This is a genomic window from Rhodococcoides kyotonense, assembly GCF_001645385.1.
Classification (GTDB): domain Bacteria; phylum Actinomycetota; class Actinomycetes; order Mycobacteriales; family Mycobacteriaceae; genus Rhodococcoides; species Rhodococcoides kyotonensis_B.
Map to the genome: position 1 here is coordinate 57,672 of NZ_LVHI01000001.1, position 230,686 is coordinate 288,357.

General features: G+C 66.0%; 215 protein-coding genes, 2 tRNA genes, 1 other RNA gene, 1 pseudogene and 1 riboswitch (2 of these 220 only partly in view). Of the genes and pseudogenes, 126 read left to right on the forward strand and 93 right to left on the reverse strand.

What is annotated here, in order from left to right:
* Positions 1-156, forward strand: a pseudogene (locus A3K89_RS25255) (SulP family inorganic anion transporter) (its annotated part extends 105 nt beyond the left edge of the window); the annotation flags it as partial.
* A gap of 250 nt (positions 157-406) precedes the next feature.
* Here the strand turns inward: A3K89_RS25255 and A3K89_RS00295 are convergent.
* From A3K89_RS00295 to A3K89_RS00310, 4 genes are all read right to left on the reverse strand, one after another.
* The gene (locus tag A3K89_RS00295; protein ID WP_068420471.1) at positions 407-2,203 is read right to left on the reverse strand and encodes an alkyl/aryl-sulfatase; all 1,797 of its coding nucleotides are present in this window, start codon (positions 2,201-2,203) and stop codon (positions 407-409) included.
* A gap of 259 nt (positions 2,204-2,462) precedes the next feature.
* The gene (locus tag A3K89_RS00300) at positions 2,463-3,734 is read right to left on the reverse strand and encodes a GGDEF domain-containing protein (RefSeq protein WP_068420472.1); all 1,272 of its coding nucleotides are present in this window, start codon (positions 3,732-3,734) and stop codon (positions 2,463-2,465) included.
* Positions 3,735-3,886: 152 nt separating this feature from the next.
* Entirely contained in the window at positions 3,887-4,261 is a 375-nt protein-coding gene (locus tag A3K89_RS00305) for a hypothetical protein (protein WP_068420473.1), read from the reverse strand.
* Positions 4,262-4,412: 151 nt separating this feature from the next.
* Positions 4,413-4,808: an ASCH domain-containing protein gene (locus tag A3K89_RS00310; protein WP_068420910.1), complete on the reverse strand. Its 396-nt coding sequence runs from the start codon at positions 4,806-4,808 to the stop codon at positions 4,413-4,415.
* A gap of 87 nt (positions 4,809-4,895) precedes the next feature.
* On the opposite strand from A3K89_RS00310, the gene A3K89_RS00315 reads away from it, so the two are divergent.
* Positions 4,896-5,450 carry a CbrC family protein gene (locus A3K89_RS00315; RefSeq protein ID WP_068420475.1) on the forward strand — a complete coding sequence of 185 codons (555 nt, stop codon included), beginning with the start codon at positions 4,896-4,898 and terminating at the stop codon, positions 5,448-5,450.
* Positions 5,451-5,490: 40 nt separating this feature from the next.
* Positions 5,491-6,951 (forward strand): aldehyde dehydrogenase family protein, encoded by a 1,461-nt coding sequence (locus A3K89_RS00320; protein ID WP_068420477.1) that lies wholly within the window; start codon positions 5,491-5,493, stop codon positions 6,949-6,951.
* 7 nt (positions 6,952-6,958) lie between these two features.
* Here the strand turns inward: A3K89_RS00320 and A3K89_RS00325 are convergent, their stop codons facing one another.
* From A3K89_RS00325 to A3K89_RS00340, 4 genes are all read right to left on the reverse strand, one after another.
* The gene (locus A3K89_RS00325; protein WP_068420479.1) at positions 6,959-7,351 is read right to left on the reverse strand and encodes a VOC family protein; all 393 of its coding nucleotides are present in this window, start codon (positions 7,349-7,351) and stop codon (positions 6,959-6,961) included.
* Between the two features lie 19 nt (positions 7,352-7,370).
* Entirely contained in the window at positions 7,371-7,652 is a 282-nt protein-coding gene (locus A3K89_RS00330; RefSeq protein WP_068420483.1) for a hypothetical protein, read from the reverse strand.
* Positions 7,653-7,694: 42 nt separating this feature from the next.
* Positions 7,695-8,606: a TIGR03619 family F420-dependent LLM class oxidoreductase gene (locus tag A3K89_RS00335; RefSeq protein WP_068420484.1), complete on the reverse strand. Its 912-nt coding sequence runs from the start codon at positions 8,604-8,606 to the stop codon at positions 7,695-7,697.
* Between the two features lie 149 nt (positions 8,607-8,755).
* Positions 8,756-12,934 (reverse strand): bifunctional nitrate reductase/sulfite reductase flavoprotein subunit alpha, encoded by a 4,179-nt coding sequence (locus tag A3K89_RS00340; protein ID WP_068420911.1) that lies wholly within the window; start codon positions 12,932-12,934, stop codon positions 8,756-8,758.
* A 248-nt stretch (positions 12,935-13,182) separates the two neighbouring features.
* Between A3K89_RS00340 and A3K89_RS00345 the strand changes: the two genes are divergently transcribed.
* Both A3K89_RS00345 and A3K89_RS00350 read left to right on the forward strand, forming a co-directional pair.
* Positions 13,183-13,779 (forward strand): PadR family transcriptional regulator, encoded by a 597-nt coding sequence (locus A3K89_RS00345; RefSeq protein WP_068420485.1) that lies wholly within the window; start codon positions 13,183-13,185, stop codon positions 13,777-13,779.
* A complete protein-coding gene (locus tag A3K89_RS00350) occupies positions 13,776-15,257 on the forward strand; it encodes an MFS transporter (protein WP_068420486.1) in 1,482 nt (493 codons plus the stop codon). The genes A3K89_RS00345 and A3K89_RS00350 overlap by 4 nt, the downstream gene beginning before the upstream one ends.
* A gap of 6 nt (positions 15,258-15,263) precedes the next feature.
* On the opposite strand, the gene A3K89_RS00355 is transcribed toward A3K89_RS00350, so the two are convergent.
* The gene (locus A3K89_RS00355; protein ID WP_068420912.1) at positions 15,264-15,974 is read right to left on the reverse strand and encodes a GAF and ANTAR domain-containing protein; all 711 of its coding nucleotides are present in this window, start codon (positions 15,972-15,974) and stop codon (positions 15,264-15,266) included.
* A gap of 102 nt (positions 15,975-16,076) precedes the next feature.
* The gene (locus tag A3K89_RS00360) at positions 16,077-16,526 is read right to left on the reverse strand and encodes a cupin domain-containing protein (protein ID WP_068420487.1); all 450 of its coding nucleotides are present in this window, start codon (positions 16,524-16,526) and stop codon (positions 16,077-16,079) included.
* Between the two features lie 104 nt (positions 16,527-16,630).
* Here A3K89_RS00360 and A3K89_RS00365 point away from each other — a divergent pair, with 104 nt between their 5' ends.
* Positions 16,631-17,119 (forward strand): universal stress protein, encoded by a 489-nt coding sequence (locus A3K89_RS00365; RefSeq protein ID WP_068420488.1) that lies wholly within the window; start codon positions 16,631-16,633, stop codon positions 17,117-17,119.
* Between the two features lie 22 nt (positions 17,120-17,141).
* Here the strand turns inward: A3K89_RS00365 and A3K89_RS00370 are convergent.
* Positions 17,142-17,215 (reverse strand) — tRNA-Ile (locus A3K89_RS00370).
* A 34-nt stretch (positions 17,216-17,249) separates the two neighbouring features.
* On the reverse strand, positions 17,250-19,385 hold the full coding sequence (locus A3K89_RS00375) for a molybdopterin-dependent oxidoreductase (protein ID WP_068420490.1): 2,136 nt from the start codon (positions 19,383-19,385) through the stop codon (positions 17,250-17,252).
* A 159-nt stretch (positions 19,386-19,544) separates the two neighbouring features.
* Between A3K89_RS00375 and A3K89_RS00380 the strand changes: the two genes are divergently transcribed.
* The 4 genes from A3K89_RS00380 to A3K89_RS00395 all read left to right on the forward strand — a co-directional run bounded on the left by A3K89_RS00380 (position 19,545) and on the right by A3K89_RS00395 (position 22,776).
* On the forward strand, positions 19,545-20,672 hold the full coding sequence (locus A3K89_RS00380) for an NDMA-dependent alcohol dehydrogenase (RefSeq protein ID WP_068420491.1): 1,128 nt from the start codon (positions 19,545-19,547) through the stop codon (positions 20,670-20,672).
* A 138-nt stretch (positions 20,673-20,810) separates the two neighbouring features.
* Positions 20,811-21,623 (forward strand): serine hydrolase domain-containing protein, encoded by an 813-nt coding sequence (locus tag A3K89_RS00385; protein ID WP_068420913.1) that lies wholly within the window; start codon positions 20,811-20,813, stop codon positions 21,621-21,623.
* Positions 21,624-21,766: 143 nt separating this feature from the next.
* Positions 21,767-22,279, forward strand: coding sequence for a DUF3145 domain-containing protein (locus A3K89_RS00390; RefSeq protein ID WP_068420492.1), 513 nt, complete (start codon positions 21,767-21,769; stop codon positions 22,277-22,279).
* A 71-nt stretch (positions 22,280-22,350) separates the two neighbouring features.
* On the forward strand, positions 22,351-22,776 hold the full coding sequence (locus A3K89_RS00395) for a cold-shock protein (protein ID WP_068420915.1): 426 nt from the start codon (positions 22,351-22,353) through the stop codon (positions 22,774-22,776).
* Positions 22,777-22,852: 76 nt separating this feature from the next.
* Here A3K89_RS00395 and A3K89_RS00400 read toward each other — a convergent pair whose 3' ends face one another.
* The 6 genes from A3K89_RS00400 to aceE form a co-directional block, all read right to left on the reverse strand.
* Positions 22,853-24,286, reverse strand: a complete 1,434-nt coding sequence (locus A3K89_RS00400; protein WP_068420917.1) for an acyl-CoA carboxylase subunit beta — start codon at positions 24,284-24,286, stop codon at positions 22,853-22,855.
* A gap of 121 nt (positions 24,287-24,407) precedes the next feature.
* Entirely contained in the window at positions 24,408-25,658 is a 1,251-nt protein-coding gene (locus tag A3K89_RS00405) for a KasA/KasB family beta-ketoacyl-ACP synthase (RefSeq protein ID WP_068420921.1), read from the reverse strand.
* Positions 25,659-25,666: 8 nt separating this feature from the next.
* Entirely contained in the window at positions 25,667-25,966 is a 300-nt protein-coding gene (acpM, locus tag A3K89_RS00410) for a meromycolate extension acyl carrier protein AcpM (RefSeq protein WP_068420919.1), read from the reverse strand.
* Positions 25,967-26,119: 153 nt separating this feature from the next.
* A complete protein-coding gene (locus A3K89_RS00415) occupies positions 26,120-27,028 on the reverse strand; it encodes an ACP S-malonyltransferase (protein ID WP_068420493.1) in 909 nt (302 codons plus the stop codon).
* A 128-nt stretch (positions 27,029-27,156) separates the two neighbouring features.
* Positions 27,157-28,521 carry a PucR family transcriptional regulator gene (locus tag A3K89_RS00420; RefSeq protein ID WP_068420496.1) on the reverse strand — a complete coding sequence of 455 codons (1,365 nt, stop codon included), beginning with the start codon at positions 28,519-28,521 and terminating at the stop codon, positions 27,157-27,159.
* A 75-nt stretch (positions 28,522-28,596) separates the two neighbouring features.
* Positions 28,597-31,428, reverse strand: a complete 2,832-nt coding sequence (gene aceE / locus A3K89_RS00425) for a pyruvate dehydrogenase (acetyl-transferring), homodimeric type (protein WP_068420497.1) — start codon at positions 31,426-31,428, stop codon at positions 28,597-28,599.
* A 258-nt stretch (positions 31,429-31,686) separates the two neighbouring features.
* On the opposite strand from aceE, the gene A3K89_RS00430 reads away from it, so the two are divergent.
* The 3 genes from A3K89_RS00430 (at position 31,687) to A3K89_RS00440 (ending at position 32,741) form a co-directional block, all read left to right on the forward strand.
* Positions 31,687-32,109, forward strand: coding sequence for a DUF3052 domain-containing protein (locus tag A3K89_RS00430; RefSeq protein ID WP_068420499.1), 423 nt, complete (start codon positions 31,687-31,689; stop codon positions 32,107-32,109).
* Between the two features lie 26 nt (positions 32,110-32,135).
* Entirely contained in the window at positions 32,136-32,594 is a 459-nt protein-coding gene (locus A3K89_RS00435; protein WP_068420500.1) for a peroxiredoxin, read from the forward strand.
* A gap of 75 nt (positions 32,595-32,669) precedes the next feature.
* Positions 32,670-32,741, forward strand: a tRNA-Val gene (locus tag A3K89_RS00440).
* Between the two features lie 93 nt (positions 32,742-32,834).
* On the opposite strand, the gene A3K89_RS00445 is transcribed toward A3K89_RS00440, so the two are convergent.
* Positions 32,835-34,145, reverse strand: coding sequence for an MFS transporter (locus A3K89_RS00445; RefSeq protein WP_068420501.1), 1,311 nt, complete (start codon positions 34,143-34,145; stop codon positions 32,835-32,837).
* Positions 34,146-34,337: 192 nt separating this feature from the next.
* Positions 34,338-35,084, reverse strand: coding sequence for a FadR/GntR family transcriptional regulator (locus tag A3K89_RS00450; RefSeq protein WP_068420922.1), 747 nt, complete (start codon positions 35,082-35,084; stop codon positions 34,338-34,340).
* Between the two features lie 142 nt (positions 35,085-35,226).
* On the opposite strand from A3K89_RS00450, the gene A3K89_RS00455 reads away from it, so the two are divergent.
* The 4 genes from A3K89_RS00455 to A3K89_RS00470 are packed head-to-tail and all read left to right on the forward strand — an operon-like array spanning position 35,227 to position 39,899.
* A complete protein-coding gene (locus A3K89_RS00455) occupies positions 35,227-36,864 on the forward strand; it encodes an AMP-binding protein (RefSeq protein ID WP_068420503.1) in 1,638 nt (545 codons plus the stop codon).
* A 10-nt stretch (positions 36,865-36,874) separates the two neighbouring features.
* Positions 36,875-37,639 (forward strand): enoyl-CoA hydratase-related protein, encoded by a 765-nt coding sequence (locus A3K89_RS00460; RefSeq protein WP_068420505.1) that lies wholly within the window; start codon positions 36,875-36,877, stop codon positions 37,637-37,639.
* Positions 37,636-38,847 carry an acyl-CoA dehydrogenase family protein gene (locus A3K89_RS00465; protein WP_068420507.1) on the forward strand — a complete coding sequence of 404 codons (1,212 nt, stop codon included), beginning with the start codon at positions 37,636-37,638 and terminating at the stop codon, positions 38,845-38,847. The genes A3K89_RS00460 and A3K89_RS00465 overlap by 4 nt, the downstream gene beginning before the upstream one ends.
* A gap of 11 nt (positions 38,848-38,858) precedes the next feature.
* The gene (locus A3K89_RS00470; protein WP_068420508.1) at positions 38,859-39,899 is read left to right on the forward strand and encodes an acyl-CoA dehydrogenase family protein; all 1,041 of its coding nucleotides are present in this window, start codon (positions 38,859-38,861) and stop codon (positions 39,897-39,899) included.
* A gap of 4 nt (positions 39,900-39,903) precedes the next feature.
* On the opposite strand, the gene A3K89_RS00475 is transcribed toward A3K89_RS00470, so the two are convergent.
* Positions 39,904-40,515, reverse strand: a complete 612-nt coding sequence (locus tag A3K89_RS00475) for a TetR/AcrR family transcriptional regulator (protein ID WP_068420509.1) — start codon at positions 40,513-40,515, stop codon at positions 39,904-39,906.
* A 64-nt stretch (positions 40,516-40,579) separates the two neighbouring features.
* Between A3K89_RS00475 and A3K89_RS00480 the strand changes: the two genes are divergently transcribed.
* Positions 40,580-41,284, forward strand: a complete 705-nt coding sequence (locus A3K89_RS00480) for a TetR/AcrR family transcriptional regulator (protein WP_254303356.1) — start codon at positions 40,580-40,582, stop codon at positions 41,282-41,284.
* A 10-nt stretch (positions 41,285-41,294) separates the two neighbouring features.
* Here A3K89_RS00480 and A3K89_RS00485 read toward each other — a convergent pair whose 3' ends face one another.
* Positions 41,295-41,918 carry a LysE/ArgO family amino acid transporter gene (locus A3K89_RS00485; RefSeq protein ID WP_068420510.1) on the reverse strand — a complete coding sequence of 208 codons (624 nt, stop codon included), beginning with the start codon at positions 41,916-41,918 and terminating at the stop codon, positions 41,295-41,297.
* A 68-nt stretch (positions 41,919-41,986) separates the two neighbouring features.
* Here A3K89_RS00485 and A3K89_RS00490 point away from each other — a divergent pair, with 68 nt between their 5' ends.
* From A3K89_RS00490 to A3K89_RS00515, 6 genes are all read left to right on the forward strand, one after another.
* Complete coding sequence (locus A3K89_RS00490; RefSeq protein WP_068420512.1) at positions 41,987-42,859, forward strand: LysR family transcriptional regulator ArgP; 873 nt, start codon at positions 41,987-41,989, stop codon at positions 42,857-42,859.
* Between the two features lie 241 nt (positions 42,860-43,100).
* Complete coding sequence (locus A3K89_RS00495; protein ID WP_254303358.1) at positions 43,101-45,668, forward strand: ATP-binding protein; 2,568 nt, start codon at positions 43,101-43,103, stop codon at positions 45,666-45,668.
* Complete coding sequence (locus tag A3K89_RS00500) at positions 45,665-46,078, forward strand: roadblock/LC7 domain-containing protein (protein WP_068420515.1); 414 nt, start codon at positions 45,665-45,667, stop codon at positions 46,076-46,078. The genes A3K89_RS00495 and A3K89_RS00500 overlap by 4 nt, the downstream gene beginning before the upstream one ends.
* A 114-nt stretch (positions 46,079-46,192) precedes the next feature.
* Positions 46,193-46,510, forward strand: a complete 318-nt coding sequence (locus A3K89_RS00505) for a DUF742 domain-containing protein (protein WP_068420924.1) — start codon at positions 46,193-46,195, stop codon at positions 46,508-46,510.
* A complete protein-coding gene (locus A3K89_RS00510) occupies positions 46,491-47,072 on the forward strand; it encodes a GTP-binding protein (RefSeq protein ID WP_068420516.1) in 582 nt (193 codons plus the stop codon). Before A3K89_RS00505 ends, A3K89_RS00510 begins: the two co-directional genes overlap by 20 nt.
* A gap of 12 nt (positions 47,073-47,084) precedes the next feature.
* Positions 47,085-47,861: an MHYT domain-containing protein gene (locus A3K89_RS00515; RefSeq protein WP_068420519.1), complete on the forward strand. Its 777-nt coding sequence runs from the start codon at positions 47,085-47,087 to the stop codon at positions 47,859-47,861.
* On the opposite strand, the gene A3K89_RS00520 is transcribed toward A3K89_RS00515, so the two are convergent.
* The 6 genes from A3K89_RS00520 to A3K89_RS00545 form a co-directional block, all read right to left on the reverse strand.
* Positions 47,862-48,773, reverse strand: a complete 912-nt coding sequence (locus A3K89_RS00520) for an NAD(P)/FAD-dependent oxidoreductase (protein WP_068420925.1) — start codon at positions 48,771-48,773, stop codon at positions 47,862-47,864.
* Positions 48,770-49,483 (reverse strand): aspartate/glutamate racemase family protein, encoded by a 714-nt coding sequence (locus A3K89_RS00525; RefSeq protein WP_068420521.1) that lies wholly within the window; start codon positions 49,481-49,483, stop codon positions 48,770-48,772. The genes A3K89_RS00520 and A3K89_RS00525 overlap by 4 nt, the downstream gene beginning before the upstream one ends.
* A gap of 70 nt (positions 49,484-49,553) precedes the next feature.
* The gene (locus A3K89_RS00530) at positions 49,554-51,296 is read right to left on the reverse strand and encodes a nitrilase-related carbon-nitrogen hydrolase (RefSeq protein ID WP_068420524.1); all 1,743 of its coding nucleotides are present in this window, start codon (positions 51,294-51,296) and stop codon (positions 49,554-49,556) included.
* A 10-nt stretch (positions 51,297-51,306) separates the two neighbouring features.
* Positions 51,307-52,761, reverse strand: a complete 1,455-nt coding sequence (locus A3K89_RS00535) for a purine-cytosine permease family protein (RefSeq protein WP_068420525.1) — start codon at positions 52,759-52,761, stop codon at positions 51,307-51,309.
* A gap of 259 nt (positions 52,762-53,020) precedes the next feature.
* Positions 53,021-54,178, reverse strand: coding sequence for an iron-containing alcohol dehydrogenase (locus A3K89_RS00540; RefSeq protein WP_068420527.1), 1,158 nt, complete (start codon positions 54,176-54,178; stop codon positions 53,021-53,023).
* 96 nt (positions 54,179-54,274) lie between these two features.
* Positions 54,275-55,765 carry a CoA-acylating methylmalonate-semialdehyde dehydrogenase gene (locus A3K89_RS00545; RefSeq protein ID WP_157105188.1) on the reverse strand — a complete coding sequence of 497 codons (1,491 nt, stop codon included), beginning with the start codon at positions 55,763-55,765 and terminating at the stop codon, positions 54,275-54,277.
* A gap of 112 nt (positions 55,766-55,877) precedes the next feature.
* Here A3K89_RS00545 and A3K89_RS00550 point away from each other — a divergent pair, with 112 nt between their 5' ends.
* Entirely contained in the window at positions 55,878-56,771 is an 894-nt protein-coding gene (locus tag A3K89_RS00550) for a LysR family transcriptional regulator (RefSeq protein ID WP_068420530.1), read from the forward strand.
* Here the strand turns inward: A3K89_RS00550 and A3K89_RS00555 are convergent.
* Entirely contained in the window at positions 56,765-57,220 is a 456-nt protein-coding gene (locus A3K89_RS00555) for a MarR family winged helix-turn-helix transcriptional regulator (RefSeq protein ID WP_068420531.1), read from the reverse strand. The genes A3K89_RS00550 and A3K89_RS00555 overlap by 7 nt on opposite strands.
* Positions 57,221-57,288: 68 nt before the next feature.
* On the opposite strand from A3K89_RS00555, the gene A3K89_RS00560 reads away from it, so the two are divergent.
* From A3K89_RS00560 to A3K89_RS00570, 3 genes are all read left to right on the forward strand, one after another.
* On the forward strand, positions 57,289-58,377 hold the full coding sequence (locus tag A3K89_RS00560) for a substrate-binding domain-containing protein (RefSeq protein ID WP_068420534.1): 1,089 nt from the start codon (positions 57,289-57,291) through the stop codon (positions 58,375-58,377).
* Between the two features lie 33 nt (positions 58,378-58,410).
* Entirely contained in the window at positions 58,411-58,659 is a 249-nt protein-coding gene (locus A3K89_RS00565) for a hypothetical protein (RefSeq protein WP_068420536.1), read from the forward strand.
* Positions 58,660-58,803: 144 nt separating this feature from the next.
* A complete protein-coding gene (locus A3K89_RS00570; RefSeq protein WP_157105189.1) occupies positions 58,804-59,733 on the forward strand; it encodes a YdcF family protein in 930 nt (309 codons plus the stop codon).
* 1 nt (position 59,734) lies between these two features.
* Here the strand turns inward: A3K89_RS00570 and A3K89_RS00575 are convergent, their stop codons facing one another.
* Positions 59,735-60,283, reverse strand: coding sequence for a permease (locus A3K89_RS00575; RefSeq protein WP_068420538.1), 549 nt, complete (start codon positions 60,281-60,283; stop codon positions 59,735-59,737).
* Between the two features lie 147 nt (positions 60,284-60,430).
* Between A3K89_RS00575 and A3K89_RS26560 the strand changes: the two genes are divergently transcribed.
* Together A3K89_RS26560 and A3K89_RS00580 are read left to right on the forward strand one after the other, a co-directional pair.
* On the forward strand, positions 60,431-60,556 hold the full coding sequence (locus tag A3K89_RS26560) for a hypothetical protein (RefSeq protein WP_261768632.1): 126 nt from the start codon (positions 60,431-60,433) through the stop codon (positions 60,554-60,556).
* Positions 60,557-60,637: 81 nt separating this feature from the next.
* Complete coding sequence (locus tag A3K89_RS00580; RefSeq protein WP_068420931.1) at positions 60,638-61,615, forward strand: cobalamin biosynthesis protein; 978 nt, start codon at positions 60,638-60,640, stop codon at positions 61,613-61,615.
* Here the strand turns inward: A3K89_RS00580 and A3K89_RS00585 are convergent.
* Genes A3K89_RS00585 through A3K89_RS00595 form a run of 3 tightly spaced genes read right to left on the reverse strand, consistent with a single transcriptional unit; the run spans position 61,556 to position 63,717 of the window.
* Positions 61,556-62,506, reverse strand: coding sequence for an SURF1 family cytochrome oxidase biogenesis protein (locus tag A3K89_RS00585; RefSeq protein ID WP_068420540.1), 951 nt, complete (start codon positions 62,504-62,506; stop codon positions 61,556-61,558). The genes A3K89_RS00580 and A3K89_RS00585 overlap by 60 nt on opposite strands.
* A 31-nt stretch (positions 62,507-62,537) precedes the next feature.
* A complete protein-coding gene (locus A3K89_RS00590) occupies positions 62,538-63,035 on the reverse strand; it encodes a low molecular weight protein-tyrosine-phosphatase (protein WP_302050723.1) in 498 nt (165 codons plus the stop codon).
* Positions 63,016-63,717 carry an HAD-IA family hydrolase gene (locus tag A3K89_RS00595; RefSeq protein ID WP_068420542.1) on the reverse strand — a complete coding sequence of 234 codons (702 nt, stop codon included), beginning with the start codon at positions 63,715-63,717 and terminating at the stop codon, positions 63,016-63,018. The genes A3K89_RS00590 and A3K89_RS00595 overlap by 20 nt, the downstream gene beginning before the upstream one ends.
* 61 nt (positions 63,718-63,778) lie before the next feature.
* On the opposite strand from A3K89_RS00595, the gene cobC reads away from it, so the two are divergent.
* From cobC to A3K89_RS00615, 4 genes are read left to right on the forward strand one after another with little or no spacing between them, the layout of a single operon-like run.
* Complete coding sequence (cobC, locus tag A3K89_RS00600; RefSeq protein ID WP_068420543.1) at positions 63,779-64,801, forward strand: Rv2231c family pyridoxal phosphate-dependent protein CobC; 1,023 nt, start codon at positions 63,779-63,781, stop codon at positions 64,799-64,801.
* Positions 64,802-64,815: 14 nt separating this feature from the next.
* A complete protein-coding gene (locus tag A3K89_RS00605) occupies positions 64,816-65,961 on the forward strand; it encodes a Nif3-like dinuclear metal center hexameric protein (protein ID WP_068420545.1) in 1,146 nt (381 codons plus the stop codon).
* 57 nt (positions 65,962-66,018) lie between these two features.
* The gene (locus A3K89_RS00610) at positions 66,019-66,756 is read left to right on the forward strand and encodes a zinc ribbon domain-containing protein (RefSeq protein WP_068420546.1); all 738 of its coding nucleotides are present in this window, start codon (positions 66,019-66,021) and stop codon (positions 66,754-66,756) included.
* Positions 66,753-67,856, forward strand: a complete 1,104-nt coding sequence (locus A3K89_RS00615; protein ID WP_254303361.1) for a bifunctional RNase H/acid phosphatase — start codon at positions 66,753-66,755, stop codon at positions 67,854-67,856. Before A3K89_RS00610 ends, A3K89_RS00615 begins: the two co-directional genes overlap by 4 nt.
* Here A3K89_RS00615 and A3K89_RS00620 read toward each other — a convergent pair.
* Together A3K89_RS00620 and A3K89_RS00625 are read right to left on the reverse strand one after the other, a co-directional pair.
* Positions 67,839-69,077, reverse strand: coding sequence for an SLC13 family permease (locus tag A3K89_RS00620; RefSeq protein ID WP_068420550.1), 1,239 nt, complete (start codon positions 69,075-69,077; stop codon positions 67,839-67,841). The two genes, A3K89_RS00615 and A3K89_RS00620, sit on opposite strands and share 18 nt — an antisense overlap.
* Positions 69,074-69,595 carry a DUF1697 domain-containing protein gene (locus A3K89_RS00625; protein ID WP_068420553.1) on the reverse strand — a complete coding sequence of 174 codons (522 nt, stop codon included), beginning with the start codon at positions 69,593-69,595 and terminating at the stop codon, positions 69,074-69,076. The genes A3K89_RS00620 and A3K89_RS00625 overlap by 4 nt, the downstream gene beginning before the upstream one ends.
* Positions 69,596-69,671: 76 nt before the next feature.
* Here A3K89_RS00625 and rnpB point away from each other — a divergent pair.
* The 3 genes from rnpB (at position 69,672) to A3K89_RS00640 (ending at position 71,734) form a co-directional block, all read left to right on the forward strand.
* Positions 69,672-70,109, forward strand: an RNA gene (gene rnpB, locus A3K89_RS00630) — RNase P RNA component class A.
* Between the two features lie 24 nt (positions 70,110-70,133).
* The gene (locus tag A3K89_RS00635) at positions 70,134-70,319 is read left to right on the forward strand and encodes a hypothetical protein (RefSeq protein WP_068420555.1); all 186 of its coding nucleotides are present in this window, start codon (positions 70,134-70,136) and stop codon (positions 70,317-70,319) included.
* Positions 70,316-71,734 (forward strand): RNB domain-containing ribonuclease, encoded by a 1,419-nt coding sequence (locus A3K89_RS00640; RefSeq protein ID WP_371828777.1) that lies wholly within the window; start codon positions 70,316-70,318, stop codon positions 71,732-71,734. Before A3K89_RS00635 ends, A3K89_RS00640 begins: the two co-directional genes overlap by 4 nt.
* On the opposite strand, the gene pip is transcribed toward A3K89_RS00640, so the two are convergent.
* The 4 genes from pip to A3K89_RS00660 all read right to left on the reverse strand — a co-directional run bounded on the left by pip (position 71,726) and on the right by A3K89_RS00660 (position 75,888).
* Positions 71,726-72,703 (reverse strand): prolyl aminopeptidase, encoded by a 978-nt coding sequence (gene pip / locus A3K89_RS00645; RefSeq protein ID WP_068420559.1) that lies wholly within the window; start codon positions 72,701-72,703, stop codon positions 71,726-71,728. The genes A3K89_RS00640 and pip overlap by 9 nt on opposite strands.
* A gap of 3 nt (positions 72,704-72,706) precedes the next feature.
* Entirely contained in the window at positions 72,707-73,159 is a 453-nt protein-coding gene (locus A3K89_RS00650; RefSeq protein ID WP_068420561.1) for a hypothetical protein, read from the reverse strand.
* Between the two features lie 41 nt (positions 73,160-73,200).
* Entirely contained in the window at positions 73,201-74,046 is an 846-nt protein-coding gene (gene panB / locus A3K89_RS00655; RefSeq protein ID WP_068420563.1) for a 3-methyl-2-oxobutanoate hydroxymethyltransferase, read from the reverse strand.
* 117 nt (positions 74,047-74,163) lie between these two features.
* Positions 74,164-75,888, reverse strand: a complete 1,725-nt coding sequence (locus tag A3K89_RS00660; protein ID WP_068420935.1) for an NAD+ synthase — start codon at positions 75,886-75,888, stop codon at positions 74,164-74,166.
* Between the two features lie 55 nt (positions 75,889-75,943).
* On the opposite strand from A3K89_RS00660, the gene A3K89_RS00665 reads away from it, so the two are divergent.
* The 3 genes from A3K89_RS00665 to A3K89_RS00675 all read left to right on the forward strand — a co-directional run bounded on the left by A3K89_RS00665 (position 75,944) and on the right by A3K89_RS00675 (position 82,099).
* Complete coding sequence (locus A3K89_RS00665; RefSeq protein ID WP_068420564.1) at positions 75,944-77,512, forward strand: alpha/beta hydrolase; 1,569 nt, start codon at positions 75,944-75,946, stop codon at positions 77,510-77,512.
* Between the two features lie 100 nt (positions 77,513-77,612).
* Entirely contained in the window at positions 77,613-78,953 is a 1,341-nt protein-coding gene (gene glnA / locus A3K89_RS00670) for a type I glutamate--ammonia ligase (RefSeq protein WP_068420566.1), read from the forward strand.
* A 101-nt stretch (positions 78,954-79,054) separates the two neighbouring features.
* Complete coding sequence (locus A3K89_RS00675) at positions 79,055-82,099, forward strand: bifunctional [glutamine synthetase] adenylyltransferase/[glutamine synthetase]-adenylyl-L-tyrosine phosphorylase (RefSeq protein WP_068420568.1); 3,045 nt, start codon at positions 79,055-79,057, stop codon at positions 82,097-82,099.
* Positions 82,100-82,115: 16 nt separating this feature from the next.
* Here A3K89_RS00675 and A3K89_RS00680 read toward each other — a convergent pair whose 3' ends face one another.
* The 5 genes from A3K89_RS00680 to glnA (A3K89_RS00700) form a co-directional block, all read right to left on the reverse strand.
* Entirely contained in the window at positions 82,116-83,093 is a 978-nt protein-coding gene (locus A3K89_RS00680; protein ID WP_068420570.1) for a glycine betaine ABC transporter substrate-binding protein, read from the reverse strand.
* Positions 83,090-83,866, reverse strand: a complete 777-nt coding sequence (locus tag A3K89_RS00685) for an ABC transporter permease (RefSeq protein WP_174551334.1) — start codon at positions 83,864-83,866, stop codon at positions 83,090-83,092. The genes A3K89_RS00680 and A3K89_RS00685 overlap by 4 nt, the downstream gene beginning before the upstream one ends.
* Before the next feature lie 38 nt (positions 83,867-83,904).
* Positions 83,905-85,104 carry an ABC transporter ATP-binding protein gene (locus tag A3K89_RS00690; RefSeq protein ID WP_068420574.1) on the reverse strand — a complete coding sequence of 400 codons (1,200 nt, stop codon included), beginning with the start codon at positions 85,102-85,104 and terminating at the stop codon, positions 83,905-83,907.
* Positions 85,097-85,747, reverse strand: coding sequence for an ABC transporter permease (locus A3K89_RS00695; RefSeq protein WP_068420576.1), 651 nt, complete (start codon positions 85,745-85,747; stop codon positions 85,097-85,099). Before A3K89_RS00695 ends, A3K89_RS00690 begins: the two co-directional genes overlap by 8 nt.
* Positions 85,748-85,944: 197 nt before the next feature.
* Entirely contained in the window at positions 85,945-87,381 is a 1,437-nt protein-coding gene (gene glnA / locus A3K89_RS00700; protein ID WP_068420578.1) for a type I glutamate--ammonia ligase, read from the reverse strand.
* Between the two features lie 222 nt (positions 87,382-87,603).
* Between glnA (A3K89_RS00700) and A3K89_RS00705 the strand changes: the two genes are divergently transcribed.
* On the forward strand, positions 87,604-88,074 hold the full coding sequence (locus A3K89_RS00705; RefSeq protein ID WP_068420580.1) for an RDD family protein: 471 nt from the start codon (positions 87,604-87,606) through the stop codon (positions 88,072-88,074).
* 27 nt (positions 88,075-88,101) lie between these two features.
* Here the strand turns inward: A3K89_RS00705 and A3K89_RS00710 are convergent, their stop codons facing one another.
* From A3K89_RS00710 to sucB, 5 genes are all read right to left on the reverse strand, one after another.
* Positions 88,102-88,857, reverse strand: a complete 756-nt coding sequence (locus A3K89_RS00710) for a DUF4191 domain-containing protein (RefSeq protein WP_068420582.1) — start codon at positions 88,855-88,857, stop codon at positions 88,102-88,104.
* A 55-nt stretch (positions 88,858-88,912) separates the two neighbouring features.
* Positions 88,913-89,926, reverse strand: a complete 1,014-nt coding sequence (gene lipA / locus A3K89_RS00715) for a lipoyl synthase (protein ID WP_174551329.1) — start codon at positions 89,924-89,926, stop codon at positions 88,913-88,915.
* Positions 89,927-89,936: 10 nt separating this feature from the next.
* The gene (gene lipB, locus A3K89_RS00720; RefSeq protein WP_068420587.1) at positions 89,937-90,695 is read right to left on the reverse strand and encodes a lipoyl(octanoyl) transferase LipB; all 759 of its coding nucleotides are present in this window, start codon (positions 90,693-90,695) and stop codon (positions 89,937-89,939) included.
* 21 nt (positions 90,696-90,716) lie between these two features.
* A complete protein-coding gene (locus A3K89_RS00725; RefSeq protein WP_068420588.1) occupies positions 90,717-91,607 on the reverse strand; it encodes a TIGR01777 family oxidoreductase in 891 nt (296 codons plus the stop codon).
* Between the two features lie 143 nt (positions 91,608-91,750).
* Positions 91,751-93,526, reverse strand: a complete 1,776-nt coding sequence (gene sucB, locus A3K89_RS00730; RefSeq protein ID WP_068420590.1) for a 2-oxoglutarate dehydrogenase, E2 component, dihydrolipoamide succinyltransferase — start codon at positions 93,524-93,526, stop codon at positions 91,751-91,753.
* Between the two features lie 247 nt (positions 93,527-93,773).
* On the opposite strand from sucB, the gene A3K89_RS00735 reads away from it, so the two are divergent.
* Positions 93,774-94,106 (forward strand): oxidoreductase, encoded by a 333-nt coding sequence (locus A3K89_RS00735; protein ID WP_068420592.1) that lies wholly within the window; start codon positions 93,774-93,776, stop codon positions 94,104-94,106.
* Between the two features lie 43 nt (positions 94,107-94,149).
* Here the strand turns inward: A3K89_RS00735 and A3K89_RS00740 are convergent, their stop codons facing one another.
* A complete protein-coding gene (locus tag A3K89_RS00740) occupies positions 94,150-95,667 on the reverse strand; it encodes a leucyl aminopeptidase (protein ID WP_068420594.1) in 1,518 nt (505 codons plus the stop codon).
* A gap of 83 nt (positions 95,668-95,750) precedes the next feature.
* Between A3K89_RS00740 and gcvT the strand changes: the two genes are divergently transcribed.
* Together gcvT and A3K89_RS00750 are read left to right on the forward strand one after the other, a co-directional pair.
* Complete coding sequence (gene gcvT, locus A3K89_RS00745) at positions 95,751-96,851, forward strand: glycine cleavage system aminomethyltransferase GcvT (RefSeq protein WP_068420596.1); 1,101 nt, start codon at positions 95,751-95,753, stop codon at positions 96,849-96,851.
* A gap of 34 nt (positions 96,852-96,885) precedes the next feature.
* Complete coding sequence (locus tag A3K89_RS00750) at positions 96,886-97,989, forward strand: branched-chain amino acid aminotransferase (protein ID WP_068420598.1); 1,104 nt, start codon at positions 96,886-96,888, stop codon at positions 97,987-97,989.
* A 1-nt stretch (position 97,990) separates the two neighbouring features.
* Here A3K89_RS00750 and A3K89_RS00755 read toward each other — a convergent pair whose 3' ends face one another.
* From A3K89_RS00755 to A3K89_RS00770, 4 genes are read right to left on the reverse strand one after another with little or no spacing between them, the layout of a single operon-like run.
* Entirely contained in the window at positions 97,991-98,752 is a 762-nt protein-coding gene (locus A3K89_RS00755) for an adenosylcobinamide-GDP ribazoletransferase (RefSeq protein WP_068420600.1), read from the reverse strand.
* Positions 98,753-98,754: 2 nt separating this feature from the next.
* On the reverse strand, positions 98,755-99,810 hold the full coding sequence (gene cobT, locus A3K89_RS00760) for a nicotinate-nucleotide--dimethylbenzimidazole phosphoribosyltransferase (protein WP_157105197.1): 1,056 nt from the start codon (positions 99,808-99,810) through the stop codon (positions 98,755-98,757).
* Between the two features lie 37 nt (positions 99,811-99,847).
* Positions 99,848-100,402 carry a bifunctional adenosylcobinamide kinase/adenosylcobinamide-phosphate guanylyltransferase gene (gene cobU / locus A3K89_RS00765; protein WP_068420604.1) on the reverse strand — a complete coding sequence of 185 codons (555 nt, stop codon included), beginning with the start codon at positions 100,400-100,402 and terminating at the stop codon, positions 99,848-99,850.
* 3 nt (positions 100,403-100,405) lie between these two features.
* Positions 100,406-101,065: a DUF3043 domain-containing protein gene (locus A3K89_RS00770; protein ID WP_068420607.1), complete on the reverse strand. Its 660-nt coding sequence runs from the start codon at positions 101,063-101,065 to the stop codon at positions 100,406-100,408.
* A 159-nt stretch (positions 101,066-101,224) separates the two neighbouring features.
* On the opposite strand from A3K89_RS00770, the gene A3K89_RS00780 reads away from it, so the two are divergent.
* Together A3K89_RS00780 and A3K89_RS00785 are read left to right on the forward strand one after the other, a co-directional pair.
* Positions 101,225-101,575, forward strand: coding sequence for a HesB/IscA family protein (locus A3K89_RS00780; protein ID WP_068420611.1), 351 nt, complete (start codon positions 101,225-101,227; stop codon positions 101,573-101,575).
* 147 nt (positions 101,576-101,722) lie between these two features.
* Positions 101,723-102,697 carry a carbohydrate kinase family protein gene (locus A3K89_RS00785; RefSeq protein ID WP_068420613.1) on the forward strand — a complete coding sequence of 325 codons (975 nt, stop codon included), beginning with the start codon at positions 101,723-101,725 and terminating at the stop codon, positions 102,695-102,697.
* Between the two features lie 89 nt (positions 102,698-102,786).
* On the opposite strand, the gene asnB is transcribed toward A3K89_RS00785, so the two are convergent.
* Positions 102,787-104,712, reverse strand: a complete 1,926-nt coding sequence (gene asnB, locus A3K89_RS00790) for an asparagine synthase (glutamine-hydrolyzing) (RefSeq protein ID WP_068420615.1) — start codon at positions 104,710-104,712, stop codon at positions 102,787-102,789.
* A 220-nt stretch (positions 104,713-104,932) separates the two neighbouring features.
* On the opposite strand from asnB, the gene ctaC reads away from it, so the two are divergent.
* Together ctaC and A3K89_RS00800 are read left to right on the forward strand one after the other, a co-directional pair.
* Positions 104,933-106,009, forward strand: a complete 1,077-nt coding sequence (gene ctaC / locus A3K89_RS00795; RefSeq protein WP_068420617.1) for an aa3-type cytochrome oxidase subunit II — start codon at positions 104,933-104,935, stop codon at positions 106,007-106,009.
* A gap of 18 nt (positions 106,010-106,027) precedes the next feature.
* A complete protein-coding gene (locus A3K89_RS00800) occupies positions 106,028-106,444 on the forward strand; it encodes a cytochrome c oxidase subunit 4 (protein ID WP_068420619.1) in 417 nt (138 codons plus the stop codon).
* A 66-nt stretch (positions 106,445-106,510) separates the two neighbouring features.
* Here the strand turns inward: A3K89_RS00800 and A3K89_RS00805 are convergent, their stop codons facing one another.
* From A3K89_RS00805 to ctaE, 5 genes are all read right to left on the reverse strand, one after another.
* Positions 106,511-108,187, reverse strand: a complete 1,677-nt coding sequence (locus A3K89_RS00805; protein ID WP_254303362.1) for a RecQ family ATP-dependent DNA helicase — start codon at positions 108,185-108,187, stop codon at positions 106,511-106,513.
* A gap of 119 nt (positions 108,188-108,306) precedes the next feature.
* Positions 108,307-110,067 (reverse strand): cytochrome bc1 complex cytochrome b subunit, encoded by a 1,761-nt coding sequence (qcrB, locus tag A3K89_RS00810; protein WP_068420621.1) that lies wholly within the window; start codon positions 110,065-110,067, stop codon positions 108,307-108,309.
* A complete protein-coding gene (qcrA, locus tag A3K89_RS00815) occupies positions 110,064-111,266 on the reverse strand; it encodes a cytochrome bc1 complex Rieske iron-sulfur subunit (RefSeq protein WP_261768631.1) in 1,203 nt (400 codons plus the stop codon). The genes qcrB and qcrA overlap by 4 nt, the downstream gene beginning before the upstream one ends.
* Complete coding sequence (gene qcrC / locus A3K89_RS00820; RefSeq protein ID WP_084423497.1) at positions 111,263-112,141, reverse strand: cytochrome bc1 complex diheme cytochrome c subunit; 879 nt, start codon at positions 112,139-112,141, stop codon at positions 111,263-111,265. The genes qcrA and qcrC overlap by 4 nt, the downstream gene beginning before the upstream one ends.
* Before the next feature lie 95 nt (positions 112,142-112,236).
* On the reverse strand, positions 112,237-112,848 hold the full coding sequence (ctaE, locus tag A3K89_RS00825) for an aa3-type cytochrome oxidase subunit III (RefSeq protein ID WP_068420627.1): 612 nt from the start codon (positions 112,846-112,848) through the stop codon (positions 112,237-112,239).
* A gap of 151 nt (positions 112,849-112,999) precedes the next feature.
* Between ctaE and A3K89_RS00830 the strand changes: the two genes are divergently transcribed.
* Complete coding sequence (locus tag A3K89_RS00830; protein WP_174551330.1) at positions 113,000-113,479, forward strand: hypothetical protein; 480 nt, start codon at positions 113,000-113,002, stop codon at positions 113,477-113,479.
* Between the two features lie 77 nt (positions 113,480-113,556).
* A complete protein-coding gene (gene trpD, locus A3K89_RS00835; protein ID WP_068420630.1) occupies positions 113,557-114,630 on the forward strand; it encodes an anthranilate phosphoribosyltransferase in 1,074 nt (357 codons plus the stop codon).
* A 12-nt stretch (positions 114,631-114,642) separates the two neighbouring features.
* Here trpD and A3K89_RS00840 read toward each other — a convergent pair whose 3' ends face one another.
* Positions 114,643-114,918 carry an Lrp/AsnC family transcriptional regulator gene (locus A3K89_RS00840; protein ID WP_068420632.1) on the reverse strand — a complete coding sequence of 92 codons (276 nt, stop codon included), beginning with the start codon at positions 114,916-114,918 and terminating at the stop codon, positions 114,643-114,645.
* Positions 114,919-114,988: 70 nt separating this feature from the next.
* A complete protein-coding gene (locus A3K89_RS00845) occupies positions 114,989-116,713 on the reverse strand; it encodes a DEDD exonuclease domain-containing protein (RefSeq protein ID WP_068420633.1) in 1,725 nt (574 codons plus the stop codon).
* A 257-nt stretch (positions 116,714-116,970) separates the two neighbouring features.
* Between A3K89_RS00845 and A3K89_RS26765 the strand changes: the two genes are divergently transcribed.
* The 5 genes from A3K89_RS26765 (at position 116,971) to A3K89_RS00870 (ending at position 121,913) form a co-directional block, all read left to right on the forward strand.
* Positions 116,971-117,144: a hypothetical protein gene (locus tag A3K89_RS26765; RefSeq protein ID WP_371828772.1), complete on the forward strand. Its 174-nt coding sequence runs from the start codon at positions 116,971-116,973 to the stop codon at positions 117,142-117,144.
* Between the two features lie 115 nt (positions 117,145-117,259).
* Positions 117,260-117,421: riboswitch (cyclic di-AMP (ydaO/yuaA leader) on the forward strand.
* A 17-nt stretch (positions 117,422-117,438) separates the two neighbouring features.
* Positions 117,439-118,014 (forward strand): C40 family peptidase, encoded by a 576-nt coding sequence (locus A3K89_RS00855; protein WP_068420937.1) that lies wholly within the window; start codon positions 117,439-117,441, stop codon positions 118,012-118,014.
* Between the two features lie 377 nt (positions 118,015-118,391).
* Positions 118,392-119,450, forward strand: a complete 1,059-nt coding sequence (locus A3K89_RS00860; protein ID WP_068420938.1) for a C40 family peptidase — start codon at positions 118,392-118,394, stop codon at positions 119,448-119,450.
* A 19-nt stretch (positions 119,451-119,469) separates the two neighbouring features.
* On the forward strand, positions 119,470-120,771 hold the full coding sequence (locus A3K89_RS00865; RefSeq protein ID WP_254303363.1) for a basic secretory family protein: 1,302 nt from the start codon (positions 119,470-119,472) through the stop codon (positions 120,769-120,771).
* A gap of 14 nt (positions 120,772-120,785) precedes the next feature.
* Entirely contained in the window at positions 120,786-121,913 is a 1,128-nt protein-coding gene (locus A3K89_RS00870; RefSeq protein ID WP_068420939.1) for a glycosyltransferase family 4 protein, read from the forward strand.
* 63 nt (positions 121,914-121,976) lie between these two features.
* Here the strand turns inward: A3K89_RS00870 and A3K89_RS00875 are convergent, their stop codons facing one another.
* Positions 121,977-123,803, reverse strand: coding sequence for an AMP-dependent synthetase/ligase (locus tag A3K89_RS00875; protein WP_084423499.1), 1,827 nt, complete (start codon positions 123,801-123,803; stop codon positions 121,977-121,979).
* Positions 123,804-123,913: 110 nt separating this feature from the next.
* Here A3K89_RS00875 and A3K89_RS00880 point away from each other — a divergent pair, with 110 nt between their 5' ends.
* The 6 genes from A3K89_RS00880 (at position 123,914) to A3K89_RS00905 (ending at position 128,503) form a co-directional block, all read left to right on the forward strand.
* Positions 123,914-124,306: a polyketide cyclase / dehydrase and lipid transport gene (locus A3K89_RS00880; protein ID WP_174551332.1), complete on the forward strand. Its 393-nt coding sequence runs from the start codon at positions 123,914-123,916 to the stop codon at positions 124,304-124,306.
* A gap of 144 nt (positions 124,307-124,450) precedes the next feature.
* Complete coding sequence (locus tag A3K89_RS00885; protein ID WP_068420639.1) at positions 124,451-124,888, forward strand: SRPBCC family protein; 438 nt, start codon at positions 124,451-124,453, stop codon at positions 124,886-124,888.
* A gap of 11 nt (positions 124,889-124,899) precedes the next feature.
* Positions 124,900-126,114, forward strand: coding sequence for an ArsA-related P-loop ATPase (locus A3K89_RS00890; RefSeq protein ID WP_084423515.1), 1,215 nt, complete (start codon positions 124,900-124,902; stop codon positions 126,112-126,114).
* Between the two features lie 13 nt (positions 126,115-126,127).
* Entirely contained in the window at positions 126,128-126,592 is a 465-nt protein-coding gene (locus A3K89_RS00895) for a hypothetical protein (RefSeq protein WP_068420643.1), read from the forward strand.
* Between the two features lie 65 nt (positions 126,593-126,657).
* Positions 126,658-127,635 (forward strand): ROK family protein, encoded by a 978-nt coding sequence (locus A3K89_RS00900; RefSeq protein ID WP_068420645.1) that lies wholly within the window; start codon positions 126,658-126,660, stop codon positions 127,633-127,635.
* Positions 127,636-127,780: 145 nt separating this feature from the next.
* Positions 127,781-128,503, forward strand: a complete 723-nt coding sequence (locus A3K89_RS00905) for a lysophospholipid acyltransferase family protein (protein WP_068420647.1) — start codon at positions 127,781-127,783, stop codon at positions 128,501-128,503.
* On the opposite strand, the gene A3K89_RS00910 is transcribed toward A3K89_RS00905, so the two are convergent.
* Positions 128,500-129,783 (reverse strand): glycosyltransferase 87 family protein, encoded by a 1,284-nt coding sequence (locus tag A3K89_RS00910; RefSeq protein ID WP_371828773.1) that lies wholly within the window; start codon positions 129,781-129,783, stop codon positions 128,500-128,502. The two genes, A3K89_RS00905 and A3K89_RS00910, sit on opposite strands and share 4 nt — an antisense overlap.
* Positions 129,784-129,848: 65 nt before the next feature.
* Between A3K89_RS00910 and A3K89_RS00915 the strand changes: the two genes are divergently transcribed.
* Positions 129,849-130,334: a polyadenylate-specific 3'-exoribonuclease AS gene (locus A3K89_RS00915; RefSeq protein WP_068420649.1), complete on the forward strand. Its 486-nt coding sequence runs from the start codon at positions 129,849-129,851 to the stop codon at positions 130,332-130,334.
* A gap of 132 nt (positions 130,335-130,466) precedes the next feature.
* Positions 130,467-131,855 carry a class II 3-deoxy-7-phosphoheptulonate synthase gene (locus A3K89_RS00920; protein WP_068420651.1) on the forward strand — a complete coding sequence of 463 codons (1,389 nt, stop codon included), beginning with the start codon at positions 130,467-130,469 and terminating at the stop codon, positions 131,853-131,855.
* Between the two features lie 19 nt (positions 131,856-131,874).
* Here A3K89_RS00920 and pknB read toward each other — a convergent pair whose 3' ends face one another.
* Positions 131,875-133,893, reverse strand: coding sequence for a Stk1 family PASTA domain-containing Ser/Thr kinase (pknB, locus tag A3K89_RS00925; RefSeq protein ID WP_068420653.1), 2,019 nt, complete (start codon positions 133,891-133,893; stop codon positions 131,875-131,877).
* A 134-nt stretch (positions 133,894-134,027) separates the two neighbouring features.
* On the opposite strand from pknB, the gene A3K89_RS00930 reads away from it, so the two are divergent.
* Positions 134,028-134,399, forward strand: coding sequence for an Rv2175c family DNA-binding protein (locus tag A3K89_RS00930; protein ID WP_068420655.1), 372 nt, complete (start codon positions 134,028-134,030; stop codon positions 134,397-134,399).
* Here the strand turns inward: A3K89_RS00930 and A3K89_RS00935 are convergent.
* From A3K89_RS00935 to A3K89_RS00950, 4 genes are all read right to left on the reverse strand, one after another.
* Positions 134,371-135,408, reverse strand: a complete 1,038-nt coding sequence (locus tag A3K89_RS00935; RefSeq protein ID WP_068420657.1) for a phytoene/squalene synthase family protein — start codon at positions 135,406-135,408, stop codon at positions 134,371-134,373. The two genes, A3K89_RS00930 and A3K89_RS00935, sit on opposite strands and share 29 nt — an antisense overlap.
* Entirely contained in the window at positions 135,401-137,011 is a 1,611-nt protein-coding gene (locus A3K89_RS00940) for an alpha-(1->6)-mannopyranosyltransferase A (protein ID WP_068420659.1), read from the reverse strand. The genes A3K89_RS00935 and A3K89_RS00940 overlap by 8 nt, the downstream gene beginning before the upstream one ends.
* A gap of 71 nt (positions 137,012-137,082) precedes the next feature.
* A complete protein-coding gene (gene crtI, locus A3K89_RS00945) occupies positions 137,083-138,729 on the reverse strand; it encodes a phytoene desaturase family protein (protein ID WP_068420660.1) in 1,647 nt (548 codons plus the stop codon).
* 17 nt (positions 138,730-138,746) lie between these two features.
* Positions 138,747-139,886: a polyprenyl synthetase family protein gene (locus A3K89_RS00950; RefSeq protein WP_371828778.1), complete on the reverse strand. Its 1,140-nt coding sequence runs from the start codon at positions 139,884-139,886 to the stop codon at positions 138,747-138,749.
* A gap of 155 nt (positions 139,887-140,041) precedes the next feature.
* On the opposite strand from A3K89_RS00950, the gene A3K89_RS00955 reads away from it, so the two are divergent.
* A complete protein-coding gene (locus A3K89_RS00955) occupies positions 140,042-140,968 on the forward strand; it encodes a methylenetetrahydrofolate reductase (RefSeq protein WP_068420662.1) in 927 nt (308 codons plus the stop codon).
* Here A3K89_RS00955 and A3K89_RS00960 read toward each other — a convergent pair.
* From A3K89_RS00960 to A3K89_RS00980, 5 genes are read right to left on the reverse strand one after another with little or no spacing between them, the layout of a single operon-like run.
* Positions 140,951-142,126: a glycosyltransferase gene (locus tag A3K89_RS00960; RefSeq protein ID WP_254303365.1), complete on the reverse strand. Its 1,176-nt coding sequence runs from the start codon at positions 142,124-142,126 to the stop codon at positions 140,951-140,953. The two genes, A3K89_RS00955 and A3K89_RS00960, sit on opposite strands and share 18 nt — an antisense overlap.
* Complete coding sequence (locus tag A3K89_RS00965; protein WP_068420664.1) at positions 142,123-142,857, reverse strand: LppM family (lipo)protein; 735 nt, start codon at positions 142,855-142,857, stop codon at positions 142,123-142,125. Before A3K89_RS00965 ends, A3K89_RS00960 begins: the two co-directional genes overlap by 4 nt.
* Before the next feature lie 35 nt (positions 142,858-142,892).
* On the reverse strand, positions 142,893-143,714 hold the full coding sequence (locus A3K89_RS00970) for a carotenoid biosynthesis protein (protein ID WP_068420665.1): 822 nt from the start codon (positions 143,712-143,714) through the stop codon (positions 142,893-142,895).
* Entirely contained in the window at positions 143,711-145,324 is a 1,614-nt protein-coding gene (locus tag A3K89_RS00975; protein WP_084423502.1) for a phytoene desaturase family protein, read from the reverse strand. The genes A3K89_RS00970 and A3K89_RS00975 overlap by 4 nt, the downstream gene beginning before the upstream one ends.
* 10 nt (positions 145,325-145,334) lie before the next feature.
* Positions 145,335-145,943, reverse strand: a complete 609-nt coding sequence (locus A3K89_RS00980; protein ID WP_068420667.1) for a GNAT family N-acetyltransferase — start codon at positions 145,941-145,943, stop codon at positions 145,335-145,337.
* A 187-nt stretch (positions 145,944-146,130) separates the two neighbouring features.
* Here A3K89_RS00980 and A3K89_RS00985 point away from each other — a divergent pair, with 187 nt between their 5' ends.
* The 25 genes from A3K89_RS00985 to A3K89_RS01100 all read left to right on the forward strand — a co-directional run bounded on the left by A3K89_RS00985 (position 146,131) and on the right by A3K89_RS01100 (position 174,798).
* Positions 146,131-146,580, forward strand: a complete 450-nt coding sequence (locus A3K89_RS00985) for an SAV_6107 family HEPN domain-containing protein (RefSeq protein ID WP_068420669.1) — start codon at positions 146,131-146,133, stop codon at positions 146,578-146,580.
* Positions 146,581-146,811: 231 nt separating this feature from the next.
* Complete coding sequence (locus tag A3K89_RS00990) at positions 146,812-147,252, forward strand: DUF3040 domain-containing protein (RefSeq protein ID WP_068420670.1); 441 nt, start codon at positions 146,812-146,814, stop codon at positions 147,250-147,252.
* Between the two features lie 512 nt (positions 147,253-147,764).
* Positions 147,765-148,196 (forward strand): division/cell wall cluster transcriptional repressor MraZ, encoded by a 432-nt coding sequence (gene mraZ, locus A3K89_RS00995; RefSeq protein WP_068420672.1) that lies wholly within the window; start codon positions 147,765-147,767, stop codon positions 148,194-148,196.
* Positions 148,197-148,423: 227 nt separating this feature from the next.
* Positions 148,424-149,431, forward strand: a complete 1,008-nt coding sequence (rsmH, locus tag A3K89_RS01000; RefSeq protein WP_174551338.1) for a 16S rRNA (cytosine(1402)-N(4))-methyltransferase RsmH — start codon at positions 148,424-148,426, stop codon at positions 149,429-149,431.
* Positions 149,428-150,159 (forward strand): hypothetical protein, encoded by a 732-nt coding sequence (locus A3K89_RS01005; RefSeq protein WP_240930840.1) that lies wholly within the window; start codon positions 149,428-149,430, stop codon positions 150,157-150,159. The genes rsmH and A3K89_RS01005 overlap by 4 nt, the downstream gene beginning before the upstream one ends.
* 106 nt (positions 150,160-150,265) lie before the next feature.
* Positions 150,266-152,221, forward strand: a complete 1,956-nt coding sequence (locus A3K89_RS01010; protein ID WP_167674213.1) for a peptidoglycan D,D-transpeptidase FtsI family protein — start codon at positions 150,266-150,268, stop codon at positions 152,219-152,221.
* 195 nt (positions 152,222-152,416) lie between these two features.
* Positions 152,417-154,015 (forward strand): UDP-N-acetylmuramoyl-L-alanyl-D-glutamate--2,6-diaminopimelate ligase, encoded by a 1,599-nt coding sequence (locus A3K89_RS01015; RefSeq protein ID WP_068420678.1) that lies wholly within the window; start codon positions 152,417-152,419, stop codon positions 154,013-154,015.
* Positions 154,012-155,502 carry a UDP-N-acetylmuramoyl-tripeptide--D-alanyl-D-alanine ligase gene (locus A3K89_RS01020; protein WP_068420679.1) on the forward strand — a complete coding sequence of 497 codons (1,491 nt, stop codon included), beginning with the start codon at positions 154,012-154,014 and terminating at the stop codon, positions 155,500-155,502. The genes A3K89_RS01015 and A3K89_RS01020 overlap by 4 nt, the downstream gene beginning before the upstream one ends.
* Before the next feature lie 72 nt (positions 155,503-155,574).
* Positions 155,575-156,654 (forward strand): phospho-N-acetylmuramoyl-pentapeptide-transferase, encoded by a 1,080-nt coding sequence (gene mraY / locus A3K89_RS01025; protein WP_068420681.1) that lies wholly within the window; start codon positions 155,575-155,577, stop codon positions 156,652-156,654.
* An 87-nt stretch (positions 156,655-156,741) separates the two neighbouring features.
* A complete protein-coding gene (murD, locus tag A3K89_RS01030) occupies positions 156,742-158,178 on the forward strand; it encodes a UDP-N-acetylmuramoyl-L-alanine--D-glutamate ligase (RefSeq protein ID WP_084423516.1) in 1,437 nt (478 codons plus the stop codon).
* Entirely contained in the window at positions 158,175-159,644 is a 1,470-nt protein-coding gene (ftsW, locus tag A3K89_RS01035) for a putative lipid II flippase FtsW (RefSeq protein ID WP_240930841.1), read from the forward strand. Before murD ends, ftsW begins: the two co-directional genes overlap by 4 nt.
* Entirely contained in the window at positions 159,641-160,795 is a 1,155-nt protein-coding gene (gene murG / locus A3K89_RS01040; RefSeq protein WP_068420683.1) for an undecaprenyldiphospho-muramoylpentapeptide beta-N-acetylglucosaminyltransferase, read from the forward strand. Before ftsW ends, murG begins: the two co-directional genes overlap by 4 nt.
* Before the next feature lie 35 nt (positions 160,796-160,830).
* Positions 160,831-162,318, forward strand: coding sequence for a UDP-N-acetylmuramate--L-alanine ligase (gene murC / locus A3K89_RS01045; RefSeq protein ID WP_068420952.1), 1,488 nt, complete (start codon positions 160,831-160,833; stop codon positions 162,316-162,318).
* Positions 162,315-163,151, forward strand: coding sequence for a cell division protein FtsQ/DivIB (locus tag A3K89_RS01050; protein ID WP_254303366.1), 837 nt, complete (start codon positions 162,315-162,317; stop codon positions 163,149-163,151). Before murC ends, A3K89_RS01050 begins: the two co-directional genes overlap by 4 nt.
* 238 nt (positions 163,152-163,389) lie before the next feature.
* The gene (gene ftsZ, locus A3K89_RS01055; RefSeq protein WP_068420685.1) at positions 163,390-164,616 is read left to right on the forward strand and encodes a cell division protein FtsZ; all 1,227 of its coding nucleotides are present in this window, start codon (positions 163,390-163,392) and stop codon (positions 164,614-164,616) included.
* A 35-nt stretch (positions 164,617-164,651) separates the two neighbouring features.
* On the forward strand, positions 164,652-165,383 hold the full coding sequence (pgeF, locus tag A3K89_RS01060) for a peptidoglycan editing factor PgeF (RefSeq protein ID WP_068420687.1): 732 nt from the start codon (positions 164,652-164,654) through the stop codon (positions 165,381-165,383).
* The gene (locus tag A3K89_RS01065; protein WP_068420689.1) at positions 165,380-166,144 is read left to right on the forward strand and encodes a YggS family pyridoxal phosphate-dependent enzyme; all 765 of its coding nucleotides are present in this window, start codon (positions 165,380-165,382) and stop codon (positions 166,142-166,144) included. The genes pgeF and A3K89_RS01065 overlap by 4 nt, the downstream gene beginning before the upstream one ends.
* Before the next feature lie 135 nt (positions 166,145-166,279).
* Entirely contained in the window at positions 166,280-166,945 is a 666-nt protein-coding gene (locus tag A3K89_RS01070; protein ID WP_068420690.1) for a cell division protein SepF, read from the forward strand.
* 101 nt (positions 166,946-167,046) lie between these two features.
* Positions 167,047-167,334 (forward strand): YggT family protein, encoded by a 288-nt coding sequence (locus tag A3K89_RS01075; RefSeq protein WP_068420693.1) that lies wholly within the window; start codon positions 167,047-167,049, stop codon positions 167,332-167,334.
* A 160-nt stretch (positions 167,335-167,494) separates the two neighbouring features.
* Positions 167,495-168,352: a DivIVA-like cell division protein Wag31 gene (gene wag31, locus A3K89_RS01080; protein WP_068420695.1), complete on the forward strand. Its 858-nt coding sequence runs from the start codon at positions 167,495-167,497 to the stop codon at positions 168,350-168,352.
* Positions 168,353-168,436: 84 nt separating this feature from the next.
* On the forward strand, positions 168,437-168,607 hold the full coding sequence (locus tag A3K89_RS25920; protein WP_165839562.1) for a hypothetical protein: 171 nt from the start codon (positions 168,437-168,439) through the stop codon (positions 168,605-168,607).
* Between the two features lie 291 nt (positions 168,608-168,898).
* Positions 168,899-172,033: an isoleucine--tRNA ligase gene (ileS, locus tag A3K89_RS01085; protein ID WP_068420956.1), complete on the forward strand. Its 3,135-nt coding sequence runs from the start codon at positions 168,899-168,901 to the stop codon at positions 172,031-172,033.
* Complete coding sequence (locus A3K89_RS01090) at positions 172,030-172,674, forward strand: peptide deformylase (RefSeq protein WP_068420697.1); 645 nt, start codon at positions 172,030-172,032, stop codon at positions 172,672-172,674. Before ileS ends, A3K89_RS01090 begins: the two co-directional genes overlap by 4 nt.
* Before the next feature lie 34 nt (positions 172,675-172,708).
* On the forward strand, positions 172,709-174,046 hold the full coding sequence (locus A3K89_RS01095; protein WP_068420699.1) for a DNA polymerase IV: 1,338 nt from the start codon (positions 172,709-172,711) through the stop codon (positions 174,044-174,046).
* Positions 174,047-174,285: 239 nt separating this feature from the next.
* Positions 174,286-174,798, forward strand: a complete 513-nt coding sequence (locus A3K89_RS01100; protein ID WP_068420701.1) for a hypothetical protein — start codon at positions 174,286-174,288, stop codon at positions 174,796-174,798.
* A 72-nt stretch (positions 174,799-174,870) separates the two neighbouring features.
* Here the strand turns inward: A3K89_RS01100 and A3K89_RS01105 are convergent, their stop codons facing one another.
* Together A3K89_RS01105 and A3K89_RS01110 are read right to left on the reverse strand one after the other, a co-directional pair.
* On the reverse strand, positions 174,871-175,620 hold the full coding sequence (locus A3K89_RS01105; protein WP_254303367.1) for a hypothetical protein: 750 nt from the start codon (positions 175,618-175,620) through the stop codon (positions 174,871-174,873).
* A complete protein-coding gene (locus tag A3K89_RS01110; protein WP_068420705.1) occupies positions 175,617-176,516 on the reverse strand; it encodes a hypothetical protein in 900 nt (299 codons plus the stop codon). The genes A3K89_RS01105 and A3K89_RS01110 overlap by 4 nt, the downstream gene beginning before the upstream one ends.
* 236 nt (positions 176,517-176,752) lie before the next feature.
* Between A3K89_RS01110 and lspA the strand changes: the two genes are divergently transcribed.
* The 4 genes from lspA to dnaE all read left to right on the forward strand — a co-directional run bounded on the left by lspA (position 176,753) and on the right by dnaE (position 182,512).
* Entirely contained in the window at positions 176,753-177,259 is a 507-nt protein-coding gene (gene lspA / locus A3K89_RS01115) for a signal peptidase II (protein ID WP_240930854.1), read from the forward strand.
* Positions 177,256-178,182, forward strand: a complete 927-nt coding sequence (locus A3K89_RS01120; protein WP_068420709.1) for an RluA family pseudouridine synthase — start codon at positions 177,256-177,258, stop codon at positions 178,180-178,182. Before lspA ends, A3K89_RS01120 begins: the two co-directional genes overlap by 4 nt.
* Positions 178,179-178,841, forward strand: a complete 663-nt coding sequence (locus tag A3K89_RS01125; protein ID WP_084423505.1) for a hypothetical protein — start codon at positions 178,179-178,181, stop codon at positions 178,839-178,841. The genes A3K89_RS01120 and A3K89_RS01125 overlap by 4 nt, the downstream gene beginning before the upstream one ends.
* A 134-nt stretch (positions 178,842-178,975) precedes the next feature.
* Positions 178,976-182,512, forward strand: coding sequence for a DNA polymerase III subunit alpha (gene dnaE, locus A3K89_RS01130; protein WP_068420963.1), 3,537 nt, complete (start codon positions 178,976-178,978; stop codon positions 182,510-182,512).
* A gap of 90 nt (positions 182,513-182,602) precedes the next feature.
* Here the strand turns inward: dnaE and A3K89_RS01135 are convergent, their stop codons facing one another.
* Positions 182,603-182,836: a hypothetical protein gene (locus A3K89_RS01135; RefSeq protein WP_068420711.1), complete on the reverse strand. Its 234-nt coding sequence runs from the start codon at positions 182,834-182,836 to the stop codon at positions 182,603-182,605.
* Positions 182,837-182,998: 162 nt separating this feature from the next.
* Between A3K89_RS01135 and A3K89_RS01140 the strand changes: the two genes are divergently transcribed.
* Genes A3K89_RS01140 through ilvA form a run of 3 tightly spaced genes read left to right on the forward strand, consistent with a single transcriptional unit; the run spans position 182,999 to position 186,628 of the window.
* Entirely contained in the window at positions 182,999-183,436 is a 438-nt protein-coding gene (locus A3K89_RS01140) for a nitroreductase family deazaflavin-dependent oxidoreductase (protein ID WP_068420713.1), read from the forward strand.
* Positions 183,436-185,223, forward strand: a complete 1,788-nt coding sequence (locus A3K89_RS01145) for a pyruvate dehydrogenase (protein ID WP_068420715.1) — start codon at positions 183,436-183,438, stop codon at positions 185,221-185,223. The genes A3K89_RS01140 and A3K89_RS01145 overlap by 1 nt, the downstream gene beginning before the upstream one ends.
* A 43-nt stretch (positions 185,224-185,266) precedes the next feature.
* Positions 185,267-186,628 carry a threonine ammonia-lyase IlvA gene (gene ilvA / locus A3K89_RS01150; RefSeq protein WP_068420717.1) on the forward strand — a complete coding sequence of 454 codons (1,362 nt, stop codon included), beginning with the start codon at positions 185,267-185,269 and terminating at the stop codon, positions 186,626-186,628.
* On the opposite strand, the gene A3K89_RS01155 is transcribed toward ilvA, so the two are convergent.
* On the reverse strand, positions 186,616-187,152 hold the full coding sequence (locus A3K89_RS01155; protein WP_068420719.1) for a TetR/AcrR family transcriptional regulator: 537 nt from the start codon (positions 187,150-187,152) through the stop codon (positions 186,616-186,618). The two genes, ilvA and A3K89_RS01155, sit on opposite strands and share 13 nt — an antisense overlap.
* 147 nt (positions 187,153-187,299) lie before the next feature.
* Between A3K89_RS01155 and A3K89_RS01160 the strand changes: the two genes are divergently transcribed.
* The gene (locus A3K89_RS01160) at positions 187,300-188,805 is read left to right on the forward strand and encodes an MFS transporter (RefSeq protein ID WP_068420964.1); all 1,506 of its coding nucleotides are present in this window, start codon (positions 187,300-187,302) and stop codon (positions 188,803-188,805) included.
* Here the strand turns inward: A3K89_RS01160 and treZ are convergent.
* The 5 genes from treZ to A3K89_RS01185 all read right to left on the reverse strand — a co-directional run bounded on the left by treZ (position 188,802) and on the right by A3K89_RS01185 (position 197,887).
* Positions 188,802-190,550: a malto-oligosyltrehalose trehalohydrolase gene (treZ, locus tag A3K89_RS01165; RefSeq protein WP_068420721.1), complete on the reverse strand. Its 1,749-nt coding sequence runs from the start codon at positions 190,548-190,550 to the stop codon at positions 188,802-188,804. The two genes, A3K89_RS01160 and treZ, sit on opposite strands and share 4 nt — an antisense overlap.
* Entirely contained in the window at positions 190,547-192,922 is a 2,376-nt protein-coding gene (gene treY, locus A3K89_RS01170) for a malto-oligosyltrehalose synthase (protein ID WP_068420723.1), read from the reverse strand. Before treY ends, treZ begins: the two co-directional genes overlap by 4 nt.
* Positions 192,923-192,926: 4 nt before the next feature.
* On the reverse strand, positions 192,927-195,191 hold the full coding sequence (gene glgX, locus A3K89_RS01175; RefSeq protein ID WP_068420726.1) for a glycogen debranching protein GlgX: 2,265 nt from the start codon (positions 195,189-195,191) through the stop codon (positions 192,927-192,929).
* A 33-nt stretch (positions 195,192-195,224) separates the two neighbouring features.
* The gene (locus tag A3K89_RS01180) at positions 195,225-197,330 is read right to left on the reverse strand and encodes an acyltransferase family protein (protein ID WP_068420728.1); all 2,106 of its coding nucleotides are present in this window, start codon (positions 197,328-197,330) and stop codon (positions 195,225-195,227) included.
* Between the two features lie 92 nt (positions 197,331-197,422).
* Complete coding sequence (locus A3K89_RS01185) at positions 197,423-197,887, reverse strand: MarR family winged helix-turn-helix transcriptional regulator (RefSeq protein ID WP_068420730.1); 465 nt, start codon at positions 197,885-197,887, stop codon at positions 197,423-197,425.
* Between the two features lie 138 nt (positions 197,888-198,025).
* On the opposite strand from A3K89_RS01185, the gene A3K89_RS01190 reads away from it, so the two are divergent.
* Positions 198,026-199,189, forward strand: coding sequence for an MFS transporter (locus A3K89_RS01190; RefSeq protein WP_068420732.1), 1,164 nt, complete (start codon positions 198,026-198,028; stop codon positions 199,187-199,189).
* Positions 199,190-199,395: 206 nt separating this feature from the next.
* The gene (locus tag A3K89_RS01195) at positions 199,396-200,169 is read left to right on the forward strand and encodes a 2-phosphosulfolactate phosphatase (RefSeq protein WP_068420734.1); all 774 of its coding nucleotides are present in this window, start codon (positions 199,396-199,398) and stop codon (positions 200,167-200,169) included.
* A 32-nt stretch (positions 200,170-200,201) separates the two neighbouring features.
* Here the strand turns inward: A3K89_RS01195 and A3K89_RS01200 are convergent, their stop codons facing one another.
* The 3 genes from A3K89_RS01200 to msrB form a co-directional block, all read right to left on the reverse strand.
* Positions 200,202-201,797 (reverse strand): cation:proton antiporter, encoded by a 1,596-nt coding sequence (locus tag A3K89_RS01200; protein ID WP_084423506.1) that lies wholly within the window; start codon positions 201,795-201,797, stop codon positions 200,202-200,204.
* Positions 201,798-201,877: 80 nt separating this feature from the next.
* Entirely contained in the window at positions 201,878-202,396 is a 519-nt protein-coding gene (gene msrA, locus A3K89_RS01205; protein ID WP_068420736.1) for a peptide-methionine (S)-S-oxide reductase MsrA, read from the reverse strand.
* Positions 202,393-202,875, reverse strand: coding sequence for a peptide-methionine (R)-S-oxide reductase MsrB (gene msrB / locus A3K89_RS01210; RefSeq protein WP_068420738.1), 483 nt, complete (start codon positions 202,873-202,875; stop codon positions 202,393-202,395). Before msrB ends, msrA begins: the two co-directional genes overlap by 4 nt.
* Before the next feature lie 126 nt (positions 202,876-203,001).
* On the opposite strand from msrB, the gene secA2 reads away from it, so the two are divergent.
* Positions 203,002-205,314, forward strand: coding sequence for an accessory Sec system translocase SecA2 (secA2, locus tag A3K89_RS01215; RefSeq protein ID WP_068420740.1), 2,313 nt, complete (start codon positions 203,002-203,004; stop codon positions 205,312-205,314).
* Positions 205,315-205,398: 84 nt separating this feature from the next.
* Here the strand turns inward: secA2 and A3K89_RS01220 are convergent, their stop codons facing one another.
* Positions 205,399-205,986: a TetR/AcrR family transcriptional regulator C-terminal domain-containing protein gene (locus tag A3K89_RS01220; protein WP_068420742.1), complete on the reverse strand. Its 588-nt coding sequence runs from the start codon at positions 205,984-205,986 to the stop codon at positions 205,399-205,401.
* Positions 205,987-206,096: 110 nt separating this feature from the next.
* Between A3K89_RS01220 and bioB the strand changes: the two genes are divergently transcribed.
* From bioB to A3K89_RS01235, 3 genes are read left to right on the forward strand one after another with little or no spacing between them, the layout of a single operon-like run.
* Entirely contained in the window at positions 206,097-207,104 is a 1,008-nt protein-coding gene (gene bioB / locus A3K89_RS01225; protein ID WP_068420744.1) for a biotin synthase BioB, read from the forward strand.
* A 10-nt stretch (positions 207,105-207,114) separates the two neighbouring features.
* Positions 207,115-207,330: a biotin synthase auxiliary protein BsaP gene (bsaP, locus tag A3K89_RS01230; RefSeq protein ID WP_243636768.1), complete on the forward strand. Its 216-nt coding sequence runs from the start codon at positions 207,115-207,117 to the stop codon at positions 207,328-207,330.
* Between the two features lie 4 nt (positions 207,331-207,334).
* Positions 207,335-207,901 carry a DUF2567 domain-containing protein gene (locus A3K89_RS01235; RefSeq protein WP_084423508.1) on the forward strand — a complete coding sequence of 189 codons (567 nt, stop codon included), beginning with the start codon at positions 207,335-207,337 and terminating at the stop codon, positions 207,899-207,901.
* Here the strand turns inward: A3K89_RS01235 and A3K89_RS01240 are convergent.
* Complete coding sequence (locus tag A3K89_RS01240; RefSeq protein WP_068420748.1) at positions 207,892-208,593, reverse strand: NUDIX domain-containing protein; 702 nt, start codon at positions 208,591-208,593, stop codon at positions 207,892-207,894. The genes A3K89_RS01235 and A3K89_RS01240 overlap by 10 nt on opposite strands.
* A 103-nt stretch (positions 208,594-208,696) precedes the next feature.
* Here A3K89_RS01240 and nadA point away from each other — a divergent pair, with 103 nt between their 5' ends.
* The 4 genes from nadA to A3K89_RS01260 all read left to right on the forward strand — a co-directional run bounded on the left by nadA (position 208,697) and on the right by A3K89_RS01260 (position 212,666).
* Positions 208,697-209,743 (forward strand): quinolinate synthase NadA, encoded by a 1,047-nt coding sequence (gene nadA / locus A3K89_RS01245; RefSeq protein WP_068420750.1) that lies wholly within the window; start codon positions 208,697-208,699, stop codon positions 209,741-209,743.
* Positions 209,740-211,326 (forward strand): L-aspartate oxidase, encoded by a 1,587-nt coding sequence (locus A3K89_RS01250; RefSeq protein WP_068420752.1) that lies wholly within the window; start codon positions 209,740-209,742, stop codon positions 211,324-211,326. The genes nadA and A3K89_RS01250 overlap by 4 nt, the downstream gene beginning before the upstream one ends.
* 11 nt (positions 211,327-211,337) lie before the next feature.
* Positions 211,338-212,198 (forward strand): carboxylating nicotinate-nucleotide diphosphorylase, encoded by an 861-nt coding sequence (gene nadC / locus A3K89_RS01255; protein ID WP_068420970.1) that lies wholly within the window; start codon positions 211,338-211,340, stop codon positions 212,196-212,198.
* A 93-nt stretch (positions 212,199-212,291) separates the two neighbouring features.
* On the forward strand, positions 212,292-212,666 hold the full coding sequence (locus A3K89_RS01260) for an RNA-binding S4 domain-containing protein (protein ID WP_068420754.1): 375 nt from the start codon (positions 212,292-212,294) through the stop codon (positions 212,664-212,666).
* On the opposite strand, the gene A3K89_RS01265 is transcribed toward A3K89_RS01260, so the two are convergent.
* A complete protein-coding gene (locus tag A3K89_RS01265) occupies positions 212,663-213,652 on the reverse strand; it encodes a LysR family transcriptional regulator (RefSeq protein WP_068420971.1) in 990 nt (329 codons plus the stop codon). The two genes, A3K89_RS01260 and A3K89_RS01265, sit on opposite strands and share 4 nt — an antisense overlap.
* A gap of 81 nt (positions 213,653-213,733) precedes the next feature.
* Here A3K89_RS01265 and A3K89_RS01270 point away from each other — a divergent pair, with 81 nt between their 5' ends.
* Positions 213,734-214,144 carry a DUF5997 family protein gene (locus A3K89_RS01270; protein WP_068420756.1) on the forward strand — a complete coding sequence of 137 codons (411 nt, stop codon included), beginning with the start codon at positions 213,734-213,736 and terminating at the stop codon, positions 214,142-214,144.
* Here A3K89_RS01270 and A3K89_RS01275 read toward each other — a convergent pair whose 3' ends face one another.
* Both A3K89_RS01275 and rhtB read right to left on the reverse strand, forming a co-directional pair.
* Positions 214,145-214,531, reverse strand: a complete 387-nt coding sequence (locus A3K89_RS01275) for a YchJ family protein (RefSeq protein WP_068420758.1) — start codon at positions 214,529-214,531, stop codon at positions 214,145-214,147. It lies immediately after the preceding gene.
* 13 nt (positions 214,532-214,544) lie between these two features.
* The gene (rhtB, locus tag A3K89_RS01280; protein WP_068420760.1) at positions 214,545-215,177 is read right to left on the reverse strand and encodes a homoserine/homoserine lactone efflux protein; all 633 of its coding nucleotides are present in this window, start codon (positions 215,175-215,177) and stop codon (positions 214,545-214,547) included.
* An 81-nt stretch (positions 215,178-215,258) separates the two neighbouring features.
* Between rhtB and A3K89_RS01285 the strand changes: the two genes are divergently transcribed.
* The 13 genes from A3K89_RS01285 to hisI all read left to right on the forward strand — a co-directional run bounded on the left by A3K89_RS01285 (position 215,259) and on the right by hisI (position 225,396).
* Positions 215,259-215,726, forward strand: coding sequence for an SRPBCC family protein (locus A3K89_RS01285; protein ID WP_068420761.1), 468 nt, complete (start codon positions 215,259-215,261; stop codon positions 215,724-215,726).
* 133 nt (positions 215,727-215,859) lie between these two features.
* Complete coding sequence (locus A3K89_RS01290; RefSeq protein WP_371828774.1) at positions 215,860-216,897, forward strand: alpha/beta hydrolase; 1,038 nt, start codon at positions 215,860-215,862, stop codon at positions 216,895-216,897.
* A gap of 28 nt (positions 216,898-216,925) precedes the next feature.
* Complete coding sequence (locus tag A3K89_RS01295; RefSeq protein WP_068420764.1) at positions 216,926-217,444, forward strand: DinB family protein; 519 nt, start codon at positions 216,926-216,928, stop codon at positions 217,442-217,444.
* A gap of 58 nt (positions 217,445-217,502) precedes the next feature.
* Positions 217,503-218,843: a histidinol dehydrogenase gene (hisD, locus tag A3K89_RS01300; RefSeq protein ID WP_068420766.1), complete on the forward strand. Its 1,341-nt coding sequence runs from the start codon at positions 217,503-217,505 to the stop codon at positions 218,841-218,843.
* Positions 218,840-219,988, forward strand: a complete 1,149-nt coding sequence (locus tag A3K89_RS01305) for a histidinol-phosphate transaminase (RefSeq protein WP_068420768.1) — start codon at positions 218,840-218,842, stop codon at positions 219,986-219,988. The genes hisD and A3K89_RS01305 overlap by 4 nt, the downstream gene beginning before the upstream one ends.
* Complete coding sequence (gene hisB, locus A3K89_RS01310) at positions 219,985-220,611, forward strand: imidazoleglycerol-phosphate dehydratase HisB (protein ID WP_068420769.1); 627 nt, start codon at positions 219,985-219,987, stop codon at positions 220,609-220,611. Before A3K89_RS01305 ends, hisB begins: the two co-directional genes overlap by 4 nt.
* A gap of 46 nt (positions 220,612-220,657) precedes the next feature.
* On the forward strand, positions 220,658-221,782 hold the full coding sequence (locus tag A3K89_RS01315; protein WP_068420974.1) for an MFS transporter: 1,125 nt from the start codon (positions 220,658-220,660) through the stop codon (positions 221,780-221,782).
* Complete coding sequence (gene hisH, locus A3K89_RS01320) at positions 221,779-222,408, forward strand: imidazole glycerol phosphate synthase subunit HisH (protein ID WP_068420771.1); 630 nt, start codon at positions 221,779-221,781, stop codon at positions 222,406-222,408. The genes A3K89_RS01315 and hisH overlap by 4 nt, the downstream gene beginning before the upstream one ends.
* 13 nt (positions 222,409-222,421) lie before the next feature.
* Positions 222,422-222,637, forward strand: coding sequence for a hypothetical protein (locus tag A3K89_RS01325; RefSeq protein WP_068420773.1), 216 nt, complete (start codon positions 222,422-222,424; stop codon positions 222,635-222,637).
* Between the two features lie 44 nt (positions 222,638-222,681).
* Positions 222,682-223,416 (forward strand): bifunctional 1-(5-phosphoribosyl)-5-((5-phosphoribosylamino)methylideneamino)imidazole-4-carboxamide isomerase/phosphoribosylanthranilate isomerase PriA, encoded by a 735-nt coding sequence (gene priA / locus A3K89_RS01330; RefSeq protein WP_068420775.1) that lies wholly within the window; start codon positions 222,682-222,684, stop codon positions 223,414-223,416.
* Between the two features lie 6 nt (positions 223,417-223,422).
* Entirely contained in the window at positions 223,423-224,253 is an 831-nt protein-coding gene (locus A3K89_RS01335) for an inositol monophosphatase family protein (protein ID WP_068420777.1), read from the forward strand.
* Positions 224,250-225,023 carry an imidazole glycerol phosphate synthase subunit HisF gene (gene hisF / locus A3K89_RS01340; protein ID WP_068420779.1) on the forward strand — a complete coding sequence of 258 codons (774 nt, stop codon included), beginning with the start codon at positions 224,250-224,252 and terminating at the stop codon, positions 225,021-225,023. Before A3K89_RS01335 ends, hisF begins: the two co-directional genes overlap by 4 nt.
* Before the next feature lie 34 nt (positions 225,024-225,057).
* On the forward strand, positions 225,058-225,396 hold the full coding sequence (hisI, locus tag A3K89_RS01345) for a phosphoribosyl-AMP cyclohydrolase (RefSeq protein WP_068420782.1): 339 nt from the start codon (positions 225,058-225,060) through the stop codon (positions 225,394-225,396).
* Positions 225,397-225,565: 169 nt separating this feature from the next.
* Here hisI and A3K89_RS01350 read toward each other — a convergent pair whose 3' ends face one another.
* Together A3K89_RS01350 and A3K89_RS01355 are read right to left on the reverse strand one after the other, a co-directional pair.
* Positions 225,566-226,063, reverse strand: a complete 498-nt coding sequence (locus A3K89_RS01350) for a MarR family winged helix-turn-helix transcriptional regulator (RefSeq protein ID WP_068420784.1) — start codon at positions 226,061-226,063, stop codon at positions 225,566-225,568.
* A 93-nt stretch (positions 226,064-226,156) separates the two neighbouring features.
* Positions 226,157-226,621 carry a peroxiredoxin gene (locus A3K89_RS01355; RefSeq protein ID WP_068420785.1) on the reverse strand — a complete coding sequence of 155 codons (465 nt, stop codon included), beginning with the start codon at positions 226,619-226,621 and terminating at the stop codon, positions 226,157-226,159.
* A gap of 56 nt (positions 226,622-226,677) precedes the next feature.
* Between A3K89_RS01355 and A3K89_RS01360 the strand changes: the two genes are divergently transcribed.
* The 4 genes from A3K89_RS01360 to trpB form a co-directional block, all read left to right on the forward strand.
* Positions 226,678-228,249: an anthranilate synthase component I gene (locus A3K89_RS01360; RefSeq protein WP_068420786.1), complete on the forward strand. Its 1,572-nt coding sequence runs from the start codon at positions 226,678-226,680 to the stop codon at positions 228,247-228,249.
* Positions 228,246-228,917 carry a TIGR02234 family membrane protein gene (locus A3K89_RS01365; protein WP_068420789.1) on the forward strand — a complete coding sequence of 224 codons (672 nt, stop codon included), beginning with the start codon at positions 228,246-228,248 and terminating at the stop codon, positions 228,915-228,917. The genes A3K89_RS01360 and A3K89_RS01365 overlap by 4 nt, the downstream gene beginning before the upstream one ends.
* 77 nt (positions 228,918-228,994) lie before the next feature.
* On the forward strand, positions 228,995-229,804 hold the full coding sequence (gene trpC, locus A3K89_RS01370; RefSeq protein ID WP_068420791.1) for an indole-3-glycerol phosphate synthase TrpC: 810 nt from the start codon (positions 228,995-228,997) through the stop codon (positions 229,802-229,804).
* 51 nt (positions 229,805-229,855) lie between these two features.
* A protein-coding gene (gene trpB / locus A3K89_RS01375) for a tryptophan synthase subunit beta (protein WP_068420792.1) crosses the window boundary here: on the forward strand, positions 229,856-230,686 show its 5' portion. Its footprint extends 483 nt past the window's final position; 831 of the gene's 1,314 nt are visible here — the first part of the coding sequence; it begins with the start codon at positions 229,856-229,858; the stop codon falls past the right edge of the window.

The window sequence follows — 230,686 nt, forward strand, 5'->3', positions numbered from 1 at the left end:
CTGGTCCCAGAAGCATTGGCCTACGCAACCATCGCGGGCGTTCCGCCTGTCGTCGGACTGTATGCGGCGGTCCCCGCCCTCATTCTCTATGCGGCAGCGGGTAGTTCGCGACACCTGATCGTGGGGCCGATGTCCGCGACCGCCGCGCTGTCGGCGTTACGAAACGAACTGGAGCGCAGGGGCCTTGCGTTCCGCATCGCCCGTGACACCGGACAATTTCGCGACGTTCTCGTAACCACCGGAGAAGGAGATCCACTACCGGTGTTCGTGTCGATCGCCGACGCCTTGTCGGCGGAGGACCCCCCGTGCACTCAGTGACGGCCGCATCGAACGGCGTCGACGTTCCAAGACTCGACGGCTCGGGCGTCCTGCATCAGGGATCCGCACCAGCGATGCATGCTCGTGCTCATGGTGTGACGATCGAGAAAGAGGTGTCGGGTCGGGTGGTCAGGTCGGTAATTCGTTTGATGGTCGAAGTGTCGCCGTCCATGGTGGCCTCGGTGTCGTGGCCTGCGAGTAGGCCGAGTAGTTGCGGCTTCGTCAGCGTGACCGTGAGGTCGGCTGGGTCCGTTCGACGTGTCGGGTAGTGGATGAGGGCGCCGTTGTGCAGTTCCATTCGATAGATTTCATCGACGTCCGTGAAATGCCAACGGATCGAAATCGTTGTGTCCCAAGCTTTCGGGCCATCGATGCGGATGGCGATACTGTCGAACACCTGCGTGATGGTGAGAGCTGCCGCCATTCCAGCTGCGCTGACTTCCGCTGGGTGGTTCGATCCGTTCACCTCGTCCGCGCCGACGAGAAAGTTATTGCGCCAGGTTGCGCATTCGGAGCCGTATCCCAGGCGTGTCAGCACGCTCTCGAGTACCCCCTTGGCCTCAGCGTGGTCTGGCTCGGCGAACACCGCGTGGGCGGCAAGTTCGGCCGCGAAGCGAAGGTCGCCTTCGTCGGCGAACTCCTTCGCTCGCGCCACCGCTACATCGATGCCTCCGAGCGCACGGACGTAGCGTGCGCCCGCCGCCTGCGGTGGGTGTTGCCATAGGTGCGCGGGGTTGCCGTCGTACCAGCCGATATAGCGCTGATAGATCGCTTTGACGTTGTGGCTGACCGATCCGTAGTACCCGTGGGTGTGCCATGCGGCGTCGAGTGCGGGCGGCATCGAGAAGTCTTCGGCTATCTCGGTTCCGACCAAACCATCGTTGAGTAGCCGCAATGTCTGATCGTGCAGGTAGGCGTACAGGTCTCGCTGCTCGGTGAGGAATGTGACGAGCTCGGTGGTGCCCCAGGTCGGCCAGTGGTGCGAGGCGAACGCGACGTCGCAGTCGTAGGCGAATAGTTCTATTGCTTCGGCGAGGTATCTCGACCAGTTGCGTGCGTCGCGAACTTCCGCGCCTCGCAGTGTCAGCAGATTGTGCAGGTTGTGCGTGGCGTTCTCTGCAAGACACAGAGCTCGGTGGTCGGGGAAGCAGAAGTTCATCTCCGACGGCGCTTCGGTGCCGGGCGTGACCTGGAAGGTGATACGAACGCCATCGAGGGTTTCGGTTTGCCCGGTGTGCGTGATGTCCAGCGTAGGGGCGAGGAGGCCGACAGTTCCAGTCGATGTGCTGGGCCCGAGCCCAGCGCCCAGTGTTCCGGTTGCGCCCACCGGAAGTACGACTCCGGTGTGATACATCCCCCGGCGCAGCATGGCGTTCCCGGCATATACGTTTTCCGAGACTGCGTGCTCGAGAAAATGCTCGGGCGCCACGATCGGCACCGTGGTGTCGGCGTCGACGACGCCGAGCACACCACCGAAATGATCGATGTGCGAATGGGTGTAGATGACGGCGGTCACCGGGCGGTCTCCACGATGTCGGCGGTAGAGCGCGAGGCCTGCGGATGCACATTCGGCCGACACCAAGGGGTCGATGACGATGACACCGGTGTCACCTTCGACGAGGGTCATGTTGGACAGGTCGTAACCACGAATTTGGTAGATCCCGTTCGTGACCTCGAACAGTCCGTGGATGGCGGTGAGCTGCGCTTGCCGCCACAAGCTCGGATTGACGGTGTCGGGGCATTCTCCCGCCGTCGCGGCCTCGAAATTCGCAGCGTCGTAGACCATCCGGCCGTCTGGAGTGCGAACTCGAGCGGGGTCCAGAACGTCGATCAGACCACGGTTGGCGTTGGCGAAATCGGTGCGGTCGGCGAAATCGGCGGACATCGATCCTCCTCGGTGGACACAGGATTGCAAAGGTGTCGACCAACGGGCATCGATAACCCAATCCGGGTTGGCGGACGAGATGCTGCATGCCGTCGCGAATCGGTGACCGCGATCTGTTCCGATTGACAGCATGCACCCACAGAGAGATGACGACCTCGCCCGTTACGGGTGAGTGTTGCGTGCTCGAGGTCTGCGAGCGGATAGGCGGCCACGTCGCGAATCAAGTGAAGACGGTCCCCAGTGGATTTCGATTTGCGGGCTACCGCGGCCGGCGTCGAACAGGCCGGATCGGTGTCACCGGATCGGATGGGTGGTGGTCTTTCTTGGCCCGGTAGAGCGCGTCGTCCGCGCTCGACAGCAATTCCTCGACTGCGCATCCGGCGTGGTTCTGTGCGATACCGATGGAGATGGAGACGCCGATCTCGCCGCTGGCGGTGAAAATCGGCGCCGCTGAGGACCGGTGCATCCGGTCGGCCACATCGGTTGCAGCAGTGGGACTTCCGAGTTCGGTGCGCGGGAACAGGGCGACGACGAATTCGTCGCCACCGATCCGGCCGATCACCATCGAAGAATCGCATTCCGCGGACAGACGTTGCGCGGTCGTACGGAGCACGAGATCGCCGGTGATGTGCCCGTACGTGTCGTTGATGGTTTTGAAGTCGTCGACGTCGATGAACAACAACGCATCCGGGACCGATAGCTCGTCGGAGATTCGGGCGATCCGCTCGAACAGGGCGGCCCTATTCAGGACACCGGTGAGGTCGTCGAGCCGGGATCGGATGAGTAGTTCTCGATATGCCTCGATCGTGCTCGAATGCGCCCGCGTTTCCTCGGTGACATCGCGATAGCTGATGGCAACGACGTCGTCGACGCAGGTGGCGGTCACTTCCATCGTGGTGCCGGGAAGGTAGATCGACTCGGTGCGCAGTGTCACCTCCCCTTCGGTGCGGAGGACTTCTCGGTGCAGGTAATCGAGATAGGTGTCCTTCAACGCCGGAAGTACGTGGTGAATGTGGTGGCCGAGGACGTGGCTTCGGCGAACGCCCAGATGCTTCTCGCTCTGCGCGTTGATGTAGCGGACGGTCATGTCACGGCCCAGGATGACGAACCCGAGCGTGACGTTGTCGAGAACGTGGGTGAGCAACGCTTCGCGACCCAATTCCGGGTCCAATTCCAGAACGACTCCGGTGAGCACGTCCGGGCCGCCCCAGGAGCCGGGTTCGATGGCGACGCTACGAGTGAGGATGTAGCGAATCTCGCCGTTGGGGCGGCGGATGCGGTAGACGCATTCGGCGCCGATGGAGGCCAACGCGTCCCGGTACAGGTCGGCGACGACGTCGTGATCGTCCGGGTGGACGCGCTCGGCCCAGATCTCGAACGGTGGCCGGTCCCCGGTGTCGTCGAACAGCGCGGCGGCCCGGGCGTCCCAGGTCATTGTCCGGGTACCGACATGGAACCGGGTGATGCCGATCGTCGCACCGTCGGGGTCGATCTGCGACACACCCGGGGCGGCCGGTGTGGTCTCGTCCATCGCTGTACCTCGTACCCATCACCCCGACCGGTAAGAATCCTCAGTGTGCACGTCGACACCGGTTCCGGGGTCGTTACAAGCCCCCTGACCGAAAAATATCCGGCTTGCCCGACATTCTGACCGGATCGGACGTCGTGTGTGGGATCGGCACGTCACATCCACGGCATGTCCGGGTCGAGCGGGTGGGAGATCGCGCCGTCGTCGGGCTCGAGGAAATAGGCCGCGGCGTGGACGGGAGTGCTGGCGGGTCCCATGAGGTCGACGCCGCCGGGCTGGGTGAGTGACGTGCCCGGCTCGTACAGTTCGATCTGTTCGGGTACGTCCTCGTCCGGGGCGTCGCATGCCACCATGGGCCAGGCATTCGCGCAACCGATGCGGTCGCGGACGTGCACTGTCTCCGGGGTCTGCGGCGCGCCGGCATGCGCAGGTGTTGCTGCGGCAGTAGAATTTTGCGCGAATGCGACACCGAACCCGAGGGCGACGGCGATAGCAGTTGCGGCTGCGGTGCGGGTGGTGATCGTGGACATTGCGGGACTCCTGTATTCGGGGTGTGTTTCGGACGAGCTCTACTTTTGCCGGAAAGTCGGTGCCCGATAACACCCCCAAGGTGGACGTTCGTCGACCCGTGTGGGGGCGTCGAAGTAACCCTGGGTGCGGTTCCATGCCGCACACGTGCGTTCAGGGGCTGTACTCGAACGACACGCAGACGACAGGTGTCGAATCGGCCACGTCGAATCCGTGTGCGCGCGCGAAGTATCGACGGTGACTCTCTCGCCACTGCTCGATGTCCGCGTCGCCTTCGCCCTCGGATTGTGCGAACTCCCACGTGACTGCACCGAAGGTGGTCACCACGACTGCAGTGATCGTCAAGTAACCGATACCGCGACCACTGCTGTCGACGAGGACCATGCGTTCGCCGACATGTTCCAGTTCTTCGCCCTCGGCGTCGTACTCGGACCGCAGCCCCGCCGTGCCGCGTTTGAGTCCATGCCGGATCAGCGACGTGAGCCCGTCGCGACTCGCACCCGGTGTTCCGATCTCCATGACGCGGAGACCGTCGATCCTCGGAAACATCTTGCTCCTTGCTCTGCGCGACAGTCGGGCTCGACCGACTGGACCATCGTGCAACAGTAGACGGACGTACGCAGTCATAATCGATGTGTGACTGCCGACCTTCCGAACTTCCGATTCAACCCTCGCGCATACGAACTCGGTTACTTCGTGAACGAATCGGGGAAGTGCGATGCGTGCGGCCGGGAACGCGAACTGAAGTACCGTGGCTCGTTCTACTGCGTCGACGAGGTCGACTACCTGTGCCCGTGGTGCGTCGCCGACGGAACCGCCGCGCGCACGTTCGGAGGTGAGTTCAACGACTGGCTCGGGATCGAGGGGGTTCCGTCGTCGCCCGACGAACCGATCACCATCGACGTCGACGAATCGCGTGAAGTCTCCGAGCGGACACCGTCGTACCCGACGTGGCAGCAGGAGCAATGGAAGTCCCATTGTGGGCGTCCATGCGCGTTCGTGGGCGATGTCGGCGCTGACGACCTTCAGAACTACCTGCACGAACACGATTTCGCCGCTGATGTGAACGGCGGCACCGGCTACGACACGACGGTCGTGCGCTCCTTCCTCGAACGAGAGGGCGACCTGGCGGGGTACCTGTTCCGGTGCCTGTCTTGCGGTGCGCACCGCCTGCACGTCGACGCGAGCTGACCCGCGGTTTGCCTGTCGACCGATCGGGCACCCGAACAACATGACTGCATACACCGGATTCGACACCATGCCCATCGCCGGGACGTGGCGGGCGGGCAGCTACGGCGAGGTCGCCGACGACGTGAACCCCTATTCCGACGAGACCCTGACTTCCCTCCCGCTCGCGAACGCGGACGACGTCGACGACGCGTTTCGCGCTGCTGCGAGCGCCCAACGTGACTGGGCTGCCACGCTGCCGACCGAGCGGGCCGAGGTCTTCTTCCGTGCCGCTCAGGTGATGGACGCGCGCAAGGACGAGATCGTCGACTGGCTGGTCCGTGAAGCAGGAGGCATCAGGCCGCGGGCGGAGTGGGAATGGCTCGCCGTCCGCGCGGTGATGCTCGAAGCCGTGAGCTATCCGACGCGTTCCGCCGGACGCATTCTCCCCGCCGCGTTGATCGACGGAAAGGAAAACCGGGTCTACCGACAGCCGTTGGGCGTGGTCACCGTCATCAGCCCGTGGAACTTCCCGATGCAGCTGTCGAACCGTTCGGTCGCGCCTGCGCTCGCGCTCGGAAGTGCCGTCGTCCTCAAACCCGCCAGCGATACCCCGGTGACCGGTGGGCTTCTCCTGGCCAAGATCCTGGAGGAGGCAGGACTTCCGAGCGGCGTACTGTCGGTCGTCGTCGGAAAAAGCAGCGAGATCGGCGACGCCGTAGCGCAACATCCGACCACTCGACTCGTGTCGTTCACCGGGTCGACGCCGGTGGGCAAGGGGATTGCCGAGTCTGCCCCGCTGACGAAGATGTCTCTCGAACTCGGTGGCAACGGGCCGCTTCTCGTCCTGGGCGACGCGGACCTCGAGGCGGCGGTGGACGCGGCGATCTTCGGTTCCTTCTTTCATCAGGGCCAGGTGTGTATGGCGACGAACCGCATCATCGCGGTCGACAGCGTGCACGACGAGGTCGTGGACCGTCTGACCGATCGAGTGCGCGCGCTGACCGTCGGCGATCCGTCCGACCCGTCGACGCAGATCGGGCCGATCATCAACGATTCGCAGGTCGACTCGATACTGGACAAGATCTCGCGCGCCGAAGCCGATGGTGCGGAAGTGCGCGTGCGCGGCGCACGATCCGGACCGGCCCAGCGGGTACTCGGGCCCCACCTCGTGCTCGGCACGAACGAGGTGGCGACCGCTGCGGAAGAGGTCTTCGGTCCGGTCGCGACCGTCATCCGCGCCCGAGACGAGGAGGACGCCGTCGCACTCGCCAACGACACCGAGTACGGACTGTCCAGCGCGGTCTTCACCCGCGACGTGGACCGAGGGGTGCGCGTCGCGGCCCGGATCGACGCCGGAATGACACACGTCAACGACACCACGATCAATGACGAACCCAACACGGCCTTCGGCGGTGAAAAGAACTCAGGCATAGGCCGATTCGGTGGCGATTGGGCGATCGACGAATTCACCACCGACCACTGGATCGGGGTACAACACTCCCGACGGCAGTACGCGATCTGACGCGGGGTCAGAACTTTTTGCCGGTACGCCAGGCCATCTCCTGCAATGTCCAGGTGTTGTCGTCCGGGTCGGCGAATGCCGCATACTTCACTCCGCCACCGACGTCCTGGATCTCCTCGACGTGGACACCCCGCTCGATCAACTCCGCACGCGTCGACTCGATGTTCTCGACGACGAGGTGCAACCCCTTCGTCGACCCGGGCGGCATGTCGTACGCAGGCAGCCCGGTACCGATGCCGATGGAGCAGGCCGAACCGGGCGGCGTCAGCTGTACGACGCGTATGCCCGGGGCGGGCTGTACATCGACGTCGGCGACGAAGCCCATCTGTTCGGTGTAGAACTCCTTCGCCAGGTCGACGTCTTTCACGGCGATCGGAACCAGTTCGAGCTTCATGTCCATCGTGTCTCCTTCGGAGTCTTCAGGGCCGTGGCACATCAGCTTCCCATCGTCGTCGGCGCTCGTCGTCGGATTGTTCCCACCACGGCGTGCCACGTTCTCCGAGCGCCACTTTCGTGGCCTGCACACCAGCTCTGGATTCGGGTGCGCCGCCAGTACGCTTCACTTCCCGTCGCCACGCCATCAGGATCGATCTGAGTTCAGCGCCTCGGTCTTCGGGAATCGCGGGATCGGTTGCACGCCAACGTCGGCCCTTGACGATGATGTACCGCCCGTCCTCGGTGTGTTCGATCTCCTGGGACATGAGAAGAAGTCAACCATGTGTTGCCCTCGGGCCGGTGCAGCGTCACGCAGGTACGGCCGCACTCGCGAGTCCGAGACGCTCCGCGATACGCGCCGCGACGTCGGTTGCTTCGTCGACGGAGCGGGTCGAATAGTGCAGGTCGACGAACGCGCCGTCGACGCCGTCCGCTGCCAACGACTCGACGACCGCGACGAGGCTGTCGATGCTTCGACCTTCAGCGATGTTGACTCGGGTCTCGCGACGCAGCGCATCGGGGTCACGTCCTGCGTCGACGGCAGCCGAACGCGCGATCGACCACAGATAGGCGGCGTATTCCGCGGGCATGTCCGACGAATTCACCCATCCCTGCGCGCGCCGACCGATCCGTCGCATCGACGCCTCCGAGAATCCAGCCAGCAGAACCGGTGGGCCACCCGCCTGTGCGGGCCGAAGATCGACGGCGGACGTCGGAATGTCGAACAACGGACCGTGATGTTCGACGGGATTCTCGGTCCACAACGTATGCAGCACGTCGAGTGTCTCGTCGAACCGCTCGGACTTGCCGGTCCACGGAACACCGACGGCGTGGTACTCGTCGCGCATCCACCCCAGGCCGAGTCCGAGGACCAGGCGACCGTTCGAGATCAGATCCAGGCTCGTCACCGCACGTGCCAGCAGGAGAGGGTTGTGCCACGTCGCGTTCACGGTGCTGGTACCCAGTCGGACGGCGCTCGTCGCAACCGCGGCGGCCGTCAACGTGAGCAACGGATCGAGCGCCGCAGTGAACTCCGGCGGATACGGATGTTCCGGGGTGCCGCCGAGCGGATAGAGGTCCGTCGGTTGCAACGGCGTCAGGACGCGGTCGCCGACCCACAGCGATCGGTAGCCGAGTTTCTCTGCGGTGTAGGCGAACTCGGCGACGCGGGTACCGCCGCTCTGCGATCCGAGCTGGGGTAGGCAGATTCCGATGTCCATCGTGGACCTCTCTCTCGTGTACGAGGTGTCACGAGAAAGAGTGCTCGCCGATGCTTGCCGTCCGGTTGGAGTCGGCTTAATTGCCGGGTGGCTCACACCTCGCGTGGATCCTACGACCCCAGCGCCCGTCGACAGGTTTCGTACCCGACTCAGTAGACGTCGCGCACGTATCGTTTCTCCGCCGCCAGGGCCTTCACGTAGGCATCCGCACTGGCCGGGGCCAATTTCCCGTGCTGCGCGACGATGCCTTTCAACGCGCCGTCGACGTCCTTGGCCATTCTCGACGCGTCGCCGCACACGTAGAAGTTCGCGCCCTGCTGCATCCAGCGCCACAACTCGGCGCCGTGCTCGGCCATGCGGTCCTGCACGTAGATCTTGGAGCTCTGATCGCGGGAGAACGCCAGATCGAGGCGGGTGAGAAAGCCGTCGTCGACCATGGCCGTCAGTTCGTCGCGGTAGTAGAAATCGGTCGCGGCGTGCTGCTCACCGAAGAACAACCAGTTCGGGCCGGTGTGTCCGAGAGCGCGACGCTCGTGGAGAAAAGCACGGAACGGCGCGACGCCCGTGCCGGGGCCGATCATGATCATCGGTGCCGTCGGGTCCTCCGGTGGTTTGAAGTGTGTCGACTTCTGTACAAAGATGCCCACGTCCTCGTCCTCGGCGTGGTCGGCGAGGTACGTCGAGCAGACTCCGCGCCGCGGCACGCCATGCACGTTGTAGCGGACCGTCGACACCGTCAGCTGCACCTCGTCGGGATCGACCTTCGGGCTCGACGAGATCGAATACAGCCGCGGCTGAAGCGGACTCAGCACCTCCAACCACTCGTCGATACCTGCTCGGACGGGCAGGTGGGTGAGTACATCCACCGACTGGCGACCCCAGGTCCAATCGGACAGCGCACTCTTGTTCTCGGGCAACAACAACCGTTCCAGGTCGGCGTCTCTGGTTCGAGAATGCACGAACTTCAGCAGGGCGGGAGTAGCTTTCGCGATTTCGAGGCGGTGACGCAGCGCGGTCCGCAGCGGCATCGAGTCGTGTCCGGCCAGGTCGACGACGGTCTCACCGTCCAATTTCGTCAGATCCAGCCACTCGTCCACCAGGGCGTCGCTGTTGCGGGGCCACACTCCGAGCGCATCACCTGCCTCGTAGCTCACCGTGCCCTCGGGAAGGTGAAATCCGAACTGGCGCACATCTTTCGCGGATCCGGGGGCGCTGATCCGTGTGTTGCGGACCAGTGCGGTCGGCAGTGGTGACTTCTTTCCATAGGTCGCAACGAGTTTCGGTGCGTTGGGCGCGACGGGCACGGCAGAATCGGCGACGGCCCGACTGTCGGACGAGCCCAGCTTCGCCAGGACGCGGTCGAGCCAGACCGAGGCCGCCTCGTCGTAGTCCGGCTCGCAATCGACCCGGCCGACCAGGCGCTCCGCTCCGAGGTCGACGAACCGGCTTTCGAGTCGCCGGGCGTTGCCGCAGAAGTCGTCGTAGTTCGAGTCGCCGAACCCGAGGACGGCGAACCGAATTCCCGACAGGTCGGGCGCGTCGTCGCCGGTCAGCCCGTCCAGGAACGCAGCGCCGTTGTCCGGTGCGTCGCCGTCGCCGGTGGTGCTGCTGACGAGCAGAACGTCACGGTATCGTGTCAGGTCGGACGCCGAAAAATCGTCCATGACATGGCTTTTGACGATGAATCCGGCGGATTCGAGCGCGGATGCGCAGGACGACGCGAACTCTTCGGCATTCCCGGTCTGTGACGCCCACAGCACCAAAACTGGAACGGTCTCGGTGATTTCGCCGGTCTCGGCGGTCTCGGCTACAGCCGAGCCGGGGGAGGAGGCGTCGGCCCGAGAGTAGACGCCGGCCAGCAGCCCGCTCAACCACGCGTGCGTCTCCGGCGACAGGGGAGAGGCCGTCGGCAACGTCGGGACTCCGGCCGCCGACCCGTCGGAGCGTAAGCCCGCCAACAACCCTGCGACATACCGTTGTTCGATCAGGGGCAAGGGCAGGTCCGGCCCCGAATGGTCGCCGACAAGCTGTGCGAGGGCATCGATCGGAGACATCGTTCCCCCTGTGTTCTCGGCGGACACTGTGTTCTCGGTGGACACTGCATTCTGGGTGGATGCTGCGTCGTGTGCCTGGTGCCCAGCTACTTTCGTCAGTGTCACCGCGCACACCTTGAACTCCGGCTGCTGCGAGTACGGGTCGACGGCGTCGTTGGTGACGGCGTTGATCGCCAGGTACTCGCCGAACGAGTCGTTCCAATGGAACGGTGCGAAACAGTCGCCCGGGCGGACCCGGTCACTGACGCGCGCAGGCAACACGGCCCGGCCACGACGCGACGCGACCTCGATCCGGTCGCCCGTCACGCATCCGATCCTTTCCGCGTCGAGTGGATGAATCTCGACGAACGGTTCGGGATTCAGCTTGGTGAGCTTCGCGACCTTGCCCGTCTTCGTCATCGTGTGCCACTGATGTTGCAGCCGACCGGTGTTCAGCAGGAACGGGTAGTCGTCGTCGGGCATCTCGGCGGGTGTCATCGACGGACGCGCGAAGAACTGCGCGCGCCCGGTCGGCGTCGGGAAGGACAAGCGGGGCACGCTGCCGTCGTCGAGGGTCCGCAGCGTCTGGCTGACGCCATCGTTCAGATAGCGGATGGGGTGGCGGTCGCGGTCGTCGTCGGGCGGGCACGGCCACTGCAGCGGCGTCCGCGCGAGACGTTCGTAGGTTACGCCCCGAAGGTCGTACCCGGTCTTGGGATTCGAGAAGCGTTTGATTTCTTCGAAGACGTCCTCGGCGCTCGCGTAGTCGAACGCGTCGGCGTATCCGAGTTCCGACGCCATCATCGCGATGATCTTCCAGTCGGGCATCGCCTGTCCCGGCGCATCCGTTGCCGTGCGGAAGAGCGTCATGTTCCGTTCGGAGTTGATCATCACGCCGTCGGACTCGGTCCACAACGCTGCAGGCAGAACCACGTCGGCGTATCCGCCGGTTTCGGTGTCGTCGAATGCATCCTGCGTCACGACGAGTTCCGCACGTTCGAGGCCCGCGATGACGGTTTTGCGATTCGCCACGGACGCAACGGGATTGGTGCAGATGATCCAGCATGCCTTGATGTCGCCGTCGGCCATCTTGGCGAACATGTCGACGGTGCCGCCACCGACGTCGGTGCGCAGCGTGCCCGGCGGGAGGTTCCACTGTTCCTCGGTGAAGGCGCGGTCGTCGTCGACGAGGACGCTGCGCTGGCCCGGAAGTCCGGGGCCCATGTAGCCCATCTCGCGGCCACCCATGGCGTTCGGCTGGCCGGTGAGCGAGAACGGTCCGCTGCCCGTCCGGCAGATCGCGCCGGTCGCAAGATGCAGGTTGATCAGTGCGTTCGTGTTCCACGTGCCGTGGGTGGACTGGTTCAGGCCCATCGTCCAGCAGCTCATCCAGTTGCCGGCCTCGCCGATCCATCGTGCGGCGGTCCGCAGATCGTCTTCGGCGATTCCTGTCCTGGCACTGACCGCAGCCGGCGTGTAGTCGGCGAGAAAATCCTCCATGCCGTCCCAGCCGTCGGTGAACTCCGCGATGAATTCCGGATCGGTGTGTCCTCCGGCGACGAGGAGATGCAGCAGACCGTTGAGCAGGTCGAGATCGGTGCCAGGCGCGATCGGCAGATGCAGGTGAGCTTTGTCGGCGGTCGCGTTACGACGCGGGTCGACGACGATCAGTTTGGCGCCCTGCTTGACGCGATCCATCATGCGGAGGAACAGGATGGGATGGCAGTCGGCCATGTTCGCACCGGAGACGAAGAAGACGTCCGCGTGGTCGAAATCCTCGTACGATCCGGGCGGCCCGTCGGACCCCAGCGACTGCTTGTAGCCGGTGCCTGCACTGGCCATGCAGAGCCGCGAATTGGACTCGATCTGGTTGGTGCCGATGTAGCCCTTGGTCAGCTTGTTCGTCAGATACTGAGCCTCGAAGGACATCTGTCCGGACACGTACATCGCGAACGAGTCGGGTCCGTGCTCGTCGATCAGCGCACGCAGCTTCTGTGCCGTTTTCTTGATGGTGTCGACGACGTCGGCGTCGACGGGGTCGTCGCCGCGGTCGAGTCGCACGCGCGCTGTGGTCAGGCGTCCCGGGGCTGCCAGCATGTCCGCGGTGGTCGAGCCCTTGGTGCACAAGCGTCCGAAGTTCGCGGGATGTGCCGTATCGCCGACCGACTTATGAATCACGCGGAGCTCGGAATCGGAGGGTCGACCGATCTGCAGGGTGATTCCGCATCCCACGCCGCAATACGCGCACACTGTCTTCACCGTGTCCACGCCGGGCTCGACCACTCCGGTTGCCACGCCTGTCTCCGTCACGCCCTCCACGATGCAAATCCGACGATTCGCATCCATGACACGACCGTTAGCCGCGCGTGACGTTGTCCTCACCGTCGGGGGCCGGTGCCGGTGATATTCGCGCTTCCGGACGACTCGTCGTCTTGGATGCGCGGCAAGAGCCACCCCGCAGGATGGGACTAATCGGACAAAATTGCTGGTCAGGGGCGTGTAGTGGTTTGACGTGGTGAAACTACTCGTGCGAGAGTAGTCGCGTGTCTTCCATCCGCCTGTTCATACTCGGCTCGCTCGCGCAGCGTGGCGAGATGCATGGGCACCAGCTGAGGTTGCTCGCCGAGGAAGAGCACGTACACCTCTGGACCGACATTTCCGTGGGTGGCCTCTACGGCGCGCTCAAGCGACTGCACGCCGAAGGGCTCATCGCGGATATCCGAACCGAGCAGGCGGGAAACTTCCCGGCCCGAGTCGTCTACGGAATCACCGGCACCGGGCGCTCCGCACTCGAGCAGCTGCGCAGCGATGCCCTGAGTCACTTCGCGCTTCGTCCCGATCCATTCGATCTGGGGCTGACCAGGCTGGATCCCGCTCGTCTCGACGTTCTACCCGACGTGATCGCCGCGCGGGTGGCGCTGCTGAAGCAACATCTGGTCGACGCCGAAACCGCGAACGCAGGAGCGCAGCCGTATCTGTCCGTCGCGGAGAAATTCGCCCTCGCCCACCGCGAGGCACGCTTACGTGCCGAGATCGACTGGCACGAGAACCTCGTCGCGGCGCTTCCCGACATCGTCGCCGACGAACGAACCCGAGAAATTCCACCCCTACCGAACACCAAGGACGGCTGTACGACATGACCGAAACCAACTCTCGCGCTTCGGCGCCTTCGGTGGAAGTCCCACGCCGGGCATGGCAGGCGCTCATAGTCCTGCTGCTCGGAATGTTCATGGCGCTGCTCGACACGACGATCGTCAACGTTGCCCTGCCGACGATCGAAACCAGCCTCGACGCGTCGGAAGCGACGTTGTCGTGGATCATCTCCGGCTACGCGCTCGCGTTCGGATTGGCGCTGATTCCGGCGGGCAAGGTCGGTGACCGAATCGGCCACAAGTGGGTGTTCTTCACCGGGCTCGCACTGTTCACCCTTGCAAGCCTCGCGTGCGGTCTCGCGCAGAACGACATCCAGTTGGTGCTCGCTCGCGTCGTCCAGGGACTCGCAGGCGGCATCTTCGTGCCCGCGGTCACGGCGTTCATCCAGCTCCTGTTCCCGGGGCCGGTGCGCGGCAAGGCGTTTGCGATCATGGGCGCGGTCATCGGTGTATCCACCGCACTCGGCCCCATCGTGGGTGGTCTCATCATCGAGGCGTTCGGCGAGGCCGACGGCTGGCGCGGCGTGTTCTTCGTCAACCTTCCGATCGGAGTCGTCGCGCTGATCGCTGCGGCCCTTCTGCTTCCGCAGCGTGTGGACTCGGGTCAGCCGCGGCAGTCGGGCATCGACTGGGTCGGTCTGGCGCTCATCACCGCAGGTCTCGTCGCACTGCTCGTCCCGCTGATCGAGGGACAGGATCAGGGGTGGCCGACCTGGACGTACGTCTCGCTCGTCGGTGGCGTAGTGCTCATCGCGGTGTTCGGCGCGTGGGAAGTGTCCTACACCAAGCGTGGTCTGAACCCGCTGGTTCCGCCGAAGCTGTTCACGCACCCCGCCTTCACCGGTGGCACGATCCTGGCACTCGTCTACTTCGCCGCATTCACCAGTATCTTCTTCACGCTGTCGCTGCTGTGGCAGACCGGACTCGGCAACTCCGCCCTGGCATCGGGCATCGTGACGGTCCCGTTCGCGATCGGCAGCATCATCGCGTCGTCGCAGAGCAACAAGCTCACGCAGCGTCTCGGGCGCGGGGTGCTGCTGCTCGGTACGTCGTTCGTCGCGGTCGCCTTGATCTGGCTGTGGATCCTGCTCGCCACCGTGGACGCCGCGGATCTGAGCGGGTGGATGCTGTTGCCGCCGTTGCTGATCGGTGGACTGGGCAACGGAGCCTTCATCGCGCCCAACGCGCAGTTCATCGTCGCGACGGTCGATCCGCAGGATGCGGGCGCGGGAAGCGGCGTCATCCAGACGATGCAGCGTGTCGGCAGTGCCGCGGGTATCGCGGTGATCGGCAGCGTTCTGTTCGGGTCGTTGCACATCACCGGACCCGACACCGTCGCCAGCGGCTTCATGCACGCCGCGGCGGTGGCGATGGGCGTCAGCGCGGCGTTCGGAGTGCTGGCACTGCTCCTGGTCTTCGCGCTGCCCAAGCGTGTCGATTCGCGACGGGCTCCTGCAGGCGGATAGAAGCTGTCAGGCGTCGAGATCGCGCGTGTGAGCCGCCACCACGGATTGGGCGAGCGCCGCGATCTTGACGTTCATGTCCTGCGACGTCTTACGTAGCATCTCGAACGCCTGGTCGTCGGTCACGTTGTGCGACGCCATCAGCAGACCGATCGCTTTGCCGATCTCGCGGTTGCTCTCGAGACCCACACGTAGGGTGTCCGCTTCTTCGCCGTTCATGATGGCGGAGACGGTGACGGCCGCGAACGCCGTCAGGACGATGGCGTCGTCGGCCACGGCGCTGTCGAACCGATTCGGTGTGTCGGAGAACAGGTTCAGCGCACCGACCTTCTTGTTGTCCAGCATCAACCGGAAGCCCATCGCGCCGCGAACCGGTGTGCGAGTGACGACGCCACGGCCCAGCGCGGGCCAGGCAGACGGCGTCAGGAAGTCCGGTTCGATCTGAGCGGTTTCGGAGGAGAGCGCGTCGAGGCACGGGCCTTCGCCGGTCGCCCGCTCGATGTCGTCGACGGTGCGTGCAACCTGGTCGGACGCGGCGACGGTCACCGGCGTACCGCGACGAACGAGCATCAGACTCGCGTGGTCGCAGCCGGGAACGAGGAGCGTGGCAGCGACGCAGATAGCCGTGTAGATCTCGTCGGCGTTCGTCCCGCGGTAGACGATGTCGGCCAAAGCGCTGAACACCGTGCGTGGATCCGCAGGGGACTCATCGTTCGACATCGTGTCCTCCCTGAACACTCCAGGTCAACCGCGCGCGCCGCGAGGTCATACCTCGCGGCAACGATACCCACAGGTAGTCGAACCGCTGAAATCCTGATCGGGTCACGCACACTCCGGCGCGGGAGCGTCCTCCGCGAACGGCTTATCCGGCGGTTCGATATACGCGGCGTAGAGCACGACCGGCACGTCGCCCAGATTGATGCCCTCGTGCACGTGATCGCCGCCCACCTCCTCGGCGATGGTCTGTCCGGCTGGTGTGGTCACGCGCGAACAGTCGTGCAGGGTGCGCGTCAGGACCCCGGTGTCGACGTATGCGTAGACCGGGCCGTCGTGGAAATGCCACCCGGTGGTGCCGCCGGGAGCGATGGTGATCTTCCTGACCGTGACGTCGGTGCCTGCGATCTCTGCGCTGCCGGGCAGGAGCGGGAACGAGACGTGGGCGAGAGTGTCGGCGGTGACGCCCGACGGCGGCGTGGCGCCCGCGACGGCGGGGGAGAAAGCTGCCACTGCCAGGCAGGAGACGACGACGACCGGGCGGAAGTACTTCGGCATGGGTCCCACTCTCATCCGGGGTTCAGCCCATTCAGAGTAGGGCCGTGTCCACTCGTCCGGGTGGGTAACGGCGATCACCGGTCCTCGATCAGTACCCTGCAGTCGTGGGAGAGACTCCGGAAGCACAGGGCTTCGATGCACAGGGTTTCGACAAGCACGTGTTCGAGTACGGCGTCGACGGGCCGAAGGTCATTCTCGCCGGCATCGACGGCTCCGACTCGGCCTGGCGGGCTGCTGCCTACGCGGCCGGGCTCGCCAGACGCCAGGGTTCGCTGCTCGTGCTCGTCTACGTGCAACCGATCGCGACCGCGGCGTGGGGTCAGGCTGGGATCTCGCTCGTCGAGACCGGAGAGCAGATCGCAGCCGAGCTGCTGGCCTACATCGAGAAGGAAGCCAAGCACGTCGACTCGATCCGTTGGGAATTCCGTACGGCACAGGGAGATCCGTTCAACGGGCTCGTCGCCGTCGCGGACGAACTGCGCGCCGACGCCATCGTCGTCGGCGCATCCGAGCGAGCGGGGCACAGAATGTTCGGGTCCGTCGCGGTGCGCCTGGTCAAAGCCGGACGCTGGCCGGTGACGGTGGTTCCCTGACCGACGTCGGGCGAGGAAAATGTGGGGCGGGCGGGGCTCGAACCCGCGACCAATGGATTATGAGTCCACGGCTCTAACCGACTGAGCTACCGCCCCATCTCGCACAGCGAGCGGTCAGAATGCTACTGGATCACGTCCGCGAGATCGTCACTGGGACGCCGTTGAGGATCGCGTTCGCGGACACCGCGTCGACCTGCTGGGAGTCGGTGACGTCGTTGGCGCTCGCGCCGACCACGGTCGTCGCCACGGACAACGCGACGCCGTCGCGCTGGTGGCCGAAACCGTGCGGCATGCTGACCACGCCCGGCATCATCCGGTCGCTGGCGTGCACTTCGATGCGAACCGTCCCGGCTGCCGAAGTCACCGACACGACGGAACCGTCGTCGATTCCGCGAGCGGCGAGATCGTCGGGATGTGCCCACAGGTGGTGTCTCGGCCGACCCTTCGTCAAGCGGGGTGCGTTGTGCATCCACGAGTTGTTGCTGCGCAGATGTCGTCGACCGATCATCAGCAGTTCCTCACCCGTGGTGACGGGTGCGTGGTGCAGGACGTCGTGCAGTGCCGGGAGCTCGGCGACGACGACGTCGTGTATCAAGTGAATCCGTCTGTTCCGGGTGTGCAGTTTCGCGGGCAGGCCAGGTTCGAGCGGTCCGAGATCGATCCCGTGGGGCGACGCCGTCAGTGTGGACACCGACAAGCCTCTGCGTGCCGTTCGCAGCAGCAGGTCGACGGTACGGCGCGGTGAAAGTCGCAAGCGTGCTTCGGTTTTCAGTGACTTCGGGGTCAGGCGTCGGCGCACGCGGTCCGTACGAGAGCGCGACAGCGCGGACTGATACCGCACTGCGAGGTCACGGTAGATTTCCCACTCGGCCTTCGCGCCGGGCTTCTTCGTCACGACGGCAGGGGAGAATTTGGCGGTGTTGCGCACGCCGAACGCCTGGAATATCAGGTCGTAATGATCTCGTTCGAGCGACATCGTCGGCGGCAGGATGACATTCGCGTGTCGTGAGGTCTCGTTGATGTAGAAGTCGAACGAGACCATGAAATCGAGATGGGCGAACGCGTCGTCGAGCTTACGGCCGCCGGGCACCGACAGCACCGGGTTGCCCGACAGGACGGCCATGGCACGAATCTGCCCGCCGCCGGGGGTCGTCATTTCGTCGACCAACGTCGAGGCGGGGAATTCGCCCGCGAATTCGGGGAGATCGCGAACTCGACTGCGCCACTTGTCGAAATGGCCTCGGCCGACGATCGATCTGCCGACCAGGTCGATCGCAGGGTCGGTCATCAATGCGCCGCCGATCCGATCCAGATTTCCGGTCAGGATGTTGAGCACCTGGATGGCCCACTGGCAGACGGTGCCGAAGCGTTGTGTCGAGACGCCCATTCTTCCGTACGCGACGGCGGCTTCCGCGGATGCGAAACGTGTTGCGAGCGAGACGATGTCCTCCGGTGACATCCCGACGGCGGGAGCAACCGCTTCCGGTGTGAAGTCGGCGGCGATCCGAGCGACCTGGTCGACGCCGTCGACGTACTCGGCGACGCGCGTCCTGCCGGACTCGACGACGACATGGATCAACGCCATCAGCAGCAGGGCGTCGGTTCCAGGGCGGACGAAGTGGTGTTCGTCGGCGACGTCGGCGGTTTCGGTCCGGCGCGGATCGACGACGACGAGCGTTCCGCCCCGTGCCTTCAATGCTCGGACGCGATTGGCGAAGTCCGGCACGGTCATCATTGAGCCGTTCGACGCCATCGGATTGCCGCCGAGGACGAGGAAGAAGTCGGTGCGGTCGATGTCGGGGATCGGCAGGGCAAGTTGGTGGCCGTAGAGCAGGTGGTTCACCAGCTGGTGTGGCAGCTGATCGAGAGACGTCGCCGAGTACCGGTTCCTGGTGCGCAGCATCGACGTGAACGGAATGCCGTGCGTCATCGATCCCAGACTGTGCACGCTCGGATTTCCCTGGTAGATGCCGACGGCGCTCGGCCCGTACCGCTCACGCGTCGACACGAGGCCGTCGACGACGAGGTCGTAAGCGACGTCCCAGTCGATTTCCTCCCAGCCGTCGCCGACGCGTCGCACCGGTTTGATCAACCGATCGGGGTCCTCGTGCAGGTCGATCAGCGACAGGGCCTTCGGGCATATGTGTCCGCGCGACAGTGGATCGTCCTTGTCGCCGCGAATCGACGTGACGGTGTTGTCCTCGACCGTGAACTCGAGTCCGCAGACGGCTTCGCACAGGTTGCAGGATCCGTACTTCTTAGTCATCGACCACCCCTTCGTCTGCCGAGAGCCTAGCGCTGCCGCGTTCGGGCGAACGAGAACGAACCTAGAACGTGTTCCAATTCTGGCGGTGTCTGCGTTATCGTCGGACGTGAAACCGGCCCGGCGGGCGGGTCGATTCGGCGGGCGAAAGGCGAGTGGGTCATGAAAACCAAGGGCGCTGTGCTGTGGGGTTTGAACGAGCCGTGGTCCGTCGAGGAGATCGAGATCGGTGACCCGGTGGCGGGCGAGGTCCAGATCCGGATGGAAGCGGCCGGTATGTGTCATTCGGACCACCACATCGTCACCGGTGCGACGCCGATGCCGTCGTTCCCTGTCATGGGTGGGCACGAGGGGGCGGGCGTCGTGACCAAGGTGGGGCCGGAGGTGAAGACTCTGCAGGAGGGCGATCACGTCGTCCTGTCGTTCATTCCGTCGTGCGGTCACTGTCCGGCGTGCGCGAACGGGCATCAGAATCTGTGCGACCTCGGCATGGGCTTGCTCGGCGGAATGGCCATCAGCGACGGCACATTTCGCATCCAGGCGCGGGGCCGGAACGTCATCGCGATGTGTCTGCTCGGAACGTTCTCTCCGTACATGACGGTGCACGAGACGTCGGCGATCAAGATCGACGACGACATACCGTTCGACGTCGCCTCACTCGTCGGTTGTGGCGTGCCGACGGGGTGGGGCTCGGCCGTCAACGTCGCGAAGGTCGCACCGGGTGACACCGTCGTCGTCATCGGCGTCGGGGGAGTGGGCATCAGTGCGTTGCAGGGTGCCGTGCGATCGGGTGCGTCGAAGGTCGTTGCCGTGGATCCTGTTCCGTTCAAACGGGATCAAGCCCTCAAGTTCGGTGCCACCCACGTATTCCCCAGCGCCGCAGAGGCATTGATGCCGCTGATGGAACTGACAGAGGGTCGGATGGCGGAGAAGACGATAATCACCGTCGGCGAGATCAAGGGTGAGGACATCGAAGCCGCGCTGCTTCTCACGGCCAAGGCGGGCCGGTGCGTCGTCACCGGAATGGGTCGGATGGAGGACATGGACGTCAAGCTGAACTTGTTCCTGTTCACGATGCTGCAGAAGGACCTTCAGGGCGCCATTTTCGGCGGCGGAAATCCGCGACACGACATTCCGCGGCTGCTGTCGATGTACAAGAGCGGACAACTCGACCTCGACGGGATGATCACCAACACATACACCCTCGACACCATCAACACTGGCTACCAGGACATGCTCGACGGCAAGAACATCCGCGGGGTCATCGAATACACCGACGCGGATCGGTAGGCGGGCCCTCTGGGCCGCATCGATGGCCCGTGGCATCCGATAGAAGGCTTTCGTGTGACATCGATGCCGTGACAGGGAACGACCCCCCTCAAGGCCGGAGTGGAGCCTGCAGGAACGACCCCCATTAAGGTTGTCGCCGTGCACAGTCTGGATTTGATTGCCGGTTGGCCCGTCGACAATGCTGCAGCGCGGGTGGTCTCGGTTGCGGGTGTCACCGACGAGTACGGCGACGTCGAGCGCGTCTTCGAACTCGCGTCGGTGACGAAGCTTCTGGTCGCGTACGCGGCGCTCGTCGCGATCGAGGAAGAGGCCGTCGACCTCGATCAGCCAGCAGGACCGGAAGGTTCGACGGTTCGGCATCTGCTGGCACACACGTCGGGTCTCGCGTTCGCCGAGCAGAAGGTGCAGGCCGCACCGGGGGCCAAGCGCATCTATTCGAGTGCAGGCTTCGAGGTGCTCGCCGACAAGATCGCGTCGGAGTCCGGTATCCCGTTCGAGACCTATCTCGACGAGGCGGTGTTCCAACCGCTCGGGATGACGAATTCGACGCTGACAGGCTCGGCTGGGCACGGCGCGCAGTCGACGGTCCGTGACCTGTCGGCGTTCGCGGCCGAACTTCTCGCTCCGCAGCTTGTCTCTCCCGACATGCTCGGGCGAGCGCGCACGGTGCAGTTCGACGGGCTGTCCGGCATTCTGCCGGGCTACGGGATGCAGAAGCCCAACGACTGGGGTCTCGGCTTCGAGTTGCGCGACTCCAAGAGCCCCCATTGGACCGGTGCGAACAATTCCCCGCGGACCTTCGGCCACTTCGGCCAGTCGGGGACATTCCTGTGGGTGGACCCCGACGCGAATCTTGCCGCCGTGGTGCTCACCGATCTGGCGTTCGGAGAGTGGGCGAAGCCGCTGTGGCCCGAGCTGTCGGACGAAATTCTGCACAACAACCGCAGGTGACACGCATGAATTCACGAATGCACTAGCGCAACAGGGGTAACTCCGGGCACACTAGTGCACGCACGTGTTCTCACCGAGCATCTGCAGCCCGTGTCGAGGTCGTTGGGGAAGACGTCCCTCGTCGAAGCTGGAGGTGTTGTGGAATGCGCGCGTTGAATCAATTCGCGGACGCGACGTCGGGTGTGGTCTACATCCACTCGTCGCCTGCCGCGCTGTGCCCGCACGTGGAATGGGCGCTGTCCGATGCACTGAACTCCCGCGCGAACCTCGGTTGGTCGGCTCAGCCTGCGTCGGACGGTCAGCTGCGCGCCACCACCAACTGGGTCGGTCCGGTCGGCACTGGCGCCGCGCTCGCCGGCGTGCTCAGGGCGTGGCAGATGCTGCGGTTCGAGGTGACCGAGGACGCGAGCGAAGGCGTCGACGGAGAACGCTTCGCGCACGTGCCGGGACTGGGGCTCTGGCGCGGTTCGACCAGCGCCAACGGCGATGTCATCCTGGGGGAGATGCGCCTGAAGTCGATGATCGAGGGCAACTCCGGCAATCTCGCCGCCGAGATCGAGCACGCCCTGGGGAGTGCGTGGGACGACGCGCTCGAGCCCTACCGCACCGGCGGTGGCGGTTCCGAGGTCACGTGGTTGAGCCGCACCGCGGGGTGACCTCGCCCCGGTAGTATCCGCACCGCGGCACGAGAAGTGGTGCACAACAGCCGGCGATGTGGGTGGTGTCGATGTTCTCGACGGGCAAGATCATTCGTTTCGACGAACACAAGGGGTACGGCTTCGTCGCGCCCGACGCCGGAGGTGAGGACGTCTTCATTCACGTCAACGATCTGACGTTCGACAAACGACTGCTGGCACCCGGTGTGCGCGTCGAATATGTCGCCGAGGACGGCGACCGTGGGCCCAAGGCAGGTCAGGTCCGCGTCATCGAATCACCGAAACCGGTTACCCGCGCGGCCGTTCCCGCGGTGGTTCCGCCGGCCGAGACCAGCTACGACGACGTCGTATGCGACGTCCTGTCGCTCCCTGCCTTCACCGCCGAATTGACCGAGGCTCTGCTGCACTCGCACCCCGGGCTCACTGCCGAACAGGTTCTCGATGTCCGCGAGGTCGTCACCCGCATTGCACGGTCTCACAACTGGGTCGAGGGCTGACGCAGCCGGTGCTCGACCGCCACAGAAGACTGTGCCCCGGTGTGTTCACCGGGGCACAGTCCTGACTCGAACGTCCTTACAGCGGGATGTTCTTGTGGTCGCCGCGCAGAGCGGGAGCGGCCGCGAGCGCTTTCGCGATGATCGAACGGGTGCGTGCCGGATCGATGACCTCGTCGACGACTCCGATGGAGACGGCACGGTCGACGCCTCCCGCGATGGTCTCGTGCTCGACGGTCAAGCGGTCGTGCAGGGCTTCGCGCTCGGACTCGGGCGCGGCGGCCAGCGCCTTCTTGTGCAGGATGCCGACTGCGGCCTTGGCGCCCATGACGGCGACCTCGGAACCGGGCCACGCGTAGACCGCGGTCGCGCCGAGTGCGCGCGCGTTCATCGCGATGTAGGCGCCGCCGTAGATCTTGCGGGTCACCAGCGTCACACGCGGAACCTTCGCTTCGGCGAACGCGTGCAGAAGCTTGGCTCCGCGTCGCACGACGCCTTCCCACTCCATGCTGACACCGGGTAGGTAGCCGGGAACGTCGACGACGACCACGAGCGGAATGCCGAACGCGTCGCACAGCCGGACGAAACGTGCCGACTTCTCGGCACTTTCGGAGTTGAGGCAGCCGCCGAGACGAATCGGGTTGTTCGCGATGACGCCGACGGTGCGGCCGGACAGTCGACCCAGACCGGTGACGATGCTGCGGGCCCAGCCGCCCTGGAATTCTTCGAACGTCGATTCGCCTTCGACGTTGTCGAGCAGCTCGTCGATGATCGGGTGGACGTCGTAGGCGCGTCGGTTCGACTCCGGCAGCAGAGCGCGCAGGTCGGTGTCCCCGTGCTCGGCGGCGGCGATGTCGAACGTGCCCTGCTCACTGAACATCGAGACGAGACGCCGAGCGCGGGTGAGCGCGTCGAGCTCGTCGTCGGCGACGATGTGGCAGACGCCTGACTTCTTGTAGTGGGTCTCCGGTCCGCCGAGCGACGCCATGTCGACCTGCTCGCCGGTGACGCTGCGGACGACGTCGGGACCGGTGACGAACACGCGTCCCTCGGGAGCCATGATGACGACGTCGGTCAGCGCGGGACCGTACGCGGCGCCACCGGCTGCGAAACCGAGGACGACGGAAATCTGGGGGACGAGGCCGGATGCGCGGACCATGGCCTCGAACACGAGTCCGACGGCGTGGAGCGCTTCGACGCCCTCGGCGAGGCGGGCACCACCGGAATGCCAGATTCCGACGATCGGTGCACCGCGGTCGATCGCGGTGTCGATGGCGTCGACGATGTGGGCACACCCGTCGACACCCATTGCGCCACCCATGACGGTGGCGTCGGAGCAGTAGGCGACGGTGTGCACACCGTCGATGTCGCCGGAAGCGGCGAGAAGACCGGACTTGTCACGGTCGTGGAGAGGGACCATCGTCCCGGCGTCGAAGAGCTTCTCGAGGCGAGCGACGGGATCACGGGGATCGGTGGAACTGCCGGACCTGGTGACGGGGGACAGAATGGTCATCACGTTCTCCTTCTGCATGCCCCGAGGGGGGCGGTGCCCGGGTGGGACCTTCGAACGAAGGTCCCACCCGGGTTCGAGTACCTGCTGAGCAAGCTCGGTCGAGCAGTGAAGCCCTACCGAATCAAGCTCGACCGAAGGCGAGCGCGACGTTGTGCCCACCGAATCCGAACGAGTTGTTGATCGCGTAGTCGATCTGCGTCCTGCGGGCTTCGCCCTTGACGACGTCGAGATCGATTTCGGGATCCTGATTCTCCAAATTCAGTGTGGGAGGGATGATTCCCTCGCGCACTGCCATCACCGTCAGCACCGATTCGAGGGCGCCGACGGCACCGATCGAGTGTCCGAGTGCGGACTTCGGTGCGTACACCGCTGCGTGATTTCCGACGGCCTTGTTGATCGCGAGCGCCTCGGCCGTGTCACCGATCGGTGTGGCCGTGGCGTGCGCGTTCACGTGCTTGATGTCGGACTTCTGCAGGCCTGCGTTCTCGATGGCCTTCGTCATCGCACGAGCAGCGCCCGTGCCTTCCGGATCGGGAGCCACGAGATGGAACCCGTCGGAGGTGATTCCGGCACCGAGCAGGCGAGCGTGAATCGTCGCTCCGCGCGCCTTGGCGTGCTCCTCGGTCTCGATGACCATGAGCGCACCTGCCTCGCCGAACACGAATCCGTCACGGTCCTTGTCGAACGGCCGCGACGCGCCCTTGGGGTCGTCGTTCCTGGTGCTCATCGCGCGCATCATCGAGAAGCTCGCGATCGGCACGGCGTCGATGTATCCCTCGACGCCACCGGTGACGACCATGTCGGCGTCACCCATGACGATCATTCGCCATGCGTGAGCGATGCCCTCGGAGCCCGAGGAGCACGCCGACACCGGCGTGATGACGCCGGCTTGTGCTTTCAGTTCCAGTCCCACGACCGCTGCCGGTCCGTTGGGCATGACCATCTGAACTGCGAGAGGCGACACCTTGCGGTAGCCACCGGCCTTCATCTTGTCGTTGGCGTCGATGAGCGAGTCACCGCCGCCGAGGCCGGTTCCGATCGACACTCCGAGACGAAGTGGATCGACCTCGGGGCTGCCCGCGTTCTTCCACACCTCACGACCGAGCACCGTGGACAGCTGCTCCACGTAGCTCAGTCGCCGAGCCTCGACCCGGCTGAGGAGGGTCGACGGGTTCACCGCGAGGTGGCCGCCGATGCGAACGGGAAGGTCGAACTCCTTCACGAAGTCGTCCTCGAGCGCAGTGATTCCGCTCTCGCCGTTCAGCAGACCCTTCCACGTGGCATCGACATCGCCCGCGATGGACGTGGTCGCAGCGAGGCTGGTGACGACGACATTCGGGAAGCGCCCGTTGTTGGTGGATGGGTTGGTCACGGTTCGACTCACTCGCCCGAGTCGTCGAGCTTGGCCTTGATCGCCTCAGCGGCTTCCGGGTTCTCCGCCTCGAGCTTCTGGATGTACGCAACGGCGTCGCCGACGGTACGCAGGCTCGCGAGATCCTCGTCGGGGATCTTGACGCCGTACTTGTCCTCGGTCTGGACTGCGATCTCGACCATGGACAGCGAGTCGATGTCGAGGTCGTCGACGAACGACTTCTCGATGGTCACCTCGGAGGGCTCGATACCCGTGACCTCCTCGATGATCTCTGCAAGTCCGGCGATGAGGTCTTCCTGGCTGGCCACTGTTGTGGCTCCCTTCTTGTCGGTATCGATCTTTTCGATGTCGGTGCGACGGGAATCGCCGCACCGAAGTTCTCGTTGACGGGCGCACATCTCTCGCGAGATGACGCCCTCTTCCGTACCCGCGGCGTTCGCGCCGCGGGAGGTCTGTGTCGATCAGGCCAGTTCGGCCAGAGCGGCGATGTCCTCGGGGGTCTTCAGACCGAGGTTCGGCGTTCCGCGCATCTCGCGCTTCGCGATGCCGACGAGCGTGCCTGCGGGGGGAAGCTCGGCGACCGCGGAGACTGTGTTCTCCTTCAGCGTCGCCGTGCAGAGATCCCACCTGACCGGCTTGGTGACCTGGGCGGCCAGTTTGGCGAGCGCGTCGGCGCCGGACGTCACGGGCTTGCCGTCGGAGTTCGACAGCAGCGTCCGTGTGGGCTCGGACGGAGTGATCGCCGACGCGGCAGCAGCGACGGCGTCCTGCGCCGGCGCCATGAAACGAGTGTGGAATGCGCCTGCAACCGGGAGGGAACGCACGCGAGCCTTCTCCGGCGGGTTCGCAGCGAGTTCTTCGAGGGCGGTGTGCAACCCTGCTGCAACGATTTGACCTGCAGCATTGATGTTGGCGGGTTCGAGGCCGAGCTCGCCCAGTCGAGCGAGCACGGCTGCTTCGTCACCACCAAGGACCGCCGACATTCCGGTCGGCTCGAGGGCGCATGCCTTCGCCATCTCCGCGCCGCGGACGGCAGCGAGAGCGACGGCTTCGTCGGAGGTGATGACGCCTGCCACCGCGGCGGCAGCGAGCTCGCCGACCGAGTGACCTGCAACGATGGCGTCGGCGGGAACGATTCCGCGGCCGTCGGCTTCTTCGAACGCGAGGAGCGCAGCAGCGACGACGAGCGGCTGGGTGACCGAGGTGTCGGTGATCTCCTCGGCGGTTGCCGTCGTCCCGAGCCGAGCCAGATCGAGTCCCGACGCTTTGGACCAGAGAGCAATCCGGTCCGCAGCTCCGGGGAGTTCGAGCCATGGCAGGAGCATGCCGGGTGTCTGAGAGCCCTGACCGGGCGCAAGCAACGCAATCACATCGTCTAGAGAACACTGTGGCGGCCCCGTTGGCCGATGTCGCCCTCGTCAAACCTTCGGCATCCAATTTGTAGGGACCCAACAAATCGGCACGTGGTCCGGCGACATCGCCACACCCTGCCTCGGCGTTACGTCACCACTTCGCCGAATGTTACGTGTGTGATCTGTGGGGCGGGATACTGCGGTTCGTGATGCATTTGGGCTAGACGACCGACCGTTGCGGCGACACGTAATACATACGCGTCACGTGATTGTGTGGGATCTCGGCCTGTGACTTCCGCTATACGTTTCAGGCGATACCGGACAGTATTTGGATGAACAAACAGCTGCCGTGCACAAGTCTCGACTGCACCTCCACAGTCGAGGTAGGCGTCGAGAGTGTCCGCCAGACCCGATCCAGCGGCGGCGAGCGGATGCACCACCTGCTCGTTCAACGCGGCGATCGCGGCCCCGTCGCCGAGGAGTGCGCGTTCGGGTAGCAACTCCCCGGCATGCACCGGGCGCGGCGCCCCGCGCCATCCCGCGACGGCCTGCATTCCCGCGAACGCCTCGACGGCGCTCGAATGCGCGGCACCGAGGGTCCGCGTCGTCGGGCCGATGACGACAGGTCCGTCGGAGAAGTTCTCGAGCATGTCCTCGAGAAAGGCGCTGCTCGTCGGGCTGTCGATCAGCTCGCCACTGACGACCATGACGAGCCGCGTGCCCTGGACGACAGCCAACGCGGCCCGATGGTGTTTCTGTGCGACGGTGTGCACGGTGCCGACGACGGACACACCCTGGTTCTCCGGCGGCGTACCGACCAGGACCGTCGCAGGTGCCGTCGCGTCCCAGTTCAGCGTCGCGGCACGCGACAGCATGTCCGAACCGGTGTCCCCGCGGACGACGGCGTCGACGACGAGAGCTTCGAGCCGGGTGTCCCATGCGCCGCGAGATTCGGCGGCGCTCGCGTAGACGGACGCGGCCGCGAAACCCAGCTCTCGCCCGTATCGCAGTACCGCCTCGGTGAGCGCCACCAGCTGCTGATCGTTTCTCGCCAGCGCGGGGAGCCACTGCTCGAAGAACTCCATCGCGACGCGAACCATGTCGACCGTCTGGCGCAGAGTGAGGCGACGCGCGAGATCCTGCGGAATCACCTGGAACGCGTCGAGGCTGAACCGGATGTCGCTCTGCGGATTCTTCAGCCACTCCAGGAAGTTGTCGACGGCAGTCTGGATCAGAAGCTGAACGCTGGCCCGCTGGGCCGCGTCGAGACCCCCGAAGAACGGGAGCTGGTCCTGCATCGTCGTGACTGCTTCGGTGGACAGACGCCCCGAGAACTGCTTGACGCGCCGAAGGAGGGCGTCGGGCAGGGGATCCCGCTTGTGCCGTGACGGAGCCAAGGCCTTGACCGGCAGGTGTACCTCGTTCTCGGTGACGATCCCGTCGGACTCGACGGGGTAGCCGCCGGCGTTGGTGTGTTCGTGCGCTCCGGCGGGCTTCTTGCTGTCGACCATGTGAAAAACCTACGCCCGCCCGCCGGTGTCCGGTGACACGGACACGGGCGAGCGAGCGTCGGATATCGGTTGCGGCTACGCGGAACCGGTGTCGGCGTACGACGTCTCTGCAGCGTGGACGTCGTCGATGCGGTACTTGGCCGCAGCGTCGACCGCCTTCGACTTGTCGATCTCACCGGACTCACCGAGCGCGGTCAGCACGGCCACGACGATGGATTCGGCGTCGACGTTGAACACACGACGGGCTGCGGGACGGGTGTCGGAGAATCCGAATCCGTCGGTGCCGAGGGTGACGTAGTCGCCCGGGACCCACTGACGGATCTGGTCCGGCACGGCGCGCATCCAGTCCGACGCGGCGACGACGGGTCCTGCCGCAGCGGACAGAGCCTGCGTGACGAACGGAACCCGCTTCTCGGCACCCGGGTTGCGCAGTGCTTCCTGCTCGGCCTCGACGCCGTCGCGACGCAGTTCGCTCCACGAGGTGACCGACCAGACGCCGGAACGCACACCCCACTCGTCCTCGAGGAGTTGGCGGGCCTTGCGTGCAGAGACCAGGCCGACACCCGATGCCAGGATCTGTGCCTCGGGTCCGTCGCCCTGCTGCGGCTTCTCGAACAAGTAGATGCCCTTCAGCAGAGCATCGACGTCGAGGTCCTCGGGCTGAGCCGGCTGCTGGTACGGCTCGTTGTAGAGAGTGATGTAGTAGAAGATGTTCTCTCCACCGAATCCCTCGGTACCTTCGGTGCCGCCGTACATCCGTCGCAGACCGTCCTTGACGATGTGCGCGATCTCGTACGAGAACGCCGGGTCGTAGGCCACTGCCGCCGGGTTGGTCGCGGCGAGAAGCAGCGAATGGCCGTCGGCGTGCTGCAGACCCTCACCGGTGAGCGTCGTGCGGCCGGCCGTCGCGCCGAGGACGAAACCGCGGGCCATCTGATCGGCCGCGGCCCACAGGCCGTCGCCGGTGCGCTGGAACCCGAACATCGAGTAGAAGATGTACAGCGGGATCATCGGCTCGCCGTGCGTCGCGTACGACGTACCGACGGCGGTGAACGACGACGTCGACCCGGCCTCGTTGATGCCCTCGTGCAGGATCTGGCCGGTGGCGTTCTCCTTGTAGGCGAGCATGAGCTCGGAGTCCACGGACGTGTAGAGCTGGCCGTTGCGGTTGTAGATCTTCAGCGACGGGAACCACGAGTCCATCCCGAACGTGCGCGCCTCGTCCGGGATGATCGGCACGATGCGGTGGCCGATCTCCTTGTCGCGCAACAGCTCCTTCATGACACGCACGAGCGCCATGGTGGTGGCAACTTCCTGCTTGCCGGAGCCCTTGAGCAACGTCTTGTAGGTGTCGTCCTTCGGCTGCGGCAGCGGCTTCGGGCTTGTGCGACGCTCGGGGACGAAGCCGCCGAGGTTCTTGCGCCGCTCGAGCATGTACTGGATCTCCGGCGCGTCGGGGCCCGGGTGGTAGTACGGAGGCAGGTACGGATCCTTCTCGAGCTCCTCGTCGGAGATCGGGATGTGCTGCAGGTCGCGGAACTTCTTCAGGTCGTCCAGCGTCAGCTTCTTCATCTGGTGGGTCGCGTTGCGGCCCTCGAAGCTCTTGCCGAGCGTGTAGCCCTTGATGGTGTGGGCCAGGATGACCGTCGGCTGTCCCTTGTGGGCCATCGCGGCCGCGTAGGCGGCGTGGACCTTGCGGTAGTCGTGGCCACCGCGCTTGAGGTTCCAGATGTCGTCGTCGGACAGGTCCTTGACGAGCTCCTTCGTCCGCGGGTCGCGGCCGAAGAAGTGGTCGCGAACGTAGCCGCCGTCGTTGGCCTTGTAGGTCTGGTAGTCACCGTCGGGGGTGACGTTCATGAGGTTGACCAGCGCGCCGTCCTTGTCGGCGTGCAGCAGCGAGTCCCACTCGCGTCCCCAGATGACCTTGATGACGTTCCATCCGGCGCCGCGGAAGAACGACTCCAGCTCCTGGATGATCTTGCCGTTTCCGCGGACCGGGCCGTCGAGGCGCTGCAGGTTGCAGTTGACGACGAAGGTCAGGTTGTCGAGACCTTCGGTGGCCGCGACGTGCGCGAGGCCGCGCGACTCCGGCTCGTCCATCTCGCCGTCGCCCAGGAACGCCCACACGTGCTGGTCGGAGGTGTCCTTGATGCCGCGATCGTGCAGGTAGTGGTTGAAGCGAGCCTGATAGATGGCGTTCATCGGGCCGAGGCCCATCGACACCGTCGGGAACTCCCAGAAGTCCTGCATGAGGCGCGGGTGCGGGTACGACGGCAGACCGCCTCCCTGATCGCTGTGGCTGTACTCCTGCCGGAACCCGTCCATGCGCTCGGCGGGGATGCGGCCCTCGAGGAACGCACGCGCGTAGATACCGGGGGAGGCGTGGCCCTGGATGAAGATCTGGTCGCCGCCGCCCGGGTGATCCTTGCCGCGGAAGAAGTGGTTGAAGCCGACCTCGTAGAGAGCGGCGGACGACGCGTAGGTGGAGATGTGGCCGCCGACGCCGACGCCGGGACGCTGGGCGCGGTGCACCATGATCGCGGCATTCCAGCGGATCCAGGCGCGGTAGCGACGCTCGACTTCTTCGTCACCGGGGAACCACGGCTCGTTCTCGGTGGGGATGGTGTTGACGTAGTCCGTCGACGTCAAGGACGGGAGCGCGACGCGGCGCTCGCCGGCGCGTTCGAGCAACCGGAGCATCAGGTACCGGGCTCGGGCGGGTCCGGAGCGTTCGAGCAATCCGTCGAACGACTCGATCCACTCGTCGGTTTCCGAACTGTCGATATCGGGCAGGTACGACGCGACACCCTCGCGGATGACGCGAACCCTGCCGTCCGAGCCGGTGGGCCCGCTGGTCTTGCCGGCAGCATGTGTGGTCTGCCGTTCGTCCTTGTTCAACTCGGACAACGTGTGTACTCCTCAGTGTGGCGGACGCTCGGTGCGGCGACCGTTCCCTGTATCTCGCGCTCTGTGACGGCGAGACACGTTCATCATTTCCGGTGATCCACCTCAATCCTCCTACACATCTTCCACCGCGGTGGTACGGAGTCCCCCTACCCGCGAGTAGAAATTTATGTACGCAATTTCGGCGCGGTCCGCTTGCGCACGCGGCGAAAACACTGTTCGCTTGCACTACTTCACCCACAATGCAAGGAGGTCACCACCGTGGTCGCCGCGGCGGACGCTCAGAACTACGCTCAGAAGCTTGGAATCACCCGCGACTTGGTCGTTCAGGAACTGGGCTGGGACGAGGACACAGACGACGATCTGCGTGCCGACGTCGAGGAAGCCATCGGTGGTGAAACCCTCGACGAAGATTCGGACGAGGTGATCGACGTCGTGCTGCTGTGGTGGCGCGATGGAGACGGAGACCTGGTCGACGCCCTCATGGACGCGATCGGTCCGCTGTCGGACGACGGTTTCGTGTGGGTCCTCAGCCCCAAGACCGGCCTGCCGGGACACGTCGAACCCAGTGAGATCGCCGAGTCGGCACCGACCGCGGGTCTGACTCAGACCTCCGCGGCCAACCTGGGCGATTGGATCGGAAGCCGCCTGGTGCAGCCCAAGTCGCGCGCAGGCAAGCGCTAGACACGTCGGAACAGGAAACAGATCTGATGCCACTCGAGGTGGGCGCGCAGGCGCCTGACTTCACTCTGAAAGATCAGAACAACCAGGAAGTTTCTCTGGCGTCGTATCGCGGCGTCAAGAACGTGCTCCTGGTGTTCTACCCGCTTGCGTTCACCGGTACCTGCCAGGGCGAACTGTGCAAGGTGCGCGACGAACTGCCGAAGTACGAGAACGACGACACCGCCGTTCTCGCCATTTCGGTGGGACCTCCACCGACGCACAAGATCTGGGCGGCCGAGCAGGGGTACACGTTCCCTCTGCTGTCCGATTTCTGGCCGCACGGAGAAGTAGCCCAGGCGTACGGCGTGTTCAACGACAAGGCCGGGTTCGCCAATCGCGGCACCTTCGTCATCGACAAGGACGGCATCATCCGGTTCTCCGAGATGAAGCAGCCCGGCGAAGCGCGCGATCAGTCCGTATGGGACGACGCGCTCGCCAGCGTCTGACCTGCGGAATTGTAGATCGCGACAGGACGCGCTAAGTTTTTCCATGCGTTCCGGCGGCTTCGGTCGCCGGTACTCGGGCGTATAGCTCAGCGGTAGAGCTCTGGTTTTACACACCAGCGGTCGGGGGTTCGAACCCCTCTGCGCCCACCCTTCTTCTCATTCGGCGCAACTCAGTGCACACAATCGGCCCGGTTCGACGGAATTCCGTCGAACCGGGCCGATTCTGTGCAGTCCGTTGCGTCAGACCGCCGCCGGTGTCTTTCGCTCCGCGCGCGAACCCAGGTACGTCGTCTGGCGAACGGTCGCAAGCGTGATCAGGCCGACGATGCAAGACCCGACGACGAAGAACGCGGGGGAGACCGAGCTTCCCGTGCGGTCGATCAGCCACGTCGCGATGTACGCGGCCGTGCCGCCCGTCGCGATCGTCGCGAGATTGAACCCGAGGGCGACACCCGTCAGGCGAACGCGGGAATCGAACAGCGACGGGAACAGTGGGGCAGTCGCCGTCTGAATCAGCGGAGTTCCGAACGCGAAGAAGCCGAATGCGATGGCGGCGACGAACAATCCGTGCTCGCCCATCATCAGCATCGCCGGGTAGGCGATGACAGCCGACGCGACGAGACCGACCACCAACACCCTCTTGCTTCCGAACCTGTCGACGAACAGTCCCGCGACCGGCATCGACAACGCGACCAGAACGATGACGAGCGCAGCCGTCCACGTCACCGCGGTCTGGCTGTAGCCACCCTCGCGAACGAGGTGAATACCGATGTAGGTGAGCACCATGTAGCCGGTGGCGTTCTGTGCGACGCCGAGACCGAACACCTGCAGCACCTGCTTCGGATGTGTGCGAAGCAGTTCGCCGAGAGGCGCTTTCGCGAGTTGATCCTTCGCGGCGACCTTCTCGAATTCGGGGGAGTCCTCGATGCGGGTTCGGGTCCACAGGCAGAACAGCACGAGCGGGACGCCGAGCAGGAACGGGATGCGCCATCCCCAACTCGTCATCTGGGCATCGGACGTCAACGCCGACGTCGTCGCCACCACGATCGCGGCCAATGCGAAACCGCTGTTGCTGCCGAACGCGACGAACGACGCGCCGAGACCCTTGCGCTTCTCGCCGACCGTCTCGTAGACGTAGGTCAGCGCACCGCCGAGTTCGCCGCCGGCCGAGAAGCCCTGCACGAGACGCGCAATGACGAGCAGGACGGGTGCGAGAATTCCCGCGTTCTCGTAGGTGGGCAGGAACGCCATCAGTGCACTACCCGCTCCCATCAGCAGGACGGAGAACAGCAGTGCCCGCTTACGGCCGTGCCGATCTCCGAGCCTGCCGAAGAAGATGCCACCGATCGGTCGCATCAGATACGCCGACGCGAACACCGCGAGACTGGCCAACAGGGACGCGGTCGGATCGTCGCCGGGGAAGAACAGAGGGCTGACCACGACCGCCAGGTAGGCGTACACGGTCAGGTCGTAGTACTCGACGATGGTTCCGACGGCGGCGGCGAGAACACCGCGGCGTCGGGTCTGCTCGAGGGTGCGTGTGGTTGCCACGAACGGCTCCGGTTCTGTGTGAAGGAGATCGGTCGCGCATTCACCGGGCGCCGGTGTCCTGTGTCGTCGGCCGGCTACGGGCGAATCGGGTGTGCGCGGTCACACTGTAACCCCAAACCCTGTCAAATGTGTACATGTTTGGATTCGGATGGGTTCATCCGGAGTCGGTGGTGAGCAACCACGGCCCGTGCGTCAGAGCTGCCAGTGCACCGGCTGAGAGATGATCGCGGACAGGCGCTTTCGGTAGTACCGCGCGGTGTCGTGGACGAAGTCGCTCATCGCCGCCGCCGCGGCGTCGGCGTCGCGCTCGCGCATCGCGTCGAGAACGGCCTGCTGCGCCTCGGTCGCGGCCTTACGGGTCGCGATGGGGTGCTCGTTGGGTTCGGCGTCGCGCACGAGGAGCCACAGCGTTTCCATGACGATGCGAAACGCCGGGTTACCCGCGGCTTTGTAGATCGACGTCTGGAACAGCGCGTTCTTCTCCTGGAAATTCTCGTAGTCCTCGGGCGCCTCACGCATGCTGTCGAGCGCGGCCTGCATCGTGTCGAGTTGTGCGTCCGTGATGCTGGAGGTGGCCTGCCGAGCGACGATCGGTTCGAGTGTCAGTCGGACGTCGATGACGTCGCTGATGTTCGCACCCTCGAGTTGGAGAAACAGCTTCATCGTGTTGCCGAGGGACTCGAACTTGGGCCTGCATGCGACGGGGCCGCCGCCGATTCCGGCCTTGATGGTGACCAGATCGCGGCTTTCCAGCAGACGGAGCGCTTCGCGCACCGTCGTGCGCGCGACCCCGTATTCGGCCACCATTTCCTTCTCGGTGGGCAAGCGTTGACCGGCGACGATACCGCCGCCGAGAATCTCGTCGGCGATCACGTTGGCCACGCGTTCGGACATCTTCTGGGGGCGGCCCATTCGATGGCGATGGTCTTCGGTGGTCATCTGCGAGTCCTCACGTGGTGTCGGCAATTGATTCACCTTACCGGCTACCAACGAAGCAATACGGCCAAAACCTGTACATATTTGACAGGGATTGGTTACTGTAGGGCGATCCCACCACAGGGCGGTTCTTCTGGAGGTTCGCATGCTGCCGACTCGGCTACCGGATTCGTCTCTCGCGCAGTCGTTTCGCGACGGTGGTCACTGGCAGGACAAGCCGGTCGGTCATTTCCTGACGCGGGCGGCGTCGCAGTTCCCGGATACCGTGGCCGTCGTCGACGGCGATCGCCGGTTCACGTTCGCCGACATCGACCGGGAGGCCTGCCGTCTCGCTGCTGCCATGCACGGCCGGGGAATCGGAACGGACAGCGTCGTCTCGTTCCAGCTGCCGAACTGTGCGGAAGCAGTCATCGTGTTCCAGGCCATCATGAAGCTGGGCGCGATCGCGAACCCCATCGTGCCGATCTATCGCGGTCGCGAAGTGGGGTTCATCATCGGTCAGGCGCGCAGTGCCATGGTGTTCGTACTCGGGTCGTACCGCGGCTTCGACTACGCGGCGATGTACGACGCGCTCGGCGTCCCCGGACTCGATGTCATCGTCGTCGGCGACACGTCCTGGTCCGACCTGCTGAACGAGGCGAGACCGGATGCACTGGAGGGCCTTTCGGAACCCGACCCGGACGGCGTCTGCCTGCTGCTCTACACCTCGGGCACGACCGCCGACCCAAAAGGTGCGCTGCACAGCCACAACACGGTCGTCTTCGAGAATCGGTCGATGATCGACTGGTTCGGCCTCAACGAGCGAGACGTGATCTTCAACCCGTCCCCGGTGACGCACGTGACCGGCGTCAATTGTGCTCTGACACTTCCGTTTCTGTTGGGAGCGCCCGTCGTTCTGCAGGATCTGTGGGAGCCGACGGTCGCATTGGAACGGATCGTCCGAGAGGGCGCCAGCTTCATGATCTTCTCGACACCGTTCCTGCGTGGACTGCTCGACGCCGCGGACGCCTCCGAGCAGGCGACACCGTCGATCCGCTACATCATCTGCGGTGGTGCGGACATCCCCGATTCGCTGACCGCGGCAGCGACCGAGCGTCTCGGAACGGTCGTGCGCATGTTCGGTGCGACCGAAGGGCCGTCGGTGACATGCACGGATCGGTGGGACACCGTCGAGCTTCGTACGAGAACGGACGGTAGGCCCATGGCGCCGACCGAGGTGATCGTCTCCGACGGCAACGGTGGCGTCGCGTCGCCGGGTGTCGTCGGGGAGGCGCTGTGGCGTGGACCGGACACGTTCCTCGGGTATCTGGATTCGTCGCTCAACGACGCGGCGTTCACGCCCGACGGCTTCTTCCGCACGGGCGACCTCGCCACAGTCGACGAGTTCGGTGGACTGCACATCGTCGGACGCATCAAGGACATCATCAATCGGTCCGGTGAGAAGATCAGCACGCACGACGTCGAGAACCTGCTGAGCGAGCACCCTGCCGTCGTGGAGGTCGCCGTCGTCGCAGGCCCCGATGCCACGACGGGCGAGCGAGGATGCGCGTTCGTCGTGACGCGCGATGCTCGCGATCTGAGCTTGACGGAGGTGTACGAATTCCTCTCCGGTCGTGACGTCGCGGTGCAGAAGATTCCGGAAAGCGTGTTCGTCGTCGACGCTCTGCCCAAGACCGCCAGCGGCAAGATTCAGAAGTTCGCGCTGCGCGACTGGACCCGCGACAGATCCGTCGTTCCGAAACAAATGGCCGGGGTGACCATCTCGGCGAGTTACGAGAAGTGAGGTGTCGAAAGTGGCAGAAGGAGTAGTCGTCACCGTTCCCGAACCGGGTATCGCGGTCGTCGAACTCGCGCACGGAAAGGTCAACGCTCTCGACTCCGCGATGTACGACGCCATCGCAGACGTGTTCGACACGCTGTCGGACGACGCCGAAGTGAAGGTAGCCGTCTTGACCGGGCGCGGCCGAATCTTCTGTGCGGGAAACGATCTGAACGAGTTCCGTGTGATGGACGCGACGAGTGGTGAAGTGCAGATGCGCCGGGTGCGGCGTGCGCTCTTCAACATGATCGATTGCGCGATCCCCGTCGTCGGCGCGATCAACGGACCGGCGTTGGGTAGCGGGTTCGGACTGACGGCAGCGTGCGACGTTGTCGTCGCATCCGAGAAGGCGACATTCGGACTCCCGGAGATGAATGTCGGCGTGTTGGGCGGTGGCCGATTCACGGCGAGAATGCTTCCGCAGCAAGCGATGCGTCGCATGTTCTTCACTGCCGAGTCCGTCGATGCCGAGACGCTGCAACGATGGGGCGCTCCGATCGAGGTCGCGTCGCACGACGAGTATTTCGAGCTCGCGATGCAGCGTGCTCGAACCATCGCCGCCAAGAGCCGCTACGCGATCACGCTGGCCAAGCAATCGTTGAACGGCTGCGAGCCGCTCGATCTCAAGCGCGGATACGAACTGGAACAGACGTTCACCGTTCGTCTATCGGAACACCCCGATTCGAAGACTGCAGTCGAAACGAGAATGGCGCAGATGGCAGGAAAGGCGCGGACATGACGTCGACGATCGAGAACACCGACATCGGACTGGGCGAGTTCGACGCCACGTGCACGGCGTGGCTCTCCGAACATCTCGAACGTAGAACGAGCGAAACCGCCGAAAAGCCCTCCTACGCAATCTTCCACAACCACAGCGAATCCGAGGAACGCGCGCTCATCGAGGCGGCCAAGACGTGGCAGTCGACGCGCGTCGACGCCGGGTTCGGCGCGATCACGTGGTCTCCCGAATGGGGCGGTCCTGGTCTCTCGGCGAGCCACGAACGCATCTACGTGTCCCGCGAGCGTGAGTTCCGTGCGCCGGAGCGACACGAAACCGTCCTGGTGACAGTCGAACTGGTGGCTCCCACCGTTCACCTCCTCGGTACCGAGGATCAGCGTCGACGGTTCGTGACGCCGTTCCTCCGTGCCGACGAGCTGTGTTGTCAGTTGTTCTCCGAACCGGGAGCGGGGTCGGATCTCGCCGGCTTGTCGACGAAGGCAGTGCGCACCGGTGACAGCTGGATCATCGACGGCCAGAAGGTATGGAGTTCCGGGGCGCAGTTCTCGGAGTGGGGGCTGTTGATTGCCCGCAGCGACACGTCGGTCGCGAAACACCGTGGTATGACGGCATTCCTGGTTCCGATGGACGCGCCGGGAGTCGAGGTACGACCCATCCGGCAGATGTCCGGTGGCTCGACGTTCAACGAGGTGTTCTTCACCGGTGTCGAGCTGCCCGATTCCATGAGGCTGGGCGACGTCGGCCAGGGATGGAACGTTGCGCTGACGACGCTCGGCTTCGAACGAAATTCGAGTGCGGGAATCGTCAGCGCCGGTGGGAGTGGAACCGATCTGCTCCGCTTGGCGCGACGTCTTGGCATCGACGGCGACCCGCTGGTTCGGCAGAAGTTGGCGAATGTCGCGGTGTACGAACGCGCGTCGGCGCTGATGGTCGCGCGCTACGCCGAACGTGAACTGGCGGGTCATGTCCCCGGTGTCGAAGGATCGATCGGCAAGCTGGTCTGGACACAGAACCTCAAACGCATCGGCGACGCGGCCGCGAGCTTCCTCGGACCGAAAGTCCTCGCGGACAACGGAGAAGCGGACACGTTCGCGTGGACCGAGCATCTTCTCGGCGCACCCGGCTATCGCATCGCCGGAGGATCCGACGAAATTCAACGCAACATCATCGGCGAACGTGGGCTCGGACTGCCCAGGGAACCACGGTAGGGGCTCGCATCATGACACTCGACATGACCGTCGAACAGAACGAAATTCGCGACAGCCTGCGCGGGGTGCTCGCGCGCCCAGGAGACGCATGGGCTTCGCTGGTGAATCTCGGCATGACCGAAATTCCTTTCCCGGAGAGCATGGGTGGTGCGGGATACGGCGCGAAGGATCTGTCCGTCGTGACCGCCGAACTAGGCCGGGCAATGACGGTGGCGCCGTACCTGTCGTCGATCGTGCTTGCCGGGTCGACGTTGCTCGAATGCGCTACCGACGATGCCTGTGCGGAGTATGTCCCGGCGATCGCGGCGGGATCGACCACCGCAGCGCTTGTCACCGGCTATCCGTTCTCGGTGTCGAACATCGACGCGCACGCGAACGGGCGACAGTTGACACTGAACGGACGTCAGGACTTCGTCGTCGACGGCGCGGAGGCAGACCTTCTGGTCGTCGTCGCGAACGGACAGGCTGGTCCCGAGCTGGCCGTGGTCGACGGGACTGCACCGGGAGTGACGCGAACGCCCATGGAGGCGTTGGACTTCACACGCGCGCTGACGCGCGTGGAGTTCGCGGACGTGGAGGCGTCTCGGGTCGGAGGGAGCGATCTGCGGTCCGGTCTCGAGCGAGCGCAGGCACTCGCGCTGGCGGCTGTCGCGTCGGAACAGGTGGGAGCGGCGCGCGCCTGTCTCGACATGTCCGTCGACTACGCGAAGACGCGTCAGCAGTTCGGCCGTCCGATCGGGTCGTTCCAGTCGATCAAACATCGTTTGTCCGACATGTCGATCGCGATCGAACTGGCGGAAGCCGCAGTCCTGGACGCTGCCGACGCCGCCACGGATCGAGACACCGCAGCGTTCGTCACCGCCGTCTCGACGGCGCGGGTCCTGGCAACGACGGCGTCGGTGTTCGCGGCCGAGGAGTCGATTCAGATCCACGGCGGGATCGGCTTCACCTGGGAGCATCCGCTGCACACCTATTTCCGGCGCGCGAAGACGAACGAACTGCTGTTCGGGACCGTCGAGTCACATCTCGAGGTGGTGGCTTCCGGCTTGTAGACACCTAGCCCGCAGTCGAGCCCGCGATCCGCTCGGACAGCCGAGCGGCGGTGTCGACGAATCTCTTCCGGCCGAGGGTCTCGAACACCGAGTCCTTCGACAACATCGACGACGCGAACACCTCGATCTGCGCGATCAGCGCGACCGCGATCACTCCGGCTTCGGCGGCCGACAGCTTGCCGCGAATCTTGCGGGCAGCGCTCGACAGGATCGGAATCAGTGCGACGGTGTTCTCTCGACGAAGCGCCTCGACGAGCAGGCTCGACCCGCGCGCACTCACGAAATACACGACTGCCCGGGTTCGGTTGTCCTCCAACCAGCGCCCCAGCGACGGGACCAGGGTGTCCAGTGAACCGTGGGGAATGCTCTCCTCGGCGGTGATGCGACCGACTTCGCCGATGTACGCCGCCGAGAACTCACGCAGTCCCTCCAGGAGAATCTCTTCGCGAGACGGGTAGTGGTAGTAGATAGCGGCCGACGTCATTCCTGCTGCGCTCGCGATGTCGGCGACCGTCACGTCGGTGACAGCCCCGGTCGCGAACAGATCGAATGCGGTCTCGACGATGACGCCGCGCCGTGACGGCCGGTGTGCTGGTCTTCTCTGTGTTGTCGACATTCGCCCTCCTCGAATTTCGGTCATGCAAGACTAGAGGCTCGGCGACCGAAGGGTGGGGGAAGCTGTGACTGTGAGCGCGCAGAAGATCAAGAAGTCGAAACCGAAGAGCGTGACGGAAGAATCGGGCAACGGAGCCGGCAACGGGTCGGCGGACGGGAAACCGTCGGCTCATCGGCCGTCACGTCGGCAGGACATCGTCGATGCGGCGATCCGAGTCTTCGCGGCGAAGAGTTTCCCCGAGGCGAGCATTCAGGACGTCGCTGCCGAAGCCGACGTCGTGCCGTCCGCCGTCTACTACCACTTCAGCGGTAAGGACGAACTGTTCGAACTCGCCATGCGACGGGTGATGGACATGGTCAACGAGGTCGTCGATCAGGTCCGGTCCGAAGAAGACCCCGAGGACGTTCCCTCGTTGGAGGCAGTCACGCTCGCGGTGTGGCACTGGGTCGAAGCGCATCCCGACGAATCTCGGCTCATGCACTACCACCTACCCGGTGCGACGGCCGAGACGGCGACGCTGCGACGCGACTTCGAGGGCATACACGTGCAGCGAGCCTTCGACTACCTGTTACCCGCGGCGGTCCCGTCGACGAAACGGGGAGCCGCGGTCGCACACGCCTCCCACACGCTGGCGATACGCACGCTGATCGAACTCCTGATGACCATTCACGCGCTGCGCATGGACGAGGGCCCGTTGTCGCGCCACGCGTCGAAGACGTTGAGCCGCGCGGTCGTCGACGTCGGGGAACGCATCGTAGTCACCGACTGACGTCGGCCGTTCACCCCGCGAGTGCCTGTGTCGCAAGGGAGAGGGCGAGTGCGGTCATCACGGCGGCGATCGAGCCGTCGAGCACTCGCCACGCACCCGGCTTCGCGAACACGGGACGCAGGATCCGAGCGCCGTACCCGAGTCCGACGAACCACACGATGCTGGCAGCGGCGGCGCCGACCCCGAACCACAGGCGAGCCGTGTCGTAACTCGATGCAATGGAACCGAGCAGCACGAGTGTGTCCAGGTACACGTGCGGGTTGAGCCAGGTCAACGCCAGTGCGGTGACCACTGCAGCCCAGATGTGCGGTGCGTGCCCGTCGGCCTCCGCGACGAGCGTCGCCGGCCGTATCGCACGGCGAACGGACAGCAGTGCGTACGCGAGCAGGAACGCGGCGCCGCCCCAGTAGGCGACGGTCGCCCACGCCGGGGCGGCGTCCAGCAGAGCACCCGCACCCGCGACGCCTGCGGCGATGAGCACCAGGTCGGACAGCGCGCACACCGCCACGACCGGCAGGACGTGTGCCCGAGCGATTCCCTGACGGAGAACGAACGCATTCTGCGCTCCGATCGCCACGATCAGCGACAGCCCGAAAGCGAAACCGGCGAACACGGGCGCGGCGGAAAACGACATGCGTCGACGTTAGAGCAGCTTCGAGAAACAGTACAGCGAATGTTTCTGGCCCAGCGTTAGCATTGCTTATGTCGCCCTTCGATCTGCCGCAACTGGACGCCCTTGCTGCCGCCGTGGACGAGGGATCGTTCGACGCGGCCGCGCGACGCCTGCACGTGACACCGTCGGCCATCAGCCAGCGAGTCAAGGCGTTCGAGACCGCGGCGGGAGTCGTCCTGGTGCAGCGCTCCAAACCGATTCGGATCACCGAAGCGGGGCAGCCGTACCTGCGATTGGCACGCCAGATTCGATCTCTCGTCGCCGACATGCACGAGCTCGGCGAAGCCGCCGCGGTCCCGACCGTTCCGATCGCCGTCAACGGCGACTCTCTCAACACCTGGGTGCTGCCTGCGCTTGCCACACTGTCGGACCGCATGGACTTCGACGTGCGCCGCGAGGACCAGGATCACTCGGCGGAATCGTTGCGGCAGGGCGTTGTCATGGCCGCAGTCACGACGTCGGGCGAACCGGTGCAGGGATGTTCGGTCTCGCCGCTCGGCATCATGCGGTATCGCCCGATGTGCTCGCCCGACTTTCGGGACAGGTGGTTCGACGAATCGACGTCGGCCGGGATCGCCCGTGCTCCGATGATCGTCTTCGACAGGTCCGACGACCTGCAGGATCGTTATCTGAAGCGCTACGGGCACACGCGCATCGACAACCGGAGGCATCACGTGCCGGCGTCCGCGGACTTCGTCGAAGCCGTCCGGCTCGGCATCGGCTGGGCAGTACTGCCGAGACAGCAGAGCGACCGACTCGAGCGAACGGGAGAATTGATCGACATGGCCCCGGGCACGGGCGTCGACGTCACCCTTCACTGGCAGCGATGGAGTGTGCGCACGGAGGCCCTCGATGCCCTGACTTCCGCCATCCAGGCGGCCGCGTCCATGGCTTTGACCTGATGAGAGCGTGTCCTACGCCGATCAAACATTCTTCAGGTCGTTAATCTTCCGAAAAACAAGTCTTTGGTATAAGTTCTTCGTGACAGAAGAAGTCCACGCGGTTTGTTGTTCCTCACATGCTGCGTGACCGTCGTGGCAGCGCGGTGTCCGAGAATTCAGGCCCGTCGTCCCCATTCCGAGTCGAAGCGAGTCCGGATCAGTGGTCGAAACAGTAACGGAACCCCCCTCCCGGGATGCGGCCGTGCGACGCCGAACGCTTGCTGCGTGGCCGCTCCGAGCCAAGGTCGCAGCCGTCGTCGCACTCCCGTTGGTGCTGGCCATGGGCTTCGGTGCAGTACGCGTGCAGTCCGAACTGGCTGCCGCAGCCGACCTGTCCGCGGCCGCCGACAACGCACGGATCGTCGAACCGATCCTGCGTCTCGACGCCGTGGTCGGTGCCGACGCAGTCGCAGGTAGGGCGCTGGACCCGGCCGGATTCGACAGTGCCGTCGACACCGTCAGGTCGGTCGTGCAATCGACGGTCGGCTCCGGTTCGGACGTGCAGCAACGTCTCGACCGATCCATTGAGGCCGCCGTCGCCATGCGGGAACGGCTCGTAGGGGAATTCGTGCCGCCGATCGAACGGGCGGACGCCGCCACCGCGGTCACGACGGGTCTGGCAGGTGTCGTCTCCGCCGCGCTCGACGTCGAGAACGCCGAGGTGCGTTCGGCGATCGACGGCGTCACCGTTGCCATGGCCGGGCGCCGAGCCGCGCAGACACAGCAGTTGCTGGTGTCGATCCTCGATCCCGACGTACTGGCGTCGGCCAACCGGACAGCGGGTCGCGAATCCGCCGACATCGACGCGCTCGCAGCGGTTCTCGGCGACGATGCGACGACCGTCGCCGGACTCCGTGCCGAACTCGACAGCCGAATTCGGATGTACGGGTCCGCTGCGGCCGGGGCGCCGACCAATCCGTTCCTGTCGGCCGCCCGCTCTGCCGAGCTGTACACGGCGGCACTGGGCGAATTCTCCGACACTCTCGGATCGTCGTTGTCCGCAGCGGCACTCGACAGGCGCTCGGTCGCACTGCGCGACGCCGCGGTCGTTCTCGGCGCGGTGTTGATCGCGTTGGTTCTGGCGTTGCTCGTCGCGCGGTCGCTCGTGGCTCCCCTCCGGCGACTGCGCCTCGGTGCGCTGTCCGTCGCCCACCGCGAGCTACCGGAGGAGATCGAGCAGATTCGCGGCGGCGGCCGAACGCCCGACATCACGCCCGTTCCGGTGCACACCGGTGAGGAGATCGGGCAACTCGCTCGGGCCGTCGACGCGATTCACGAAGAGGCCCTGCAGCTGGCAGGCGAGCAGGCGCGGCTGCGGGTTCAGGTCGGAAACATGTTCGAGACGCTGTCCCGCCGGTCCAGATCGCTCGTGGACCAGCAGTTGGCGCTCATCGAGGAACTCGAACGCGACGAAGACGATCCGCGTCGACTGGACAGCCTGTTCCGTCTCGATCACCTCGCGACGAGGATGCGTCGTAACGGCGCCAACCTGATGGTTCTCGCCGGGACTCAGTCCCGTCGGCCTCACAGCGACCAGCCGGTAGCGCTGGACGCGGTGCTGAGCGCCGCAGTGTCCGAGGTCGAGGACTACCGCCGCGTGCAGATGCTCGACGTGCCCGACGCCGCGCTCACGGCCGCGTCGGCAGCGGACATCGTCCACCTCGTCGCGGAAGTGATCGACAACGCCCTGCGGTACTCACCTCCGGACAGTGCAGTCGCCGTGACCGGTGCGCGCGCCATCGAAGGCGGAATCCTCCTCGAAGTCGCCGATCGTGGCCTCGGCATGCCACCCGCAGATCTGGAGGAGACCAACAACCGGTTGGCAGTCGGCGGCGAGGTGACACCCGAAACTGCCCGTCGCATGGGTCTTTTCGTGGTGGGTCGGCTGGCCCACCGGCACGGCGTCACCGTGCGGTTGCGGCCCACCCAGGTGCAGGGCGGGTCGTCCGGCGTGACCGTCAGCATGCACATTCCCGTCGGGCTGGTCGTGACTTCCTTCCCGACTTCCGAGCGTCATGCACGACCCACGCCGCGAACGTCGTCGGTGATGTCGGTGCCTGTTGCGGCGACGCCGGAGACACACGACCTGCCGGAGTCTCAGAACGAATCGGTCCTCGAAAGCACTGCGCCCGCCCCGACCGCGCCCGGTCGTGTCAATGGAGTGGCGCACGAATTTCAGCCGGGGAAGCTGCCGAGGCGTCGACCAGGAGCCAGCGGAGTCGACGCGGAGACGTCGCCTGCGTCGTCGGATGCGGGCGACGCACCCGATCGTCGCGCGCAGGGCCCGTCGAATACGGCCGCGTTCTTCGGGGCCCGCCCGGCCGTGCACGCGGCCAGAGCCGACCTCGATTCGGACACACCGATTCCGCCACCACCGGATCCCTTGTCGCCGCGGCCTCAGCAGATGCCGATCTACCAGCGAATGGTCTCCGAGTGGCTGGTGGATCCTGCGACCGGGCATGGGCGTTCGCGGTCGTGGACGACGCCTGCCGATTCGGGATGGGCAGCGGCACGCCACGCCACCGACAGTGCCGTCGGGCAGCGGACGGACGCCGGGCTGCCTGCGCGGCGACCGGGAGCACGACTCGTACCCGGCGCGGTCGATCGGCGAACACCCGAGGGCGGCTCGAACGGTCACGGCCCGCAGGACCGGATTCCGACGCGATCACCGGAGGCCGTCCGCGACAAGCTGACCAGCCACTTCACGGGCGTTCGCACCGGCCGCGCCGAGGACGTCACAGGTCGACACAGAACGGAAGAGGACGAATGAACCATCCCATCGCATCGACGCCCGACCGGTCACTCGACTGGCTGGTCTCGAACTTCGCGCGGGATATCGTGGGGGTCGCGCACGCGGTGTTGGTATCGGCCGACGGTCTGCTCATGGCCGCCAGCGAACAGCTGCCCCGAGAGCGTGCCGAGCAATTGGCCGCGGTCACTTCGGGTTTGGCGAGTCTGTCGTCGGGCGCGGCCAGGTTGTTCGACGGAGGCCCGGTCTTGCAGTCCATCGTCGAGATGGAGAACGGCTACCTTCTGCTCATGAGTGTCGGCGACGGTTCGCACCTCGCGTCGCTCACTGCGTCGACGTGCGATATAGGCCAGGTCGGATACGAGATGGCAGTGCTCGTCGACCGTGTCGGCAGCATGATCGAGCCGTCCGCTCGGATGCGAGATCGGTGATGAATCGTGGACACGACCGATAACGACCTCGAATCGGCGACGGCTGCATCGGAATTCGTTGCCGACGTAGAGGCGATCCCACCGGAGCCTGCTCCGAGCCTGGTTCGCCCGTACATGCTGACCGCTGGACGCACCACGTCCGAGGTCTACCTGCCGCTGGAAGCCCCCGTGCACGTCGTGTCCCACACGGCGCCGAACCCGTGGCCCGCCAGCGACATTCGCTCTCGAATAGTCCAGCTGTGCATCGACGGTCCTTCGGTGGCAGAGATCTCGGCGCGGCTCGACATTCCACTCGGTGTCGCGCGAGTACTCGTCGGAGACCTGGTCGGCACGGGGACACTCCGCGTATCGATGACGCTCGGAGACGACGCAACCGCGGACCAACGCCGCGAACTGATCGGAAGGACCCTCCGTGGACTACGCGCACTCTGACGTCGGAGGCCGGGCGGCATCGACGAAAATCGTCGTTGCAGGCGGCTTCGGAGCGGGCAAGACGACGCTCGTCGGTGCGATCTCGGAAATCGTTCCGCTGCGTACCGAAGCGTTGATCACCGACGCCTCCGAGGGCATCGACGAACTCGACGACACCGCAACGAAATCCACGACGACGGTGGCCATGGACTTCGGCCGCATCACGCTGGCGGACGACCTGGTGTTGTACCTGTTCGGTACACCGGGGCAGCGACGTTTCTGGTTCATGTGGGACGACCTGGTGCGTGGTGCAATCGGCGCAATCGTCCTCATCGACACCCGGCGGCTCGACGACTGTTTCGCCGCCATCGATTACTTCGAAGCGAAGGGGTTGCCCTTCGTCGTCGCCGTCAACGAATTCGACAGTGCGCCGACGTATCCCGTCGACGACATTCGCGAGGCGCTCGCCGTCCCGCCGCACGTGCCCATCATCACCGTCGACGCCCGAGTCACCGAATCGGTCCGCCGCGCCCTGATCACCCTCACCGAGTACGCGCTCGATCGAGTGCACTCCGCCTCGTAAGGAGACACCGTCATGCATCACGCGCACGAGATGAACCACTTCTCGATGGGCCTGTGGCTGCTGTTCCTGGCCTACATCGTGTCCGTAGTGGGATGTGTTGTCGGACTGGCGTGTACGCGTCGATCGGCGGTGGCGTCGACCGAGCGTAGCCGCCTCGGATGGCTCGCCATGGCGGCCGTGTCGATCGGCGGCATCGGCATCTGGTTGATGCACTTCATCGCAATGCTCGGATTCTCGGTGTCCGGCAGCGTCATTCGGTACGACCTGTTCTGGACCGTGGTCTCGGCACTGCTTGCCATCGCTGCGACGATGGTCGGTCTCATCATCATCGGACGTCGCGTCAACATCTGGACGCTGCTCATCGGTGGCGTCATCATGGGTGTCGCCGTGAACGTCATGCACTACACCGGCATGAACGCGATTCGCATCCAGGGATCGGTGTCCTACGACACGACGCTGGTAGCGATCTCGGTGGTCATCGCCGTCGTCGCCGGCACGCTGTCGCTGTGGTTCACGCTCGTCCTGCAGAGGCCGCTGCTGCTGCTCGCGGCCGGAATCGCCATGGGCGTCGCCGTGGTGGGTATGCATTACACGGGCATGGCCGCCGTGCGCGTATCCGTCGACCCGGCCCTGCCGATCCCACAGGGCCTCGAGGTGTTCGGATTTCTGTTCCCGGTGTTCGTCGTCGGCCTGCTGGCCCTCGCCGCCCCGATCGCGGCGCTGCTCACCCTGTCGGACGACGACCTCGACGCCGCTGAAGCCGAGGCAACTCACCTTCCCGTTGCATAGCTACGTCAACAGGGCGCGGCCCAGATCGGTACCCGAACGCCAGGCGCTCTCCACGCGCGGCGCGCCGTTCGGGCACCACTGGTCGCCGGCGAATCCCGTTCGGCGACCATCGGATTCGATCAGCGCGAAGGATGCGTCGTGACTCGACTCGGGCTTACCGAAGCTCCAGCGGTGTACGTGCGTCCACGACGGCCGGTCGGTGTCGAGCAGTTCGACGAGTGCGGTGACGACGGGGTCTGCTGCCGTGTCGGGGTCGCCGAGATGTGCACGCGCGAACTCGGCCGTCGTGTGTGCGACGAGTACCGGAGCACCGTCACCCCGTCGCGCGCCGTCGTCGGCAAGAAACTCCACGATCGGGTGGTCGTTGACGAACGCCGCGTCCCGAAAGGGCAGTCTCAATTCGTCGAAGCCGACGACGACCGTCAGAACCGGCTGGTAGTCGACGGGTTCGGGAACCGTCGTGAGACGGGCAGCCTGCGGATCGGGCATCGCGAGAACGACGTCGCCGTCCGGGAGCCCCTCGACCGTGACGCTCTCGACAGGCACGTCGGCCAGCATGGAACGGACGAGCGAACGGAGCCCTCCCAGGGTACGCCATCGCGTCGGACCGGTGCTGGTCTCGGGGTCCGAGTCGGGGGCCAGAACACCGAACGTGTCGGTCCACGGCCGAGCGAGGCCTGCGGACTCCCAACGCGACACGAGTGCGGCGAATTCGGGATCACGCACCGTGAAGTATCCGGCACCGATGTCGACGCGTCGGCCGTGCAGTTCGGGTGATGCCATCCGGCCACCCACTGCGCGGCCGCGTTCGACGAGCCGAAAGGGAACCCCGGCGTCGCGGAGGACGGTGGCACAGGCAGCCCCGGCAATGCCCGCGCCGACGATCGTGACGGGTGCGTCGAAGCGCGTCATCGGCGTGACCGCCCGATCGACCATTCCACGGCCGCGTCGGCGTGGATCGCCGTCGTCGGGAACACCGGAACCGGGGAATCCTCGGAAGAGACGAGCAGCTCGATCTCCGTGCAGCCGAGGATGATTCCCTGGGCACCCTCCGCAACGAGCGACGAGATGACCCGTCGGTACACCTCCCTGGACGAGTCCGTGATGATCCCGCGGCACAGCTCCTCGTAGATGATGCGGTGGACGTCGGCGCGATCGTCGGACGACGGCACGACGACACCGAGCCCACTGTTCTCGAGACGCTCACGGTAGAACGACTGCTCCATCGTGAACGCGGTGCCCAGAAGGCCGACCGTGGTGACCTCGGTGCGCTTGACGGCGGCCGCGGTCGCGTCGGCGATGTGGAGGACGGGAATCGACACCGCGGCCTCGATGGCGTCGGCCACCTTGTGCATGGTGTTGGTGCACAGCACGACGATCTCGGCCCCGGCGTGCTGCAGATTGACGGCTTCCTCCGCGAGAAGGGTTGCCGCGGAATCCCAGTCGCCCGCAACCTGCAGCGCCTCGACCTCCGCGAAATCGAGCGAGTCCAGAATGCAGCGTGCCGAATGGATTCCGCCGAGGCGGTCCCGGACGCCTTCGTTGATCAGGCGGTAGTACAGGGCACTACTTTCCCAGCTCATTCCGCCGAGCAAACCTATGACACGAGGTCCTGAACGCATGGGGTCGACGGTAGTCGAAAGTCGAACCGTCCGGCGAACGAGTTTCGTCGTCGCCGTCGACCCCGTGCGATCACGCGTCGACAGCGACCTTCGACGCGGCGCTCAGGGTGGGGTAGTGGTGGGGCAGCCGCATCGACACCAGATCCTTGCGTCGGACGACGTTCGTCGGATACACGCTGTCGAGATTGGTGGTGTCGACGACGGCCGTTGCCGCGCCCCTTTCGGTCGTCACGACGCTCTCGCCACGCGGAAACGCGAAGGTGTCCGGACCGAAAACGCCGCTGTGCCCGTCGAATCCGCGGTCCGGATCGAATGCGTTCGCGAAGGCGAACCACACGTTGTTCTCACCCGCCCGCACCCGCATGTGGTGCCAGTGCAGAGGATCCGCATCGGTCAGGATTGCGCCCTGGTGCGGAATGGTGGTGCCGACGTGACCGCCGACCGGTGCGGACATCGCCGCGGGACAGACGACGATGTCGCATCCCCGAAGGGCGAGAACACGTCCGGCCTCGGGGAAGTGAACGTCGTTGCCCAGTAGGATTCCGACGCGTCCGGCAGGCAGGTCGAGCACGGCCCAGCTGTCGCCTGCGTCGAAGAACTCCGTGTCGGCCGGCGCGACATGGGTCTGACGATAGCTGCCCAGGATTCCGGACGGACCGACGACGACGGCGGTGTTGTAGAACGTCGCGTCGGCGAACTCTGCGAGGCCGACGACGACCGTCGTGGAGGTTCTCGCGGCCGCGTCGGCGATCCGTGCGAGGGAGGGCCCGTCGAGCGATTCCGCCACCGCGGACGCCGGACGATCCGTCGACAGCGGTCCGGTGATCGACAGCTCCGGAAAGACCAGCAGCTCACCGCCGTTCGCCTTCGACATCATGTTCTCGATGGCGGAGACGTTGGCTTCGACATCGGTGGTGGGCGTGGACTGCACGACCGTCACCGCGGTGCGAGCGCCGTCGGGCAACGTGCGGTGTCCGTAGAGGGAGAAGAAGTCCAGCGGGTTCCAGAGGAATGTGTTCGACTGCAGTTCGCGGTAGAGCTCCGGCCTGCGATCGCCCCACGGGTTCTGCTCTCGGGCGCGCGCCGGGTCGATCTGCGCGTACACGATGCCGTTTCCGGAGTCGATCGACGACGCGACGGTGCCGTCGGGCTCGATGATGCACGTCCCGCCGCTGAATTGCACGGTGCGCTCGAGGCCCCAGCGGTTGCTCTCGACAACGTAGCACCGGTTCTCGAAGGCGCGGCTGATCCAGTACGGAGCCGGTGTGCGTTCGGCGAGCCAGTTGCTGATGTGGCAGATCACGTCCGCACCGTCGAGAGCCACGACGCGCGCGGTCTCCACGAAGTGCATGTCCATGCAGATCAGCAGAGAGATCCGGCCTATGGGGGTATCGAACACCTGGTGGCCGAGATTGCCCGGTGCCGCCCACTTCGGTTCGGCGATGTACGAGTGCGTCTTTCGATGCTTGCCCACCACGCCCTCGGGACCGACAAGCACGGCGGCGTTGTAGAACAGGCCGGTGTCCGCGTCGACCTCTGGCATTCCGACGACGACATAGCAGCCGTGTTCGCTCGCTACGGCAGCGAACGCATCCGTCGTCGGGCCGGGGACGGTTTCGACGACGGTGGCTGCCTCGTCGTAGTCGTACAGGCAGTATCCGGTCGTCGCCATCTCCGGAGTGGTGATCAGCTTCGCGCCGTGCCGGGCGGCTTCGCCGACCAGCGCGAGAAGGTCCGCGACATTGCCGGACTTGTCGAACAGCGTCGGCTCGTACTGAATCGCTGCTGCTTCGTAAGGTGCTACGGAAGTCATCGTGTCGGTCCTATCGGTGCGTCGGGGTCGCGTCGGGCAAATCGGTGTGTTGTTCCGCAGCGGGCAGGGTGGTGGGTGTGTAGAAGCGTCCGCGGGTGGCGATCGTCAGCGGAATGTAGACGATCGGTCCGACGAACATCGCGATGAACGACGCGTAGTACGACGGGTATACGCCGAAGACGCCCAGAGCGCCGATGACGATTCCCAGCATCATCGCGGTGATTCCGCACGGATTCCAGGTGCGTACGAAGCCGTCGCGGAATTCGATGTTCGACGACGGTGCCAGCCCGAGCCACTTGCGACAGACGAAGTAGTCGGCGAGCAGGATGAAGATCCACGTGTTGGTCATGATGCCGGTGACGGCGAGGAACTTGTCGGTGTACTGCAGAACGTTGATGGGGTACAGAGCAATTCCGATGACGAGAAGCGCCACCATCCACCACTGACGTCCGAACTTGCGGGGCGACAACGCATCCCATGCATTGGAGAGCGCGAGCGATCCGGAGTAGAGGTTCATGACGTTGATGCGAACCTGGGTGACGATGGCGAAGACGACACCGAGCAGACCCATCACGACGGCGAAGTAGAGGCCGGGGTCGGTGGCGGACAGCTCGGGCGTCGCTGTGCCGTCGAAGTGACGCAGCATCGTGAAGCCGAGGAAGACACCGAGAATCATCACGACGACGATCATCAGCAGCTCCGACAGCATCAGACCTGCAGTGCCGCGGTAGGTGACCTCCTTCTTGACGAATCGGCCGTAGTCGGTCGCGATGAGTGCCTGGAAGACGATCTGGCCGTTGACGAGGCTCAGTGCCTGCCACATCGCGGTCGACGAGAAGCCGCCCGTCGCTTCCCATTCGCCGGGGCCCACGAGAACGTAACCGCTCGCGAGCATGTACATGCCGATCGCGAACAGAACGAGGAAGATCGGCATGCCGAACTTCTGCAGGACGTTCATCGAATGCATTCCGCGCCAGGAGAAGTACAGCGCGACGAGCGCGACGACAGCGAACACGACCGTCGCCCAGAACGAGTCTATGTCGATGCCCGCGAACTCGCTGAGGCCGTGTGAGACGATGCTGCCTTCGAAGATGAAATAGAAGACGTAGTTCACCGCGTAGACAAGCGAGGCAACCGCGGAGCCCTTCGTTCCGAATCCGAGACCGCGCGTCAGAAGCGGGAGCGAAAGCCCCTCCTGGCTGGCGATCCGCATGATCAGGCTTCCGATCAGGGTCGCACCGACGACCATGTAGGCGATCGGAACGAGGAACATCGGCCAACCGACGAGAAAGCCGATCTGGCCGCCGAGCGAGAACCAGAACATCGCGGTGACGTTGCCCGTCAACACCAGCAGAATTGCCGGCCTAGGCCAGCGCTGGCTCGCCGGTACGCGCGATGTCGCATAACTTTCGATCTGATCGTCGAGGCTGGTGGCCGGCCCCTCGAAATATTTCTTCATGTTCATGACGCGTGTCCAGTTCTTCTCGATCGACGCGGTGGCTCATGGGCCGTCCGCGGGTGCGCGGGGCGCCGTGGTCGGTGGGATGCGCAGCCAGCGGTGATGGTCGACACGATGCTGCGCTCCCAGAAGAATACTTCCTACAGACACTATTTTTCTAGGAACTATGTAAATTTCTCGAGACGGTCTTGGATTCGTACATTTCGGGCCGAAACACCTGTGGCCCCGCACCCTTGACGGGTACGAGGCCACAGTGCTGGTGAACTCAGAAGATCGTGCGATACAGCTCGGCGATCTCGTCGGCGGTCGGAACCACCGGGTTGTTTCCCGGCGAGCCCGACGCAAGGGCCTGCTCGGCCATCAAGGGGATCAGTTCGTCCCATCGCGCCTTGTCGATGCCGTACTTGCTCGGGGACGGAACCTCCACGTCCGCGCACAGCGTGTCGATGAACTCGATCAACTTCGACGACGCCACATCGTCGCTGTCGTGTTGATCGGCCGCACCCAGCTGGCGAGCGCAGTCGGCGTAGCGTCCGCGCGCACCCGGAATCGAGAACGCGGTGACCGCAGGAAGTAGCATCGCATTCGAAAGACCGTGTGCGACATGGAAGTGCGCACCGATCGGACGGCTCATGCCGTGCACGAGACACACGCTCGCGTTGGAGAACGCCATGCCTGCCTGCGTCGACGCGTGCATCATGTTCTCGCGTGCCTCACGATCCGAACCATCTCTGTACGCCCGCAACAGATACCGGCCGATCGTCTTCATCGCCGACAGGGCCAAACCGTCGGAAATCGGGTTCGCCTTCTTGCTGACGTACGCCTCGATGGCGTGAGTCAGCGCGTCGACGCCGGTATCGGCCGTCAATCGAGCAGGCATCGACATCGTCAGATCGGAGTCGACGATCGACGCGATCGGCAGGAACGACAAGCCGGGGCACAGCATCTTCTCGTCGGTCGAGACGTCGGTGATGATCGTGAACTGCGTTGCTTCCGAACCGCTTCCGGCCGTCGTCGGAATCGCGACGATGGGCAGCGCCGGACCCGTGTACACGCGCGGCGCCTTGAAATCACGCATCTCACCGCCCTGCTTCGTCAGCACGGCAAGGGCTTTCGCGGTGTCCATCGGGCTACCGCCGCCGAAACCGATGATGACGTCGGCGCCGTGCGCCTGTACCGCGTCGAGACCGGCCTGCAGCGATTCCGTGGTCGGATCGGGAACGGTTTCGGAGAACACCGCGCCCTGCTTCCCCGCGGCCTCGATGATCTTCAGCAGCCGATCGGCAGATCCATTGCTCACCATGAACGCATCGGTGACGAGCAGGGGGCGCTCGACGTCGAGATCGGACAGAACCGAACCCAACTCCTCGACTGCGCCCGAGCCGAGTTTCAGAAACCGCGGAAACGAAATGTTGGCAACCATGCACTACTCCTTAGGGCTACGCCTCGTGCGTGTTAGAACTACGCCTCGTGCGCGCGAATGTATAGCGGGCTATACATTCGCGCGCACGTGGGGGTGTCAGCTGTTTTCGGGGAATCCGAGGTTGATGCCGCCGTGGCTGGGGTCGAGCCAGCGGCTGGTGATGGCTTTGCCGCGGGTGAGAAAGTGGATGCCTTCAGTGCCGTGGGCGTGGGTGTCGCCGAAGAGGCTGTTCTTCCAGCCGCCGAAGCTGTAGTAGGCCATGGGGACGGGGATGGGGACGTTGATACCGACCATGCCGACCTCGACTTCGTTTTGGAACCTGCGTGCTGCGCCGCCGTCGTTGGTGAAGATGGCGGTGCCGTTGCCGTAGGGGTTGTCGTTGATCAGTTGGAGGGCTTCGTCGTAGCTGTCGACGCGGACGACGGACAGGACGGGTCCGAAGATTTCGTCGGTGTAGATGCTCATGTCGGTGGTGACGTTGTCGATCAGGGTCGGTCCGAGCCAGAATCCGTCCTTGCCGCCGTCGGGCTGGACTTGGCGGCCGTCGACGACGATGGTGGCGCCTGCTGCTTCGCCTGCGTCGACGTAGGAGGCGACTTTGTCGCGGTGGGCCTGCGTCACCAACGGGCCCATGTCGGAGTTCTTGGTGCCGTCGCCGGTGACGAGGGGGGTGGTGCGTTCGACGATTTTCGCGACGAGGTCGTCGGCGATGTCGCCGACGGCGACGAGTGCGGAGATGGCCATGCAGCGTTCGCCTGCGGAGCCGAAGCCGGCGTTGACCATGGCGTCGGCGGCGAGGTCGAGGTCGGCGTCGGGTAGGACGATGGCGTGGTTCTTCGCGCCACCCAAAGCTTGGACGCGTTTACCGTTCGCGGTGCCGACGCTGTAGACGTATTGGGCGATGGGGGTGGAGCCGACGAAGGAGATCGCTTTGATCTTCTTGTTCTCGAGGAGTTCGTCGACGGCGAGCTTGTCGCCTTGGAGGACGTTGAACACGCCTGCGGGTAGGCCTGCTTCGGCCCAGAGGTTCGCGATCCAGATGGAGGCGGTGGGGTCTTTTTCCGACGGCTTGAGTACGACGGTGTTGCCGGCGGCGATGGCGACGGGGAAGAACCACATCGGGACCATGGCGGGGAAGTTGAAGGGGGAGATGATGCCGACGGGGCCGAGGGGTTGGCGGATGGAGTAGACGTCGACTTTGGTGGAGGCGTTCTCGGTGAACCCGCCCTTGAGTAGGTGGGGGATGCCGCAGGCGAATTCGACGACTTCCTGGCCGCGGGAGATTTCACCCAATGCGTCGGAGAGTACTTTGCCGTGTTCGGCGGTGATGATTTCCGCCAACTCGCCCTTGCGTTCGTTCAACAGTTCGCGGAATTTGAACAGGACCTGTACGCGCTTGGCGAGGGAGGTGTCGCGCCAGGCGGGGAACGCGGCTGCGGCGGCGTCGATGACGGTGCGGGCATCGTCCAGGTTGGCCAGTGCCAGTTGTCCGGTGACCTCGCCGGTAGCGGGGTTGGTGACCGGTGCGGTGTTACCGGAGGTGCCGGCGAATTCCTTGTTGTCCAGCCAGTGCGCGATAGTCGTCACAGATATTCCTTCGCTCGAGATGTGACACCAGTCTCGTAGGCATACATGCCCCTGTCAAAGGCCAATCGCGCACCTGTGCGTGCAAAAATGCACGCGCTGATACGCTGGCGAAATGTTCACCGCCGACCATCTCCGCTTCTTCCTCGAGGTGTCCCGTCACGGTCGCCTGAACGAGGCGTCGAAAGCGCTCGGTGTCGATCACACGACTGTCGGTCGTCGGATCACGAGTTTGGAAAAGCTTGCGGGACAACGGCTTTTCGATCGCACACCCAGTGGGTGGAGATTGACGGAGGCGGGGGACAGGCTGGTCGGCTACGCGGAGACGGTCGAATCGGCGTTGATCGCCGCGTTCGAGGATCAGACGTCGACGATGGGATCGCTCACGGGGTCGGTTCGTATTGCGGCTCCGGACGGGTTCGGCGCATTCGTCTTGACGCCCAATCTGACAAAGCTGCGGAGCCGTCACCCCGATCTCGACGTCGAGCTGGTGACCGCTACCGAGCACAACTCTCTGAACACGCGCGAGTTCGACGTCGCCATCACGCTGGAGCAGCCGTCGGCGCGGCTCGTCTCGTATCGCAAACTGGCCACGTACTCACTGCACCTGTACGCGACGAGGGACTACCTGGCGAGGACGGCCGCGATCTCGAAGATCGACGATCTGCGAGACCACACACTGATCTGGTACGTCGGGGCGCTGCTCGACGTGGCGCCGTTGCGCATCCTGGACTCGATCCTCGCGGACGGGCGTGCGCAGATTCAGACCAACAACATCACCGGGCACTGGCTCGCGGCCAAGAACAGCCTGGGCATCGCGCCGCTACCCAGTTACATCGGCGAGCCGGATGGTGCGCTCGAACGCGTTCTGCCGGAACAGTTCTCGATCGATCGCACGTACTGGGTCGCGGTTCCACGCGAGCTGACGTCGCTCGCAAGGGTCAAAGCCGTCGACGAACTCCTGACGTCGATCGTCGCGGATGCGCCCCATCTGCAATCCGGTCAGTGATCGGCAGGCGCGCGGTCGGCCGCCGCGTTGCGGTGCAGTGTCTCGAGCATGCCTTCGAGTAGTGCGCGGTCGGAGTCCGCGCCGAAGAGCTCGCGGTGCAGAGCTTCGACATCCGACGCCAACGCGTCGTACTTCTGTTGTCCGCGAGTGGTAGTGCGAATCAGCACCTGACGGCGGTCGACCGTGCCCGATCGCCGGTGGACGAGATTGTTCGCGACAAGGCGGTTCACGACCTTGGTCAGAGTCGGAGGCGGCAGCAGTGCGAACTCGGCCGTTTCGGCCATCGTGTGACCGTCGCCGTCGGACAGCAGGCAGAGAACGCGCCATTCCTCCAGGTCCAGATCTGCCGGTGCCAGCAGCGTGCGCATACGCTCGCCGACCAAGCGATCGACGGACGCGAGCAGTCGGTCCGTGCCCGGAGCACGATCTGGCCGTTCGGAAAGGCTCACGCGATCGCACTCCTATCATGAAGGGATTCTCCGCAGAGGAGTCTAGGCGACGGCAGGTGAACGGACGAATGAATGTGACGCGGGCACGCAGCGATGCGACGTTCACCGTCGGCATCGTGTTTCCCATGTCCGGATCGTTCGGTCTCGTCGGACCGTCGAGCGAATTGTCCGCGCAACTCGCACAGGAGGAGCTCAACGCCAACGACGGCGTGCTCGGAAGACGCGTCGAACTGGTGCCGATCGACGGGGGGCGCGACCCGGCCGTCGTCGCGGGAGAGATACGTAGGCTCGTCGACGTCGGAGCCCTCGACGCGGTCGCCGGGATGCATACATCCGCGGTGCGCCGTGCGCTGATTCCCATCACTGCCAACAGAATTCCGTACGTCTACACGTCGCTCTACGAGGGTGGGGATCGGTACCCCGGTCTGTTCGTCACCGGTGAAACACCATCGGCGCAGCTGATTCCGGCGTTGGACGTCATGGTCGACGACTTGGGCCGCAGGCGGTGGGCTGTGGTCGGCAACGACTACGTATGGCCCCGCAAGACGGCCGCCATCGTCACCGAGTACCTGCACTCGATCGGCGTGTCGGTGGTGTTCGGTGACTTCTCACCGATCGGCACCGTCGACTACGCCCAGACCGTATCCGGCATCGAGAGATCCGGGTGCGACGGCGTCGTCGTCCTGCTGCTGGGCGACGACGCCGTCGCGTTCCATCAGGCGTTCGCGTCCGCGGGACTGGACCGTCGGTGCGTCCGGCTCAGCCCACTGATGGACGAGAACATGCTGCTGGCGACCGGATCGGAAAACGCCCGCGAGTTGTACGTCTCCTCAGGCTATTTCGAGACGCTCGGCACGTCGGAGAGTCTCGACTTCTCCGGCCGATTCTCGTCCCGCTTCGGGGTCGACGCGCCGATAGTCGGTTCACTCGGTCAGTCGTGCTACGAGGGAATCACGATGTTGGGGGAGATGGTCGACCGCGCGGGGTCGGCCGAGGTGACGGCATTGGAGTCGATCGCCCAGAACTTCTCGTACGACGGCGCACGCGGTCATCTGAAGATGACCAACGGCCATGTCTCGCAACCGATCTACCTTGCCAAAGCGGGTGAGTTCGATTTCGACGTGCTGGTCGAGATCACTCCGAGGCGCGTGTCGTGACGGAAAACGTTCGATCCGTCTACGGTGGTGGGCATGACTGTAGAAGATTTCGGTGGGCGTCGAACGATTTCGGCGGAGGAGCTGTTGGTCGTGGTCGGTGACTACCAACTCGTCGGCGACGACGGCAAATCTCGCGGCCGCATCGAAGCCGTTGCGCAGGACGGTCTCGCCGTGGTCGTCACGGTCACCGAAGGAGACGACATCGTCGGCGTCGAGTTCGCACCGGATGAGCAGGTGACCATCGAACCGTACGACGGCGGCAAGGCTCCGGTCGTTCCCTGACCGTCGAACATGTTCGCGCGGTGGGCATTCGACGACGAACGACTTACAACGGTGTAACTTCCTGCACTTTCGTAACACTGGTCACATCGGTCACACTCGAGCTACCCTGTGGCTGACCTCCGTCGTCGGAAGGAAGGACGTGCTGTGCGAATCAGCCTGTCCCGCACGAAGATCGGTGTCTCCGCCGCGCTGTCCGCCGCAGCGGTTCTCGCCTCGGGTGGTGTCGCAAGCGCTGAACCGGCACCGCCCACCCCGGCGGATGCGCGCGCGATCATCGAATCGATCGCAGCACCTGCCACCCCTGCTCTGTACAACTCCGCGCAGGACAATTTGGTCAAGGGAAACTACGACGTCGGGTTCGCGGCACTGGACGCGCTGGCGCTGGCGGCGCCGCAGGATTCCAACGTGCCCGCCCTGCAGGCCTTCTACCGGAACGCCGCCAACGACCCGCGCGGCCGGGACGCAGCGTTGGAACGGCTCGGTGGCCTGGACCCCGAACTGCATGCCGCAGTCGAGCGTGCGATCGACATCATCGCCACTTCGGCGGAAGCTCCCGTCGAGTGGGCGCCCGTCTACGACGGTGCACGAACCGCGATCGTCGTGCTCGGCTTCGGACTGGCGGATGACGGCTCGATGCGCGACGAACTGATCGACAGGTTGACCGGTGCTGCTGCCGCGGCGACGGCGTCACCCACGTCACCGGTCGTCGTCACGGGTGGAAATCCCCGGAACGGCGTGGCGGAGGGGGATGCCATGCGTACCTGGCTGATCGACAACGGAGTTGCGGCAGAACGGATCCACGTCGAGAACCGTGCGAACTCGACACCCCAGAATGCGGTGCTGACGCAACCTCTGCTGCGGGACATCGGAGCGCAGAGCGTTGTACTGGCCACCTCGGCGAACCATGTCCGACGGTCGATATCCGACTTCGCCATCGCCGGATCGAACGTGATCGGCGCAGTGAGTCTCGACCCCGAGTCGATTCCCGAGGTCCCCGCGCTGGGTCTCGATTCTCGGCTCGGGCTGACAGTCGACGCGACGAAGGTCGTCGGAATCCCGCGCGTGTACGAGTGAGTCAGACTGCAGGCGGGGGCGCCGCGGCGTCGAGTCGCTTCCGGGCGCGCCGACGTCGACCACGCACGATGACGAACACCAACAGTGCGAACAGCACGGCGGCGACGACGGCGCCCACTGCGGTGGCGCCTCGGAAGCCCGGCGCACCGGTGTTCATGTTCTGAGCGGCGGCCAGCGCCGCGTTGCCGTTGCCCGCGACGATCGACAACGTCATCAGATTGGGCACGGCGACGACGACCGCGAGTAGCGCCGCGACGATCGCGGTGACCTTGCCGCCACGGCGCCCCCGCACCGACCAGGCCACGAAGAACAGCAGCAGCGGAACGAGAGTGCACACGAGGCCGAAGACGAGACCCCACAGAATGCCCTTGCCGAAGGACTGATCCGCGAGCTGCGACATGCGGATGCCCCACCACCGCGGCACGAACGCTGCGAGGGCGAAGTACGCGATGATCAGCGCCACCACTCCGATGGCGATCATGATGGCCTTGTTGACCCAGCCGGGCCTGCGGGATGTCGTGCTGTCGGGGGACGTGCCGTCGACGGTCATGACGACGATCCTAGCTTCGGTATTTCGGTGACAGTCGCCACATGTGACGGCCCCCTCATCTGCGTTCTTTTGTCTGTGTCCGTCGGTAACAATCAAGATCGGTTCAAGCCCGTACGCGGGTGTTTCTGCGATCTCAGGGGGTACATCATGACGCTGTTCTTGATGGGAGCGGTCGGCTTCGTCGGTTTGGCCATGGCCATGCTCGGTTCGGGTCGAGACTTGAATTTCGACAACCGGCAGATGACGGCCGCCTACCGGTCGCGCTGGACCTGATTCCCCAGCCGTGACGGGGCCGATCGGGCGGGCGCCGCGCGCCCGATCGGCCCATCGGACGAGTTCGCTATGTTCGAGCGTATGAACAAGCGGCACAATCGATCGCGTGCCACCGGCTTACTGCTGGGATACGCACTCGACCGAGCACTCGGCGATCCCCGTCGGTTTCACCCGGTCGCCGGTTTCGGTCGATGCGCCGCGGGGCTCGAGCGGTGGATCTACCGAGACAGCCGAGTTGCCGGTGTCGTGCACACGTCTGTTCTCGTCGGTGGCTGCGTCGGCCTCGGGGCCGCGGCGACCGAGACAGCCCGACGATGGGGCGCGGTCGGAGAGATCACTCTCGTGGCAGCGTCGACGTGGGCTGCACTCGGTGGAACATCGCTCGCGCGGACGGGAACTCGGATGGCCCGGAGCCTCGACGACGGTGACGTCGCCGCCGCGCGCGCTCTGCTGCCGTCGTTGTGTGGTCGCGACCCGAGCGTGCTCGACGAGGCGGGTCTGGCGCGGGCGTCGGTGGAATCGGTCGCGGAGAACACCTCGGACGCCACCGTCGGCGTGCTGTTCTGGGGTGCGACCGCAGGCGTGCCCGGCATTCTCGGCTATCGCGCCGTCAACACCTTGGACGCGATGATCGGATACAGGTCGCCGAGATATCGACGTTTCGGCTGGTTCGCGGCGAGACTCGACGACGTCGTCAACCTCGTACCCGCCCGGCTGACCGGTGCGCTGACCGTCCTTCTGTCGCCCGCCGTCGGTGGTCGGGCGCCCGACGCGATCCGCGCCTGGCGTCACGACGCGTCTCGCCATCCGAGCCCGAATGCGGGCGTCGCCGAAGCGACAGCGGCAGGCGCGCTCGGCGTCCGCCTCGGTGGGCGCACGGAATACGCCCACGGCGTCGAGATCCGCGCGACGCTGGGAACGGGCCGAGAGCCGACGGCGTCGGACATCGGACGGGCGGCGCGCTTGTCGACGCTCGTGCAGGGTGCCGCGACCGTCGCGTCAGCGGTTCTTGCCGTAGCGGTCGGCCAGACGCACGTCGTTCGCCGTGCGCTCGGCTGACCGTTCCTTCTCCTTCTTCGCGGCGCGACGTTCCTTGCGGGTCGGCAGCGTGAATTCCGGTTCGACAGCTGTCGACTCGGGCTCTGCCGGCTCGGAGGCGCGGTCGACGGTATCGGGCTCGGTCGGGGTGGGCGGCGTGTCGCCGACGATGTCCTGACCCTTCGCTTTTCGGCGCTCTCGCCATTCCGCTCGCACGAAATACGCGAGCCCGAGCGGTGCCATGATGCCGAACGCGAGCCACTGCAATCCGTACGAGAGGTAGGGACCCGCGTCGGTCTGCGGAAGGTCGATGAGACCGAGCCCGCCGGGCTGTCCGTCGTCGAGCTGCAGATAGCCGTCGACCGGTGAGAGACCGACGGCCTCACCGATCTGCCCCGGAGCGATGTTGTACACCTGCAGGTGCCCGGCCTCGTCGATCGGTTGTCGTGAACTACCTTCGGACACCCGAAGCCGTGCGTCGAGAGTGATCGGCCCGGTCGGCGCAGGTTCGATGGCCGGGGGAGCGGTGCCCTGGACGGGCAGCACGTACCCGCGGTTCACCAGGACGACGGGGCCGTCCTGTAGCTGGAACGGCGTGACGACCTCGTACGCGGGCTGGTCTCGGATGACCCGAAGCCGGACGAGCACGTCCTTGTCGGGAATGTACGACCCCTCGGCCACGACGCGTCGCCACTCGTCGTCCGGCGCGAACCCGTCGGCATCGAGGACCTGCGAGATCGGCACGGGATCGGCGTTCACCGACTGCTCGATCAGGTCGTTGCGGTGTGAGGTCGAGGTGTTCTTGCCGAGCTGCCAGGGCGCGAGCACGTAGAAGCACATGAAGGCGAACGCCACGACGACGACCGCCAGCGCCAACCAGCCCGGTCGCAGCAGGAATTTCAGCCTTCGCACACCACTACCGTAGCGGCTGGTCCGACGTGATCTACGACGCCTCGTCGGAGACGCGTTCGCCGGCCCATCTCACGAGACCGGGCATCGCTGCTTCGATCTGCTCGCGAACCTCGGTGAACGCGCTGTCGGACGAGTAGTACGGGTCGGCGACGGACTCCGAGTCGGCGTCGTCGTCGAACGAGCGCAGCAGTGCGATGCGGTCGGCGGGAGCGCCCAACTGCAGGAGTTGTCGCGCATGTCCCGAGTCGAGTGCGACGAGGAGGTCGGCCGCGAGATGGCCGTCGTCCACCTGCGCTGCCACGTGGTCGGCGTCGTATCCATGCGCCTCGAGCTCGGCGACGGCACGCGGATCGGCGCCCTCGCCTTCGTGCCAGCCGTCGATGCCTGCACTCGAGACTCGAACGCTCTTCTCGAGACCTGCTTCGAGCAGGAACTGGTCGAAGATCTTCTCGGCCATGGGGGAGCGGCAGATGTTGCCGGTGCAGACGAAGGCGATGTGCACGCCGGGCTTACGCAACGGTGTTGTCACCGAGCACCTTCGTCAGCTCGTCCATCGTCGTCACGGTGAACGCGGCATCGTCGTTCTCGCCGTCGATGCCGTATCCCCAGTCGACGTAGACCGCGGGGATTCCGAACCGAGCGGCACCGTGCACGTCGTGGTCACGGTCGCCGACCATGATCACACCCGGCGTTCCGCCGTCGGCGATCTCCTTCGGGATCAGACCGAGATTGCGGAGCGAGTGCGCGATGACGTCGGGCTTCGCGCGTCGGACGCCGTCGCTGCTCGCGCCGCCGATGAATTCGAAATACTTCGACAGACCGAAGTGGTCGAGGATCCGGTGCGCGAATCGCTCGGACTTCGACGTCGCGACACCCAGCCGGATGCCACGCGACTGCAGCTCCGCCAGAACCGGCTCGATGCCGTCGAACACCGAGTTCTCGGCCCAGCCCTGGGCGTCGTACCGCTCGAAGTACGCGGCGAGCGCGCGCTGAGCCACGTCCTCGGCAAGGCCCATCGTGCGGAACGAGTCGATGAGGGGCGGTCCGATCACCAGTGCCAGTTGCTTCTCGGTCGGCTCGGGTGCTCCGACGGACGCCAGAGCGTGGCGGAAACCGGCGAGAATGCCGGGCGCCGAGTCGGTCAGCGTTCCGTCCAGGTCGAACAGCACGACAGAGGCCTGCACGTTCGTCGATTCCGGGGGCTTTGTCATGACAAAACCATATCGGTGAGGCCGCCGACTACGCTCACTGGCAACGAAAGGACCGCTCGAAGTGCTCTCACGATCGCTGCTGCGCCATCACGGCGACGCCGAAGTCGGCGACGGTCTCGTCGATTTCGCGGTCAACGTCCAAGGGACGGCCCCGCCGCTGTGGCTTCGCGACCGCCTGGCCGGCAAACTCGGCGAACTCGGTGCGTATCCGTCCGCCGCGGCGGACCTGCGCGCGCGGGAGACGGTTGCCCGCAGGCACGGCCGCAGTCCCGACGAGGTGCTGTTGCTCGCCGGAGGCGCCGAAGGCTTCGCGATGCTGCCGAGGCTGCAGCCACGCTCGGCGGCCGTCGTGCATCCGTCGTTCACCGAACCCGAACTCGCGCTGCGCGAGGCCGACATCGACGTCGTACAGGTCGTCCTGCCGCCGCCGTACGTACTCGATCCGGCGCTGGTGCCGGCGTCGGCCGACATGGTCGTCGTCGGTAACCCGACCAATCCGACGTCCGTGTTGCATCGACGGGAGACCGTCCTCGCCCTGCGGCGCCCCGGGAGAGTCGTCGTCGTCGACGAAGCGTTCGCCGACGCGGTTCCGGGTGAGTCCCAGTCGCTGGCGGGTGACGCGCTGCCGGACGTGCTGGTGCTGCGCAGTTTGACCAAGACCTGGGCGCTCGCGGGCCTGCGGTGCGGCTACGTTCTCGGTCCGCCGGACCTGTTGGCGTCGCTGGCGCACGGTCGCGCGCACTGGCCGGTCGGCACCCTGCAGCTCGAAGCCATCACCGCATGCAGCGAACCGGCCGCGGTCGATCTGGCGGCGACGCAGGCGTCGAGCATCGCCGAGAATCGGGACGCGATGATCGCCCGCTTGGTCGGTCTGGGCGTCGGCGTGCACACGCCGGCGCATGCCCCGTTCCTGCTGGTCCAGGTGCCGTCGGCTGCCGACGTCCGTGAGCGGCTGCGCGCGGAGGGGGTGGCTGTGCGCCGATGCGACACGTTCCCCGGACTGCCGCCGCACCACCTGCGCGTCGCCGTCCGTGGTGCCGAGCACGTCGACGTCCTCGTCGACGCACTGAGACGCGTTCTGTAGAGAAGGAGACATCCGTGTCCGAACCCCACGTCAGCCTCGCCGACGTGATCGCCGTCCTCGACCGTGCGTATCCGCCCCGGCTCGCCGAGAGTTGGGACTCGGTCGGGCTCGTCACGGGTGATCCCGTGGACCGAGTGCGCAAGGTGGTGTTCGCTGTCGACGCCACCGCAGGCGTCGTCGACGAGGCCATCGAGTGGGGCGCCGACCTGCTGGTCGTGCATCATCCGCTGTTGATGCGCGGCGTCGACACCGTCGCGGCGAACACCCCGAAGGGTGCGCTGATCCACCGCCTCGTCAAGGCCGGATGTGCGCTGTTCACCGCGCACACGAACGCCGACTCGGCCGACCCGGGAGTTTCCGACGCCTTGGCGGACCTCCTGGGAGTCACGAGAACCCGCCCGATCGAGCCGATCGACGGACCGCGCATCGACAAGTGGGTCGTGTTCGTGCCGACCGAGCAGTCCGACGCCGTGCGCGACGCGCTGTTCGAGGCAGGCGCGGGCGCGATCGGCGACTACCGCGAGTGCAGTTGGACCGTCGCGGGGACGGGCCAGTTCCACCCCCAGGAGGGCGCGGATCCGGCGATCGGAACCGTCGGGCGCGTCGAACGGGTGGCCGAGGACCGCGTCGAGATGGTCGCGCCTGCGTCGCTGCGCGCGCAGGTGCTCGAACGGCTTCGACAGGTCCATCCCTACGAGGAGCCGGCCTTCGACATTCTCGAGCAGGTGCGGCGTCCGTCGTCGACGGGACTGGGCCGCGTCGGCACGCTCGACGAGGCCGTCACGCTGCGTGCGTTCGCCGAACGCGTACGCAGCAGGTTGCCGGAGACCGCGTGGGGAGTGCGGACGGCAGGCGACCCGGACGCCGTCGTCCGGACGGTCGCCCTGTGCGGCGGCGCGGGAGACTCGTTCCTGAGCTCGGTCGGCTCGCTCGGCGCCGACGTGTTCGTCACCGCCGACTTGCGCCATCACCCCGTCGACGAGCATCTTCGCGCCGGGGGGCCTGCGGTGATCGACGTCGCGCACTGGGCGTCGGAATGGCCGTGGTGCGCACAGGCACGTGCGATCGTCGATTCCGCTTTCTCGGGCACCGACGCGTGGGAGAGTCGAGTGAGCACGACCAGAACGGACCCGTGGACCCTCGGTGCCGCGGACACCTGACACAGTGCCGGTAGGCTTGACCGAATCTTTCTTCCATAGTCGCAGGAGCCATCACGCGTGAACGTCGATCCCCGAGTACAGGCCTCACTTCTCGAACTGGCCGCAGTGGACACCGAACTGACTCAGATCGCGCACCGTCGCACCAACCTTCCTGAGCAGGCGGAGGTCGAGAAACTCGAAGCCGAGCGCATCGCCAGGAAGGACGCGGCCGTCGCCGTCCAGATCTCGATGGACGACCTCGATCGCGACATCAAGAAGCTCGAGAACGAGGTCGACGCGGTCCGCCAGCGCGAGGACCGCGACAAGAAGCTGCTCGAGAGCGGCACGGTCGCGGCCAAGCAGATGTCCGAGATCCAGCACGAACTGACCAGTTTGGAGCGTCGTCAGAGCATCCTCGAAGAAGAGTTGCTCGAGGTCATGGAGCGGCGGGAGGCGTCGGAAAGCGACTACAACCACGCGGGCGCACAGCTGACGCAGATCGAGGAAGAGCTGATCGATGCGGGCCGACGTCGTGACGATGCCGTCGCCGACATCGACGCAGCCGAACAGCGCAGCACCGGCCGTAGGTCCGAGCTGGCTGCCACGTTCCCCGAGGACCTGCTCGCTCTGTACGAGAAGCAGCGCGCCCTGACCGGTCGCGGCGCAGCACTGCTCCAAGCCCGTCGGTGCGGTGCGTGCCGCATCGAACTCGATCGCGGTGAGATCTCGCGTATCGCGGCCAAACCCGCGGACGAACTCGTCCGGTGCTCGGAATGCAACGCAATCCTGGTGCGTACCAAGGAATCCGGTCTGTGAGTGCACCGACGCGGGTGATCGTCGAGGCCGACGGCGGTTCGCGGGGCAACCCGGGTCCCGCCGGATACGGCGCTGTCGTGTTGTCCGAGGACCGAGCCGAGGTGCTGGCAGAACGACGGCTGGCGCTCGGTGTCACCACCAACAACGTCGCCGAATATCGCGGCTTGATCGCCGGGCTGACGGCGGCTGCCGACGTCGGCGCACGTGTCGTGCAGGTCCGCATGGATTCCAAACTCGTCGTCGAGCAGATGTCGGGGCGGTGGAAGGTCAAGCACCCGGACATGATTCCGCTCAACCGGGAGGCCGCAGAACTGGTTCGCGGCTTCGACTCGGTGAGCTTCGAGTGGATTCCGCGTAACCAGAACTCGCACGCCGACCGCCTCGCCAACGAGGCGATGGATGCGGCCGACGCAGGCGAGGACCTCGCACCCGCCGAGGAAGTCGCCGAGAAGCCCGCGGCGCCCGGCTGGACCGGCGCCGTGGGTGAGCCGACGCGGATGCTCCTGCTGCGTCACGGGCAGACCCCGCTGTCGGTCGGCCGGAAATACTCCGGCAGAGGCAACCCGGCGCTCACCGAGTTGGGCGAGCGTCAGGCCGCCGCGGCCGCGGACTACCTGGCGCGGCGCGACGACATCGCAGCCGTCGTGTCGAGTCCGCTCGGTCGCGCCCAGCAGACCGCGGAAGCCTACGCCCGAAAGGCGGGGCTGCAGGTGTCCGTTCTCGACGACCTCACCGAGACCGACTTCGGCGACTGGGAAGGTCTGACCTTCCTCGAGGCCGCGGAGCGAGACCCGGACATCCACCAGCGGTGGCGCGGCGACACGTCCGTCGCTGCGCCCGGCGGCGAAAGCTTCGACGTCGTGTTCGATCGCGTCAAGGCGGCGCGGGACAAGATGATCGCGTCGTACGCGGGCTCGACGATCGTCGTGGTCAGTCACGTGACGCCGATCAAGATGCTGCTGCAGTTGGCGCTCGACGTGGGTCCGTCGATTCTGTACCGCATGCACCTCGATCTGGCATCGCTGAGCATCGCGGAGTTCTATCCCGACGGGGGAGCGTCGGTGCGTCTGGTCAACGAGACGTCATACCTGGGCTCCTAGCGAGAACCACAGCGCCGCAACCGATCCGACGATCGTCAGCGGCGTGGTGATCACACCGAGAACGGTGAACGTCCTCAGGTCGGCCGGTTCGTGGTTCGAGGCGGCCACCCGCCGCCACAGCATGATCGCGAGCGAGCCGACGTAGGTGAGGTTGGGGCCCAGGTTGACCCCGATGACCATCGCGAGCAACAGTCCGGGTGGCGCCGACGGGCCGAACGCGGCGAGAAGCATCAGCGTCGCGGGCAGGTTGTTGACGACGTTGGATGCGACTGCAGCGATGGCTGCGGTGACGAGCAGGCCGACGAAGGTCGGTTCGGTCGGCAGAATGTCGGCGAGCCACCGGCCGATGGGCCCTGCCGTCACGCCGGCGACGACGATCGCGAGCAACAGGACGAAGCCGCAGAACGTCAGGTCGGCGGCCCGCAGTACACGCGTCGGGAACGTGTACCCGTCGCGTAGCGACGGAACGGCCAGCACGAGTGCGCCCGCGGCCGCGACCCAGAACGGTTCGACGTGGAAGAAGCCGGCCACGGCGAATCCGACCAACGTGGCGCCGAGCACGATCAATGTGCCGACCGGAGCGGGGACGCGTTCGGGTGGCGGCACTGCTTCAATCCGTTTCAGATCGGATCGAAAGAACACCCAGAAGACCACGAACTCGATCAGTACCGCCGCCACCCAGGGCAACGCCATCAACGCTGCGAAGTGGACGAACGTCAGCCCGGTCGCCGAGAACGCCAGAAGATTGGTGAGGTTGGAGACGGGCAGGAGCGTCGACGCCGAATTGGACAGGTGCGCACTGGCGTAGCTGTGCGGTCTCGCGGACATGCGCAGTGCGCGGGCGGCGCCGACGACAGCGGGCGTCAGCAGCACGACGGTGGCGTCGAGACTCAGTATCGCGGTGGTGACTGCGGCCGCCGCGAACACCGATACGAGCAGGCGATGCGGACTGCCGTGTGCGCTGCGGGCCATGGCCGACGCCATCCACGTGAAGACGCCGCGCGCGTCGGCGAGATGAGCGAGAACGAGGATGAACGCCAGGAACACGACCGTCGGGAGCAGGGCGGTCACTTGCTCCGCCGCGGCCGAGACCGACACCAAGCCGAGCAGAAGCGTCAGCGCAGCCGCCGGGAGGGCGATCACGATCTCCGGAAGACCACGCGGACGAACGATGGCGAAGATCAGCACGGCCGCGACGAGTGCGGCAGCGACGACGCTCACGCGAGCATCTTGGCGAGCGTCCGCAGGTTGCGCGTCGTCGTGGTCGGCTTGAACTTGGCCTTCGCCGTGAACTTTCCGACCACGCTGTCGGTGGTGCTGCCCTTGACGACCTCCCAGTACACGACGCCGTGTCCGGCCTCGATCCGTTCGAGCGCGGGATCCAGGGTGTCGCCGATGGCCGCGAGCTCGGCGAGATGGGTGTCGTCGTTGCCGAAGATCACGTACGGATGCCAACCGTCCCGTTCGGCGTCGAACGGATAGTCGTCGACGATGCCGCGCAGCGTGGGCACGTCTAGCACGATGACCCATGCCTCGTAGCCGAAGCGGTCCGACAGCACCTTCTCCACGGACGACTTCAGTTCGGCACCTCGCATCGGGGACCGTAGGTGCACGTTGCCCGTCGCGAGGACGGTCCGTACGTCCGAGAAGCCGGCTTCCGTCAGGGCGGCTCGCAGATCCGCCATCTTGATGTTGATTCCGCCGACGTTGATTCCGCGCAGCAGAATGACGTGATCCATGACGTGAACTGTAATGACAGGACCGGAGCCGGCGGAACGACCATCCCACACTGCCGGTAGAATCTGCTCTCGCGAACGAGTCGGTTGGACGGCTGCGGCACGGAGAACTGACGGAGCGATTCCGTCAAGCTTCGCGCCGAGGAAAGTCCGGACTCCACAGAGCAGGGCGGTTGCTAACGGCAACCCGAGGTGACTCGCGGGACAGTGCCACAGAAAACAGACCGCCCACTTGCGGCGCCCTCGGGTGTCGTGCGTGGGTGAGGGTGAAACGGTGCGGTAAGAGCGCACCAGCACCTCAGGTGACTGAGGTGGCTAGGTAAACCCCGCCCGGAGCAAGGTCGAAGGCCGCACCTTCTCTAGGTGCGGCTGCGCAGGTGTTCGAGGGCTGCTCGCCCGAGCCTGCGGGTGGACTGCTCGAGGTACCCGGCGACGGTGTGCCCAGATGGATGGTCGTCGTTCCGTCCCGTTTCGGCGGGAGGGAAAACAGGATCCGGCTTACATGCCGACTCGTTCGCACTCCGTACGGCACACTGGTTGCATGAGCACAGACGACGAAGCCTGGTACTACGACGTCCGCACCAAGACCGTCTCCCAGGGCAAAGAGGCAGGCGCCTTCGACCGCATGGGACCGTACCCCGATCGGCAGACGGCCGAGCGTGCCATCGAGATAGCGGCCGAGCGCAACAAGGCGGCCGACAAGGCCGACGACGACTGGAACAACTGACCGACGTGGCTCCGATCCGACTGCCCGTCTCCACCTTCGATTTCCGAGCAATCAGATCCGAGTTCGATCTGCGAGAGGCGTTCTTCGACGACGCCATGGCCGAGGCGGCGGCGCCCGTCGATCGGTACGCGGCCGAGCGTGACGATCGCACCGACCTCGCGCTGGTGACCATCGACCCGCCAGGGTCGATGGATCTCGACCAGGCAGTCCACATCGAGAGAGTGGCGTCGGGATTCGTGGTTCATTACGCGATCGCCGACGTCGGTGCGCTCGTCGCGCCCGGCGGGGCACTGGACGCCGAGACGCGGGAGCGCGGCCAGACGTACTACTTGCCCGACGAATCGGTACCGCTGCACCCCAGGGTGCTCTCGGAAGGATCGGCGAGCTTGTTGCCGAACGAAACTCGGGCGGCCGCGTTGTGGCGCATCGAGCTGGACTCGAACGGTGAGGCGGTCGCGTGGACCGTCTCCCGAGCTCTTGTGAAGTCGGTCGCACGACTCGACTACGCCGGTGTGCAGGCGGATTTCGACGCGGGCACACCACACCCGTCGATCGCGGCGCTGGCGGAATTCGGGGCGCTGCGCGCTCAGGCGGCAGTGCTGCGTGGGTCGATCGACATCACGTTGCCCGAACAGGAGGTCGTGCGCGACGGCGATTCCTGGCGTATCGAACTGCAGGGCCGAACCGACGTCGACGCATGGAACGCCGAGGTGTCGCTGCTGACCGGGATGTGCGCGGCACGCATCATGCTCGACGCGCGGGTCGGGTTGTTGCGAACGCTTCCGCCTGCGTCGGAGGACGCGCTGGCCACCCTGCGGACCACCGCGGACACGCTCGGAATCGAGTGGCCTGCGGGTGCGTCGGCAGGCGCAGTTCTCGCGGGTCTGCCGCGTGACGCACCGGAGACCCTGGCGATGATGACCGAGGCGACCGGTCTGCTGCGGGGCGCGGACTACGCCGCCTTCGACGGGGAGTTGCCGCCCGTGACCGAGCACGCGGGAATCGGTGCGCCGTACGCGCACGTCACCGCGCCGCTGCGGAGACTGTCGGATCGGTACGCCACCGAGGTCTGTCTCGCCGTCGTAGGCGACACGGAGATTCCGGTGTGGGCACGCACGGCGTTGCCGGACCTGCCGGCCGTGATGCGTTCGTCGGATTCGACCGCGTCGAAGGTCGATCGCGCCTGCATCGACCTGACCGAGGCGACGGTGCTGGCCGGACGCGTCGGCGAGGAGTTCGGGGCGCTCGTGCTGCGGGGAGCGGACGGCAAACGCGATGCCGAAGTGTTCCTCGACGATCCCATCGTCATCGGCAAGTGCACCGGTGAGCCACCGGAGGGGGAGAAGGTGACGGTACGGCTCACCGTCGCCGACACCGACTCCCGCCGTATCCAGTTCGGATACGAATCACCGTAGCGAGGCGAACCTGTCCGTGGCCTGCACGAGGTGGTGGACGATGCCGGGCTCGCTCGCCGAGTGCCCGGCGTCGTCGACGACGATCAGTTCGGCACCGGGCCATGCCTTGTGCAGGGCGTATGCGCTCGTCGCCGGACAGACCACGTCGTACCGGCCCTGAACGATGACGCCGGGGATGCCGTCGAGCAGATGCGCGTCGTCCAACAGCTGGTTCTCCCGCAGGAATCCGCCGTTGACGAAGTAGTGGTTCTCGATGCCGGCGAACGCCGAGGCGAACCGTGGGTCCTCGTTCTCGGCGATCTGCTCCGGCCGAGGCAACAGGTAGCTCGTCGCCGCCTCCCAGGACGACCACGCGACCGCCGCTGCCGTCGCGACGTCACGATCGTCCGACGTCAGAAGCCGGTGGTAGACCTCGACCAGATCGCCGGTCCGCTCGGCCTCGGGAACCGGGGCGAGAAATCTCTCCCACTGCTCCGGGAAGAGGTGGCCTGCGCCGCCGTTGTAGTACCAGTCGATCTCACTGCGCCGCAGCAGGAAGATGCCTCGGAGAATCAGCCCGACGACGCGGTCGCGGTGGCTCTGCGCATACGCAAGCGACAGCGTCGAACCCCACGAACCACCGAACACGAGCCACCGCTCGACACCGAGATGCGTGCGCAGCGTTTCGATGTCGGCGATCAAGCGGTCGGTCGTGTTGACCGAGAGGTCCGCGCCGTCGGCGATGTGAGGCGTCGACTGTCCGCATCCCCGCTGATCGAACAGCACGATCCGGTACACCGCCGGGTCGAAGTACCGACGCTGCGCCGGACCGGTGCCGCCGCCGGGACCACCGTGCACGAAGACCACCGGGGCGCCCGACGGGTTACCGCTGGTTTCCCAGTAGATGCGTTGATTGTCGCCGACGTCGAGGTGGCCTGCGTCGTACGGTTCGATGGGCGGATACAGCTCGGTGGCGTACGTCTGCGTCACCGGTCAGAACCCGACCAGACCCGACGCGAGGTCGGGGAGGTCGAGGGAGCGCATGGCTTCGTCGCGCACCTCGGGGCAAGTGGCGATGGTGACGGTGTCGACGATCGAACGGTCCTGGATCACCTGAACGTTGATCGCGCCGCTCTGCGCCGCCCATGTCTGCACGACGATGTTCAATCCGCCGCGCCCCAGCGTCGGACCCTGGATGCGCCACTCCTGCAGTTGCTGTTCGAGGTCGGTGCACAACTGCTGGGCCTGCTGATCGGTGACGGCGGGACCGGTCGCGGCGGGGGTCGTCGTCGGCGCTGCCGAGGTGGTGGTGGTCGTCAGGGACGAGGACGAGCCCGTCGACGTCGAATCGGTGCTGCATGCGGTAGCCGCTGCAACGACGGCAGCCGCCCCCACGAGGGAGACGGCTGCCGATGCGAGCGTGTCACGTGTCGGTCGTGAGTTCATGGCACAGAGTGTGCCATCTCCGGCGCGGACGCCGGATCTTCTCAGTAGCTGTGTTCGGGACCGGGGAAGACACCACTGCGCACCTCGGCCAGGTACGTCGCGGCGGCGGTGCGGAGTTCGTCACCGACGTGGCCGAACTTCTTCACGAACTTGGCCGTCTTGCCGCTGGTGTAGCCGGCCATGTCCTGCCACACGAGAACCTGTGCGTCGGTCTCGTTGCCCGCGCCGATTCCGACCGTCGGGATCGACAACTTGCGGGTCACCTGACCGGCGAGGTCGGCGGGCACCATCTCCATGACGACCGAGAACGCGCCTGCTTCCTGGACCGCGATGGCGTCGGCGACGAGCTGATCGGCACCGTCACCACGACCCTGGATGCGGAAGCCACCGAGCCCGTTGACGCTCTGCGGCGTGAATCCGATGTGCGCCATGACCGGAATTCCTGCCGCGGAGATGGCTGCGATCTGATCGGCGACGCGTTCGCCACCCTCGAGCTTGACGGCGTGCGCGAGGCCTTCCTTGAGGAAACGCGTCGCGGTCTCGAGCGCCTGCTGCGGCGACGCCTCGTACGTTCCGAACGGCAGGTCGGCGACCACCAGTGCGTTGGGTGCTCCCCGGACGACGCCGCGGACGAGGGGCAGCAGTTCGTCGACGGTGACGGGGACCGTCGTGTCGTAGCCGTAGACGACGTTGGCCGCCGAGTCCCCGACGAGCAGCACGGGGATACCGGCTTCTTCGAAGATGCGGGCGCTCGAATAGTCGTAGGCGGTGAGCATGGCCCACCGCTCGCCCTCGGCCTTCATCTGCAGAAGGTGATGAGTGCGGGTCTTGCGAGTCAATCCGGATACCGAGGCGTCGGACGCGCCATAGACGGAGTTGTCGGACATCTTTGTCCCTTTCGGTTCCTCGAGGCCCGCCTGCGGGTCCCCGGGATGGGGTTGATGACGTCCTTCAGTCTGCCACCGACCGACGGCGAGCCCGAGAGGTCCTGTCAGTGCAATACATCACATTCGTTCCTCGTGCGAACGGAACGCGTTCGTGACGGGCATCCGCCGATCGCGCCCGAACGCGCGCGAGGTGACCTTGGTGCCGATCGGATACTGCCTGCGCTTGTACTCGGCCGCGTCGACCCTCTGCAGGATGTCGGCGACGGTGTCTCGGTCGTACCCGGCAGCGACGATGTCGTGCAGGCCCTGATCGCAATCGACGTAGCGGTACAGAATCGCGTCGAGCTCGTCGTAGTCGGGCAGTGAATCGGTGTCGAGCTGGCCGGGACGCAGCTCAGCCGACGGTGCCTTGTCGATGCTCGACTCGGGAACGGGCGGGACCTCGCCGCGCTCGGTAGCCGCTTTGTTGCGCCACCGCGCGAGGTCGCGGACGAGCGACTTCGGAACGTCCTTGATGGGTGCGTATCCGCCGATGGCGTCGCCGTAGATCGTCGAATAGCCGACGGCCAATTCGGATTTGTTGCCCGTCGCCAACACCAGATGGCCCGTCTCGTTCGATACGGCCATCAACGTCATTCCGCGGCAGCGGGCTTGGATGTTCTCCTCGGCGAGACCGTGGAGTCCGAGGGTGCGCACGAATACTTCCACCATCGGCTCCACCGATTGGGTGCGGAAGTGAAGCCCGGTGCGACGCGCGAGTTCGGCTGCGTCACTGCGTGAATGGTCCGACGAGTACCGCGAGGGCATCGAGATGCCGTGAACGGCGTCGCTCCCCAGCGAGTCGACGGCGATCGCGGCGACGACGGCCGAGTCGATCCCACCCGACAGGCCCAGCACGACGGATCGGAAACCGTTCTTGTGCATGTAGTCTCGCAGTCCGGTGACCAGTGCTGCCCACACCTGTTCCTCGTCGGGCTTCGAATCGGCGACGATCTCGTCTCGTCGATCCCATCCGCGAACGACGATGTCGGACACGGTGTTTCGGTCGACGGTCCAGCCGGGCACGTCGTCGCGATCGGGTCGCGGGTGGTCGGGTAGATCGACGTCGACGCAGAGCAGGTCCTCGGAGAACTGTCGAGCACGACCGAGCAGGCGCCCGTCGCGCGCGACGACCAGGCTGCCGCCGTCGAACACGAGCTCGTCCTGCCCCCCGACCAGATTGACGTACGCTACAACCGCGCCCGCTTCGGCAGCTCGTCGTTCGACGACCGACCGGCGGATGTGGTCCTTGCCGCGCTCGAACGGGCTCGCATTCAGGCAGAGAAGGACGTCGACACCTGCGGCCGAGTACGCGGGAACCGGGCCACCGGGCTGCCAGATGTCCTCGCAGATCACGACGCCGACGCGGTGATCGCCGATGCTGGTGATGCTCAGTCGCGATCCGAGTGCGAAGTACCTGGCCTCGTCGAACACGCGGTACGTCGGCAGGGCGACCTTGTCGTAGTGCGAGAGGACTTCGCCCCGGAACAGCACGGCCGCACTGTTGCGGGCGCCCGCGAGGTCGCGGTCCAGATATCCGACGACGGTGACGATGTCTCCGCAGCCTGCACGGTCCAGGGCGTCGGCGAGCCGTCGCACGGCATCTCTACCTGCGTCGGCGAAGGCCGGAGTCAGCGCGAGGTCTTCGACGGGATAGCCCGTCAGCGCCATCTCGGGGAACAGGACGATCTGCGCGCTTTCTTCGACGGCACGCCTCGCCCACGACACGATCAGCGCGGCATTGCCTTCCAGGTCGCCCACCGTCGGATTGATCTGAGCAAGAGCGATTCGCAGTGCCTGCACGGGTCGGATCTTAAAGGCGTCCTCGGCACTTCGCTCGGCGTGCTCTGGCAACATCATGTCGATGAAGTCGTCGACAGCGGGTGTCGCAGCGTTCGTCGCGGTCGCAGTGCTCTGCGTTCAGGGATGCGCGCAACCCGAGTCCACCGTGGGGGCTCCGGAGGCAGAGCCGGCGGAGGAATCGACGCCCGGTGCGGGCGTGATTCCTCCTGGGCTGGAGCAGTTCTACACCCAGACCCTGGGCTGGGAATCGTGCGACAGCTACGACACCGACGAATCGCTGATCGGCACCGATCTCGAATGCGCGAAGGTGACCGTGCCATTGGACTACGCGGACCCGGCAGGCGCCACCGCCGAAGTCGCGATCTCGCGCGCGCGTGCGACCGGAGACAAGATCGGTTCGATTCTGTTCAACCCGGGCGGGCCGGGAGCCTCCGGGCTGTACCTGGCGACGCAGGCCGAGGGCTCGGCCGTCTCGGAACGGTTCGACCGCATCGGATTCGACCCGCGCGGGATCGGCGCGTCGACCCCGGCGGTCAGGTGTCTGACGGCCGAGGAGACCGACGAGCAACGCAGCGAGAACGACGTCGACATGTCGCCCGAAGGCATCGCCGAGACCGAGGACGATCACCGCGACTACGCGGCCAAATGCGCGGAGCGGACCGGCGCCGACGTTCTCGAACACGTCGGCACGCAGGAGGTCGTCCGAGACATGGACGTCATCCGTTCGGTCCTCGGGGACGACAAGCTCACCTACGTCGGATTCTCCTACGGCACGCGGATCGGCAGCACGTACGCCGAGACGTTCCCCACCAACGTCCGCGCGATGGTTCTCGACGGCGCACTCGATCCCGAACAGAGTCCCGTCGACGAGGCGGTCGAGCAGGGTGCTGCCTTCCAGAAGGCATTCGACGGATTCGCGGCGAGTTGTGCGGAAGCGTCGAACTGCGCGCTCGGCTCCGACCCGATGGAGGCGAACCGGACGTTCCGCGAACTCGTCGACCCGTTGCTGGCCACGCCTGCCGAGACGACCGATCCGCGCGGCCTCGGCTACGACGACGCGTTGACCGGGGTGCAGCAGGCTCTGTACTCCGAGAGTCTCTGGCGTGTGCTGCGGGTCGGGTTGGCAGAGCTGCAGGAGGGCAGGGGAGACACCCTGCTCAGGCTCGCGGACACCTATTCCGGTCGTCTCGAGGACGGGTCCTACTCGAACCTCGACGACGCCTTCAACGCGATCCGCTGCGTCGACGACCCTCCGGTCACCGACCGGGCCGAGGCGAGCGAGGCCGACAGGCGATACCGCGAGGCAGCGCCGTTCCTCGACGACGGTCGCGGTACCGGTCAGGCGCCGCTGGATCTGTGCGCGTTCTGGCCCGTGAAGAACACGAGTACTCCGCACACCGTCTCCGCGCCCGGTGTGCCGAAGCTGGTCGTGGTGTCGACGACCTTCGACCCCGCGACGCCGTATCAGGCGGGTGTCGAGCTCGCCGCACAGCTCGGCGCCGACCTCGTGACGTACCAGGGAACGCAGCACACCGTCGCGTTCTCCGGCGTGCCGTGCATCGACGATCCGCTGATCGATTACCTCGTCGACCTCGTCCCGCCAGGTAACGATTTGGTGTGCTGATCTGTCTCACCCGCACGTCCGGGCTGGTGAGAGTGGCCGGATGTGAGACCGAATTCACGATGTAACACAGATTTAACGCGGTTTGCTTACTCTCGCGGACATGGATCGCCAAAAGGAATTCGTGCTCCGGACTCTGGAGGAGCGCGACATCCGCTTCGTCCGCCTGTGGTTCACCGATGTCCTGGGGTACCTCAAATCGGTCGCGATCGCACCGGCGGAACTCGAAGGCGCATTCGACGAAGGCATCGGCTTCGACGGCAGCGCGATCGAGGGATTCGCGCGCGTGTCCGAGGCCGACACCGTCGCGAAGCCCGATCCGTCGACATTCCAGATCCTGCCGTGGTCCACGAGCAAGGGGCATCAGCACTCCGCGCGTATGTTCTGCGACATCGCCATGCCCGACGGCTCGCCGTCCTGGGCCGACTCGCGCCACGTGCTGCGTCGTCAGCTCAGCAAGGCCGCAGACCTCGGCTTCAGCTGCTACGTGCACCCCGAGATCGAGTTCTTCCTCCTCAAGGACAGCCCCGAGGACGGCACTCCGCCCACCCCCGCGGACAACGGCGGCTACTTCGACCAGGCGGTCCACGATTCGGCGCCGAATTTCCGGCGGCACGCGATCGACGCACTCGAATCGATGGGAATCTCCGTCGAGTTCAGTCACCACGAAACCGCTCCCGGCCAGCAGGAGATCGACCTGCGCTACGCCGACGCGCTCTCCATGGCGGACAACATCATGACGTTCCGCTACGTCGTCAAGGAGGTGGCGATCGAGGAGGGCGTCCGCGCGACGTTCATGCCGAAGCCGTTCAGCGATCATGCAGGCTCGGCGATGCACACCCACATGAGCCTGTTCGAAGGTGACACCAACGCCTTCCACAACCCCGACGATCCGATGCAGCTGTCGGAGACCGGCAAGTCGTTCATCGCCGGAATTCTCGAGCACGCCAACGAGATCAGTGCGGTGACGAACCAGTGGGTCAACTCGTACAAGCGACTCGTGCGCGGCGGCGAGGCGCCGACGGCCGCGTCGTGGGGTCCGTCCAACCGATCGGCTTTGATCCGCGTCCCGATGTACACCCCGAACAAGGCGTCGTCGCGACGCGTCGAGATCCGTAGCCCTGATTCGGCGTGCAACCCGTACCTGGCGTTCGCGGTTCTTCTCGCTGCCGGCCTGCGCGGCATCGAGAAGGGTTACACCCTGCCTCCCGAGGCGGAAGAAGACGTCTGGGCATTGACGTCGGCCGAGCGTCGAGCCATGGGCTACAAAGAACTTCCCGGAAGCCTGGATCAGGCTCTGAACGCGATGGAGAGCTCGGAACTCGTCGCGGAGGCTCTCGGCGAGCACGTCTTCGACTTCTTCCTGCGCAACAAGCGTCGCGAGTGGGAGGAGTACCGCAGCCACGTCACGCCGTACGAGTTGAAGGCCTACCTCGGTCTTTAGCTCCCCGGTGTCGGGATGCACTAGGTTCTAGTGGTCGGAGAACGTCGAGTATCCCTGCGGTGAGGTGAATCTGTGTCACGCCAGAGTCGAGGTGTTCGCTGATGGTGCGTCCACCCACGTCGCGTTCGGTCGTCCCGGGAGCCGGGCGTCTCGGATTGGTGGAGTCCAGTGCCCCTGCGGATCTGACCAGGCTCGGCTGGGTCGACGAGGGCAGCCTGGAACTGTTGTGGTCGCTCTCGCGGGCCGCGAATGCCGATCTGGCTCTTCGCACGGTCGTTCGCCTGTCCGACTCGCTCGGTGACGGGTTCGCCGAGGTCGATGCTGCGTTGCGCGCGGACAAGGGCTTTCGAGGACGCCTGTTCGGGCTGACGGGCGCCTCGAGCGCCCTCGCGGACCACTTGGTGTCCGACCCCGCTGCGTGGCGTCTGCTGCTCACCCCCGAAGGATCCTCGTCCGGCCGGAATGCGGGTGTCGCGCTCCCGAGCAAGGAACAGCTGACGAAGCAACTGCTCGACGCCGTCGAGGCCGTTCCGGAGACGGGCGACAACGCCGCGCCCGACCTGTACCGCGCGGGCATCGTCGGACCCGACGCCGTTCTCGCGCTGCGTAAGACGTACCGCGATCAGGTGATGGTGCTGGCCGCCGCCGACCTGGCGGCGACCGTCGAGAACGAGCCGGTACTGCCGTATCAGTTGGTGGGAACACAGCTCTCCGACATGGCCGACGCGGCCCTGACCGCCGCGCTCGCCGTGGCCGTCGCGACCGTGTGTCCCGATTCGCCGTGCCCGACCCGCCTCGCCGTCGTCGCGATGGGCAAATGCGGTGCGCGCGAACTGAATTACGTGTCCGACGTCGACGTCGTGTTCGTCGCCGAGCCTGCCGACGCCGTCGCGAGTCGCATCGCAGGCGAGATGATGCGGATCGGCTCGTCGGCGTTCTTCGAGGTCGACGCGGCCTTGCGTCCCGAGGGCAAGCGCGGCGAACTCGTCCGCACACTCGACTCGCACATTGCGTACTACAAGCGCTGGGCCAAGACCTGGGAGTTCCAGGCACTGCTCAAAGCGCGTCCGATGACGGGCGATCTGGAACTCGGCCACGCATACGTCGCCGCGCTGAATCCGATGGTGTGGCTGGCGTCGCAGCGCGAGGACTTCGTCCCCGAGGTCCGTGCGATGCGCAGACGCGTCGAGGAAATGGTGCCGCCCGAACTGCGCGAACGGGAGATCAAGCTGGGCCGCGGCAGCCTGCGCGACGTCGAGTTCGCCGTCCAACTCCTGCAACTCGTGCACGGGCGCACCGACGAATCGCTTCGCGTCCTCGGCACGACCGACGCGTTGGCGGCGCTCACCGACGGCGGCTACGTCGGACGTGACGACGCGGCGAATCTGACGGCGTCGTACGAATTCCTGCGTCTGATCGAGCACCGGCTCCAGTTGCAGCGTATGAAGCGCACGCATACTCTGCCGCCGCCGGACGACGAGGAAGCTCTGCGCTGGCTCGCGCGGGCCGCGCACATGCGTCCCGACGGCAGCCGCGACGCGCTCGGTGTGCTGAACGCGGAGATCAAGCGCAACGCGCAGCGCATCAGGCGCCTGCACGCGAAACTGTTCTACCGGCCCCTCCTCGACTCGGTGGTGCGGTTCGACGACGACACCGTCCGGCTCACCCCTGACGCCGCGATCCGGCAGCTCGCGGCGCTGGGGTACGCGGCGCCGGAGAACGCACTCGGCCACCTGCGTGCATTGGTGAGCACCGGTGCACGACGCGGTCAGATCCAGGCCGTCCTGCTGCCGACGCTGCTCGAATGGCTCGCGGACACACCGGATCCCGACGCCGGTCTGCTGAACTATCGACGGCTCTGCGAAGCCACGACCGAACACACCTGGTTCCTGCGCATGCTGCGCGACGAGGGTGCGGTCGCGCAGCGGCTGATGATCGTGCTCGGGTCGTCGGCGTACGTGCCGGACCTGCTGATCAAGGCGCCCGAGGTCGTTCGCCTCTTCGCCGACGGGCCGAACGGGCCGAAGCTGCTCGACGCGGAGCCGGAGGAGACGTATCGCGCGATCCTGTCGTCGTCCGGTCGATACGAGGACCCGGCGCGGGCGATCAACGCGGCCCGCGCGCTCCGACGTCACGAACTCGCACGCGTCGCATCGGCGGACATCCTGGGGATGCTCGACGTACCGCAGGTCTGCCGTGCGCTGTCGTCGGTGTGGGCAGCCGTCATCAACGCCGCGCTGGCCGCGGCGATCCGAGCCAGCGAAGCCGAACGCGGCGAGCCTGCGCCCGCTCGTCTCGCCGTCATCGGCATGGGACGGCTCGGCGGCGGTGAACTCGGATACGGCAGCGACGCCGACGTGCTCTTCGTCTGCGACCCCGTCGAGGGCGTCGAGGACAGCGTTGCGGTCAAGTGGGCCAACAGCATTGCCGATCGGATTCGTAAGCTCCTCGGTGCGCCGAGCACCGATCCGCCGCTCGAGGTCGACACCGGTCTGCGTCCCGAAGGTCGGAACGGGCCCGTCGTGCGCACGCTCACCTCGTACGAGGCCTACTACGCGCAGTGGGCACAGGCCTGGGAGGTCCAGGCATTGCTGCGGGCGCATCAGGTCGCAGGTGATCAGGATCTCGGCATCAAGTTCCTGCTGATGGTYGACAAGATCCGGTACCCCGAGGGAGGCGTCTCCAACGAGGCGGTGCGCGAGATCAGGCGCATCAAGGCGCGCGTCGACTCCGAGCGGCTGCCGAAGGGAGCCGACCCGGCCACGCACACCAAGCTCGGCCGCGGCGGACTCGCCGACATCGAGTGGACGGTGCAGTTGATCCAGCTTCGCCACGCGCACAACGTTCCCGCACTGCACAACACGTCGACCCTGCAGAGTCTCGACGCCATCGGCGCCGCGGAACTGCTCAGCGAGAACGACGTCGAATTGCTGCGCGAGGCATGGATTCTCGCGACGAAGGCGCGCAACGCGCTCGTCCTCGTCCGAGGCAAGCCGACCGATCAACTGCCGGCCCCCGGCCACGTCCTGTCCGCGGTCGCCAAGGTCGCCGGGTGGCCGAACGGCGACGCTGGAGAGTTCCTCGACAACTACCTGCGCGTGACGCGTCGGGCGAAGGCCGTCGTGGAGAGGGCGTTCGGCGGCTGATCTTCGCCCGATCGCATCAGCCGGTCGTGACGAAGCCCTCCGACACGAGCCAGTCTCGCGCGACGTCGGCGGGCTCCAGTCCTTCGACGTCGACCTGTCGGTTGAGTTCGGTCATGACCTGATCGGTGAGCTTCTCGGAGATCGGCGCCATGACGTCGAGCACCTCGGGGTATGCGTCGGCGAACGACTTCTTCATCACCAGCGACGGGTTGTACTTCGGGAAGAACGACCGATCGTCTTCCAGCAGAACGAGATCCAGGGCGATGATGCGTCCGTCCGTGGTGAAGACCTCGCCGAACTTGCACTGATTGCCGTCGGCTGTCGCCTGGTAGATGATGCCCGTCTGCAAGATCTGGCGCGGCGCGGCGTCGGGGTTGAACTCGTACTTGGCTGCCATTCCCGGATAGCCGTCCTGGCGCACGTTGAATTCGGTTTCGACGCACGTGGTCGCCGCAGCAGGATCGGTACTGACGAGCCGCGCGTAGTCGGACAGGGTGCGGACGCCCGTCTGCTCGGCGGTCTGCCTGTTCATCGCGATCGCGTAGGTGTTGTTCATCGGGGCCGGATCGGCCCAGACCATGTCGTTCGCGGCGAGGTCGGCGTCTCGCGTGGCCTCGTACTGTTGCTGCGAGTCGGGGAGCGGAGTCTCGTTGCCCAGATAGTTGATCCACCCCGTGCCGGTGTACTCGTACGTCAGGTCGATCTGCCCGTCGAGTTGTGCGTCGCGGGTGCTGTTGGATCCCTGGATGTTCGTCAGGTCCCGCACGTCGGCGCCGGCGGCCGTCAACGCGAACTCGATGATGTAGCCGAGCGTGATCTGCTCGGTGAAATCCTTCGATCCCACGGTGATCTTGACCCCGTCGAGTTCCGGAATGGGTTCGATACTGCCCGGTCCGACCGGGAGCGGCACGGCACCACCCGATTCGAGACCGCAGCCGGCCACCAGCAGCCCCGACGCTGCGACGGCCAAGATCGATTTGACCACCGATTTCATCGCAGTCCCTTCGGTCCGAGGAACTGTTCCGCGAGCGCGCCGAGCCAGTCGATGAACAGTGCGAGCGACACCGCGAGCACGGCGCCGACGACGAGAGTGACGTTGTCACGCAACTTGTATCCGGTGTCGATGAGAATTCCGAGCCCGCCTGCGCTGACCAGGAAGCACAGCGTCGCCGTGCCGACTGCCAACACGAGCGACGTACGCAGACCCGCCAGGATGTACGGCACGGCCAACGGGAACTCGACCTTGCGCAGAACTGTCATCGCCGACATTCCTTGTCCGCGACCGGCGTCGATCAGCGTTCGGTCGACTTCCTGATAGCCGAGGATGGTGTTCCGTAGCACCGGCAGCAGCGAGTAGAAGGCAATGGGCAGCACGCCTATCCAGAACCCGGTCTGGCGGGTGGCCAGATAGAACAGCACCAACAGGCCGATCGCGGGTGCAGCGGCCCCGATGTTCGCGATGCCCACGAAAAACGGTGCGAGACGGGTGTATCCGGGTCGCGTGAGCAGCGTGCCGAGCGGAACCGCAACGAGGACGACGATGATCACGACGGCAGCGGTGATCAGAATGTGCTGCCACGTGAGCGTCACGATGTTCGAAATGCTGATACTGCCTTGCTGGGTTGCGGTCAGGTCGCGGCTGAAGGCCCAGATCAACACGCCCGCAACCAGAATCACGACGAGGACCGGCTGGACCAGCAATCGCATCCGCTCGGCGCGGCGCGCCGCACCTCGCTCGGATGCTCCCTCGTCCGGCGGTGCCTCCATCTCCGGCGCCTCCGGCGTTCTCGACGCCTCCGATGTGGTCATGCAGGCGCTCCCGCCGCGGCCACGTCGTCGTTGTCGTCGTGATCGTGCTCGTGTTCTTCTCGCATCTTCTGCAGGTGTCCGACGAGCGTGTCGATCGAGATGAGTCCGACGTACTCGCCGCGGTGCCCGGTGACGACCGTCGACGCCGTGCTTTCCGCGAGCAGAGCTTCGAGCGCATCCTGCAGTGTCGACTGGACAGACACCAACTCACCGATCGGAGCGCCGACGCCGCGCAGCGACGACGCCGTCTGTAGGTGGGCGGGGGAGGCCCACCGAAGTGGCCTGCTTCGGTCGTCGAGGATCAGACCCCACTGCCACTTGCGTGAGCTGATCTTCCGTCGGAACTCGTCGACCGGGTCGCTTTCCTTGGCGGTCGGGCACTGCAGCAGCCGGACGTCTCGGATCCGCGTGAGCGTCAACTGCTTCAGCGACGCGTCGGCCCCGACGAAGCCGGCGACGGTGTCGTCCGCCGGGTTCGCGAGAATCGCTTCCGGGGTGTCGTACTGCAGAATCGTGGACTGGTTGCCGAGAACCGCGATGCGGTCGCCGAGCTTCACGGCCTCGTTGAAGTCGTGCGTCACGAACACGATCGTCTTGCCCAGCTCGGACTGCAGACGCATCAGCTCGTCCTGCAGCAGGCCACGGGTAATCGGATCGACGGCGCCGAACGGCTCGTCCATCAGCAGCACCGACGGGTCGGCGGCGAGAGCACGAGCGACGCCCACACGCTGCTGCTGACCGCCGGACAACTGACGTGGATAGCGGTCGCGATACGTGTCCGGATCGAGGCCGACGAGGTCGAGCATCTCGTCGATACGTGCCGCGATGCGCTTCTTGTCCCAACCGATCAGGCCGGGCACGGTACCGACGTTCTTCGAGATGGTCATGTGCGGGAACAGCCCTGCCTGCTGGATCGAGTATCCGATCCCGCGTCGCAGCTCGTCCGGGTCGATCGACAGAGCGTCCTTGCCGTCGATCGTGATCTTGCCGGACGTCGGCTCGATGAGTCGGTTGATCATCCGCATCGTGGTCGTCTTGCCACACCCGGACGGACCGACGAACACCACGATTTCGCCGGCGGGAACCGTCATCGACACGTTGTCGACGGCCGCGGCCTTCTGGCCTGGATACCGCTTGGTGACGGAGTCGAGCACGATGTCCACTCCGGAGACGTGCTGCCTGGTTGTTTCAGTCACGGATACCCCTCGATGTTGTGAGACGGCCGACGAGCACGAGAATGCCGTCGACGACGAGCGCGAGAACGACGATCAACACGGTCCCGGCGAGAGCTTGTGGGACGGCGTTGGGGCTGCCGACGCGAGACAGACCCGAGAAGATGAGGTTGCCGAGACCGGGACCCTTCGCGTATGCCGCGATTGCGAGAATGCCGAAGATCATCTGCGTACTGACGCGCATTCCGGCGAGAATCGACGGCCACGCCAGCGGCATCTCGATGCGGGTCAGGATTTTCGTGCGGTTCAACCCCACGCCCTTGGCGGCGTCGGTGACCGCGGGATCGACCGACGCGAGGCCGATGATCGTGTTGCGGATGATCGGCAGCAGCGCGTACAGGACGAGGGCGGTGATCGTCGGAGCCACACCGAGTCCGAGAATTGGAATCAGCAGTCCGAGAAGCGCGAACGATGGGATCGTCAGAATCGTGCTCGCGAGCGCGGTCGCGATGGCCGACCCGGCGGGGGAGCGATAGACCAGAATTCCGACGACGACCGCGACGATGGTCGCTATCACGATGGACTGCACGACAGCGGACACGTGCAGATAGGAATCGGTGAGCAACTGTTGTCGTCTGTCCGAGACGAAGGTCCAGAGAGCGTCCATTCGAGGTTATCCACCCTCTTCGCGAGTATGCGGTCTCGTTCGGCGGTTCCGAACGAGCGGCACGTACGAGAGTGGCTTACTTTGCACGCGGTTAAACCCGTTTTCGCCAAGTCGTTACCCAAGTGCACGAAAAAAGCCACCCGCACCGCCGGAATTCGGCGATGCGGGTGGCAGGGTGACGCGGTGACGACGCGTGATTACACGTCGTAGTACAGCTGGAACTCGTAGGGGTGCGGGCGCAGGTTGACCGGAGCGATCTCCTGTTCGCGCTTGAGCGAGATCCAGGTCTCGATCAGGTCGGTCGTGAAGACGCCACCCTCGGTGAGGTACTCGTGGTCGGCTTCCAGGCGGTCGATGACGGCGGACAGCGACGTCGGCGCCTGAGGAATGTTCTTGGCCTCCTCGGGCGGGAGCTCGTAGAGATCCTTGTCGACGGGGGCCAGCGGCTCGATCTTGTTCTTGATCCCGTCCAGGCCTGCCATCATCTGAGCCGCGAAGTTCAGGTACGGGTTGCCCGAGCTGTCCGGTGCGCGGAACTCGAGGCGCTTGGCCTTCGGGTTGTTGCCCGTGATCGGGATACGCACGGCAGCGGAACGGTTGCGCTGGCTGTAGACGAGGTTGATGGGAGCCTCGTAGCCGGGCACCAGGCGGTGGTAGGAGTTGATCGTCGGGTTGGTGAACGCCAACAGCGACGGAGCGTGGTGCAGGATGCCGCCGATGTAATGGCGAGCGAGATCCGACAGTCCGGCGTATCCGGCCTCGTCGTGGAACAGCGGCTTGCCGTCCTTCCACAGCGACTGGTGGACGTGCATGCCCGAACCGTTGTCACCGAAGAGCGGCTTCGGCATGAAGGTGGCCGACTTGCCGTACTTCCACGCGGTGTTCTTGACGATGTACTTGAACAGCTGCAGGTCGTCCGCGGCAGCGAGCAGGGTGTTGAACTTGTAGTTGATCTCGGCCTGTCCGCCGGTGCCGACCTCGTGGTGTCCACGCTCGAGCTCGAAGCCTGCGTTCTGCAGGTTCGTGGAGATCTCGTCGCGCAGGTCGACGTAGTGGTCGTACGGCGCGACCGGGAAGTATCCACCCTTCGGGCGAACCTTGTAGCCCAGGTTGGGGCTGCCGTCTGCGTTGACCTCGACACCGGTGTTCCACGAGCCGGAGATCGAGTCGACCTCGTAGAACGCACCGTTCATGGCGGAGTCGTATCGCACCGAGTCGAAGATGTAGAACTCGGCCTCGGCGCCGAAGAACGCGGTGTCGGCGATGCCGGTGGAGACCAGGTACTCCTCGGCCTTGCGCGCGACGTTGCGGGGGTCGCGGCTGTAGGACTCACGCGTGAACGGGTCGTGCACGAAGAAGTCGATATTCAGTGTCTTCGCGGCGCGGAAGGGGTCGACCTGAGCCGTCCGGACGTCGGGGAGGAGCATCATGTCCGACTCGTGGATGGACTGGAAGCCCCGCACGGACGAACCGTCGAACGCCAGACCGTCTTCGAAGACATCCTTGTTGAACGCCGACGCCGGGATGGAGAAGTGCTGCTGGGTGCCGGGAAGATCCGTGAAACGGATGTCCACGTACTCGACGTTTTCGTCGGCGATGAACTTGATGACCTCTTCGGCCGTGGTGAACGCCACCTGTTACTCCTTTGTCGTTTCCGTCGAGCAGCACGTTATGGACTTCGTGTTGCCCGCCAGTCAAGGCTGTGTTTCGCCCGTGTTACACGTCGCGTTCTGTACGTCACGCTTCGCGGAAGCGTCGAAAGCGGTCTCCGTGATCGGTGGGAGGGCGACGCTTCGCTTCACACCCTACGGTGACGCATTCTTTCGGCGTCGAGGTCGAAGCCTATCCTGGTAGCCATGGCACGCATGACAGGCTCCTGGTTGTCCGGTCCGAACGCGGCGATGGACGACGACGGCACCGAACAGAAGTTCCCCGGTGAACGGCTCGGACTACCGTCCGACGGTCCAGGGGCGGTAGCAGGGCTGGGCCGGCGCATTCTCGCGCTGCTCGTCGACTGGCTCATGGCGATGGGAATCGGTGCGCTCGTGCTGAGTCTCACGGGCTGGCAGCAGTCGCTGTCCACCGTCACGTTGCTGGTGTGGTTCGTGGTCGGCGTGTCGGCCGTGGCCGTCTTCTCGTTCACGCCGGGGCAGTTGATCGTGGGAATTCAAGTGGCGCGTGTCGACGCTCGCGCACGGGTCGGATTCGTCCGCGCGTTGGTACGTACGTTCTTCATCGTCTTCGTCTTCCCGGCCGTGATCTCGGATCACGACGGACGCGGAATGCACGACCGGGCGACGGGCACCGCAATGCTGCGTGTGCGTTGATTCTGCTCGAGCTGGGATTTTCTCGGATCAGCGACGCTTGATGGTGCGCTGAACGCCCTTCATCTTCGCGCCTCCGGGGACGGGGCCCTTCGGCATAGCAGGCCCGCCCTTGGTGCCGAGTGCGGCGAGACGTGACTCGATGGTGTCCATGCGCTTGCTGTCGATGTTGTTGGGCAGCTTGGTGAGGTACTTCTGCAGGCCCGAGAGCGGAATCTGGTTCTCGCCGTTGCCGACCACGATGTCGTAGATCGGGGTGTCGCCGACGAGGCGTGCCGTCTTTTTCTTCTCCTGTGCTAGAAGCGACTTGACTCGCTGCGGGGCGCCCTCGGCCACGAGGATCACGCCGGGCTTGCCGATGACGCGGTGGACGGCGTCGAGCTGCGTCGTGCCTGCGATCGCGTTGGTGACGCGCCAGGACCCGCGGAGGTTGTCGAGAGCCCACGCGGCCGCTCCGGCCTGACCGTCGGCCTTCGTGTACACCGACTTCTGGACGCGACGTCCGAAGATGATGAATGCGACCAGTACACCGATCAGAAGTCCGAACGGCAGCAGGAACCATTCGATTCCGAAGATCAGACCGATCAGGAACGCGACGACGGCGATGCCGACGATCGCTCCGATCATCAGCGGGAGAAGAAGTTTGTCTTCCTTCCGCTGCATCTGGAACGCCTGCCAGAGCTGACCGCGTCGTTCCTTCGATGCCTGCTTGCGTGCAGCCTTCGCTGCCGCTTTTGCTTCCTTGCTGGGCTTACCTGCTTTGCCCGCTTTACTGCCGTTCGCCATGCTTCACAGGATACGTCCCGCCGCGGCGACCACTGTCACCGCGGCGGTAAGAGATTCAGTGTGCGGCGAGACGCGCCATCAACGAGCTGGCTTCCTGCGATGCGTCGCCGCCCTCGGCGAGGTGGCTCATGCTCTCCGGCAGTTCGCGGCCGTGGTGGGCCATCGCCTGCGCGTAGAGACGTCCGGCGCGGTACGACGAGCGGACCAACGGCCCTGCCATGACGCCGGCGAAGCCGATCTCGGTGGCGTATTCGGAGTGCTCGACGAACTCCTCGGGCTTGACCCAGCGCTCGACGGGGTGGTGCCGCGGCGAGGGACGCAGGTACTGCGTGATCGTCAGGATGTCGCAGCCGGCCTCGTGCAGATCGCGGATCGCTTCCTGCACTTCTTCCGGCGTCTCGCCCATGCCGAGGATCAGGTTGGACTTGGTGACCAGGCCGTCGTCGCGGGCGGCGGTGATGACGTCCATCGACCGCTGGTAGCGGAACGCGGGGCGGATGCGCTTGAAGATGCGGGGGACCGTCTCGACGTTGTGCGCGAGCACCTCCGGCCGCGAGGAGAAGACCTCGGCGAGCTGGTCGGGCTTGGCGTTGAAGTCGGGGATGAGAAGCTCGACACCGGTGTTGGGGTTGAGTTTCTTGATGTAGCGCACGGTTTCGGCGTACAGCCAGGCGCCGCCGTCTTCCAGGTCGTCGCGGGCGACGCCGGTGATGGTGGAGTAGCGCAGGCCCATGGCCTGGACGCTCTCGGCGACACGGCGTGGCTCGTCGCGATCGAGGGCTTCGGGCTTGCCGGTGTCGATCTGGCAGAAGTCGCAGCGGCGGGTGCACTGCTCGCCGCCGATGAGGAACGTCGCCTCGCGGTCTTCCCAGCATTCGTAGATGTTGGGGCAGCCGGCTTCTTCGCAGACGGTGTGCAGACCCTCTCGCTTGACCAGACCCTTGAGATCGGAATACTCCGGTCCCATCTTGGCTCGGGTCTTGATCCAGTTGGGTTTGCGTTCGATCGGGGTCTCCGCGTTTCGGATCTCGAGGCGGAGCAGTTTGCGTCCTTCTGGAACCACAGTCACGGAATCGATGCTACGCGCCGAACTTCACCGTGGTGAATTGCGGGTTACCGGACGGCGAGGCCGGTTCCGGCTGGAGGACGGGGTGGTCGGAGACCGCGAGCTCTCCGTCCAGAGCGGCGACTACGGCGGCGGTGACGGCAGGTGTTACATCCGCGATGCTCACGTCCCGCCGGAGTTCGCTCGACAGCGACGTCACGCCTGCGTCGGCGATGCCGCACGGCACGATGGCGTCGAAGCCGGTCATCGTCGAATTGCAGTTCAACGAGAATCCGTGCAGCGTGACGCCGCGTTGCACGCGCACGCCGATCGCGGCGATCTTGCGTTCGGGGAGCCATACGCCGTCTCGCTGGGCCGAGGCGAGCCACACACCGGAGCGGCCGTCGACCCGGCCGCACGCAATACCCAGATCGGTGCAGACGGTGATGAGCGCTTCTTCGATCCGGCGCACGTAGTCGACGACGTCGATCGGCTGTGCGAGCTTGACGATCGGGTACCCGACGAGTTGTCCTGGGCCGTGCCAGGTAATCTTGCCGCCGCGGTCGACCTCGATGACCGGAGTGCCGTCCTGCGGACGGTCTTCGGGCGACGTGCGTCGGCCCGCGGTGTACACGGACGGGTGTTCCAGCAGCAGAAGGGTGTCGCGGCCGTTGCCCTCGGCGCGCATGTCGGCGAGGGCGCGCTGACGATCCCATGCCTCGAGGTAGTCCGTGTGTCCGATCTCCTGGACGTCGATCGAGTCGGAACTTTCCCTCGCGGATCGTGTGCTCATACCGGCGAGATTACGCCCCCGTCATCGACCGACCGCGGCCCGCAGTGCTTCGCCGATGGTGTTGTGTCTGAACTCGAATCCGGTGTTCTCGAGAACCGACGGGATGGCCCGTGGCCCGGTGAGGATCGCCTCCTGGGCGAACTCGCCGATCCCGGCGCGCAGCACGAAGCCGGGAACGACCCAGGGAGCGGGCCGATGAACGGCTCGCGCCATCGCACTGTTGAACTGCGCGTTGGTGACCGGCGCCGGGCCGACCATGTTGACCGGGCCGGACACGGCGTCGTTCTCGAGTCCGTGCACGATCGCGGCGATCTCGTCGTCGAGCGAGATCCACGGGAAGTACTGACGGCCGCTGCCGAGGCGGCCACCGAGCGCGAGCAGATAGAGGGGACGAAGGCGATCCAGCATGCCGCCGCGCTGCGACAGCACGACTCCGCTGCGCAGCATGATGGTGCGCACTCCGGCCGAGGAGGCCGCCGACGTCGCGTTCTCCCAATCTCGGCAGACCTCGGCGAGGAATCCGGAACCGGCAGGAGCGGACTCGTCGACCACACGGTCGCCGGTGTCACCGTAGAAGTTGATGCCGCTCGCGTTGACGAACGTCGGAATCGAGTGAGAGGCACAGGCTTCGGCGAGAACCTCGGTCGGAGTGATCCTGCTGTCCCTGATCGCCTGCTTGTACGAGCCGGACCAGCGCTTGTCGCCGATACCGACACCGCAGAAATCGACCACGGCATCCGCGTCGCGCAATGCGCGGTCGTCGAGCGTGCCACGAGTGGGGTCCCACTGATATTCGTCGGGACCGGCCGGTGGTCGGCGGACCAGCCGGACGACCTCGTGGCCCTGTCCGCGCAACGACGCGACGAGGGCGGTACCGATCAGACCTGAAGAACCAGCAATGACTACACGCATGAATTCGATTGCCTCCTCGACGATGTCGGGGCACCACCCGCATGTGCGAATGATGCCCCGACTGTGTGTCTTTCCCCGTTGTCCCGAGGATGGCCGAGCGTATCCGTTACTTCAGCGTACAGATACTCACGGCAGCCGTCGTGTTACTGGATACCCAGATCGGCCTCGAACGAAGCGTCTTCGAGACGCTGCTTGATCGTGGTCAGGAAGCGGCCTGCGTCGGCACCGTCGACGAGACGGTGGTCGTACGTCAGCGGCAGGTAGACCATCGAGCGAACACCGATGGACTCGTTGCCCGCGTCGTCCTTCACCACGACCGGGCGCTTGACGATGGCGCCGGTTCCGAGCATGGCCGCCTGCGGCGGGACCAGAATCGGGGTGTCGAACAGGGCGCCCTGGCTACCGATGTTGGTGATGGTGAACGTGCCACCGGACAACTCGTCGGGCTTGAGGCCACCCGAGCGGGCGCGAGAGGCGATGTCGGCGATCGCACGAGCGAGTCCGGCCAGCGACAGGTCGCCGGCGTTGTGGATGACAGGAGACAGCAGACCCTGATCGGTGTCCACGGCGATTCCGAGGTGGACCTCGGCGTGGTACGTGATCTCCTTCTTGTCCTCGTCGATGCTGGCGTTGACGTTCGGGTGCGCCTTGAGCGCCTCGACGACGGCCTTCGCGAAGAACGGAAGGTACGTCAGGTTGACGCCCTCGTTGTCCTTGAACGTCGCCTTGGCGCGCGTGCGCAGCGAAGCGATCTTCGTGACGTCGACTTCGTGCGTCTGCGTCAGCTGAGCGGACGTCTGCAGCGACTCGCGCGTCTTCTTCGCCGTGATCTGGCGAATACGGTTGATCTTCTGCGTGGTTCCGCGCAGGTGAGCCAGTTCCGGACGGACGCCCGCGGTAGCGGGAGCGGCGGCAGGAGCCGATGCGGCGGGAGCGGACGGTGCGGCAGCGGCCGGGGCTGCAGGTGCCTTCTTGGCCTCGGCGGCAGCGAGAACGTCCTGCTTGCGGATGCGGCCACCGACGCCGGTGCCCGTGACGGTGTTCAGATCGACACCGTTGTCGGCCGCGAGCTTGCGGACCAGCGGGGTGACGTACGGGGTCGCGCCCGATTCCTGCTTGGGAGCTTCCTGCTTCGGAGCGGCCTTGGGCGCTTCCTGCTTGGGTGCTTCCTGCTTGGGGGCCTCCGCCTTGGGAGCTTCTGCCTTGGGTGCTTCCTTGGCCGGCTCGGGTGCGGGAGCGGGCTTCTCGGGCTCCGGAGTCTTCTCGGGCTCCGGTGCCTTCTCGGCGGGAGCGCCCGATCCGATCACGGCCAGCTGCTCGCCGATGGCGACGGTGTCGTCTTCCTGAGCGCTGATCTCGAGCAGTGTTCCGGCGACGGGAGACGGGATCTCGGTGTCGACCTTGTCGGTCGAGACCTCGAGCAGGGGCTCGTCGACGGCAACCTCGTCACCGACTGCCTTGAGCCAGCGGGTGACGGTTCCCTCGGTGACGGACTCGCCGAGCTCGGGCATCTTGACCGGGGTGCCGGATCCGCTCGACTGCGACGACGAAGACGCGGCTGCGTGAGCCTCTTCCTCGGCCTGGGGCTCGGGCTCGGCGGCGGGCGTCGGCTCCTCGGCCGCGGGCTGCGCAGCCTCGTCTTCCTCTGCCGGTGCTTCCTCGGCGGGTGCGGATTCCTCGCCTGCGTCACCGATCTGGGCGAGCTCGCCACCGATCTCGACGGTGTCGTCTTCCTGAGCCACGATCTTCGTCAGAACGCCAGCAACGGGGGACGGGATTTCGGTATCGACCTTGTCCGTCGATACTTCGAGCAACGGCTCGTCGACCTCGACGGTGTCGCCCTCCTGCTTGAGCCACCTCGTGACAGTTCCCTCGGTGACGCTCTCACCAAGAGCTGGCATCTGGACGGAGAAGGCCATGTCTGTTGACTCCTCGACAGTTGTATGCGGGTATTTCGATCCGACGACTTGTGGTCGCAGACCATTCTGCTGGCGTTGCGAAGGTCGCGGTTGTCACTTGCGATAATTCGCGGCCTCGGAAATCCATCCTTCCATCCTCGAACATTTCATGTTCCCCGAGGGCGGCAGTTGCGCTGGCAAACTGGTGAGTAACACAAGTTGGTGCGGAACGCGACGACGGTTTCGGCGCACACGGAAGGAGTCACCGATGGGGTTGTTCGACCGTTTCACACGACGTGGTGGCAGAGGTAGAGGCGCCGGAGACGGCTCGACCGCGAGCTATCTGGCCGAGTGGGCGACTGCGCGAACCGGAGTCGAGGCGTACGTCGAACCGAAGACGACAGTGACTCCTGTCACGGTCGTTCTCGTCGCGAACGACGGGGAGTGGACGCGTCGTGCCGTCGACGAGCGGCACATCCGAAAGTTGGGTCCGGACCTGAAGATCCCGGTCTACGACGTTCGCAAGACCGGGTACCCGCAGCGCATGCGTGACCACGATGCGCGGCAGAAGATTCTCCGAAGGCGGGCGCAGGGGTCGTGAGCAGAAATGTAGAGCGGGCTCTACATTTCTGCTCACGAGGGATTTACCCCTTCTCGACGATGTCCTCGAGCACCGCGAACATCGTGCGCACCGGAACACCGGTGCCGCCCTTGCCGATGTAGCCGAACGGGCCCCCGGTGTTGTAGGCAGGTCCGGCGACGTCGATGTGCGCCCACTCGACACCCTCGGCGACGAACTCCTTCAGGAACAGCGCGGCAGCGAGCATGCCGCCGGCGCGGTTGTTGGTGACGTTCGCGAGGTCGGCCACCTTGGAATCCAGCTCGCGGCGAATCTCCTTCGGCATCGGCATGGCCCAGCCGTCCTCGCCGACGGCCTGCGATATCGCGGCGACGCGATCGCGGAACTCGTCGGTACCCATGACGCCGGGGGTGCGATTGCCGAGAGCGACGACCTGCGCGCCGGTCAGTGTCGCGGTGTCGATGAGGTAGTCCGGATCGTCCTCGCACGCGCGCACCATGGCGTCGGCGAGCACGAGGCGTCCCTCGGCGTCGGTGTTGATGACCTCGACGGTGATGCCGCCGTACTGCGTCAGCACGTCACCGGGACGCTGCGCGGTGCCCGACGGCATGTTCTCCGCCATCGGGACCGTCGCGACGACGTCCAGTTCCAGGTCGACCTTCGCAGCCAGGATCACCGTCGCGATGACGGCCGCGGCACCGGCCATGTCGGATGTCATGTTCTCCATGCCCGACGCAGGCTTGATCGAGATACCGCCGGTGTCGAACGTGATGCCCTTGCCGACGAGCGCCACCTTCTTCGACTTCCGCTTGCCGCCCGCATGGGTCAGGCGCACGAGCCGCGGTAGACGCGACGAGCCCTTGCCGACGCCGTGAATGCCGCCGTAGCCGCCCTTCTCGAGCGCCTTGTCGTCGAGGATCTCGACCTTCAGTCCGGCGGCGGTGCCGAGTTCCTTCGCCCGGGCAGCGAACGCCTCCGGATACAGGTGGCTCGGGGGAGTGTTGACGAAATCGCGTGCGATGGCAACGGATTCGGCGAGGGCGACGGACCGGGCGAGTTCTGCCTTCGTCTCTCGGGCGCGGGGGTCGGTCACCAGCAGCTCGACGCGGCCGAGCGGGGCCGCGTCGGGACCCGGTGCCGACAGCTGAGACTTGAACTCGGTGAAGGTGTAGGCGCCGAGGAAGAAGCCTTCGGCAGCGGCGGCCAGGTCGAGCGACGACAGGGTCGTGGCGACGGTGTCGGTGCCTGCGAGCGAGCGAGCGGCAGTACCCGCGGCGCGTCGGATGCGTTCGTCGTCGATGTCCGCGGACGTACCGAGACCGACGGCCAGCACGCTGTTCACGGCCAGACCCGAGGGCGCGGGGATACGCGTGAGTTCGTCGGCTTTGCCGGTGGCGCCGACGATCTCGAACGCGTCGAGCAGCTCGGAGGCGATCGCGTCGTCGGAAATGTCGTCGGTGATGACGAGCTCCAGCCCGTCCTCGCTGGTGCTCAGTGCGACGACGAGTACGTCGATGTTCTTGCCGAGGCGGCCGGTCAGGACCAGGTCGGGTCCGAGAGTGCGTGTTGTGGAGGATGGCACTGGGCAGCTCCTACGAGTGGAAAGAGAATGTGTCGGTCCCACCGATCGTAGTGATGGCGTGACGTCGGATAGCGTTGGCCGCTATGAGCGAAGACACACTTGCACGCGGACCCGTTCACGCCGTCCACACCGAGCTCGGTGCGACCTTCGCTCCGTTCGGTGGGTGGGAGATGCCCGTGTCGTATGCCGGTGTCGTCGCCGAACACAACGCCGTGCGCAAGAACGTCGGACTCTTCGACGTCAGCCATCTCGGAAAGGCGCTCGTGTCCGGACAGGGTGCCGCCGAGTTCGTGAACTCCGCGCTGACGGCCGATCTCGAGCGCATCGGGCCGGGCAAAGCCCAATACACGTTGTGCTGCACCGAATCCGGTGGTGTCGTCGACGACCTCATCGCGTACTTCGTCGGGCCCGACGAAGTCTTCCTGATTCCCAATGCGGCCAACACCGCTGCCGTCGTCGCCGGTCTTGCCGATGCGGCGCCCGCAGGTGTCACGGTCGCCGATCGGCATCGCGACTTCGGAGTGTTCGCGGTGCAGGGACCGGCGTCACGTGACGTCGTCGCCGCACTGGGGCTGCCGGTCGACATGGAGTACATGGCATTCGCGGACGCGACGTGGAACGGCGTCCCGGTGCGCGTCTGCCGCACCGGGTACACCGGCGAACACGGGTACGAGCTCGTGCCGTCGTGGTCCGACGCAGACGCACTGTTTCGCGCGTTGGTCGACGCCGTCCGGGCGGCAGGCGGGCTCGTCGCAGGCCTCGGTGCGCGCGACACGCTGCGGACCGAGATGGGATACCCGTTGCACGGGCACGAGTTGTCGCTCGAGATCTCACCGCTGCAGGCCCGGTGCGGCTGGGCGGTCGGCTGGAAGAAGGACGCGTTCTGGGGCAAGGATGCGTTGACCGCCGAGAAGGCGGCCGGGCCGACCCGGACCCTGCGTGGCATCAAGGCGGTCGGACGAGGCGTTCTCCGTCCCGGGCTGACGGTGATGCGCGACGGTTCCGCCGTCGGAACGACCACGTCGGGGACCTTCTCGCCGTCGCTCGGCGTCGGGATCGCGCTCGCGTTGATCGACACGGCAGCGAACGTGTCCGACGGAGACGAAGTACACGTGGACGTCCGGGGCCGGATGCTCGCGTGCGAGACGGTGGCTCCACCGTTCGTGTCGCCGAATACCAAGTGAGGACGATTACGGTCGTTCGATAAGATTTGTCCTCATGACTGGCCTACCTGAATTCACGCGCGTGCAGCACCCTTCTCCGGCTCCCTCGGAGGCCAGGGAGGCGGTACTGGCTGCGCCGGGATTCGGGAAGTTCTTCACCGACCACATGGCGGTCATCGACTACACCGTCGACAAGGGCTGGCACGACGCGACGATCAGCCCGTACGGTCCCATCGAGATCGACCCGGCAGCGATGGTGCTGCACTACGGCCAGGCGATCTTCGAGGGTCTGAAGGTCTATCGCCAGCCGAACGGTGAGTTCGCGTCGTTCCGCGTCACCGCCAACGCCGAGCGCTTCCGATCGTCGGCGCGTCGGCTCGCGATGCCGGAACTGCCGGACGAGTTGTTCATCGGATCGATCGAGCAACTTCTGGCCGTCGATCACGACTGGGTCCCCGCAGCCGGCGGCGAGGACGCGCTGTACCTGCGGCCGTACATGTTCTCGACGGAAGCGGGTCTCGGTGTCCGCCCGGCGGATTCCTACCGCTACATGCTGATCGCGTCGCCCGCGGGTGCGTACTTCCCGCGTGGTGTCAGGCCGGTGAGCGTCTGGTTGTCGACCGAATACGTGCGTGCGGCCCCGGGCGGAACGGGTGCGGCGAAGTTCGCGGGCAACTACGCAGCGTCGCTGCTCGCGCAGGCGCAGGCCAGTGAGCAGGGATGTGACCAGGTCGTCTGGCTCGACGCCATCGAGCGCCGATACGTCGAAGAAATGGGCGGAATGAACCTGTTCTTCGTGTTCGGTTCCGGCTCGGACGCCCGGCTCGTCACGCCGTCGCTGTCGGGTTCGTTGTTGCCTGGCATCACGCGGGACTCGTTGCTCGCACTGGCCACCGATTCCGGCATCCCGGTGGAGGAACGCCGTATCTCGACCGAGGAATGGCAGAAGGGCGCCGAATCCGGCGAGATCACCGAGGTCTTCGCCTGTGGCACGGCCGCCGTCATCACGCCGGTCGGCAGTGTGAAGTCCGCCGAGGGCGAGTTCACCATCGCCGACGGCGAACCCGGTCAGGTCACGCTCGCTCTGCGCGACACGCTGACCGGCATCCAGCGCGGCACGTTCGCCGACACGCACGGCTGGATGACGAAGCTCGGCTGACTCAGCCACCGATCAGGAGGCCGACGACGGCAAGGGCCGTCGTCACCTCCACCGCGGCGCCCAGCACGTCGCCGTTGATCCCGCCGAACCGTCGGGAACAGTGGCGCACGGTGGCTTCGGTGAAAGCGAGGGCGGCCGCCACGACGAGCGGTCCCTGCCACCACCGGTCGTCGACCGCGAAGATCGACAGACCCAGCGCGACGACGCCCCAGATCGCGACGGTGTACGGCGGCTGGGTTCCGGCGACCAATGCGCCGAATCCGGATTCGGGCGCGGCGTCGAACCCGCGGCGGCACGCGAGCACGACGCAGACCCGTCCCACCACCGCCGCGAGCACGACGGACCACCATGCATGCCGATCGGCCAATGCGCCGAATCCCGTTGCCTGCAGCGCGAACACGACGACGATCGCAGCCACGCCGAACGGGCCCGCGCCCCCCGATTTCATGACTTCTCGCGCACGTTCGGGTGGTCCGTAACAGCCGAGACCGTCCGCGGTGTCGGCGAGACCGTCGACATGCATTCCGCGCGTCGCGAGTGCGAGGGCGCCGACGGCGAGAAATCCGGCGAGGATTGCGCTCAGCGAGGCCGCGATCGACAGCCACAACGTTCCGCCCACGAGAAGGCCCAGCAGCAGACCGACGAGCGGGGCCGATGCAATTGCTCTCGCGGCGGCGGCACGGTCGACGCGGTGTGGACCGCGTATGGGCAGGACCGTCAACCACGACAGCGCGAGTGCAGGTCCGACGAGTGCGCCGCGCACGGTCAGTCCTCGGACGCGGCTTCGGTGCTGACTCCGGCGTCGGCAAACGTCGACATCTGCGACAGCGTCGCGATCGCGGCATGGATCATAGGTAGCGCAACCAGTGCGCCCGATCCCTCGCCGAGCCGCATGTCCAGTTCGAGCAGAGGCTCGATGCGCAAGTGCCGCAAGGCAATCGAGTGCGCGGGCTCGGTCGAGCGATGCCCGGCAACCCACCATTCGCGCGCGCCGCGCGCCGACTCCTCGGCGACGAGCGCGGCCGCGGTGACGACGAGACCGTCCAGAATCACGGGCGTGCGACGGTGTGCCGCCTGAGCGACGAACCCTGCCATCGCGGCGATGTCGGCGCCGCCGGCGACGCGAAGCAATGCCACCGGATCCTTGACGACCGGCCGTGCGCGGCGCATCGCGTCGCGAATGGCGGCGGTCTTGCGCATCCACCCCGCGTCGTCGACGCCGGTGCCGCGTCCGACCGCGGCGACGGGTTCGGTGTCGGTGAGCGTCGCGATCAAAGCCGTTGCGGGAGTGGTGTTTCCGATACCCATGTCGCCCGCGATGAGCAGATCAGCGCCGCTGTCGACTTCCTCGTCGGCGATGGCACGGCCCGCGTCGATCGCGGCGAGCACGTCGTCGGAGGTGAGTGCATCCTCGCGGTCGATCGAGCCGGACGAGCGTCGCACCTTGTGCGCGCTCACCGACGGATCCGTCTCCGAGTCGACCGAGATGTCGACCACGCGTACCGACGCTCCTGCCACGGCCGACAGTGCGTTGACGGCAGCGCCGCCGGCGAGGAAGTTGGCGACCATCTGCCCGGTCACCTCGGCCGGGTATGCCGAGACGCCGTGTGCGGCCACCCCGTGGTCGCCGGCGAACACGACGACGCGGGGACGCGTCAGCGGGCGTGGGGGAGAGGCATCCTGACAGGCGGCGATCCACTCACCGAGATCCTCGATCCGCCCGAGACTGCCCGCGGGCTTGGTCAGAGTCTTCTGACGTTCCGACGCGTCCCTGCGAGCGTCGGCAGACGGTGGAGCCACCGGCCGAAGCGGCGTCGGAATACCGGTGGGCTCTGAAGTCTCGGTCACCGAAGACCTTTCATGAGTGCGGGCTGGGCGGATCACTCTTGAGCGTCAGCGGCAGTCCCGCGACGACCAGAACGACGGTGTCGCACACCGCCGCGAGTGACGAGTTCATCGCGCCGATCTCGTCCTGGAACAGTCTGCCCGAGCGAGTCTCCGGGACGACACTCATCCCTACTTCGGGGCTGACCAGTACGAGGTGACCCGAGTGTGCGGCGACCGCGTGCACGACGGCGTCGACACGGGATGCGACGGTGCCGCGCGGGCTGTCCCACGCGTTCAGGTCGTCGATGGTGTGGGTGAGCCAGGTGCCGAGGTCGTCGACGATGGTGCTGTCGTCTGATCCACCGATCACCGCGGGGAGGTCCGACGACGCCTCGACCGTGGTCCACTCGGCCGGTCGCCGTGCCACATGAGAATCGATGCGCGCTTGCCAGTCCGCGTCGGACGGGTCACGACGACCCGTCGCGACATAGCGCACGGGCGACACCGAATCGACGAGGCTCTCGGCGTACGCCGACTTTCCGGAACGTGTTCCGCCGAGAACGAGGATGCGCTGGCCCGGCGTCACGGATCAGACAGCCGCGCCGCGTTCGACGCGAGGCTTCGGTGCACGCATCTTGCGGATCTGCGACGCGCGTACGAAGGCGTACCAGCCGAGCTTGAATCCGCCGTCGGGAGTGTCGGGGAACCGTGCGCGGACGCGGTTGTTGACGAGTCGGCCGATGAAGACGCCCTCGATGACCATGAACAGCATCATGACGAACATCGCCAGCGTCACGTACGCCTGAACGGCAGGGTTCAGAAACAGCGCGAAGATGAGCAGCAGCGCCATCGGCATGAACAGCCCGACGAGGTTGCGGCGTGCGTCGACGAGGTCGCGAACGTAGGCACGGACCGGGCCCTTGTCGCGGGGGAGAAGGTACTTGTCCTCACCCGCGAGCATCCGGCTACGGCGGTCGGCAGACGCGGCGCGGCGCTCGGCCGACGCCTTCTTGCGATCTTCCTTCGTGCCGCGGTTGGCCTTACGGCGCTCGCGGGCTTCCTTGCTCGTCATCGGAGGAGGAGCCACGGGACCGCGACGCCTCGCTTCGGCCTCGCGGCGCTTGGGCGTCGGACGGCCTTTGCCCGAGGAGACGTTCGACGACGAGTCCTCGGTGGGTGCAGAGGACTCGGCGGACTGGGAATCGCGATCGTCCGGATTGTCGGAGTTTCCGCGGCGTAGCAACTTCACACCCCCAGGTTATCGGCTGTCGACGGCCGCACGAACACCGGCCACGCAGACTGGTCTGGTTTCGAGGTGAAATTCGAGACGACGTGGACTGTGAGGAATAGGAGCGCGCGGAGTACGGTTGAGACGTTCACGGGTTTGTACGACTGACAGGGAGAGCCCATGACCGTCTCGAACGAGACCATTGCGCACAAGGTCACGATGACAGAGGCAGCGTCGTCGAAGGCCAAGGCGCTTCTGGATCAAGAAGGCCGCGACGACCTCGCGCTGCGTATCGCCGTTCAGCCCGGTGGCTGTGCCGGCTTGCGCTATCAGCTCTTCTTCGACGATCGCAGCCTCGACGGCGACCTCGCGGTGGACTTCAACGGAGTCACGCTGGCTGTCGACCGGATGAGCGCTCCGTACGTCGAAGGTGCGTCCATCGACTTCGTGGACACGATCGAGAAGCAGGGCTTCACGATCGACAATCCGAACGCAACAGGCTCCTGCGCCTGCGGCGATTCGTTCAACTGATCTGAACGACCCCGAACTACGACCGGTACTCGCCCGCGAGGGTGGGTACCGGTCGTAGTGCTGTTCGGGGCCCAGTTCTGCACTCCGTGCGGGTGACCGCCGAGTACGGTGGATTCCGCACCGACAACGACCGAAAGGCCCAAGTACGTGACACTCGCGGTATCGGGATCCATTGCGACCGATCACCTGATGCGGTTCCCGGGTAAGTTCGCCGAGCAGCTCGTCGCAGACCAGCTCTCGAACATCTCGTTGAGCTTCCTCGTCGACGACCTCGTCATCCGTAAGGGCGGTGTCGGCGGCAACATCGCCTACGCGCTCGGTGTACTCGGAGGATCCCCGCTCCTGGTCGGGGCCGTCGGACCCGACTTCGGTGAGTACCGATCCTGGTTGGAAGCCAACGGTGTCGACTGCTCGGGCGTTCGAGTCTCCACGACTGCGCACACGGCCCGCTTCGTTTGCACCACCGACGACGACATGGCCCAGATCGCGTCGTTCTACCCGGGCGCGATGAGCGAGGCACGGGACATCTCGATCGGCGACGTGGCGTCGGGGAAGAGCGTCGAGCTCGTCCTCGTCGGAGCCAACGATCCCGACGCCATGCTCGCGCACACCGCGCAGTGCCGTGAGGCGGGCATCCCCTTCGCCGCCGACCCGTCGCAGCAGCTGGCCCGTCTGAACGGCGATCAAGCGCGACAGCTCGTCGACGGCGCCGCGTACCTGTTCACCAACGAGTACGAGTGGGGCCTGCTGCGCCAGAAGACCGGTTTGTCGGAGGACGACATCGCGTCGATGGTCGGCATTCGCGTCACCACGCTCGGAAAGTCGGGCGTCGAGATCGTCACCGCCGACGGCGTCCGTACCCACGTCGACGTCGTGCCCGAAACCAGCAAGGTCGACCCGACGGGCGTCGGCGACGGTTTCCGCGCAGGCTTCCTCGTTGCGCACCGCGCGGGCGCGTCCGTCGAGCGGGCCGCTCAGCTGGGCTCGCTGGTCGCCGTCCTGGTGCTCGAGACCACAGGAACGCAGGAGTGGAAGTTCACGCGTGACGATGCATTGAAGCGTCTGGGTGCGGCGTACGGCTCCGTCGCCGCCGACGAGGTCGGCGCCCTGCTGCCCGCCTGATCACTCCGCAACATCGATGGGCCGCGGCATCCTCCCAGGAGGTGTCGCGGCCCATCGATGTTCCGAGGGTTCGGAGGCTGTTCTCGGGGTCAGAGACTGACGGGGTACGTCGGCTCCGCGATCTGCGGCACGATGCGCTTCTCGACGAAGATTCCGTGCCACACCATGAAGATCAACACCGTCCACAGTCGACGGCTGTGATCGGACCTGCCTTCGCGATGCTCGTTCAGCATCGACGTGATGGCCGCCTTGTTCAGGATGTGATCGGTCTGGGACTCGGCGATCTGCTGGTGGGCCCAATCGAACAGTTCGGTGCCGCGTAGCCAGTGCCGCAGTGGCACCGGGAAGCCGAGCTTGGCGCGGTGCAGCACATGCCCCGGCACGATGCCCTCGAGCGCTTGCCTGAGCGCGTACTTCGTCGTGTCCTTGGTGATCTTCTGATCGAGAGGCAGCTGCTCGGCGACGCGGAAGACCTCGTTGTCGAGGAACGGCACGCGGAGCTCGAGCGAATTGGCCATCGTGATCTTGTCGGCCTTGACGAGGATGTCGCCGCGCAGCCACGTGAACAGGTCCAAGTGCTGCATGCGCGCGACGGGATCCCACCCTTGCGACTGCGCGTAGATCGGTGCCGTCACGTCGGTGTGCGTCCATTCCGGGCGGAAGTCCCGCAACACTGCCCGGAGCTGCGCGTCGCCGAAGCTCCTGGCATTTCCGTAGTAGCGCTCCTCGAGCGTCATCGAACCGCGATGAAGCAGGCTCTTACCGCGGGTTCCGTCGGGGATCCGCTCGCTCAACGCGCCCGCTGCTCGACGCAGCCCCTTCGGCAAGTAGTCGAACGGCTTCAGCGACAACGGTTCCCGGTAGATGGTGTAGCCGCCGAAGAGCTCGTCTGCACCTTCGCCGGACAGCACGACCTTGACGTGCTTCCGAGCTTCCTTCGCGACGAAGTACAACGGCACCAACGCCGGGTCGGCGACGGGATCGTCGAGGTACCAGACGATCTCGGGAATCGACGCCGCGAATTCCTCCGGACCGACGACCTTGACGACGTGGCGCGCGCCGATCGCGGCGGCCGACTCGGCGGCGACGTCGACCTCCGAATACCCTTCACGCTCGAACCCGGTGGTGAACGTGATCAGATTCGGGTTGTGACGCATCGCGAGCGCGGCGATGGCCGTCGAGTCGATGCCGCCGGAGAGGAACGAACCGACCGTGACGTCGGCGCGCATGTGCTTGGCGACGGAGTCCTCGAGCGCGCTCGCGATCTCCTTGTAGCGTGCGGCGTCGGAACCTGCCGCGAACGGCTTCACCGGGAACTTCGGCGTGAAATAGCGCGTGACCTTCGGTTCGGAACCGGGGGAGAGGGTCGCATAGCAGCCCGATTCGAGACGGCGGATCTCGCGATGCAGCGTCTCGGGCTCCGGGACGTACTGCAGGACGGTGTAGTGCTCCGTCGCGCGCGGATCGAGGTCGGTGCCGATACCCACGAGAGCGGTCAGTTCGAGCAGGCTTTTCTTCTCGCTGCCGAATGCGGTGCCGCCGGGGCCCGTCGCGAGGAACAATGGCTTGATACCGAACGGATCGCGTGCCAGGAACAGCTCGCGGGTCTCGGTGTCCCAGATCGCGAACGCGAACATGCCGCGAAGCCGGCGAACGGCGTCGGCGCCCCAGAAGTGGAACGCGGCGACGATCGGCTCGCCGTCACCCTCGGTGAAGAATTCGGCGCCGTGCTCGCGCGTCAGCTCCTCCCGGAGCTCGAGGTAGTTGTAGATCTCACCGTTGAACGTCAGCGCGTAGCGCGTCGGATTGTCGGCCGGTCCCCAGCGCAACGGCTGGTGCGAGTGCTCGATGTCGATGATCGACAGGCGGTTGAAGCCGTAGATGACATCGTCGTCGTGCCACGTCCCCGGTTCGTCCGGTCCACGGTGACGCATACAGTGCGTAGCGGAGGAGACAAGGTCCACTCCCGCACCGTCCGTGCCGGCCGACGTGAGTACACCGAGTAGTCCACACACAGCGCCTACTACCTCGTTTCGTAGATCGATGGATTCTTTGCCTACACCGACCTGGCTCTCACGAGCCCGCCGGCGCCGATGACCGAGTATGCCGCAGACACGGCGCGCGCAAGGTAACGACCCGACAGTGGCCTCACGGGTCCTTTGGTCTACGCTGCGTAGTACATGGGCATCTGCATGTGGACGCCCTCATTCTTCAGTGGTGAACGATCAGGAAGGCGTGAACGTGGCGCAGAGTCGGATCCTTCGGCGAGCTGGGCTGACAGCATTTCTCGGCGTTGCCGCGTTGCTGTTGTCGGGCTGTTCCATCGACAACGATGTCCTGCGCTTCGGATTCCCCATGGGGGTCACGCCCCAGGGTAAGTCGATTCGCGAATTGTGGACGTGGTCCGTGGTGGCAGCCCTGATCATGGGCATCATCGTGTGGGCTCTGATCTTCTGGGTGGTCATCTTCCACCGGAAGAAGAAGGATTCACCCGAGTTCCCGCGTCAGACGGCATACAACGTGCCTCTCGAACTTGCGTACACGGCCGTTCCGTTCGTGATCATCGCGGTTCTGTTCTACTTCACCGTCGTCGTGCAGAACTACGTCGACGAGAAGACCCCGGACCCCGACGTGACTGTCGACGTCACGGCCTACCAGTGGAACTGGAAGTTCGGCTACCAGACCGTCGATCTCAAGGACGGCGAAGCCAAGTACGACGGCACCGACCTCGAAGAGCAGGCCGCAGCCGAGGCCGGCGCCACGCCAGGTGAGGGTGCCGAGGGCAGCGAAGACGGCGAGTTCGTTCCCGGCGCGATCCACGGCGCGAGCCCGCAGGACCTGTCTTACCTGCGCTACAACAAGATCGAGACGGTCGGAACCAGCGACGAGATTCCGGTTCTGGTTCTCCCGACGGGTAAGCGCATCGAGTTCGTGCTCGCGTCGTCGGACGTCATCCACGGCTTCTGGGTTCCCGAGTTCCTCTTCAAGCGCGACGTTCTCCCGAACCCGAAGGAAAACCACTCGGACAACGTCTTCCAGATCTCCGAGATCGAGCGTGAGGGTGCGTTCGTCGGCCGTTGCACCGAAATGTGCGGCACCTTCCACGCGATGATGAACTTCGAGGTTCGCGCGGTGTCTCCGGACGACTTCCAGGAGTACATCGAACTGCGCAAGCCGCTGTCCGAAGGTGGCCAGGCGTTGACCAACGCACAGGCTCTGGAAGCAATCGGTCAGGATCCGATCGCAACCAGCACCACGCCGTTCTACACGGACCGCACCGTCAGATCCGAATCCGTCGCCGACGGCAACTGACCAAGAGAGACTGCTGATATGAAAATCGAAGCCAAGATCTTCGAGATCCTGACTGTCTTCTTTCTTCTGGTCGGGATCGTGTACGCCCTCTTCACCGGTTTCTCGCGGACCGGCGTCGAGTGGGCCGGTGTCACGGCCATCGCCCTGTCGGTCGGCCTGACGCTGATCATCGGAACCTACTTCCGGTTCGTCGCTCGTCGTCTGGACACTCGTCCCGAGGACTTCGACGACGCCGAGATCAGCGACGGCGCAGGCGATCTGGGCTTCTTCAGCCCGGGCAGCTTCTGGCCGATCCTGCTCGCCGGTGCTGCATCGGTCACCGCGATCGGTTTCGCCTTCTTCCTCTGGTGGCTCATCGCCTTCGGTGTCGTGCTGATTCTGTCGGCTGCCGCAGGCTTGGTGTTCGAGTACCACGTCGGACCCGAGAAGCACTGACACACAACCGCATTCACGCCACGAGCGCCGATCCCGATTGGGGTCGGCGCTCGCTGCGTAGAGGGGCTATCCGGCTTTGTCGAGGTCGTCTCCGATCACGCTCAGCGCCAACGTCTTGTAACCTTCGTCGTCGAACAGCACAGTGATGCGGTCGGATTCGACGGCGCTGACCGTTCCCCTGCCCCAGTCGGGATGCTCGACGACGTCGCCCAACGTGAACCTTCCGTCAGGAATGTCCTCCGATTCGGCCCCGGTGGAACACATGTCGCAGTTGCCGCACGGGGAGCCGAGCTCCTCGCGGAAGTACTCCAGGATGTGCCGTCGACGACACCGAGTGGATTCGGCGTAGCCACGCATCATGTCGACGCGGGAACGTGCGTACTTCTGTTCGGCCTCGGTCAACGACGTCGCTTCGGCGATGGCCTCTTTCGCGCTCACGTCACCGACCGGCACCAACCCGGCCTCGGTGCGTTCGAGCGCGCCTGACTCGACCAACAGGTTGATCACCATGGTCAGCTTGCGGGACCTGTTCTTCAGTCGGTCCTTGATCCCGGACAGCGGAAGGGCGCGCCCCGCCGAGCCGAGAGTCTTCACGACGCGTCGGATCAGCGATTCGTCGACGGTGCGCGTCGCGAAGAATCGGTGCATCGACAGACCGCCCGGGTAGTAGTGGAGTCGCGCGAGCGCGGCACGGCCGTCGCGTCCGCACCGTCCGGCTTCCTGGTAGTACGCGTCGACGGACCCCGGTGCCGCCGCGTGGACGACGAATCGTATGTCCGGCTTGTCGATTCCCATTCCGAACGCGGACGTGGCGACCACGATGTCGATGTCCCCGGTTGCGAAGTCCTTCGCGACACGGTCACGGTCGTTCTGCTTCAGGCCTCCGTGATATGCCGCGGCGGGCCTACCGGCAGCCGTCAGCGTCTCTGCCACGCTTTCCGACGCGGCGCGCGTGTCGATGTACACGAGGCCCTGGCCGTCGAGCGTCGACGCGTCCTCCACGGCTGCGTCTACGGTTGCCTGTTCGTCGGCGTGCGTGCGCACTTCGAACCGAATCTCGGGCCGGTCGAACCCACCCGACAGGCGGACCGGATCGCGGAGCGACAGCTTCTCGACGATGTCGTCACGCACCGGGGGAGAAGCGGTTGCCGTCAGCGCGATCACGGTCGGGCGGCCGAGTGCGGTCACTGCTTCGCCGACACGAAGATAGTCGGGGCGGAACTCGTGGCCCCACGACGACACACAGTGCGCCTCGTCGACTGCCACGAGTGCGATACCGACATCGGCTAGGGCGGCCAGGACGTCGTCGCGCACCAGCTGTTCGGGAGAGAGATAGAGGAGATCGATGTCGCCGGCGACGAGACGGTCGCGCACATCCTCGCGTTCGGCGTCGGAGTGCTGCGAGTTCAGCGCAACGGCAACAGGAGCCGACGGCGAGTCCAGTTCTTCGAGTGACTGCACTTGATCCTGCTGAAGTGCAATCAACGGCGATACGACGACGGTCAACCCGTCGAGCATTGCCGCCGCAGTTTGAAAGATGGCCGACTTTCCGTATCCGGTTGCCATCACGGCGAGAACGTCGCGTCCGTCGAGAAGCGCGGACACGGCGTCGATCTGGAGGGGACGCAGCTCGTCGAGGCCCAGGGTGCGTCGCGCCACCGACAGGATGCGTTGTCGTTCGTTGGTCACGTTCGCCGTATGCCCCGCGCTTCGGCCGTCGGAAACCTGGTCCGTCGCGGGCACCGCTTGAAATGTACGGCCGTGGACGAACTCTCGGCCTCGTGGGGCCGGGGGAGGGGAGGGGTAGCGGAACGACGAAGGGCGGCACCGAAAACGGTGCCGCCCTTCGTCGTGCAAACGCTCTAGCGCTCGATGTCGCTTTCGCGACGAGCCGTCGACTGCTCGCCTGCCGTGCCGCCGTCTTGCGCGGCGTGGCCGTTCGAACCGTGGCCGTTGCCATTGGTGGCGTGGCCGTTGCCGTTGGAACCGTGGCCGTTCGAGCCGTTTCCGTGAATACCTGCCTGGTATTCGCGGAGCATCGCGAGCTGCTCGAGCTCGCCATGGTGGATGGCCTCTTCGAGTGCCTTGCTCTCGGCAACCGGATCCGGACGGAACATCGAACCCGAGCCGGGCTTGCCGGCAGAACCGAGCTTGTTCATCTTCTTCGGAATTGCAGCGCCCTGGTACTCGAGCGGGATCGGGTGTCCGTGATCGTCGACCGGGCCGAGCGGCTGGTGCACCTCGACGTACTGGCCGTGAGGCAGACGCTTGATGATGCCCGTCTCGATTCCGTGATCGAGCACCTGGCGGTCGCTCCGCTGAAGACCGATGCAGAAGCGGTACGCCACGTAGTACGCGATCGGAGGCAGAATCAGGATTCCGATACGGCCGATCCACGTCATCGCGTTCAGGGAGATGTCGAGCTTGTACGCGATGATGTCGTTGATGCAGGACAGCGTCGCAACGATGTAGAACGCCAGAACCATTGCGCCGATGGCGGTGCGGACCGGAACGTCGCGCGGACGCTGCAGCAGGTTGTGGTGAGCGTTGTCTCCGGTGAGACGCTTCTCGATCCACGGGTAGGCGATCATGACCGTGAACACCAAGCCCATGATGACCGCGACGGCGAACACCGCGGGGATCGTGTAGCGGTTCGCGATGTAGATGTCCCACGCGGGCCACAGACGTGCCAGACCGTCGGTCCACATCATGTAGAAGTCGGGCTGCGAACCAGCCGAGACCTGGGCCGGGTTGTACGGGCCGAGGTTCCAGACCGGGTTGATCTGCAGCAGACCACCCATGAGAGCGAGCACACCGAACGTCACGGCGAAGAACGCACCGGACTTGACGGCGAAGACCGGGAGAATGCGCACGCCGACGACGTTCTTCTCGGTACGGCCGGGTCCGGGGAACTGCGTGTGCTTCTGGTACCAGACCAACGCGAGGTGAGCGGCGATCAGCGCGAGAATGATCGCGGGAAGCAACAGAACGTGCGCGACGTACAGGCGCGGGATGATGATCGTGCCGGGGAAGTCGCCGTCGAAGATCAGCCAGTGCAGCCAGGTACCGATGACCGGGACGCTCATCGTGATGCCCGAGAACGCGGCGCGCAGGCCCGTGCCGGACAGCAGGTCGTCGGGAAGCGAGTATCCGAAGAAGCCTTCGAACATCGCCAGGATCAGCAGCAGGCAGCCGATGACCCAGTTCGCTTCACGCGGGCGACGGAACGCACCGGTGAAGAAGATGCGCAGCATGTGCACGATGATCGAGCAGGCGAACATCAGGGCGGCCCAGTGGTGAATCTGTCGCATGAACAGACCGCCGCGGACCTCGAACGAGATGTTCAATGCCGTCTCGTACGCCCGGGACATGGTCACACCGCGGAGCGGCTCGTAGATGCCGTTGTATTCGACTTCGCTGAGCGACGGGTCGAAGAACAGCGTCAGGAACACACCCGAGATCAGCAGGATGACGAAGCTGTACAGGGCGATCTCACCGAGCAGGAACGACCAGTGCGTCGGGAAGACCTTGTTGATCTGCCGACGCAGGCCCGGCGCCAAGTGGTAGCGACTGTCGACGTCGTCTGCCTGCTTGGCTGCGAGGGTTTGCAGTGAAGGACTCATGATTCACTCTCCGCTTCGCGGTTCGGACGCTCCCAGAAGGCGGGTCCGAGGGCTTCGATGAAGTCACCGTTGGCAACGAGGAAGCCTTCCTCGTTGACCGTGATGGGCAGCTGCGGCAGCGCGCGAGCGGCGGGGCCGAAGAGCGGCTTGCCGTATTCGAGGGCGTTGAACTGCGACTGGTGGCACGGGCACAGGATTCGGTTCGTCTGCTGTTCGAACAGCGACGTCGGGCAACCGAGGTGGGTGCAGATCTTCGAGTAGGCGAAGTAATCGCCGTAGTTGAAGCTCTCCTGGCCCTTGCGCTTGATGGCCTTGTCGGCGTCCTCCGTGCGGAGACGGATGAGCATGACGGAGTTGCGAATTCCACGCAGTCCTGCGAGCAGTGCGTGATCGTCACCGCGATCGGCTTCGCGGAAGGGGAACACGGTTTCCATGGCTCCGGCATCCATATCCTCGGGACGCACCAGAACGACGTCGTGGGGACGACCGGTGTCGCGCCGAAGGTAGATCGTCTCACCAGGGTAGCGCGGGGTCCATCCGGAAACCCAGAGCGGAGATTTGTCACCTTCCGCCCACGGGTTCTTCACGAGTCCACCCAGCGGCAGAAGAGCCATGACTCCGAGTGCGCCGCCGCCGAAGACGAGCGAGCGCTTGATGACCTTGCGGCGACCCAGCGTCGACGTCTCGAACGAGTCGCCCAGCTCCGCGACGACCGTCTTGCGGTCGACCTCGGAAGAACCGCCGTCGTGACGATCCTGGATGGAGACCTCTTCGGGGATGAACTTCTTCGTGAACTGGACGGCACCGACGCCGACACCCAGAATCGCCAGACCCATCGTCAGACCGATGAGGGGGGTGTACAGCGTGTACAAGCCGTAGTTCTCCTCGCCACGGCCTGCGTACTGCCACGGCCAGAAGAGGTAGATCGCGATGAACGCGACGGCCGAGATGCCCGCGAGTGCGAACCACGCGGCCACGCCTCGCTCGGCACGCTTCTCGGCGCGGGTGCCCTTGACGGCCCAGCGGTCACGGCGGTACGCAACGTCGACGTGGTCGAGGTTGGTGCCGAGTTCGACGAGCTGGTCGCGGGTCATACCGGCGAGTTCCTCGTCGGTGTACTTCTTGTTCACGTCCACCGGTCCGCCCTTGGTGGCGTCGCCGTGTCCGCTGTCGGTGCGCCGGGACTCGCCGTCGCTCATGACCTTGCTCCGATCCACAATGTTGCGCCGACGACGGCAGCGATTCCGATGGCCCAGATGGCGATCATTTCGGTGCCGGGGCCGAATCCACCGAGGCCCCAACCACCCTGAGGGTTGGTCTCCTGGGCGGACTTGACGTACGAGATGATGTCGACCTTCTCCTCCTGCGTCAGCTGACGATCGGAGAACTTCGGCATGTTCTGAGGTCCGGTGAGCATCGCGGTGTAGATCTGCTGCTCGCTCGCGGGCCCGAGGGCCGGAGCGAACTTGCCGGAGGACAGTGCGCCGCCCTCACCGGTGAAGTTGTGGCACGACGCGCAGTTGAGACGGAACAGCTCGCTACCGCGGGCGATGTCGCCGTCGGCGAGCGAGGACTGTGCGATCTCGCCGTTGCTGTCACGGACGACGGTCGGGCCGCCGCCGTTGGCCTGGATGTAGGCGCCGAGTGCGTCGACCTGCTTGTCGTCGAACTTCGGTGGCTTGCGCATGATCTGGGCTTCGTTGCGCACCGCAGGCATACGACCCGACGAGACCTGGAAGTAGACGGCTGCTTCACCGACACCGATGAGGCTGGGTCCGCGGTCCTGCACACCCTGCAGGTTGACGCCGTGGCACGTGACACACGACGTGTCGTACAACTGCTTGCCTTCGCGGATCAGCGCGGCCGAGTCCTCGTCGGCCGTCGCGACCTGCGGGGTGGGAGTCAGGGCAGAAGCGAGGAACCCCGCGCTGATGAGTCCCATCATGAGGACTAGGGCGCCGGTGACGCGGCGGCGTACCTTGCGCTGACGCCGGCTCTTCACGGCCGACGGAGATCCGGCAGATGCGGATCCGCTGGTGCTGTCACCGGGTGCTGCTGGGGGAGATGAACTCATCTTCTATCCCTTGTCGTGTCGGGACGGACTGAACGTCGGGGGCTGGTACCGAACGTCCGCTGGCGAAGTGAAAACTGAATTACAGCTCATGCGCGTTAGCGAATGAAGTAGATGGTCGCGAACAGTGCGATCCACACGATGTCGACGAAGTGCCAGTAGTACGACACCACGATCGCCGCCGTAGCCTGCGCGGGCGTGAACTTGCTGACCAGCGTTCGCGTGATCAGGAAGACGAAGGCGATCAAACCGCCGATGACGTGGAGTCCGTGGAAACCGGTCGTGATGTAGAAGACCGATCCGTACACGCTCGACGACAGCGTCGTGCCCTCGTGCACCAGGTGGTAGTACTCATAGCCCTGGCCGAGCACGAAGAACGCGCCCATGGCCAGGGTGATGATGTACCAGCGGCGCAACCCGAAGACGTCACCGCGCTCGGCGGCGAAGACGCCGAGCTGGCAGGTGAACGACGACGCGATCAGCACCGCGGTGACCGGTACGGCCAGCGCGAGGTTGAGTTCGGTCGGCTCCGGTGGCCAGTTTCCATTCGCCTGTGCTCTCGCGACGAAGTACATCGCAAAAAGTCCAGCGAAGAACATGAGTTCGCTCGACAGCCACACGATGGTGCCGACGCTGACCATATTGGGACGGTTCAGCGAGTGCACGCGTTGGGTGATTGCCGATCCTTGAGTCCCTACAGCGCTCGTCACAGAAAGAAGTATGACTGCCCGTAGTACCGAACGCATACCCGGGTCCGGTCTTGGCGCGTCGGATCGACAGGCGCCGTCGACACTCTCGCGAAAGGCGCAGTTCAGGCCCTGTGGACGACTCGGTGGGCCGGTGTCGTGCAAGGCTTGCCTCATGTCAACGAACGATGGTGGTGGTTGGTTCCGGCGGTTGTTCTCGCGCTCGAAGACGGTGCCTCTGGACCCCACTCGCGACGATCTGGTGGTAGTGGCGTCCTCGTTCGACGACGCCGAATCCTGTTCGGCCGCACTCGACCGAGGAACCGACGACGGCGGTTTCGTCGCGACGAAGGAGGCGGTGCTTCGTCACCATCTGGTGCTGCCGTCGGACACGGTGTCCGACGCGGCGGCGATCGCGGCGCAGGACGGCTACGCGCTCGTGGAACCGGCGGCCACGATCACGATCGACGATGCAGATCGACGCCTACCGGTCGAGGACGGAGTGTCGGTGACATTGCAGCGAGTGCAGATCGTCGATGCGCTGCACTGCTCGCAGGAACGGTCGCGAATGGCGGGTCTGGCTCAGCGGCGGGGCGGGATCGTTCTCGGGTGGGATGCGCTGCAACCTGGTGCCGATGCGACCGAGCGCGCCTAGCTAAGCTTCGTGCGCACGACAGAGGGTCGAGTGCGTCGGCCCGAACAGCCGTCAGCGCAGGAAGACACGGGGAGAACATGACCGATCCGAAGGCCGGCGAATCGCAGCGGACGTGGAAGTCGATTCTGGGCGCGTTGACGTCGTCGACCGATCTGTCGGCCGCCGATACCGGTTGGGCGATGGACGAGATCATGTCCGACAACGCGACTGCGGCGCAGATCGCGGCCTTCGGTGTCGCCCTCAAGATGAAGGGCCCGACGTCGGCCGAGGTTCGCGGCCTCGCGGACTCGATGCTTGCGCATGCGAATCTCGTTGCGAGCGAGCCGAATTCGGTCGACGTCGTCGGCACGGGCGGCGACGGCGCCGACACGGTCAACATCTCGACGATGGCCGCCGTCGTCGTCGCAGCGGCAGGCGCGCCCGTCGTCAAGCACGGAAACAGGGCCGCGTCGTCGAAGAGCGGTACGACGGACGTGCTCGAAGCGCTCGGCGTGAAGTTCGGGCTGGGGCCGGACGGTGTCGCGCAGACTGTTCGCGACGTCGGGATCGGCTTCTGCTTCGCACCCGTCTACCACCCGGCACTGCGCTTCGCGGGCCCGGCGCGCAAGGAGATCGGGATCCCGACGGCGTTCAACGTGCTCGGACCGCTGACGAATCCGGGCCGTCCTCGGGCCGGACTGATCGGCTGCGCGTTCGAGTCCCTCGCGTCGGTGGTGGCCGGAGTGTTCGCCGAACGGGGCACCAGCGCACTGGTGGTGCGCGGCGACGACGGCCTGGACGAGATCACGCTGTCGACGACGTCGACCGTGCACGTGGTGTCCGGCGGGTCGGTCACGGCCACGACCTTGGACCCACGGGACTTCGGACTCGACCTCGTTCCCATCGACGCGCTGCGCGGCGGAGACGCGATGTACAACGCAGGCGTCGCGCGGGCGGTGTTCGCGGGGGAGACCGGGCCGGTGCGCGACGCGGTTCTGCTGAACGCTGCTGCCGCGCTGGCGGCTCACGGCGGAATCACCGACGGGCTGAACGCCGACGGGCTGGTGCCCGCGGTGGCGTCGGGACTCACTCGCGCGGCGACGGCGATCGACTCGGGTGCAGCCACGGATCTGTTGGCCCGGTGGGTGACGCGGTCCAACGAGTTGGACTGACTACTACCCGGCTCACTCGCCGATGGAGAAGCCTGCCTCGACGTCGGCACTCGAATACGACTGGAACGCGATGTGCGTCGCGGTGTTCAGTACGCCTGGCACCTTGTTGATGCCTCCGGTGACGACCTCGGCGATCTGCTGGTGATCGCGCACCTTCACGATCGCGATCAGGTCGACGTCGCCTGCGCACGAATACACCTCGGTGACGCCTGCGACGTCGGCCACCGCCTGAGCGGTCTCGGGGATGGCGTTCGCCTCGGCGTCGATCATGACGATGGCGTTGATCATTAGGCTCCTCCACGAACGATGGCGACACGTCGGTCGCACGTGACGTGGACGAGCTTAGAGGGCGGGCCCGTCACCGATGTCGGACGTCGTCGTAGGCCCGGTGTTCGCGTCGTGAGACCTCTCTGGCGGTGCGGCACCACTCTCGCCAGCTGCCTGCCCCGTGGACGGGCGACATCCAGCCGTCGGTGGTCCGGACTATGCGGACGCCGTCGGAGTCGAGCCAGCGCGCGATGAGGCCTACTTCTTCCGGTGACGCGCCGCGCAGCGGTGTGTCGTCCGGGACCACCGTTTCGGCGGAGGCCGTGATGGCCTCGACGACGGGCATCGGGTGTACACGCCGCGGCGCCACGGCTGCGCCGGTAAGGCGGCCGTAGCGGACGACCGCGAGCTCCCACCCACCCTCGGGTGTTCGTCGGGCCGCCACGAGTTCCGCGATCGCCGCCACGGCCGCGAGCCGATGCATCCGCGCGAGCATGTCGGCGAGGATTGCGAGACGGTCGCGCAGGCGCGCCGCGGACTCGAAGAGCTCGGAGTCCGCCAGCCGGGTGACCTTCGCTCGAGCGGCGAGCAAGACGGAGTCGTCGAGACCTGCTGCGAGAGCCAGGAACTTCTTGGGATACGACGCGTACTCCTCGGCCGACAGCAGCCCCGAGGACGCGGCTGCGCATCCACCGACCGCCGTCGGCGGGCAGTCACCCCCGTGCAGCTTCGTCGCGGGGAGCCTGCGGGTGCACGTGCGAATTCCCGCGTACTCCGCCACGAGGGCCGCAGCATCGGCCGCGTCGGCTCGCGCCGTGAACGGACCGAGACTGCCGGGCGTGGGTACACGGACGACCGACAGACGAGGAAAAGCCTCCGAGGTGGTCGTGATCCACCACCCCTTCTTCGGAAACTTCGAACGCCGGTTGTACGGAGGAATGTGGGCACTCAGAAGCCGGAGTTCGCGCACTCCGGCTTCGAGCCCGTGGGCGCACTCGACGTGATCGACGCCGACGGCGAGGTCGACCATCTCCTTCATGCGTCCACGAGTCTCGGAGCCCGTGAAGTAGTTGCGGACACGGCGCTGCAGATCGGTCGACGTGCCGACGTACAGCACCTCGTTTCCCGGGCCCTTGAACAGATACACGCCGGGCGTCCGCGGCAGGCCGGCGGCGAGGTGCCGCTTCGCCCGTTGGCCCGACGACACGTTCGGCAGGTAGTCGACCAGTTCGGCGTAACTGTGCACGCCCTGGTTTCCGACGCGTTCGATCAACGCGTGCAGGACGTCGACGGTCGCGCGTGCGTCGTCGAGCGCGCGGTGGGTGGGCCGAGTGCTGACCTGGAACAGGGAGGCCAACGCCGAAAGCTTGACCGACGGTGCCTCGTCGCGGGTGAGGACGCGTCGCGCCAGCTTGACCGTGCACAGGACCGAGAACTTGGGCCAGGCGACGTCGAGACGGCTGGCGGCAGCCCGCAGGAAGCCCATGTCGAATCTCGCGTTGTGTGCCACCAGCACTGCGCCCTGGGCGAATTCGAGGAACGCGGGCAGCACGCGTTCGATGCGTGGTGCGCCGATCAGCATCGCGGTCGTGATGCCGGTGAGTTCGACGATGTACGGCGGGATCGATCGGCCGGGATCGACGAGCGTCGCGAACTCGCCGACGACCTCGCCGCCCCGAATCTTCACGGCGCCGATCTCGGTGATCGCTTCGGTGTCCGCGCTGGCGCCCGTCGTCTCGAGGTCCACGACGACGAACGTCGTGTCGTGCAGAGGGGTGTCCAGTTCGTCGAACGTCAGCTGGATCGGAAGGCTCACAAGATCTGGACGCTAGACGGAAGCACCGACAACATGCGGGCTCGAGATCCGTCGTCGCCGAAGGTGTCGGAGGGCGTCGCTAGGTTCCCTCTCGACGGCCGAATCGGGCCTGTGAACGACGCTCGAACGACGAAAGAGACGAGGATCACATGATTGTCGACTGCAGTGATTGCAAGGTCCGCGACATCGCGTGCGCGGACTGCGTTGTCACGGTCCTTCTCGGGGCGCCGGGGTGGCCTTCCGGGGAGCGTGTGGACGTGCGCTCGCGTACCTCCAAAATCGACATCGACCAGGAAGAACTCGGTGCGATGGGTGTCCTCGCGGACGTCGGTCTCGTACCCCGTCTGCGTCTGGTGACGGACGACGATCAGCCGATGGACAGCTCGCCGTTACCGCCCCGTGACCAAGAGGCCGACCAGCAAGCGATGTAGTCGAAAACGGAACTAATAGGGCTTGCCCGGCGCGTCGGGGTCGACACGGACGTATGCCGTTTCGTAACCTTCCTGAGACCTTGCGGAGTCTCGCCAATCCACACCGGAGTGGCGTCGCAAGTCACCGCCTAATCGGGACCTCGTGAGAGCCCCGAACCGGGAACCCGATTTCCACTGGGGTGAATCCCGCCGAATCGCTACCGCGTGCCGGTGGGTAGGGCTGATCTTCCCAGCCCGAACCCGTCAGCTAACTCGGTCGGCGGATGAGTGGAAGAAACGGAGCAACCCCTTCTCGTGGCGTCACACACTTCAACCCGTTCATTGCGTCGAGTCCTCGTAGCCGGCGCGATCACAGCCGGCGCAGTGGTCCTTCCTGCTGCTCCCGCAATGGCGGCCCCCATCACCATCCCCGGCGTCGGAACCTTCGAAGTTCCGGAGATCCCGGGCATTCAGCTTCCGACCGAGCTCCCGGGCCTGCCCGGGGCGCCCGCGTTGCCGGGTGCTCCCGCAGGTATTGCTCCGCAGGTCACGCCCGCAGCCAAGGCCGTTCAGGCCGCAGAGTCCAAGATCGGCGCCCCGTACGTCTACGGTGCGTCGGGCCCCGACTCCTTCGATTGCTCGGGTCTCGTGCAGTGGGCATACAAGCAGGCCGGTATCAGCCTGCCGCGCACCAGCTACGACCAGGCAGCAGCAGGAACTCCTGTTTCACAGTCCGACTTGCAACCCGGTGACGTGATCTCCTTCTACGGCGGATCGCACTCGGGAATCTACGTCGGCAACGGCAACGTCGTTCACGCGTCCACGTCCGGTGTTCCGGTCAAGGTCGCACCGGTCGCGTCGATGCCGTACGACGGAGCGCGCCGCTACTGACGTCTGTTACCGGACGCCAGCATGATCTACCGACGAGCAGCATCGGAACCGAGCCCACCGGCTCGTGATGTCCGGTGCTGCTCTCGTCGTGTGAGGCCTCGTGACACGACAGTGTCACGGCCTGCCGGAAAGTTGTGGGTTGTCACAACGATTCGGCATCGAATGGACAGCAATCCCGTCTTTTCGTAGCCTGGCAAAGCTGTTCGTCAGGAATTCACGTACTTTTCGTACGCTGATTCCTACGAATTGCCGACGTCAAACCTGTCCACAAGACCTAGTCCGTGGGTATGGTTCGTTTTCGAATTGTTATCCCCGCCGAGGGACCGTTTGCGCGGTTCGATCCGGTGGTCTCGGCAAGAACGGAGAGTCACCTCCTCGTGGCGACACCGACCGTCAAACGCGTCACTCGTTCCAAACGCGCTGTGCTGACCGCTGCCCTGGCAGCGTGCCTCCTCGCGAGCCCGACGGCGATCGCGCACGCGCAGCCGCAGATCGGCAGCGCGACCGATGCTCAGACCCGCCTCGCCGACCTGTCTCGCGAATCGGAGCAGACCACCGAAGCCCTGCACAACGCTCAGATCGACCTGGACGCCAAGACTGCGGCCCAGCGCGACGCAGAGGCCTCCGTGGACACCCATCGGGTGGCGCTGCAGGCGGCGGAAGACGCACTCGCGCAGTTGAAGCCGGCGATCGACAAGGTCGCGAACGTCAACTACCAGGGTGGGAGAACCAACCGCCTCTTCGCGGTCATGGTGAGCGACTCCCCGCAGCAGCTACTCGACCAGATGTCGGCTCTCGACGTCATCTCTGCCGAGACTGCCCGCCAGGTCGAGCAGTTCAAACAAGCCACCTCGGACGCACGTACCGCCGAGCAGGCGGCCGAGCAGGCCGCGGATGCCGCGCGTACGGCCGCAGAGCAGGCCAAGATGGTCTCGGACGACCTCCAGGCGAAGCAGAGCGAACTGCAGAGCCAGATGGCCGACGTCATGGCCGCGTACGGTGCGCTGTCGAGCGACCAGCAGGCCGAGCTGGCTGGGACCCCACTGCCTCCCGGATTCGATCTGAACAAGATCCTGCAGAACCTCGTCCCTGGATCGGGAATCGCGGCGTTGCAGGCAGGCATGACGCAGATCGGAAAGCCGTACGTCTGGGGCGCGACGGGTCCCGACGGGTTCGACTGCTCGGGCCTGGTCGTGTGGGCCTACAAGCAGGTCGGCAAAACGCTTCCACGGTCCAGCCAGGCTCAGGCCCAAGGCGGAACGCCGGTGGACCAGAAGGATCTTCAGCCCGGCGACGTCGTGCTGTTCTATCCCGATGCCTCGCATGTGGGGCTCTACGCGGGCAACGGCAACGTGCTGCACGCGTCGACGTTCGGCGTGCCCGTCAAGGTGCAGTCGATGGCCTCGTTCCCGTTCTACGGTGCCCGTCGCTACTGATCGACGACTCCGATCGGCCGTGACCCGCTCCTGGGTCGCGGCCGTCGTCGTCGCGATGGCCTTGCTGACAGCGTGCAGTGCACCGGTGGTCGACGCCCCCGCGTCGCCTGCCGGGGAGCCGCCTGCCAATCCGTACGAGGATCAGCGACGAGAAGGCGTCGAACAGCTGCTCGATCGATGGGCCGACGCCGTGCGCACGAACGACGCCACCGCGCTGGCCGATCTCGTAGACCCCGCGGCGGCGCCGGAGTTCCTGCAGGCTCAGATCTCCCGCGCCGACAACCTCTCGGGCGTTCCGCTGTCGGACTGGGGATACGAACTCGTCGACGAACCGGAAACACCGGTCCCGTCCGAGGTGGCGTCGCCGTTGAACGCCGCCGATGTCTGGGCGCCGTCCGTCGTTCTCCGCTACTCGATCGACGGCACCGACGACGTCCCGACGCGCAGGCCGGTGTCACTGCTGGTCGCCGAGCGCGGCGACCGATGGCGGATCGTCTCCGATGCGGACGTTGCCGGGATCGACCGACACACGTGGCGTGGGCCGTGGGATTTCGGACCGCTGTCCACGACGCAGGTTTCGACGGCAGGCGGCACGTCCGTCGTCGTCGCTCATCCGGAGCAGACGGCGCTCGCAGGCGCACTCGCGCGCGAGCTTCCCGGCGCGGTCGACGCCGTCTCCGGTTTCTGGGGTGACGAGTGGCGTCGCGCCGCGGTCGTGTTCGTCACCGGCTCGCCGGAGGAATTCGCCGCGGTGGTGGGGGAGAATGCCGCAGGTGCGAACGTCGCCGCGGTCTCGATGTCGGACACGGTCGACCCGGGCCGACCCGTCGCGGGGCAACGCGTGGTGTTCGGGCCCGCAGCATCCGACCGGCTCACCGAGTTCACGACACGATCGGTGTTGCGTCACGAACTCACCCATGTCGCCGCCAGGTCCACCACGGTCGACGGATCGCCGATGTGGATGCTCGAGGGATTCGCCGACTACTCGGGTTACCGCGACACGGGCGCGTCGTTCGGGCAACTCGCGCCGACACTGAGCAGGCTGGTCGCGGTCGGGGGACCGCCGACGGTTCTCCCGGAGGACGGTGATTTCACCGCGGGCGGCACGCGGTCGACATTGGCGTACGAATCGGCGTGGTCGGTGGCGGCGTTCGTCGCCGAGCGGTTCGGCGAGGACGCACTCCGGTCGCTGTACGAGCGAATGGCCGACGGGCCGAAGTCGGCGGCCGACGTCGACCGAGTGTTCTCCGAGGTGCTCGGTACCGGGACCGACGATGTCGTTGATCAGTGGGGGTCGTGGGTGGCGACGCAGTCACGTTGACCTACGCTCGAGCGATGCGTCGGACCTTGTTGGTGACGAACGACTTTCCGCCCAGGCCCGGTGGGATCCAGTCCTACCTGCACACGTTCGCCAGTCAGCTACCTGCCGAGGAACTGGTGGTCTACGCCCCGCGGTGGCGCGGCGACAGTCACGTGAAGTTCGATGCACGCCAGCCCTTCGAGGTGGTCCGGCACCCCACGACGTTGATGCTGCCGACGCCGCTCGTCGCCCGTCGTGCCGCGTCGTTGGTCCAGTCCCACGAATGCGACAGCGTCTGGTTCGGTGCTGCAGCGCCGCTCGCCGTCATGGCGCCCGTGCTGCGACGTGCGGGTGCCGAGACGATTCTCGCGAGCACCCACGGCCACGAGGTGGGCTGGTCGATGGTGCCCGGCGGGCGAGGCACGCTTCGACTGATCGGGAACTCCGTCGACACGGTCACGTACGTCAGCAAGTACACGCGCAAGCGATTCGTGTCGGCGTTCGGCGCGCAGGCCGCTCTCGAACACCTCCCGCCCGGCGTCGACACCACACGCTTCGCACCGGACCCCGGTGCGCGTGAAGAGCTCCGTGCGCGTTACGGATTGGGGGATCGGCCCACCGTTCTCTGCCTGTCACGCCTCGTTCCGCGCAAGGGGCAGGACATGTTGATTCGGTCGATCGCCGCGGTGCGTGAGCGCGTCGACGGTGCCGTCCTGGTGATCGTCGGCGGCGGCCCGTACGAGGGCGCGCTCCGCGAACTCGCGCGCACGGCGGGCGTCGAGAAGCACGTGATCTTCACGGGCACGGTGCCGTCCGCGGAACTCGCCGCACACCACACCATCGCCGACGTCTTCGCGATGCCGAGCCGGACTCGTGGTGCCGGACTCGACGTCGAGGGTCTCGGCATCGTCTACCTCGAAGCGTCCGCGACGGGTGTACCCGTCGTGGCCGGAATGTCCGGCGGCGCACCGGAAACGGTGCAGCAGAACAAGACCGGATACGTCGTCGACGGTCGATCGACGCAGGAGATCGTCGATGCGCTGGTGCGTCTGCTCGCCGACCCGACCCTCGCTGCATCGATGGGCAACGCGGGCCGGGCCTGGGTCGAGAAAGAGTGGCGCTGGGACACTCTGGCCCAGCGTCTCCGTTCGTTCATGCGCTGATGCGCCCGTGCGCGGATAGTTGGACCATGGTCCGACTATCCGCGCACGGGCGGCGTAGCCGCACTACTTGACGTAGAGCGCCTCGATCTCGTCCGCGTAGGACTTGGTGATCACGTTCCGCTTCAGCTTCATGGTCGGCGTCATCTCGCCTGCCTCCTCGGTGAAGTCCGCGGGCAGGATGCGGTACTTCTTGATGGCCTCGGCGTGAGACACCGATGTGTTGGCATCGGCGATCGCGGCATCGATCTCGGAACGCAGATCCGCGTCGTCGGCCAGGTCGGCCGCTCCCGCACCGGACGGCTTGCCGTGCGCGGACTTCCAGCCGCTGAGCGCGTCGTCGTCGAGGGTCACCAAGGCGCCGATGAACGGCTTCTGGTCGCCGACGACGATGGCCTGACTGATCAACGGGTGCGCACGCAACCGGTCCTCGAGGCCCGCGGGGGAGACGTTCTTGCCGCCCGCGGTGACGATCAGTTCCTTCTTGCGGCCCGTGATGGTGATGTAGCCGTCGTCGTCGAGCGAACCGAGATCGCCTGTGCGGAACCAGCCGTCGTCGAACGCGTCCGCGGACGCGTCGTCGTTGCGCCAGTAGCCGGAGAACACGACGGGGCCGTGCAATTGGATCTCACCGTCGTCGGCGATACGAACTGCATTGCCGGGCAACGGTTGTCCCACCGATCCGACATGCTGGTGGCCGATGGTGTTGACTGCGAACGCAGCGCTGGTCTCGGTCAGTCCGTAACCTTCGTAGATCGGTACGCCCACGCCGCGGTAGAAGTGTCCGAGCCTCGCGCCGAGCGGTGCGCCGCCGGAGATCGCGAGCCTGCACCGACCTCCCAGTGCCGCACGAAGTTTCGAGTAGACGAGTTTGTCGAAGACGGCGTGCTTGAGCCGAAGTACCAGTCCCGCACCGGAATCCTGCGCTTCGCTCCATGCGACGGCCGTCTCCGCTGCGGCGTCGAAGATTCGGCCCTTGCCGTCGGCGTGTGCCTTCTGCTTCGCCGTGTTGAAGACCTTCTCGAAGACGCGGGGCACCGACAGGATGAAATCGGGCTGGAACGAGCCGAACGTGCTCACGAGGTTCGGGATGTCGTTCGTGTGCCCGATCGTCGTGCCCGCGTCGAAGGCGGCGATCGTGACCGCGCGGGCGAGAACGTGCGCCATCGGCAGGAACATCAACGTGCGGCTGTGCTCGTTCAGCAACGACTTCAGGCTGGTCTCGCGGATTCCGCGAGACTCCGCGACGAGATTGGCGTGGGTGAGTTGAACGCCCTTGGGGCGGCCCGTCGTTCCCGAGGTGTAGATCAGAGTGGCGGGATCGGACGCCTTCAGCGCTCCGACGCGCTGCTCGACGACAGCGTCGTTGATCTGGGTGCCGAGCCGAGTGAGTTCGGCGATCGCACCCGAGTCCGGGGAGTCGCCGTCGATGCGGAAGGTTCGTGTCACGGATGCGGCGGCTGCGACGACGTCGGCCGTCTCGGTGGCGTGCTCCTCGGTCTCCAAGATCACCAGAACCGGCTCGGCGTCGGACAGAATCCACTCGACCTGCCCGGCGGACGACGTCTCGTAGATCGGCACGGTGACCCCGCCCGCGGACCAGATGGCGTAGTCGACGACCGACCACTCGTAGCGCGTCGACGACATGAGTGCGACGCGATCTCCCTGGCCGACACCGGCGGCGATCAGGCCTTTGGCGACGGCGACGACTTCGTCCGCGAAGACCCGTGCCGTGACGTCGGTCCACGTGCCGTCGACGAGGCGTCGGAACGCCACCGAGGAGGGCGCACTCGCCCGGCGCTCGTAGACGGTGGCGACCGTCGACGCCCCGTCTTCCACGTCGAAGTGGGCGGGCACAGTGAACTCACGCACGGGAAACCTCCATGGGCGCATCGGTAGCTGTACTAACGAGTAGCTTGATCGGTCTCACTGTAGACCGGAAGTTCGAGCGCATACGTCCGCCTCACGTGCGACGCGGTACCGCGATGTGTGAAGCTCTTCCGATGAGCAGTATCCAAGTGGCCGACCAGACTTTTCTCGCGGTGCCGGGCGATCGCATCCACGACGCGGTGTCCCCGCGCGAGCGGTGGAGAAGATGGTGGCCGGACCTTCGGCTCACGGTCACGCAGGATCGTGGGGAGCAGGGCATCCGGTGGGCCGTCGAGGGCGCTTTGACGGGAACGATGGAGATCTGGCTGGAGCCCGTGCCGGTCGTCGACGGTGTGATCGTCCATTACTTTCTGCACGCCGAGCCGAGCGTCACCGGTGCAGGGCTCGATCTCGCGGCCGAGAACCGTCGCCGCAGGGTTGCCGGGAAGGCCGTGACGTTCGAGCTCAAGCGCGAGCTAGAGGCAGGTAGGCCTGCAGGCGAACGACCGGAGCACGCGCGCGACTAGTTTCGCCTCCGCGGGGTATGTCGGCGTCCGGACCGCGTTGTGTGTTCGACGAGGGATCGTGTGTGATGGAGCCTGCAGGAATGACCCGTAGGGGTCGGCTCGCGACGGAAGTATCGAAGAGCAGAGAGGAAGCGGACCAACAGCATGGCCGAGAAAACTCAGAGGTCGATCACGGTCGACGCTCCGTCCGCGCAGGTCATGGACGTGATCGCAGACTTCGACGCGTATCCGTCGTGGGTGTCGGCGGCGAAGTCCGTCGAGGTCCTCGAGGTGGGCGCGTCGGGCCGTGCCGATCGAGTGCGATTCGTTCTCGACGCGGGCATGGTCAAGGACACGTACGAGTTGCAGTACGTGTGGTCGGCCGACGGTATGGCCGTCTCCTGGGAGCTCGTGCAGGGAGAGATGCAGAAGTCGCAGTCCGGTTCCTACACGTTGAAGGACAACGGCGCCGGCGGTACCGACGTGACCTACGAGCTGACGGTCGATCTGAACATCCCGATGATCGGGTTGTTCAAGCGCAAGGCCGAGAAGGTCATCACGGACACCGCGCTGAAAGAGCTCAAGAAGCGGGTCGAAGGCTGACGACCGTTCGGCTGTTCGTCGGCAAGGGCGGGGCGGGCAAGACGACGATCGCTGCGAAGGCAGCGCTCGACGCGGCACGTGCAGGCAGTCGTTCGCTGGTCGTCTCGTTCGACCAGGCGCACTCCACATCGGACGTCGTGGATCTGCCGTCGAGCGGTGGTGCACGGGGGCGAATCGTCTCGGTTGCCGACCGGCTCGACGTGCTCGAACTCGACACCCTGGCGCTCGTCGAATCGAGTTACCGCTCGCTCGCCGCACTGCTGTCGGTCGCGCGAACCGGCCACGAACACGGGGTCCGGTTCGGCGCGATCGACCCTGAGGAGGTCGTCGGTGCGCCGGGCGTTCAGGAGATGCTCGGACTGCACAGAATCGTCGAGCTGGTCGACGAAAACGCATGGGACACAGTGTTCGTCGACCTCCCGTCGACGGCGGACGCCCTACGCACCCTGCAGCTGCCGTCGCTCGTGACGGGATACGTCGAACGGCTGTGGCCGCAGCACGATCGCATCGTCGCGGGGACGGGGGCGGACCCCCGGCTGACCATCGTCGTCGCGTTTCTCGAGCGCGTCGTCGCGAATGCCGACGCCGTCCATGAGCTGCTGTTCGACCGCGAACGGACGTCGGCGACCGTCGTCGCCACTCCGGAACGCGTGGGCATAGCCGAGGCGCGACGAACCATGTCGGCGGCGGTCCTGATGGGTCTGAACGTCGATACCGTCGTCGTCAACAAGGTGCTGCCACAATTGAATTCGCCGTCCGTCGGGTTGGTGGGCGCGCACCCGGCCGTGTTCTGGTTCGAGGGATGGCGATCCGCTCAGCAGGCGGTGCTGCACGACTTCGCGCACCTGGCGGCCGGAGCGACACTGGTGGTCGTGGAACGGTCCGTGCAGGAACCGGTAGGGTTGGCCTCTCTCGATGCGCTCACGGCCGAGCACAGAACTGCGAACGCCCGACCGTACGAGCGTCGAGGCACACCAGCAGTTGCACGGGAGTCGGGGTCGGGGTTGGAGTCGGTGTACACGATGACGATGCACCTTCCGGTCGTCGACACGTCTTCGCTGACGCTGGGGCGAGTGGAGGACGATGTGATCATCGGCGCCGACGGCGTGCGGACGCGTGTGCGTCTGGCGTCGGTGCTTCGTCGTTGCGTCGTCGTCGGCGCGGAGTTCGACGACGAGAATCTGGTGATCAGGTTTGCGCCCGACCCGAATGTCTGGCCGGTGTGAGGGGAGGCGTCGGATGACATCCGAACATTCCGATGTCGCGGCCGAGCTGTGGGCCCTCGCCGAAACGGTGCTCACGCGTCTCGAGCCCATTCTTGCGCGCGCGGTCGAGGGTCAGGCGCAGGCATCCGAGCAGGGATGCAGTTGGTGTCCCGTGTGTGCGCTCGCGGCCCTGATCCGTGGCGAGCAGCACGATCTGCTCACGCTGATGGCGACCGAAGGGGCGACGGTCGTCGCGATGATCCGGCAGGTCGTCTCGGAACATTCGAACAGTGCAGCACACGCCGGCGCAAGCGCCCAGGAACCGCCGAATGCGAGGGCCGACGCGGACATTCGTGAAACCGCTCACATGCAGGAGCCGGATATTGCGCCCGACACGGAAGAGTCGGGAGTTCGACGGGCAGGTTTCGTACCCATTACGGTGAACGTGAAGAGCTCGGCGTCGGGCAACCGAGGTAAAGACGAGAATCGAGACATCTGAACATCCGGTTCCGATCGGGCGGTCAGTCGTAGAGCCGTTGGGGGGCGGCGAAGAAAGGTCGGACAATGAAGCGGCAACGCGACGCCTTCACCATCGGAATCGACGTGGGTGGCACCAGCCTTCGGGCATCGGTGGTCGACTCTTCCGGGCAGGTCATCGATTCCACGCAGTCGCCGACGCCGCATTCGGCGAAGGCTCTCGAGCACGGACTCGACCGTGCGGTTCAGGAACTGGCTGCGCGACACCCTGTTTCGGCAGTCGGCCTCGCTGTCGCCGGCTTCGTCGACGCGGACAGGACCTCGGTACGCTTCGCGCCCCACCTGCCGTGGGTCGACACTCCCGTCGCGAAGCAGATGAGCGATCGCATCGGCCTTCCGGTCGTTCTCGAGCACGACGCGAACTCGGCTGCCTGGGCCGAATACCGATTCGGCGCTGCCGCGGACGGCAAGAACGTCGTCATGGTGGCGATCGGAACGGGCATCGGTGCAGCGCTGCTGATCGACGGCAAGATCTACCGCGGAAGCTTCGGTGTGGCCCCGGAACTCGGACACATCCAGGTGGTTCCCGACGGCCGCGCGTGCCCGTGCGGTAAGCGCGGGTGTTGGGAACGCTATTGCAGTGGAACGGCTTTGGTCGACACGGCGGTCGAGTTGCTCGCTGCGGACGATCGGGGATCGTCGAACATCCTGGCGCGGGACGTGTTTCTCGACCCGGGTTCCCTGACCGGTCGTCGCATCGCGTCGGCCGCGCACGAGGGCGACGTCATCGCGCGACGCACGATGGAGGATTTCGCGCGGTGGCTCGGCGTCGGTCTGTCGTTGGTCAGCGACGTCTACGACCCCGACCTGATCGTCATCGCGGGTGGCGTGGCGACGTCGTCGGATCAATTCCTCGACAAGGCGAGGGAGCACTACGCGTCGCTCGTCACCGGAGCCGGACATCGGCCTGTCGCCACGATTCGCAGCACGCAGCTCGGCGAAGCGGCCGGCATGATCGGTGCAGCGGACCTCGCGCGCTCGGAGTTCGTTGTCACCAGTCGGTGAACAGCATGTGACCTCTGTCCCCACCTTCGCGGTGATGTGGCTGCCGTCATAAACGGTAGGTAGAGTCACCAGCGAATCAGTAGGTGGGACCGTCGGACGAAAGTGCGTTTTCGGACCGGACAAGAATCGAATCAGGAAGGACGCCATGTGGTACTGGCTGTTCAAGTACGTGCTCATCGGTCCACTCCTGGTTGCGTTGGGTAGACCGACGATCGAAGGCCTCGAGAACATTCCGGCCCGTGGGCCGATGATTCTGGCGAGCAATCATCAGGCGGTGCTGGACTCGTTCTACCTGCCTCTCAAGGTGACGCGTCGTATCACGTTCCTCGCCAAGAGCGAGTACTTCACCGGACCCGGTCTCAAGGGCGCGTTTCAGAAGTGGTTCTTCACGGCGGTGGGTCAGGTCCCGATCGACCGGACCGGAGCGGACGCGGCCCAGGACGCACTCAACGCGGGCGCCCGCGTGATCGGCAAGGGCAAGCTTCTCGGTATCTACCCCGAGGGCACTCGGTCGCCCGACGGACGTCTGTACAAGGGCAAGACCGGCATGGCGCGTCTCGCGCTGCAGACCGGGGTTCAGGTCGTTCCCGTCGCGATGATCGGTACCGACAAGATGAACCCCATCGGGTCGAAGGTGTGGCGTCCGGCCAAGATCACCATCAAGATCGGCAAGCCGATCGACTTCTCTCGGTTCGAGGGCATGGCGGGCAACCGCTTCGTCGAACGTGCGGTGACCGACGAGGTCATGTACGAACTGATGCTTCTGTCGGGTCAGGAATACGTCGACGTCTACGCCGCCTCGCTGAAGAAGACCGCGGCCCCCGCGGACGGGGGCGCCGAGCGTCTCCCCGAGACGAAGGCCAGCTAGGCGCGTCGCGCGAGAGGTGTTGCGGCGCATGCCGCGACGACGATCGCCGCAATTCCCCACCACACGTACGACGACGCTGCGATCTGGTCCCACATCGGCCAGCCCAGGCCGGACCAGCGTCCGACGGCAAGCTGCCAGTGCGGTGCGAAATGCAGGACGACGACACCGATTCCGACGAATGCCAGCGCGACGACATTGCGTCGACGCCAGGCGAGCGTGCCGAGCGCGACGAGGAACGGCACCGTCCAGACCCAGTGGTGGGACCACGACACCGGTGACACCAACAGCCCGAACACAGCGTTCACTCCGAGCGCGAGGGCGGTCTGGTGCGTCGCGAAGGCGCGTCGCATCGCGTAGAACGTGACCGCCAGCAGCATCAGTGACAGCACGATCCACAGCATCGAACGGACGGAGTCGTCCATGCCGAGTCGCGCGAGCATTCCGGTGATGCTCTGGTTGGCGGGATAGGCGGGGCGCCCGATCCGATCGGAGTCCACGAGGACTTTCGTCCAGTACTGCAGCGAGTCGGAGAACGTGGCGACGAATCCGAGCGCCGTGAACGCGAGGAAGCTGACGCCGGTGACTATCGCGGCTCGAAAGTCCTTGCGGAACAGGAAGAACAGGACGAACACGGCAGGCGTCAGCTTGACGGCGGCGACGAATCCGACGAGGGCGCCGCGGGGCCACGGAGTCTTCTTCGGAAGGCAATCCGCAGCGACGAACGCCATCAGCAGGATGTTGATCTGCCCGTAGTCGAACGTCGAGAACACCGGCTCGAGAATCATGGACACCGCGAACACCGCACCTGCCGCCCACAGCATCAAAGTTCGCGGCGAGTACCCGAGGGACACCAGCGTGAGCACGATCGTGCCGAACAGCAGCGCCAACGACAGCACCGTGACGACGATCCCCGCCCAGTGCAGCGTGATCAGCGACAACGGTCCGAAGATCACCGCCGCGATGGGAGGGTAGGTGAACGGCAATGTGTTGCCCAGCGCGGTCGGCGGCATCTCGCCGTACAGCGGTGTCCCGGACATGAACACCCCACCACCGAGGCGGTACACGTCGAGATCGATTCGGTAGTAGTCGCCGAGCGCACGAAGTCCGGGGAACCCGACCAAGTTGTAGGCGAGCCCCACTACCGCCGCCACCAGCACGGCAGCGCACGCGACGGGAACGAGCCACGTCGCCCGGGGGCGTCGGCGCGGTGCGGCGACGTCGTTCGCAGCCGGTTCGGGCGTACCGGCGTCGGACAGCGTGGTGAGGTCGGGTGGCGTCAACGAAACTTCCTTCTGATGGCGGTCGATCTCTGTCGGCACCGGCGTCGGCGCTACTGTGTCTTCTCGTGCGCTACTTCTACGACACAGAGTTCATCGAAGATGGTCGCACAATCGACCTCGTCTCGATCGGGGTCGTCGCGGAGGACGGTCGCGAATTCTATGCGGTGTCCTCGGAGTTCGACCCCGAGCGCGCGGGCAAGTGGGTTCGACGCAACGTGCTGCCGAAGCTGCCACCGTACTCGTCGCCGCTGTGGAAGAGCCGTGCGCGGATTCGTGACGAGCTGCTGGACTTCCTCGTCCCGGCGCCGGGTGCCGACGTCGAACTGTGGGCTTGGGTTGCGGCCTACGACCACGTTGCGCTGTGCCAGTTGTGGGGCGACATGACGGAATTGCCCCGCTCACTGCCGCGCTTCACCCGCGAGCTTCGTCAGCTGTGGGAAGACCGGGGAAGCCCCTACCTGCCGTCGGCGCCGGACGACGCGCACGACGCACTGGCCGACGCCCGTCACAATCTCGCGAAGTTCCGGGCGATCGAAGCCGCATCGCTCTGATCTCGGCTGTCGGCCACCCGCGTCATCACCGCGGGCTCCACTCCCAGCCTCCTCGGGTCATTACTGCAGGCTCCACTCCCAGCTCTGGAGGCCGGTTTCGGCGTGGCCGCATCAGCGAATATCCTGGGGCACGTGAACTGGACTGTCGACGTACCCATCGATCGTTTGCCCGAGCTCCCGCCTCTGTCTCCGACACTGCGGTCGCAGCTCGACGACGCGCTCGCCAAGCCTGCTGCCCAGCAGCCCAACTGGGACGCGTCGCAGGCCGAGAACATGCGCAAGGTGCTCGAGAGTGTGCCGCCCATCACCGTTGCCGGCGAGGTCGAGTCGCTGTCGGATCAGCTCGCCGCCGTCGCACGCGGCGAAGCGTTCCTGCTGCAGGGCGGTGACTGCGCCGAGACGTTCGTCGACAACACCGAGCCCCACATCAAGGGCAACATCCGAACGTTGCTGCAGATGGCCGTCGTGCTCACGTACGGCGCCAGCATGCCGGTCGTCAAGGTCGGCCGCATCGCCGGCCAGTACGCCAAGCCACGGTCGTCGAACACCGATGCGCTCGGTCTGCAGTCGTACCGGGGCGACATGGTCAATGCGCTCGTCGCCGACGAGGCGGTCCGCCGTCACGACCCGTCGCGCCTCGTACGCGCCTACGCGAACGCCAGCGCCGCGATGAACCTGGTCCGCGCGCTCACCGGGTCGGGTATGGCCGATCTGCACCGAGTGCACGACTGGAACCGCGAATTCGTGCAGAGCTCGCCCGCGGGTGCCCGCTACGAGGCGCTCGCCGGCGAGATCGACCGCGGACTGCGCTTCATGGACGCGTGCGGCGTGACGGATCCGAATCTCGAGGCCGCACAGATCTTCGCCAGCCACGAGGCACTGGTTCTGGACTACGAACGCGCCATGCTGCGCCTCGACAACGCCGACGCCGACAACCCCAAGCTGTACGACCTGTCGGCACACTTCCTGTGGATCGGTGACCGAACCAGGCAGCTCGACGGTGCTCACATCGCGTTCGCCGAACTGATCCAGAACCCGATCGGCTTGAAGATCGGTCCGACGACGACGCCCGAGATGGCGCTCGAATACGTCGAACGTCTCGACCCGACCAACAAGCCGGGTCGTCTGACGCTCATTTCGCGCATGGGCAACGGCAAGGTCCGCGACCTGCTGCCGGCCATCGTCGAGAAGGTGCAGGCGTCCGGGCACCAGGTCATCTGGCAGTGCGACCCGATGCACGGAAACACGCACGAGGCATCGACGGGCTACAAGACGCGCCACTTCGACCGCATCGTCGACGAGGTCCAGGGCTTCTTCGAGGTCCACCGCGGCCTCGGCACTCATCCCGGCGGCATCCACGTCGAGCTGACCGGGGACAACGTCACCGAATGCCTGGGTGGCGCGCAGGACATCTCCGACCTCGACCTGTCGGGTCGCTACGAGACCGCGTGCGACCCGCGCCTGAACACCCAGCAGTCGCTGGAACTGGCGTTCCTCGTCGCCGAGATGTTGCGCGGCTGACGAAACGCTCGCCGAACGATCAGGGAAGCGAGACGACGGACACCGACGAGCCCGGGGCCACTCTGGTACCCGGGCTCGGGTTCTGCGAGATGACGAGCGATCCGTCGGTGTCGACCACCTGACGGACCGTGAAGCCCAGCTCGAGACCCTGAACGGTCTCGCGTGCCGACCCGACCGACCTGCCCAGCAGTGACGGCACGGTGATCGAGTTCGACACCGTCAGTCGTACGGACGTGCCTGCGGTCACCGACGTGCCGATCTTCGGATTCGTGCCGATGACGGATCCGCCGTCCACGCGCTTGTCGAACTCGACGTCGGTGCCCGACACCGTGATTCCCACGGCAGCCAGGGCGGCGACGGCGTCGGACTCGCTCATCTTCTCGACGTTCGGAACGTCGACCGGGGGAGCGCCCTTCGAACGCAGGATCTTGACGGTGTCGCCGACCGAGAGTGTCGTGCCGGGCGGCGGATCCAGCGCGGCGACGCCGCCGACCGGTGCCGTCGTGCTGAACGCCTCGCCGCCGTCGACCGGTTCGAACGTCAGGTCCCGTAGCTGCTGCTGCATGTCCCCGATCGCGATGTTCGGCGCGATGTCCGGGACCACGGGTGACCCGAGAGACACGAGCAGAGACACGGTGTCGCCCTTGGGGATACGTGCGCCGGTCGCGGGATCGGTGCCGATCAACGCGTCGACCGGCACGGTGTCCGAATACGTGCCTCGCGTATCCGTCGTCAGCCCGGCGGCCTCGATTTCCGACGTCGCCGATGCCACGTCCAATCCCTCGACGAGGGGAACGGACGTGTAGCGACCTGACCCCATCCACCAGCCGCCGATCCCGACGAGTACCGCCAGCAATGCGACGATGGTCAGCCAGACGACGATCGCGCGACGCGACCGATGGCGGTCCGCGTCGAAGTCGGGGAATCGATACTGACGCCGATCCGGCGGCGCAGGCGGGGGAGTGTCGTTGCCGGCCCACTGGTCTCGCGGCGTCGGTGCGGTCTGCACGCGGGTGTGCTGGACGCCGTCCGCGGAGGGGTCGGCACGGACTTCGGTCGGCGGGACGGCGACGATCTCGGTTGCCGGTGAACGCGCGGGGTCGGGTCGCTCACCCGCGAAGGCCGTCGGCGCACCCAACGCGGCGGCACTGCGATGCTCCGCCGACCTGCGGGGCGCCGGGACACGATAGGGCGGCAACTCGAGCCGCGCGCAGACCGCGCGCAGCGCACGGGCCATCTCGTCGGCGTTCTGGAAGCGACCTGCCGGGTCGCGCACGGTGGCGCGTCGGACCAGGTCGTCGAACTCTTCCGGCACGCCCGCTATGGCGTCGCCCGGTCGCGGTACGTCGTTGTCGATGCGCTGATAGGCGATGGACAAGGACGTGTCACCGGTGAACGGTGTCCGTCCCGTCAGAAGCTCGTACAGGACGACGCCGACGCCGTACACGTCGCTTCCGGCGTTCGCGGAACCGGTCGTCACCTGCTCCGGTGACAGGTAGGCCGCCGTGCCGAGAATCACACTGCTCGACGTCGCATTGGACGCTGCGACGGCCCGAACGAGTCCGAAATCGGCGATCTTCACGTCGCCCGAGTCCGAGATGAGAATGTTCTCCGGCTTGATGTCGCGGTGCACCAGACCGGCGCGGTGGGCGGTGCCGAGGGCATCGAGTACCGGACGTAGAACCGCAGCGGCGGCGTGCGGGGGCATCGGACCGCGCTCGCGCAGGAGTTCGCGCAACGTGCCGCCCTCGACCAGTTCCATGACGAGGAACGCGTATTCTCCGTCGCGACCGTGGTCATACACGGCGACGAGCCCTGGGTTGTTCAGCCGGGCAACGGCCCTGGCCTCGAACTCGAACCGGGCGACGAACTGGGGATCGTGGGCGAACTTCGGATCCATGATCTTGACCGCAACAGGCCGGTCCAGGCGTGTGTCGAGCCCTCGGTACACCGTGGACATGCCGCCGCGGGCGATAGGCGCGTCGATGCGATATCGCCTGTCGAGCATCGAACCCGCTGACGCGGACCCTACGGACATCACCTGGGGATCACCTCCATCGAAAGTCGCTACTCCGGCGATGGTAGCCAGCGCAGGTATCGCCTCAGTCTCGATGGACCGCGGTGCGGCCCTGGCTTTTCGTAACCGAGAGCGAACCCGTTAACGTTACCGGAGTGAGCACAATCCCTTACGCCGCCGACGTTCTCGACCCCTCCGAGTCCCTTCTGCAGCTGACCGACGTCAGCAAGGTTCTCGGCGTTCCCATCTCGCGTGTCGAGCAGATGCTGCGTGATCGGCATCTCATCGCGGTCAAGCGGAGCCGCGTTCCCGGCGTTCCCGAGGTGTTTCTCGACACCGAGGGCGGCAACGTGGTCAAGGGCCTGCCGGGTCTGCTCGCGGTGCTGCACGACGGCGGATACCAGGACGACGAAATCCTTCGGTGGCTGTTCGAGTCCGACGACAGCTTGCCCGGCCGTCCCGTCGACGCGATGCACGGGCACCTGATGCGCGAGGTGATCAGGCGCGCGCAGGCGATGGCCTTCTGAGTTTTCCGCGCGCGCTCGTCCACCCGGCGGACGCCAGCCCGGGAGCTGCGACGGACAACCGTCGCAGACCCCCGACGCGTGCTCGCTGATGCAGCACGCGATAGCCGCCGTCCTCGACCTCGCGGAGGATGTCTCCGTACAGCGTCAGGGCGGTGCGCATTCCCGGACGAACCGCCGGATCCAGCATGTCGATGCCCGGCTCCGCGGTGCGATACACGGCGCGGGTATGGGCGATCAGATGCGCGAGCGCTCGTTCGAGACGCGCGTCGGTGCGACCTGTCTCGCGGCAATGGTGCAGCAGGCCCTCGTCGACACCGAACGCAGCGAGCTCGTCGGTAGGAAGGTAGATCCGGTCCCGGTCGAGGTCCTCGCCCATGTCGCGGATGAAGTTCGTCAGCTGGAATGCCTCGCCCAGCGCGGCGGCGGGTCCTTCGGCGACGCGCCGATCCACCGCGGTGCCGAGGATCGGGAGCATCTCGAGGCCGATGACGGCCGCGGAGCCGTACATGTACTCGGTCAACTGGTCCATCGTTCGGTAGCGCGACCGGAACATCGGTGTGCCGGGAATGTCCATGCGCATCGAATGGAAGAAGGCGTAGAAGTACTCGTGCGGAATCGCATAGCGCTCGGTGGTGTCGACCAGCGCCCTGAGCACCCGATCGGACTTGCTACGGCCGAGAGCGCCGCCGTTCAGCGCGGCTCGAACATGGTGTTCGAGGACGTCGACCTTGGCGCTCGCCTCGCGGTCGATCGTCGAGTCGCTGTCGTTCGCGGTGAACTGCGCGTCCTCGGGTAGTTCCGGCAGTTCGACGTCGGCGGAATCGACGTCCACGTCGACGATGTCGTCGACCATCCTGGCGAATCCGTAGAGGGCGTGCACTGCCGCTCGTTTGTCCGCAGGCAGCAGCCGGGTCGCGAGGAAGTACGTCTTGCCGTGTTCGGCGTTCAGGTCCCTGCAGATCGCATAGGCGTCGTGCAGCGCTGGGTCGATCCCGTCGAGTTCACCCACGGTCTGCGGCTGAATTCTCGGCGGCGGGTGCGGGGGACGGCGTCGAGCGCAGTCGTAGCGGGTCGACTCGCGTCAACGACAGAGCGGCGACGACGGCAGCGAACGTCGCGAGAGCGACGTGCACGAACGTGTACAAACCGATGGAGCCGTCGGGCCGGAACACGAGCATCAGCCACGTCGACAGCCCGACGAGAATCATCAGCGTCCGGGTGGAGAGCGCGAACCCGGCCGCGATGGCAAGCGGCCACGAGTAGTACCACGGCAGGGCGGCGGGGGACAGGACGACCACCGCGACCATCGCGATGACAATGCCTTTCACGGCGTGGACCTCGGTGCGACGGAACTTCCACCATGTTGCGAGCACGACGACGACCAGCGCGATACCGCAGATCATGCGTGTCACTTCGAGGACCGGGGCCAGACGAATGTCGAGGAACCACGAGGTGCTGACGGTGACCAGATGGGCCATGATCGTGGGCAGCGACAGCCAGTTGATGATCTTTGCCGAACCCGACAAGGCTGTCAGCCAACCGATTCCGACGCCTGCCAGGGCCGACATCACAGCGAACACGCCCACGAAGACCGCGAAGCCGGCACCCGCGGTCTTCGCGAACGCGGCGATCGGCGACAGGGGCTTGCGGTTCTCCTCGATCGCTTTCTGCTTCTCGTGGATCATCCAGATCCACACGATGAACGGCAGGGCGAGGCCTGCCGTCGCCTTGATCGCCACACCGATCGCGACGAGCACGATGCCTGCGATATGGCGTCGTTCGAGGACCAGAACGATGCCCGCAGCCATCAGTCCGACCATGAGCAGTTCGTTGTGGACGCCGCCGATCAGGTGGATGAGGACGAGAGGATTGAGCACGGCCAGCCACAGGGCGATCGCGGGTGTGCCACCGAGATGGTCGGCGAGACGCGGAACGGCCCACACCATCAGCGCGAGTCCGGGCAGCATGGCGAGGCGGAAGAACATCGTGCCGGCGATGACGTTGTCGCCCGTCACCGCGGTGATCGCCTGCCCGATGAGCAGGTGCAGCGGCCCGTAGGGTGCCGTCGTCGTGGTCCAGACGTTGCTGACGTTGTCGAGAAGGACGCCGGGGTTGGCGACGGGGCCGACGGCGTACGGGTCGAAGCCGTCGCGCAGCAGAGCGCCCTGCGCGAGGTAGGAGAACGCGTCGCGGCTGAACATCGGCACGGCGAGCAGCATCGGAGCGGTCCATGCGGGCACGACCCATCGCAGCTCGCCGAGCGTCGTGCGTCCGGCCAGCGTCGCGCGGCCGAGTCGAACCCACGCGATGATCATCAGCAGCACACCGACCCACACGATGATGCTCGACAACACCAGACCGTGTCCGAAGCGCAACCAGGACAGGTGCATCGATTCGAGGAGCGGGTCGCGTCGTCGAACGCTGCCTGCGCCGAACCCGCCGAACGTGATCATGATTCCGCCGACGACACCGAGCAGCGCGGCATGGCCTTCCGGGCTACGCAGGAACGCAGACAAGCGCCTCACACGAGACGACGACGCTGGTGTCCTGGACGGGGAGTCGCTGGAATCCGTGGCACCCGAGGTGGCGGCATTCGACGAGATCGACGACATTGCCGGGTCATTCTCCTCTCGGATGGCTGCGGAAGGTGTGGCAGAAGGCGTGCTTTCCTTCCGGACCGGAGTCAGTTTAGTGCTTCCCGTCGTCGTCTCACGAACCGCGACGTTTCGGTGTGTGCAGCGTCGCGTGCAGTGACCCGCGGCCCGAGTACTCGTTCGGCGGCAAGTCTGCCCGAGACGAGGACGGTGGGCACGCCGACCCCCGGTGTGGTCGCGGATCCGGCGAGAACGACGTTGTCGACGCCTCGTACCAGGTTCTCACGTCGGAACGGCCCGGTCTGCCGAAACACGTGCGACGAAGAGAACGGGCTGCCGTGCAGCATGCCCTTGTCCGCCCAGGTCTTCGGGGTGTCCAGGTGGTCGACGACCATCTCCGCTGCCAGGTGCTCGTAGCCACGCTGCTCGAGCACGAGCTGGATCTCCCGCATGTACGGCTCGCCGAGGCTCTCCCAGTCGAGAGGCGCGCTGTCCAGATTGGGACACGGCGCCAGGATCGAGATCGGCTCGACCGTCTCGCCGCCACGCGTGATCAGCAACGACGGATCCGAGACGGCGGGGCGTGTGATCAGCAGCGACGGGTCTGCCATCAGCTGTCCGCGGCCGGCGCGCGCGGTGATGCGGGTGAACGTGCGCGCCCACTCGTCGCCGAAATCGATGGTGTGGTGAGCTCGCGCCGGCCAGGTGTCGGTGACACGCGTCGGGACCGTGCCGTGGAAGACGACCGCCGACGGGGACACGAACGAATACCCGCGGCGTCGACCACGTGCGGTGATGCCTGCGCCGTCCAACAGGCGATCGACGACGGGCAGATCCGGCGTCAACACGACGGCGTCGCACGGGAAGCGGCGGCCGTCCGCGGTCTCCACCGCCGTGACGCGTCCGTGTGCGACGTCGAGACCGGACACGTCGGCCCGAGTGACGACGGTGCCACCGTTGCGCACCAGTGCATCGGACATCGACCGGGCGATGGCCGACATGCCCCCTTCGGGGAAGTACACGCCCATCGACGTGTCCATGTGCGCGATCGCTCCGTACACGGCGAGAGCTTTCGCAGGCGCCATGCCCGCGTAGAGCGCCTGGAACGTGAAGACGCGGCGCAGCCGCTCGTCCTTCAGGTACGACCCGACGCGTGGTCCGAGCCTGCCGAAGCCGCCCAGGACGAGGAGTTTCGCCGTGTCGCGCAGCGCAGGTCGGCTGGACACGAGGTCGAGCGGTGAGTCGAAGTTCGAATCGATGTAGCGATCGAATTCCGCGTCGAAGATGGCCGCGAGCCAGCGACGAAGCCTGCGGTAGCCCTGGGATTCGTCCGGGCCACACGCTCGCTCGACCTCCGCGGCCATACGTTCGGGGTCGGAGAACACGTCGATATGGCTGCCGTCGGCGTAGCGCGTGTGATAGCTGGGCGACAGGGTCTTCAATCGCAACGGCGGCGACGTGCTGTCGAACGACTCGCCGACAGCACCCAACGCGGAAGCGATCAGCTCGGGCATCGTCAGAACGCTCGCCCCGTTGTCGATGTCGTACAGCGGCTGTCCGTCGTCGCCCGGCACCGTGTAGGTGCCGACGCGTCCGCCGACCGCGTCGTCGCGTTCGAGCACGGTGACACGACGGCCTGCCCCGGTCAGATGAAGGGCTGCAGACAGCCCGGCCAACCCTGCGCCGACGACGACTACCGAGTCCGTCGGGCCGGCTATCGATCGTGGTGTGGACATGTGACCTCCGGAACCGATCAGTATTTCCGCTGCGTGGCAGCGATGGCGATGGCGTGCAGCCGGGCAGCGGCCTCCGCGTCGATGTCGGCGGCTGCCAACGTGTCGAGCGCGCGTTCGGTCAGTTCGGTGATCCGCTGCTCGACATCGTCGACAGCACCCAGATCCGTCAGGGCGGCACGAATGGCGTGGATCTGCTCGTCGGTGAGGTCCTCGGAACCCAGTGACGTGCGCAGCAGCGTCGCGACGTCGGCGTGACCGGCGTCGGCTCGCTGCAGTCCGACGGCCATGAGCACGGTCCGTTTGCCCTCGCGAATGTCGTCGCCCGACGGCTTTCCGGTGACAGCGGGGTCTCCGAAGACGCCGAGCAGGTCGTCGCGCAGCTGGAACGCGACGCCGATGTCCGTGCCGAAGGACCGCAGACTTGCCACGACGAGGTCCGACGCCCCCGCGACGGCAGCGCCCAGGTGCAGCGGACGTTCGACGGTGTACGCGGCGGTCTTGAACCGGTTGACGCGCATCGCGGCGTCGACGGATTCGTCCCGTCCTGCCTCGGCTTCGATGTCGAGGAGCTGCCCGCCGAGGACCTCCGTGCGCATCGCCGACCACACCGGAGAGATGCGGGCCATGGCGGACGCGTCGAGTCCGGACTCCCGCAGCATGTCGTCGGCCCAGCACAGCGCGAGATCACCGAGCAGAATCGCGGCGGATTCACCGAAACGCGTCGCCGATCCGGACCACTGCTGCGCCCGATGCCGTTCGGCCAGCCCGACATGCACGGTCGGAAAGCCGCGCCGCGTGAGGGAGGCGTCGATGATGTCGTCGTGAATGAGCGCGCACGCCTGAATCAGTTCCAACGAGGCACACGCGCGAAGGACGGCGGACGCGTCCGGCCCGTGGCGGTCACCGCCCGCGCCGAGCCACGCCGTCCAGGCGAACGCGGGTCGAAGGCGTTTACCGCCGCGAAGGACGAATGCGACGAGGTCGTCGACGGCGTCCGCGTACCCGCCGCCCAATGCGCCGACCAGCTGCCGTTTCGACGCGAAGAACTCGGTCAGCGCCGTCTCGACGAGCTGAACGGTGTTTACGGATTCGTCGCGCACTGTGGTGTCGAGTCCACTCGATTCACGAGTGGGGGACGAGGTCAGGTCTCCGGACAGGGGATCCTCCGTAACGGGCAGGTGGGCGGGCTGGCCGGAGCCAAGCCTAATGGGTGATTCCGACAGACGAGCCTGCCGTGACGGCGCGCCCCCGGCGAAACTATGATGAGCCGGTGACATCCGATGCCGTCAGGGGGCGGTCAAGTGACGGGTGGGTGACTCGGACTCCATCGATAGTCGATCGCCTACGGACGTCGAGCGACTCCCGTATCCCGTTCTCGGTCGAGTTCTCGCCGCCTCGCGACCACGATGCCGAGGCTCGGCTCTGGCGTGCGGTTCGTGAGTTCGAACAGATGCAGCCTGCGTTCGTCTCGATGACGTACGGGGCAGGTGGGTCCACCCGCGATCGGACCGTTCGGGTGACCGGCCAGATCGCCGAGGAGACCACGTTGCTGCCCGTGGCGCATCTGACCGCGGTCTCGCACAGCATCGCCGAATTGCGGTCGATGGTCGGCGCTTACGCCGATCGCGGCATCTCCAACATTCTCGTGCTGCGCGGTGACCCGCCCGGCGATCCGTTGGGGGACTGGGAGAAGCACCCCGAGGGCGTCGAATACGCCGAGGAATTGGTGTGTCTCGTGCGGGAATTGGGCGATTTCCACGTCGGCGTCGCGTCGTTCCCCGAGGGCCACTATCGCGCGGTGGACCTCGAGCATGACACGCGAGTGCTCGTGAACAAGCTGCGTGCGGGCGCCGAGTACTCGATCACCCAGATGTTCTTCGACGTCGACGACTATCTGCGCCTGCGTGATCGGGTGGTGGCCTTCGATCCCGAACAGGGTGCCAAGCCGATCATTCCCGAGATCATGCCGATCACGTCGCTGCGGTCGGTACGACGCGCACTGTCGTTGTCCGGTTCGGCGCTGCCTCGCCACATCGACGATCGGTTCGTCAAAGCTGCAGGCACCGGCTCGGAGGAGGATCGCGCGGCGGTGCGCGAGGTCGGCATCGAACTCGCGACGTCGATCGGAGAGCGGCTCATCGCCGAAGGCGCGCCTGCGCTGCACTTCATCACGCTGAACTTCGCGCGGGCTACCCGCGAGGTGCTCGTCAACCTGGGGCTGTCACCGGCTCGGGTCTGACCCCGGCGGTGTCACGAGCGGACGACTCTTCCATGTGAGGGCGCCGCGACCTCGGCGTCGATGCGATTGCACGCCCAGCCACAGATAGAGGCCGACGGACACCGGGTGCGCCGACGCGGCCGCCACCTGCCCGGTGAGGCGCCCGGGCCCGGACTCCGACCGCGCCGCAGCGACTCGTGCGACGACGGCTGCCGCGTACCCGAGCAGCCCGGCGCGGCGGACCGTACCGGATCCGAACACCGCGGCGACGGGAGGCACCAGGTAGGCGAGCGTCATCGCCGCCGAGATCGACGCGGTACCCGTACGGCCGCCGAATGCGGACCACAGCCAGCGTGTGTATCCGTCGCGCAGGTCGTCCCAACCGTCGTACATGCGACAGCAGACGTAGCCCGCCCCCGACGCGACGGCGGTGCGACGGCCGCCACGGCGTAGGACGCGTGCGATGTCGAGATCCTCGGTCGCGCTCGACGCGACGGATTCGTGTCCGCCGACGTCGCGGTAGGCGGCCGCGTCGAACACCATCATCTGACCGCACGCCACCACGGTGGAGGGGCGCAGCGATCGGTCGGCGACGCGAACCGGCAGCGTCGACATCCACGAGAAGCTCAGCAACGGTTGCACGAGCCGTTCGGCGACGGTGGCCGCGAGTTGCTCGGGCCACGGGCACAGCAGCGCGACGCCGAGGAGGCGTCGGGCATCGACGGCAGCCTCGATCGCACCACTGCCGAGTCGGACGTCGGCGTCGAGAAACACGAGAACGTCGGGGTCGAACGCGGCAGCGAGGTCGGCGAGGCGTCGGCACGCGGCGGCCTTGCCCGTCCAGCCGTCGGGCGGCGGAACCGACTCGGACACGACGTGGAAACGGGGGTCTCCCTCGGTCGCGGCGTGCGCCGCAGCGGCCGTGTCGTCCGACGACCCGTCGTCCAGAATCATCACGGTCAGACGGCCCCCGTAATGCTGAGAGCGTAGATCGGCGATCAGAAGCGGCAGATCGCGTTCCTCGTCGCGCGCAGGAACACAGACCACGACGGACTCGGGTGTGGATCCGTCACGAGGGGGACGCAAGCGAGGCATGCTGGCGGCGTTTGCCACCGACATGACGGCGGACGCACACGCCAGAGCGGCGCCGGCCAATACGACGGGACGAGCAGAGATCACGCAGTAGGCGTGTTGTCGGGTCCGGCGCCCGCGGGTGCATCGGCGCCGACGCGTCCCACCGGCGGGTTACGCGTGACCCAGGCCATCGCCGCGACGATGGCCGCGACTCCGACGGTGACGCCGCCGACGATGCCCGCCCAACCGGCGAAACTCCTGGTGTTCGGATCCGGATAGCTGACCTCGGCCCGCATCGTGGTGACCTCGCCCGCAGGCAGTTTCCACGTGATGATGTTGTCGCCGTCGCGGGTTCCGTTGGTGGTTCCGATCCGCGCGGGGAACGCGATCGTGAACTGAACGTCCGAACCCTGCACGGGAACGGTCTGCAGGTCGGCCTTGCCGTCGAGAGTCACCTGATCGCCGCTGCGGTGCAGTGCGATCTGGAAACTGCCGGTGGCCTGATCGTTCATCGATCCCAGCGTCTGCACATCGCCGAACGACAGGTCCGAGAACCTGGCCGTGGTGCCCACGTACCCGTCCTGCCTGTACTCCTCGATCCTGATCTTGTCCTGAAGCGTCGTCGGTGCGGTGAGCGTCGGACCGGTGTCGGTGTCCGACGCCGGAACCGTCGCCGCGACGATCTGACCCGACACACGATCGTCGGCGGAGATCCCCATCGACACCTGTACGCGGAGGCATCCGGTGAGCAGCGGCGCGACGAACAACGCCAGCGCGAGCGCCGACAACAGCCGACGCCGGGTACGGGATCTGCCTTCACGGGTTGTCGACTGCACAGCGACATCGTGCCAGACGCGGCCGCGTCACCGCGTCAGGGAGTTGCCGTTGCGGCGCGTCCGACTTCTCGGCGCAACGCGACGAGGAAAGGAATGCCGACGATGCCCATCGCGCAGAACCCGTAGATCGCCGAGAACCGCAGCTCGTCACCGGCGAGGAACACCGAGTGGGCCAGCGCCGAACCGAGCCATGTCCACACGAACAGAACGAGGGGCGCGGTGTCGGACATGCGCGAATCGGCCGCGCGGCGGACTGCGATTCGATCGCCGACGACGTCGATGACGGCGGCCATGATCAACGCCGTACCCAACCAGCCGAGATAGTTGCTGACCGGGATCGACGGAATTCCCGGCAGACCAGCGATGTCCGACGTCCAGGTCCATTGGCCGTCGGTGACCATCTGCGTGTCGAGGTAGAGGTCCCAGCCGACCATTCCGACGGCCGTCGCGACCACTCGGTGACGTCGTCGACGTCCCTCGGTCATACCGCTGCGATCGAGCACGTAGCCCACCGCGCACCAGATCGGGTAGAAGCCGGCAGTCCAGGCCAACGGGACGACGGCCGGAACACCCAGGATGTCGGGACCCAGCCTGCCCGTCGCGTAGAAGTAGCTGCCGAACGGGAACCCGGTTGCGGTGCCGACGATCTCGGCCAGAATTCCGATGCCCGCTGTGGTTGCGAACAGCACCGACGCCCAGGCGACCCCCCGTGTGACGACGGCGTGCGCCAGCACCGCGGACGCGAGGAACCCCACGACCGCCACGGTCACCAGGTCGCGCCCGGTGCCCGAGACGAGAGGGTAGGTGATCTGAGATGCGATCGCTGCGGCGACGAGACCCCACACGAGCCGGTTCATCGGACCTTGTCACCTATCCATCGACGTAGTCGTCCCTCGCGTGCGTCCTTCACGGCGATCCTGGCGGCGCTGCGGCCGGATGCGGCCGAGACTCCGCCGCCGGGGTGTGTCGATGCCCCCGTCAGATACAGACCGGGTGCGTCCGGAACTCGATGAGACGACAACTGCGGTATCGGTCGCCACATCATCATCTGGTCCAGTGACATCTCGACGTGCATGATGTTGCCGCCGATCATCCCGAGTTCACGCTCGATGTCGGCCGGGGACTGCACGTGGCGCGCGAGAACCGACTCGTCGAAACCCGGTGCGTACGAGCTGATCTCGGCGACGATTCGGTCGCCTTCCCACTCGGCCACGTCGCGGGCGTCGACGCGGCCCCCGTCCCCACGCCACGCCCGGTTCCCCGACAGGGTGTGCGGATGCCACTGCGACCAGAGGGAGACCTGGTGTTGGCCCGGGGGAGCGACGCTCGGATCCAGTGCGGTGAAGGACATACCGAGCACCACGGGAGTCGGAGGAAGTTCCCCGGCGGAGGCGGCCCCGTGCGCGAGACGCAGGTGGGCACGATCGCGCACCAGCAGTTGGAGTCCGCTCGTGGCGTGCGACGGGTCCTCCGCACTCGCGTATCGAGGGAGCGCGTCGGTCGCGAGGCGGACGGCCATGCCGATCCCCGGTCCGACGCGGACAGCTCGACGCCACCCGTCGATCCGGCCTCGGTCGTAGCCGCCTGCGGCGAGGAGATCCAGTGTGGCGAGGACGTGACAACCCGCGACGACCATGCGGCTTCGCAGAGTGCGGCCCGACGTCGTCGTCGTCACCCATTCGTTGTGCCGTCGCGACACCGAGACGACGGCGTCGCCGAGGGCGATCGAGCCTCCCGCAGAGGTGAGCTTCGAGATCAGCGCCTCGGTGAGGGCGCCACTGCCGCCGATCGCGCGTCCGGGCGGGAGCGTGTGCATCAATGCTGCGAACCCGACCATCGGCGCCGTTCCCGGCTCCGACATCGGCGGACCCGACTGTGCACCGAACCACGCGAGAGCGGCCTTGAGCCGTTCGCTGTCGAACGTCTCGTCGAGCAGTGCATCGCCGGTGGTCAGAAATTCCCGCGACAGCGCGCTACCGCCGTCGGGGGCGCCGAGTCCCCAGAAGGAGCGGAGGAGATTCGGGCCTGTCGGAGGCGCCGAGAACGCACGCATCGTGCGTGCGCTACGGGGTCCCCAGACGTCGACGAATCGGCGGTATGCGGCCGCGTCGGAGGAGCCACACGCACGGGCGATGGATTCGCAGGTGCGGTCGAGGTCGCGGTGAAACACGAGCGCGGGCTCGTCGGTGCCGGGGGCTCCGGGAGCGAACGCCCACGGATCGCAGTCGACGTAGCGCAGTCCGTGTTCCGCCAGGCCCAGCTCCTCGATGACCCCGGTATGACGGACCATGATGTGCGCGGACGAGCCGCGGTCCACCCGATGTCCCGGGAAGCGCTCGGCGGAGGACACACCACCCCCGGCTATGACGTCGCGTTCGAGCACTTCGACGGCCATGCCGGCCTCGGACAGGTAACAAGCGGCGGTCAGGGCGTTGTGTCCCGAACCGACGACGACGACGTCGATCACGTCTTACACGCTACGGGGCCGCCGAGACTTCGATCGGCAGCGTGCGGCCGAGCACCGCGAACGGTCGTCGATCGCCCGCGAAGGTGAAGTCGCGCAGTACGTCCTGAAAACCGAGCCTGCGATACAGCCGCCACGCGCGGTTGGCCTCGTGGGCGACCTCCGGTGTGGACAGCAACACCGTTCGTTCTTCGCGCCCGTGCAGGAGGCGGTGCGTGAGGGCGGCGCCCAACCCGTGTCCCTGCGCGCTCGGCTTGACATGCAGTTCGGTGAGTTCGAAGTAGTCCGACAGGACGGAATCGACGTAGTCGGCGCTGCACCCGGACCTACGCAGGCCGTCGCGTACCTGCTGATGCCACCACTGGTGTCGGGCTCCGCGATAGCCGTACGCGATGGCGACCATCGGTGTGTCCGGCGTCGGAAGCACGGCTGCAACCCCACGCCATCCCGGTCGAAGTACGTGCTCGTTCCACATCGGTGCGCGGTGGTACTCCGTGCCACGCGGATACCCCATGGCCTCGACGTAGATCGACAGCGCCTCGGGCATGCGTTGCCGGATCTCCTGGGGGGAGAGGTCCACCAGGTAGGGGGTCGTTTCCGCGTCGGTGTCGACTGTTCTCAACCTTTCCTTGACTACTTGTCGGTGGGCACAGCTATATTGAATATGTCGAACGGGTGTTCGATGTCGGCGATCCGGCGGGTCTCGAGGGAAGCGAGACTCGCCGGGTTCCGACCCTAGAGCTTTCATCATGGTCCGGGCGTGTCGGAATGTGATCACGAACGGCGTATCGAACAGGAGGTGTTCGAGTATGGCCACACAAGTTATCCGTGCCGATGTACGTCCGCCGGTGTCGCCGCGTGCCAGGGTGCTCCTCGGTCGAGCCGACGCATTCCTGTCTCGGTCCATCGGTGCTGCGGATGCTACCGAGCGATTCCTCGACTGCTACATGGCCGCTCTGCGAGGTGCTGCCGCGATCCTCGAGGTCAGTCCCGTGTCGACCTCTCGCGCACGCTCTCGCAGTGCGTGGGTTCTGCTGAGCAAGGCCGCACCCGAGTTCGACGCGTGGTCCGAGTACTTCTCCGGCTACTCGTCCATCAGGGCGGACGTGCAGGCCGGGTTGTCGCGTTCGATCGACGACGTGGAGGCCGACGCGTTCTATGCCGAGGTAGGTCGGTTTCTGCACGCCGTGGAGGATTTCATCGGTGCCGACACTCGGCTGGATCGCGCGGACGGCGCACGTCGCTCGATGACGGCGTGAGCGGGTGAAGCGTGTTTCGGCGTGTAATGCGTAACACCGCAAATCGGACTCGAGAAGTGCGTGCGTGTGTCCTGTACAGCAGTTCTTCCAACAATTTCAGGAACTCGTCGAGCGAGTAGGTGGTAAGCAGTCGATTCTGCTCGTATCATTGGACTCAGGTAGCCGCCAAGGTCAGCTTCCCGTCGTTTCACACCCGAAATGACTATCAATTTCTGTGCAGGGGGAGGTACCGTGCCACTCTCCGAGCACGAGCAGCGCATGCTCGACCAGATCGAGAGCGCTCTCTACGCCGAGGATCCCAAGTTTGCTTCTCACGTCCGTAGTGGACGTATGCGCACTGCATCGAGCAAGCGCCGCTTCCAAGCAGCAGCTTTGTTCGTGCTGGGGCTTGTTCTGCTGATCGCGGGGTTGGCTCTGCCGGTGAAACCCGGTGGATTCCCTGTGATCAGTCTCGTCGGCTTCGTCTTCATGTTCGGTGCGGGCGTCCTGTTCCTTCTCGGCGGATCCCGTAAGGGTGCTCCTGCAGCGCAAGAAGGTGCATCGGGCGAGGGTAGTTCCGGTCGGTCCTCAGGGGCTGGTGGTTCGGGACAGAAACCCAAGTCCGGACGGAAGGGCGGCGGCTTCACCTCGCGCATGGAAGATCGCTTCAGACGGCGGTTCGAACAGGAGTAGACGCGGGGACGCCCGGACCGTGATCGGCCGGGTCGAGTAGTACAAATGCAAATTCGCAACACCGGAGCGGTGCCTCACGACGTGAGGCACCGCTCCGGTGTTTCTGGTGTCAGTCAGTCGACCCTGTCGACAGCCGCGAACGCGCCGGCCCGTCGTGTGAACCCGGTCGCGAGCCCCACTGCGCGCGGGGACAAGCCCTCCGGAATCGACGAATCCCCACTTTCCTCCACTTCGCCGCCGTCGTCGCCGACATTCCCCACTTCGACCCACGCTGTACGGATTTCGCCGATCCGCCGCGACGCGGGACTTCATCGACCTGCGGAAATAGGCGTGGGCGACGGGTGCAGCGCGTGATCCTTGCGATTGCGACCCGAGTTTTCCCCACCTTCCTCCACGCGTCGTACCTGCATGTTTGTGCCGCGTCACACAAATTCTTCGCTCGGTGGGGTTGAAGGTGGGGCAAAGTGGGGTAAAGTGGTGGACAGCGGAGAGCCCGGGCTGGGAGGTGTCGAGTGTTCCTCGGTACCTACACGCCCAAGCTCGACGAGAAGGGTCGATTGACGTTGCCGGCAAAGTTTCGCGAAGCACTCTCGGGAGGTGTGATGGTGAGCAAAGGGCAGGATCACAGCCTCGCCGTCTACACGCGCGAAGAGTTCGCCGAGCGTGTTCGCCGACTCACCGAAGCGTCCCGATCGAACCCCGTGGCACGGTCCTACATTCGTCAATTGGGCGCAGGCACCGACGAGCAGCAGGTCGATGCTCAGGGCCGAATCACGCTCAGTGCCGAACATCGTCGGTACGCAAATCTCGGTCGAAACGTCGTCGTGAACGGATCGATCGAATTCATCGAGATCTGGAACGACGAGGCGTGGGCTCGGTACTCCAGCGAGAGCGAACAGAGCTTCTCCGACGCGTTCGACGAATCGCTCGGAGGGATCTTGTAGCTCCCTTCGATCACCGCCGAGTGCCGCGAGGCCTCTGCCCGATCAGAACCCTGACGTACTTCCCCGACGCCAGGTTTCGCAGATCAGGACCCTGACGTTCTTCCCCAACGCCAGGTTCCCTATCGGACAGGGACCTCGAGGCATTCAGCACACCATCGATCGACCAGCTCGCCGCCCGGCGGCGAGCAGAAGCAAGACCGGGAGGAATCATTGTGGCAGGCGAGGACATTTCGCCCGACCCGGATAGCGCTCCCGAGCCGTCGACACCGAAGCATGTTCCGGTTCGACTGGGTAGAGCAGACGAGCTGCTCGGTCCCGCGCTGATCGCGGCAGACGAACACGGCGGCGGAGTGATGATCGACGCCACGCTCGGACTCGGGGGACACTCCGAACACTTTCTTCGCACGTACCCCAACATCCGGTTGATCGGACTCGATCGCGATCCGAACGCTCTCGAGCTCGCGTCGGCACGCCTGTCCGAGTTCTCGTCGCGGACGACATTCGTGCACACCACGTACGACGGAATCGCGATGGCCCTCGAGCAAGCAGGGTTGGACGAGCACGACACCGTGCACGCAATCCTGTTCGACCTCGGTGTCTCGTCGATGCAACTCGACGAGGCGGATCGTGGGTTCGCGTACTCGGTGGACGCACCGCTGGACATGCGGATGAATCCGACGACGGGCATCACTGCGGCCGACGTGCTCAACACGTACAGCCACGGCGAGATCGCGAGGGTGCTGAGCACGTACGGCGAGGAACGATTCGCCGGCCGAATCGCGTCCGCGATCGTACGACGCAGGGAGACGACACCGTTCACGACCAGCGGACCGCTCGTGGAACTGCTGTACGAGTCCATTCCTGCAGCCACCCGTAGAACGGGCGGGCATCCCGCGAAGCGAACTTTTCAGGCTCTCCGTGTCGAGGTGAACGGAGAGCTCGATTCGTTGGAGAAAGCCGTACCTGCCGGGCTCGACGCACTGGCGGTCGGCGGTCGCGTGGTGTTCATGTCGTACCAATCCCTCGAGGATCGGGTCGTCAAGAAGCATCTCGCGCCTCGCATCAAATCGAGATCGCCCGAAGGGCTCCCGGTCGAATTGCCCGGCATGGGACCGGAATTCCGGATGCTGACCCGCGGCGCCGAGCGCGCTTCGGACGAAGAAATCGAAGACAACCCGCGTTCGGCGCCCGTGCGCCTGCGTGCAGCCGAGCGAATTGCGAGGAGAGCGGCATGACCATCACCGCGGGTTCTGCAGGAACCAAGCGCACCCGTCGCACCCGGTCGTCCGATGACGGCGCACCACGGTCGGGTGCCGCTCTGCGCGCGTACGAGCGTCGACAGCAGCGCGCATCGACCCACGGTGTCGCGGTTGCGCCGAGCAGCAGTCACGGGGCTGCGCGCGTCGGGGGGTCCGGCGCGTCGATCGCGGCGCGAATCCCGTTCGTGGCGTTGATCATCGGGTTGTTGACGCTCGGGCTCGGACTGACGTTGCTGCTGACCACGCGGTCGGCGGGGGACTCGTACGACCTCAGCGACGCGAAGGCGTACAACGAACGTCTCGTGCAGGAACGGGCGTCGTTGCAGCGTGACGTCGAACTTGCCGATTCCGCACCCGAACTCGCTCGGAAGGCGGCCGAACAGGGCATGGTCCCGGCCGCGAACGCCGCACGACTCGTCGTGTCGCCGGACGGAAGCGTTCAGGTCATCGGTACGCCCGCTCCGGCCGAGGGCAAGCCCGTCGCACCGTTGGATCCACCGGCTACCGACGCCGACACGCCTCGGCTGCAGACCAGTTCGCAGCAGTCGACCAGCACGCAACCGACCGCGAGGGCTGCATCCTCGGCTCCTCCGGCGTCGGCCGCCACGCCGAACACGTCCAATAACGCCTCGTCCGAGGCTTCCGGTGAACAATTGGTTCCCATGAGTACCCCGTCGGCCAGTCCAACGGGTAGTCCGCAGTGACACGCCCGGGAGTGGAGCCTGCAGGAATGACCCGGATATGCGCGGGAGTGGAGCCTGCAGGAATGACCAGGGCAAGCGCGGGAGTGGAGCCTGCAGGAATGACCCGATGACACGGCCGACCACCGGGGCTCCTCGTCGTCGACCGTTGCCGCACAACGCCGTTGGTGGCGCACGTCCGCGTGACGGGGCGCGGGGCCAGCGTCCGGCTCCGCGCGCCGCGGGTACGCCCCGTCCGCCGCGCCGGCCTGGGTCGGGGAAGTTCGATGCGTCGTCGTTCGGCTTCCGACACGGGCTCGGCCGCTGGTTGATGTTCGGCGTTCTCGCAGTTGTCGCGCTGCAGCTCGTGTGGATCATGGGTATCAACGGTTCGCGGCTGTCCGCGGAGGCGGCGTCGCAGCGGACCACGACACTCGTCGACCCCGCGATGCGGGGCTCGATCACCGATCGCAACGGCAAGCCCATCGCGTTCACGATGGAAGCCAAGGCGCTGACGTTTCAGCCCGTTCGGGTTCGGGGCGAACTGGACGACGCACACGCGAAGGACCCGAGCAAGCCGACGACGGACGACCGGCTCGCGGCTATTGCCGCCGGAATCCACGACGCGCTGGGCGATGTCGCGAAAGAGCAGGACATTCTGGCGAAGCTGAAGAGCAACGACACTTTCACCTACCTGGTTCGAGGGGTCGACGCCACCGTTGCGAGCAAGATCAACGACGAGTTCGAGGAAGTCGGTCTCGAACGACAGGACATTCGCGAGTACCCGGGCGGATCTCTGGCGGCCAACATCGTCGGCGCAACCGGATGGGACGGTCACGGTCTCCTGGGCTTGGAGGATGCACTCGACTCGACCCTTGCGGGTACCGACGGTTCGGAGACGTACGACCGCGGCTCGGACGGTGCCGTCATCCCGGGTAGCTGGCGAGACAAGCAGACGGCTGTCAACGGTTCGAGCGTCGAACTGACCATCGACGCCGACCTGCAGTACTACGTCCAGCAGCAGGTCCAGCTCGCGAAGGACCTGTCGGGGGCGAAGAATGCATCGGCGTTCGTGCAGGACGCGCACACCGGCGAGGTGCTCGCGATGTCCAACGACAACACGTTCAATCCCGGAATCGGCGTCGGCAACAACGACCGCAACAAGGAGATGGGCAACCTGGCCGTCTCCACACCGTTCGAGCCGGGGTCGGTGAACAAGATCATCACGGCCGCAGCCGCGATCGAGTACGGACTCACCACCCCCGACGAAGTGCTGCAGGTACCGGGCAACATCTTCATGTCCGGGGTATCGGTCAAGGATGCGTGGGACCACGGCGTCGTTCCCTACACCTCGACCGGCGTGTTCGGTAAGTCGTCGAACGTCGGAACACTGATGCTCGCGCAACGAGTCGGCGAGGACCGTTTCGCGGACATGCTGTCGCGATTCGGACTGGGCCAGCGCAGCAATGTCGGTCTACCCGGTGAGAGTGCGGGCAGCGTGCCCAGCCGCGACCAGTGGTCGGGCGGTACGTTCGCCAATCTTCCCATCGGACAGGGTTTGTCGATGACCCTGCTGCAGATGACGGCGATGTACCAGGCGATCGCCAACGACGGGATGCGGATTCCGCCGCGCATCGTCAGGTCCACGATCGCTCCCGACGGCACGAAGACCGAGACCGAACGTCCCGAGGGCACGTACGTCGTCAGCCCGCAGACCGCGGCGACCGTGCGCGACATGTTCCGCTCGGTGACGCAGGACGACACCGGAAATCAGCGAGGAACCGGCGTCGCAGCAGGGGTCGAGGGCTATCAGATCAGCGGCAAGACGGGTACCGCGCAGCAGGTCGATCCCGACTGCGGCTGCTACTCCAACTCGAGTTACTGGATCACGTTCGCGGGTATCGCTCCCGCGGACGATCCTCGGTACGTGATCGGAATCATGCTCGACGCTCCGACTCGCAGCGCCGACGGCTCGGGCGGTCAATCGGCTGCGCCGCTGTTCCACAACATCGCGAGCTGGATGCTGCAGCGCGACAGCGTCCCGATGTCCTCGGAGGGACGCAGGTTGGTGCTGCAGGCCGACTAGACCCGTTTCGCGAAGAACGTCCTGGTCGGGTCACGATCCAGCATCGACGGCACGTCCCGTTTCACGTCGAGGACGGACTCGCCGGTAACCTGACTCGTCGGCCGAGTCCGGATACGGACGCTGTCACGCTCGGCCGTATCAGGTGAGATTCTCGGTCGCCGCGACCACCTCACAGCCCGAGCAGAAAGGAGCACAGTGCCCGTGCCAGCACCAGGGTCGGCTCCGTCCGACACTCGCCCCTCTCGGCCGCCGCAGACGTCGCTCGACGACATCGCCGCCGCATCGGGCGCCTCGGAAGTCGCGTCGGCCTCGTCGACGCGCCGAGCTGTCACCGGCGTCGACCTTCGCGCCCAGGACATTCGAGACGGAGACCTGTTCGCCGCGCTTCCCGGATCGTCCGTGCACGGTGCGACATTCGTCGCCGACGCGCTCGAGCGCGGCGCGGCAGCGGTACTCACCGATCCGGCAGGCCTCGACATCGTGCGTCGGACGTTCACCGAGATACCGGTACCGGTCCTCGTGCACGACGCGCCTCGCGCGGTACTCGGCGCCGTCTCCGCGCTCGTCTACGGCAACCCGTCGGAACACATGACGGTCATCGGTATCACCGGCACGTCGGGTAAGACCACCACGTCGTACCTTCTCGAGGCGGCACTGACCGCGGCAGGGAAGGTCACCGGATTGATCGGCACCATCGAGACCAAGATCGCCGGATCTCGCGTGCCCAGTGCGCTGACCACCCCCGAGGCCCCGCGGTTGCACGCACTGTTCGCCGTCATGCGCGAGCAGGGCATCGACACCGTCGTGATGGAGGTGTCCAGTCACGCGTTGTCCCTCGGACGCGTCGACGGCACCGTGTTCTCCGTCGGGGCGTTCACGAACCTCTCCCAGGACCACCTGGACTTCCACGACTCGCTGGAGGACTACTTCCAGGCCAAGGCGCGGTTGTTCGCCGCCGATTCGTCCGTCCACACCCGGTCCGCCGCGGTCTGTGTGGACGACGTCTGGGGCAAGCGAATGGCCGAGATCGCCCTGTCTGCAGGCTCGGCCGTCGTCACCGCCTCGGTCGGCGCCGAGTCCGACTGGACCGTCGCCGACGCCGCGACGAACGACGACGGATCGCAGAGCTTCACCGTCGTCGATCCGTCCGGTGAACGGCACCCGGCGTCGATTCGCCTGCCGGGGCGGTACAACGTCGCCAACGCCGTTCTCGCCGCCGCGGTGTGCGCGGCCGCCGGGGTCGACGTCGACCGCGCGATCGCGGGCATGGCCGCCGTCGACGTGCCGGGACGAGTGCAGCGCATCGAACGCGGACAGGACTTCCTCGCCGTCGTCGACTACGCACACAAGCCGGCCGCGGTCGAAGCCGTCATCGAGACGCTGCGAGCGCAGAGCCGCGGACGTATCGCAGTGGTTCTCGGCGCAGGAGGCGATCGAGACACGGGAAAACGCGCGCTCATGGGTGCCGCCGGCGCTCGAGGCGCGGATCTGCTGGTGGTCACCGACGACAACCCACGCTCGGAGGACCCGGCCGCAATACGTGAGGCCGTCGCGTCCGGGGCGCTTGCCGTCGACGCGCACGTGCGCGGCGAGGTTCGCAACGTCGGTGGCCGCGCCGACGCGATCGCCGAAGCCGTGCAGTGGGCGCAGGCAGGCGACGTGGTGCTCGTCGCGGGCAAGGGCCACGAGACCGGACAAGAGGTCGCGGGCGTCAAGCACCCGTTCGACGACAGGCAGGTCCTCGCCGACGCCATCGACCGCAGGATCCACGCAGAATCCGGAGTGACATCGTGATTTCCCTGACGTTGCAGCAGATCGCCGACGTGGTCGGCGGAACCCTGCACGACGTGCCCGACCCGAACCTCGTGGTCGACGGCACAGTCGAGTTCGACTCGCGCAAAGTGACGGCCGGGGGCTTGTTCCTCGCGCTGCCCGGCGCCCGCGTCGACGGACACGATCACGCCGCGGCGGCGATCGACGCAGGTGCCGTCGCGGTTCTGGCTGCACGCCCCATCGGCGTACCTGCGATCGTCGTCGAGCCGACACCGCACGACGGCCGGGCCATGGCCCTCGAACACGATCACGACGGTTCGGGCGCTGCCGTGCTGGCGGCATTGGCGACGCTCGCACGCGCGTCGGTGATGGAGCTGAGCGCGAAGACCGGGCTCACTGTCGTGGGCGTGACCGGGTCGTCGGGCAAGACGTCGACGAAAGACCTGTTGGCGTCGGTGCTGGCGCCACTGGGGTCGGTCGTCGCACCGCCGGGGTCCTTCAACAACGAACTGGGTCATCCGTGGACCGCTCTGCGCGCCGACGAGCAGACCACGTTCCTCGCGCTGGAACTGTCGGCGCGCGGGGTAGGCCACGTCGCGTCGCTGGCACGTACCGCGCCGCCGCGCATCGGCGTCGTCCTCAATGTCGGAACCGCGCATCTCGGCGAGTTCGGATCGCGCCAGAACATCGCGCTGGCCAAGGGCGAACTGGTCGAGGCTCTTCCGAGCGCAGCCGATGGGGGAGTCGCGGTTCTGAACGCCGACGACACACTCGTGCTCGAGATGCAGTCGCGCACCCGGGCTCGCGTCGTGACGGTCGGCCTCTCGTCGGACGCCGACATCCGCGCAACGAATGTCCGGCTCGACGCCGACGCGCGGGCGCGCTTCACTCTCGTGACAGCGGACGGGGAGATCGACATCGCACTCGCCGTCCACGGAGAACATCAGATCGGCAACGCGTTGTCCGCTGCCGCCGTCGCTCTCGAATGCGGTGCAACCCTCGAGCAGATCTCGACGGCTCTGTCCGGTGCGGCAGCCGCGTCGGTGCGTCGCATGGACGTGCGCACCCGAGCTGACGGCGTCACCGTCGTCAACGATTCCTACAATGCCAACCCGGACTCGATGCGGGCCGCGCTCAAGGCGCTCGTGTCGATGTCGCGGTCCGACGACGGTCCGCGCAGGCGCACGTGGGCCGTGCTCGGCGAAATGGCCGAACTCGGGCAAGAATCGATCATCGAGCACGATGCGATCGGGCGACTCGCCGTACGGCTGGACGTCAGCCGGTTGATCATCGTGGAGTCCGGACGGTCGACGAGGGCCATGCATCAAGGTGCCGTGATGGAAGGTTCGTGGGGCGAGGAGTCCATGCTCGTGCCCGACGACGCGTCGGCCATCGAGGTGTTGCGGTCCGAGGTGGCACCGGGCGACGTCGTCCTGGTGAAGGCGTCGCAATCCGTGGGTCTGTGGACGGTCGCCGACGCGCTTCTGTCGGACGGGGTCCAGCAGTGACGACGATGCAGCAGTGAAGACGGTCAGTGAGCGGGACGGGGAGAGACAGACGATGACACCGGAGGCAACGCAGTGAGACAGATCCTCTTCGCCGGAGGCATTGCGCTCGCTGTGGCGATCCTGCTGACGCCAGTGCTGATCAAGGCGTTCTCCAGGCAAGGTTTCGGCCAGGAGATCCGGGTCGAGGGCCCGGCGAGTCATCAGTCCAAGCGCGGCACCCCGACGATGGGCGGCATGGCCATCCTGGCCGGCCTCTGGGCGGGCTACTGGGGTTCGCACCTCATCGGCATCGCGTACGACGCCGACGGCCCGTCGGCGTCGGCACTTCTCGTGCTGGGGTTGACGACGGTCCTCGGCCTCGTCGGCTTTCTCGACGACTTCATCAAGATTCGCAAGCGTCGCAACCTCGGCCTGAACAAGACGGCCAAGCTCGTCGGCCAGCTGTTCGCCGCGGTCATCTTCGGCATTCTCGCGTTGCAGTTCCGCGGCCCGAACGGCCTCACCCCTGGCAGCACACAGTTGTCGTACGTCCGCGACATCGCGACGGTCAGCATGGGTTCCGTCGTCTTCATCCTGTTCTGCTACCTGCTGGTCAGCGCGTGGTCGAACGCGGTGAACCTGACCGACGGCCTCGACGGCCTCGCCGCGGGATCGATGACACTCGTGCTCGGCGCGTACACCGTCATCACGTTCTGGCAGTACCGTCAGGCATGCTCCACCAGCCCGGGCCCGGGCTGCTACGACGTGCGCGACCCGTTGGACCTGGCGCTGATCTGCGCGTCCGCGGCAGGCGCGTGCATCGGGTTCCTGTGGTGGAACGCGGCCCCGGCCAAGATCTTCATGGGTGACACCGGCTCGCTCGCCCTCGGCGGTCTGCTCGCCGGACTGTCCATCGTGACGCGCACCGAACTCATCATGGTCGTCATCGGTGCTCTGTTCGTCGCCGAGGCTGCATCGGTTCTGATCCAGATAGCCGTCTTCCGATCGAGTAGGCGACGCGTGTTCCGGATGGCCCCGATCCACCACCACTTCGAACTCGGGGGATGGGCGGAAACCACGGTCATCATCCGGTTCTGGCTGCTGGCGGCGATCTCCTCGGCGGTCGGTCTCGCGTTGTTCTACAGCGAATATCTCGCGGCAGTCGGAGGGTAGGGCCCAGTGACGCAGGAGTGGAGCCCGCAGGAACGACCAGGGAGACAGACACGACTTCGCGCGCTCGACGACGAGGATCTGACGCGACTGCGCGGGCGCACCGTGCTCGTGGCGGGCGGACGGGTCTCCGGGCTTGCGACGGTCCCGCCGCTGCAGGATCTCGGTGCTCACGTCCTGGTCACCGACTCCGACTCCGGCGCTGTCGCGAAGGCGGAAACGCTCGGTGCCCGAGGAATACTGCAGGACGATCTATTGGCGAACCCGGCATCGTTCGACGACATCGCCCTCGTCGTCACGAGCCCGGGATTGCGCGTCGACTCGCCGGTGCTCGCCGCGGCAGCCGGTCGCGGCATCCCGATCTGGGGTGACATCGAGCTGTCGTGGCGCATCGACAGGGCCGGGCTGTACGGACCGCCGACGCAGTGGCTCGTCGTCACCGGCACGAACGGCAAGACGACCACGACGTCGATGGTGGCGTCGATACTGGAGTCGGCAGGGATCGAGAGTGCGGCGTGCGGCAACATCGGCCTCCCGGTGCTCGACGCGTTGCGTCGGGATCCGCATCCGGCCGCGCTGGCCGTCGAGCTGTCGTCGTTCCAGCTCTTCTGGGCACCGTCGGTGCGTCCGGAGGCGGGCGTCGTGCTGAACATCGCCGAGGATCATCTGGATTGGCACGGCGGTATGGACGGCTACGTTCGCGCGAAGGCGGGCGCGTTGACGGGGCGCGTCGCCGTGGTGGGCCTCGACGACGCGCGGGCCGCGTCACTGGCCTCGGATTCACCCGCCGAACGCGTCGTCGGATTTCGCCTGGGTGAGCCGTCGGTCGGCGAGCTGGGCGTCGTGGGTTCCGATCTCGTCGATCGTGCGTTCGCCGAGCACACGTCGTTGATCTCGGTCGACGACGTGCATCCTGCGGGACCCGCGGGCGTCATGGATGCGCTCGCTGCGGCTGCAGTGACGCGGGCGATCGGCATTGCGCCCGACACGGTTGCGGACGGGCTGCGTTCCTATCAGGTCGGGCCGCATCGCAACGCGGTCGTACGAACCGTTGCGGGCGTGACGTTCGTCGACGACTCGAAGGCCACCAACCCGCATGCCGCGCGGTCGTCGCTGCTCGCGTACGACCGCATCGTCTGGATCGCCGGAGGGTTGCTCAAGGGTGCGGCGGTCGACGAATTGGTTGCCGAAGTAGCTCCGAGGCTCGCCGCGGCGCTCGTCATGGGCCGTGATGGGACGCAGATCGCAGAGGCTGTGGCGCGACACGCGCCGGATGTTCCCGTCGTGACGTTCTCGACGGGAGACGATGCTGATGTGACTCGTGTGGCTGAAGATGCTGATGTAGTGATGCAGGCCGTCGTGCGCGAAGCCGCCCGCCGAGCCGAACCCGGAGACACCGTCCTCCTCGCGCCTGCTGCGGCGTCTCTCGACATGTTCGTCGACTACGGGCATCGCGGTCGCAGTTTCGCCGATGCGGTCTCGGCGCTCACCGACTCCGATGTGGTCGACGGCGGCGAGCAGTCATGAGCACCGGCACCCCGCGCGCCGGAGCACGCGCCAGGGTCGGAGTGTGGCTCGGACGGCCTCTCGCGTCGTTCCACCTGATCGTCACGGTCGCGGCGCTGCTGACGCTGCTCGGCCTGGTGATGGTGTTGTCGTCCTCGGCCGCGGAGGCGTATGCAGCCGACGGGTCGGCGTACTCGCTGTTCACCCAGCAGCTGATCGGTGTGGGTCTCGGCGTCGTCGCGTTCTACATCGCACTGCGAATGTCCGTGCGCTTTCTGCGCAAGATCTCGTTCCCGGTGTTCTGCCTGTCGATCGTGCTGCTGATGATGGTCCTGATACCGGGCATCGGATCCGAGGGAGCGGACGGCGCGCGCCGGTGGTTCAACGTCGCGGGCGTCTCGTTCCAGCCGTCGGAGCTGGCGAAGGTCGCGCTCGTGCTCTGGGGCGCGCACATCCTGGCATCCCGGCGCAGTGAGCACGCGAGCCTGAAGTCGCTGTTGATCCCGTTGGTTCCGGCAGCGCTGCTGATGGCCGGGCTCATCGTGCTCCAGCCCAACCTCAGTACGGCGATCGCGGTCGGCATCATCCTCGTGTCGCTGTTGTGGTACGCCGGTCTCAATGCGCGCCTGTTCGCGATCATCCTGGGCGGCGGTCTGGCCGCGGCGACCGTGCTCGCGTTCACGGCAGGCTACCGATCGAACCGCATCAAGGCGTGGCTCAATCCCGGTGACGATCCCCAGGGCCTCGGATATCAGTCGAACCAGGCCAAGTTCTCGCTCGCGGACGGCGGACCGTTCGGTGTGGGTCTCGGGCAGAGTCGCGCCAAGTGGAGCTACCTCCCGAACGCGCACAACGACTTCATCTTCGCGATCATCGGCGAAGAACTCGGTTTCATCGGATGCATGGCCGTCCTCGGACTGTTCGCGCTGTTCGTCTTCACGGGCCTGCGCATCGCGATGCGGTCGGTCGATCCATTCCTTCGACTGCTGGCTGCCGGGTCCACCACCTGGATCTTCGCGCAGGCGATGATCAACATCGGATACGTCGTCGGTCTGCTTCCGGTGACCGGTCTGCAGTTGCCGCTCGTCTCGTACGGCGGTTCGTCGACGGCGATCACGCTGTTGATGTTCGGCATCATCGCGAACGCCGCGCGGCACGAGCCCGAGGCGATCGCCGCGCTGCACGCGGGCCACGACAGCCGACTCGACCGTGTCCTGCGCCTGCCGATGCCGTCGTCGTTCTCGCCGATGCGCGCGGCAGCCGCACGGTCGAAGTCGACGCGGCCTGCCCTCGACGGTCGTGCGCGCCGCTCGCTCGAGCAGCGCGCCGGGGACGCCAGACGTCCCGTGCGCGCCGACGCAGGTGTTCGTGCTGGTAGGGACGGTCGGGTGCCGTCCGGCGGACGCCAGCCCGAACCGAGTCGGCGGTCTGCACGGCAACCCGGGATGCAACGCCGACATCCGGATGGGCGAGGATACGGACGGTGAACGTACGTACGAGTCCGAAGTCCGTCGTCCTCGCGGGAGGGGGAACCGCGGGTCACATCGAGCCGGCGATGGCTGTTGCCGATGCGCTGCGCGAGCTCGATCCCGATGTCCGTATCACCGCGCTCGGCACATCTCGTGGCCTCGAGACCACGCTCGTGCCGGCGCGCGGCTATCGACTCGAACTGATTCCGCCGGTCCCGCTTCCGCGTAAGCCGACGGTGGACCTGCTGAAGCTGCCCGGGCGCGTCGTCGCATCGGTCCGACGCACGCGGAAGGCGCTGAAGGATGCCGACGCCGACGTGCTCGTCGGATTCGGGGGATACGTGGCACTGCCTGCGTACCTGGCGGCACGCGGTGGTCTCGGCAAGCGTCGTTCCGTACCGATCGTCGTGCACGAGGCGAATGCGAGCGCAGGTATAGCGAACAAGGTCGGAGCCCGGCTCGCGACGCGTGTCCTCGCGGCCGTGCCCGGATCCGGTGTCTCGATGCGCGGCGCCCGGGATGCCGAAATCGTCGGAATCCCGGTGCGGCCGACCATCACCGGGTTGGACCGCGTCGCGTCCCGTGCCGCGGCGCGTGAGCACTTCGGTCTTCCCGCCGAGGGGCCGGTGCTGCTGGTGTTCGGCGGATCGCAGGGTGCCAGGTCGCTCAATCAGGCGGTGTCCGGGGCCGCGTCGGCACTCGCCGACGCGAAGGTGTCGGTTCTGCACGCACACGGCCCGAAGAACACCGTCGACGTCGGACCCACCGACCCCAGCGCGCCGTACGTGGCCGTGCCGTACGTCGATCGGATGGATCTGGCGTACGCCGCAGCCGATCTCGCCGTCTGCCGCTCGGGCGCGATGACCGTCGCCGAGGTGTCCGCGACCGGACTGCCCGCGGTGTACGTTCCTTTGCCACACGGAAACGGTGAGCAGGAGCTGAACGCGCGGCCGGTCGTCGACGCCGGTGGAGGTTTGTTGGTGACCGACGCGCAGATGAACGAGAATTTCGTGGCGACGGAGATCGTCGGCCTGATCACCGATCCCGAGCGGCTCGGGTCCATGGCGCGAAACGCGGCCGGGGCAGGCCACCGCGACGCGGCGGCGACCGTCGCGAAGATCGTGCTCGACGTCGCGTCGGCACACGAGAACGGCGCGCTCGCGACGTGAAGACCGAAGGGGACGTGATGACCGAAGGGACGGACATGTCCGAGCTTCCCGCAGAGCTCGAGCGGGTACACATGGTCGGCATCGGCGGAGCCGGCATGTCCGGTATCGCCCGTATTCTGCTCGCCCGCGGCGGACAAGTGTCCGGCTCGGACGCCAAGGAGAGCCGGGGCGTACTCGCGCTGCGTGCCCGCGGCGCCGAAGTGCGGATCGGGCACGACGCGTCGGCGCTCGACATCCTGCCCGGCGGACCCACCGTCGTCGTCACGACGCACGCCGCCATTCCCAAGACCAATCCCGAGCTCGTCGAGGCGCGCAAGCGCGGAATTCCGGTCGTGCTGCGCCCGGCCGTGCTGTCGTCGTTGATGGAGGGCTACCGCACCCTGCTGGTGTCCGGCACGCACGGCAAGACGTCGACGACGTCGATGCTGGTCGTCGCGCTGCAGCACTGCGGCTTCGATCCGTCGTTCGCGGTCGGCGGCGAGCTCAACGAAGCCGGAACCAACGCGCATCACGGCAGCGGAGACGTGTTCGTCGCCGAGGCCGACGAGAGCGACGGGTCGCTGCTGCAGTATTCGCCGAACGTCGTCATCGTCACCAACATCGAGGCCGATCACCTCGATTACTTCGGCACCGCCGAGAAGTACGTCCAGGTGTTCGACGACTTCGTCGCCAGGCTCGGCGAGGGCGGTGTCCTCGTGGCGTGCATGGACGATCCGGGCTCGGCTGCGCTCGCCAAGCGAGTGCACGCCCGCGCGATTCCCGGCGTTCGGGTTCTCGGGTACGGATCCGAGGATGTCGACGCGGGGGACGTCGAAATGGCCGTCCGGCTGCTCGGCTGGGAGCCCGAAGACGCGGGTGGCGTCGCGCAGTTGCTCGTCGCGGGGGAGGACAAGCCGCGCACGCTGCGGCTGGGCGTGCCCGGACGGCACACGGCGTCGAACGCGTTGGGTGCATTCACCGCCGGCTTGCAGGTCGGTGCGGACATCGACGACCTTCTCGCGGGCCTCGCCGGCTTCGGAGGCGTGCACCGACGGTTCCAGATTCGCGGTCGCGAGCACGGCATCCGGGTGTTCGACGACTACGCGCATCACCCCACCGAAGTTCGAGCGGTGCTCACCGCAGCGCAGCAGCTGGTAGCCAGCGCGGCAGGGGAGAACGGCGAGCGCGGACGTGTCGTCGTGGTGTTCCAGCCGCATCTCTACTCGCGGACCGAGACGTTCGCGTCGGAGTTCGGCGCCGCGCTCAGTCTCGCCGACGAGGTCGTCGTGCTCGATGTCTACGGTGCCCGCGAGGAACCGCTGCCCGGTGTCACCGGAGCCTTGGTCGCCGCCGCGGTCACCACGCCGGTGAACTATCAGCCGGATCTGTCGCTCGTCGCGAAGCAGGTCGCCGGGCTGGCCGCGCCGGGCGACGTCGTCATCACGATGGGTGCGGGTGACGTCACCATGCTGGCCGGGCCGATACTCGACGCGTTGCGTTCGAAGACCGACTTTCGAACTGGGCAACGCCAGGCATCGGAGTGAATGCTCGCTCGGGGCGGTCCGAACGACCGCCCGGCACCGACGCGAACCGACGCGATCGGCGTCGAGCACGGTCGCGCAATTCCGAAGATGTCGCAGCCGATCCGTCACCCGAGGCGCTCGACCGCGAACGCCGACGTGCCGCGCGCGAGGAAGAACGCCGGCGGGTCAAGCGATCTCGTCGACGCGGGCTCCTGATCGCGTCGGCGGTCGTCGCCGTGATCGTCGCGGGCGTGATCGCCGTCTACTTCACCCCGTTGTTGACGGTGCGGTCGATCGAGGTCGACGGGAACTCGTCCGTCTCGAGCGAGGAGATCGTCGGCGATCTGGCGATTCCGCTGGGGGAACGCCTCGTTCACGTCGACACGGGTGCCGCGGCGCAACGCGTCGCGGGAATTCCCGCGCTGGCGTCGGCCCGTGTGCAACGCATGTACCCATCGACGGTGCGCGTCACCGTCGTCGAGCGCGTTGCGGTGGTGTTCGTCGACCAACCGGACGGCACACACCTTCTCGATTCCGACGGCGTCGACTTCGCGGTCGCACCGCCGCCGCCGGGGACGGTGCGTCTGGTCACCGACACTCCCGGCGTCGACGATCCGGCAACGGAAAGCGCTCTGGCAGTGCTCGATTCGCTTCCGGAATCGTTGCGCGGCATGGTCGGGGAGGTGCGCGCGTCGTCGATCTCGGACGTGTCGATGCTGCTGCTCGACGGACGAACGCTGGTGTGGGGCAACCGAGACAATGCCGAGCGGAAATCCGCTGTGGCTCTTGCTCTCATGTCGCAGCCCGGACAGATACTGGACGTCTCGAGTCCGGACCTTCCGACGACCAAGTAGATTGTCCTTACATCGGTCCGAATCCCACGCGACACACGAATCACAATTTCTTCGGTGTCGCTCGGCGCGCCTAACGGCGGATGGTGGCACCGATGCATAGCGTTCCCTCCAGTCGAATACTTGACATAACACTGAGCCTGTGGTTGAGGTTGAGGGTTTCCGTCGAGACTTCGACACCAGCAGAACCACGGACCACACAGCAATCAGCTTCATCAGTCAATACGGAAGGCGAGAGCCCATGACGCCCCCGCACAACTACCTCGCCGTAATCAAGGTCGTCGGCATCGGCGGCGGCGGCGTTAACGCGGTCAACCGCATGATCGAACAGGGACTCAAGGGAGTCGAGTTCATCGCGGTGAACACCGACGCGCAAGCGCTGCTGATGAGCGACGCCGACGTCAAGCTCGATGTCGGTCGCGAACTCACGCGCGGACTCGGCGCAGGTGCCGACCCCGAGGTCGGTCGCAAGGCTGCCGACGACCACAAGGACGAGATCGAAGAGGTACTCAAGGGTGCCGACATGGTGTTCGTCACGGCCGGTGAGGGTGGTGGAACCGGAACCGGTGGCGCCCCCGTCGTCGCGAACATCGCACGCAAGCTCGGTGCACTGACCGTCGGCGTCGTGACGCGTCCGTTCTCGTTCGAGGGCAAGCGACGCGGCGGCCAGGCCGACTCGGGCATCCAGCAGCTCCGCGAGTCCTGCGACACGCTCATCGTCATTCCGAACGACCGTCTGCTCCAGCTCGGCGACGCGGCCGTCAGCCTGATGGACGCGTTCCGCAGCGCCGACGAGGTGCTCCTCAACGGCGTGCAGGGCATCACGGACCTCATCACCACCCCGGGTCTGATCAACGTCGACTTCGCCGACGTCAAGGGCGTGATGTCCGGTGCAGGCAGCGCGTTGATGGGTATCGGGTCGTCCCGCGGTGAAGGTCGCGCCATCAAAGCTGCCGAGGCTGCGATCAATTCACCGCTGCTCGAAGCGTCGATGGAAGGTGCTCGCGGGGTGCTGCTGTCGATCGCGGGTGGATCCGACCTCGGTCTGTTCGAGATCAACGAAGCTGCCTCGCTCGTTCAGGAAGCAGCCCACATCGACGCCAACATCATCTTCGGCACCGTCATCGACGACTCGCTCGGCGACGAGGTGCGCGTCACCGTCATAGCGGCCGGGTTCGACGGCGGTACGCCGACGCGTCGTCCCGTCGAGGCAGCTCCCGCGTCGGGACGCGGCCCCATCGGGTCGGCTCGATCGGGCGAGGTGTCCTCGCGTGGGCAGGAGTCGACCGAGTCGGGTGCGGTGTTCCGTGACCCCGTCGGCGCTCCGACGAGCAGCAACCTTCCGCCGCTGTCGACGTCCGGCCCCGGTTCGAGCCAGCCGCCGAGCCGTGACTCGGGACGTCGCGTTCCCGTCTCCGACGACGACGGTGACGATGACGTCGACGTACCCTCGTTCATGCGTCGCTGACACGAGCGAACGCGCGCACGAGAGGAACGAGAACACTGAGTTTCAAGGTACGTCGAGTGTCCACCACACGTGCCGGAGGTGTCTCGGCGCCTCCGTTCGACAGCTTCAACCTCGGCGACCACGTCGGCGACGAGCCGTCGGCCGTGGCCGCCAATCGTGAGCGTCTCGGTCGCGAGCTCGGGCTCGGCTCGGATCGTCTCGTCTGGATGGAGCAGGTGCACGGGCGAACGGTCGCCGTCGTCGACGAGTCGACGGTGGGGCCGGTCCCGGTCACCGATGCTCTGGTGACGACGACGCCCGACCTCGGTCTGGTCGTGCTGACCGCCGACTGCGTCCCGGTTCTCCTGTCCGACGAGGAGGCGGGTGTCGTCGCGGCGGTGCACGCAGGCCGAGTGGGGGCCAGGATCGGCATCATTCCCCGCGTTCTCGATGTCATGGTCGAGCAGGGCGCCGAACTGTCGCGTATCGGCGCGTTCCTCGGCCCCGCGGCCAGCGGCAGGCAGTACGAAGTGCCCGCGCACATGCAAGCGGACGTCGAGAAACACCTGCCCGGCAGTGCGACGACCACCGTGCGCAAGACGCCGGGTCTCGACATTCGGGCCGGGATCCGGAAGCAACTGCTCGACGCCGGTGTGTCCGGTGTCGCGGTCGATCCTCGGTGCACGATCGAGGACCGGACCCTCTTCAGCCACCGTCGTGAAGCACCGACCGGCAGGTTGGCCAGTGTGGTCTGGATGGACACGTCCGCGGGCGAGCAGGCGTCGTGACTCCCGAGGCAGGCCGCGTCCAGGAGATCGAGGCGGCGTTGACCGCCGTCCGCGAGCGTCTTCACGCTGCATGCGAGGCCGCCGGGCGCCACGACGACGTCATGCTGCTGCCGGTGACGAAGTTCTTCCCGGCGAGCGACGTCGAGATCCTGTACCGACTCGGATGCCGCGAGTTCGGAGAGTCACGGGAGCAGGAAGCGACGGCGAAGGCGGCGGAGCTGCACGAGACGTTCGCAGACGCTCCCGCCAAGTGGCACATGATCGGTCACCTTCAACGCAACAAAGCCAGAGCCGTTGCACGCTGGGCGCATTCCATACATTCGGTCGACAGCGACCGACTCGTGGACGCGCTCCAGAAGGCGGTGCGACGGGCGCACGACGACGGCGACCGTACGACGCCGCTGAACGTGCTGATTCAGGTGAGTCTCGACGGCGACGTGCACCGAGGTGGTGTCGAACGCGCGGACCTCGCAGCGCTCGCCGACCACGTCGCATCGCGACACGACCTGTCCTTCGCGGGACTGATGGCCGTCCCGCCGCTCGGTGCAGACCCGGATGCCGCGTTCGCCGACCTCGCGCAGCTGCATCGCGACATCCTCGCCGACCACCCCGGTGCGACGCAGTTGTCCGCCGGCATGACGTCCGATCTCGAGTCCGCTGTTCGACATGGATCGACTTGCGTGCGTGTCGGAACCGCAATACTCGGTTCTCGGCCGATAGCCTCGCCAGTACAGACCACGGATCACTCCAGTCACAACTGACACACGGATTGACCACACTGACCGGAGTGGAGCCAGCGGAATGACCAGACTGATCCGGAGTCGAACCGGCGGAACAACCAGACTGATCCGGAGTGGAGCCAGCGGAATGACCAGACTGAGCGGAAGGCACGATTGATGAGCACCCTGCACAAGTTCAAGGCGTACTTCGGCATGGTTCCTCTCGCGGACTACGAGGACGACTACCTGGACGAGCCCGATACGCATCGGGGCTCGCGCGGCCGCGACCCGTACGCCGACGACGATCGTGGTGACCGCGAGTTCGCGAAGCCGAGCTTCAGCTCGCGTCGCCCGTCGCGTGCGGAGCTCGACGACATCGACGACGAGTACGACGACTACGAGGCCCCGCGTCAGGCACCGACGTTGGCGCCGATCGGCGGTCGGTCCTCGCGACCGACGTCGGTCGGTCGAGGCGCCGCGACGAGAGGCAACCTGGCAGTGGACACGCGAATGGACGTACGCGCGGAGACGCGTCGCAGCCCGGTCGTCGACGACCAGAGCGCTCTGTCGAAGATCACCACGCTGCGTCCCCGCGATTACAGCGAGGCCAGGACGATCGGTGAGCGTTTCCGTGACGGCACTCCCGTCATCATGGACCTGGTCGAGATGAGCAACGCCGACGCCAAGCGTCTCGTGGACTTCGCGGCGGGCCTTGCGTTCGCTCTCCGCGGATCGTTCGACAAGGTGGCGACGAAGGTGTTCCTTCTGTCGCCTGCGGACATCGACGTGTCGCCGCAGGAGCGACGTCGAATCGCCGAGACCGGCTTCTACAGCCAGCAGTGACCGTATTTTCGAGGTGAAATACCCGGCGGTTCGATCGAGCGTTTCAGGTCTCTGACCTGCTCGCTTTGATCGAACCGCTTTTTTCGGGCAGAGTATGAGCTGTGGCCTTGTTCGCGGTTCTCTACTTCGTTCTGTTCATATTCTGGCTTCTGCTGATCGGCCGCATTATCGTCGAATTCATCAGGACGTTCGCGCGTGATTGGCGCCCGTCGGGAATTGTGGTGGTATTGCTCGAGGCGATATTCACGGTGACCGATCCGCCGGTCAAGCTGCTTCGCCGTCTGATACCGCCGGTGAACCTGGGTGGGGTTCGTCTCGACTTGTCGATCATGGTTTTGTTGTTCGGGGTATTCATCCTGATGACGGTCGTACGGAGTTTGGGGTCGTAGCAGTCGATACTTCGGTGAAAGACTTCGGGGCGCGCGCGACCTGCGCAAACCGATGTGACAGAATGGACGCCAGTTACAGTTTGTTTGTTCCGGACCGTGTGGAATGGGATATAACTGAATGCTTGCTCTACCGCCTCAAGACGCGTGAAGGGATCCTTCCATGCCGCTGACTCCAGCTGATGTGCACAACGTCGCGTTCAGCAAGCCGCCGATCGGTAAGCGCGGCTACAACGAAGACGAGGTAGACGCCTTCCTCGATCTCGTCGAGCAAGAGTTGTCGCGACTCATCGAAGAGAACGCAGACCTGCGCCAGCGGGTAGGTGAACTCGATCAGGAACTGTCCGACGCCAAGAGCAACGCTCGCCAGAGCGGTGGCTCCTCGCAGCAGCCTGCTCCGGTTCAGAAGGTCCCCGAGCCTCAGCGCCCGGTCGAGCCGCCGAAGCCTGCGCCCGTCGTGGCGCCCACCCCTGCTCCCGCACCTGCGGCAGCTCAGAGCGGTGGAGACTCGAACATGCAGGCCGCGAAGATTCTCGGCCTCGCGCAGGAGATGGCCGACCGCCTGACGAGCGACGCGAAGACCGAGTCCGAGCAGTTGCTGGGTAACGCTCGTACCAACGCCGAGCGTCTCGTCACCGACGCGCGCACGCGGTCCGAGGCGATGGTGTCCGATGCACGTCAGAAGTCGGAGTCGTTGCTGTCCGACGCTCAGACGCGTTCCGAGACGCAGCTCCGGCAGGCCAAGGAGAAGGCCGATGCCCTTCAGGCCGATGCAGAGCGCAAGCACACCGAGATCATGGCGACGATCAACGAGCAGCGCTCGGTCCTCGAAGGCCGCATCGAGCAGCTCAAGACGTTCGAGCGTGAATACCGTGTTCGCCTGAAGTCCTACCTCGAGTCGCAGCTCGAAGAGCTCGAGAACCGCTCGTCCGCTCTTCCCGTCGACAACGGCCAGGACAGCTTCAACCAGGACAATCAGTCGTCCGGGTACAGCCAGTCGTACGCCAAGGGGAACAACTGAGGTTGCTCGCCTGAACGCGTCGTGCGTCACGGCCGACCCCGGGTCTGAACAACGCCGAGAGGCGCATCGGGAGCGGGGTGGGTCGTGCTGGTACTGACGCTGTGTGCGGCCGCGGTCGGATTCGCGTTGCTGGTCATCGCGTTGATGACCGGCTCGGTCCTGTGGGCGTGGGGTTGCATCGTGGTGTGTGTCCTCGGTGCGGTTCTGCTCCTCGCCGGTGCGTTGATCGGGAGGAAGACCCCGCCCGATCGGTAGTGCAACACCGACGGGGATCCGGTTTGCATCCGTCGTTACAATCGTTGTCAGGCGTCGATCCGGCTATCACCGGGGAGCCTTCGGAAGAACGGCGGGACCACGCGTCTCGCTCAGTAGAACCGAACGGGTCGGCCCGTCACAGCCGTTACGGAAAGTGGCTCGGAGAATCGTCTGACGATCTTCGTGCAAACGGGGTGGTACCGCGGTATCGGCGTCCACACGCCGACGTCGTCCCCGTGCCGAATCTTTGTTCCGCTCCACGCGAGCGGTTGGCACGGAGGAGTGACCACCATGACCGACGTCGAGTCCTCGTCGCGCGAGTCGTATCCGCTCGTCGACTACGCCGGCAGCAAGGCCGGTAGCGTCTCGTTCCCCGAACTCGAGCAGAAGGTTCTCGAGGCGTGGGCCGCCGACGGGACGTTCCGAGCGAGCGTCGAGAACCGCGCGGACGCCGAGGAGTTCGTCTTCTACGACGGCCCTCCCTTTGCCAACGGCCTTCCTCACTACGGGCACCTGCTGACGGGTTACGTCAAGGACCTCGTACCGCGCTTCCAGACGATGCGAGGCAAGAAGGTCGAGCGTCGATTCGGCTGGGACTGCCACGGACTGCCTGCCGAGCTGGAAGCAGAGAAGCAGCTCGGCATCAAGGACAAGTCCGAGATCGACGAGATGGGTCTCGCCAAGTTCAACGACTACTGCAAGCAGTCGGTGCTGCGGTACACCGACGAGTGGCGTGACTACGTCACCCGGCAGGCGCGGTGGGTCGACTTCGACAACGATTACAAGACCCTGGACACGGACTTCATGGAGTCCGTCATGTGGGCGTTCAAGACCCTGTACGACAAGGGCCTGATCTATCAGGGCTACCGCGTGCTCCCGTACAGCTGGTACGAGCAGACGCCGTTGTCCAACCAGGAAACTCGCCTCGACGACGCCTACAAGATGCGTCAGGATCCGGCCGTCACCGTCACGATGCCACTGTCCGCGCCGGACTCGGTGCTGGACGGCGCGAACGCGCTCATCTGGACGACGACGCCGTGGACGTTGCCGTCCAACCTCGCGATCGCGGTTCATCCCGAGGTGCGCTACGTGCAGGTCCGCGGAAGCGACGGCGAACGCTACGTGCTCGCGGCGGAACGCGTCGCACACTATGCGCGTGAACTCGGCGACGAGCCGGAGGTGCTGTCCGAGCACGTCGGAGCCGATCTCGTCGGACTGACGTACGCGCCGCCGTTCGACTTCTTCCTCGGGCACCCGAATTCCCATCGGGTCCTCGACGCGGAGTACGTCACCACCGATTCCGGTACCGGAATCGTCCACCTCGCACCGGCTTTCGGTGAAGAGGACATGGATGTCGCGACAGCCAACGGCATCGAGGTCGTGCAACCGCTCGACCCGGGTGGCAAGTTCACCTCGCTCGTACCGCCGTACGAGGGCCTGATGGTGTTCGACGCCAACCCGGTCATCATCAAGGACCTCAAGGCGTCGGGACGGCTGCTGCGGCACGAGACCATCGAGCACTCCTACCCGCACTCGTGGCGGTCGGGTCAGCCGCTCATCTACATGGCGGTCCCGTCGTGGTTCGTCGCGGTGACGAAGTTCCGCGACCGCATGGTCGAGCTGAACCAGCAGATCACCTGGGTTCCCGAGCACATCCGCGACGGCCAGTTCGGCAAGTGGCTCGAAGGTGCCCGAGACTGGAACATCAGCCGAAACCGCTACTGGGGCAGCCCGATTCCGGTGTGGACGTCGGACGATCCCGAGTACCCGCGCATCGACGTCTACGGCAGTCTCGACGATCTGGAGCGAGACTTCGGCGTGCGGCCGGACGATCTGCACCGTCCGTACATCGACGACCTGACGCGTCCGAACCCGGACGATCCGACGGGCAAGTCGACGATGCGTCGTGTTCCCGAGGTACTGGACTGCTGGTTCGAATCCGGGTCGATGCCGTACGCACAGGTGCACTTTCCGTTCGAGAACGAAGACTGGTTCCACACGCACAACCCCGGCGACTTCATCGTCGAGTACAACGGTCAGACGCGCGGCTGGTTCTACACGCTGCACGTGCTGGCGACGGCATTGTTCGATCGTCCCGCGTTCAAGACCGTTGCGGCACACGGCATCGTGCTGGGCGACGACGGACTGAAGATGAGCAAGTCCAAGGGCAACTACCCCGACGTGAAGGAGGTGTTCGACCGGGACGGCAGCGATGCGATGCGCTGGTTCCTGATGTCGTCGCCGATCCTGCGCGGCGGCAACCTGATCGTCACCGAGCAGGGCATCCGTGAGGGTGTGCGCCAGGCGTTGCTGCCGATCTGGAACGCGTGGAGCTTCCTGCAGTTGTATGCGGGCAAGCCGGGCACGTGGCGTACCGATTCGCCGCACGTCCTGGACCGGTACGTGCTCGCGAAACTGTCGGCGACACGGGACGCCATCACCGATGCTCTCGAGGTCGACGACATCGCCGGTGCGTGCGACGAACTGCGTACGTTCTGCGACGCACTCACCAATTGGTATGTGCGACGGTCGCGTTCGAGGTTCTGGAGCGAGGACTCCGACGCTATCGACACGTTGCACACGGTGCTCGAGGTGCTCACACGCCTTGCGGCGCCGCTGCTTCCGCTGATCAGCGAAGTGGTGTGGCGCGGTCTCACGGGTGGTCGATCGGTGCACCTCGCGGACTGGCCGGCGCAGCTGGATCTGCCGTCGGACCCCGAGCTGGTGAGCTCGATGGACGAGGTGCGGTCGGTCTGCTCTACCGTGCTCGGTCTGCGCAAGGCGCAGAACCTGCGGGTGCGGCTGCCGTTGCCCGAGGTCACGGTTGCCGCCGAGGACGCCGAGCGTCTGCGTCCCTACGCCGACATCATCGCGGACGAGGTGAACGTCAAGAAGGTCGATCTCACCGACGACGTCGCGGTGCACGGCAAGTTCGAGCTCGTCGTGAACGCGCGCGCCGCAGGCCCGCGCATCGGCAAGGACGTGCAGAAGGTCATCAAGGCGGTCAAGGCGGGGGAGTGGTCCGAGGACGAGAGCGGCACCGTCAGTGCCGCCGGAATCGAGCTGCTGCCGACCGAGTACACCCGCAAACTGGTTGCCGCCGAACCGGATTCGACGGCCGCGCTGCCGGGCAACGCCGGTCTCGTGGTGCTCGACTCGCAGGTGACGGCCGAGCTCGAAGCCGAAGGCTGGGCCAAGGACCGCATCCGTGAACTGCAGGATGCGCGTCGCAGCCTCGGTCTCGACGTGTCGGATCGAATCGAGATCGTCGCGTCGATTCCGGCCGACCGGCAGCAGTGGTTCGACACGCACCGCGATCTGATCGCCGGTGAGGTCCTCGCGCTGTCGATCGTCGACGGCGATCCCGGTGCCGACGGCGTCGACCTGGGTGAGAGTGTGCGTGTTCGGATCACACGAGCGCAGTGACGATCGAGGAGTCGGTGGAGGGCATCGTCCGTCGGGTGTTGTCCTCCGCGCGTGACGGTGTCGTGCCGATCGTCGCCGTCGGTGATCCGGTCCTCCGGGTTCCGGCGTCGGCGTACACCGGTCAGTTGGAAGCGCGCACCCTGGGGCGTGTGATCGATGTGATGCGCGAGACGATGCGCGATGCACCGGGCGTGGGACTGGCTGCTCCGCAGATCGGCGTGCCGTTACGCATCGCCGTGATCGAGGACGAGTACGACGTCGCACCCGAGGTTGCCGCGGTGCGCGAACGGACGCCGGTGCCGTTTCGCGTGGTGGTGAACCCGACGTACGCCGAGATCGGGCCTGCGCGCCGTTCTTTCTACGAGGGGTGTCTGAGCGTTCCGGGATATCAGGCGGTCGTGTCGCGGGCAGCCGACGTTCGCCTCGAATGCACCGACCACGACGGGCGGGAGGTGGTCGAGACGCTGCACGGCTGGCCGGCGCGCATCGTCGCGCACGAGACCGACCACCTCGACGGCGTCGTCTACCTGGACAAGGCCGTCACGCGGTCGATCGCCGCCACCGACGTGTACGTCGACCGATGGGCGGACGCGTCGCCGCATCGGGCCGCCGCCGCGTTGGGCTTCGCGCTCGACGAATGATCACCTGTCGGAAGTCCGGGAGTACGTTTCGTCCATGACCGACTCACGCAGTCGACGGTGGGTTCTGCATCTCGACATGGATGCGTTCTTCGCGTCCGTCGAGCAGCTGACCCGTCCGACGCTGCGTGGACGGCCTGTGCTGGTCGGCGGCGCGGGTGGGCGTGGCGTCGTCGCAGGATGCAGCTACGAGGCCCGCGTGTTCGGCGCGAGGTCCGCGATGCCGATGCACCAGGCGCGACGACTCGTCGGCGCAGGTGCCGTCGTGCTGCCGCCTCGCGGTGCGCTCTACCAGGTGTTGAGCCGCCGCGTGTTCGAGAGTCTTCGCACGCGCATGCCGGTGCTCGAGCAACTGTCGCTCGACGAGGCATTCGGTGAACCGGCCGAACTCGCCGGTGCGACGGCCGCCGAGGTCGAGGAGTTCTGCGAGTCGTTGCGAGCACTCGTTCGCGAGGAAACTGGATTGATCTGCAGCCTGGGAGCCGGGTCGGGAAAGCAGATCGCGAAGATCGCGTCGGGGCTGGCGAAACCCGACGGCGTCACGGTGGTGTCACCCGGCGAGCAGACGGCTCTGATGGCCGCGCTGCCGGTTCGCAAGCTGTGGGGGATAGGTCCTGTCGCCGACGAGAAGCTGCGGCGGCTCGGTATCGACACGATCGGGAAGTTCGTCGCCACACCCGAATCCGAGGTGGCCTCGATTCTGGGCGGCACCGTCGGTCCCAGCCTGCACAAGCTTGCACGAGGAATCGACGATCGAGCCGTCGCGGAACGTGCCGAGGCGAAGCAGGTGAGTGCCGAGACGACGTTCGCGCACGACCTGGTGACGCTGGCTCAGCTACGCGCCGCGGTGGACAAGAGCGCGGACGCCGCGCATCGACGGTTGCTGAAGGACGGCCGGGGGGCGCGCACGATCGTGCTGAAACTGCGCAAGTCGGATATGAGTATCGTCACCCGTTCGGTGACACTGCCCTACGCGACCGTCGACAAGCAGACCATCGTGGCGGCCGCCCAGCGGCAGGTGCTCGATCCCGTCGAGCTGGGTCCCATCCGCCTCGTCGGTGTCGGTCTGGCCGGACTGTCCGCTGTGCAACAGGGTTCGTTGTTTCCGGAGTTGGAGCACGATTCCGAGGATTCACCTCGCGAACAAACGACGGCGGCGGAAATTGTGGCATCGGTAAGAGAGCACGGTCCGAAGTGGCACCCGGGCATGGACGTAAGGCATCCTGAATACGGACACGGGTGGGTCCAGGGGGCTGGCCACTCCGTGGTGACGGTTCGTTTCGAGACGCGATCTTCAGGACCCGGTCGTGCTCGTACCTTCGCCGAGGGAGACACGATGCTCGAGGTAGCGGACGCGCTCGGAAGTCTGGAATGAGGCTCGGGCCGCAGAAGCTGAGGAACGGGAGTGGAGCCTGCAGGAACGACCTTGCCGGTGGGACGGGAGTGGAGCCTGCAGGAACGACCTTACCGGTGAGTAGGCAATTCCTGGCCGGGTGGCTCGTGTCCTGGCATAGTGGAGCCGCCTGAAACGAACGACCCGATGACCCGCCGGCGCCGACGAAGTGGCGCCGGCTACGCGAAAAGACACGCAGAAGAACTGAAGGGACAGAGCAATTGAAGCTTCGTAACACCCGACGGGCACTGGTTGCCGGCGTCGCGATCGCCGCCACGCTGACGATGACCGCATGCAGTTCCGGTGACGACGAGGGAGGAAACGACGCCACGACGTCCGCGTCGGTTGCGTCGACCACCGCTACGACCGAGGCTCAGAGCGACTACCCACCTGTTCCCACCGCCGAGGAGCTCAACCAGGAGCTTGCTCGTGGACTCGACCCGGCCGTGCCGGTCGAGGAGAAGGCTCAGCTCATTCAGGGCGCCGAGGCCGATCCCGAACTGATCAACCAGGTTGCCGCCGCAGCTGTCCAGAACGGCGCGGAAATCGTCATCACGAGTGTCGACGACCTCGGAGACGGCACGCTCAACGCGGGTGCCACCCTGACCATCGGCGGACAGGCCAACCCCGGCAACTTCACCTTCGTCGCAGAGGACGGCGTCTGGAAGCTGTCGAAGGAGAACGCCTGCAGCTTCGTCCAGCTCGCGCAGCTGACGTCGCCTGCCTGCGCATGATGCGTTAGTTTCACGGCTTCATTCGATGCCGGTGTTCGGTTCTTCACGAACCGAACACCGGCATCGGTGTTTCTACACCCCGCGGGCGACGCCGCGGATTTCGTCCACCGCGGCCTGCGCGAGCGCGGACAACGTGGCGTCGTCGACGCCGTCCTCGTCGGTCGCGACCACCTGAACGACAGTCGAATCCACGACGGCGACGACGACGTCCGACACGAGCGTGAAGCCGCCGCTCTCGATCTGCAGCCGGGCCGCCACCGACGCGTCACCTGCCGTGACGTCGCCGCCGCGGCCCGAGAGGGTGTACGCGACGTCGATTCCGTCGGCGTCCGTTCCGGTGAACGTGGCGCATTCGGCGAAGGTCGCCTGGACGGCGGCAAACGCGTCGGCAGCACCCCGATCGACGTAGCTGGCGGCGTCCTCGTCGATCGACGAGAAGTCGGGACCCGAGTAGCGCACCTCGGCCGACGCGGCCGCGTCGGCGAACTGCTGCGAGATTGGCGCCAGGACATCGGCGCAGCGCTGCGGGTCGGTGCCCGACTGGTCCGGTGCGTCGTACTCGGGCGCCGGATCGAGTCCGAGGTCCCGTACCGGGTCGGGGATGACGGTGTAGCCGGGCGGCAGCGACTCCAGCGGGATCATCGCCGACTGCAGCACCGAAGAGTCGGTGATCGGCGGACCGGCCAGCGGGTCCGGTGCGGACACTGCCGCCGGTGCAGGCGCGGTAGTGCTGGGCGCGGTGTCGTCCGAGTTCGCGCCGCAGGCCGCGGACACCACCGCGCACGTCCCCAGTACCACGGCGAGGCGCAGGCGACCGGTCACGACGTCGTCCATCGCAGCGAGTCGGTGATGTTCTGTCCCAGCACGGTCGTCCCCTCGGGGTCGCTGTACTGCTGCGTACCCCCGACGGACACGTCGCCACTCACCGGAAGTGGCTTCGTCAGGTCGAGTTCGACCGTTCCCGACCCGGACATGACGTAGGAATCGATGTTCAGACTGCCGGCTTCGTCGGGGAGGTCGAGCGTCGTCGACGCGGGGGTCTGGTCGATCTGCAGATCGATGGTGAGACGGTCGCCGTCGCGGGCGCGCAACGTGGCCCGGGTGACCTGGTTCAGCGTCACACCACTGATGACCTGTTGTGAGGTGGTCCATACCGCGCCGACGCCGACATCGCCCTCGGGGAACGACACCGAGCGGTAGACCGCCTGATTGAGTGCCTGTTCGATCGCGGCTCTGGCCGAGTCCTGTGCCTGTTCGGAGGGTGTGATGCTCAGCGCGGTGACGGCACCGGTGTCGGTGACCGTCAACCCGGCAGCCGAACCTTCCGACGGCGCAAGAGCGTCCGTCAGGCGCTGGTCCGCCGACGTCGCCTTTCCGATGGACAGCGCAACCTGGTCGCCGTCGGGCGACGCGGTCAGGGGAAGCGTCAACTCCGGAGTCGAGAAGTCCTGGACGGCCTGGTCGTCGATCTGCTGCGTCACCGTGGAGCTGGTGACGAGCTGTACCGATTGCTCGCCGTCGTACGCGGGGGTCAGCGGCGAGCGCGGCTCGGCGCCCGGGTCGACCAACGTCGTCGTCACCGGCGTGACCGGAAGCGACACGCTCGTCGGCGTCGACGTGGCCTCGGTGTCGGCGGATGCACTGTCGTCGGACGAGCTGCACGCGGTCATCACGGCTGCGGCGGCGACCAGCGCCGCGAGGGCGCGCAGGCGCCGCATCGGAGTTTCGGAAGTCGAGATCACGGGACCAGGCTACGGATGCGCGGGGCCCGGGCGCGGCCACGCGTCGGTCGAATGCCCTCCCCGATAGGTCGGATGTTCGGCATGCACATGTGATGCTTCATGATGGAGGGGTGAGTGACGACCGTCCAGCCGACCCCAAACCCCCAGAACAGCCCGACGAGAACCCCGGCGCGGAAGCCGAGGTGGCGTCGACCAAGCCGTTGCGCACCCGGATGCTCGTCCTGATCGCCGCGGTGATCCTCGCGTTGGACCTCGTCACCAAGATCGCGGTCGTTCGATGGATCGAGCCCGGCAATCCCGTCGAGATCATCGGCGACGTCGTGACTCTCCGTCTCGTCCGCAACCCCGGTGCGGCGTTCTCGATGGCCACCGGTATGACGTGGTTGTTGACGATCGTCGCGGTGTGTGTCGTCATCGGCGTGATCCGAATCGGGCGGACGCTGCGGTCACCGCTGTGGGCTCTCGGCCTCGGACTGGTTCTCGGCGGCGCGCTGGGCAATCTGATCGACAGGTTCTTCCGCGCGCCCGGGCCACTGCAGGGACACGTCGTCGACTTCGTGTCGGTGGGCTGGTGGCCGGTGTTCAACGTCGCCGACTCGTCGATCGTCTGTGGCGCGATCCTGCTCGTCGTGTTGAGCCTGTTCGGATTCGAGCCGAACGGCACCCGGGCGCACTCGAAGAAGTCCGCGGCAGCGTCGACCTCGGCGGCCGACGAATGAGGGAATCACGGTCGATGCCGGTTCCCGACGGCCTCGACGGAATGCGCGTCGACGCGGGCGTGTCACGGCTGCTCGGGTTGTCCCGAAACGTCGTCGCGACGCTCGCCGAGGAAGGGTCGGTCGCCGTCGACGGCACGGCGGTGGGCAAGTCCGACCGGCTTTCTGCGGGTACGTGGCTCGAGGTGGAGCTTCCCGAGCCTGCTCGGGAGCTGACGATCGAGGCCGAACCCGTTCCCGGGATGGACATCCTGTATGCCGACGACGACATCGTCGCGGTCGACAAGCCGGTCGGCGTCGCGGCGCACGCGAGTGTCGGATGGACCGGTCCGACGGTCATCGGCGGTCTCGCCGCGGCGGGCTACCGCATCTCGACGTCCGGTGCACACGAGCGTCAGGGCATCGTGCATCGGCTCGACGTCGGTACGTCCGGCGTGATGGTGGTCGCGACGTCCGAGCGCGCGTACACGATTCTGAAGCGGGCATTCAAGCAACGAACCATCGAGAAGCGCTATCACGCTCTCGTGCAAGGCCATCCGGATCCGAGCAGCGGAACGATCGACGCGCCGATCGGGCGCCACGGCAGCAACGACTGGAAGTTCGCGGTGCGCGCGGACGGCAAGCCGAGCGTGACGCACTACGACACCATCGAGGCGTTCCAGGCGGCAAGTCTGTTGGACGTGCACCTCGAAACCGGTCGTACGCATCAGATTCGCGTGCACTTCTCGGCGTTGCGACACCCGTGCTGCGGCGATCTGACGTACGGCGCCGATCCGCGGCTGGCCGAGAGGCTCGGTCTGGAGCGTCAGTGGCTGCACGCCAAGTCGCTGGGGTTCGCGCATCCATCCGACGGTCGATGGGTCGAGATCGAGAGCAAGTACCCCGCCGACCTCGAACACGCCCTCGAGGTACTGCGAAACGCATGATGCGGGTAGGTGGCCTCGTCGAGGGCGTCGTGATCGCGGCGGCTGCGGTCGGGCTGTGCGCCGTCGTCGGAATCGCGAAGCCTCTGCCCGTGGCCGGTGTGAGCACTGATCGTCTGGGACCCGATTCGGGGGAGACCGTCGCCGAGTACACCGGCCGCGCGCGGGCCGGACTGGCCGAACCGGGTGACTCCGAACCTCGTTGGGCGCTCGTGTCGTTCGACACGTACGTCTCGCCCGGACAGTCGTTCTCGGCAGCGCGGGGTGAACGGATCGCCCAGGTGCTGATCCGGGTTCCGATCGAGCGAGTACAGACGCGAGTGCTCGCCATCGGTGTCCCGGGCACCGACGCGTCCGTGAACTCTGCGCTCGACGTCGCCGCGACGGAGCTGCATGCGGGAGTCGGGCAATGGGACCGGCAGGCGCAGATCGACGCGGCGTCGGTCACTCGTCTCGCGGCGGGGTGCGACTGTGTCGTCGGTCTCGTCGTGCGCGCGGATCCGCCCGCGCTGACGGCGATCGAGAACGAGCCGGGCGTCCGTGCCGTCGAGGCACTGCCGGCGGACGCACGCGCAGGTCATTTCGCGGTTCGTGCACTGTTGCCCGACTACACCGACGTCGTGGGTGCGCTCCCCGATGACGGTCCGATCCCGGTGCCCTAGACACGCGGGGCTTCGGACACACCGACGACTGCGGATCTGTCGCTGCCGAGTAATAGAGTGGGGGCACTTCCGCCGACCTGCCTCGGCCGCTCGACCATCCAGCTGTGCCGCTCGACCCTCAGGAGAGAACCTTCGTGGCTGACTCGTTCGTTCATCTGCACAACCACACCGAGTACTCGATGCTCGACGGGGCGGCGAAGATCGCGCCGCTGTTCGCAGAGGCGAACCGCCTGGAGATGACGGCCGTCGGTATGACCGACCACGGCAACATGTACGGCGCCAGCGAGTTCTACAACGAGGCCAAGAAGGCAGGCATCAAGCCGATCATCGGCATCGAGGCGTACATCGCTCCCGAGTCGCGCTTCAACAAGAAGCGCGTGTTGTGGGGTGACCGCAACCAGAAGTCGGACGACGTCTCCGGTAGCGGCGCGTACACCCACATGACGATGGTCGCCGAGAACGCGACGGGTGTCCGGAACCTGTTCAAGTTGTCGTCCCTGGCCTCGATCGAGGGTCAGCTCGGCAAGTGGGCTCGCATGGACGAGGAGATCATCGCCCAGCACGCCGAGGGCATCATCGCGACGACGGGCTGCCCGTCGGGAGAGGTGCAGACGCGTCTGCGCCTCGGTCACGACCGGGAAGCGTTGGAGGCGGCCGCCAAGTGGCAGGAGATCTGGGGCAAGGACAACTTCTTCCTCGAGCTGATGGACCACGGTCTGTCGATCGAGCGACGTGTCCGCGAAGGTCTGTTGGAGATCGGCAGAAAACTCGACATTCGGCCGCTCGCCACCAACGACTGCCACTACGTCACCAAGGACGCGGCCGAGAACCACGAAGCGCTGCTGTGTATCCAGACCGGTAAGACGCTGAGCGACCCCACCCGGTTCAAGTTCGACGGCGACGGCTACTACCTCAAGTCCGCGGCCGAGATGCGTCAACTGTGGGACGGCGAGGTTCCCGGTGCGTGCGACAGCACGTTGCTCATCGCCGAGCGTGTGCAGCCGTACGACGACGTCTGGGCTCACCGCGATCGTATGCCGATCTTCCCCGTGCCGGAGGGAGAGACGCAGGGGTCCTGGCTCGCCAAGGAGGTCGACAAGGGCCTCGAATGGCGGTTCCCGAACGGGGTGCCGCAGGAGTATCGCGATCGCGCGAAGTACGAGATCAGCGTCATCCTGGAAATGGGCTTCCCGGCGTACTTCCTCGTCGTCGGTGACCTCATCGCGCATGCTCGCGACGTCGGCATCCGCGTCGGACCCGGCCGTGGTTCCGCTGCAGGCTCGCTCGTCGCATACGCGATGGGTATCACCAACATCGACCCGCTGCCGCACGGTCTGCTGTTCGAGCGATTCCTCAACCCCGAGCGCGTGTCGATGCCCGATATCGATATCGACTTCGACGACCGTCGCCGCGGTGAAATGGTGCGCTACGCGACGGAGAAGTGGGGTAGCGACCGCGTCGCGCAGGTCATCACGTTCGGCACCATCAAGACCAAGGCCGCCATCAAGGACTCCGCGCGCGTCCAGTTCGGTCAGCCCGGTTTCGCGATCGCCGACCAGATCACCAAGGCGCTGCCGCCGCCCATCATGGCGAAGGACATCTCGGTCGCCGGCATCACCGATCCGGCGCACGAGCGGTACAAGGAAGCGACCGAGGTCCGTGCGCTCATCGACTCCAATCCCGATGTGGCGACCATCTACAAGACCGCTCGCGGACTCGAAGGTCTGATCCGCAACGCCGGTGTGCACGCCTGCGCGGTCATCATGTCGTCGGAACCGCTCACGGATGCGATTCCGGTGTGGAAGCGCGCGCAGGACGGCGCCATCATCACCGGCTGGGATTACCCGTCGTGCGAGGCCATCGGCCTGCTCAAGATGGACTTCCTGGGTCTGCGGAACCTGACCGTCATCGGCGACGCCATCGACAACATCAAGTCCAATCGCGGCATCGACCTCGATCTCGACACGCTGGGCCTCGACGACCCGGCGACGTACGAATTGCTCGCTCGCGGTGACACTCTCGGCGTGTTCCAGCTCGACGGCAGCGCGATGCGAGACCTGCTGCGACGCATGCAGCCGACCGGGTTCGAGGACATCGTCGCCGTGCTCGCGCTGTACCGCCCCGGTCCGATGGGCATGAACGCGCACAACGACTACGCCGACCGCAAGAACGGTCGACAAGAGGTCAAGCCGATTCACCCCGAGCTCGAAGAACCGCTCGCGGAGATTCTGAAGGACACGTACGGCCTGATCGTGTATCAGGAGCAGATCATGCAGATCGCGCAGAAGGTCGCCGGGTACTCGCTCGGTCAGGCCGACATTCTGCGTCGAGCGATGGGTAAGAAGAAGCTGTCGGTGCTGGAAGAGGCGTATGCCGGATTCCGCGACGGCATGCTCGCCAACAACTTCTCCGAGCCCGCGATCAAGGCGCTGTGGGACACGATTCTCCCGTTCGCCGGGTACGCGTTCAACAAGTCGCACGCCGCAGGCTACGGACTCGTCTCGTACTGGACCGGTTACCTCAAGGCCAACTATCCAGGTGAGTACATGGCCGGACTGCTCACCAGCGTCAGCGACGACAAGGACAAGTCTGCGGTCTACCTCGCCGACTGCCGCAAGCTCGGCATCACAGTGCTTCCTCCGGATGTCAACGAGTCGGAGCTGAACTTCGCGTCCGTCGGCAAGGACATCCGATTCGGTCTCGGCGCCGTGCGCAACGTCGGCACCAACGTCGTCGCGTCGATCATCAGAGCGCGCGAGGAGAAGAGCAAGTACACCGACTTCTCCGACTACCTGAACAAGATCGACGCGACCGCGTGCAGCAAGAAGGTCACCGAGTCGCTGATCAAGTCCGGTGCGTTCGATTCGCTCGACCATCCGCGCAAGGGCTTGATGCTCATCCACGCCGACGCCATCGATTCGGTGATGGGCACGAAGAAGGCCGAGGCCATCGGTCAGTTCGATCTGTTCGGCGGCGAGGACGCCGACGAGTCGATCAGCTCGGTGTTCAATGTCCGTGTGCCGGACGAGGAGTGGGACTCCAAGCACCGGCTCGCGCTCGAGCGGGAGATGCTCGGCCTGTACGTCTCCGGACATCCGCTGATGGGCGTCGAGCACATGCTCGCTGCGCAGTCGGACACCAACATTCCGGCCATCCTCGAAGGTGACGTCAAGGACGGAACGCAGGTCACGATCGGCGGCATTCTGGCGTCGGTCAACCGCCGCATCAACAAGAACGGTCTGACGTGGGCGTCGGCGCAGCTCGAGGATCTCGTCGGTGGCATCGAAGTGTTGTTCTTCCCGCAGTCGTACTCGGTGTTCGGCGCCGACGTGACCGAGGACTCGGTGGTTCTGGTGAAGGGGCGCGTGTCGGTGCGCGACGATCGGATCTCGATCATCGCGAACGACCTTGCCGTGCCGGATCTGTCGGCCGTCGGTGTCGCGAAGCCGTTGGCGGTCATGTTGCCGACGCGGTTGTGCACGGCCGACAAGGTCGGTGCGCTCAAGCGCGTGTTGATGAGTCACCCGGGGACGTCGGACGTGCACTTGCGTCTGGTCAGCGGCGACAAGGTGACCGCACTCAAGCTCGACGACAGTCTGCGCGTCACTCCGACGTCGGCGCTGATGGGTGACCTGAAGGCTCTACTCGGTCCCGGCTGCCTCGCCGGCTAGCGGACCGGTAGCCGTTACACGACAGTTGCTGGTACACGACAGTGGCCGGTGCCGACGAAGATTCCGTCGACACCGGCCACTGTCGTGCAGTCAGTTGCGCAGTTGTTCGGTTGACTTCAGGATCCACCACGCGACGACGGTTGCTGCTGCGGCACCGAGGACGGCGACTTGCAGTGACGTGGTGAGAGCGAGCGCGCCGACGAACACGAGCACACCGAGAATCAACGACTCGACCTTGTACACCGGCCACGCGGTCCCGGCGATGTCGACGGTGTGTACCTGCGCGCGCCTGCGGGTAGGGATGCGGGGGACTGCGTAGGTCATTGCGCGCTCCGTTCGGCTGTGCTGCGTACTTGCTTCAGGGTATACGCATCGCAGGTTTCGGTCCACCGAAACTTCTTCTGTCGGCGCCCTGTTTTGCATCGATGGTCCACGACAGCTGTCCAACGGCTGCCACGGTCCATCGATGCTGGGATACTCGGGGTCATGCCATTGACAGGTGAATACGAACCGAGCACATCCGATTGGGCGCGCGAGCAGGCCGAGCTGCTGGAGGGTTCAGGCGGCACCGAGGGAACGTCGTTGCGCGGCATGCCGGTCGTGCTGTTGACGACCAAGGGCAACAAATCCGGCAAGCTGCGCAAGACGCCGCTGATGCGCGTCGAGCACGACGGCGAATACGCGGTGGTCGCATCGTTGGGCGGCGCACCGAAGCATCCCGTCTGGTACTACAACATCGTCGCCGAGCCGCTGGTCGAACTCCGTGACGGCACCGACAACGCCGACTACACCGCACGTGAAGTCACCGGCGACGAAAAGGCCGTGTGGTGGGAGCGGGCCGTCGAGGCGTTCCCGGACTACGCGGACTACCAGAAGAAGACGGACCGCGAGATTCCGGTCTTCGTGCTGACCCGGGTCCAGTAGTGGCGAGGAATTCGAAGCCCGGCACAGTAGCCGAGCAGCTCGTCGCGCAACTCGTCGACGCGGGGGTGCGGCGCATCTACGGCGTCGTCGGCGACAGCCTCAACCCGATCGTCGACGCGGTCCGCCGCAGCGGGGGATCGTCGGAAGGCGGCATCGACTGGATCCACGTTCGGCACGAGGAGGCGGCGGCATTCGCCGCGTCCGCCGAAGCGCAGCTGACCGGACAGCTCGCGGTCTGCGCAGGCTCGTGCGGTCCCGGCAACCTGCACCTGATCAACGGCCTCTACGACGCCAACCGATCGGGCGCGCCGGTGCTCGCGATCGCGTCGCACATCCCGAGCGTGCAGATCGGTTCGAGCTTCTTCCAGGAGACGCATCCGGACCGGTTGTTCGTCGAATGCTCGGTGTACGCGGAGTTGATCAGCACCGCCGAACAGTCGCCGCGAGTGGTGCATTCGGCTATGCAGCATGCACTCGGTGCGCCGGGCGTCGCCGTCGTGACGCTGCCCGGTGACATCGCCGACGAACCCGTGGGCCGTCCGGCGCCGTCGTTCCTGAAGACGGGCACACCGTCGCTCGTCCCCGACGACGCCGATGTTCGACGGCTCGCCGCCGCGATAGACGAGGCGTCCACGGTGGCGATCTTCGCGGGTGCAGGGGTGAAGGATGCGAGGACCGAATTACTGGAACTCGCCGAGCTGCTCGGTGCACCGATCGGGCATTCGTTGCGCGGCAAGGAGTACGTGCAGTACGACAATCCGTTCGACATCGGGATGACCGGACTTCTGGGATACGGCGCGGCACACGACGGCATTCACGACGCGGACCTGCTTCTCCTGATCGGGACGGACTTTCCCTACGATCAGTTCCTGCCCGACCGCGTGCGGACGGCGCAGATCGACAGTGCGGCCGAAAAGCTCGGTCGCAGAACAAGTCTCGACTTCGCCGTACACGGCGATGCGAAGAGCACGCTGGCGGCATTGCTGCCCCTGGTGCAGCGCAAGTCCGACAGGTCGTTCCTGAAGCGCACGCTCGATCGACACGAGACGCTGATGACGAAGGTCGTCGGCGCGTACACGACACCGGTCAAGCAACGAACGCCGATTCACCCGGAGTACGCGGCGTCGATCCTCGACGACCTGGCTGCACGCGACGCCGTGTTCACCTCCGACACCGGCATGTGCAACGTGTGGACCGCTCGCTACCTGAATCCGAACGGCAGCAGACGGTTCGTGTCGTCGGCACTGCACGGTTCGATGGCCAACGCGCTTCCCCATGCGATCGGAGCGCAGGTCGCGTTCCCGACGCGTCAGGTCGTGTCGCTCTCGGGCGACGGTGGCTTATCCATGCTGATGGGGGAGTTGCTGACCGTCGCGATGTATCGACTGCCGGTGAAGATCGTCGTGTTCAACAACTCGACGCTGGGCATGGTCAAGTTGGAGATGCTCGTCGACGGCATTCCCGACTTCGGGGTCGATGTGCCCGCCACGGACTACGCGGCAATCGCGTCGGCTCTGAAGATCTTCTCGCGGCGCATCGAGGACCCGTCCGACCTGGAGTCGGGTATCGCGGCGGCGCTCGAACACGACGGGCCGGCACTGGTCGACATCGTCACCGACCCGAACGCGCTGTCGCTGCCGCCGACGATCACCGGCGAGCAGGTGAAGGGATTCGCGTTGGCGATGTCACGGATGGTCATGAACGGTGGAGTCGGCGAGGCGGTGCAGATGGCCAAGTCGAACCTGCGTAACGTTCCGCTGCCGTCTCAGTTCGACCCGAGACGGTAGTCCCGACTTATCGTCGGAACTGCGCTGGTGGCAGCATGGACGGGTGTCCAACTCGCCTGAAGTAGCCGAAGCACGCACTCATCCGTTCGCGGTCACCGCGGACGACATCGATGCGGCTGCCCGGCGAATTTCGGACGTCGTCGCGTCGACGCCGCTGCAGTACTGCGAACGGCTGTCCGCTGTCACCGGCGCGCACGTCTATCTCAAGCGTGAAGACCTCCAGATCGTGCGCTCGTACAAGATTCGCGGCGCCTACAACCTGATGGCCCAGCTGACGCCCGAGGAGCTGACCGTCGGAGTCGTCACTGCCAGTGCAGGCAACCACGCGCAGGGCGTCGCCTTCGCGTGCCGCGCGATGCAGGTGCAAGGCCGGATCTACGTGCCGGCCAACACACCCAAGCAGAAGCGCGATCGGATCCGTGTGCACGGGGGCGAGTTCGTCGAGCTGATCGTCACCGGTGACACGTTCGACGCGGCTGCGGCGTCGGCTGCCGAGGATGTCGTCCGGACCGGCGCCACAATGGTTCCGCCGTTCGACGACCCGCGGACCGTGGCAGGTCAGGGCACGATCGCCGCCGAGATCGTCGAGCAGCTCGGCACCGCTCCCGACACGGTCGTCATGCCGGTCGGAGGAGGCGGCTGCATCGCCGGCATCTCCACGTATCTGCGCGAACGCTCCCCGTCGACGGCACTCGTCGGTGTCGAGCCGTCGGGAGCTGCGTCGATGACGGCCGCGCTCGTCGCGGGCGGTCCGGTGACGTTGTCGAACATCGATCCCTTCGTCGACGGTGCCGCCGTGCGCCGTATCGGCGACGTGCCGTACGAGGCGCTGCGATTCCTCGGCGCCGAGGTCGTCTCGCACGCGTCGCTGCCCCTCGTGACGGTGCCGACCTTCCCGCGCACCGAGAACGCGTCGGGACCGTTCTTGATGACGCAGATCGACGAGGGTGCGATCTGCACGGCGATGCTCGACCTGTACCAGAACGAGGGAGTCATCGCCGAACCGGCTGGTGCGCTGAGTGTTGCTGCGCTGAACCAGATCTCGGTCGCGCCGGGCAGTACGGTCGTGTGCCTGGTGTCCGGTGGCAACAACGACGTGTCGCGGTACGGCGAGATTCTCGAACGCTCGCTGGTGCACCTCGGACTCAAGCATTATTTCCTGGTGGATTTCCCACAGGAGCCGGGCGCGCTGCGTCGATTCCTCGACGAAGTCCTCGGGCCCGACGACGACATCACGCTGTTCGAGTACGTCAAGCGCAACAACCGGGAAACCGGTGCCGCGCTCGTCGGCGTCGAGTTGGGTCATGCATCGGGACTCAGTTCGTTGCTCGAGCGGATGCGGTCGTCGCGGTTGCGCGTCGAACAGCTCGAACCGGGTTCACCGGCGTACAGCTACTTGACCTGATCGCCGGCGAGCAAGCGCTCGACCACCTTCTGGTGTAGCTCGGGTTCCACGTCGGGCAGGTTCATCAGCGCGTTCAGATAGATCCCGTCGCCGACGAGTCGGACGATCTCGGCCGAGACGGGGTCGGTGATCTCGGCGCGAATCGCTTCGTCCCACAACCGCATGACCTCGGTCACGGCATCCTGGATCTCGCCGGGCGCGCCGTCGATGCTGCGCAGCACCGCGAGAGTCGATCGAAACAGAGCGATCTCCTTCTCCGAGATGGTCTCCGGCGGTTGCAGGTACCACTGAGCGACGGTGGTTCCGCCCTGCTCGGCCTGCGCTCGCTGTGCGTCGGAACGGTCGCCGAGCCGTCGCACCATCGCCGCGATCATCGCGTCCTTGGTATTGAAGTGATAGAGCAGCCCGCCCTTGGACACCCCGGCCTTCGCCGCGACGGCCTCCAGCGTCACCTTCGTCGATCCCTCGTCCAGCAGGAGCTCCTCGAGCGCGTCGAGTATTCGGTCTCGTGTGTCGCGTGACATAACGCCAGTGTAAACGACTGTACCGGCTGGACGGTCAGCTGCTACGCTCGGTGACTGTACCGGCTGGACGGTCGAGTCGCCGGAGTCATCCAAGGAGAACAAGTGAGTGAGTTGCGCACGCACGACGTGCAATCCGACGTCACGACGATGGCGACGAAGAAGGACTGGATCGGGCTGATCGTGCTCGCGTTGGCGGTGCTGCTGATCGCGGTCGACGGCACCGTGCTGGACCTTGCATTGCCGTTCATCAGCGCCGACCTGGCGCCGACGAGTAATCAGCTGTTGTGGATCATCGACGTGTATTCGTTCGTGCTCGCCGGCCTCCTGATCACGATGGGCACGTTGGGTGACCGCATCGGCCGGCGAAAACTCCTGCTCCTCGGCGCTGCGGGGTTCGGTGTCGCGTCCGTCGTTGCCGGACTGTCGACGAGCCCCGACATGCTCATCGCGGCCCGTGTCCTGCAGGGGTTGTCCGGTGCGACGCTGATGCCCGCGACGCTCGGCCTGATCAGAACGATGTTCGCCGACGCTCGGCAACGCACCACGGCCATCGGTGTCTGGGGTGCGATGGCGGGCGGTGGGGCCGCGGCGGGTCCGCTCGTGGGCGGCTGGATCCTCGAGCACTTCTGGTGGGGAGCGGTGTTCCTGATCAACATCCCCGTCATGGTCCTGCTGATCCTGTTGGGGCCGTTCGTGATTCCCGAGTCGAAGGATCCGAACCCGGGCAAGTTCGATCTCGTGAGCGCGGCTCTGTCGATGCTCGCACTGGTGCCGCTGGTGTACGCCGTCAAGGAAACGGCGACGCACGGAGTCAGTGTCGTGAACGTGCTCGCCGCGGTGGTCGGCGTCGCCGCGGGCGTCGTGTTCGTCCGACGTCAGCGCATGCTCGACGACCCGATGATCGATCTGCGGTTGTTCTCGAACCCCGCGTTCTCGACGGCTGTCTTCACGAACTTCCTGTCGGTGTTCGCGCTCGCGGGTGTGCTCTTCTTCGGTGCGCAGTACCTGCAGCTGGTGCTCGGGTACAGCCCACTGGAAGCAGGGTTGTCGATGTTGCCGGGTACGGCGTCGAGCATCGTGATGTCGTTGATGGCTGCGTACCTGGTCCGAATCTGGCGTCCGGGAACGGTGTTGGCAGGTGGCCTCGCTCTGTCGGCATTGGGCCCGGCACTTCTGTACGGCTCGGGGGTGAGCAGCGGTCCGGCGTTGTTCGTCGGTGGCTTCGTCCTCATCGGCCTCGGTGCCGGTGTCGCGCTGACGTTGACGTCGGACCTCGTCGTCGGCGCCGTCCCGCCGAAGAAGGCGGGCGCGGCGTCGGCAGTGTCCGAGACCGCCTACGAACTCGGCATCGCACTGGGTGTTGCGGTTCTCGGTACCGTCGTCATGTCGTTCTTCCGTCGTGGACTCGACGTGTCGGGACTGAACTCGGCGCAGGCCGCGACGGCGCAGGAGACGCTCGGCGGTGCCGTCGAGGTCTCCCGGAACCTGCCGGAGCAGGCCGCCGCCCTGTTGGCCGATTCTGCGCACACCGCGTTCGTGACGGGTATGCACGTGGCTTCGGTGGCGACGGCCGTGCTGTTGGCGCTGACGGCGATCGTCGTCGCGGTGCGTTTACGCACCCGTGCGCGCGTGGTTGGCCCAGGGGCCGACTAAGCGCGCACGCGCGGCGCAGCCGCCAAGATCGTGAACGAATGACCCGGAACTCGCGTCGCGGCACCGGTTTCGTCCGAAATCGGCGGCTCCCACGACAGCAGTGGGGTGCCGCCGACCGGGACGGTCACCGTGTCGGGGGACAGGTTGCAGACCACGCGGAGCGACCCGCGATGCAGGACGATCCATTGCTCGTCCTCGTCGTAGTCGACCGTCAGGTTCTGGAGCCAGGGATCGGTGAGGTCCGCGTACTGCTTACGGAGCGACAGCAATCCGCGGTACGTTTCGAGTAGGCGTTCGTGGTCGCCGTCGCCGAGTTCGGACCAGTCGAGCTTCGACCGCAGGAATGTCTGCGGGTCCTGCGGGTCGGGAATGTCGTCGGAATCCCAACCGTGCTCGGCGAATTCGGCCTTGCGACCTTCCGCCGTCGCCTTCCCCAACTCGGGTTCGGGATGCGAGGTGAAGAACTGGAACGGCGTCGACGCGCCCCACTCCTCGCCCATGAACAGCATCGGGGTGTACGGAGAGGCAAGCACCAGTGCAGCTTTCACCGCCAACTGCCCGGGCGTCAGGTAGAAGCCGGGGCGGTCGCCGGTCGCCCGGTTGCCGACCTGGTCGTGCGTCGTCGTGTACGTGACGAACGAGCTCGCCGGTATCCGTCGCGTGTCGACCGGCCTGCCGTGCCTGCGCCCTCGGAAACTCGAGTACGTTCCGGCGTGAAAGAAGCCCTGCCGCAACGTGTTCGCGAGACCCTTGAGCGAGCCGAAGTCGCCGTAGTATCCCTGCCGCTCGCCCGACACCGCAGCATGGATCGCGTGGTGCAGGTCGTCGTCCCATTGTGCGTCGAGACCGTAGCCGCCGCCCGAGCGAGGCGTGATCAGTGTCGGGTCGTTCAGGTCGCTCTCCGCGATGAGAGTGAGCGGGCGTCCGAGGTGCGCCGACAGGCGACGGGTCTCGATGGCCAGTTCCTCGAGCAGGTGCACCGCCGTGGTGTCCGCGATGGCGTGCACCGCATCCAGCCGTAGTCCGTCGATGTGGAACTCGGAGAACCAGCGCAGCGCGTTCTCGATCGCGTACCGCCGGACATTGCCGGACTCGGCGCCTGCGTAGTTGATGGTCTGGCCCCACGTGTTTGCGCCCTGGGACATGTACGGACCGAACCGCTCGAGATAATTTCCCGACGGCCCGAGGTGGTTGTAGACGACGTCGAGCACGACGCCCAGACCGCGGGCATGACACGCATCGACGAGTCGTTGCAACCCGTCGGGCCCGCCGTACGCCTCGTGGACGGTGTACCAGAGGACGCCGTCGTAGCCCCAGTTGTGGGTACCGTTGAATCCGTTGACGGGCATGATCTCGACGAACGTCACGCCGAGATCGACCAGGTGATCGAGCTTGTCGACGGCCGCGTCGAACGTGCCCTCGGGTGTGAACGTGCCGATGTGCAGTTCGTACACCACACCCCCCGGCAGCTGCCGACCGGTCCATGCCGAATCCGTCCACACCGAGGGGTCGACGCGGTGCAGTTGCGACAGCTCGTGCACCCCCTCGGGTTGGCGCGGCGAGCGTGGGTCGGGGATCACGGCGTCGTCGTCGTCGAGCACGAAGCCGTACCGGCTGCCCAGTGATGCGTCGGCGTCGACGAACCACCATCCGTCCTCACGCTTCTGCATCGAGTGCAGCTCACCGTCCAGGTGCAGGCGGACGGTGTCGGGTGTCGGTGCCCAAACCTCGAAGCGATGCGTCATCGGTCGGTGTCTCCTACGTTCTCGCGGACCAGGAGCGCCACGGGGAGCGCTGCGAACAGTTCGGTGGCGGATGCCTGCGCGGTGTACACCGTGTCGGTGAGGCGATCGCGCCACTGTCCCTGCGGGAGTACCACGGTGGTGTCTCCCCAACCCTCGTTCTGCAGGGTCGACGAGTGACGCGTTGCGAGTGCCATTACGTCCGGCTCACCCTGCTGCGGCCCGCGAGAGAATCCGACGACGTGTGCCGATGCCGATCCCGTCGCGTACACGGGCGCGTACGTTCCGCCGACGAAACTCGCGGGACGTTCCCGACGCAGACGCAGCGCTGCCCGTACGACGCGAAACTTCGATGCCGCATCGGTGGTTGCCGAGGGAGGGACGTCGTTGCCGGACAACAACTCTCGCCGAATCCGATAGTCCACGGGTCGCCGGTTGTCCGGATCGACCAGGGAGTCGTCCCACAGTTCGGTGCCCTGGTAGACGTCGGGAACGCCGGGTCCGACGAGCTGAAGAAGCTTCTGCCCCAGCGCGTCGCTGCGTCCGTGTACGTCGACTCGCGCGACGAGCATGGTCATCGAGTCGGCGACCGATCCCTGCATCACCGAGTCGAGCCATTCGTGCACCGACGACTCGAACGTCTCGTCGACGTCGTTCCATCCCGTGCGGAGGTTCGCTTCGCGCATCGCCTTCTCCGCGTACGCGTGAATTCGCTCGCGTAGTGAGTCGTCGATGGCGCCGTCGACCGGCCAGACGCCGAAGAGGTTCTGCCACAGGAAAAGTCCGGTCGCGCCGTCAGGACTGGGAACCATCTCTTCCCAGTCCGCGACGCAGCGTGCCCATAGTTCGGGAATCTGGGACAGGACGCCGATGCGTGCTCGGACGTCCTCGCCGCGCTTGGTGTCGTGCGTCGACAGGGTGGTCATCGCCGCAGGCCAGCGGTCCGCGCGATCGGCGTTCGCCAGATGGAACTGCGCGGGGGCGACACCGAAGATCGCCGGATCACCGCCGACTTCCTGCAACGAGATCAGCCGGGTGGCCCGGTAGAACAGGCAGTCCTCGACGCCCTTGGCTGTGACCGCGCCGCACACCTGCTCGAACCTGACCGCCGACTCACCGTTCGCCACCAGAGCCGTTGCGACAGCGTCGAGTCCGGCTTCGAGGTCGGGTCTGTTCTGCAACACCGTCCCGATGACGCGGGGGATCGTTCCCGCGAGGGGTGCGTAATCGGATCGGTAGTACGGCATGTGCGCCACCAGAGCGACGACGGCGTCCGTGACGGTCTCGGCGGAGATGTCGGCCTGTGATTCGCGCAGGATCGCGCGGGTGAGCCGGCGCACTTCGGGTGCCAGGTCGCCTTGCGCGACAGCCGCTTTGAGCTCTCGTTCCGTGGCATGTAGCCACTCCGGATCGCTCGCGCTGCCCGTACGTGACTGCGACAGCTCGCCCAGCGCCGCGGCGCCTGCCGGATCGACGAACACGCCGCCGACGTCGGCAAGCGCGTCGTAGCCGGTCGTGCCGTCGACGGGCAGTGACGTGTCGAGCGGCTCGCCCCGCGCCAGGATCTTCTCGATGACGAGCCAGCGATCCTCGCCCATCAGCTCACGCAGCTCGGTCAGGTAGCCCGCGGGATCCGCGAGACCATCCGGATGGTCGACGCGTAGGCCGTCGACGAGATCGTCCGTCATCCACGACGCGATCTCCTTGTGGGATTCGGTGAAGACGTCGTAGTCCTCCTGCCGGAGCCCGGCGAGGCCGTTGACGGAGAAGAAACGGCGGTACCCGACGAGTCCGGCCCGCCAACTGACCAGTCGATACGCCTGACGGTCGTGAATCGTGGTCGCGTTACCGTCGTCGGTCCCGTCGGCGATGGGGAATCGGTGGTCGTAGTAGGCGAGCAGTGGCGCATCACCGGTGCGGTCGATCGTCAGCTCGTCCACATCGGAGTCCGAGCCGAGGATCGGCAGCGCGATCTTGCCGTCCACCCCGTTGTCGTCGGCCCAGTCGATGTCGAAGAAGCCGGCGTACTGCGACGCGCGACCGTTCCGCAGTACGTCCCACCACCACGCATTCTGCCGCGGATCCTCGACTCCGACGTGGTTGGGCACGATGTCGATCACGACGCCCATTCCGCGCGAACGCAGTTCGGCCGTCAGCGCTTCCAGTGCCGCTCGCCCGCCGAGGTCGGGGGAGACGATCGTCGGATCGACGACGTCGTATCCGTGTGTCGAGCCCTTGGTCGCGGACAGGACGGGGGACAGGTAGGCATGGCTGACGCCGAGGTCGTCGAGATAGTCGACGATCCCTCGGGCATCTTCGAGCGTGAACCCGTCCCCGCGCAGCTGTAGTCGATACGTACTGGACGGGATCGTCATGGGGTCAGTCCGTCTTTCGTAGAACGAGGAGTGACCGGGCGGCCACCTCGACGTGTGTACCCGCTTCGATGACATTCTCACTCACGCCGTTCGGCACGGCCGTGTCGAGCGCGACGGTCCATTCCTTGGCGTAGGCGCCGTCCGGCGTCAGGAAGTCGAGTGCCTCGTGATGTGCGTTGAAGCACAACAGGAACGAGTCGTCGATGACGCGTTCGCCGCGCTGGTCCGGCTCGGGAATACCCTCACCGTTGAGGAAGACGGTGAGGCTCTTGCCGAAGCCGCTGTCCCAGTCCTCGGGCGTCATCTCTTCGCCCGACGGCGTCAGCCAGGCGATGTCGCGCGCTTGCTCGCCACTACGAATCGGCCTGCCCTCGAAGAAGCGTCGGCGACGGAAAACCGGATGGTCGTTGCGTAGCGCGATCGCGGTCTTGGTGAACTGCAACAGGTCCGCGTTGCTCTCGGCGAGAGACCAGTCCATCCACGCCAATTCGGAGTCCTGGCAGTAGACGTTGTTGTTGCCCTGCTGGGTGCGCCCGAATTCGTCGCCGTGCGCGAGCATCGGCGTTCCCTGACTCAGCAGCAGCGTCGCCATGATGTTGCGGATCTGCCGTCCGCGGAGTTCGAGAATCTCGGGGTCGTCGGTCGGGCCTTCGACGCCGCAGTTCCACGATCGGTTGTGGCTCTCGCCGTCGTTGTTGTCCTCTCCGTTGGCCTCGTTGTGCTTCTCGTTGTACGAGACCAGGTCGTGCAGGGTGAAGCCGTCGTGCGCGATGACGAAGTTGATGCTCGCGCCGGGACGACGCCCGGTTGCCTCGTACAGGTCGGATGACCCGGTGAAGCGAGAAGCGAACTCGCCCAACGTCGCCGGCTCACCGCGCCAGTAGTCGCGGACGGTGTCGCGATACTTGCCGTTCCATTCCGTCCAGAGTCCGGGGAAGTTGCCGACCTGATAGCCGCCCTCGCCGACATCCCACGGCTCGGCGATCAGTTTGACCTGGCTGACGATCGGGTCCTGCTGGACCAGATCGAAGAAGGCGCTCAGGCGATCGACGTCGTGGAGTTCGCGAGCAAGCGTCGACGCGAGGTCGAAGCGGAAGCCGTCGACGTGCATCTCGGTCACCCAGTACCGCAGCGAATCCATGATCAGCTGCAACGTGTGCGGATGGCGGGCATTGAGGCTGTTGCCGGTGCCGGTGTAATCCATGTAGTGAAACGGGTCGCCGTCGACCAGGCGGTAGTAGGCGGCGTTGTCGATGCCGCGGAAGCTGATGGTCGGGCCCATGTGGTTGCCCTCGGCGGTGTGGTTGTAGACCACGTCGAGGATGACTTCGATGCCGGCATCGTGAAATGCGCGCACCATGGCCTTGAATTCGCTGACGGCCGCGCCTGCGTTGGGGTTCGACGCGTAGTCCGCGTGCGGCGCAAGGAATCCGAATGTGTTGTAGCCCCAGTAGTTTCGCAGACCCTTGTCGAGCAACGTCTGATCCTGCATGAATTGGTGCACCGGCATGAGCTCGATCGCCGTGATCCCCAGATCGAGCAGGTGATCGATGATCGCGGGGTGCGCGAGACCGGCGTACGTGCCGCGGAGCGACTCGGGTACGTCCGGGTGCGCGATCGTCATACCCTTGACGTGTGCCTCGTAGATGACGGTCTCGTGGTACGGGCGTTTCGGCGCGCGGTCGTTCTGCCAGTCGAAGAACGGGTTGATGACGACGGTCGTCATCGTGTGGCCGAGCGAGTCGTGCTGCGGGAAGTCGTCGCGCGGCGTCTCGTCGTGCGCGACGGGGTCGATGTCGACGATCTCCCCGTCGGGATCGACGAGATCCTCGGCGTCCTCGAACGGCTTCTCGTCCGTGTCCGGTTCCGCCGGAATCTCGGGTGCCGGGGCGTCGAGACTGTAGGAGAACAGCGACCGGTCGCCGTCGAAGTCACCCTCGAACGCCTTGCCGTACGGGTCGAGCAGAAGCTTGCTCGGGTCGCAACGGTGTCCGTTCGCCGGATCCCACGGTCCGTGTACGCGGTACCCGTACTTCTGGCCCGGCACGACCGACGGGAGGTACGCGTGCCAGACGAATCCGTCGGATTCCTCGAAGCGGACGCGTGTCTCGGTTCCGTCGTCGGCGATGAGGCACAGGTCGACTGCTTCGGCCACTTCGGAGAACAACGCGAAGTTGGTCCCGGCACCGTCGTAGGTGGCTCCCAGCGGATAGGCGGACCCCGGCCAGATTTCGATCGCGGGTGATTCGGTGGCGGTGTCCTCAGGCATGGATCAACCCTACTGTGGCCGGGTCGCCCCGGCTCACCACCAACCCGTCGCCGACGCCATCTTCCGCCCGAGTTCCGCGGTCAGAGTCCGCATGTACGTCGCAGTGAGGTGATGTTCGTCGCGATAGATCAGCACGTTGCCCGCAATCACACGACAGATGTCGACGTCGCACAGCGCGTTCGACAGGTCGAGGGGGAACACCGTCGGGAATCGGAACGATGCGGCGAGCGCGGGATCGATCGGGGACAGCGCATTGTCGCGGGGCATGCCGCACGACGTCGCCGAACCGCCGTCGGCGAGGCAGTCGATCGCTCGATACTGGACGCCGCCGCGTTCGAGCCACGGGTTGTCGCGCATCGCGAGCACGGGAATGCCGCGCGCCGACAGCTCGGACCACACCTGCAGATACCAGTCCGGGGTGTAGTCGCCCGGCCCGTCCTCGCGGGGGCGTGTCGATGTCGTGAACACGTAATCGGGCGAACTCTCTCCGAGCCTGTCGACGACGGTCCGGCTCCAGTCGAGACAGTCCGGATATTCGGTGTCGCCCAGCATCGGCATCGTTCCGAGGGTCAGCGGACATCCCATCTTCAGGTACGTCACGATGCGGAATCCGTGTTCGCGTCCGAGTGCGTCGAGCGCGGTGATCCAGTGCTCGGCGTGCGAACTGCCCGCCAGGACAATGGTGCGCGGCGCCGTCGTATCGCCGTACTCGCAACTGACGGCGTCCTTCGTCTCGAAGTCGGCGATGCAGCCCTCGATCGTCGTGATCGGCAGGTCTTCGGGAGCGGAGAAAAGGGACGGTGCGATGTCGGCGTCGTCGGCCTGGGCGCCGTCGGTGAGAACGAGCGCACCGGGATGCGTCGCGAGATCGTCGCCGTCGGCAGCCTGGAGCTTCGCGACCGTGCGATCGATGTAGAAATTCCAGCCGGTCGAGCCGACAACCACGACGGCAGCCAGGACCGCGGCGGTGGCGGTGATGGCGATTCGGGGAATGGACCTGGCCTTCGACTGCATCGGTTTCTCGACGAGCCGGACGGTGGCCATGGCCAGAAGCACCGACACGGCGATGATCGCGGCGCCGACGGGAATGCTCGCGGACGGCTCGCCGGTGACTGCGAGCCAGAAGATGAGGATGGGCCAGTGCCAGAGGTAGAGCGGGAACGCGATCGATCCGAGCCACAGGCCGACGCGGCTGCGCAGCACACGGGCGACGGGCGTCGACGGTCCCGCCACGATCAACGCAAGTGTCGCGAGAACGGGAAACAGTGCCCAGGGGCCGGGAAACTCACGGACGCCGTCGAGCACGAAACCGCACGCGACGATCGCGCTGATACCTGCCAGTGCGAGCACGGTCCGGCCGGTCCGCTTCGGCAGACCTTCCTCGTCCTCTGCCGTCGAGCCGCGGGCGGCGAACACCGCAGCCAATGCGGCTCCGGCCAGGATCTCCCAGAGACGAGCGCCGGTGTCGTAGTAGTTCCACGACTGCAGCCGCGTTGCGCCGTCCGCCGCGTACACGAAGGACAGAAGAGCGAATCCGGAGAACAGAACGAGGTAGACGCGGGGATCGGGGCTTGCGCGGTGAAAGCCCCGCGAGCGACGCAGGATCGCGGCGAGACCGAACACGACGACGATCGCGAGCAGATAGAACTGGAACTGCACGGCCACGGACCACAGGTGCTGCAGTGGGCTGACGTTCGGATCCGCTGCCAGGTAATCCTGCGACGTCCAGGCCAGTTCCCAGTTCGCGAAGAAGAAGACGCCCGACACGAGCTGATCCCCGATGTCCGCCCAGCGAGTGCGCGGAAACACGGTCACCGCCCCGACCGCGACTCCGGCAAGAACCAGCACGAGAGGTGGCCCGAGCCTGCGGAGGATTCGAGAGACACGGGTGAACGGGTTCAGGCTTCCGCCCGCCCGGGCGGTGCGGATCAGCGATGCCGTGAAGAAGAAACCGGTGAGCGTGAGGAAGACGTCGACACCGCCGGATACGCGACCCATCCAGACGTGGAACACGACCACGAGGGCGATTGCCACACCGCGGAGTCCGTTGAGGTCCTCGCGAACCGCAGCGTTCCCCTCGACCCGAGGCGCGGGCAGCTGAGGATCGGTGACGCCGACGGGGTGGCTATGGGCATGCATATGAGGGTGAAAACTCCGGCAGTCGGCGTGTATCCAGTACGGCGTTCAGTGGCTCGGGGACACGATACTGGTCCGTAGCCCTACGTGAACAATCAAGCAACGGGAGCTGACGTCGCGGCGGGAAGTGCGTGTATGGCGTCGACCAGCGGTGCGAGTTCGGGGACCTGGTGTGCCGAGGCGAGAGCGCTTTCGAGGACGTCGTCGTGCGTGGGGCGAGCTCGGTTCAACAACTGCCTGCCCTCCTCGGTCAGTTCCGTGTAGATGCCGCGTCGGTCGTCCTTGCAGAGAATGCGCGTGAGAATCCCGCGATCTTCGAGGCGGTTCACGAGACGAGTAGTCGCGCTGCTGCTGAGTGCCGACGCCCGGGCCAGCTGCTGCATGCGCATGTGCCATCCGTCCTGACGGCTCAATGCGTCGAGCACCGTGTACTCGACGACCGACAGCGAGTGCTCGGACTGCAGGGTCCGCTCCAGCTCGTTCTCGATGTGTGCGTGAAGGGCGGCGAGTGTCCGCCAGCCCTGTGCGCGAACGAGCGACGAGTCGTCTGCGATTCCCATGTCTGCTCCTGGTGCCGGTGAACGGGCCCGAGTTTAGCAGCTTGCGCGTTTATCGCGCGCGTGCAACTATTTACAACGCGTGTGCAACTACATGCACACGCTCTATATCTACTCACGCATCGATCGAGGGGTCTTTTCATGCCACTAGGGCTACTTGCTCTCGCCGTCGGAGGGTTCGGCATCGGGCTCACCGAGTTCGTCATCATGGGACTGCTGCCCGACGTCGCCGCGGACTTCGGCGTCACCGAGCCCGTCGCGGGCTGGCTGATCACCGGCTACGCACTGAGCGTCGTCGTCGGAGCGCTCGTGGTCACCGCACTCGTCAGCCGGTTTCCGCGCAAGAGCGTGCTGGTCGGACTGATGGGCCTGTTCATCGCAGGTAATTTCCTGTCGGCTCTCGCGCCGACGTACGAGGTGATGATGGGGGGACGCGTCGTCGCGGCGCTGTGTCACGGTGCGTTCTTCGGCATCGGCTCGGTCGTTGCCGCAGGCATGGTCGCACCGAGCAAGCAGGCGGGCGCCATCGCGATGATGTTCGCCGGACTTACCGCCGCCAACGTGCTGGGCGTGCCCTTCGGCACGTTTCTCGGCCAGACGTACGGCTGGCGGTCGACGTTCTGGGCCATCACGGTCATCGGGGTCGTCGCGCTCGTCGGCATTCTCGCTCTCGTCCCGGCGCAGCATGAATCGCAGGCCGACGCGAATCTGCGTCACGAGCTGCGCGCGTTCCGCGAGGTCCAGGTCTGGCTGTCCATCGCGCTGACGGTCCTGGGGTACGGCGGCATGTTCGGAGCGTTCACGTACATCGCGTTCACGCTCACCGATGTCGCAGGGTTCTCGACGACGTCGGTGCCGTGGCTGCTCGTGCTGTTCGGCGTCGGTTTGTTCGTCGGAAACTACGTGGGCGGCAAGGCAGCCGACCGCAGTCTCACCGGCACGTTGCTCGTCGTCCTCGCCGTGTTGACGGTCGTGCTCGTGTTCTTCGCGTCGACCGCGGAGAGCCAGATCGCCACCGTCGTGTCCCTGTTCCTGATGGGTGCGTTCGGTTTCGCGACGGTTCCCGCTCTGCAGATGCGGGTGATGTCGTTCGCGTCGGAGGCGCCGACGATGGCGTCGGGAGCCAACATCGCGGCGTTCAACCTGGGCAATGCTCTGGGTGCGTGGATCGGTGGCGTCACGATCACCGCAGGTCTCGGTTACACGTCACCCATCTGGGCGGGCGCGGTGATCACCGCCGCTGCTGTCGGCGTTCTGGTCGTCGCGACTGCGCTGCAACGGAATCGGGAGCTGGTGGCGGCGTAAGTGCTCGAACAAGGGCGGCGGGATCGTCGACTTGAAGGCAGGGTGGGTGTGATGTCCCAGTTGCCGGCCGCTGAACCGGAAATCCGGATGGGCGGGGAGCAAGTGGGACATGACTCCCAGCTGACGGCGGTTCGCTTTCCGCGCCCGGTCAGTTCTGTCCGAATGGTGCAGCGGCACAGCATCTTCGATCGTGCAACACTGACCCGATGCATACCGCACATCGACAGCGCTCGTATTCCGTCCGCTTCGACTGGGGATCCACCGGAGCTTCTGCGATCGGGGCCGATGCCGACGTGGCGGTCGTCGTGGATGTGTTGTCCTTCACCACGACACTCTCTGTTGCCGTCGACCGGGGCGTTGAGGTGTTCCCATACCGTTGGCGAGACGACGGAGCCGCGCGATTCGCCGCGGACCGTGGCACCGTCCTTGCTGTCGGTCGACGCGAAGCGCGGGCATCCGATATAAGCCTTTCGCCAGGCACGGTCCGGTCCGCGCAGGGGCTGGCGAGATTGGTGCTCCCATCGCCGAACGGATCGTCGATTGCGCATTCGTTGTCCGCCTCGTCCGGCGTGTGTATCGGCGCCTCCCTACGCAACGCGTCGTCGGTCGCCGAATGGATCTCTGCGAACTACCGCGATGGATCGGTCGTGTCCGTCATCGCAGCGGGGGAGCGCTGGCCCGACGGATCCCTGCGACCCTCGGTCGAAGATCTGTGGGGAGCAGGTGCAGTACTCGCCGAGTTAGTCGACCGCAGGCCGAATCTCGAGGTGTCACCTGAGGCCGAAGTCGCTGTAGCGACGTGGAACTCGATTACGGGCACGGTCGAGGCAAAGCTGCAGAGCTGTGCGTCGGGGCGCGAACTCGTTCTCGACGGGTATCCGTCGGATGTCGCCATCGCGGCCGAAGTGGGTCGAAGCCGCTCTGTGCCGATCCTGCGCGAAGACCGGTTCGTGAACCACGGGCGCGTACTCGATAACTGACGTTTCGGCGGCATACCCCGTCGACCCCGTCGTCACCCTTCCGGATGCCTTCTGAGCTCCAATCCGATCTGCTCGGCATCCAACACGTTGAGCGCCTTTTCCAACGATTCCGCGTCGAACAAGCCGTCGTCGCGGGCGTCGAGCAGGGCAGTCCGCTGCGCGGAGATCTGCTCCCACCTGCTCTGCCCGTCCAACGGTGCTGCCGCCTCGGCCAGCAGGCGTCGAATTCCCTCGCGTTGCGCGTCGTCCTCCTCCGTCTCCTCGGCGCCCGTCGGCGTCACCCAACCCACGACGCGTTTCAGTGTGCCGCCCTGCAGGAGAAGTGAACCGACGGCGACGAGGAATGCGACGAGAACGAGCAGCGATCGCGCAGGCGTGTCCTCGGGAAGAGTCTGCGCGGCAGCCAACGTGACGGCACCACGCATCCCGGCCCACACGACGACGGTGCCGTCGCGCCAATCCAGAGGCGCGGCGAGGAAGTAGTCGATGTCGGCGAGTCCGCGGCGTATCCGAGTGCGGAAGCGAGCGATCTGACTTTCCGACGCCTGACGACGTCCGCGAAACAGGTAGGTCTCACCGTCTCCGTCGAGGCGGCCTGCGGCGTCGTACAGCTTGGGCTTCAAGCGTTCGAAACGAGCTGCACGTCGGCGAAGCAGGCGAATCAGCGGTGCGACGAACGCGGCGCGCACGAGGATGGTGACGATTAAGGCACCTGCGGCCACGAGTGCCGCTGTTCCGATGCCGCGGTGGTCGTCGTTGACGTCGGCGACGATCGTGGACAGTTCGAGTCCCATCGTCAGGAACACGGCGCCTTCCAGCACCAATTCGACTGCCCGCCAGTTCTGGGTGTCCGACAGCCGGTGTCGCGGCGACAGCGATCGAGGCGCGCCGTGGCCGGTGACGAGACCGGCGACGACGGCTGCGACGAGCCCGGACGCGCCCAGTTCCTCGGCAGGAACGGCCGCGAGGAAGGGAACGGTGAAGGAGATGACGGTGTTGACCGTCGAATCGGTGACTTTCGAACGAATCTTCAGATTGAGATGCCCGACGACGAGCCCGATGACGGCTGCAACGGCGACGGCGAACACGAAGTCGCCGATGACTCCCAGCAGTGACACCGACGCGGCGGCACCGGCGATCGCGGTGCGCAGCAGCACGAGTGCGGTGGCGTCGTTCAACAGACCCTCGCCCTCGAGTATCGACACGACCCGTTTGGAGACCGGTAGGCCGCGAACTATGGACGTCGCGACGGCGTCGGTCGGACTCACGATTGCTCCCAGCGCGATACCCCACCAGATGTTCAGATCCGGGATGACACAGCTGAAGAACGAGCCGAGCACGATGGCGCTGATGACGACGAGCAGCACCGACAAGCCACCGATCGCACCGAACTCGCGTCTGAAATCCATCGTCGGCATCGACACCGACGCCGAATAGAGCAGCGGCGGAAGCACTCCTGCGAGAATCCACTCGGGGTCGATCTCCACGTCGGGCACGAAGGGCATCAAGCTGATGCCGATGCCGAGGAGTACCAGGAGCAGGGGAGCGGCGACGCCGATTCGCTCGCCGAGCATCGATGCCGCGGCGATCGCGAGCAGGCCTGCGACCATCACGATCAAAATGTCCACACCCGGATCCTTTCAGGAGAACAAGTCCAGATACGACGAAGGGCCCCGAGCGTGCGCTCGGGGCCCTTCGGTGGTGTGAATCAGTTGGATGCGGCCTCACGACGCGGCAGCTTCCAGCCGGGTCGCACGAAATGGCACGTGTACCCGGTGGGGTAGTTCTGCAGGTAGTCCTGGTGTTCCGGTTCGGCCTCCCAGAACGGGCCCGCAGCGGTGACCTCGGTGACGACCTTGCCCGGCCACAGGCCCGACGCGTCGACGTCGGCGATCGTGTCGAGAGCCACCTGCTTCTGCTCGTCGCTGGTGTAGAAGATCGCGGAGCGGTAGCTCATGCCGACGTCGTTGCCCTGACGGTTCTTCGTCGACGGATCGTGGATCTGGAAGAAGAACTCGAGCAGGTCACGGAACGAGATGACCGACGGGTCGAACACGATCTCGACCGCTTCGGCGTGTGTGCCGTGGTTGCGGTAGGTGGCGTTCGGAACGTCGCCGCCCGAGTATCCGACGCGAGTCGACACGACCCCGGGCTGGTGCCTGATCAATTCCTGGGCTCCCCAGAAGCATCCTCCGGCGAGGATGGCGGTTTCGGTCGTTGCAGTCACTTCTGCGCTCCTTCGTCTGGCTGTGCATCGTCAGTTGTCTCGAACTGCGCGCGGTATTCACCGTAGCCCTCGGCCTTCAACCGATCCACCGGCACGAACCGCAGGGCCGCCGAGTTCATGCAGTAGCGAAGTCCGCCCTCGTCCTTCGGCCCGTCCGTGAACACGTGGCCCAGGTGCGAATCGCCTGTTGCGGATCGGACCTCGGTACGCATCATCAGGTGGCTGTAGTCTCGCTTCTCCACGACGCTCCGCGCGTCGAGTGGTCGGGTGAAACTCGGCCAGCCGGAGTGGGTGTCGTATTTGTCGGCCGACGAGAACAGCGGCTCACCGGTGACGACGTCGACGTACAAGCCGGGTTCGTGGTTGTCCCAGTATTCGTTGTCGAAGGCTCGCTCGGTGCCGTTCTGCTGCGTGACGCGGTACTGCTCCGGCGTCAGCCGTTCGATGGCGCTCGAATCCTTCGCGTAGGTGCGCGACATGTGCCGTCCTTCCTGCTGGGTGGGGCATCGAAGTCCCATCGAGGTAAACGTCGCGCAGGCGTCGATATTCCCAGTTCGCGACGCCGGAGGGGCATCGGGATTCGACGCGCTGCGTAGGCTGACCGAATGGCATTGGTTTCGGATCGACTGTGGCGGGCTCTCGGACGTTCGGCACAGAAGAACCAGTCGCGTTCTCGGAGCACCGTCGATCAGGCGTCCGACCTCGCGTCCTGGGCGACGGACCTGACCGACGCCGAGATCGCCGACACGGCCACGAGTCTGCGCGTCGCCGATGCGGGCAAGTTGGACGTACCTCGCTACTTGGCCCTCGTTCGCGAAGCCGCCGACCGATCCATCGACATGCGACCGTTCGACGTCCAGTTGCTCGGGGCAGTCCGCATGCTGGAGGGCGACGTCGTCGAGATGGCCACCGGTGAGGGCAAGACCCTCGCCGGAGCCGTGGCCGCCGTCGGGTACGTGCTGTCCGGTCGTCACGTCCATGTGATCTCGATCAACGACTTCCTCGCGCAGCGCGACGCAACGTGGATGGGCCCGCTGTTCGAAATCCTCGGCATCAGCGTCGGGTGGATCGCCGAATCGTCGACGCCCGAGCATCGACGCAACGCCTACGGGTGCGACGTCACCTACGCGTCGGTCAACGAGATCGGATTCGACGTCTTGCGTGACCATCTCGTCGACGACGTCGCACAGCTGGTGACGCCGACGCCCGACGTCGCGCTGATCGACGAGGCCGACTCCGTTCTCGTCGACGAGGCACTCGTGCCTCTGGTGCTGGCCGGTTCGGTGTCGACCGATGTGCCTGCCGAGAAGGTGTTCGACGCAATTCGGTTGCTGGACGAGGGAATCGACTACGACACCGACGCCGATGGGCGCAACGTGTTCCTCACCGACGTCGGTGCGACGCGCGTCGAGAAAGAACTCGGCGGCATCGACCTGTACTCCGAGGACCACGTCGGGACGACGCTCGTCGCAGTGAACGTGGCCCTGCACGCGCAGGTTCTGGTCAAGCGCGACGTGCACTACATCGTGCGCGACGGACGCGTCCAGTTGATCAACGCCTCCCGCGGCCGCGTCGCCGAATTGCAACGGTGGCCGGACGGTTTGCAGGCTGCCGTCGAGACGAAGGAACGACTGACGCAGACCGAGACCGGAGAAATTCTGGACACCATCACCGTGCAGGCACTGATCGGCCGATACGCGACGGTGTGCGGCATGACCGGCACGGCATTGGCAGCGGGCGAACAACTTCGGACGTTCTACGGCCTCGGCGTGTCGGTCATTCCGCCGAATCAACCGAACGTTCGCGTCGACGAACCGGATCGCGTCTACGACACGGTCGCCAACAAGAATGCGGCCGTGGTCGAATTCGTGAAGGAAGTACACGCGACGGGCCAGCCCGTTCTGATCGGCACCCATGACGTCGCCGAATCGGAATCTCTGGCATCACTTCTCGACGACGCGGGCGTGTCTGCCGTCGTGCTCAACGCCAAGAACGACGCCGAGGAGGCGACGGTCATCGCGAAGGCGGGTGTCCGCGGCGCAGTCACGGTGTCGACGCAGATCGCCGGACGCGGCACGGACATCAAGCTCGGCGGTCCCGAGGGCGTCGAGGACGCATCGGTGAAGGCTGCAGTCGTCGAACTGGGCGGGCTGCTCGTCGTGGGAACGGGTCGGCACACGACAGAACGTCTCGACGATCAGCTCCGCGGACGTGCAGGCAGACAGGGTGATCCCGGCCGATCGGTGTTCTTCTCGAGCTGGGAGGACGACGTCGTCACGGCGAACCTCGGCCCGAAGGAACAGCCCAAGCAACACGACGAGACCGGCTTGATCACTGCGGGACGTGTCGCCGACAAGATCGATCACGCGCAACGCATCGCCGAGGGCGCCATGCTCGACGTGCACTCGCGCACATGGAAGTACAACGAACTGACCGCGCAGCACCGAGAAATTCTCGACAGCAGGCGTGCGTCGTTGCTGACCACCGACGAGGCGCTGGAACTGCTCGCGTCGGCTGCTCCCGACCGGGCGGCAGAGCTTCGTCGGACGCTGGACGAGGACGTTCTCGTCGTTGCCGCCCGTCGAATCGTGTTGTACCACTTGGATCGTGCGTGGTCCGATTACCTCGCGCACCTCGCCGACGTCCGGGAGAGTATTCACCTCCGTGCGTTGGGTCGCGAGAATCCGTTGGACGAGTATCACCGCATCGCGGTCGACGCGTTCAAGACCGTCTCGTCGAAGGCGATCGAGCAAGCGGTCTCGACGTTCGAGAACGCCGAGATCACCTCGGAGGGAATCGATCTCGATACCGAAGGTCTGCACCGTCCGACGTCGACGTGGACCTACATGGTGCACGACAACCCGTTCGCGGGCACTGCGGCGAACCGTTCCGGCCTCGGTGTGATCTTCGGCGGCTAGTCACGCCTGACCGCGCAGGTTGCAGTGAGTGCGCGCGTTGCAACGTGCGCATTCGCTGAAAAGTGCGCGATGAACCAGCGAAATCTAGACCCGCTCGTCCGCCCCGAGTGCATGCCGCACGCCGTCGACGAACAAGCCGAGTCCGAACTCGAATTTGCTTGTCGGATCCGGACTTTCGAAGAGGGGCGACGCGTCGTCGGCAAGTGCGCCGACCGAATCCATCTGCATGCGCGACTGTTCGTCGACCGTCTGCCCGAGGATGTAGTACAGCAGTGTGTCCGCCGTCAGTTCGGCGTGGCCGCGGGCCATTCCGGCCCGAATGCACACGGCCGCAATGCGTTCGCGCACTCGGTTGGTAGTCAGCCGCGACGCGTAGGTCGCGGCGACGAGCTCGGCGCCGTCACGGTGCGACAGCAATGCGTTGCGTAGGCGGTGGGCGAGTTCCAGTAGTTGCTCGTCCCACTGTGCGGCCTCGACCGGGGTGTCGACGCCTGCCAGCAGATGATCGGCGATGGCGCCCAGCAACGTCTGCTTGTCCTTGAAGTGCCAGTAGAGCGCGCCGGGCTGCACGTGCAACGACGTCGCAAGCCGGCGCATCGTCAGGTCGCCCAGGCCGTACTCGTCGAGGATCGCGATCGCGCCGTCGAGAACGTCCGCTCTGCGCAGTTGCACTCCCTGACTCCTGTCCGTGTGTCGGCCTTTGACATTAACCGACGCCCAGCATAGCTTGAACGGCGTTCAACTTGAACAGTGTTCAAGAGCGTCTAGACGAGGAGCAGCCCATGACTCAGGTATCGACCGACGTTCTCGAAACCGCGCGGATGCAGGTGCTGCGCGACGGGGTCGGCCTGACCGAGGCGCAGGTGCTCGAGGTACTGAACCTGCCCGACGAACGCCTGGACGAGCTGCTGGCGCTGGCGCACGAGGTGCGCATGGCGTGGTGCGGTCCCGAGATCGAGGTCGAGGGCATCGTCAGTCTGAAGACGGGCGGGTGCCCCGAGGACTGCCATTTCTGCTCGCAGTCGGGGCTGTTCGAATCTCCGGTTCGGGCTGCGCGGCTCGATATTCCGAGCCTCGTCGAGGCGGCCAAGCAGACGGCGAAGACGGGCGCCACGGAGTTCTGTATCGTCGCCGCGGTTCGCGGTCCGGACGAGCGTCTGCTCGCGCAGGTCGCCGCGGGCATCGAGGCGATTCGCAACGAGGTCGAGATCGACATCGCGTGCTCGCTCGGCATGCTGACCCAGGAGCAGGTCGACCGCCTGGTCGAGATGGGGGTCCACCGGTACAACCACAATCTGGAGACCTCGCGTTCCTACTTCCCGAACGTCGTGACGACCCATACCTGGGAAGAGCGGATGGGCACGCTGCGGATGGTGCGCGACGCGGGCATGGAGGTGTGCTGCGGCGGAATCCTCGGTATGGGGGAGTCGCTCGAGCAGCGCGCCGAGTTCGCGGCGGACCTGGCCTCGCTCGAACCGGACGAAGTGCCACTGAACTTCCTCAACCCACGTCCCGGCACACCGTTCGGCGAGCTCGAGGTTCTGCCGGCATCGGAGGCGTTGCGCGCGGTCGCAGCGTTTCGCCTTGCTCTGCCGCGCACCATTCTGCGATTCGCAGGCGGCCGCGAGATCACGCTCGGAGACCTCGGTGCGCAGCAGGGAATCCTCGGTGGCATCAACGCCGTCATCGTCGGCAACTACCTGACGACGCTCGGTCGACCCGCAGAACAGGACCTCGACCTTCTGGATTCCCTGCGGATGCCGATCAAAGCGCTGAATTCGACCATCTAAAGTGGGTTCGGTGACCAGCGAGCTTCGCTACAACCCCTTCACCGGTCAGCCCGTCGTACCCGGCGTCATCGACTCGATGCCCGCCGCGGCCCGTCTCGGCCTCGAACCTGCTCGATTCTGTCGCGACTGCGGCCGCCGCATGGTCGTGCAGATCGTGCCCGACGGCTGGTCGTCCACGTGCTCGCGGCACGGCGTCGTCGACTCGACGTCGCTCGAGCGGAGGTAGACGCGTGTCGAACGAGGGAGTCGGAGCACGGACGACGGTCAGGACGTCGCTCGTCGCCGTCGTCGCATCCGTGGTGGTGGGCGCCCTCGCCGGCCTCCTGTGGTCGATACTCGCGCCGACGGAACAGTTCGTGGTCGTCGTTCCCGGTCAGGGTGCAGCGCTGACGGGAGAAAGCCTGCACCGATTCGATTCCCTCGCGTTGTTCGGCTGCATCTCGTTCGTGTGCGGCGTGCTGCTCCCCGTCGCGTTCTGGACGCGCAAGGCCGCCCGCGGTCCGGTCCTGTTCCTGGGAATGCTGGCGGGTGCCGTTCTCGGCGCGCTGGCGATGCTCGGTATCGGAGTGTGGGTCGCCGGGTTACTGCACGCGCGGCCGCAGGATCCGGCCGTCGGATCGGTCGTCGAGGTGGCACCGGGGATCGGATCCCTGTTGGCCCTCGTGATCCAGCCGCTCGTGACGTCGCTCGTCGTCGTACTGCTCGCCGCGATGAATCCGCACGACAACCTGATGTACACACCCGTCGACGAGTCGATCGAACCGGACGACGTCGCACTCGAGAAGGATCACGCCTGACCGGGCGGTCTCAGAGCGGCGAACTCGTCGGTGACGCGCAACGACGCGTCGGCGAATCGGTAGAGCGCAGGCGGGCGGCCACCGGCCTTGCCCGGCGGCGCAGTCTTTCCCGTCGCTTCGAGCACTTTCCGTCGCGCCAGCACGCGCTGCAGATTGGTCGCGTCGACCTGATAGTCCAGAGCTGCCGCGTAGATTTCGCGCAGCGTCGACATCGCGAACTCGACGGGAGCGAGTGCGAACGCGATGTTGGTGTACGACAGCTTCGCGACGAGACGAGCCCGCGCGTGCCGCACGACTGTGCCGTGATCGAACGCCGTCTCGGGTAGGCGAGCAACCGGATGCCACGCCGTGTCAGGCGGCAGTGTGGGGTCCGACGAGATGGGGACGAGGCCGAGGAAGTTCGACGCGATTCGGCGGTCGCCGGGGACGCGGTCGGGGTCGGAGAAGATCGACAGCTGCTCGAGATGCGCGACCGTCCGCACGTCCACCTTCTCGGCGAGCTGCCGACGCGCCGACGTCGAGAGGTCTTCGTCGTCGCCGAGAACCCCGCCGGGGAGTGACCAAGATCCCAGGTCGGGCTCTTGCGCTCGTTGCCAGAGGAGGACGGCGAGTTCGGGGCCGTGGCCTGCGGAAAAGGTTCGCACCTGGAACACCGCGATGAGCACTTCGTGCACAGTGCTACGATGAGTCATGTTTTCGATTGTAAGTCGAAAACCCCTACGGAGGAAATCCGGACGAAGGTGACGTCACCACGACGACATTGTGCAGCCGGGTGATCGGTGAAGGAGTACCGAAATGACGAGCACTGCATTCCGTCTCGACACTGCTGTCGACCTGGGCGAGATCGTCGACGGCCCGGCGGGATACGGGGGAGTCGAACCGACCGAGGAGTGGGCCGCGGAGGTCAAGCGGTTGGCGAGGTTGCGTGGCGCGACGCTTCTGGCGCACAACTACCAGCTTCCGGCGATCCAGGACGTCGCGGACTTCGTCGGTGACTCTCTCGCGCTGTCGCGTGTCGCCGCCGAGGTGCCCGAGAACGAGATCGTGTTCTGCGGCGTGCACTTCATGGCCGAGACCGCGAAGATCCTCAGCCCGTCCAAGACCGTACTGATCCCGGATCAGCGCGCCGGATGCTCGCTCGCCGATTCGATCAGCGCCGATCAGCTGCGCGAGTGGAAGGACGAGTTCCCCCACGCGGTCGTCGTCTCGTACGTCAACACGACGGCCGAGATCAAAGCCCTCACCGACATCTGCTGCACGTCGAGCAACGCCGTCGAGGTCGTCGAGTCGATCGACCCGAGTCTCGACATCCTGTTCCTGCCGGACCAGTTCCTCGGCGCACACGTCAAGCGCGTGACCGGCCGCGAGAACCTGCACATTTGGGCGGGCGAGTGCCACGTGCACGCCGGCATCAACGGTGACGAGCTCGCCGCCAAGAGCCGCAGCCTGCCCGACGCCGAACTGTACGTGCACCCCGAGTGCGGCTGCGCGACGTCGGCTCTGTATCTCGCGGGCGAGGGCTTCGTGGCGCCCGACAAGGTCAAGATCCTCTCGACCGGCGGCATGCTCGACGCGGCCCGCGACACCGGTGCACGGCAAGTGCTCGTCGCGACCGAGATCGGCATGCTGCACCAGCTGCGCCGTGCCGCGCCGAACGTCGACTTCCAACCGGTGAACGACCGTGCGTCGTGCGGCTACATGAAGATGATCACCCCCGCAGCCCTGCTGCGATGCCTCGTCGAAGGCAAGGACGAGGTGCACGTGGATCTCGACACCGCTCACGTCGCGAGCAAGTCGGTGCAACGGATGATCGAGATCGGCACACCCGGCGGCGGCGAGTGACACCGTCCGTCGGGGGAGCCGAGCCGTCGATCGGTTGGGAAGCTTCGGCGGACCTGGTGGTCGTCGGCGGCGGCGTGGCCGGACTCAGCGCGGCGATCTCGGCGACACGGCGTGGACTGCGCGTCGTGACCCTTGCCAAGGGCGACGCGTCGGGCACCTCGACGCAGTACGCACAAGGCGGCATCGCTGTTCCTGGCACGGCTGCCGAGGGCGACTCCGTCGATTCGCATGTGCACGACACGTGCGAAGCCGGCGTCGGTCTGTGCGACGAGGACGCGGTTCGATCGATCGTCGAGGCGGGGCCCGCGGCGCTGTCGATGCTCGAGTCGCTCGGTGCCGTCTTCGATCGTGGTGTCGACGGCGCCCGCGCCCGCACCAGGGAAGGCGGCCACCGCGTCCGACGCATCGTCCATGCGGGCGGTGACGCCACAGGCGCGGAAGTGCAACGTGCACTGAGCGATTCGATGCCGTCCGTTCTCCACGGGACCTCGGTGATCCGCGTGCTCGTCGATCGCGGCGACGTCGTCGGAGTGCTGGCGCACTCGGCGGCCGGGTACGGCGTCGTGCATGCCCCTGCCGTGCTGTTGGCGACGGGCGGGCTCGGACAGCTGTTCTCGTGCAGCACCAATCCGCCGGAGGCGACCGCGGACGGTATCGCGTTGGCGCTCGACGCAGGCGCGGAGATCATGGATCTGGAATTCGTTCAGTTCCATCCGACGGTGTTGTTCGCCCCCGGGTCGACCGGCCGCAGACCTCTCGTGAGCGAGGCGGTTCGGGGAGAGGGCGCACATCTGGTCGATCTCACCGGTATCCGCTTCGTGGCGGACAGTCATCCGCTGGGGGATCTCGCGCCGCGTGACGTCGTCTCGCGGGCGATCGCCGAGCGGATGCGCCTCACCGGCAGCGACCACGTGATGCTCGACGCTCGGGCCATCCGTCACTTCCACACGCGGTTCCCGACCGTCACCGCGTCGTGCCTCGCGGCAGGCATCGATCCGCTGGACGACCTGATTCCGATCGCGCCCGCTGCGCACTACTCGTGCGGAGGCGTCGCGACGGACGTGTGGGGACGAACCAGTGTCCCAGGCCTTTTCGCGGCCGGCGAGGTCGCGCGAACAGGGTTGCACGGCGCGAATCGGCTCGCGTCGAACAGCTTGCTGGAGGGTTTGGTCGTCGGTGAACGCGCGGGAATCGCCGCAGCGGAACGCCGCGGACGGCGTGCCGAGATCGGGGACGTCTCGCTGCCGTCGACCGCGAGTATGCCTCGGGCGACTCTGCAGGCACTCATGACCGAGAACGCAGGCGTCGTACGGGATGCCGAGGGTCTCGAGACCGTCGTGCGTGCTCTGGACGGCGCACGTGCCGTCGAGATGCACGAGAAGGTATGGGAGGACGCAGCATTGACGACGGCCGCGTCGGTTCTCGCGCTGGCGGCGTCGGCCCGCGAGGAAAGCCGCGGCTGCCATACGCGGCGTGACTGTCCGGACATGTCGTCGGCGCGAAGCAGCCGCGTTCGTCGAGACGAAGCAGGCGACATCGAGATACGCGGTGTCGAAGAATTGACGGGAGTAGGTCGACAGTGAAGGAACAGACGGTGACCGAACTGGCGAAACAGGGACTCGATCCGGAGGAGATTGGTGCGCTCGTACGTGTAGCCCTGGACGAGGATCTGCGATTCGGACCGGACGTGACGACGACAGCTACCGTGAGCGCCGACGCCGTCGCGACCGCCTCGGTCGTCGCTCGCCAGCCGGGCACCGTCGCCGGCATCGACGTCGGTCTCGTGGTTCTCGACGAGGTGCTCGAAGCGTACGAGGTGACGGACCGAGTCTCGGACGGGTCGACAGTCGTTCCGGGACAATCGGTTCTGACCATCACCGCGCCGACGCGCGGCTTGCTGACGGCCGAGCGGACGATGCTCAACCTGATCTGTCACCTGTCCGGAATCGCGACTGCAACCGCGGCGTGGGTGGCCGAAGTGGCCGACACCGACACGAAGATCCGCGACAGTCGCAAGACTCTGCCCGGCCTTCGCGCGCTGCAGAAGTACGCGGTCCGCGCGGGAGGCGGCGTCAACCATCGCATGGGCCTCGGCGACGCGGCGCTCATCAAGGACAATCACGTCGCCGCGGCGGGATCGGTCGTCGCGGCATTGAATGCCGTGCGGGCTCTCGCGCCGGACCTCGAATGTGAGGTCGAGGTCGACAGTCTCGAGCAGCTCGATGAGGTGCTCGCCGAGGATGTGGCGCTGGTTCTGCTGGACAATTTCCCGCTGTGGCAGACGCAGATGGCTGTGCAGCGCCGCGACAAGGTGGCACCGCAGACCAAGCTGGAGTCGTCGGGAGGTCTGACGATCGATGTCGCGCACGACTACGCGAAGACCGGGGTCGACTACCTGGCCGTCGGCGGCCTCACGCATTCGGTGACGGTCCTCGACCTCGGGTTGGACATGTAGGTTCACCCTTTTTCGGCATCGTTGGTCCGCGGCAGCCGTCTTTTCGATGCCGCGGACCATCGATGCCGAGGGCGTCGGCTAAATTCGAGAGTGATGGTCGAAAATCAGAGCGTACGGCTGGACAGCTGGGTCTGGGCGGTGCGGCTGTTCAAGACCCGTTCGGACGCGGCGAGCGCATGCCGGGCGGGTCATGTCCGCGTGAACGGCACGCCTGCGAAGCCCGGTCTGCGTATCGGCCCCGACGACGAGATCCGTCTCCGCGTCGGCGGGCTGGAGAAGATCGTCGTGGTGACGCGACCGATTGCGAAACGCGTCGGCGCGTCCGTCGTTCCGCAATGCCTGATCGACCGTAGTCCGCCTCCGCCGTCCAAGGAGATCCTCGCGTCCGTTCCGCGACGCGATCGAGGTGCGGGAAGGCCCACCAAGCGAGAACGACGCGAGACCGACAAGCTGCGGGGGCTGGGTTAGCCCCGCTTGCCGCGCTTGCTGGGCGGTGAGCCCTTGCGTCCCTTGGAGGCAGTCGGCTGCGGCTTCTTCTTCGGCGCCGCCTTCTTGCGGGTCTGCGCTGCCGGTGTCGTCGACCCACGCGAACTGCGAACCGACCTCCCGCGCACGATGCCGACGAATTCCTCCACCAATTCGGTCGTCCGATCCGTCGGCCACGCAACGGCGATCGGCGACGACGCCACACCGTCGACCGGCCGGTAGACCAGGTCGCGTCGACTGTGCAGCCGTGCGATGGACTGCGGTACGACCGCGATGCCCAGCCCGGCAGCCACGTATTCGAACAGCTGCGCGTTCGACTCGACCTCGATCGGCGCCAGGCGGGAACCGTCGGCGATTTCCGTTGCGACGGAAGCCCACTCGGGAACTTCGTCCGCGTCCTGCAGGAGGTGCTCGTCGGCGAGATCCGTCACCGGCACACGGTCGTACGCCGCCACCGGGTGATCTTTGGGCACGACGACGACGAGCTGTTCCTCGTACAGCGTGATGATGCTCCGGCCGTCGCGGTCGATGGGCAACCGCACGAAACAGACGTCCGCGGACTCGTCGGCGAGCGGGAGGAGTTGAGTCTCGACGGTGGTCGGGACCAGTCGCAGTTCGACGTCGGGGATGCGCTCGGCCCAGATCCGCGTCCACTTCGTCAGCGTGACGCCCTCGGTGTATCCGATCGTGAAGGTGGGATCGGTTCGCGCCGCTGCCTCGGCGGCGACGCGCTCTTCGTCCTCGGCCACGAGGCGACGCGCCTCGAGGAGGAATTCGGCCCCCTGTTCGGTGAGCTGTGTCGGCGACGCCCCGGGGACGAACAGCGAAAAACCCAGGCTTTCCTCGAGATCGATGACGGTGCGGCTGAGCCGAGTTCGAGCGATGTTCAGCGACTTCGCCGCCCGCGCGAAGTGCAGTTCCTCGGCTACGGCGATGTACCAGCGGAGGTCACGGACGTCGAAGTTCACAGTCGTCACAGTAGGCGAGGGCCGAGGCGCTGCTCGGAGTCGGTGGCATTCGGGGCAGTTTTCTACCGATAAGCTGTACCGGTGAGCCCGGAGAAGAACCCGCAGTACATGAAGCCCCTGACCGCGGCGAACAAGCTCGGTATCTACCTGCAGGCAGCCCCCGACGAATTCCAGAACACACCGCTGACCCGGTCGGATCTGGAGGCGCTCCGCAAGGATCCGCCCGCATGGCTGACCGAGCTGCAGACGAACGGCCCGTTCCCGAAGGACGTCGTCGCCCGCAAGCTGGGTGTGTCGATCGCGGGACTGGCCCGCGCCGAGATCACCGACGCGCTGACCGCGTCGCAGATCGCCGAACTACTCGAGGATCAGCCGGACTGGTTGGTCAAGGAACGCCGCACCCAAGCCGAGGTGCGTGCCGAAGCCGAGCGAGTGAAGGCCAAAGAAGAGGCGCGACGCGCCGCGACGAACCGGCCCGCGAAGAACCGCTAGTCACCGAAGGCCGATGACCCCGTCGAGGTACGACCACGCCCCGTCGACACGTACGAAACGGCTGCGTTCGCGCAGCACACCGTTGCCGTCGGGGTGCTTGTAGTAGGCGCTGAACTCGACGATGCCTTCGTCGTCGAGCAGGCCGCCTGCCCGGGTGTCGTGTATCTCCAGGCGGTACCACCGCTGTTGTGGATCGAGTGCGAGGTCGTGCGGCGCCGTCGTCGGGTGCCAGGTGCGACGCAGGTACTCCTCGTCGCCGACGGCAAAGGCGCTGTACCGCGACCGCATCAGATGTTCCGCGGTCGGCGGCGTCGATTCCCCGCGCAGGTAGGGACCGCAGCATGCGTCGAACGGCTCGCCGCGTAGGCAGGGGCAGACGGTGCTCACGACAACCTCCCGATCAGGCCGCGGGTGCGGCGCGTCGGATCGTGGCCAGGAACGACGCCGCGACGAAGAACAACCCGGCGAACGTGCGGTTGACGCCGACCTGCTGACGACGCGACCGCATCACGCGCAGCACGCGTGAGGCCAGCGACGTGTAACCCGTCATCACCAGCATGTCGACGGCGACCATCGTCGCGGCGATGACGAGGTACTGCGGCAGCAGGGGACTCGACGGATCGAGGAACTGGGGGAGCACCGCGAGCATGAACACGACGGCTTTCGGGTTGCTCGCGTTGACGAGGAACCCGCGCACGAGCATCGTGACACCACGATCGGCGACGGGCGTCGCGCCGTCGATCTCGGTGGGGGCCGCGCGCCACTGGCGAATGCCGAGGTAGACGAGGTAGGCGACGCCGAACCATTTGATGACGGTGAACGCGAGCGCCGAGTTGGCGAGAACCGCGCCCAGACCGACGGCGACGATGGCGATCTGCAGGAGCAACCCGATCTGCAGGCCGAAGATGTTCCAGTATCCGCGTCGGAGTCCGTGGCGAAGGCCGGTCGACATCGACGCGATCGCTCCCGCGCCGGGGGAGAGACTGATGACGACGCTCGCGCCGAGGAAAGCCAGCCACACATGCCAGGTCATCGGCCTATTGAACTATGTGTATGCCGTGCCGGTCGAATCGCCCGAGAGTGAAGTTCTCCGCGCCGGGGTACGTGAGCAGACATGGTTTCGATACGCACGATCGACAGAGGCGACCGCGTCGTGGCTCGCCAGGTGGACGTCAACGCGTCGGCCGAAGAACTGTTCGCGAAGGTGGCGAACCCGCACCGGCATGGAGAGCTCGACGGATCCGGAACCGTGAAGGACACGGTGAACGGCCCCGATCGGCTGAGCCGTGGGGCGAAGTTCTCGGTCGGCATGAAGCAGTACGGGGTGCCCTACAAGATCACGAGCACGGTGACGGATTTCGTCGACGAGAGCACCTCGAAGGTCGTCGAGTGGCGACACCCCATGGGCCACACGTGGCGGTGGGAGTTCGACGAGAAACAGCCCGGCGTCACCACTGTGACGGAGTCGTTCCAGTACGGCACCGCGAAGGCGCCGAAGGTGCTGGAAATCTTCAAGATGCCGCAGCAGAACGCCAAGGGAATCAGTTCGACCCTGGAGAAGCTGGCGCGGCAGTACGCCTGAAAGACGGTGCGGTGAACCGGCGGTGACGGATTCGTCTCGAAATCCGTTCCCGTCGGTTTCGCCCTTTTTCGGTGATACTGTTCGCCGCACCAATCAGTGGACACGGTTGCAGGATGTGGCGGAAGGGATTCATGTGAACACCAGGCGAGCCATCGCGACGTGTACCGCAGCACTGCTGTGTGTGCTCACTCCCTCGATCGCCGGAGTGAGCTCCGCTGCTGCCGAGGACCTTCCGGTCGCTGCCGCGTCGTCCGCCGACGGGTCGTACATCACCTCCGCGACGCGCATCGACGACCGTCAGCTGAAGCTCGAGATCTACTCCGCCGCGATGGACCGCACGATCCCTGTCCAGGTCATGACACCGGCCGACGGCTCGGTGTCCCGGCCGGTGCTTTATCTGCTCAACGGCGCAGGCGGCGGCGAGGACTCGGCGTCCTGGCAGTCGCAGACCGACAGCGTGCAGTTCTTCCAGGACAAGAATGCCTTCGTCGTCACTCCGCAGGAAGGCAAGTGGTCGTACTACACGGACTGGATCGCCGACGACCCGGTTCTCGGCCGCAACAAGTGGCAGACCTTCATCGGCGAGGAGCTGCCGCCGCTGATCGACGCGCAGTTCGACACCAACGGTGTTCAGTCCATCGCCGCACTGTCGATGTCGGGTACCTCCGTGCTGAACCTGGCGATCGCCTACCCCGGCCAGTACCGCGGCGTCGCGGCGTACAGCGGCTGCGCTCAGACGTCGGACCCGCTCTCGCAGCAGTTCGTCAAGCTCGTGGTGGAGACGTACGGCGGCGGCAACGTCGAGAACATGTGGGGTCCGCTCGACGGACCGGTGTGGCGCGAGAACGACCCGATCCTGCACGCCGAGCAGCTGCGCGGCACCGAGATCTACATGAGCACCGGTACCGGCCTTCCCGGCATCCCGCACGACACCCCACTGAACCCGCGCTTTGCCGAGGGCAAGGCCCGGTTGTTCCCCGACCAGCTGATCGTCGGCGGCGGAATCGAAGCCGTCGTCAACTTCTGCACGTCGAACATGGCCAAGGAGCTCTACCGCCTCGGCATCCCGGCCCAGGTCGACTTCCGTCCCGTCGGCACGCACTCGTGGGGTTACTGGCAGGACGACCTGCACGCGTCGTGGCCGATGCTCGCGCGCTCGATGGGAATCTGAGGGGCCGCAGGGATCTAGACTTTTCGGCATGGCAATCGTTCCCGACACGAAGAACTGGACCTGGGTCCTCGAGCGGCAGTGTCCCGACTGCGGGTTCTTCGCCGGCGACGTCTCGTTTCGCGACATCCCCGCATTGATCAGAGCCGACGTCGACGCCTGGGCGGACGTCCTGTCGTCCCCACACGTCGCACAGCGACCGGACGAGCAGACCTGGTCGCGACTGGAGTACGGCGCGCACGTCCGCGACGTCCACCGGAAGTTTCTGACGCGCCTCGATCTGGTGCGTACCGAGGACGACCCTCTGTTCGAGAACTGGGACCAGGACGCGACGGCGATCGAGGACGACTACAACGCGCAGGACCCGGCCACGGTGGCGGTCGAACTCGCCGACGCGGCACGCGCCCTCGCGGACGCGTTCGACGCGGTGCCGGATGCCGATCTGTCGCGAACCGGTCGGCGGAGTGACGGCGCGCGGTTCACCATCCGGACACTGGCGCAGTACTACATCCACGACCCGGTCCATCATCTGTGGGACGTGCGGCGATAGCCGAAAATCACGCGAACTATCCTTGAGTTACACCATACGACTTTCCGAAGGGGTCACTATGCCTGCCCGCATCGAGCTCGCCCGCGTGGATCTACGCGGCCGAACTCCATCCACCGCCGAACTACGCGGCGCTCTCCCACGAGGCGGAGTGGATGTCGACGCGGTGCTGCATCATGTTCGCCCGGTCGTCGACGCGGTCCGCGATCGTGGTGTCGACGCGGCCCTCGAGTACAGCGAGCAGTTCGACGGTGTTCGCCCCGATCGGGTGCGGGTGCCGGCCGAGGCGCTGGTCAAGGCGCTCGACGAGCTCGATCCTACGGTGCGTGAGGCGCTGGAGGTCGCGATCACGCGTACCCGCGTCGTGCATGCAGATCAGCGCCGGACGGACACGACGACCGAGGTCGTCCCCGGGGGCACTGTGACCGAGCGATGGATTCCCGTCGACCGCGTGGGGCTGTACGTGCCCGGTGGTAACGCCGTCTACCCGTCGTCGGTGGTCATGAACGTGGTGCCCGCGCAGACCGCGGGCGTCGGCTCGCTCGTCGTCGCGTCGCCCCCGCAGGCGGAGTTCGGCGGTCTGCCGCACCCGACGATCCTTGCTGCCGCGCAGCTGTTGGGTGTCGACGAGGTGTGGGCTGTCGGCGGTGGCCAGGGCGTCGCTCTGCTGACCTACGGCGGCACCGACACCGACGGCGCCGAGCTGGCCCCGGTGGATCTGATCACCGGCCCCGGCAACATCTACGTCACTGCTGCGAAGCGGTTGTGCCGTGGCGTGGTCGGTATCGACGCCGAGGCGGGCCCGACGGAGATCGCGATCCTGGCCGACGCGTCGGCCGATCCGGTGCACGTGGCAGCGGACATGATCAGCCAAGCCGAGCACGACGTCATGGCGGCAAGTGTGCTGGTGACCACGAGCACCGAACTCGCGGACGCGGTCGACGCGGCGTTGTCGGCCCAGCTGGAATTCACCAGGCATGCCGAGCGAGTGACGACGGCGCTCTCGGGTGCGCAGTCGGGCATCGTCCTGGTCGACGGCATCGACCAGGGGTTGCGCGTCGTCGACGCCTATGCCGCCGAACACCTCGAGATTCAGACCGAGGACGCGTCGGCGGTGGCTGCTCGGGTACGAAGCGCCGGAGCGGTGTTCGTCGGCGCCTGGTCGCCCGTCAGTCTCGGTGACTACTGCGCAGGGTCCAATCACGTGCTGCCGACCGCCGGGTGCGCACGGCACTCGTCGGGGCTCAGCGTGCAGACCTTCTTGCGCGGCATTCACGTCGTCGACTATTCGGAAGCGGCCCTGAAAGATGTTGCAGGTCACGTGATCGCCCTGGCGAACGCCGAGGACCTGCCCGCCCACGGCGAAGCCGTCCGCCTCCGATTCGAAGGACTGACCTCGTGAGTTCCGTTGCCGGCCGGTCTGTTTCGCTCGACGACCTGCCGATCCGAGACAGCTTGCGCGGTAAGTCCGCATACGGTGCGCCGCAGCTGACGGTTCCGGTACAGCTCAACACGAACGAGAACCCGCACCCGCCGACGCAGGCACTCGTCGACGATGTCGCCGAGTCGGTGCGCGTCGCCGCGACTCAGTTGCACCGGTACCCGGATAGAGACGCCGTCGAATTGCGCACTGCGCTGGCCGACTACCTGACGGGACAGACCGGATTCGCCGTCGACGTCGCCAACGTGTGGGCGGCCAACGGCTCCAACGAGATTCTGCAGCAGCTGCTGCAGGCATTCGGTGGACCGGGACGCTCGTCGCTCGGTTTCGTGCCGTCGTACTCGATGCACCCGATCATCTCGTCGGGCACCCAGACCGAGTGGATCGAGGCGATGCGTCGCGACGACTTCTCGCTCGACGTCGACTACGCGGTCTCGGCGATCGAGGCGCGTCAGCCCGACGTCGTGTTCGTGACGAGCCCCAACAACCCGACCGGCCACAGCATCGCCGAGTCCGACCTGCGACGAATTCTCGATGCGGCGGGCGGAATCGTCATCGTGGACGAGGCGTACGCCGAGTTCTCGTCGCTGCGCAGCGCGATCGGGCTGATCGACGACTACCCGACCAAACTCGTCGTGAGCCGCACGATGAGCAAGGCGTTCGCGTTCGCGGGCGGGAGGCTCGGCTACCTCGTGGCAGCTCCTGCCGTCGTCGACGCGATGTTGTTGGTGCGCTTGCCGTATCACCTGTCGGTCGTCACTCAGGCCGCCGCACTCGCGGCGCTGCGGCACGCGTCGGAGACGCTCGGTAGCGTCGCGCAGCTGTCGTCCGAGCGTGACCGCGTGATGGCAGCATTGACGAGCTACGGTTTCGACGTCGTACCGAGCGACGCCAATTTCGTTCTGTTCGGCCGGTTCTCGAACGCTGCTGCCACCTGGAAGCGCTACCTCGACGAGGGCGTGCTGATCCGCGACGTCGGCATTCCCGGATATCTACGCACCACCATCGGACTCGACACCGAGAACGACCGGTTCCTCGACGTCAGTGCACAACTGGTTCGAGACGAACTCGTCACGATCACAACGCAACCGGAGGCCAGCCGATGACCACGGCAGCATCACCCAGGATCGCCCGCATCGAGCGCGCGACCAAAGAGTCCGACATCACCGTCGAACTGAACCTCGACGGCACGGGCACGGTCGACATCTCGACGGGTGTCGCGTTCTTCGATCACATGCTGACGGCGCTGGGTACGCACGCTCGGTTCGATCTCACCGTGCACGCGAAGGGCGACGTCGAGATCGACGCACACCACACCGTCGAGGACACCGCCATCGTGCTCGGTCAGGCGCTCGGCCAGGCGCTCGGCGACAAGTCGGGTATCACCCGCTTCGGCGACGCGTTCATTCCGATGGACGAGACGCAGGTCCACGCATCCGTCGACGTCTCGGGTCGGCCGTACTGCGTGCACACCGGTGAGCCGGACTACCTCGTGCACTCGGTCATCGGCGGCTACCCCGGCGTGCCCTACTCGACGGTCATCAACCGGCACGTGTTCGAGTCGCTCGCGATGAATGCTCGTATCGCGCTGCATGTTCGAGTTCTCTACGGACGCGATCCGCACCACATCACCGAAGCGGAGTTCAAGGCCGTCGCGCGTGCGCTGCGGCAGGCCGTCGAGTTCGACCCTCGGGTCAGCGGGATTCCGTCGACCAAGGGAAGTCTGTGACGTCCGCTTGACGTCGCTGCTGTCCATTCGCGGTCTGCCCGCCGCGATGGCGATGGGTGCTGCCGCGTTCGGGGGATGGGGACTTCTCCTTCCCGTCGTTCCGTTGGCCGTGTCCGTCGCAGGCGGGTCCGACGCCGTCGCCGGCGCGAGTACCGCGATCTTCATGGCGACGACGGTCGCGACACAGCTGTTCGTGCCGCGCATGTTGGCTCGATTCGGTCACCGTCTCGTCCTGGCGGCCGGGTGCATCTTGCTCGGTGCGCCCGCGGCGTCGTTCGCGCTGTCGGTGGACGTGATTCCTGCGCTGAGTGTGTCGGCGGTGCGAGGCATCGGGTTCGGCATGTTGACGGTGGCGGCGTCGGCGCTCGTCGCGGAACTGGCGCCTCCTGCGCAACTCGGTCGTGCGACCGGCGCCCAGGGCATAGCCGTCGCGCTGTCCCAAGCCGTGACGCTTCCCGCCGGGTTGGCGTTGTTCGCGGTGTCCCCGACTTCGGTGTTCCTGATCGGCGCGGCGGTTCCGCTGCTCGGACTCGTGGCCATCGTGTTTCTGCCCCCGATTCGCCCTGTGGTGCCCGCACGCGGCGAGCCGCGGACATCGCGTCGCGGATTCGGACGGCTGCTGATCCCGTGTCTCGCCATCGCGGCCGCGTCGGCGTCGTTCGGCGGGCTGTCGAGTCTGCTGCCGATCGCGGAACCGGGGCGCGAGTCGATGATCGGCGTCGCGCTGTCGGTCGTCAGTGTCGCGATGCTCGTCGGACGCTACGGTGCCGGCGTGATCGCCGACCACATCGGAATCGGTCGGGCACTGGCACCAGCCCTGGCGCTCGTCGGTGGCGGTGTCGCGGTGTTCGCGTTCGCCGTGTTCGAGACCAACCCTGCGGTCGTGTTCATGGCCGCGGCGGTGCTGTTCGGACTCGGGTACGGCGCGACGCAGAACGACAGCTTGGTGATGGCGTTCGACGCCGCGGGCCGCGAGCGCTACAGCCAGGCCAGCGCCGCCTGGAACATCGGATTCGACGCAGGCACCGGCGCGGGCGCGATGACGCTCGGCCTCGTCGTCGGAACAACCGGCTACACCGGCGGATTCGCGATGGTCGCCGTGGTCGCGTTCCTGATGGCCGTGGTGGTGGCGACGTCGCGACGAATGCAGGCGGATAGACTCGGGCCATGAAATCTGTGGCCCTGCTCGACTACGGCTCGGGCAATCTTCACTCGGCCAAGCGCGCACTCGACCGCGTCGGAGCGGACGTCGAGGTGACGAACGACCCCAAGGCCGCTCTGGCTGCGGACGGTCTCGTCGTTCCCGGCGTCGGCGCGTTCGCGGCGTGCATGGAAGGTCTCCTCGGGGTCAAGGGAGACCGCATCATCGGCCAACGCCTCGCAGGCGGACGTCCCGTGCTCGGCATCTGCGTCGGGATGCAGATCATGTTCGAGAGGGGCGTCGAATTCGGCGTGGAGGCCGACGGCTGCGGCGAGTGGCCCGGCACCGTCGAACGGTTGGCCGCACCGGTGCTTCCGCACATGGGCTGGAACACCGTCCGCGCGCCGGAGAAGAGCGTTCTGTTCGACGGTATCGACGCCGACACCCGGTTCTACTTCGTGCACTCCTACGCGGTGCAGAAGTGGACGATGGATGTCGGTGACACCATCGCAGCTCCGCTGTTGACGTGGGCAGACCACGGCGGCGACTTCCTGGCCGCCGTCGAGAACGGCCCGTTGTCCGCTACCCAATTCCACCCGGAGAAGTCCGGTGACGCAGGCGCGGCGCTGCTGAAGAACTGGGTCGACTCGTTGTGATCGGTACGACGGGATGAGCGAGCGAGAGTTCTCGTTCGGGCGCCTCGTTGTCGCCTCTCTCGGCAGTGCCGCTCTCGCGCTGTTGCTCACCACCGTCGTCGTCGCAGTGGTTCGACCTGGTCCGGGCTGGGGTCTGGTGATCGTCGCGATCGGTATCGCCGCGGCAATCACCTCGATGGGCGTCGTCTCCACACGCATGACGCGCCGTGGACTCGGCGACGACGAGTGACCCAGCAGCTCGATTGTCGGATGCGGGCAGTAGCATGAACGCACGTGAGCCTGGTCTTATTGCCTGCTGTCGACGTCGCAGGCGGCGAAGCTGTCCGTCTCGTTCAGGGAGAGGCGGGGAGCGAAACGAAGTACGGATCCCCGCGTGATGCCGCGCTGGCGTGGCAGAACGACGGCGCCGAGTGGGTGCATCTCGTCGACCTCGACGCAGCATTCGGTCGTGGCTCCAACCGTGAACTGCTGGCCGACGTCGTCGGTGAGCTGGACGTCAAGGTCGAGCTGTCCGGCGGCATCCGCGACGACGAATCGCTGCGCGCAGCGCTCGCAACCGGTTGTGCGCGAGTCAATCTGGGCACCGCCGCGATCGAGAACCCGGAATGGTGCGCGCGTGCGATCGGCGAGTTCGGCGACCGCATCGCGGTCGGCCTCGACGTCCGTATCGAGGATGGCATCCCGCGCGTCAAGGGACGCGGGTGGGTCAGCGACGGTGGGGATCTCTGGGAGATCCTCGAACGGCTCGAGCGCGACGGATGTTCGCGGTATGTCGTTACCGACGTGTCCAAGGACGGCACCTTGACGGGGCCGAACCTCGATCTGCTGAGTCAGGTGTGCGCCAAGACCGACAAGCCCGTCGTGGCGTCCGGTGGTGTCTCGACGATCGACGATCTGCGTGCCATCGCCACACTCGTCGACCAAGGAGTCGAGGGTTCCATCGTCGGAAAGGCCCTCTACGCCGGTCGGTTCACCCTTCCCGACGCGCTCGCCGCAGTGTCCGGGTAGCCGCACATGAGTCTGCCCGAGGATCCGCAGCGCCTGCTGGACATCGCCAGTCGGTTGCTCGACGGCGTACACGAGCGATTCGTCGCGGGCGTCGGTGCGCCGAGTGCCGTGCAGAAGGGCCCGGACGACTTCGCGACGGCCGTCGACCTCGAACTGGAGAAGCGACTGACGTCGGAGCTGTTCGAGCACACCGGAATCGAAGTCCACGGCGAAGAGTTCGGTGGTCCCGACCTGCACGGCGATCCGGTGTGGGTGCTCGACCCGATCGACGGGACGTTCAACTATTCGGCCGGTCTGCCCTCGGCAGGTACCTTGCTCGCACTGCTCGACGGCGGCGTCCCGGTGCTGGCGTTGACGTGGCTTCCACTGGTACGTCAGCGATTCACGGCCATCGCGGGCGGGCCGTTGAGGCTCGACGGTGAGGCATTGCCGCGGCTCGAACACCGAGCGCTCGGGGACTCGATGATCGGGTTCGGCGCATTCAACATCGCGAGTCGTGGACGTATCCCCGGCTTGTACCGCGTGCGCATACTCGAAGAACTGTCGAAGGTGTCTTCTCGCCTGCGTATGCACGGCGCCACCGGGGTGGACCTCGCGTACACCGCGAGCGGTGTCCTCGGCGGCTGTGTCGTGTTCGGTCATCGCGCGTGGGACAACGCCGCAGGCGCCCTGATGGTGCAGGCGGCAGGCGGTGTCGTCACCGACCTCGCGGGCGCCCCGTGGACCGTCGACTCCACCTCGGTGTTGGCCGGATCGCCCGGGGTGCACGAAGAACTGTCGAAGGTCGTCGCCTCACTCGGCGATCCGAAAGATTTCCTGGAAGGACGTGTTCGATGAGCGTCGCAGTACGTGTCATCCCGTGCCTCGACGTGGATGCCGGCCGAGTGGTCAAGGGCGTCAACTTCGAAAACCTGCGCGACGCAGGCGATCCCGTCGAACTCGCCCGTGCGTACGACGCGCAGGGGGCCGACGAGCTGACGTTCCTCGACGTCACCGCGTCGACCGCCGCACGAGGCACGATGCTCGACGTCGTCAGTCGAACCGCGGAACAGGTCTTCATTCCTCTGACCGTCGGCGGGGGAGTGCGCACGGTCGACGACGTCGACAAGCTGCTGCGTGCCGGCGCCGACAAGGTAAGCGTGAACACCGCAGCCATCGCGCGACCCGAACTGCTGCGTGAACTGAGCGAGCGCTTCGGATCGCAGTGCATCGTGCTGTCCGTCGATGCCCGAACGGTTCCGGACGGCCAGGAAGACACACCGTCGGGGTGGGAGGTCACCACCCACGGCGGCAAGCGCGGCACCGGAATCGACGCTGTCGAGTGGGCCGTGCGCGGCGCCGAGCTCGGGGTCGGCGAGATTCTGCTCAACTCGATGGACGCCGACGGCACGAAGGCAGGCTTCGACCTCCCGATGATCACGGCAGTCCGATCCGCCGTCCACGTTCCCGTCATCGCGAGTGGTGGTGCGGGTGCCGTCGAACACTTTCCGCCTGCCGTCACCGCGGGAGCCGACGCCGTCCTCGCGGCGAGCGTCTTCCACTTCGGCGATCTGACCATCCCACAGGTCAAGGACGCGATGCGCGTCGACGGCATCGTCGTACGCTGACAGTCCACGGCAACTCGAAAGGTAGAGCGAGAGCATGAGTCTGGACCCGGCCATTGCCGCCCGGCTGAAGCGTAACGACGCCGGGCTGTTCAGCGCCGTTGCGCAGGAGCGCAGCACCGGCAACGTACTCATGGTCGCCTGGATGGACGACGAGGCACTGGCCCGCACACTCGAGACGCGTCGGGGAACGTACTATTCGCGGTCGCGGAAGCAGTACTGGGTCAAAGGCGAGACTTCGGGGCACACCCAGTACGTCCACGAGGTGCGCCTCGACTGCGACGGTGACACCGTGCTTCTCGTCGTCGACCAGGTCGGCGCGGCTTGCCACACCGGAACGCACACTTGCTTCGATTCGGACGTTCTGCTGGGCTGAGCCCTCGTTCGCGGACCGAGGGCGTCCCATGGTCACTCCGAGTGACCGAATGTCACCTTCGGTCGGGTCTGGTCGCGGCGCGGTCGGGACCGAGGGCGTCCCGTGGTCACTCGGAGTGACCGAAAGTCACCTTCGGTCGGGAAAGGGAAGGGAAAACCGGGGCAGACCGTCAGGCCTTCCCCGTCCCCTCCGCGATGCCCTTGTCCAGCTGCTCGAGCATGACGGCGCTGAGCGAGGCCAGCTGTTCGACGTGATCGGGCCCGAGGCCCTCGAAAAGCAGCGCCTGCACGGTGTTGACGTGGCTCGGCGCGGCGCCGACGACCTTCTCCATGCCTGCGTCGGTCAGCACCGCATACGAACCCCGACTGCCTTCGATGCTTTCGCGTCGAACCCATCCGGCCTTCTCGAGTTTCGTGACGACGTGAGACAGCCGCGACAGCGAGGCGTTCGCGATCTTGGCGAGATCACGGAGCTGGATGCGCCGGTCGGCGTGTTCGGACAGGCTAGACAGCACGAAGTAGTCGAAGTGAGTCAGACCGGAGTCGCGCTGCAGCTGGGTGTCCAGCGCTGCGGGTAGTCGGGTGACGATGGCTACCAACGATCGCCACGCGGCTTGCTGGCTGTCGCTGAGCCAGCGAGCTTCGACCTCGGTCGTCGACTTGTCCATCGCGGTGAGCCCTCCTGATCGAACGCAGACACTGTGTTGTGCTCAGTCACAGTGTTCCACTCGATTGAAGCTTCACACACACGCCGTACGGAACTACCGCGTCGATCGACTCCGCAGGAACTCGAGCGCATGATCGGCGTGCGCCTCGAACCGGAATTCGCTGCTGAAGGCTTCGAGGACGGTGCGGTCGGTGTCGATCACGAACGTCGCCCGCTTGACCGGTGACAACTTCCCGAGCAACCCGCGCTTGACGCCGAACGCCGTGGCCACGGCACCGTCGGAGTCGGACAGCAGCGGGTAGTCGAACCCCTTGTCCGCGGCGAAGTCCGACTGCTTGGCGACGGCGTCGGTGCTGATTCCGACCCGAGTCGCGCCCACTTCGGCGAACTCGGCTGCCAGATCTCGGAAGTGACATGCCTCGGCGGTGCAGCCGGGGGTGAAGGCGGCGGGATAGAAGAACAGGACGACCGGGCCGTTCCGCAACAGCCCGTCGAGGGACTGCGGGGTGCCCGTCTGGTCGGGAAGCGTGAAGTCCGGGACGCTGTCACCTGGTTTCATGCCACGCAGGCTACCGCGCGACACGGCGTGCGTGCGGCACCTGGGATGATGAAGTCATGCATGGCGAGACCACGACACTGCCCGGTGCGACGCAACCTGCCGACTCGTCCTCGACGACCACGCGGGAGGTGTTTCGGGCACTTGCCGCCGAACATCGCGTCGTGCCCGTCGTTCGCAAGGTGCTGGCGGATTCGGAGACGCCGTTGTCGGCGTACCGCAAGCTCGGCGGCGACCGCCCTGGGACGTTCCTGTTCGAATCCGCGGAGAACGGCCGCTCCTGGTCACGCTGGTCGTTCATCGGTGCGGGCACACCGGCGGCGCTGACCGTGGAGAACGGAGACGCCGTCTGGCGCGGAAACGTGCCGGCGGGCGTGCCGTCGGGTGGAAATCCGCTCGACGTGCTGGGCCGCACGCTGGAGTTTCTGCGGTCCGAGCGCCTCCCCGGGCTGCCCCCGCTGACCGGCGGAATGGTCGGGTACATGGGGTACGACGCGGTCCGTCGCATCGAACGCCTGCCCGAGCATGCGGAGGACGACCTTCGGGTCCCCGAGATGCTGATGCTCCTCGCCACGGATCTGGCGGCGGTGGATCATCACGAGGGTGCGATCACCTTGATCGCGAACGCTGTCAACTGGGACGGCACGGACGAGCGCGTCGACGAGGCGTACGACGACGCGGTGGCACGCCTCGACCGGATGTGCGCGGACCTGGCCGCACCTGCACCGTCGACCGTCTCGACGATGTCGCGCCCGACCCCGAACTATCGGCGTCAGCGCACCTCCGAAGGCTTCGGCAAGGACGTCCGTCGTCTCGTCGAGGAGATCGAGGCGGGCGAGGCCTTCCAGGTCGTGCTGTCGCAGCGGTTCGAGATGGACACCGAGGCAGCGCCGATCGACGTTTATCGGATGCTCCGCGCATCGAACCCGAGTCCGTACATGTACTTGATGCACGTGCCGGGCGCAGACGGCGAGACGGCGTTCTCGATCGTCGGGTCGAGCCCGGAAGCGCTCGTCACCGTCGTCGACGGTGTCGCGACGACGCATCCCATCGCAGGCACCAGGTGGCGCGGTAAATCGGAGGAAGAGGACGTCCTGCTCGAGAAGGACCTGCTCGCCGACGAGAAGGAGAACGCCGAGCACCTCATGCTCGTGGATCTGGGACGCAACGACCTGGGCCGCGTCTGCACGCCCGGGACGGTGCGCGTCAACGACTATCGACACATCGAGCGTTACAGCCACGTCATGCACCTCGTGTCCACCGTGACCGGACATCTCGCCGACGGACGGCAGGCGCTCGACGCCGTCAAGGCGTGCTTCCCGGCCGGAACACTGTCCGGTGCGCCCAAGGTGCGCGCGATGGAACTGATCGACGAGCTGGAGCCGACCCGACGCGGGATCTACGGCGGCATCGTCGGCTATCTTGATTTCTCGGGCGATGCGGACACTGCGATCGCCATTCGCACGGCCCTGATGAAGGACGGCACCGCGTACGTGCAGGCGGGGGCAGGCGTCGTCGCCGATTCGGTGGCCGAATACGAGGACACCGAGGCCAAGAACAAGGCGATGGCCGTTCTGGGCGCGGTGGCCGCCGCCGAATCCCTCCGAGCCGTGAGAGGCGATCACCCGTGACGTCGGCGACGCAGCGACGAGGCACGGGAGCCCGCGCGACGGCCGTGTCGGTGGTTCTTCTGCTCGTCGGTGCTGCGTGCCTGTGGGGCAGCTCGCGAATGACGTGGGTGACGGTCACCTCGTCGGACGGTCTGGGCGAGGCCCGCACGACCGAACTCCTCGGTAGCACGTGGGCGGCCGCGTCGACGCCCCTGGCGCTTGCGCTCGTCGCGGCGGTGGCCGCGCAATTCGCCGTCAAGGGGTGGGCGTCACGGGTTCTGGCGGTTCTCGTCGCACTCGTCGCCGTCGCCGCTGCCGTTCCGGCAGTCGGCGCATTGTTCGGTGACGTGTCGGCGGACGAGGCGTCGAGCGTCGCCGAACTCCCGACCCGCGCCGAGGTGACGTCGACGCAGACCTCTCTGCTCCCGGCAGCGCTGGCGCTGATCGGGGCCGTGTGCGCTCTGGTCGCCGCGATCGTTCTGCTACGAAAACCAACCTCTCGGAAGGTATTGTCGTCGAAGTACGACGCTCCTGCCGCGCGGCGCGACGAGGCCGCCGAGCGCGCGAGGACTGCGTCGGAACGCGCCGACGCGAACGGTGAGGGGGATGACTTGACCGAGCGGATGCTGTGGGACGCGCTCGATGCGGGGGAGGATCCGACCGATAGGACCCCGAGGAACGATCACTGAAACCGCCCTCTACGCTAGGGAAGACCTCGATGAGCTTCCTCACATCAGGTCACCGATGGGAAAGGACTCGGGCCACCATGACTGTTCTCGATTCGATTCTGGACGGTGTGCGTGCCGACGTCGCAGCGCGAGAATCCATTGTCGACTTCGCTTCCGTGAAGGCCGCTGCGCTGAAGGCGCCTGCGGCACTGGACGCGACCGCTGCATTGCACGAGGACGGCATCGGCGTCATCGCCGAGGTCAAGCGCGCGAGCCCGTCGAAGGGCGCCCTCGCCGAGATCGGTGATCCTGCGGTTCTTGCTCAGGCCTACGAGCAGGGTGGCGCGCGCGTCATCAGCGTTCTCACCGAGGAGCGTCGATTCCACGGTTCGCTCGCCGACCTGGACGCGGTGCGCAAGGCCGTCAGTATTCCGGTGCTGCGCAAGGACTTCATCGTCGGTCCGTATCAGATCCACGAAGCTCGGGCCCACGGTGCCGACGTCATCCTGTTGATCGTCGCCGCACTCGACCAGCATGCGCTCACCTCGCTCCTCGATCGCACCGAGTCGCTCGGCATGACCGCCCTCGTCGAGGTGCACACCGAAGCCGAAGCGGATCGTGCGCTCGAAGCGGGTGCACGCGTCATCGGCATCAACGCGCGTGACTTGAAGACGTTGGAAATCGATCGTGACGCGTTCTCGCGCATCGCTCCCGGACTGCCGAGCGAAGTCATCCGCGTCGCCGAATCGGGCGTCAGGGGCACGGCGGATCTTCTCGCGTACGCGGGCGCGGGTGCCGACGCGGTGCTCGTCGGCGAGGGGCTTGTCACCAGCGGCGATCCTCGTACCGCGGTCTCCGATCTGGTCACCGCGGGAACCCACCCTTCCTGCCCCAAGCCTGCCCGCTGAAACGGTAGACCCGAACGCTGCCGCCGGTGACGGCTGGGGCAGACTGGACGGGTGAGCAGCAACCTTCAGAGCCCTCGTTTCAAGGGCGGTGACCTCCCGGAGACCAGCGCGGGTGTCACCGACCGTAGTCAGCACAATCCCGACTTCGGCGGGCATTTCGGTGTCTACGGTGGACGGTTCGTTCCCGAGGCGCTCATGGGCGTCATCGAGGAAGTCTCCGCCGAGTACGACAAGGTGCGTAGCGACAACGAATTCCTCGGCGAGCTCGATCGACTGCAGCGCGACTACACGGGCCGTCCGTCGCCGGTGTTCGAGGCGACGCGGCTGTCCGAGCATGCGGGTGGCGCGCGAATCCTGCTGAAGCGAGAAGACCTCAACCACACGGGTTCTCACAAGATCAACAACGTCCTCGGTCAGGTTCTGCTCGCCAAGCGGATGGGCAAGACACGCGTCATTGCCGAGACGGGTGCAGGCCAGCACGGTGTCGCGACGGCTACCGCATGCGCCCTGCTCGGGCTCGACTGTGTCGTGTACATGGGCGAGGTCGACACCGAGCGTCAGGCACTGAACGTCGCACGGATGCGGCTGCTCGGGTCCAGTGTCGTTGCGGTCAAGTCGGGTTCGCGCACACTGAAGGATGCGATCAACGAAGCACTGCGCGACTGGGTCACCAACGCTCACGACACCTACTACTGCTTCGGCACGGTCGCCGGACCGCACCCGTTCCCGCTGATGGTCCGCGACTTCCAGCGCATCATCGGACTCGAAGCGCGACAACAGGTTCAGGCGTCGACAGGACGGCTTCCCGACGCCATCGCCGCGTGCGTCGGCGGCGGCTCGAACGCGATCGGCATCTTCCACGCGTTCATCGACGATCCGTCG

Bases quoted from the DNA above. Each gene is read 5' to 3' on its own strand.
- hisD (WP_068420766.1), top strand. From the start codon at position 217,503: ATGCCTGCCCGCATCGAGCTCGCCCGCGTGGATCTACGCGGCCGAACT.
- A3K89_RS00550 (WP_068420530.1), top strand. From the start codon at position 55,878: ATGTTCACCGCCGACCATCTCCGCTTCTTCCTCGAGGTGTCCCGTCAC.
- A3K89_RS00680 (WP_068420570.1), bottom strand. From the start codon at position 83,093: ATGAAATCGGTGGTCAAATCGATCTTGGCCGTCGCAGCGTCGGGGCTG.
- A3K89_RS00565 (WP_068420536.1), top strand. From the start codon at position 58,411: ATGACTGTAGAAGATTTCGGTGGGCGTCGAACGATTTCGGCGGAGGAG.
- lspA (WP_240930854.1), top strand. From the start codon at position 176,753: ATGCTCGTCCTGATCGCCGCGGTGATCCTCGCGTTGGACCTCGTCACC.
- A3K89_RS00940 (WP_068420659.1), bottom strand. From the start codon at position 137,011: ATGTCGTCGATCTCGTCGAATGCCGCCACCTCGGGTGCCACGGATTCC.
- A3K89_RS00525 (WP_068420521.1), bottom strand. From the start codon at position 49,483: ATGCGTTCAGGACCTCGTGTCATAGGTTTGCTCGGCGGAATGAGCTGG.
- treY (WP_068420723.1), bottom strand. From the start codon at position 192,922: ATGACGATCCCGTCCAGTACGTATCGACTACAGCTGCGCGGGGACGGG.
- qcrC (WP_084423497.1), bottom strand. From the start codon at position 112,141: ATGAGTTCATCTCCCCCAGCAGCACCCGGTGACAGCACCAGCGGATCC.
- A3K89_RS00330 (WP_068420483.1), bottom strand. From the start codon at position 7,652: ATGTCCCAGGAGATCGAACACACCGAGGACGGGCGGTACATCATCGTC.
- A3K89_RS00800 (WP_068420619.1), top strand. From the start codon at position 106,028: ATGAAAATCGAAGCCAAGATCTTCGAGATCCTGACTGTCTTCTTTCTT.
- A3K89_RS01350 (WP_068420784.1), bottom strand. From the start codon at position 226,063: ATGGACAAGTCGACGACCGAGGTCGAAGCTCGCTGGCTCAGCGACAGC.
- A3K89_RS00500 (WP_068420515.1), top strand. From the start codon at position 45,665: ATGAACCATCCCATCGCATCGACGCCCGACCGGTCACTCGACTGGCTG.
- A3K89_RS00540 (WP_068420527.1), bottom strand. From the start codon at position 54,178: ATGGTTGCCAACATTTCGTTTCCGCGGTTTCTGAAACTCGGCTCGGGC.
- A3K89_RS00560 (WP_068420534.1), top strand. From the start codon at position 57,289: ATGAATGTGACGCGGGCACGCAGCGATGCGACGTTCACCGTCGGCATC.
- A3K89_RS01160 (WP_068420964.1), top strand. From the start codon at position 187,300: ATGGCGACGAAGAAGGACTGGATCGGGCTGATCGTGCTCGCGTTGGCG.
- A3K89_RS00665 (WP_068420564.1), top strand. From the start codon at position 75,944: ATGTCGATGAAGTCGTCGACAGCGGGTGTCGCAGCGTTCGTCGCGGTC.
- A3K89_RS01195 (WP_068420734.1), top strand. From the start codon at position 199,396: ATGCATACCGCACATCGACAGCGCTCGTATTCCGTCCGCTTCGACTGG.
- A3K89_RS01355 (WP_068420785.1), bottom strand. From the start codon at position 226,621: ATGAAACCAGGTGACAGCGTCCCGGACTTCACGCTTCCCGACCAGACG.
- A3K89_RS00420 (WP_068420496.1), bottom strand. From the start codon at position 28,521: ATGGTCGACAGCAAGAAGCCCGCCGGAGCGCACGAACACACCAACGCC.
- A3K89_RS01070 (WP_068420690.1), top strand. From the start codon at position 166,280: ATGAGCACCCTGCACAAGTTCAAGGCGTACTTCGGCATGGTTCCTCTC.
- A3K89_RS00635 (WP_068420555.1), top strand. From the start codon at position 70,134: ATGAGCACAGACGACGAAGCCTGGTACTACGACGTCCGCACCAAGACC.
- murC (WP_068420952.1), top strand. From the start codon at position 160,831: ATGTCCGAGCTTCCCGCAGAGCTCGAGCGGGTACACATGGTCGGCATC.
- A3K89_RS00435 (WP_068420500.1), top strand. From the start codon at position 32,136: ATGCCACTCGAGGTGGGCGCGCAGGCGCCTGACTTCACTCTGAAAGAT.
- A3K89_RS01325 (WP_068420773.1), top strand. From the start codon at position 222,422: ATGAGCGAGCGAGAGTTCTCGTTCGGGCGCCTCGTTGTCGCCTCTCTC.
- A3K89_RS01095 (WP_068420699.1), top strand. From the start codon at position 172,709: ATGACCGACTCACGCAGTCGACGGTGGGTTCTGCATCTCGACATGGAT.
- A3K89_RS00470 (WP_068420508.1), top strand. From the start codon at position 38,859: ATGACACTCGACATGACCGTCGAACAGAACGAAATTCGCGACAGCCTG.
- A3K89_RS00685 (WP_174551334.1), bottom strand. From the start codon at position 83,866: ATGGAGGCACCGCCGGACGAGGGAGCATCCGAGCGAGGTGCGGCGCGC.
- qcrA (WP_261768631.1), bottom strand. From the start codon at position 111,266: ATGAGCGACGGCGAGTCCCGGCGCACCGACAGCGGACACGGCGACGCC.
- A3K89_RS00305 (WP_068420473.1), bottom strand. From the start codon at position 4,261: ATGTCCACGATCACCACCCGCACCGCAGCCGCAACTGCTATCGCCGTC.
- A3K89_RS00300 (WP_068420472.1), bottom strand. From the start codon at position 3,734: ATGGACGAGACCACACCGGCCGCCCCGGGTGTGTCGCAGATCGACCCC.
- panB (WP_068420563.1), bottom strand. From the start codon at position 74,046: ATGTCCGACAACTCCGTCTATGGCGCGTCCGACGCCTCGGTATCCGGA.
- hisH (WP_068420771.1), top strand. From the start codon at position 221,779: ATGAAATCTGTGGCCCTGCTCGACTACGGCTCGGGCAATCTTCACTCG.
- A3K89_RS00320 (WP_068420477.1), top strand. From the start codon at position 5,491: ATGACTGCATACACCGGATTCGACACCATGCCCATCGCCGGGACGTGG.
- A3K89_RS00725 (WP_068420588.1), bottom strand. From the start codon at position 91,607: ATGCGTGTAGTCATTGCTGGTTCTTCAGGTCTGATCGGTACCGCCCTC.
- A3K89_RS01155 (WP_068420719.1), bottom strand. From the start codon at position 187,152: ATGTCACGCGACACACGAGACCGAATACTCGACGCGCTCGAGGAGCTC.
- A3K89_RS00505 (WP_068420924.1), top strand. From the start codon at position 46,193: ATGCTGACCGCTGGACGCACCACGTCCGAGGTCTACCTGCCGCTGGAA.
- A3K89_RS00705 (WP_068420580.1), top strand. From the start codon at position 87,604: ATGGCACGCATGACAGGCTCCTGGTTGTCCGGTCCGAACGCGGCGATG.
- A3K89_RS00970 (WP_068420665.1), bottom strand. From the start codon at position 143,714: ATGAACCGGCTCGTGTGGGGTCTCGTCGCCGCAGCGATCGCATCTCAG.
- A3K89_RS00390 (WP_068420492.1), top strand. From the start codon at position 21,767: ATGCGCGCGTTGAATCAATTCGCGGACGCGACGTCGGGTGTGGTCTAC.
- A3K89_RS00360 (WP_068420487.1), bottom strand. From the start codon at position 16,526: ATGCCGAAGTACTTCCGCCCGGTCGTCGTCGTCTCCTGCCTGGCAGTG.
- A3K89_RS00325 (WP_068420479.1), bottom strand. From the start codon at position 7,351: ATGGACATGAAGCTCGAACTGGTTCCGATCGCCGTGAAAGACGTCGAC.
- A3K89_RS01190 (WP_068420732.1), top strand. From the start codon at position 198,026: ATGCCACTAGGGCTACTTGCTCTCGCCGTCGGAGGGTTCGGCATCGGG.
- sucB (WP_068420590.1), bottom strand. From the start codon at position 93,526: ATGGCCTTCTCCGTCCAGATGCCAGCTCTTGGTGAGAGCGTCACCGAG.
- ftsZ (WP_068420685.1), top strand. From the start codon at position 163,390: ATGACGCCCCCGCACAACTACCTCGCCGTAATCAAGGTCGTCGGCATC.
- A3K89_RS00985 (WP_068420669.1), top strand. From the start codon at position 146,131: ATGGCCACACAAGTTATCCGTGCCGATGTACGTCCGCCGGTGTCGCCG.
- A3K89_RS01335 (WP_068420777.1), top strand. From the start codon at position 223,423: ATGAGTCTGCCCGAGGATCCGCAGCGCCTGCTGGACATCGCCAGTCGG.
- gcvT (WP_068420596.1), top strand. From the start codon at position 95,751: ATGAGCGAAGACACACTTGCACGCGGACCCGTTCACGCCGTCCACACC.
- A3K89_RS00515 (WP_068420519.1), top strand. From the start codon at position 47,085: ATGCATCACGCGCACGAGATGAACCACTTCTCGATGGGCCTGTGGCTG.
- A3K89_RS00750 (WP_068420598.1), top strand. From the start codon at position 96,886: ATGACTGGCCTACCTGAATTCACGCGCGTGCAGCACCCTTCTCCGGCT.
- A3K89_RS00625 (WP_068420553.1), bottom strand. From the start codon at position 69,595: ATGGATCACGTCATTCTGCTGCGCGGAATCAACGTCGGCGGAATCAAC.
- A3K89_RS01120 (WP_068420709.1), top strand. From the start codon at position 177,256: ATGAGGGAATCACGGTCGATGCCGGTTCCCGACGGCCTCGACGGAATG.
- pknB (WP_068420653.1), bottom strand. From the start codon at position 133,893: ATGTCCGTAGGGTCCGCGTCAGCGGGTTCGATGCTCGACAGGCGATAT.
- A3K89_RS00780 (WP_068420611.1), top strand. From the start codon at position 101,225: ATGACCGTCTCGAACGAGACCATTGCGCACAAGGTCACGATGACAGAG.
- A3K89_RS00295 (WP_068420471.1), bottom strand. From the start codon at position 2,203: ATGTCCGCCGATTTCGCCGACCGCACCGATTTCGCCAACGCCAACCGT.
- A3K89_RS00400 (WP_068420917.1), bottom strand. From the start codon at position 24,286: ATGACCATTCTGTCCCCCGTCACCAGGTCCGGCAGTTCCACCGATCCC.
- A3K89_RS00535 (WP_068420525.1), bottom strand. From the start codon at position 52,761: ATGAACATGAAGAAATATTTCGAGGGGCCGGCCACCAGCCTCGACGAT.
- trpD (WP_068420630.1), top strand. From the start codon at position 113,557: ATGACCGATCCGAAGGCCGGCGAATCGCAGCGGACGTGGAAGTCGATT.
- A3K89_RS00335 (WP_068420484.1), bottom strand. From the start codon at position 8,606: ATGGACATCGGAATCTGCCTACCCCAGCTCGGATCGCAGAGCGGCGGT.
- wag31 (WP_068420695.1), top strand. From the start codon at position 167,495: ATGCCGCTGACTCCAGCTGATGTGCACAACGTCGCGTTCAGCAAGCCG.
- A3K89_RS00885 (WP_068420639.1), top strand. From the start codon at position 124,451: ATGGCCGAGAAAACTCAGAGGTCGATCACGGTCGACGCTCCGTCCGCG.
- A3K89_RS00905 (WP_068420647.1), top strand. From the start codon at position 127,781: ATGTGGTACTGGCTGTTCAAGTACGTGCTCATCGGTCCACTCCTGGTT.
- A3K89_RS00875 (WP_084423499.1), bottom strand. From the start codon at position 123,803: ATGCGCCCATGGAGGTTTCCCGTGCGTGAGTTCACTGTGCCCGCCCAC.
- A3K89_RS01125 (WP_084423505.1), top strand. From the start codon at position 178,179: ATGATGCGGGTAGGTGGCCTCGTCGAGGGCGTCGTGATCGCGGCGGCT.
- A3K89_RS26560 (WP_261768632.1), top strand. From the start codon at position 60,431: ATGACGCTGTTCTTGATGGGAGCGGTCGGCTTCGTCGGTTTGGCCATG.
- A3K89_RS00380 (WP_068420491.1), top strand. From the start codon at position 19,545: ATGAAAACCAAGGGCGCTGTGCTGTGGGGTTTGAACGAGCCGTGGTCC.
- A3K89_RS00465 (WP_068420507.1), top strand. From the start codon at position 37,636: ATGACGTCGACGATCGAGAACACCGACATCGGACTGGGCGAGTTCGAC.
- hisI (WP_068420782.1), top strand. From the start codon at position 225,058: ATGAGTCTGGACCCGGCCATTGCCGCCCGGCTGAAGCGTAACGACGCC.
- treZ (WP_068420721.1), bottom strand. From the start codon at position 190,550: ATGACGCATCGCTTCGAGGTTTGGGCACCGACACCCGACACCGTCCGC.
- A3K89_RS01285 (WP_068420761.1), top strand. From the start codon at position 215,259: ATGGTTTCGATACGCACGATCGACAGAGGCGACCGCGTCGTGGCTCGC.
- A3K89_RS01110 (WP_068420705.1), bottom strand. From the start codon at position 176,516: ATGCGGCGCCTGCGCGCCCTCGCGGCGCTGGTCGCCGCCGCAGCCGTG.
- A3K89_RS01135 (WP_068420711.1), bottom strand. From the start codon at position 182,836: ATGACCTACGCAGTCCCCCGCATCCCTACCCGCAGGCGCGCGCAGGTA.
- nadA (WP_068420750.1), top strand. From the start codon at position 208,697: ATGACGAGCACTGCATTCCGTCTCGACACTGCTGTCGACCTGGGCGAG.
- A3K89_RS01240 (WP_068420748.1), bottom strand. From the start codon at position 208,593: ATGACTCATCGTAGCACTGTGCACGAAGTGCTCATCGCGGTGTTCCAG.
- lipB (WP_068420587.1), bottom strand. From the start codon at position 90,695: ATGAGCACACGATCCGCGAGGGAAAGTTCCGACTCGATCGACGTCCAG.
- A3K89_RS00485 (WP_068420510.1), bottom strand. From the start codon at position 41,918: ATGTCGTTTTCCGCCGCGCCCGTGTTCGCCGGTTTCGCTTTCGGGCTG.
- A3K89_RS00870 (WP_068420939.1), top strand. From the start codon at position 120,786: ATGCGTCGGACCTTGTTGGTGACGAACGACTTTCCGCCCAGGCCCGGT.
- A3K89_RS00490 (WP_068420512.1), top strand. From the start codon at position 41,987: ATGTCGCCCTTCGATCTGCCGCAACTGGACGCCCTTGCTGCCGCCGTG.
- A3K89_RS00355 (WP_068420912.1), bottom strand. From the start codon at position 15,974: ATGTCGAACGATGAGTCCCCTGCGGATCCACGCACGGTGTTCAGCGCT.
- A3K89_RS00880 (WP_174551332.1), top strand. From the start codon at position 123,914: ATGAGCAGTATCCAAGTGGCCGACCAGACTTTTCTCGCGGTGCCGGGC.
- A3K89_RS00375 (WP_068420490.1), bottom strand. From the start codon at position 19,385: ATGACTAAGAAGTACGGATCCTGCAACCTGTGCGAAGCCGTCTGCGGA.
- glnA (WP_068420566.1), top strand. From the start codon at position 77,613: ATGGATCGCCAAAAGGAATTCGTGCTCCGGACTCTGGAGGAGCGCGAC.
- qcrB (WP_068420621.1), bottom strand. From the start codon at position 110,067: ATGAGTCCTTCACTGCAAACCCTCGCAGCCAAGCAGGCAGACGACGTC.
- A3K89_RS00455 (WP_068420503.1), top strand. From the start codon at position 35,227: ATGCTGCCGACTCGGCTACCGGATTCGTCTCTCGCGCAGTCGTTTCGC.
- A3K89_RS01295 (WP_068420764.1), top strand. From the start codon at position 216,926: ATGGCAATCGTTCCCGACACGAAGAACTGGACCTGGGTCCTCGAGCGG.
- A3K89_RS00475 (WP_068420509.1), bottom strand. From the start codon at position 40,515: ATGTCGACAACACAGAGAAGACCAGCACACCGGCCGTCACGGCGCGGC.
- A3K89_RS01140 (WP_068420713.1), top strand. From the start codon at position 182,999: ATGCCATTGACAGGTGAATACGAACCGAGCACATCCGATTGGGCGCGC.
- secA2 (WP_068420740.1), top strand. From the start codon at position 203,002: ATGGCATTGGTTTCGGATCGACTGTGGCGGGCTCTCGGACGTTCGGCA.
- A3K89_RS00575 (WP_068420538.1), bottom strand. From the start codon at position 60,283: ATGACCGTCGACGGCACGTCCCCCGACAGCACGACATCCCGCAGGCCC.
- A3K89_RS00350 (WP_068420486.1), top strand. From the start codon at position 13,776: ATGACCGAAACCAACTCTCGCGCTTCGGCGCCTTCGGTGGAAGTCCCA.
- A3K89_RS01185 (WP_068420730.1), bottom strand. From the start codon at position 197,887: ATGGGAATCGCAGACGACTCGTCGCTCGTTCGCGCACAGGGCTGGCGG.
- A3K89_RS00895 (WP_068420643.1), top strand. From the start codon at position 126,128: ATGACATCCGAACATTCCGATGTCGCGGCCGAGCTGTGGGCCCTCGCC.
- bioB (WP_068420744.1), top strand. From the start codon at position 206,097: ATGACTCAGGTATCGACCGACGTTCTCGAAACCGCGCGGATGCAGGTG.
- ileS (WP_068420956.1), top strand. From the start codon at position 168,899: ATGACCGACGTCGAGTCCTCGTCGCGCGAGTCGTATCCGCTCGTCGAC.
- A3K89_RS01360 (WP_068420786.1), top strand. From the start codon at position 226,678: ATGCATGGCGAGACCACGACACTGCCCGGTGCGACGCAACCTGCCGAC.
- rhtB (WP_068420760.1), bottom strand. From the start codon at position 215,177: ATGACCTGGCATGTGTGGCTGGCTTTCCTCGGCGCGAGCGTCGTCATC.
- A3K89_RS00595 (WP_068420542.1), bottom strand. From the start codon at position 63,717: ATGACAAAGCCCCCGGAATCGACGAACGTGCAGGCCTCTGTCGTGCTG.
- hisB (WP_068420769.1), top strand. From the start codon at position 219,985: ATGACCACGGCAGCATCACCCAGGATCGCCCGCATCGAGCGCGCGACC.
- A3K89_RS00695 (WP_068420576.1), bottom strand. From the start codon at position 85,747: ATGGACGCTCTCTGGACCTTCGTCTCGGACAGACGACAACAGTTGCTC.
- trpC (WP_068420791.1), top strand. From the start codon at position 228,995: ATGACTGTTCTCGATTCGATTCTGGACGGTGTGCGTGCCGACGTCGCA.
- A3K89_RS00450 (WP_068420922.1), bottom strand. From the start codon at position 35,084: ATGACCACCGAAGACCATCGCCATCGAATGGGCCGCCCCCAGAAGATG.
- A3K89_RS00395 (WP_068420915.1), top strand. From the start codon at position 22,351: ATGTTCTCGACGGGCAAGATCATTCGTTTCGACGAACACAAGGGGTAC.
- crtI (WP_068420660.1), bottom strand. From the start codon at position 138,729: ATGTCCACACCACGATCGATAGCCGGCCCGACGGACTCGGTAGTCGTC.
- A3K89_RS01010 (WP_167674213.1), top strand. From the start codon at position 150,266: ATGACACGGCCGACCACCGGGGCTCCTCGTCGTCGACCGTTGCCGCAC.
- A3K89_RS00580 (WP_068420931.1), top strand. From the start codon at position 60,638: ATGAACAAGCGGCACAATCGATCGCGTGCCACCGGCTTACTGCTGGGA.
- glgX (WP_068420726.1), bottom strand. From the start codon at position 195,191: ATGCCTGAGGACACCGCCACCGAATCACCCGCGATCGAAATCTGGCCG.
- A3K89_RS00830 (WP_174551330.1), top strand. From the start codon at position 113,000: ATGTCAACGAACGATGGTGGTGGTTGGTTCCGGCGGTTGTTCTCGCGC.
- A3K89_RS00840 (WP_068420632.1), bottom strand. From the start codon at position 114,918: ATGATCAACGCCATCGTCATGATCGACGCCGAGGCGAACGCCATCCCC.
- msrB (WP_068420738.1), bottom strand. From the start codon at position 202,875: ATGTCGCGCACCTACGCGAAGGATTCGAGCGCCATCGAACGGCTGACG.
- A3K89_RS01260 (WP_068420754.1), top strand. From the start codon at position 212,292: ATGGTCGAAAATCAGAGCGTACGGCTGGACAGCTGGGTCTGGGCGGTG.
- A3K89_RS01005 (WP_240930840.1), top strand. From the start codon at position 149,428: ATGACCATCACCGCGGGTTCTGCAGGAACCAAGCGCACCCGTCGCACC.
- A3K89_RS00710 (WP_068420582.1), bottom strand. From the start codon at position 88,857: ATGGCGAACGGCAGTAAAGCGGGCAAAGCAGGTAAGCCCAGCAAGGAA.
- hisF (WP_068420779.1), top strand. From the start codon at position 224,250: ATGAGCGTCGCAGTACGTGTCATCCCGTGCCTCGACGTGGATGCCGGC.
- A3K89_RS00530 (WP_068420524.1), bottom strand. From the start codon at position 51,296: ATGACTTCCGTAGCACCTTACGAAGCAGCAGCGATTCAGTACGAGCCG.
- ftsW (WP_240930841.1), top strand. From the start codon at position 158,175: ATGAGCACCGGCACCCCGCGCGCCGGAGCACGCGCCAGGGTCGGAGTG.
- A3K89_RS00650 (WP_068420561.1), bottom strand. From the start codon at position 73,159: ATGAACTCACGACCGACACGTGACACGCTCGCATCGGCAGCCGTCTCC.
- A3K89_RS00310 (WP_068420910.1), bottom strand. From the start codon at position 4,808: ATGTTTCCGAGGATCGACGGTCTCCGCGTCATGGAGATCGGAACACCG.
- A3K89_RS01315 (WP_068420974.1), top strand. From the start codon at position 220,658: ATGGCGATGGGTGCTGCCGCGTTCGGGGGATGGGGACTTCTCCTTCCC.
- A3K89_RS01180 (WP_068420728.1), bottom strand. From the start codon at position 197,330: ATGCATGCCCATAGCCACCCCGTCGGCGTCACCGATCCTCAGCTGCCC.
- A3K89_RS00900 (WP_068420645.1), top strand. From the start codon at position 126,658: ATGAAGCGGCAACGCGACGCCTTCACCATCGGAATCGACGTGGGTGGC.
- A3K89_RS00735 (WP_068420592.1), top strand. From the start codon at position 93,774: ATGGGGTTGTTCGACCGTTTCACACGACGTGGTGGCAGAGGTAGAGGC.
- A3K89_RS00520 (WP_068420925.1), bottom strand. From the start codon at position 48,773: ATGACGCGCTTCGACGCACCCGTCACGATCGTCGGCGCGGGCATTGCC.